At 36.9% G+C, this 230,686-nt stretch carries 197 protein-coding genes, 3 tRNA genes and 9 pseudogenes (2 of these 209 cut by a window edge); 41 read left to right on the top strand and 168 right to left on the bottom strand.

Going from position 1 to position 230,686, the window contains the following annotated elements:
* The 12 genes from qoxC to RCG22_RS06455 form a co-directional block, all read right to left on the bottom strand.
* On the bottom strand, nt 1–316 hold the 5' portion of the coding sequence (qoxC, locus tag RCG22_RS06400; protein ID WP_308106226.1) for a cytochrome aa3 quinol oxidase subunit III. The gene continues 281 nt to the left of window position 1, outside the view; only the first 316 of its 597 coding nucleotides appear in the window; its start codon is at nt 314–316; its stop codon lies off the left edge, out of view.
* Nucleotides 316–2,262 carry a cytochrome aa3 quinol oxidase subunit I gene (gene qoxB / locus RCG22_RS06405; protein WP_308106227.1) on the bottom strand — a complete coding sequence of 649 codons (1,947 nt, stop codon included), beginning with the start codon at nt 2,260–2,262 and terminating at the stop codon, nt 316–318. The genes qoxC and qoxB overlap by 1 nt, the downstream gene beginning before the upstream one ends.
* A gap of 82 nt (nt 2,263–2,344) precedes the next feature.
* Nucleotides 2,345–3,220 (bottom strand): cytochrome aa3 quinol oxidase subunit II, encoded by an 876-nt coding sequence (gene qoxA, locus RCG22_RS06410; RefSeq protein WP_308106228.1) that lies wholly within the window; start codon nt 3,218–3,220, stop codon nt 2,345–2,347.
* 126 nt (nt 3,221–3,346) lie between these two features.
* Complete coding sequence (gene deoC / locus RCG22_RS06415) at nt 3,347–3,991, bottom strand: deoxyribose-phosphate aldolase (RefSeq protein ID WP_308106229.1); 645 nt, start codon at nt 3,989–3,991, stop codon at nt 3,347–3,349.
* Nucleotides 3,992–4,014: 23 nt separating this feature from the next.
* Entirely contained in the window at nt 4,015–5,490 is a 1,476-nt protein-coding gene (locus RCG22_RS06420) for an aminotransferase class I/II-fold pyridoxal phosphate-dependent enzyme (protein WP_308106230.1), read from the bottom strand.
* Nucleotides 5,491–5,528: 38 nt separating this feature from the next.
* The gene (hemQ, locus tag RCG22_RS06425; protein ID WP_308106231.1) at nt 5,529–6,272 is read right to left on the bottom strand and encodes a hydrogen peroxide-dependent heme synthase; all 744 of its coding nucleotides are present in this window, start codon (nt 6,270–6,272) and stop codon (nt 5,529–5,531) included.
* Complete coding sequence (locus tag RCG22_RS06430; protein WP_308106232.1) at nt 6,265–7,578, bottom strand: aminotransferase class I/II-fold pyridoxal phosphate-dependent enzyme; 1,314 nt, start codon at nt 7,576–7,578, stop codon at nt 6,265–6,267. Before RCG22_RS06430 ends, hemQ begins: the two co-directional genes overlap by 8 nt.
* The gene (hisC, locus tag RCG22_RS06435; RefSeq protein ID WP_308106233.1) at nt 7,575–8,705 is read right to left on the bottom strand and encodes a histidinol-phosphate transaminase; all 1,131 of its coding nucleotides are present in this window, start codon (nt 8,703–8,705) and stop codon (nt 7,575–7,577) included. The genes RCG22_RS06430 and hisC overlap by 4 nt, the downstream gene beginning before the upstream one ends.
* Nucleotides 8,706–8,925: 220 nt before the next feature.
* The gene (gene pdxR / locus RCG22_RS06440) at nt 8,926–10,362 is read right to left on the bottom strand and encodes a MocR-like pyridoxine biosynthesis transcription factor PdxR (protein WP_308106234.1); all 1,437 of its coding nucleotides are present in this window, start codon (nt 10,360–10,362) and stop codon (nt 8,926–8,928) included.
* Nucleotides 10,363–11,017: 655 nt separating this feature from the next.
* Nucleotides 11,018–11,230: a hypothetical protein gene (locus tag RCG22_RS06445; RefSeq protein ID WP_308106235.1), complete on the bottom strand. Its 213-nt coding sequence runs from the start codon at nt 11,228–11,230 to the stop codon at nt 11,018–11,020.
* Nucleotides 11,231–12,061: 831 nt separating this feature from the next.
* Complete coding sequence (locus RCG22_RS06450; protein WP_098261303.1) at nt 12,062–12,337, bottom strand: hypothetical protein; 276 nt, start codon at nt 12,335–12,337, stop codon at nt 12,062–12,064.
* A gap of 143 nt (nt 12,338–12,480) precedes the next feature.
* Nucleotides 12,481–12,577: transfer RNA gene (locus RCG22_RS06455), tRNA-Sec, on the bottom strand.
* A gap of 280 nt (nt 12,578–12,857) precedes the next feature.
* On the opposite strand from RCG22_RS06455, the gene RCG22_RS06460 reads away from it, so the two are divergent.
* Complete coding sequence (locus RCG22_RS06460; protein ID WP_308106236.1) at nt 12,858–13,283, top strand: DUF2621 domain-containing protein; 426 nt, start codon at nt 12,858–12,860, stop codon at nt 13,281–13,283.
* A 347-nt stretch (nt 13,284–13,630) separates the two neighbouring features.
* Here the strand turns inward: RCG22_RS06460 and RCG22_RS06465 are convergent, their stop codons facing one another.
* Complete coding sequence (locus RCG22_RS06465; protein WP_308106237.1) at nt 13,631–14,110, bottom strand: CcdC family protein; 480 nt, start codon at nt 14,108–14,110, stop codon at nt 13,631–13,633.
* A 204-nt stretch (nt 14,111–14,314) separates the two neighbouring features.
* Nucleotides 14,315–15,022, bottom strand: coding sequence for a cytochrome c biogenesis CcdA family protein (locus RCG22_RS06470; protein WP_308106238.1), 708 nt, complete (start codon nt 15,020–15,022; stop codon nt 14,315–14,317).
* 266 nt (nt 15,023–15,288) lie between these two features.
* Here RCG22_RS06470 and RCG22_RS06475 point away from each other — a divergent pair, with 266 nt between their 5' ends.
* The gene (locus RCG22_RS06475) at nt 15,289–15,465 is read left to right on the top strand and encodes an aspartyl-phosphate phosphatase Spo0E family protein (protein WP_098261299.1); all 177 of its coding nucleotides are present in this window, start codon (nt 15,289–15,291) and stop codon (nt 15,463–15,465) included.
* A gap of 118 nt (nt 15,466–15,583) precedes the next feature.
* On the opposite strand, the gene RCG22_RS06480 is transcribed toward RCG22_RS06475, so the two are convergent.
* The 8 genes from RCG22_RS06480 to yneA form a co-directional block, all read right to left on the bottom strand.
* Entirely contained in the window at nt 15,584–17,377 is a 1,794-nt protein-coding gene (locus RCG22_RS06480; RefSeq protein WP_308106239.1) for an ABC transporter ATP-binding protein, read from the bottom strand.
* 1 nt (nt 17,378) lies between these two features.
* Entirely contained in the window at nt 17,379–19,130 is a 1,752-nt protein-coding gene (locus RCG22_RS06485; RefSeq protein WP_308106240.1) for an ABC transporter transmembrane domain-containing protein, read from the bottom strand.
* Between the two features lie 184 nt (nt 19,131–19,314).
* Entirely contained in the window at nt 19,315–19,530 is a 216-nt protein-coding gene (locus RCG22_RS06490; protein ID WP_066252919.1) for a YneF family protein, read from the bottom strand.
* Nucleotides 19,531–19,601: 71 nt separating this feature from the next.
* Nucleotides 19,602–20,042: a sporulation inhibitor of replication protein SirA gene (gene sirA, locus RCG22_RS06495; protein WP_308106241.1), complete on the bottom strand. Its 441-nt coding sequence runs from the start codon at nt 20,040–20,042 to the stop codon at nt 19,602–19,604.
* A 247-nt stretch (nt 20,043–20,289) separates the two neighbouring features.
* Nucleotides 20,290–22,296, bottom strand: coding sequence for a transketolase (gene tkt / locus RCG22_RS06500; protein ID WP_098261295.1), 2,007 nt, complete (start codon nt 22,294–22,296; stop codon nt 20,290–20,292).
* Nucleotides 22,297–22,474: 178 nt separating this feature from the next.
* A complete protein-coding gene (locus RCG22_RS06505; RefSeq protein ID WP_066252915.1) occupies nt 22,475–22,705 on the bottom strand; it encodes a DUF896 domain-containing protein in 231 nt (76 codons plus the stop codon).
* Between the two features lie 76 nt (nt 22,706–22,781).
* Nucleotides 22,782–23,429 (bottom strand): YneB family resolvase-like protein, encoded by a 648-nt coding sequence (locus RCG22_RS06510; RefSeq protein WP_308106242.1) that lies wholly within the window; start codon nt 23,427–23,429, stop codon nt 22,782–22,784.
* A gap of 12 nt (nt 23,430–23,441) precedes the next feature.
* A complete protein-coding gene (gene yneA / locus RCG22_RS06515; protein WP_207629906.1) occupies nt 23,442–23,765 on the bottom strand; it encodes a cell division suppressor protein YneA in 324 nt (107 codons plus the stop codon).
* Between the two features lie 157 nt (nt 23,766–23,922).
* Between yneA and lexA the strand changes: the two genes are divergently transcribed.
* Nucleotides 23,923–24,546 carry a transcriptional repressor LexA gene (gene lexA / locus RCG22_RS06520; RefSeq protein ID WP_308106243.1) on the top strand — a complete coding sequence of 208 codons (624 nt, stop codon included), beginning with the start codon at nt 23,923–23,925 and terminating at the stop codon, nt 24,544–24,546.
* A gap of 137 nt (nt 24,547–24,683) precedes the next feature.
* On the opposite strand, the gene RCG22_RS06525 is transcribed toward lexA, so the two are convergent.
* From RCG22_RS06525 to hflX, 5 genes are all read right to left on the bottom strand, one after another.
* Entirely contained in the window at nt 24,684–24,938 is a 255-nt protein-coding gene (locus tag RCG22_RS06525; protein WP_098261292.1) for a hypothetical protein, read from the bottom strand.
* A gap of 209 nt (nt 24,939–25,147) precedes the next feature.
* A complete protein-coding gene (gene glnA, locus RCG22_RS06530; protein WP_308106244.1) occupies nt 25,148–26,482 on the bottom strand; it encodes a type I glutamate--ammonia ligase in 1,335 nt (444 codons plus the stop codon).
* Between the two features lie 37 nt (nt 26,483–26,519).
* On the bottom strand, nt 26,520–26,921 hold the full coding sequence (locus RCG22_RS06535; protein ID WP_308106245.1) for a MerR family transcriptional regulator: 402 nt from the start codon (nt 26,919–26,921) through the stop codon (nt 26,520–26,522).
* A gap of 141 nt (nt 26,922–27,062) precedes the next feature.
* On the bottom strand, nt 27,063–28,334 hold the full coding sequence (locus RCG22_RS06540; RefSeq protein ID WP_308106246.1) for a methionine gamma-lyase family protein: 1,272 nt from the start codon (nt 28,332–28,334) through the stop codon (nt 27,063–27,065).
* Nucleotides 28,335–28,348: 14 nt separating this feature from the next.
* Nucleotides 28,349–29,608: a GTPase HflX gene (hflX, locus tag RCG22_RS06545; RefSeq protein ID WP_308106247.1), complete on the bottom strand. Its 1,260-nt coding sequence runs from the start codon at nt 29,606–29,608 to the stop codon at nt 28,349–28,351.
* A gap of 195 nt (nt 29,609–29,803) precedes the next feature.
* On the opposite strand from hflX, the gene RCG22_RS06550 reads away from it, so the two are divergent.
* Nucleotides 29,804–30,412 carry a trimeric intracellular cation channel family protein gene (locus RCG22_RS06550; protein ID WP_098261287.1) on the top strand — a complete coding sequence of 203 codons (609 nt, stop codon included), beginning with the start codon at nt 29,804–29,806 and terminating at the stop codon, nt 30,410–30,412.
* A 47-nt stretch (nt 30,413–30,459) separates the two neighbouring features.
* On the opposite strand, the gene spoVK is transcribed toward RCG22_RS06550, so the two are convergent.
* The 3 genes from spoVK to miaA all read right to left on the bottom strand — a co-directional run bounded on the left by spoVK (nt 30,460) and on the right by miaA (nt 32,819).
* The gene (gene spoVK, locus RCG22_RS06555; RefSeq protein WP_308106248.1) at nt 30,460–31,407 is read right to left on the bottom strand and encodes a stage V sporulation protein K; all 948 of its coding nucleotides are present in this window, start codon (nt 31,405–31,407) and stop codon (nt 30,460–30,462) included.
* Between the two features lie 198 nt (nt 31,408–31,605).
* Nucleotides 31,606–31,836 carry an RNA chaperone Hfq gene (gene hfq, locus RCG22_RS06560; protein WP_066252897.1) on the bottom strand — a complete coding sequence of 77 codons (231 nt, stop codon included), beginning with the start codon at nt 31,834–31,836 and terminating at the stop codon, nt 31,606–31,608.
* 26 nt (nt 31,837–31,862) lie between these two features.
* Complete coding sequence (miaA, locus tag RCG22_RS06565) at nt 31,863–32,819, bottom strand: tRNA (adenosine(37)-N6)-dimethylallyltransferase MiaA (protein ID WP_308107104.1); 957 nt, start codon at nt 32,817–32,819, stop codon at nt 31,863–31,865.
* Between the two features lie 306 nt (nt 32,820–33,125).
* Between miaA and mreBH the strand changes: the two genes are divergently transcribed.
* Nucleotides 33,126–34,133: a rod-share determining protein MreBH gene (mreBH, locus tag RCG22_RS06570; RefSeq protein WP_308107105.1), complete on the top strand. Its 1,008-nt coding sequence runs from the start codon at nt 33,126–33,128 to the stop codon at nt 34,131–34,133.
* Between the two features lie 237 nt (nt 34,134–34,370).
* Here the strand turns inward: mreBH and mutL are convergent, their stop codons facing one another.
* Together mutL and mutS are read right to left on the bottom strand one after the other, a co-directional pair.
* Nucleotides 34,371–36,299, bottom strand: a complete 1,929-nt coding sequence (mutL, locus tag RCG22_RS06575) for a DNA mismatch repair endonuclease MutL (protein ID WP_308106249.1) — start codon at nt 36,297–36,299, stop codon at nt 34,371–34,373.
* Between the two features lie 13 nt (nt 36,300–36,312).
* Complete coding sequence (gene mutS, locus RCG22_RS06580) at nt 36,313–38,913, bottom strand: DNA mismatch repair protein MutS (RefSeq protein ID WP_308106250.1); 2,601 nt, start codon at nt 38,911–38,913, stop codon at nt 36,313–36,315.
* A gap of 214 nt (nt 38,914–39,127) precedes the next feature.
* Here mutS and RCG22_RS06585 point away from each other — a divergent pair, with 214 nt between their 5' ends.
* Both RCG22_RS06585 and RCG22_RS06590 read left to right on the top strand, forming a co-directional pair.
* Nucleotides 39,128–39,871, top strand: a complete 744-nt coding sequence (locus RCG22_RS06585; protein WP_308106251.1) for a YwaF family protein — start codon at nt 39,128–39,130, stop codon at nt 39,869–39,871.
* 217 nt (nt 39,872–40,088) lie between these two features.
* A tRNA-Arg gene (locus RCG22_RS06590) sits at nt 40,089–40,162 on the top strand.
* 143 nt (nt 40,163–40,305) lie between these two features.
* Here RCG22_RS06590 and RCG22_RS06595 read toward each other — a convergent pair.
* The 16 genes from RCG22_RS06595 to RCG22_RS06670 all read right to left on the bottom strand — a co-directional run bounded on the left by RCG22_RS06595 (nt 40,306) and on the right by RCG22_RS06670 (nt 64,618).
* Nucleotides 40,306–40,854, bottom strand: a complete 549-nt coding sequence (locus RCG22_RS06595; protein ID WP_308106252.1) for a DUF2179 domain-containing protein — start codon at nt 40,852–40,854, stop codon at nt 40,306–40,308.
* A 186-nt stretch (nt 40,855–41,040) separates the two neighbouring features.
* A complete protein-coding gene (locus RCG22_RS06600) occupies nt 41,041–41,250 on the bottom strand; it encodes a hypothetical protein (protein ID WP_098261281.1) in 210 nt (69 codons plus the stop codon).
* Between the two features lie 36 nt (nt 41,251–41,286).
* The gene (locus RCG22_RS06605) at nt 41,287–42,249 is read right to left on the bottom strand and encodes an AraC family transcriptional regulator (protein ID WP_308106253.1); all 963 of its coding nucleotides are present in this window, start codon (nt 42,247–42,249) and stop codon (nt 41,287–41,289) included.
* Between the two features lie 138 nt (nt 42,250–42,387).
* On the bottom strand, nt 42,388–43,533 hold the full coding sequence (locus RCG22_RS06610; RefSeq protein ID WP_308106254.1) for an iron-containing alcohol dehydrogenase: 1,146 nt from the start codon (nt 43,531–43,533) through the stop codon (nt 42,388–42,390).
* A gap of 90 nt (nt 43,534–43,623) precedes the next feature.
* Entirely contained in the window at nt 43,624–44,445 is an 822-nt protein-coding gene (rhaD, locus tag RCG22_RS06615; RefSeq protein ID WP_374049467.1) for a rhamnulose-1-phosphate aldolase, read from the bottom strand.
* Nucleotides 44,446–44,651: 206 nt separating this feature from the next.
* On the bottom strand, nt 44,652–47,492 hold the full coding sequence (locus tag RCG22_RS06620) for a family 78 glycoside hydrolase catalytic domain (protein WP_308106256.1): 2,841 nt from the start codon (nt 47,490–47,492) through the stop codon (nt 44,652–44,654).
* A gap of 69 nt (nt 47,493–47,561) precedes the next feature.
* Entirely contained in the window at nt 47,562–48,455 is an 894-nt protein-coding gene (locus RCG22_RS06625; RefSeq protein ID WP_308106257.1) for a carbohydrate ABC transporter permease, read from the bottom strand.
* Nucleotides 48,455–49,321, bottom strand: coding sequence for a carbohydrate ABC transporter permease (locus tag RCG22_RS06630; protein ID WP_308106258.1), 867 nt, complete (start codon nt 49,319–49,321; stop codon nt 48,455–48,457). The genes RCG22_RS06625 and RCG22_RS06630 overlap by 1 nt, the downstream gene beginning before the upstream one ends.
* A gap of 86 nt (nt 49,322–49,407) precedes the next feature.
* Nucleotides 49,408–50,733, bottom strand: a complete 1,326-nt coding sequence (locus RCG22_RS06635) for an ABC transporter substrate-binding protein (RefSeq protein ID WP_308106259.1) — start codon at nt 50,731–50,733, stop codon at nt 49,408–49,410.
* Nucleotides 50,734–50,975: 242 nt separating this feature from the next.
* Nucleotides 50,976–52,304 (bottom strand): ABC transporter substrate-binding protein, encoded by a 1,329-nt coding sequence (locus RCG22_RS06640; RefSeq protein ID WP_308106260.1) that lies wholly within the window; start codon nt 52,302–52,304, stop codon nt 50,976–50,978.
* A 25-nt stretch (nt 52,305–52,329) separates the two neighbouring features.
* The gene (locus RCG22_RS06645; protein WP_308106261.1) at nt 52,330–53,817 is read right to left on the bottom strand and encodes a response regulator; all 1,488 of its coding nucleotides are present in this window, start codon (nt 53,815–53,817) and stop codon (nt 52,330–52,332) included.
* A 4-nt stretch (nt 53,818–53,821) separates the two neighbouring features.
* Nucleotides 53,822–55,588 carry a sensor histidine kinase gene (locus RCG22_RS06650; protein ID WP_308106262.1) on the bottom strand — a complete coding sequence of 589 codons (1,767 nt, stop codon included), beginning with the start codon at nt 55,586–55,588 and terminating at the stop codon, nt 53,822–53,824.
* Between the two features lie 241 nt (nt 55,589–55,829).
* Complete coding sequence (locus RCG22_RS06655; protein ID WP_308106263.1) at nt 55,830–59,273, bottom strand: glycoside hydrolase family 3 C-terminal domain-containing protein; 3,444 nt, start codon at nt 59,271–59,273, stop codon at nt 55,830–55,832.
* 423 nt (nt 59,274–59,696) lie between these two features.
* Entirely contained in the window at nt 59,697–61,265 is a 1,569-nt protein-coding gene (locus RCG22_RS06660) for an alpha-L-rhamnosidase-related protein (protein WP_308106264.1), read from the bottom strand.
* An 11-nt stretch (nt 61,266–61,276) separates the two neighbouring features.
* Nucleotides 61,277–63,958, bottom strand: coding sequence for a family 78 glycoside hydrolase catalytic domain (locus RCG22_RS06665; RefSeq protein ID WP_308106265.1), 2,682 nt, complete (start codon nt 63,956–63,958; stop codon nt 61,277–61,279).
* Nucleotides 63,959–64,012: 54 nt separating this feature from the next.
* Entirely contained in the window at nt 64,013–64,618 is a 606-nt protein-coding gene (locus RCG22_RS06670) for a YesL family protein (RefSeq protein ID WP_308106266.1), read from the bottom strand.
* Between the two features lie 167 nt (nt 64,619–64,785).
* On the opposite strand from RCG22_RS06670, the gene RCG22_RS06675 reads away from it, so the two are divergent.
* A complete protein-coding gene (locus tag RCG22_RS06675; protein WP_308107106.1) occupies nt 64,786–66,348 on the top strand; it encodes a response regulator transcription factor in 1,563 nt (520 codons plus the stop codon).
* A 102-nt stretch (nt 66,349–66,450) separates the two neighbouring features.
* Complete coding sequence (locus RCG22_RS06680; RefSeq protein ID WP_308106267.1) at nt 66,451–68,250, top strand: sensor histidine kinase; 1,800 nt, start codon at nt 66,451–66,453, stop codon at nt 68,248–68,250.
* An 85-nt stretch (nt 68,251–68,335) separates the two neighbouring features.
* Here RCG22_RS06680 and RCG22_RS06685 read toward each other — a convergent pair whose 3' ends face one another.
* From RCG22_RS06685 to RCG22_RS06705, 5 genes are all read right to left on the bottom strand, one after another.
* Complete coding sequence (locus tag RCG22_RS06685; RefSeq protein ID WP_308106268.1) at nt 68,336–69,235, bottom strand: carbohydrate ABC transporter permease; 900 nt, start codon at nt 69,233–69,235, stop codon at nt 68,336–68,338.
* Nucleotides 69,232–70,098: a carbohydrate ABC transporter permease gene (locus tag RCG22_RS06690; RefSeq protein ID WP_308106269.1), complete on the bottom strand. Its 867-nt coding sequence runs from the start codon at nt 70,096–70,098 to the stop codon at nt 69,232–69,234. The genes RCG22_RS06685 and RCG22_RS06690 overlap by 4 nt, the downstream gene beginning before the upstream one ends.
* Nucleotides 70,099–70,213: 115 nt before the next feature.
* On the bottom strand, nt 70,214–71,539 hold the full coding sequence (locus RCG22_RS06695) for an ABC transporter substrate-binding protein (protein WP_308106270.1): 1,326 nt from the start codon (nt 71,537–71,539) through the stop codon (nt 70,214–70,216).
* 440 nt (nt 71,540–71,979) lie between these two features.
* Nucleotides 71,980–73,230 carry a 2-oxoglutarate dehydrogenase complex dihydrolipoyllysine-residue succinyltransferase gene (gene odhB, locus RCG22_RS06700; RefSeq protein WP_308106271.1) on the bottom strand — a complete coding sequence of 417 codons (1,251 nt, stop codon included), beginning with the start codon at nt 73,228–73,230 and terminating at the stop codon, nt 71,980–71,982.
* Between the two features lie 68 nt (nt 73,231–73,298).
* Nucleotides 73,299–76,181 (bottom strand): 2-oxoglutarate dehydrogenase E1 component, encoded by a 2,883-nt coding sequence (locus tag RCG22_RS06705; RefSeq protein WP_308106272.1) that lies wholly within the window; start codon nt 76,179–76,181, stop codon nt 73,299–73,301.
* Nucleotides 76,182–76,351: 170 nt separating this feature from the next.
* Between RCG22_RS06705 and RCG22_RS06710 the strand changes: the two genes are divergently transcribed.
* Nucleotides 76,352–77,236: a LysR family transcriptional regulator gene (locus RCG22_RS06710; protein WP_308107107.1), complete on the top strand. Its 885-nt coding sequence runs from the start codon at nt 76,352–76,354 to the stop codon at nt 77,234–77,236.
* A gap of 192 nt (nt 77,237–77,428) precedes the next feature.
* Here RCG22_RS06710 and pgmB read toward each other — a convergent pair whose 3' ends face one another.
* From pgmB to RCG22_RS06780, 14 genes are all read right to left on the bottom strand, one after another.
* Nucleotides 77,429–78,091, bottom strand: a complete 663-nt coding sequence (pgmB, locus tag RCG22_RS06715) for a beta-phosphoglucomutase (protein WP_308106273.1) — start codon at nt 78,089–78,091, stop codon at nt 77,429–77,431.
* Nucleotides 78,092–78,344: 253 nt separating this feature from the next.
* On the bottom strand, nt 78,345–78,782 hold the full coding sequence (locus RCG22_RS06720; RefSeq protein ID WP_308106274.1) for a cell wall hydrolase: 438 nt from the start codon (nt 78,780–78,782) through the stop codon (nt 78,345–78,347).
* A gap of 94 nt (nt 78,783–78,876) precedes the next feature.
* Nucleotides 78,877–79,638, bottom strand: coding sequence for a DeoR/GlpR family DNA-binding transcription regulator (locus RCG22_RS06725; RefSeq protein ID WP_308106275.1), 762 nt, complete (start codon nt 79,636–79,638; stop codon nt 78,877–78,879).
* Nucleotides 79,639–79,811: 173 nt separating this feature from the next.
* A complete protein-coding gene (gene rhaA, locus RCG22_RS06730; RefSeq protein WP_308106276.1) occupies nt 79,812–81,065 on the bottom strand; it encodes an L-rhamnose isomerase in 1,254 nt (417 codons plus the stop codon).
* 20 nt (nt 81,066–81,085) lie between these two features.
* Nucleotides 81,086–82,504, bottom strand: a complete 1,419-nt coding sequence (gene rhaB, locus RCG22_RS06735; protein WP_308106277.1) for a rhamnulokinase — start codon at nt 82,502–82,504, stop codon at nt 81,086–81,088.
* Between the two features lie 176 nt (nt 82,505–82,680).
* Nucleotides 82,681–83,727 carry a rhamnose ABC transporter substrate-binding protein gene (gene rhaS / locus RCG22_RS06740; protein WP_308106278.1) on the bottom strand — a complete coding sequence of 349 codons (1,047 nt, stop codon included), beginning with the start codon at nt 83,725–83,727 and terminating at the stop codon, nt 82,681–82,683.
* A gap of 69 nt (nt 83,728–83,796) precedes the next feature.
* Entirely contained in the window at nt 83,797–84,807 is a 1,011-nt protein-coding gene (locus RCG22_RS06745) for an ABC transporter permease (RefSeq protein ID WP_308106279.1), read from the bottom strand.
* Nucleotides 84,808–84,809: 2 nt separating this feature from the next.
* A complete protein-coding gene (locus RCG22_RS06750) occupies nt 84,810–85,817 on the bottom strand; it encodes an ABC transporter permease (RefSeq protein WP_308106280.1) in 1,008 nt (335 codons plus the stop codon).
* Between the two features lie 16 nt (nt 85,818–85,833).
* Nucleotides 85,834–87,369, bottom strand: a complete 1,536-nt coding sequence (locus RCG22_RS06755) for a sugar ABC transporter ATP-binding protein (RefSeq protein WP_308106281.1) — start codon at nt 87,367–87,369, stop codon at nt 85,834–85,836.
* Nucleotides 87,370–87,566: 197 nt separating this feature from the next.
* Nucleotides 87,567–89,186, bottom strand: a complete 1,620-nt coding sequence (locus RCG22_RS06760; RefSeq protein ID WP_308106282.1) for a response regulator transcription factor — start codon at nt 89,184–89,186, stop codon at nt 87,567–87,569.
* On the bottom strand, nt 89,176–91,005 hold the full coding sequence (locus tag RCG22_RS06765) for a sensor histidine kinase (RefSeq protein ID WP_308106283.1): 1,830 nt from the start codon (nt 91,003–91,005) through the stop codon (nt 89,176–89,178). Before RCG22_RS06765 ends, RCG22_RS06760 begins: the two co-directional genes overlap by 11 nt.
* Complete coding sequence (locus RCG22_RS06770) at nt 90,995–92,029, bottom strand: autoinducer 2 ABC transporter substrate-binding protein (RefSeq protein WP_098261260.1); 1,035 nt, start codon at nt 92,027–92,029, stop codon at nt 90,995–90,997. The genes RCG22_RS06765 and RCG22_RS06770 overlap by 11 nt, the downstream gene beginning before the upstream one ends.
* 177 nt (nt 92,030–92,206) lie before the next feature.
* A complete protein-coding gene (locus tag RCG22_RS06775; RefSeq protein ID WP_308106284.1) occupies nt 92,207–92,533 on the bottom strand; it encodes an L-rhamnose mutarotase in 327 nt (108 codons plus the stop codon).
* 21 nt (nt 92,534–92,554) lie between these two features.
* A complete protein-coding gene (locus RCG22_RS06780) occupies nt 92,555–94,051 on the bottom strand; it encodes an L-fucose/L-arabinose isomerase family protein (protein WP_308106285.1) in 1,497 nt (498 codons plus the stop codon).
* A 121-nt stretch (nt 94,052–94,172) separates the two neighbouring features.
* Here RCG22_RS06780 and RCG22_RS06785 point away from each other — a divergent pair, with 121 nt between their 5' ends.
* Nucleotides 94,173–95,045, top strand: a complete 873-nt coding sequence (locus RCG22_RS06785; RefSeq protein ID WP_308106286.1) for an AraC family transcriptional regulator — start codon at nt 94,173–94,175, stop codon at nt 95,043–95,045.
* A gap of 74 nt (nt 95,046–95,119) precedes the next feature.
* Here RCG22_RS06785 and RCG22_RS06790 read toward each other — a convergent pair whose 3' ends face one another.
* The gene (locus tag RCG22_RS06790; protein ID WP_308106287.1) at nt 95,120–96,550 is read right to left on the bottom strand and encodes a DHA2 family efflux MFS transporter permease subunit; all 1,431 of its coding nucleotides are present in this window, start codon (nt 96,548–96,550) and stop codon (nt 95,120–95,122) included.
* Between the two features lie 167 nt (nt 96,551–96,717).
* Here RCG22_RS06790 and RCG22_RS06795 point away from each other — a divergent pair, with 167 nt between their 5' ends.
* A complete protein-coding gene (locus RCG22_RS06795) occupies nt 96,718–97,260 on the top strand; it encodes a TetR/AcrR family transcriptional regulator (RefSeq protein ID WP_308106288.1) in 543 nt (180 codons plus the stop codon).
* A gap of 393 nt (nt 97,261–97,653) precedes the next feature.
* Here the strand turns inward: RCG22_RS06795 and RCG22_RS06800 are convergent, their stop codons facing one another.
* Nucleotides 97,654–97,890, bottom strand: coding sequence for a PNPOx family protein (locus tag RCG22_RS06800; RefSeq protein ID WP_308106289.1), 237 nt, complete (start codon nt 97,888–97,890; stop codon nt 97,654–97,656).
* On the opposite strand from RCG22_RS06800, the gene RCG22_RS06805 reads away from it, so the two are divergent.
* Nucleotides 97,889–98,989 carry an RHS repeat domain-containing protein gene (locus RCG22_RS06805; protein WP_308106290.1) on the top strand — a complete coding sequence of 367 codons (1,101 nt, stop codon included), beginning with the start codon at nt 97,889–97,891 and terminating at the stop codon, nt 98,987–98,989. The two genes, RCG22_RS06800 and RCG22_RS06805, sit on opposite strands and share 2 nt — an antisense overlap.
* 21 nt (nt 98,990–99,010) lie before the next feature.
* On the top strand, nt 99,011–99,325 hold the full coding sequence (locus RCG22_RS06810) for a hypothetical protein (protein ID WP_308106291.1): 315 nt from the start codon (nt 99,011–99,013) through the stop codon (nt 99,323–99,325).
* A 578-nt stretch (nt 99,326–99,903) separates the two neighbouring features.
* Here RCG22_RS06810 and RCG22_RS06815 read toward each other — a convergent pair.
* The 8 genes from RCG22_RS06815 to RCG22_RS06850 all read right to left on the bottom strand — a co-directional run bounded on the left by RCG22_RS06815 (nt 99,904) and on the right by RCG22_RS06850 (nt 106,829).
* Nucleotides 99,904–100,056 (bottom strand): hypothetical protein, encoded by a 153-nt coding sequence (locus RCG22_RS06815; protein ID WP_308106292.1) that lies wholly within the window; start codon nt 100,054–100,056, stop codon nt 99,904–99,906.
* A gap of 135 nt (nt 100,057–100,191) precedes the next feature.
* Nucleotides 100,192–100,551 (bottom strand): HNH endonuclease, encoded by a 360-nt coding sequence (locus RCG22_RS06820; protein WP_308106293.1) that lies wholly within the window; start codon nt 100,549–100,551, stop codon nt 100,192–100,194.
* Nucleotides 100,538–100,705, bottom strand: a complete 168-nt coding sequence (locus RCG22_RS06825) for a hypothetical protein (RefSeq protein WP_308106294.1) — start codon at nt 100,703–100,705, stop codon at nt 100,538–100,540. The genes RCG22_RS06820 and RCG22_RS06825 overlap by 14 nt, the downstream gene beginning before the upstream one ends.
* 111 nt (nt 100,706–100,816) lie before the next feature.
* A complete protein-coding gene (locus tag RCG22_RS06830; RefSeq protein ID WP_308107258.1) occupies nt 100,817–101,014 on the bottom strand; it encodes a hypothetical protein in 198 nt (65 codons plus the stop codon).
* A gap of 277 nt (nt 101,015–101,291) precedes the next feature.
* Entirely contained in the window at nt 101,292–101,543 is a 252-nt protein-coding gene (locus RCG22_RS06835) for a hypothetical protein (RefSeq protein ID WP_308106295.1), read from the bottom strand.
* Nucleotides 101,544–101,653: 110 nt separating this feature from the next.
* A complete protein-coding gene (locus tag RCG22_RS06840; RefSeq protein ID WP_308106296.1) occupies nt 101,654–102,586 on the bottom strand; it encodes an amidase domain-containing protein in 933 nt (310 codons plus the stop codon).
* Between the two features lie 762 nt (nt 102,587–103,348).
* Nucleotides 103,349–105,733: a S8 family peptidase gene (locus RCG22_RS06845; protein ID WP_308106297.1), complete on the bottom strand. Its 2,385-nt coding sequence runs from the start codon at nt 105,731–105,733 to the stop codon at nt 103,349–103,351.
* A 4-nt stretch (nt 105,734–105,737) separates the two neighbouring features.
* Nucleotides 105,738–106,829 (bottom strand): AAA family ATPase, encoded by a 1,092-nt coding sequence (locus RCG22_RS06850; protein WP_308107108.1) that lies wholly within the window; start codon nt 106,827–106,829, stop codon nt 105,738–105,740.
* Between the two features lie 219 nt (nt 106,830–107,048).
* Between RCG22_RS06850 and RCG22_RS06855 the strand changes: the two genes are divergently transcribed.
* The 3 genes from RCG22_RS06855 to RCG22_RS06865 all read left to right on the top strand — a co-directional run bounded on the left by RCG22_RS06855 (nt 107,049) and on the right by RCG22_RS06865 (nt 108,674).
* A complete protein-coding gene (locus RCG22_RS06855) occupies nt 107,049–107,219 on the top strand; it encodes a hypothetical protein (protein WP_308106298.1) in 171 nt (56 codons plus the stop codon).
* 43 nt (nt 107,220–107,262) lie between these two features.
* Nucleotides 107,263–107,937, top strand: coding sequence for a hypothetical protein (locus tag RCG22_RS06860; protein ID WP_308106299.1), 675 nt, complete (start codon nt 107,263–107,265; stop codon nt 107,935–107,937).
* Between the two features lie 71 nt (nt 107,938–108,008).
* Entirely contained in the window at nt 108,009–108,674 is a 666-nt protein-coding gene (locus tag RCG22_RS06865) for a hypothetical protein (RefSeq protein WP_308106300.1), read from the top strand.
* 683 nt (nt 108,675–109,357) lie between these two features.
* On the opposite strand, the gene RCG22_RS25420 is transcribed toward RCG22_RS06865, so the two are convergent.
* The 14 genes and pseudogenes from RCG22_RS25420 to RCG22_RS06930 all read right to left on the bottom strand — a co-directional run bounded on the left by RCG22_RS25420 (nt 109,358) and on the right by RCG22_RS06930 (nt 130,149).
* Entirely contained in the window at nt 109,358–109,642 is a 285-nt protein-coding gene (locus tag RCG22_RS25420; protein WP_374049430.1) for a TIGR04104 family putative zinc finger protein, read from the bottom strand.
* 63 nt (nt 109,643–109,705) lie between these two features.
* Nucleotides 109,706–115,210, bottom strand: a complete 5,505-nt coding sequence (locus RCG22_RS06870; protein WP_308106301.1) for a DNRLRE domain-containing protein — start codon at nt 115,208–115,210, stop codon at nt 109,706–109,708.
* 1,085 nt (nt 115,211–116,295) lie between these two features.
* On the bottom strand, nt 116,296–117,210 hold the full coding sequence (locus tag RCG22_RS06875; RefSeq protein ID WP_308106302.1) for a tyrosine-type recombinase/integrase: 915 nt from the start codon (nt 117,208–117,210) through the stop codon (nt 116,296–116,298).
* 855 nt (nt 117,211–118,065) lie between these two features.
* Nucleotides 118,066–118,593 carry a hypothetical protein gene (locus RCG22_RS06880; protein ID WP_308106303.1) on the bottom strand — a complete coding sequence of 176 codons (528 nt, stop codon included), beginning with the start codon at nt 118,591–118,593 and terminating at the stop codon, nt 118,066–118,068.
* Nucleotides 118,594–118,605: 12 nt separating this feature from the next.
* Nucleotides 118,606–119,001, bottom strand: a complete 396-nt coding sequence (locus tag RCG22_RS06885; RefSeq protein ID WP_308106304.1) for a toxin C-terminal domain-containing protein — start codon at nt 118,999–119,001, stop codon at nt 118,606–118,608.
* Nucleotides 118,993–119,145: pseudogene (locus tag RCG22_RS06890) on the bottom strand (RHS repeat-associated core domain-containing protein); the annotation flags it as partial. The gene RCG22_RS06885 and the pseudogene RCG22_RS06890, both read right to left, overlap by 9 nt.
* Nucleotides 119,146–119,160: 15 nt before the next feature.
* On the bottom strand, nt 119,161–120,786 hold the full coding sequence (locus RCG22_RS06895; protein ID WP_308106305.1) for a hypothetical protein: 1,626 nt from the start codon (nt 120,784–120,786) through the stop codon (nt 119,161–119,163).
* Nucleotides 120,787–120,877: 91 nt separating this feature from the next.
* Nucleotides 120,878–121,276 carry a DUF975 family protein gene (locus RCG22_RS06900; protein WP_308106306.1) on the bottom strand — a complete coding sequence of 133 codons (399 nt, stop codon included), beginning with the start codon at nt 121,274–121,276 and terminating at the stop codon, nt 120,878–120,880.
* A gap of 348 nt (nt 121,277–121,624) precedes the next feature.
* A complete protein-coding gene (locus RCG22_RS06905; RefSeq protein WP_308106307.1) occupies nt 121,625–121,921 on the bottom strand; it encodes a hypothetical protein in 297 nt (98 codons plus the stop codon).
* Between the two features lie 15 nt (nt 121,922–121,936).
* Complete coding sequence (locus RCG22_RS06910) at nt 121,937–126,415, bottom strand: RHS repeat-associated core domain-containing protein (protein WP_308106308.1); 4,479 nt, start codon at nt 126,413–126,415, stop codon at nt 121,937–121,939.
* Nucleotides 126,352–127,515, bottom strand: coding sequence for a DNRLRE domain-containing protein (locus RCG22_RS06915; RefSeq protein ID WP_308106309.1), 1,164 nt, complete (start codon nt 127,513–127,515; stop codon nt 126,352–126,354). The genes RCG22_RS06910 and RCG22_RS06915 overlap by 64 nt, the downstream gene beginning before the upstream one ends.
* A gap of 280 nt (nt 127,516–127,795) precedes the next feature.
* The gene (locus tag RCG22_RS06920; protein WP_308106310.1) at nt 127,796–128,488 is read right to left on the bottom strand and encodes a Tn3 family transposase; all 693 of its coding nucleotides are present in this window, start codon (nt 128,486–128,488) and stop codon (nt 127,796–127,798) included.
* Nucleotides 128,481–128,759 carry a DUF4158 domain-containing protein gene (locus RCG22_RS06925; RefSeq protein WP_308106311.1) on the bottom strand — a complete coding sequence of 93 codons (279 nt, stop codon included), beginning with the start codon at nt 128,757–128,759 and terminating at the stop codon, nt 128,481–128,483. Before RCG22_RS06925 ends, RCG22_RS06920 begins: the two co-directional genes overlap by 8 nt.
* A gap of 382 nt (nt 128,760–129,141) precedes the next feature.
* Complete coding sequence (locus tag RCG22_RS06930; protein ID WP_308106312.1) at nt 129,142–130,149, bottom strand: LysM peptidoglycan-binding domain-containing protein; 1,008 nt, start codon at nt 130,147–130,149, stop codon at nt 129,142–129,144.
* A gap of 168 nt (nt 130,150–130,317) precedes the next feature.
* Between RCG22_RS06930 and RCG22_RS06935 the strand changes: the two genes are divergently transcribed.
* A complete protein-coding gene (locus tag RCG22_RS06935) occupies nt 130,318–131,331 on the top strand; it encodes a LysM peptidoglycan-binding domain-containing protein (RefSeq protein ID WP_308106313.1) in 1,014 nt (337 codons plus the stop codon).
* Between the two features lie 135 nt (nt 131,332–131,466).
* On the opposite strand, the gene RCG22_RS06940 is transcribed toward RCG22_RS06935, so the two are convergent.
* The 3 genes from RCG22_RS06940 to RCG22_RS06950 all read right to left on the bottom strand — a co-directional run bounded on the left by RCG22_RS06940 (nt 131,467) and on the right by RCG22_RS06950 (nt 133,032).
* Complete coding sequence (locus tag RCG22_RS06940) at nt 131,467–131,835, bottom strand: hypothetical protein (protein WP_308106314.1); 369 nt, start codon at nt 131,833–131,835, stop codon at nt 131,467–131,469.
* 143 nt (nt 131,836–131,978) lie between these two features.
* Nucleotides 131,979–132,197, bottom strand: coding sequence for a hypothetical protein (locus tag RCG22_RS06945; RefSeq protein ID WP_308106315.1), 219 nt, complete (start codon nt 132,195–132,197; stop codon nt 131,979–131,981).
* Between the two features lie 433 nt (nt 132,198–132,630).
* A complete protein-coding gene (locus RCG22_RS06950) occupies nt 132,631–133,032 on the bottom strand; it encodes a hypothetical protein (RefSeq protein ID WP_308106316.1) in 402 nt (133 codons plus the stop codon).
* 367 nt (nt 133,033–133,399) lie between these two features.
* On the opposite strand from RCG22_RS06950, the gene RCG22_RS06955 reads away from it, so the two are divergent.
* Complete coding sequence (locus RCG22_RS06955; protein WP_308106317.1) at nt 133,400–134,815, top strand: LysM peptidoglycan-binding domain-containing protein; 1,416 nt, start codon at nt 133,400–133,402, stop codon at nt 134,813–134,815.
* A gap of 969 nt (nt 134,816–135,784) precedes the next feature.
* Here the strand turns inward: RCG22_RS06955 and RCG22_RS06960 are convergent.
* From RCG22_RS06960 to RCG22_RS06970, 3 genes and pseudogenes are all read right to left on the bottom strand, one after another.
* The gene (locus RCG22_RS06960; protein ID WP_308106318.1) at nt 135,785–137,047 is read right to left on the bottom strand and encodes a glycoside hydrolase family 18 protein; all 1,263 of its coding nucleotides are present in this window, start codon (nt 137,045–137,047) and stop codon (nt 135,785–135,787) included.
* Nucleotides 137,048–137,211: 164 nt separating this feature from the next.
* Nucleotides 137,212–137,397: pseudogene (locus RCG22_RS06965) on the bottom strand (HU family DNA-binding protein); the annotation flags it as partial.
* 383 nt (nt 137,398–137,780) lie between these two features.
* Complete coding sequence (locus RCG22_RS06970) at nt 137,781–138,416, bottom strand: recombinase family protein (protein ID WP_374049431.1); 636 nt, start codon at nt 138,414–138,416, stop codon at nt 137,781–137,783.
* 283 nt (nt 138,417–138,699) lie between these two features.
* Between RCG22_RS06970 and RCG22_RS06975 the strand changes: the two are divergent.
* A pseudogene (locus tag RCG22_RS06975) lies at nt 138,700–139,011 on the top strand (IS21 family transposase); the annotation flags it as partial.
* Between the two features lie 352 nt (nt 139,012–139,363).
* Here the strand turns inward: RCG22_RS06975 and RCG22_RS06980 are convergent.
* The 4 genes from RCG22_RS06980 to RCG22_RS06995 form a co-directional block, all read right to left on the bottom strand.
* The gene (locus RCG22_RS06980; protein ID WP_308106319.1) at nt 139,364–140,572 is read right to left on the bottom strand and encodes an ATP-grasp domain-containing protein; all 1,209 of its coding nucleotides are present in this window, start codon (nt 140,570–140,572) and stop codon (nt 139,364–139,366) included.
* Nucleotides 140,553–141,833: an ATP-grasp domain-containing protein gene (locus RCG22_RS06985; protein WP_308106320.1), complete on the bottom strand. Its 1,281-nt coding sequence runs from the start codon at nt 141,831–141,833 to the stop codon at nt 140,553–140,555. Before RCG22_RS06985 ends, RCG22_RS06980 begins: the two co-directional genes overlap by 20 nt.
* 22 nt (nt 141,834–141,855) lie before the next feature.
* Entirely contained in the window at nt 141,856–143,598 is a 1,743-nt protein-coding gene (locus tag RCG22_RS06990) for a hypothetical protein (RefSeq protein ID WP_308106321.1), read from the bottom strand.
* Nucleotides 143,599–143,664: 66 nt separating this feature from the next.
* A complete protein-coding gene (locus tag RCG22_RS06995; RefSeq protein WP_308106322.1) occupies nt 143,665–143,901 on the bottom strand; it encodes a ferredoxin in 237 nt (78 codons plus the stop codon).
* A gap of 262 nt (nt 143,902–144,163) precedes the next feature.
* Here RCG22_RS06995 and RCG22_RS07000 point away from each other — a divergent pair, with 262 nt between their 5' ends.
* A complete protein-coding gene (locus RCG22_RS07000; RefSeq protein ID WP_308106323.1) occupies nt 144,164–145,477 on the top strand; it encodes an aminotransferase class I/II-fold pyridoxal phosphate-dependent enzyme in 1,314 nt (437 codons plus the stop codon).
* A 332-nt stretch (nt 145,478–145,809) separates the two neighbouring features.
* Here RCG22_RS07000 and RCG22_RS07005 read toward each other — a convergent pair whose 3' ends face one another.
* The gene (locus RCG22_RS07005) at nt 145,810–145,962 is read right to left on the bottom strand and encodes a hypothetical protein (RefSeq protein WP_308106324.1); all 153 of its coding nucleotides are present in this window, start codon (nt 145,960–145,962) and stop codon (nt 145,810–145,812) included.
* 837 nt (nt 145,963–146,799) lie between these two features.
* Here RCG22_RS07005 and RCG22_RS07010 point away from each other — a divergent pair.
* Nucleotides 146,800–148,008: an MFS transporter gene (locus tag RCG22_RS07010; RefSeq protein WP_308106325.1), complete on the top strand. Its 1,209-nt coding sequence runs from the start codon at nt 146,800–146,802 to the stop codon at nt 148,006–148,008.
* 580 nt (nt 148,009–148,588) lie between these two features.
* Nucleotides 148,589–148,978 (top strand): annotated as a pseudogene (locus tag RCG22_RS25425) (ATP-binding protein); the annotation flags it as partial.
* A gap of 59 nt (nt 148,979–149,037) precedes the next feature.
* Here RCG22_RS25425 and RCG22_RS07020 read toward each other — a convergent pair.
* A pseudogene (locus tag RCG22_RS07020) lies at nt 149,038–149,118 on the bottom strand (AAA family ATPase); the annotation flags it as partial.
* 17 nt (nt 149,119–149,135) lie between these two features.
* Here RCG22_RS07020 and RCG22_RS07025 point away from each other — a divergent pair.
* The 3 genes from RCG22_RS07025 to RCG22_RS07035 all read left to right on the top strand — a co-directional run bounded on the left by RCG22_RS07025 (nt 149,136) and on the right by RCG22_RS07035 (nt 151,465).
* On the top strand, nt 149,136–149,411 hold the full coding sequence (locus tag RCG22_RS07025; RefSeq protein WP_308106326.1) for a hypothetical protein: 276 nt from the start codon (nt 149,136–149,138) through the stop codon (nt 149,409–149,411).
* Between the two features lie 184 nt (nt 149,412–149,595).
* On the top strand, nt 149,596–150,141 hold the full coding sequence (locus tag RCG22_RS07030) for a MerR family transcriptional regulator (RefSeq protein ID WP_308106327.1): 546 nt from the start codon (nt 149,596–149,598) through the stop codon (nt 150,139–150,141).
* Between the two features lie 124 nt (nt 150,142–150,265).
* Nucleotides 150,266–151,465, top strand: coding sequence for an IS256 family transposase (locus tag RCG22_RS07035; RefSeq protein ID WP_308106328.1), 1,200 nt, complete (start codon nt 150,266–150,268; stop codon nt 151,463–151,465).
* A 289-nt stretch (nt 151,466–151,754) separates the two neighbouring features.
* Here the strand turns inward: RCG22_RS07035 and RCG22_RS07040 are convergent, their stop codons facing one another.
* Nucleotides 151,755–152,015 (bottom strand): hypothetical protein, encoded by a 261-nt coding sequence (locus RCG22_RS07040; RefSeq protein ID WP_308106329.1) that lies wholly within the window; start codon nt 152,013–152,015, stop codon nt 151,755–151,757.
* A gap of 123 nt (nt 152,016–152,138) precedes the next feature.
* Between RCG22_RS07040 and RCG22_RS07045 the strand changes: the two genes are divergently transcribed.
* A complete protein-coding gene (locus RCG22_RS07045) occupies nt 152,139–152,363 on the top strand; it encodes a helix-turn-helix transcriptional regulator (protein ID WP_308106330.1) in 225 nt (74 codons plus the stop codon).
* Between the two features lie 87 nt (nt 152,364–152,450).
* Here RCG22_RS07045 and RCG22_RS07050 read toward each other — a convergent pair whose 3' ends face one another.
* A complete protein-coding gene (locus RCG22_RS07050) occupies nt 152,451–153,101 on the bottom strand; it encodes a SprT-like domain-containing protein (RefSeq protein WP_308106331.1) in 651 nt (216 codons plus the stop codon).
* A 67-nt stretch (nt 153,102–153,168) separates the two neighbouring features.
* Nucleotides 153,169–153,669 carry a hypothetical protein gene (locus tag RCG22_RS07055; protein WP_308106332.1) on the bottom strand — a complete coding sequence of 167 codons (501 nt, stop codon included), beginning with the start codon at nt 153,667–153,669 and terminating at the stop codon, nt 153,169–153,171.
* Nucleotides 153,670–153,726: 57 nt separating this feature from the next.
* On the opposite strand from RCG22_RS07055, the gene RCG22_RS07060 reads away from it, so the two are divergent.
* Nucleotides 153,727–154,083, top strand: a complete 357-nt coding sequence (locus tag RCG22_RS07060) for a hypothetical protein (RefSeq protein ID WP_308106333.1) — start codon at nt 153,727–153,729, stop codon at nt 154,081–154,083.
* An 869-nt stretch (nt 154,084–154,952) separates the two neighbouring features.
* Here the strand turns inward: RCG22_RS07060 and RCG22_RS07065 are convergent.
* The 3 genes and pseudogenes from RCG22_RS07065 to RCG22_RS07075 form a co-directional block, all read right to left on the bottom strand.
* A pseudogene (locus tag RCG22_RS07065) lies at nt 154,953–155,642 on the bottom strand (Tn3 family transposase); the annotation flags it as partial.
* A 286-nt stretch (nt 155,643–155,928) separates the two neighbouring features.
* Nucleotides 155,929–156,090 carry a YvrJ family protein gene (locus tag RCG22_RS07070; RefSeq protein WP_098262499.1) on the bottom strand — a complete coding sequence of 54 codons (162 nt, stop codon included), beginning with the start codon at nt 156,088–156,090 and terminating at the stop codon, nt 155,929–155,931.
* Between the two features lie 72 nt (nt 156,091–156,162).
* The gene (locus tag RCG22_RS07075) at nt 156,163–157,080 is read right to left on the bottom strand and encodes a S8 family peptidase (protein WP_308106334.1); all 918 of its coding nucleotides are present in this window, start codon (nt 157,078–157,080) and stop codon (nt 156,163–156,165) included.
* Between the two features lie 205 nt (nt 157,081–157,285).
* On the opposite strand from RCG22_RS07075, the gene RCG22_RS07080 reads away from it, so the two are divergent.
* A complete protein-coding gene (locus tag RCG22_RS07080) occupies nt 157,286–157,528 on the top strand; it encodes a hypothetical protein (RefSeq protein ID WP_308106335.1) in 243 nt (80 codons plus the stop codon).
* 112 nt (nt 157,529–157,640) lie between these two features.
* Here the strand turns inward: RCG22_RS07080 and RCG22_RS07085 are convergent, their stop codons facing one another.
* From RCG22_RS07085 to RCG22_RS07125, 9 genes are all read right to left on the bottom strand, one after another.
* Nucleotides 157,641–158,396 (bottom strand): phospholipase A2 family protein, encoded by a 756-nt coding sequence (locus RCG22_RS07085; RefSeq protein WP_308106336.1) that lies wholly within the window; start codon nt 158,394–158,396, stop codon nt 157,641–157,643.
* A gap of 714 nt (nt 158,397–159,110) precedes the next feature.
* Nucleotides 159,111–159,836 carry an ABC transporter ATP-binding protein gene (locus tag RCG22_RS07090; RefSeq protein WP_308106337.1) on the bottom strand — a complete coding sequence of 242 codons (726 nt, stop codon included), beginning with the start codon at nt 159,834–159,836 and terminating at the stop codon, nt 159,111–159,113.
* A complete protein-coding gene (locus RCG22_RS07095; RefSeq protein WP_308106338.1) occupies nt 159,836–161,680 on the bottom strand; it encodes a hypothetical protein in 1,845 nt (614 codons plus the stop codon). Before RCG22_RS07095 ends, RCG22_RS07090 begins: the two co-directional genes overlap by 1 nt.
* Before the next feature lie 76 nt (nt 161,681–161,756).
* Complete coding sequence (locus RCG22_RS07100; protein WP_308106339.1) at nt 161,757–162,152, bottom strand: hypothetical protein; 396 nt, start codon at nt 162,150–162,152, stop codon at nt 161,757–161,759.
* 77 nt (nt 162,153–162,229) lie between these two features.
* Nucleotides 162,230–162,300 (bottom strand) — tRNA-Cys (locus RCG22_RS07105).
* A gap of 32 nt (nt 162,301–162,332) precedes the next feature.
* Nucleotides 162,333–162,578 carry a glutaredoxin family protein gene (locus RCG22_RS07110; RefSeq protein WP_308106340.1) on the bottom strand — a complete coding sequence of 82 codons (246 nt, stop codon included), beginning with the start codon at nt 162,576–162,578 and terminating at the stop codon, nt 162,333–162,335.
* A 63-nt stretch (nt 162,579–162,641) separates the two neighbouring features.
* Nucleotides 162,642–162,884, bottom strand: coding sequence for a helix-turn-helix domain-containing protein (locus RCG22_RS07115; protein WP_308106341.1), 243 nt, complete (start codon nt 162,882–162,884; stop codon nt 162,642–162,644).
* A 35-nt stretch (nt 162,885–162,919) separates the two neighbouring features.
* On the bottom strand, nt 162,920–163,510 hold the full coding sequence (locus RCG22_RS07120; protein ID WP_308106342.1) for a sigma factor-like helix-turn-helix DNA-binding protein: 591 nt from the start codon (nt 163,508–163,510) through the stop codon (nt 162,920–162,922).
* Between the two features lie 91 nt (nt 163,511–163,601).
* Nucleotides 163,602–163,787: a hypothetical protein gene (locus RCG22_RS07125; RefSeq protein ID WP_308106343.1), complete on the bottom strand. Its 186-nt coding sequence runs from the start codon at nt 163,785–163,787 to the stop codon at nt 163,602–163,604.
* Between the two features lie 302 nt (nt 163,788–164,089).
* Between RCG22_RS07125 and RCG22_RS07130 the strand changes: the two genes are divergently transcribed.
* Together RCG22_RS07130 and RCG22_RS07135 are read left to right on the top strand one after the other, a co-directional pair.
* Nucleotides 164,090–164,644, top strand: coding sequence for a recombinase family protein (locus tag RCG22_RS07130; RefSeq protein ID WP_308106344.1), 555 nt, complete (start codon nt 164,090–164,092; stop codon nt 164,642–164,644).
* 21 nt (nt 164,645–164,665) lie between these two features.
* On the top strand, nt 164,666–167,623 hold the full coding sequence (locus tag RCG22_RS07135; RefSeq protein ID WP_308106345.1) for a Tn3 family transposase: 2,958 nt from the start codon (nt 164,666–164,668) through the stop codon (nt 167,621–167,623).
* Nucleotides 167,624–167,945: 322 nt separating this feature from the next.
* Here RCG22_RS07135 and RCG22_RS07140 read toward each other — a convergent pair whose 3' ends face one another.
* The gene (locus RCG22_RS07140; RefSeq protein ID WP_308106346.1) at nt 167,946–168,623 is read right to left on the bottom strand and encodes a hypothetical protein; all 678 of its coding nucleotides are present in this window, start codon (nt 168,621–168,623) and stop codon (nt 167,946–167,948) included.
* 148 nt (nt 168,624–168,771) lie between these two features.
* Between RCG22_RS07140 and RCG22_RS07145 the strand changes: the two genes are divergently transcribed.
* Together RCG22_RS07145 and RCG22_RS07150 are read left to right on the top strand one after the other, a co-directional pair.
* Nucleotides 168,772–168,984, top strand: a complete 213-nt coding sequence (locus tag RCG22_RS07145; protein ID WP_308106347.1) for a hypothetical protein — start codon at nt 168,772–168,774, stop codon at nt 168,982–168,984.
* A gap of 34 nt (nt 168,985–169,018) precedes the next feature.
* A pseudogene (locus RCG22_RS07150) lies at nt 169,019–169,651 on the top strand (Tn3 family transposase); the annotation flags it as partial.
* 354 nt (nt 169,652–170,005) lie between these two features.
* On the opposite strand, the gene RCG22_RS07155 reads toward RCG22_RS07150, so the two are convergent.
* From RCG22_RS07155 to RCG22_RS07165, 3 genes are read right to left on the bottom strand one after another with little or no spacing between them, the layout of a single operon-like run.
* Nucleotides 170,006–170,647: an ABC transporter ATP-binding protein gene (locus RCG22_RS07155; RefSeq protein WP_308106348.1), complete on the bottom strand. Its 642-nt coding sequence runs from the start codon at nt 170,645–170,647 to the stop codon at nt 170,006–170,008.
* Nucleotides 170,648–170,661: 14 nt separating this feature from the next.
* On the bottom strand, nt 170,662–172,161 hold the full coding sequence (locus RCG22_RS07160) for a hypothetical protein (protein WP_308106349.1): 1,500 nt from the start codon (nt 172,159–172,161) through the stop codon (nt 170,662–170,664).
* Nucleotides 172,162–172,165: 4 nt separating this feature from the next.
* Complete coding sequence (locus RCG22_RS07165; RefSeq protein ID WP_308106350.1) at nt 172,166–172,942, bottom strand: ABC transporter permease; 777 nt, start codon at nt 172,940–172,942, stop codon at nt 172,166–172,168.
* A gap of 295 nt (nt 172,943–173,237) precedes the next feature.
* Between RCG22_RS07165 and RCG22_RS07170 the strand changes: the two genes are divergently transcribed.
* Nucleotides 173,238–173,480: a hypothetical protein gene (locus tag RCG22_RS07170; RefSeq protein ID WP_308106351.1), complete on the top strand. Its 243-nt coding sequence runs from the start codon at nt 173,238–173,240 to the stop codon at nt 173,478–173,480.
* Between the two features lie 255 nt (nt 173,481–173,735).
* Here the strand turns inward: RCG22_RS07170 and RCG22_RS07175 are convergent, their stop codons facing one another.
* The 15 genes and pseudogenes from RCG22_RS07175 to RCG22_RS07245 all read right to left on the bottom strand — a co-directional run bounded on the left by RCG22_RS07175 (nt 173,736) and on the right by RCG22_RS07245 (nt 188,048).
* Nucleotides 173,736–174,728, bottom strand: coding sequence for an anti sigma factor C-terminal domain-containing protein (locus tag RCG22_RS07175; protein ID WP_308106352.1), 993 nt, complete (start codon nt 174,726–174,728; stop codon nt 173,736–173,738).
* Nucleotides 174,718–175,221: a sigma-70 family RNA polymerase sigma factor gene (locus tag RCG22_RS07180; protein WP_308106353.1), complete on the bottom strand. Its 504-nt coding sequence runs from the start codon at nt 175,219–175,221 to the stop codon at nt 174,718–174,720. Before RCG22_RS07180 ends, RCG22_RS07175 begins: the two co-directional genes overlap by 11 nt.
* A gap of 237 nt (nt 175,222–175,458) precedes the next feature.
* A complete protein-coding gene (locus tag RCG22_RS07185) occupies nt 175,459–176,004 on the bottom strand; it encodes a hypothetical protein (protein WP_308106354.1) in 546 nt (181 codons plus the stop codon).
* A 301-nt stretch (nt 176,005–176,305) separates the two neighbouring features.
* Nucleotides 176,306–176,461 (bottom strand): hypothetical protein, encoded by a 156-nt coding sequence (locus RCG22_RS07190; RefSeq protein ID WP_308106355.1) that lies wholly within the window; start codon nt 176,459–176,461, stop codon nt 176,306–176,308.
* A 514-nt stretch (nt 176,462–176,975) separates the two neighbouring features.
* A pseudogene (gene abrB / locus RCG22_RS07195) lies at nt 176,976–177,071 on the bottom strand (transition state genes transcriptional regulator AbrB); the annotation flags it as partial.
* A gap of 21 nt (nt 177,072–177,092) precedes the next feature.
* Nucleotides 177,093–177,623, bottom strand: a complete 531-nt coding sequence (locus tag RCG22_RS07200; RefSeq protein WP_308106356.1) for a hypothetical protein — start codon at nt 177,621–177,623, stop codon at nt 177,093–177,095.
* Nucleotides 177,624–177,636: 13 nt separating this feature from the next.
* The gene (locus tag RCG22_RS07205) at nt 177,637–178,671 is read right to left on the bottom strand and encodes a bifunctional lytic transglycosylase/C40 family peptidase (protein ID WP_308106357.1); all 1,035 of its coding nucleotides are present in this window, start codon (nt 178,669–178,671) and stop codon (nt 177,637–177,639) included.
* Nucleotides 178,672–178,764: 93 nt separating this feature from the next.
* Nucleotides 178,765–180,711 carry a CD3337/EF1877 family mobilome membrane protein gene (locus tag RCG22_RS07210; RefSeq protein WP_308106358.1) on the bottom strand — a complete coding sequence of 649 codons (1,947 nt, stop codon included), beginning with the start codon at nt 180,709–180,711 and terminating at the stop codon, nt 178,765–178,767.
* Nucleotides 180,712–180,722: 11 nt separating this feature from the next.
* Nucleotides 180,723–181,157 carry a hypothetical protein gene (locus RCG22_RS07215; RefSeq protein ID WP_308106359.1) on the bottom strand — a complete coding sequence of 145 codons (435 nt, stop codon included), beginning with the start codon at nt 181,155–181,157 and terminating at the stop codon, nt 180,723–180,725.
* The gene (locus RCG22_RS07220) at nt 181,154–183,604 is read right to left on the bottom strand and encodes an ATP-binding protein (protein WP_308106360.1); all 2,451 of its coding nucleotides are present in this window, start codon (nt 183,602–183,604) and stop codon (nt 181,154–181,156) included. The genes RCG22_RS07215 and RCG22_RS07220 overlap by 4 nt, the downstream gene beginning before the upstream one ends.
* Before the next feature lie 12 nt (nt 183,605–183,616).
* Complete coding sequence (locus RCG22_RS07225; RefSeq protein ID WP_308106361.1) at nt 183,617–184,006, bottom strand: TcpE family conjugal transfer membrane protein; 390 nt, start codon at nt 184,004–184,006, stop codon at nt 183,617–183,619.
* Nucleotides 184,003–184,233, bottom strand: coding sequence for a hypothetical protein (locus tag RCG22_RS07230; RefSeq protein ID WP_308106362.1), 231 nt, complete (start codon nt 184,231–184,233; stop codon nt 184,003–184,005). The genes RCG22_RS07225 and RCG22_RS07230 overlap by 4 nt, the downstream gene beginning before the upstream one ends.
* A gap of 5 nt (nt 184,234–184,238) precedes the next feature.
* On the bottom strand, nt 184,239–185,318 hold the full coding sequence (locus tag RCG22_RS07235) for a conjugal transfer protein (protein ID WP_308106363.1): 1,080 nt from the start codon (nt 185,316–185,318) through the stop codon (nt 184,239–184,241).
* The gene (locus RCG22_RS07240) at nt 185,315–187,288 is read right to left on the bottom strand and encodes a type IV secretion system DNA-binding domain-containing protein (protein WP_308107110.1); all 1,974 of its coding nucleotides are present in this window, start codon (nt 187,286–187,288) and stop codon (nt 185,315–185,317) included. The genes RCG22_RS07235 and RCG22_RS07240 overlap by 4 nt, the downstream gene beginning before the upstream one ends.
* Complete coding sequence (locus RCG22_RS07245; protein WP_308106364.1) at nt 187,254–188,048, bottom strand: hypothetical protein; 795 nt, start codon at nt 188,046–188,048, stop codon at nt 187,254–187,256. The genes RCG22_RS07240 and RCG22_RS07245 overlap by 35 nt, the downstream gene beginning before the upstream one ends.
* A gap of 395 nt (nt 188,049–188,443) precedes the next feature.
* Between RCG22_RS07245 and RCG22_RS07250 the strand changes: the two are divergent.
* Nucleotides 188,444–188,854, top strand: a pseudogene (locus RCG22_RS07250) (LysR family substrate-binding domain-containing protein); the annotation flags it as partial.
* Between the two features lie 81 nt (nt 188,855–188,935).
* Here RCG22_RS07250 and RCG22_RS07255 read toward each other — a convergent pair.
* Nucleotides 188,936–191,005 carry a bifunctional aldolase/short-chain dehydrogenase gene (locus RCG22_RS07255; RefSeq protein ID WP_308106365.1) on the bottom strand — a complete coding sequence of 690 codons (2,070 nt, stop codon included), beginning with the start codon at nt 191,003–191,005 and terminating at the stop codon, nt 188,936–188,938.
* Between the two features lie 274 nt (nt 191,006–191,279).
* Here RCG22_RS07255 and RCG22_RS07260 point away from each other — a divergent pair, with 274 nt between their 5' ends.
* From RCG22_RS07260 to RCG22_RS07275, 4 genes are all read left to right on the top strand, one after another.
* Complete coding sequence (locus RCG22_RS07260) at nt 191,280–192,875, top strand: spore germination protein (protein WP_308106366.1); 1,596 nt, start codon at nt 191,280–191,282, stop codon at nt 192,873–192,875.
* Between the two features lie 25 nt (nt 192,876–192,900).
* A complete protein-coding gene (locus tag RCG22_RS07265; RefSeq protein WP_308106367.1) occupies nt 192,901–194,088 on the top strand; it encodes a Ger(x)C family spore germination protein in 1,188 nt (395 codons plus the stop codon).
* Nucleotides 194,089–194,344: 256 nt separating this feature from the next.
* Nucleotides 194,345–195,442, top strand: coding sequence for a GerAB/ArcD/ProY family transporter (locus tag RCG22_RS07270; protein ID WP_308106368.1), 1,098 nt, complete (start codon nt 194,345–194,347; stop codon nt 195,440–195,442).
* Nucleotides 195,443–195,468: 26 nt separating this feature from the next.
* Entirely contained in the window at nt 195,469–196,602 is a 1,134-nt protein-coding gene (locus tag RCG22_RS07275) for a GerAB/ArcD/ProY family transporter (RefSeq protein WP_308106369.1), read from the top strand.
* Nucleotides 196,603–196,673: 71 nt separating this feature from the next.
* Here RCG22_RS07275 and RCG22_RS07280 read toward each other — a convergent pair whose 3' ends face one another.
* Nucleotides 196,674–197,558, bottom strand: coding sequence for an SCO family protein (locus tag RCG22_RS07280; protein ID WP_308106370.1), 885 nt, complete (start codon nt 197,556–197,558; stop codon nt 196,674–196,676).
* Nucleotides 197,559–197,853: 295 nt separating this feature from the next.
* On the opposite strand from RCG22_RS07280, the gene adhE reads away from it, so the two are divergent.
* Nucleotides 197,854–200,463 (top strand): bifunctional acetaldehyde-CoA/alcohol dehydrogenase, encoded by a 2,610-nt coding sequence (gene adhE / locus RCG22_RS07285; protein ID WP_308106371.1) that lies wholly within the window; start codon nt 197,854–197,856, stop codon nt 200,461–200,463.
* Between the two features lie 42 nt (nt 200,464–200,505).
* Here adhE and RCG22_RS07290 read toward each other — a convergent pair whose 3' ends face one another.
* The 24 genes from RCG22_RS07290 to RCG22_RS07405 form a co-directional block, all read right to left on the bottom strand.
* Nucleotides 200,506–201,489 (bottom strand): electron transfer flavoprotein subunit alpha/FixB family protein, encoded by a 984-nt coding sequence (locus RCG22_RS07290; RefSeq protein WP_308106372.1) that lies wholly within the window; start codon nt 201,487–201,489, stop codon nt 200,506–200,508.
* A 15-nt stretch (nt 201,490–201,504) separates the two neighbouring features.
* Nucleotides 201,505–202,299 carry an electron transfer flavoprotein subunit beta/FixA family protein gene (locus RCG22_RS07295; protein ID WP_308106373.1) on the bottom strand — a complete coding sequence of 265 codons (795 nt, stop codon included), beginning with the start codon at nt 202,297–202,299 and terminating at the stop codon, nt 201,505–201,507.
* Nucleotides 202,300–202,329: 30 nt separating this feature from the next.
* Nucleotides 202,330–203,184, bottom strand: a complete 855-nt coding sequence (locus RCG22_RS07300; protein ID WP_308106374.1) for an aspartate/glutamate racemase family protein — start codon at nt 203,182–203,184, stop codon at nt 202,330–202,332.
* A gap of 40 nt (nt 203,185–203,224) precedes the next feature.
* Nucleotides 203,225–203,506 (bottom strand): hypothetical protein, encoded by a 282-nt coding sequence (locus RCG22_RS07305; protein WP_308106375.1) that lies wholly within the window; start codon nt 203,504–203,506, stop codon nt 203,225–203,227.
* Between the two features lie 10 nt (nt 203,507–203,516).
* A complete protein-coding gene (locus RCG22_RS07310) occupies nt 203,517–204,893 on the bottom strand; it encodes an FAD-dependent oxidoreductase (RefSeq protein ID WP_308106376.1) in 1,377 nt (458 codons plus the stop codon).
* 14 nt (nt 204,894–204,907) lie between these two features.
* Nucleotides 204,908–205,345, bottom strand: a complete 438-nt coding sequence (locus RCG22_RS07315; protein ID WP_066252865.1) for a GlcG/HbpS family heme-binding protein — start codon at nt 205,343–205,345, stop codon at nt 204,908–204,910.
* Between the two features lie 32 nt (nt 205,346–205,377).
* A complete protein-coding gene (locus RCG22_RS07320; protein ID WP_308106377.1) occupies nt 205,378–206,100 on the bottom strand; it encodes an SDR family NAD(P)-dependent oxidoreductase in 723 nt (240 codons plus the stop codon).
* Between the two features lie 34 nt (nt 206,101–206,134).
* The gene (locus RCG22_RS07325) at nt 206,135–207,556 is read right to left on the bottom strand and encodes an FAD-dependent oxidoreductase (RefSeq protein WP_308106378.1); all 1,422 of its coding nucleotides are present in this window, start codon (nt 207,554–207,556) and stop codon (nt 206,135–206,137) included.
* A 45-nt stretch (nt 207,557–207,601) separates the two neighbouring features.
* Complete coding sequence (locus tag RCG22_RS07330) at nt 207,602–208,489, bottom strand: isocitrate lyase/PEP mutase family protein (RefSeq protein ID WP_308106379.1); 888 nt, start codon at nt 208,487–208,489, stop codon at nt 207,602–207,604.
* A gap of 47 nt (nt 208,490–208,536) precedes the next feature.
* Entirely contained in the window at nt 208,537–209,394 is an 858-nt protein-coding gene (locus RCG22_RS07335) for an FAD synthetase family protein (RefSeq protein WP_308106380.1), read from the bottom strand.
* Nucleotides 209,395–209,415: 21 nt separating this feature from the next.
* Nucleotides 209,416–210,588 (bottom strand): acyl-CoA dehydrogenase family protein, encoded by a 1,173-nt coding sequence (locus tag RCG22_RS07340; RefSeq protein WP_308106381.1) that lies wholly within the window; start codon nt 210,586–210,588, stop codon nt 209,416–209,418.
* Between the two features lie 46 nt (nt 210,589–210,634).
* Complete coding sequence (tcuA, locus tag RCG22_RS07345; protein WP_308106382.1) at nt 210,635–212,140, bottom strand: FAD-dependent tricarballylate dehydrogenase TcuA; 1,506 nt, start codon at nt 212,138–212,140, stop codon at nt 210,635–210,637.
* A 60-nt stretch (nt 212,141–212,200) separates the two neighbouring features.
* The gene (locus RCG22_RS07350; protein WP_308106383.1) at nt 212,201–213,154 is read right to left on the bottom strand and encodes a VOC family protein; all 954 of its coding nucleotides are present in this window, start codon (nt 213,152–213,154) and stop codon (nt 212,201–212,203) included.
* 27 nt (nt 213,155–213,181) lie between these two features.
* A complete protein-coding gene (locus RCG22_RS07355) occupies nt 213,182–214,021 on the bottom strand; it encodes an alpha/beta fold hydrolase (RefSeq protein ID WP_308106384.1) in 840 nt (279 codons plus the stop codon).
* A 229-nt stretch (nt 214,022–214,250) separates the two neighbouring features.
* Nucleotides 214,251–216,107 (bottom strand): XylR N-terminal domain-containing protein, encoded by a 1,857-nt coding sequence (locus RCG22_RS07360; RefSeq protein WP_308106385.1) that lies wholly within the window; start codon nt 216,105–216,107, stop codon nt 214,251–214,253.
* Between the two features lie 26 nt (nt 216,108–216,133).
* On the bottom strand, nt 216,134–217,120 hold the full coding sequence (locus RCG22_RS07365; protein ID WP_308106386.1) for a fumarylacetoacetate hydrolase family protein: 987 nt from the start codon (nt 217,118–217,120) through the stop codon (nt 216,134–216,136).
* Nucleotides 217,121–217,229: 109 nt separating this feature from the next.
* Entirely contained in the window at nt 217,230–218,012 is a 783-nt protein-coding gene (locus RCG22_RS07370) for a 2-keto-4-pentenoate hydratase (protein ID WP_308106387.1), read from the bottom strand.
* A gap of 48 nt (nt 218,013–218,060) precedes the next feature.
* The gene (locus RCG22_RS07375; protein ID WP_308106388.1) at nt 218,061–218,543 is read right to left on the bottom strand and encodes a flavin reductase family protein; all 483 of its coding nucleotides are present in this window, start codon (nt 218,541–218,543) and stop codon (nt 218,061–218,063) included.
* A gap of 60 nt (nt 218,544–218,603) precedes the next feature.
* A complete protein-coding gene (locus RCG22_RS07380; RefSeq protein ID WP_308106389.1) occupies nt 218,604–219,557 on the bottom strand; it encodes a VOC family protein in 954 nt (317 codons plus the stop codon).
* Between the two features lie 102 nt (nt 219,558–219,659).
* A complete protein-coding gene (locus RCG22_RS07385; RefSeq protein WP_308106390.1) occupies nt 219,660–220,853 on the bottom strand; it encodes an acyl-CoA dehydrogenase family protein in 1,194 nt (397 codons plus the stop codon).
* Nucleotides 220,854–220,910: 57 nt separating this feature from the next.
* Complete coding sequence (locus RCG22_RS07390; protein ID WP_308106391.1) at nt 220,911–221,564, bottom strand: GntR family transcriptional regulator; 654 nt, start codon at nt 221,562–221,564, stop codon at nt 220,911–220,913.
* Between the two features lie 96 nt (nt 221,565–221,660).
* The gene (locus RCG22_RS07395; protein WP_308106392.1) at nt 221,661–222,512 is read right to left on the bottom strand and encodes an alpha/beta fold hydrolase; all 852 of its coding nucleotides are present in this window, start codon (nt 222,510–222,512) and stop codon (nt 221,661–221,663) included.
* A 263-nt stretch (nt 222,513–222,775) separates the two neighbouring features.
* Entirely contained in the window at nt 222,776–223,975 is a 1,200-nt protein-coding gene (locus tag RCG22_RS07400; protein WP_308106393.1) for an MFS transporter, read from the bottom strand.
* A gap of 461 nt (nt 223,976–224,436) precedes the next feature.
* Nucleotides 224,437–225,102, bottom strand: a complete 666-nt coding sequence (locus tag RCG22_RS07405) for a protein kinase family protein (RefSeq protein ID WP_308106394.1) — start codon at nt 225,100–225,102, stop codon at nt 224,437–224,439.
* Nucleotides 225,103–225,351: 249 nt separating this feature from the next.
* Here RCG22_RS07405 and RCG22_RS07410 point away from each other — a divergent pair, with 249 nt between their 5' ends.
* Nucleotides 225,352–225,903, top strand: coding sequence for a GNAT family N-acetyltransferase (locus RCG22_RS07410; protein WP_308106395.1), 552 nt, complete (start codon nt 225,352–225,354; stop codon nt 225,901–225,903).
* A 61-nt stretch (nt 225,904–225,964) separates the two neighbouring features.
* On the opposite strand, the gene RCG22_RS07415 is transcribed toward RCG22_RS07410, so the two are convergent.
* The 5 genes from RCG22_RS07415 to RCG22_RS07435 form a co-directional block, all read right to left on the bottom strand.
* Complete coding sequence (locus tag RCG22_RS07415) at nt 225,965–226,510, bottom strand: outer spore coat protein CotE (protein ID WP_066252813.1); 546 nt, start codon at nt 226,508–226,510, stop codon at nt 225,965–225,967.
* Between the two features lie 242 nt (nt 226,511–226,752).
* Entirely contained in the window at nt 226,753–227,208 is a 456-nt protein-coding gene (locus tag RCG22_RS07420; protein WP_098261220.1) for a YlbF/YmcA family competence regulator, read from the bottom strand.
* A gap of 1 nt (nt 227,209) precedes the next feature.
* Nucleotides 227,210–228,760, bottom strand: coding sequence for a tRNA (N6-isopentenyl adenosine(37)-C2)-methylthiotransferase MiaB (gene miaB / locus RCG22_RS07425; protein WP_308106396.1), 1,551 nt, complete (start codon nt 228,758–228,760; stop codon nt 227,210–227,212).
* 133 nt (nt 228,761–228,893) lie between these two features.
* Nucleotides 228,894–229,760: a 2-oxoacid:ferredoxin oxidoreductase subunit beta gene (locus RCG22_RS07430; RefSeq protein WP_098261218.1), complete on the bottom strand. Its 867-nt coding sequence runs from the start codon at nt 229,758–229,760 to the stop codon at nt 228,894–228,896.
* A protein-coding gene (locus RCG22_RS07435; RefSeq protein ID WP_308106397.1) for a 2-oxoacid:acceptor oxidoreductase subunit alpha crosses the window boundary here: on the bottom strand, nt 229,761–230,686 show its 3' portion. It continues 808 nt past the right edge of the window; 926 of the gene's 1,734 nt are visible here — the last part of the coding sequence; the start codon falls outside the window, past its right edge; it ends in the stop codon at nt 229,761–229,763. It abuts the gene before it with no gap.

Here is a 230,686-nt window from a genome sequence, read left to right on the forward strand (position 1 = left end):
AAACCAGACCAAGAAGAAGAGTAATCACAAAGAATGTCAACATTGCCTTTTTGCGTCCAATACGCATGGCATGTATGCCAAGCCCAATTGTAAAACTACTTGTCAATAATACCAATGTTTCAATTAAAACTGGGGTCATCTCAAAAATTCCAGCCCCCCCTGGACCATTTCCAACTCTATGTTCTAATGTAAAATACGAAGTAAAAAGAGTGGCAAATAGCATAATTTCGGCTGCTAAGAAAACCCAAAAGCCGAAAATATTCAGTCCGTTTTGCTTTGTACTATATTCTAAGGGTAGCGAGTGATCAATTTTCATTAGTTAGCACCTCGCAATTTTGTTTCAGTTTCTTTGATTTCTTCAACAGAAATATAACGACCATTATCTCTTTCAAATGAACGATGGAACATACATGCAAATATAGCAATGATTGAAATAATTAATGGAATCCACAATGAGAATATAAATGAGAATCCAAAAACAAAGAATATTGCGCTCATAATAAATGGAACTCCGCTGTTATTTGGCATATGGATTTTTTCAATTTTGCCAGGAAAAAGCTCATGCCCTTTTTTCTTAGCATCCCAGAATGCCTGACTGGAAGCAACATTAGGTATAATGGCAAAGTTATATTCCGGTACAGGAGTAGATGTAGCCCATTCAAGGGAACGTGCATCCCATGGATCTGCACTAATATTTCTTGGTGAAAAACGTACACTGTAATACACGTTATATACGATCAAAACAAAGGCTAACGCCATAAGATCTGCACCGATAAATGAAACCATATTTAACGGTCCAAAGCCAGTTGCCCCAGAATAGGTGTACATACGGCGTGCTTGTCCATCTAAACCAGTAATGTACATTGGGAAGAACGCTAAACAAAATCCGATTGATAGAAACCAGAACGTCCACTTTCCAATTCTTTCATTAAGCATAAAACCAAACATCTTTGGCCAATAATACGTAAGTCCGGCAACCATCGCAAATACCACGCCAGGGATAATCGTATTATGGAAGTGAGCAACTAAGAACATAGTGTTATGGTATTGATAGTCAGCTGCAGACATGGCAAGCATAACCCCTGTCATTCCTCCTATAACAAATAGCGGAATAAAACCGATTGAATATAGCATTGGGACGGTAAAACGAATCTTACCTTTCCACAAGGTGAATAACCAGTTAAAAATCTTTACTCCAGTTGGAACAGAAATAGCCATTGTGGTGATCGAAAAGAAGCTATTGGCAAGTGCCCCTTGACCCATTGTAAAGAAATGGTGAGCCCAGACCATACATGAAAGTCCTGAAATAATTACCATGGAGGCAACCATCGATTTATAACCATAAAGATTTCGCCCAGCAAAGGTTGAAATAATCTCACTATAGATTCCAAATGCAGGTAACACTAAGATATAGACCTCAGGATGGCCCCAAACCCAGAAGAGGTTTGCCCAAAGCATATCGACCCCGCCATTTGTTGTTGAAAAGAAATGTGTACCAAACAATCTGTCCATTGTTCCCATCCCAAGTGCAACGGTTAAGACTGGAAATACTGTTACAATAATAAGATTTGTAACTAATGAAGACCATGTGAACATCGGCATTTTCATTAAATTCATGCCAGGCGCTCTCATCTTAATAATAGTAGTAATCATGTTAATTCCTGTCATCAGTGAACCTAGGCCGGATATTTGAATAGATAACATATAATAGTTCGTTCCGACTGACGGACTAAATTCATTCCCAGCAAGCGGAAAATAAGAAGTCCATCCTGCATCTGGTGACCCACCGACAACAAAGGAGATATTAAATAGCATCGCTCCAAAAAAGAATAACCAAAAGCTTAAGGCGTTTAATCTTGGAAAAGCAACATCACGCGCTCCAATTTGTAATGGAACAAGATAGTTCATAAAAGCAAAGATAAATGGCATGGCCATAAACATAAGCATGATAACCCCGTGTGTTGAGAAAACTTCATTATAATGCTGTGCATCCAGCAATTTATTATCAGGTACAGCAAGCTGTGCTCGCATCATTATCGCGTCCACTCCACCTCGAAATAACATAATTAAGGCAGAGATTAAATACATAACACCAATTCGTTTATGGTCAACCGTGGTTAACCATTCACACCATAAATAATTCCATCTTTTAAAATAAGTTAAGCCCGCAATGATGGCGAGCAATGTGAGACCAATGGCTGCCATAGAAGCATAAATCGCCAATCCTGGATGCGGAACTGCAAAACGGTCAAAGAATTCCATCCTTAATTGACTCCTTTCGGGATATGAATCTAGTTTATTTAACTCTGAATTATTATTGATAATTTTCATTTTTTGAAGGTTTCTATTTTGTACCTTGGTTGTTACCTTCTGCCGATTCAGAAGAACCGCTTTTGTATGGCCCTGGTGCAGGGCTAAAACTTAAATGAGTACCTGTAAATGTCATCTGTCCAAGATGTCCAGGTTTTAATAAACCTTCAAATTTTTTCTCTGTTAGTGGATCCGACGTTTTCTTGACATCTTTTACCCACTGATCAAAATCTTTTTGCGACACTGCTGTGACATTAAACGTGTTTTCAGCAAATCCCTTACCGCTGAAACTAGAGTTACGTCCTGTCATTTCACCAGGTTCATCAGCTGCCAAATGTAATGTCGTAATCATATTCGACATTGCATACTTTTGCCCGCCAAGTTGCGGAATCCAAAAACTTGTAATTGGCCCATATGAATAAAGTTTAAATTCAATAGGACGATCGGTTGGGATATACAAATAGTTAACTGTTTCAATATTTTCTTCTGGATAACTAAAATGCCATTTCCAGTCTGATGATGCTGCATAGATAACTATTGGTTCTTTATCTTGATATGCTATTGGCTTTGCTTCCACAATATAATTACTTTGAACAGATACAATGGATAAGTACGCAACAATAATCACAGGAATACCAACACAGATTGCCTCGACCCAGTTCTTTCCTTCAATGTGAGGCGGGTAGTAATTCGGACCTTGTTTTGAAGCACGATACTTGACTAACATATAGCTCAAAATAGCAAAGACAACAATCACAATAACTGACATAATACTTATAGATAGAATAATATCATTGGCTTGCCTCTGGGCTTGAGGTCCTTTTGGATCAAAGACCAATAGCCGCCGACATCCTGTAAGCACTGTGATTATAGTGAAAACAAGTACTAATATAGCCGGTTTACACTTCATTCTAGTTCCCCTTTCCTTTTTTAGAATATATTAAATTTAATTTTTAATAAAATGTGAATTATTTCACAACTATTTACAAATAGAATCGTTAAATATCAATTTAATAGATAGATATAAAAATATCGTCTATAATCCAAAAATCTTAACCCCTGAACTTATACCAATTCTTGATGCTCCTGCATCAACCATAGCCATAATATCATCCAGATTACGGACTCCTCCTGATGCCTTAACCCCAATATTTGGTCCAACTGCTTTTCTCATAATCGCTACATCTTCAACAGTTGCTCCGTATAAAGAAAATCCTGTAGAAGTCTTGACATAGTCTGCACCAGCTTTTACAGAAATTTCACATGCACGTATTTTTTCTTCATTTGTTAATAGGCATGCCTCAATAATAACTTTTACCAAAGCCTTTCCTTTTGCAGCATCTACGACTGATCGAATATCCTCCTCAACAAGTAAATCGTTTTTGTCTTTCAACGCCCCAATATTAATGACAGTGTCTACTTCTACAGCGCCATTTTCAATTGCATTTTTGGTTTCAAATGCCTTTGTTTCGGGTGTGTTCGCACCTAAGGGAAATCCTATAACCGTACAGACATTTACTTCCGACTCGCGCAAAAGTCCTGCTGATAGTCTTACCCACGCAGGATTTACAACGGTTGATGCAAAACCATATTGTTTTGCTTCTTGGCATAATTTAATAATTTCCTTTTCGTTTGTGTCAGCTGATAGTAATGTATGATCGATTAGTTTTGCGAAGTTCATTTAATTAACCGCCTTTTGTATTTTTATTTAATAGCTAAGTATTCTTTAATTACACGTATTTTCTTTAGTTCAACATCATCAGCACCCTGAACAGGAAGTCCAGCTTCAACATTCTTCTTTGTATATACCAGATTATCCCTGGTGATAATTTCTCCTGGTATGAAAATAGGAATTCCAGGTGGATAAACCATTACAAATTCTGCAATAATTCTTCCGGCAGACTTTTCGAATGGTATCACTTCCGTCTCAGCGTAAAAAGCATCACGTGGCGTTAATGCTAACGGAGGAATCTCAGGTAACAAGACAGAACTGTTTACATTCATGTCCGCTTGAAATTTGTATACCTGTGACAAGTCAGTTAATGCTTTTATAAGCGTGTGTAAATCGTTCTGTGTGTCCCCAGGAGTTACAATACAAAGGATGTTGTACAGATCAGACAATTCGACTTCAATATTAAATCCATTTCGCAGCCACTTTTCTACATCATACCCTGTAATACCTAACTCTTTTACAGATATTAAAAGCTTCGTAGGATCCATCGCGACTGCAGCACTTGAATCCAAGATTTCATGACCCATACAATAAAGATGAGGAATTTCATTGATTTTCGAACGTGTTTCTTCAGCTTTACGAATGGTGTCTTCCAATAGTGCTTGTCCTTCAGTAGCTAATGATTTTCTCGCCACATCTAATGAAGCCAGTAATAAATAAGAAGTCGAGGTTGTTGTTAACATACTTAGAACAGATTGTACCCTTTTTGATGAAACAAGATTTCCTTGTAAATTTAAGATAGAGCTTTGAGTAAGAGAACCGCCTAATTTATGCACACTTGTAGCAGCCATATCAGCCCCTGCCTCCATCGCAGACATTGGCAGCTCCTTATGAAAATGAATATGAGCCCCATGTGCCTCATCAACAAGTACAGGAATATTTCTGGAATGTGCAATTTTCACTATTTTTTTCAAATCCCCAGATACGCCATAATACGTTGGATTGATAACAAGCACAGATTTGGTATCTGGGTGTAACAATAATGCTCTTTCAATCGAATCTGGTGTAACTCCATGAGAAATACCAAATTTGGAATCTACCTCTGGATGAATAAAAATTGGGACAGCACCCGAAAATACGATAGCACTCATGATGGATTTGTGAACATTTCGCGGAACTAATATTTTATCCCCAGGTCCACAAACTGACATGATCATTGCCATAATGGCACCACTAGTTCCCTGTACAGAAAAGAAGGTATAATCTGCACCAAATGCTTCGGCCGCTAACTCTTGTGAATGTTTGATAATTCCTTTAGGGAGATGGAGATCATCAAGAGGGCCAATATTAATTAAATCTATGGAAAGTGCATTATCACCGATAAATTCTCTAAACTCAGGGTCGATACCGTTCCCTTTTTTATGACCGGGAATATAAAATTGGATCGGGTTTTTTTCCGCATGTGTTTTTAAGGCTGTAAATAATGGTGTATCAAATTGGTTAACCAATGTGTAAAACACCCTTTCTCATCTTATATTTTGTAAATTCATAGTTGGAGTAGATGATTAACGAGTTCTTCAGACAGGTATTTTCCTACATAAAAAGAACCAAACTCGCCAAATCGGGCGCTTACTTCATCGAATCGCATTTCGTAAATTAGTTTTTTAAATTGGATTGGGTCCTCCGCAAATAATGCTACGCCCCATTCATAGTCGTCAAATCCCACTGATCCTAAAATAATTTGCTTTACCTTACCGGCATATTTTCGGCCAATTAAACTATGGCTTCGCATCATTTTCTTGCGTTCTCCTGTTGATAACTTATACCAATTATCACTTCCGCTACGCAGCTTATTCATCGGGTAGAAACAAATATATTTCATGCTAGGAATTTTCGGATACAGGCGTTCTCTTATTTCTGGTTTAGCATATGGATCTTCCCCTTTTGGAAGATAATTGCTCAATTCGACTACTGAAACATATGATGTCGTTTGGACCGTATACTCAGCAAATTTAGTTTTATTAAATTCTAGTTCTATTTGAGTTAGTTCATCAAGGGTCGGACGTAGAAACATAAACATAATATCAGCTTTATGTCCCAATATTTGATAAAAAGCCTGACTGCCTTTCCCTTGTTCTTGAATACCATTCCATCGATTCCACAACTCAATTAACTCGTTAAGCACCTCTTGACGTTTGTCATCCTTTAAGGATTTCCAGCCCTTCCAATCAATCTTGCGAAAATCGTTTAGGCAGTACCACCCTTCCAATGTTTCGGTTGCATTAGCCATTGTTTTCAACTTCCTTTGTTAATAAATCTTTTATACCTATATAAATTAATTCAAAGAGTTCTTCTAAATCTTCTTCTTCTACACAAGAAAAGGCGATTCTTAGGTCTGTCGAGTTTATGGCTATTGTGCCTACCCCATATTGATTTAGCAAATAAAGTCTTAACTCCTCTGCATCTACATCTCTAAGCTTTAAACACATAAAATAGCCTGAATTAAATGGATAGAAACTCCAAACAGTCTGATACTTTTTATTTCGAACAATCTCTTTTACCTTTAGGGCTCTTCGTTTCATTACTTCATGCTTTTCATGTTTCTCGATTTCAAAACGAGTGGATTGCAGTGAATGTAAAATAATGGTCTGAGACAGATGGGAACTACTAGAAATGGTTCCTCTGATTAAACCTTTTGTTTTTTGCTCTAACACATCTAATATTTCCGGGCTTTCAGAAGCAAAAGTAAGGAATCCCACTCTTAAACCCCACACATAATTCTCTTTCGTTGCCCCGTCAATTTTAATCGGTAATAAATTCGGATGAAGCCCCGCTAGCCTACCAAACAACGATTCTTTAACCGAATTCTCATAAAATAGCCCAAAATAGGCATCATCGAGGATTACTGCTACATTGATACCTGCCGCCGCTGCTTCTTTTAATACGGAAATAATCCCTTGGACTTCTTCTTCGCCTGGAGTATATCCAGTCGGATTGTTAGGGAAGTTAAGCAAGACAATGGCTTTCCCTGTATCCTGATGTTCCATTAATCTTTCCCTTAATGCCAGGATATTAAATTTATTTAACTTATCAAATAGGGGAAATGACTTAAGCTCGCCCCCTCTTCGGATATGAAAAATGGACTGATAGTTCCCCCAATATTTATCTGGAAGGATAATCACATCATTTTCATCAACAAAAAGATCAGCTGTTATGCTCAATCCGTGGGTTAAAGCATTGGTTGTAATTGGAAGACCCATATGTTTTTCCTTTAAGGAAGGATTATCTCTTAATAATTTCCGTTTCCATTCCAAACGTAAATCAAATTTTCCGGGTGGTGGGGCATAGGGGTATACATCATCAGGTGAATACCCCTGTAAAGTTTCTTGAATATGGTCAAAATGCATAGGCACATCATTTTCAGTTGCAATTCCTATCGTTGCATTAAAACGTGTAGCCTTTTTACTTGCCTCAGCACTTTGGCTTAAGATTCCTTTTGGATAATATAGTTTTTTTCCCAAATTAGATAATAATTGATAGATAGTAGGATTATATTTTAATAAGTCATCGTTAAGCTTCTTAGCGAGTTCGTTCATTTCACATCTCCTTTAAAGTTAACTGACCTTAATTTTAAGAGAATGGAACTAATGGCTTCTATTAATATAGTAAATTCTTCCTGTGTACCAATAGAAATTCGGATATGTTCCGGCAAGCCCCATATATCACCATAACGGACAATCACTCCATGAGTTAGAAGCTGTTGGTAGACATCATTGGCATGAACCCCAAATTTAACTAGAATAAAATTCCCCATACTCTCTGTATACTCTAACCCAAGCACAGATAGTACCTTGTACAGTTGTACACGACCTTCTGTATTTAATTGTCTTGATCTTTTTACATGTTCATGGTCTCTTAATGCAGCCACTGCGGCCGCCTGGGCAAGGCTATTAACATTGAATGGTTCCTTAACATGTAAAATACTTTGGATAATGGATTTAGGTGCTACGCCAAAACCTACCCTTAAACCGGCAAGACCATAGATTTTAGAAAATGTTTGTAATACTATAATGGGATCATCTGAACGTACAAATTCCAATCCATTTGTATAATCTTCATTTGTAGCAAAATGACTATATGCACTATCAAAAACAACTAAAATATTTTTAGGCAGTAAATGAAGCAGCTTTTCTAGCATCGACTTTGGCATGTAAGTACCAGTTGGGTTGTTAGGAGAGCAGATATAAATTAATTTTGTATGTTCTGTCACTGCTGCTAAAATGGTTTCAATATTAAATTGATATTCATGATCAAGCGGTACTGGAACGACCTTTGCACCCATTAAATGTGCACCAAAATCATATTCACTAAATGAAGGAAAAGGGACAATAATCTCATCACTCGGTTCAAGAAAGGTTTCTGAAATTAATGTAATTAATTCATCTGCTCCGTTTGTAATGATTAATTGTTCCGTTTTTAAATCAAGGCGGGAAGCAATTATCTTTTTTAACTCAACGGCATGTGCATCAGGATAACGATTTAATTCATTAAGTATGTTAAAGATGGCTTCAATTGCTTTCGGTGAAGCTCCAAGAGGATTTTCATTAGCTGCTAATTTAATTACTTCTTGCAAGCCTAATTCATCTTGTAACTCCCATAAAGGTTTACCTGGTGTGTAAGGCTTAATACTATCTAACGCCTTACGTTTCAATATCTGATTCATATGAAACACAACCTTTCCTTCAATCATGATAATTGTGAATCAATTCACTCATTTACATAAAAAACTTCATAAAACATTTACAAAAGTAGACATATAAGAATCCACTTCTCCATATTATCGGATTTTAAATTTTTATGACCATCCAATGAACTGCTTTTTTCACCCTCCATTTGTTGTTTATAAAAAAAGGATCACGTTCATAACATGATCCCTTCAAACTTCAACTATTAGTAGACGCAAGTGCTTCCGTAAACCTCTTAATTCCTTCATCAATTAATTCTTCATTTTCCCTAGCAAATGTAAAACGAACAAAACCTTTTTGAGAACCCATGGTATATCCTGGGACATAAATGACTCCCTTTTTGATGGATTCCTCCAATAATTGCGTATCATTCATCTCTTTTTTTATCCTGCACCAAATATGAATGCCTCCCATAGGGGTGAAATAATCAACTTCATCCTTTAAATAAAAATTAAGACTGCTAATAATTTGATTTCTTCTTTTTTCTAATTGTTTGTTTAAATTTGCAATATGAGAATGAAAATTTTCGGATTCTAAAAAATCATTGGCAATCCACTGTGTAAAACTTGCATGACCAAAATCGATTTGCTGTTTCGCATCTGAGAGTCTTTCAATAACAGAGGTTGGGCCTATTATCCAACCAATCCTTAACCCTGAAGCAACGATCTTTGATAAAGAGCTTATATATAAAACATTTCCATTGACATCCATTGATTTTAAAGTAGAGACCTTCTCCCCTGTAAAGGATGTTAAACTATAGGGGTCATCTTCAACGACAGGGATACCGTTTTCTGATGATATTTCAAGTATCGCTTTCCGTTTCTTTTCACTAAGTAAGGCACCCGTTGGATTTTGAAAAGAAGGATTCAAGAATATCATTCGTATTCGATGCTTTTTATGCAAGGAAAGTAAGTCATCCGGGTTTATACCATTCTCGTTTACAGGGATGTAAAAAGGTCTCAGTCCTGCTGATTTAAATATGGGAAGATTATAGTTGTAAGAGGGATCTTCCAATGCCACTGCATCACCTTGTTTCAATAGGCATTGAACCACCAAGTGTAATGCTTGTTGTGCGCCAGATGTAATTAAGATGGATGAAGGATTCGTTTCAATTTTTCGATATTGCTTAACATGCATTGCAATCGTTTCTCGTAATATTGCGTTTCCCTGCGGATGATCATAACCCAAGCTTCCAATAAACGATCGAGAAGAAGTAATCTCTCTTAAGTAATGCAACGGAAAAAGATCCTCTGACAATTCTCCGCTAGCTAGATTGATTATCTTATGTTCTACCGCTTCTCTTCTAATCCTCTGCGTTACAGGTAAATTAGGTAAAAACGATCCTGCTTCAATATATCTGTTCCAGGATGGGATCCGTTTCCTAGTAATTCCCCAAATATCTTTACTAATAGTCGTCCCGCTACCTCTATTTCTTTGAATTAGCCCATTAGACTCCAATTCATCATATGCAGCAATTACTGTACTTCTATTAACGTTAAGGTCCTTAGCTAAAGTTCTTTCAGAAGGCAATGGTTTATCAGGAGGAAAAGTACCAGCCGCAATTCCATTTTCGATATATTCAGCGAGTTGTTTATATATAGCTTTTTTGGCTTGGCGATTAGGTTTCCATTCCATAAATTTCAGTCCTTATGATTTAATTTAGTCTAATTATTATTTTTCTCTTTTTAAACTTTTAGTCAGGTGCACAAGTTTCTAAAAAGACCTATCGCTCAACGATAGGTCTTTTGTTAGATTACTAGGTAAAAAACACAATAAATACTCCCAGAGCAATCAAAACTATAGGAATAAAGATGGCATAAATTAAGATTAAATTGGTAGTATTTCTTTTTGCAGAACTACTATAGTTCTCGTCACCTTTTCAAGCTACAACTAATGTAGCAATTATTGAAATTGCTATTACGATAAATACTAAGATGGTTAATATCCTCATATAACACATCCCCTTATAACATTAAAATCTATCATATTAAGGATATAAACTTAGTACGCATTTTAGGATTATATTAATAATAGTAGTTTCTTAATAAATTTCCACCATCCAATTCTTCGTGATTTTCACCATCCACTTTTTCTAGTTTAAGTATATGTATTCCTTCATCAGATAAATCAGCTTTAGAGGAAAACTACTCGATCTCCATCCTTATATTCCATATGATCCATAATGCGTAAAATACTTATCATTAATCTCAGATACTTTATCTCCTAAGAAATACATCCGATTCTGAAATATATCCTTAAGTTGATTTAAAAGGACTGTGTGTATATTTCATCATCTTCCAAATATACTTTTAAGTGGGGAAAATGAATTATGTTGCCTTTTAACGTCAGAATCTGTCATCTGAATATATTTTCGAACCATTGACATATCACAATGCCCTAAAATCTTTTGCAAGGAGAATGGATCACCACCATTCTCATAATAGCCTTGGATTGTAGAATTTTCCAAACCCTCAGTTTTGTTTGAAGGCCATAAATCGCTCAAACATTTCGAACAGAGTCATCTTTGCTCAGTTTGTTTGAACCGTTTAATATTCTGTGTACTTCTGAACCTTTTCGTTGGGTTTTCCTTATTGTTACATAAAAAAATCCACCTTTCATTCAGAATTTGGTGGATTTGACACACTAGTACACCTTCAATCAGTTGCACTAGTACTATGAAATTTTTAGAAAAAACACTGTTGACTTTTCACTCGTAAATCACAGTTTAAACTGTTGACAAAACACCTACAAAAAACAGCTTAAACCCTTGATATGATTGAGTTATCTTGGCGGGACTGCGTGGGAATCGAACCCACCAGACCTGGCACGCAGGTCTCAAGCAGTTTTGAAAACTGTGGAGGATACCAGTACCCAATTCAGCCAAATAAGTCCTTTTATATCAACGTGTGTACTATATTCCCGCTGACTTCCTTAAAAAAGGTACCCCCTACCTTTTCAATAAAAAGCTACAAATAAAAAACAGATACCTTGTGTGGATATCTGTTTTAGTTCCTGTTTCTTTTTTCGCTCGGATAAGTGTTTTCTTACTGATTACAGTTAATAATTCCACTTATTTATATATCAATGATTATTCAGTAATGTTTAGGCGTGCATTCAGAAACAATTGTAACTTGTGTAATTACGGGAATTATAGATGATGATCTATTACTTTTACATTCCCTACTCTTACAAAGGATCTCTATCATTTATTAAAATAGCTTGAAAAACATGGAGTAACCCATACTGCAATGGAAAGTATAGGTGTATATTGGTATATCCTAAAAGACTTTTTTGATATTACACTTGTAACTTTTAGTATTAAACAAAATAGTAATTAAGCTTTGACTTCTTCCCAGTAATATTGAATCGCCTGTTTTTTTACTACCTCCGGACAATCAACTTCATCGTCCCAATGATCGTAATTATTTTCTCCATTTACATGTTGGATATCAACACTATAATATTTTTCTTTATATTTGAAAATAATTACTACCATCTCGGAAAAACCTGCATCGTCGTTTCCAAGTTCCTGGACAAATTCAAGTCCGTAATTTAGGTCGTTTTTTCGTTCAGCAACAGAATCTAATATAATGCTTTTAGGAAACTTCATCTTTCTTGCTCCTTCATTTAATAAATAATTTTAATTGAATAATTGAGAATTTTAAGCTCTAACAATTTATTTTTTGTACGTAAAAAAAGGCCCACTAGACTCACTAATTAAATAAGTGATTGAGCGTTTACTTAAACGTATTTTGGCGGGACTGCGTGGGAATCGAACCCACCAGACCTGGCACGCAGGTCTCAAGCAGTTTTGAAGACTGTGGAGGACACCAGTACCCCATTCAGCCCCATGGATGTAATTTTATCAAGATGTATGGACTATGGTAACACAGTCTTTTTACTTCTCTATCATTTGTTATCATATTACTATTTAATATGGTGGTAATCAATAGTTTTGGCGTATTTGTCAATTTTTCGACAAGCTTTTCATCATTAATATATGTAATTCGATGATTCGATTTTTGCTAAAGTTCTTGGTATAAATTTGATCAATTGTGTCCAATACTTGTCTTTGTTCATAAAAACAGACTATAATAAGAAGAAAATATAGTTTTTTGTAGGTGAATAGAATGCTTCATGGTTGGTTTTTATGGTTTATCCTGTTTTGGGTATTTTTCCTTGTCGGATCATTTGCGATCGGTGGATTTTTTATGTTCCGGAAGTTTTTGAAAAAGATGCCGAAAGAAGACGGCAAGTCCGTTATGGATTGGGAAGAACATTATGTAAATGAATCACGTCATTTATGGGGGCCAGAGGAGAAAGTACTTCTAGAGGATTTAGTCAGTCCTGTTCCTGAGCTTTTCCGTGATGTTGCCAGACATAAAATTGCCGGTAAAATTGGCGAAATAGCCCTTCATGAAAAGGCATCTCAAATTACTCAAGATCTCGTCATTCGTGGCTATATCCAAGCAACACCAAAAAGAGATCATAAGTTTCTACGTAAAAAGCTGTTTGAAAATCGAATCGATGTTGCTCCTTTTGAGCATCTATTTTAACCGTCTAGCTAATAGATGGTTTTTTATTTGGGCTGTGCATTTACCTTGAACACTTCTTTTTTCACTTTTCGGTAAATGCACCTTCCTCTCATTTACCCACAGCACTCTTTTTTTCACTCCATCGTAAATACACCGCCCTTTCATTTACCCTCAGCACTCTTTTTTTCACTCCACGGTAAATGGACCGCCCTTTCATTTACCCTGAGCACCCGCTATTTCACCCCACGGGCAATGAACCGATTTTCCTTTTAGCATAAGAACTCTCCGATAATCCAATATGGAATCTCAAATTACCATTTTATAAATAAAAAAACTGATCCAAGAATGGACCAGTACCCAACACAAATCTATATCTGTTTACCGCCATGTAACTGTTTAAACAGCTTTTTGTAGTCCAGATACATCGCAACACGCCATGGCACAATCATACAATAGGCCAGGAAGAAGAACATACCGCTTAGTTCCCCAAAATCAATGGTTGCACTTAGAACAGATTTCATAACGAGTCGAACAACTAATAACCCAATTAAGATAAAAATAAATGCTTTGGAACGCTTTAGATAAATATCATTATCGCGGATCTCAAACTTTGAGGTTTTGATTAGTAAGATTGAAAAAAGCATTCCTACTATTGCTGCCTCGATCATTTCTGCTCCACTTAATCTAAATTGCGGTTCAATATACATGAATGCCCCACTTGACATGAAAAGTGGCGGGAGGATTATCTTCAGTGCATTCGTGGGTTTCTTTGCAGCTTTCATACGGACAACCAAGGCGAGGGTGCCCATAAAAACAGCTCCAATTGAAGAAGCAACTACCAAGTTCATTAGATTCATTCCTTATCTAATATATTTTCTAACCCATTATATCTCAAAAGAATACATTTGAAAAAGTTAAACCCTTGATAAACGCTTCCCATTTTTAACGATACTGGCAATTGCTAGTAAAAAGGAAAAAATCCTTTTAGGAATTTTCCAATCATTGAAATTTATATTTTAATATAATTACTTTTTCTATCTTATTAAGATACATTAAAACCCTGTAAATCCTCCAAACATTTCTGAAAAGAATATAATAATTTTTGTCATCCAGTCAAAAAAGAGGACAATCCCCATCACAATCATTATGTAGCCGCCAACTTTAACAATTTTTGCACTGTTCTTCTTGATCCAATTCATGCGGCCAAGGAAGAATGAGAGGATGAAGAATGGTATCGCAAAACCTAGTGAATAAGCAATCATGTACAACATGCCTGAACCTGGGTTTGTAGCTGCCAAAGAGATAACGAAGGATAAGATTGGACCAGTACAAGGCGTCCAGCCCGCTGCAAAAGCCATCCCAATTAATACCGAGCCAAAATAGCCTGAAGGGCGATTTTTAAATTCAATGCGGCGATCTTTCATCATAAATTGCGGATTTAAAATTCCAACGATAACTAATCCAAAGAAAACAATAAAAATTCCGCCTAGTTGACGAATAAGGTCCTTATACTGTAAGAAGAAACTTCCTAGGAACGAAGTCCCAAAACCAATGGCGATAAAAATAATCGAAAAGCCTAATAGGAAAAATAATGTGTGGAGTAGACTCCGCTTTTGAAGCATGGCATTTTCGCTTTTCAGTTCCCCTACTGACATACCAGTAATGTACGAGAGAAATGCAGGATAAAGCGGTAAACAACAAGGTGATATAAAACTTAAAAATCCTGCTCCTAATGCTAAAAATATATTTACATCTGACATATTAACACTCCCACTATAGTCGATACGTTTATATTCTAACAAATGTTTGATATAAAAGATAATGGTTAACTTGAATATTTTGTGTCGCCGCCTGCTTTTTTGATTCCCTAAAAAAATCCCATTATTAATGTATATTGGATATTTATTTACAAATGTCTTTGAAAAAATTTACATCATAGGTTATACTAGTAAAATCAGTCCAAATTTGATATATTAGTATTCTATTCATACCATAATTTAGGAGTTATCCGGAAAGGACATCAGCCGTGACAAAAAATGATTTAGTGACATTAATTGAAAAAAAACGTGCTGAATTAATTCAAGTCGCCATTACTAACGGCTTGACATCCTCCGTTGCTATTCGTTACAGCCAGGAACTCGATCATCTTTTAAATGAATATCACAGAGTCTATATAAAAAATATTCCATCTTCAGCCTGTTAACAGAAAAATTTTAAAGTAGAAATAAAAATTAAGAACTAGTAAAAGCCTGGCAAATACGCCAAGCTTTTTTAGCATCCAAAGGCTAGTGTCTTTCGCTTTCACTTTATGCCTTCTGATATTATTTCACAACATCCTTAAGACGTTCCACTGATCCGTTTTGTAAAAGAAACATTTTATGATACAAACCACCTAGTGCAAGCAGCTCCTGATGGTTTCCTCGTTCAACGATTTCACCTTGATGTAATACTAAAATTAAATCCGCATCCTGAATGGTAGAGAGGCGATGGGCAATTGCGATCGTTGTTCGTCCTTTTCGCATTTTCGATAAGGATGTTTGAATCGCTTCTTCTGTTTCTGTATCAATATTGGCAGTTGCTTCATCAAGAACCAATATTTTGGGATTTGCCGCAATCGTTCGCGCAAACGCAATTAACTGCCTTTGACCACTTGAAAATGTGGTACCCCGCTCGACTACCTTGTGGTTAAATCCGTCGTCTAGTTTTTCGATGAATGTATGGGCCTGGACAAACCTTGCTGCCTCTTCCACTTGTTCATCCGTCATGTTTTCTTTGTGAAGGCGGATATTCTCTTTAATCGTCCCGTAGAATAAAAAGGGATCCTGTAAAACTAGGCCCATTTTCTCCCTAAGTTCTGCTTTTGTAAAATCACGAATCGATTGACCATCTATAAAAATGTCCCCTCGTTTATATTCATAGAACCTCATCAACAAATTAATAATCGAGCTCTTTCCGCTGCCAGTGTGGCCAACGAGTGCAACGGTTTCACCTGGATTGGCGGTGAAGGTAATCGATTTTAGCACATCCTGTTTACCATTATAGGAAAAACTTAAATTCTTAAATTCAATCTTTCCTTCTTGAATTGAAATGGTCCTCTCTTCCTCTTGCAGCGGTGCTAATTCATCCTCATCCAACAGTTTGAAGACACGCGAACCTGCCACAATCGCTTGTTGGTACAAGGAAAGCCTCATCATCATCTGATTGACCGGTTCGAAAAAGCGATCCAAATAATTAATGAAGGCATAAACCAAACCGATTTCCACGACATTTTTAAAAGAAGTAATCCCAAAATAACTTAATACAATGATTAAACCTAAAATATAGATTAGATCAATCGCAGGTCTTAACAATAGACCATCAATTTTGATATTTTTCATTCCTGCCTGGTAGTGTTGGTCATTAATAGCTCCAAATTCAGCCCGGAGCCGTTTTTCCTGACGAAACACTTGAACAATTCCCATACCTGATAATGATTCACTGAGCTTGGCATTCAACTGGCTTAGTCGTTCACGCATATCGAGGTAAAATCGTGAACTTAATTTTCTATAAAGGTTCATGACAAACATTAATAACGGCAGAATGACGATACATAATAATCCTAGTTTGATATTCAGAATAAACATCGCAATAAAAATACCAATTAATAAAAATCCACCTTGGATAAACGTAGCAATTACAGTAACAAACATATCTTTAATGGCTTCGGTATCATTGGTTACCCTCGAAACAATGCTTCCTGCAGGTGTTTTATCAAAGTACTTTAAGCCTAATGATTGGACTTTAGAAAACACATCAATGCGAAGCTGTTGGATAATTTTTAAAGCAAGCTCTTGGAATTTAACAAATTGAAAAAACATCAGGATCGCTTTGATTATTTGAATGGCCATATAGGTGGAGCCTAGAATTAGTAGTGGCTGAAACGCAAGCTTTCCAGGGGTTAAATAATCATCAATGAATATTTTCACGATAATTGGCAATACAATATCTCCGACGGTTGTTAAGAGTAAGAAGATAAAGGCCAGTACAAGGAGTTTTTTATGTGGGCTGGTATAGGACAGAAGCCGGAATAAAATCTTTCTTTGTTCACGTTCGGTGAGCTTTGTGTTTTCTTCCATCCTAATGGCCCCCATGCTCAACCAGCTCTTCTAGCTGCTGGCGTAAATACATTTCCTTATACCATCCATCTGATTCCATCAAATCTTCATGCTTACCTCTTTCAACAATTTTTCCATCCTCAAGAACAAGAATAAGATCTGCATGTTGAATGGCGCTTAATCGATGTGAGGTAATGATGGTGGTCTTGCCTTCTCTGTTCTGTCTCAAGGAGGAAAGAATGGCTGCTTCCGTTTTCGCATCAACAGCAGACAAGGAATCGTCGAGGACCAGGACTTCTGGATTCATCAGCAAAGCCCGCGCAATCGAAATCCTTTGTTTCTGCCCTCCCGATAAAGACACACCCCGTTCTCCAACAATCGTATGGTACCCATTCATGAATTGAAGGATGTCGTCATGAATATTTGCAAGCCTAGCAGCATTCTCGATTTCTTTCGTAGATGCGTTTGGGTTAGTAAAGGCAATGTTTTCACCGACAGAGGCCGAAAACAAGAAATGATCTTGCGGAACATACCCGATAGCTTCGCGTAGTTTTTCGAGTTTATATTCTTGCAGAGTCTTTCCACCGAACATAATTCCCCCATGATAACGATCAAATTCACGTATAAGGAGCTTTAAGAGAGTTGTTTTTCCAGCACCTGTTTTCCCAACAATCCCAAGAGTTTCCCCTGTATGTAGTATAAAATTAATATCTTTTAAAACCGGTGTTGTTTCTCCGGGATAAGTAAAATCCGCAAGCTTGAATTCGATATCACCTTCCGGCACGACATTTAAAGCTTTCTCGTCATTGGTGATGTCTACTTTTTCTTGAAAGAGCAAGGAAACACGGTCATATGAAGCACTCCCCCGCTCAACAATGTTAAATAACCAACCAAAGGCAAGCATTGGCCAGATAAGTAACCCTAAGTAAGTAGTAAACGAGAGTAATTGTCCAATTGTTAATTCCCCATTTAGTACGTACTTCGCTCCAAACACAATCGATAAAAAGAAGGAGATTCCCACAATAATCGAAATCGTTGGATCGAAAAGAGAATCAATTTTTGCAACTGTAATATTTTTTTGGACAACGTCCTCAGATTGCTTACGAAAATCCTCAATATCTTCTTTTTCTTGACCAAAGGTTTTAATTACTTTAATCCCAGTGATACTCTCCTGAGTCTTATCATTTAAAGATGAAAACGCTTCTTGTGCTTGATAAAAAGTTCGATGGAGCATCGTTCCAAACCAGCTCGTAAGGATGACCATAAAGGGCATCGGAATTAAACAGATTAATGTTAATTTCCAACTGATTGTAAAAGCCATCGCAGCGATGACAAACCCGCCAGTTGAAAGAGAATCAACGAACGTTAACACACCAACACCCGCTGTCTGCTGAATTGCCTGCAAATCGTTAGTGGCATGTGCCATCAGGTCTCCAATTCGACGTTTTTGGTAAAAGGCTGGTGACATATTTGTAAAATGTTGATAGAGACGATTTCGAAGCAATTTACTAAGCTTTACCGATGATCCGAAAATCATAATCCTCCAATAATAGCGAAGGAAATACATGGCCAAAGCTACAACGACGAGCACTCCCATCCACTGTCCAAGTAATCCAATGGTCATCGAGCCTTCGTTAATTTGGTCGGCAATGACTCCAATTATTTTTGGCGGCACCAGCTGTAATACCGCTACAATCATTAAGATGAATATCCCTGAAAGATACGCTTTTTTCTCTTGTTTAAAATACCAGCCTAATTCTAAAAATACTTTCATTCAAACGCCCCCAAGATAAAAGAAAATCGTTCTCTTAAATTTTCTTAATTAACAATGGTGTACGGAAAAATTATCCAGACTGACTGAGGTTTTATTTTACCAAATTTTTATAAAATGATAAAGATTTAGAATTTATATTTGAGCACGAAAAAAGCACCCATTATTATATGAGTGCTTGTCCGTTTTATTTTGATTGTTGCTTGTTCATTGCAGCCATCATTTGGTTGATTTTCTTTTGTGATGGTTTTTGACCCATTTGCATCATCATCATTTTCAACATTTGTTCGTTGATTGGCGGATTTTTCTTTAAATAGCTCATCATATATTTACGAGCAATGAAAAATCCTAGTGCTACACCAGCTGCTAATGCTAGTATACCAACTAGAATGTAATATAACATATTCAACTTCCTCCTTCGTGTTGTCTATCTTACAGTGTACTAAATTATACACGATTAGACAATATCTGCGATTAGATAAATTTTCTTTCCTTTATTGGCTTTAACCAGCCGTAACGTTGATGTTCAAGGTCTATCGCCAAAAAAGAGGACTCACACTTTCTTAATACTTCAAAAAAAGCCGTCTCTGCTTCATAACTGCCTTGGGCATCAATTGTAATTAGGTCTTGGAATACTTCTAACTTTGCCGTACTTAGTTTTCCACTTAATTCAATTGAATATGCACCATGCTCTGCTTTAAATCCCTTAATTTTTCCAAGCTGCTTTTGAATAAGCTGATGAATTTTAAGTACCTCTACTTTTTTGGTTATATAAGAAATTTGTTTTTGTGTAATAAATTTAAGCTCGCCGTTTGCTTTTTGATGTTCCTTAAAAAGCTGAAAAAACAATCGCTCTCTTCCGAAGTAATGGGTCGCAAATTCATCTTCTATTAAATATAGCTGATATTTTCTCACCACTGTTCTCTCCTTCGTTGATTACCCTTTTTACTATTATAAAAAAAGTCAAACGTAACTTTTGTCTTTCGGCGGCAAAAACTTTCACTATTTTTGTCGATTAGCAGGATTCTAAGCTAATCTTTATAAATTCGGTAGATTTATTGAATTTTCCTTTTAAAAAATGGCATTGTTCAAAAAAATGTAAAAAATAAAGTCAAAAAAAGAAGAACGGATTTATCCGTTCTCCCTTATGCCAAAATATTAATTATTGTTGCAAAAGTACTTTCACACGAGCTACCACGTTGCTTACCGTGAAGCCAAACTCTTCCATAATCTTTTCTCCAGGCGCTGAAGCTCCGAAATGATCGATTGCTAATACATCGCCTTCGTCACCAGTATATTTGTGCCAGCCAAAGGATGCTCCCACTTCAATTCCAAGACGCTTTTTCACATTTCTTGGTAGCACAGATTCTTTGTATTCGTTGGATTGCTGCTCGAAACGATCCCATGAAGGCATACTTACAACTGAAACATGGACACCCTCGCCCGCTAGAGCCTTTTGAGCTTCAACTGCAAGACTTACTTCTGAACCAGTTGCGAGTATTAATGCATCCGGAGTATCCCTTTCTGATGGGGAAACAACATATGCTCCTTTTGAAACACCCTCATACGCATTTGTATCCGTACCTTTTAATGTTGGCAAATCTTGACGAGTCAAAACTAGTGCTGTTGGTTTGTTAGTTGACTCAACTGCAAGTTTCCAAGCGGCTGCTGTTTCATTGCCATCAGCAGGACGAATAATTGATAATCCTGACATCGCCCGTAATGCTGCCAGCTGTTCAACCGGCTCGTGTGTTGGTCCGTCTTCCCCGACAGCAATACTATCATGAGTAAATACATACGTAACAGGTAAGCCCATTAATGCGGCTAGACGAATCGCAGGACGCAAGTAGTCGGAGAAAACAAAGAAGGTTCCGCCAAATACTTTCACCCCGCCATGAAGAGCTATACCGTTCATAGCTGCTCCCATTCCAAATTCACGAACGCCAAACCAGATATTGCGGCCTTCATAGGAACCAGGCATAAAATCAGTTGTACCTTTAATCATTGTTTTATTCGAGCCGGCAAGGTCCGCTGATCCACCAATAAAAATAGGTAAATTCTTAGCAATTCCATTTAAGACTTCACCAGAAGAAGCACGACTTGCCAGGCTTTTTCCTTCAGCATAAACTGGAATATCTTTATCCCAACCTTCAGGAAGTTCATTATTTAATGCTTGTTCTAACTGTGTAGCAAGTTCAGGGTACTCTTTTTTATATTGAGCGAATAGATCATTCCACTCTTTTTCCTTTTTCTCACCATTTTCAACGATGAGCTTCTGGAAGTTATCATAAACCTCTTGCGGCACATGGAAATCTTCTTCAAAGGTCCATTTATATGCCTCTTTTGTAAGCTTTAATTCATTTGCTCCAAGTGGTGAACCATGTACGCCTGAAGTTCCGGCACGGTTTGGTGAGCCGTATCCAATGACTGTTCTTACTTCAATCATTGTTGGTCTGTCTAAATCATTTCTCGCTTCTTCAAGAGCTTTTGCAATTTCTTCAAGATTGTTGCCATCTTCGACACGAACATATTGCCATCCATAGGATAGGAAGCGATCTTTGACACTTTCTGAAAATGACTTATTTAAGTCTCCATCAAGTGAGATATCATTTGAATCATATAGGACTACCAATCGACCTAGTTTCAAGTGTCCTGCTAAGGATGCTGCCTCAGCAGATACACCTTCCATTAAATCTCCATCTCCACAAATGCTGTATGTAAAATGATTCACAAGTTCATATTTGTCTTTATTATAAACACTTGCTACATGGCGTTCTGCCATTGCCATACCAACTGCCATCGCAATCCCTTGGCCTAGTGGACCAGTGGTTGCTTCAACACCTTCAGTGTGACCGTATTCCGGGTGACCAGGCGTTTTCGAGCCCCATTGACGAAATTGTTTTAGATCATCCATTGTTAAGTTGAAACCAGACAAATGAAGCATGCTGTATAGCAATGCTGAACCATGGCCAGCCGATAAGACAAAGCGGTCACGGTTAAACCAATGTGGATTTTTTGGATTTTGGTTTAAGAACCTCGTCCATAAAGTATAAGCCATTGGCGCCGCACCCATCGGCATCCCTGGATGTCCTGAGTTTGCTTTCTCGATCGCATCAATCGAAAGTGTTCGAATTGAAGTTACAGATAAATCATCAATAGTATTAAACATAAATTACATCCTTTCCTAATCACAAGGTTACTAAATACATTTCAATTTTATATTGCTACCGTTATTTATTCAACAAATAGCATAAAATAAGAACAAAATGTCACTTTGCTTCTTATTTTGATACAGAAATAGTCACAATATGTAATAAAGGAATACAAAAAAATGTATTCCTGAACTTTTAATGAAGTGTATTTTTTTTCCTAGCTTTAATTTTTTCTGGAGTTACATCATTTCCTTCGGGATCAATAAACTTGGTGTTGGTAAGAGTATCTAGCATATTCGAACGGAAAGTAGCTAAATATTCACTTCTAAGTCTCGATTGCTCTTTAGCTTCTATTTCAGTCAATCCTGTTGCCTTTGCTTTACGTGCCAGTTCATTAATTCTAGCCATCTTTTCTTTTGAAAGCATTCAAGGACCTTCCTTTCAACTATTTACATGACACCTGATTTTACTAAAAAATAAACCTAATGACAAGGCATTAGGCTTACTCTTCTTGTGATTCAATATATTCCTGATACCTCCTATGAACCGTGGCTTTAGAAATATTAAACCCAAATCCTCTAAGGGTTGCGGCTATTTCTGAAAAAATTAATCCATTTTTTCTTAACCGGACAATTTCTTCAATTGGTACCTCAATTTTCTCCCGTCCGGAAGCTTCTCCGAGGTTTTTTAAATTTTTTTCTGGTTTATACCCTTTCTGGACCGCTCGCTTCATTCCACGCTTAATTTTGGCATTATGTAGCTTTCGTTGGTACTCTTCCACCATACTTACGATATTCAAAACCATGGAATCCGATTCTGAAAGCTGTAATTCTCCACTATGGGAGATACTATAGAGTTTTATATTTTCTTTTAATATGCAATGCAAAAGGGCAATTTTTGCGTTTCCTCGTCCGAGTCGAGTTTCATCTTGTATTAAGATAGCTTGTACTTGCTTTTCTCTAATACGTTCTAATAATTGAAAAATCCCTTCCCGGTCGAAATCATAGCCACTCGCCTTTTCTTTTATTACCCGGTCAATCTCAAAGTGATAGGTGTTGGCTAATTGGATTAATTCCTCTTCCTGACGCTTTAATGATGTTTCTTGAGTTTCTTTATTGGTACTGACACGGCAGTAAATAATTGCTTTCATAAAAATCCCTTTCTATTCTTCAAGCGCACTAGCTAGTTCTTTTGTTGATGAGGCTTCTTTACTGACTGGAATGATGATTTCTTCACCAGGAAAAATTTTATCTTCATCTATTTCATTATGCTTTTTTATCCAAGCAACAAATTCCTTATTTGATAATGAATGCTGACTTGAAAATTGATCAGAGATTTCCCAAAGCGAATCTCCCTCTGCGATAGTAACTTTTAAATACTCAACCTGGTCGTTTGCATGATGTTGAATCGATAATATGAATGAAAGTGAACAACTTAATATTATAAGAGTAATAGCATAGGAGTATTTGTTCCATAATTTTTTCATAATAAACACCTCGAATAGGAATGTACGTTCGTTTTATATTTTTATTATAAACCGAACATTCGTTTGTTGTCAATTATTTTTTCGAACTTATGTTTGTATAAAAAAAGCGAACATGTTATAATAAAGTTAACATTAACCAGGCGAGGTGGATTTTTTCATGGCTAAAATATCAAAGCGGCAGCAGGATATTCTAGATTTCATTAAAAGTGAAGTTAAGAGTAAAGGATATCCCCCTTCAGTAAGGGAAATTGGGGAAGCAGTTGGACTTGCATCAAGCTCTACTGTTCACGGTCATCTAGCAAGATTGGAAAGCAAAGGACTTATTCGGCGAGATCCAACTAAACCAAGAGCAATTGAAATATTAGAGGCAGATATCGCTGCACATATACCAAGGAATGCAGTAGTCAATGTTCCGGTGGTCGGTAAAGTAACTGCAGGAGTACCAATTACCGCTATAGAAAATGTAGAAGAATTTTTCCCGCTTCCAGAAAGACTTGCACCTGCTGATGAGCAAGTTTTCATGCTGGAAATCATGGGTGAGAGTATGATAGAAGCAGGGATACTAGACGGCGATTACGTGATTGTTAAGCAGCAACCAACCGCAAATAACGGGGATATTGTTGTAGCGATGACCGAGGAAGACGAAGCCACCTGTAAGAGATTTTTCAGAGAAAAAGATTACATACGCCTACAGCCGGAAAATTCTACAATGGACCCGATCATATTAAGGAATGTATCCATTTTAGGGAAAGTCATTGGGGTTTACCGACATATACATTAAATTTAAGAGAGTTGGCATTTTAGTTGCCAGCTCTTTTTTGGTTCGTGTTCCTATCGCCAAAGAAAACAATTATTATGAATTCGGACAATATGAATAATTAAAAAGGAGTAGCTAGAAAGCCACTCCCTCAAACCGCCTTATTTTGCTATTCTCGCTTGTATTTCAGATAATCTCACCTTAAACAATACTTTATAAACGATTGTACCCTCTTCAATAAAGCTGGTATGTGAAACATACACTCCTTTAAAGGTTCTACATTGTTCATCAAATAGAAAACATTCCTGACCTTTTGTGCCTGATTCTATCAAACTTAAAATAAGGTCAGGCTTCTTATACGTCTTTACTCGTAGTATTTCTTGGGTTAGAGCATTACAAATTTGCAATTTATACAATTAGAGCACCTCCCAAATGTTTTCAAGTTAAGCATATATTATTTAGGATTAAAAGAACGGTAAGAATTGTGAATTTTTAAAGAACATCACAAACTCTTTACTAATACTCTATTCCTTTAACTTTTAATTAGAATGATTGGGGAGGATTAGTTTGAAAAAGAGCAAGACATAGAAAAGCCCTGACGCTAAGCGCCAGGGCTTTGAAAATATTAATACATGCTCATATATTGATCGCGTTCCCATTGGTGAACGACTGTCCGGAACATGTCCCACTCAATCTCTTTTGCTTCAACAAAGTGTTCCATAATGTGGTCGCCAAGACCGGAAACAATGACTTCGTTCGCTTTTAGTTGATCTAACGCTTGATCAAGTGTTGCTGGAAGATCGATGATGCCTTCTTCAATTCTTTCTTCTTTGCTCATTACATAGATGTTTCTGTCAACTGGTGCCGGAGGAGTTAATTTATTTTTAATACCGTCTAATCCTGCTTTTAAAAGCACAGCCATTGCTAAGTATGGGTTTGCTGCAGGGTCAACGCTACGAACCTCAACACGAGTACTTAATCCACGTGAAGCTGGGATACGAATTAGTGGTGAACGGTTTCTAGCTGACCAAGCCACATAACAAGGTGCTTCGTAACCGGGAACAAGACGCTTATAAGAGTTTACAGTTGGGTTTGTTACAGCTGTAAAGGCTGGAGCATGCTTTAGAATTCCAGCGATGAATTGACGTGAAGTATTACTCATGTCTAAATCGCTACCTGGCTCATAGAATGCATTTTCTCCATTTTTAAATAACGAAAGGTTCATGTGCATTCCAGATCCGTTTACTCCGTATAATGGTTTTGGCATAAAGGTTGCGTGCAAGCCATGTTTACGTGCAATTGTTTTAACAACTAATTTAAACGTTTGGATTTGGTCACATGCTGTTAATGCATCTGCATATTTAAAATCAATTTCGTGCTGGCCTGGAGCTACTTCATGGTGAGAAGCTTCAATTTCAAAGCCCATTTCTTCTAACTCAAGAACGATATCACGACGGCAGTTTTCACCTAAATCAGTTGGTGCTAAGTCAAAATAACCACCTTGGTCATTCAATTCTAGACTTGGTTCACCTTTTTCATCTAATTTAAATAAGAAGAATTCAGGCTCAGGTCCTAAGTTAAAGTTAGTGAAACCTAACTCTTCCATTTCTCTTAATACTCGTCTTAAGTTGTTACGAGGATCGCCTTCAAATGGTGTTCCTTCTGGAGTGTAAATATCACAAATCAAACGGGCAACTTTCCCTTTTTCTGCTGTCCACGGGAATACCACCCATGTGTTAAGGTCTGGATATAGTAACATATCAGATTCTTCAATTCGTACGAAACCTTCAATGGAAGAACCGTCAAACATCATTTTGTTATCAAGTGCTTTTTCTAATTGACTAATAGGAATTTCAACGTTTTTAATAGTTCCCAGAATATCGGTGAATTGTAAACGAATAAATTTCACGTTTTCCTCAACTGCTAATCTTTTAATGTCATCTCTTGAATACTTTGCCATTTTCTTACCCCCTATTTTTTAAAAAGAAGCTCCACTATTAATGGAAGAATCTTGAAATATCTCCTTGACGTAATGAGGATCGATTATTTCGACCTGAATGCAACATTTCGTTTCGAAGTAGCTTTCTAAGCTGTTCATCTGTTAATTCACGTTTCGTCCTATCTGTTTGTTGCTCAAGAATGATTGATTGCTGTTCTTTCACTAGGAACAATTGTTTAATGCCAGCCATATTCACACCTTGATCGATTAAATCCTTAATTTCTAGAAGCGTATCAATATCATTCAGACAATATAGACGTCTATTCCCTTCGGTTCTTGCAGGAGAAATCAATTGGTGTTCTTCGTAGTAACGAATTTGCCTGGCTGTAAGCTCGGTTAGCTGCATGACTGTTCCGATCGGAAACAGTGGCATCGAGCGGCGAATTTCCTTTCCACTCACTTAATTCCTCCTCCCTTTGGGTTATTTATATTGTTATTATATTTCGTGTTAGAAAAGTTGTCAATGGTATGTTAGGTTTTCTTACATGAAATTTTTAAAAAAGTTGGACAACTCAAAATTGCTGTCCATTTGCTATTATTTCTAAAACAGTTCGATTAATCCTTTATCCGTTAAGTGATCGATGGCTAGGCAAACAGCCATCTTAACGTGTGCGTATGTTAAACCACCCTGTACATAAGCAACATAGGGCGGTCTAATCGGTCCATCTGCTGTCAGTTCAATGCTCGCCCCCTGGATAAAGGTTCCTGCTGCCATAATGACATCGTCCTCATACCCAGGCATATAGCTGGCGTGAGGGGTGACATATGAATTAATCGGGGAGGCAAATTGAATAGCCTGACAGAAAGCAATCATTTTTTCTCGGTCATCAAACTGGACTGACTGGATTAAGTCAGTCCGTTTCGCATTCCATTTTGGAGAAGAATTCATGCCTAATTTCTCCAACATTGCCGCTGTGAATACTGCCCCTTTTAGAGCCTGACCGACCACATGAGGTGCCAAGAAGAAGCCCTGATACATTTCTTGAAGACTATACAGGGACGCTCCCGCTTCCGCTCCGATCCCTGGTGATGTCATTCGATAGGAACATGCTTCTACCCATTGTTTTTTACCAACGATATAGCCACCAGTTTTCGCCAGCCCGCCGCCCGGGTTTTTGATCAGTGACCCTGCCATTAAATCCGCACCCACATGGCACGGTTCAGTCTCTTCCACAAATTCCCCGTAACAATTATCCACAAATACGACGACATCCTGTTTTATTTCTTTTACAAATGCAATCATTTCAGAAATTTCAGCAATCGTAAAGGATGGCCTTGTCGCATAACCTTTGGATCGCTGAATCCCAATCATTTTCGTGTTCGATTTTATTTTCTCAGCAACGGAATCCCAGTTTATTCTTCCCTCATGAGTCAGTGCAACACTATCATATGAAATCCCAAATTCTTTTAATGAGCCTACACCGTTCCCGCGAATGCCGACAATTTCTTCAAGGGTATCATAGGGTTTTCCCGTTATATAAAGAAGTTCATCCCCAGGACGAAGTACGCCAAATAAGGCGATCGAAATGGCATGTGTACCGGAAATGATTTGCGGACGAACAAGTCCTGCTTCTCCCCCAAAAACGTCTGCATAGACTAATTCCAGTGTATCTCTGCCAATATCGTCATAGCCATAGCCAGTCGACGGAATAAAATGCGAATCACTGACACGATGTTTTTGAAAACTCTTTAAGACCCGAAATTGATTAGTTTCGATTCTACTGTCTATTTCTTTATGTACTATTGCGATTTGTTGTTCGACTGCTTCTACAAGCGGCTGAAGCTTTTCCCCATTTTTTAACTGTTGAAACATGTTGTAACTCCTATCTATAGTGTAAATTTCTGTAATTGACCTGTAATTTGATGATCCTTTAAAGTATATCCTTTGCAACGATAGAATTGCTCCTCTTCATCAAATACCAGTTCTCTTAAGATTGTCTCATTTTTTAATAAAGAAAGCAGCTTCCCCTCTGTGGATGGTACCTGTACATCATATGTATCCATCATTTCCATAACCACATTCTCCATTTGCAACTTTAAGGATAGACGATCGCCTTCATCAAAGGCACTAATAAAAGCAGTCGGCGTATCCGCAGTAGGGACAAAATCTGCATGCTGAATATCTTTTTTATTATAAACAGTTATTTGTGGAATATCTTTCACTTCCAAGTCTTCGAGCAGCTTTTTCACTGTTTTTTCATGATGAAAATAATCCGCGTTGGACATATCGACTACATGGAGAAGTAGGTCCGCCTCCTTGACTTCCTCAAGCGTGGAGCGAAAGGCAGCGATAAGTGCGGTAGGTAAATCTTGGATAAATCCAACCGTATCTGTAATCAAGGCGAGGAAACCACTAGGTAAAATCAATTTACGTGTCATCGGGTCTAGAGTTGCGAACAATTGATTTTCCTCATAGGACTCAGCTTCGGATAATCGATTAAAAAGTGTCGATTTACCGGCATTCGTATAGCCGACAATCGCGACCTGAAAGGTTTTATTTTTCTTTCTTCTTTCTCTGTACCTCTCCCTGTGCTGAACGATGACCGAAAGTTGAGTTTTTATTTCATCGATTCTGCGACGGATGTGCCTGCGGTCCGATTCTAACTTCGTTTCACCTGGTCCCCGTGTTCCTATCCCCCCACCGAGACGAGATAATGCAATTCCCTGACCCGCAAGACGTGGAAGCATGTATTGCATTTGGGCAAGTTCAACCTGTAATTTACCTTCTTTGGAGCGAGCCCTTTGTGCAAAAATATCTAAAATAAGTTGGGTTCTATCGATTACCCGGGCATTTAGTTCCGTCGAAAGGTTTCTTTTTTGGCTGGGTGATAGTTCATCATTAAAGATGACGATATCTGCCTCAAGCTCATCAACTAGGATATTGAGCTCCTCCACCTTCCCTTTTCCTATATAGGTAGCCGGATGGCGGCGGTCCCGTTTTTGCACGACTGACATCAATACGACACCCTGAGCAGTTTCTGTCAATGCACCTAACTCTTCCATTGAATATTGAAAACGCAAATCTTCCTCCCCATTGGTTTGACAGCCAACGAGGATGGCTTTCTCTTTTGTGTCTTTTTGTTCCAAAAAGCATCTTTCCTTTCCTAACTTCATTCATTCATCATAACAAAAAACAGTTGCATACTCTAATTTTCCCATTATCACATAAAAAGTCATTGTAATTTTTCTAAATCATGATAAAATTTTACTGTTTTGATATAATTATTTTTCACTATTTTTATAGTATTAATCAAATTAACTTTAAGGAGAAATCAGTTTAAAATGACTTGGGATGTTTTGAGTATGATTGGAACCATCGCCTTTGCCGTTAGTGGCGCAATTGTTGCGATGGAAGAGGAATATGATATTTTCGGCGTATATATATTAGGAATTGTCACCGCATTTGGCGGTGGGGCGATTCGAAACTTATTAATAGGCGTGCCTGTTTCAGCCCTTTGGGACCAAGGGTTATTTTTCCAAATTGCTATATTATCTATTACAGCAGTGTTTTTATTTCCAAACAATTTATTAAAGCACTGGCAAAAATGGGGGAACTTATTTGATGCAATTGGCCTTTCCGCCTTTGCCATCCAAGGTGCCATCTACGCAGTTAAAATGAACCTTCCGCTTAGTGCCGTAATTGTTGCAGCAGTCTTAACAGGAATCGGCGGCGGCATTATCCGAGATTTATTAGCCAGACGAAAACCAATGGTCCTAAGAGCAGAAATTTATGCACTATGGGCGATTCTTATCGCTCTTTCCATTGGACTAAAGATAACAGCAACTTCATGGCAGTTATATACGTTATTTATTCTCGTGACAGTGTTACGCGTCTTTTCGTATACCTATGATTGGAAGCTGCCAATTCGTAAGATTGAATCCCATTTATAAAATCATCCAAAGAAAAACGGCAGATTGCTTAGAATCTGCCGTTTTTCTTAATCTTCCTCAAACACGAGGTCATTGCTTCTAAGTGTCATTAATTCATGCCTGTCATAGCTATTTAACATCAGGAGTCTCATCGCTTGGGCACGAATCGATTTTTCAATAATATTTCTGACATACCTCCCATTTGAAAAACTATTGGGACTTAATACCGCTTTAACCCAGATTAAATGTTCCTTTAACTTTTTCTCCGCCTCATGACTAAAGGTGTATTCCCGTTCAACTAACATTCTTACTGAAATTTCCATTAACTGGTTGATGTTATAGTCTGGGAAATCAATTACTAATGGAAAGCGTGAATGGAGCCCTGGATTAAGGGTTAAGAAATAATCCATTTCTCGGGAATATCCCGCAAGAATAAGAATAAACTCATGCTGCTTATCTTCCATATGTTTCACAAGTGTATCGATTGCCTCTTTCCCAAAATCCTTTTCACCGCCGCGCCCCAGTGAGTAGGCCTCATCGATGAACAGTATTCCCCCTTGAGCCTTCTTGACTAAATCCCTTGTCTTCTGTGCAGTATGACCAATATACTCTCCAACAAGGTCAGCACGTTCCGCCTCAATTAAATGCCCTTTTGATAAAACGTTCATTTTTTGAAATAATTTACCTATTAATCTAGCGACTGTTGTTTTACCTGTGCCTGGATTTCCTTTAAACATCATATGGAGGGCTTGTTTTCTTGCTTTTAAACCCATTTCCTCACGTTTTTTATTGACGTAAATCCAAGCATAGATTTCTTTTATCATCCTTTTCATTTCTTCCATGCCAACCAAAGCCCCTAACTCCTCTTCAATTTCCTTTAGAGCCGAATGCTCAACTGGAATGTCCTTTGGAACCACTTGAAAGTCAGGTAACTCTTTTGAAATTGTTTTTCCTTTTTGTGAATTGAGGACAACACTTATTTGGCCGTTACTTTTCATTCGGATGGGTTGGTCCAAAGCTTTCACCTCTCATTTTTGCCAACGGATTACATAGGATGGTTTTTATGGCCACTCAGAATTAATATTCTGAACTCATTTATTTGCGCAAAGGAAAGCATAATCCTTCATTTTATATGTATTCAAACACCTTGAAATTCATTAAAAAAGTTTTTTATAAATAAAAAAAGCCCATAGGTATGGGCTCCACAGACATGTTTATTGGTTTTCCAATTCAAGATGAACGTTTCTTTGCGGTGCAAAGGTTGAAATCGCATGCTTGAATACTAATTGTTGTTTTCCTTCGGATTCAAACAGTACTGTAAAATTATCAAAGCCCTTTATCTGACCTCTTAATTGAAATCCATTAAGTAAAAAGACGGTAACATGTATATTATCTTTGCGGCACAGGTTTAAAAATTGATCTTGAATATTGATTGTTGTTTTCATTGGTATTTCCTCCTCTTTTATCTCTACTAATATGTATTCGATTTTACTTGAAGCTTTCCTTCAATACAACGTGAAATTTCCGTTATTTTTTTTGAGGTGTCCTCCACATGGGTCATATCAAACCATGATACCTCCATTTTGTTCCGAAACCAAGTAAATTGCCTTTTGGCATATCTTCTTGAATTTTGTTTTAAATTGGCGATAGCTTCTTCTAAGGTAACCTTCCCCTCTAAATAGGCATAGATTTCTTTGTAGCCAATTGCCTGGATTGATTGACAATCACGTAAACCCTGTTGATATAACCCGTTTACTTCCTCAATAAGCCCTTCCTCCATCATTAAATCCACCCGATAATTAATGCGCTCATAAAGTTTCTCTCGCTCCATCGATAAACCAACAATGGCTGTATTGTACAATAGGTCCGGTTCTTGAATGCTTTGGAATTCTCGCATCGTCTTTCCGTTAAGATGGAAAATCTCAAGTGCACGAATGACTCTTCTTATATTATTTGGATGGATTTGTGAAGCACTTCCCGGATCCACCTCCAACAATTCTTTATACAGTGCTTCATTTCCTATTTTCTGCACTCTATCCTCTAGCATAAGACGGTAGGACTCATCCCCTGGAACATCAGAAAATTGATAATCATAAATGACGGACTGAATATACAATCCTGTTCCACCGACAATAATGGGCAGTTTTCCTTTTTTAGCAATCTCTTCTATTTTAGCCCGAACTAGGTGTTGAAATTCAGCAACGGAAAAATTTTCAAAAGGCTCTTTAATATCAATTAAATAGTGAGGAATCCCTTCCATTTCATCCTTTTTGATTTTTGCCGTCCCAATATCCATGCCACGATAGATTTGCATAGAATCTCCACTGATAATTTCACCATTATAGCGTTTAGCCATTTCAATACTTAACTTTGTTTTTCCCACTGCGGTTGGTCCGATGATGACTAATAATTTTTGTTTTGAATCCAATATTTTCACACTGCCTTATCCCGTTTTCAGTGAAAGCAGGGTTATTATTCCACTTCCACCCCTTTATCGTAACATAATTTTTAAAAGCAGTTGAACATCAAACTAGTATACACATAAAAGTTGTTTTCTATGCCGTATATCTAACAGGATTTTTTTATCTAATCTCCTTCCATAATAGGAATATTTTACATGTAAGTTTACAAAAGAATAACGGTTCATTTACAAAGCGCTTACCACCCCCACATTTATGTTAGACTAACGCGTAGCTTATTTTGAATGAAAAATAGGGAAATTAGGTGAATGAATATGTTATCTACTTTTGATATTGGTATTGATTTAGGTACTGCAAATATACTAGTTTATAGTAAAAATAAAGGAATCGCTATTAATGAACCATCTGTTGTGGCGATTGATACTGTTACGAAAAATGTTGTCGCTGTTGGTACTGAAGCGAAGGAAATGATTGGAAAGACACCCGAAAAAATCGTTGCGATTCGTCCAATGAAGGATGGAGTCATCGCTGATTATGATGTAACAACTGAATTGCTAAAACACATTATGCGTATGGCATCTAAAAAGATTGGCTTTGCGGTTCGTAAACCGAATGTCGTGGTCAGTATTCCATCTGGATCAACAAGTGTGGAAAGAAGAGCGATCCAAGATGCAGTCAGACAGGCAGGGGCAAAGAAAATCAGCTTAATTGAGGAACCAGTTGCAGCCGCAATCGGTGCTGGATTGCCAGTCGATGAACCGGTAGCCAATGTAGTAGTGGATATTGGCGGCGGCAATACTGAGGTAGCGATTATTTCCTTCGGCGGGGTAGTTGCATGCCATTCTATTAAAATTGGCGGTGACCGCCTCGATGAAGACATTATTCAACATATCCGGAAGGAATATAATATCCTGATAGGTGAAAGAACCGCAGAAAACATCAAAATGGAAATTGGTTTTGCTCTCATTGACCATGAAGAGCGTTTCATGGATGTCCGCGGGCGCGACCTTTTAACTGGACTGCCAAAAACGATTAAACTATCATCCTATGAAATTCGCGTGGCCATCAAAGAAGCCTTATTGCATATTCTAGAAGCCATCCGTGCGACCTTAGAAGATTGTCCGGCCGAGCTTAGTGGAGACATCGTCGACAGGGGCGTCATTCTGACCGGTGGCGGAGCTTTATTAAACGGGATGGAGGCATGGCTAAGCGAAGAGATTGTCGTTCCTGTCCAGCTTGCTCCTAACCCGCTTGAATCGGTAGTAATCGGGACTGGAAAGGCTCTTCAATATATGAGCAAGCTTCCCGTTGCCGTGAAATAAGGAACAATTTGTGGGGAGATCATCTCCAGTGCTTGCACGCATAATAATAGAAGTATCAAAGCTGCAGAATCATTTTCTGCAGCTTTTTCTTATAGGTTCGTCTTGAGGAACCTCTCTACGAGACCATAGGCAATGGTTTTGCTCTGGTTCGGGCACGTAGACCCCTTTTCAACAGAAAAATTTGATGAATGCTAAAAATAAAAGAACGTTCCCAATTAATAGGAACGTTCTCCCCTGTTACATCACCCGTTTAAACATCTTTTCCATCTCATAGACAGAATAATGAACAATAATCGGTCTGCCGTGCGGACATGTAAATGGGTCTGACGCTTTCCGCAGATCATCCAGCAGCGCTTGAATTTCATCATTTCGTAAATGACGATTTGCTTTTATCGACGCTTTGCAGCTCATCATAATCGCCGCTTCTTCACGCAGTTTCTTTATATCCACCTTTTTCATCAATAAAAGCTGTTCAATCATGTCTTCGATGATTTGTTTTTCCTCCCCTTTTGGGAACCACTGTGGATGGGATCGGACAATAAAACTATTCAATCCAAACTCCTCAAGAAAAACTCCGACCTTTTCGAGCTCAGCTTGGTGTTCATTTATTTTCAAAAATTCATCAGTCGAATATTCAAAAGTTATCGGCACAAGCATTTCCTGCAGTTCTGATTGGACCTGTCCTACTTTCTCCCGGAAATACTCATACTTCAACCGTTCCTGCGCCGCATGCTGATCAATGATATATAAGCCATTTTCATTTTGAGCAAAAATATACGTGCCGTGCATCTGACCAATTGGATACAACCGAGGAACCCTGCTCTCTGAAGAAGCATCACAACCAGCCTCACTCGAATCAAAGTTCGGTTCAAAACTTGTGGTGGGACTTTCATCCAACCTAGCCTGCGACTCACTAAATGGATTGGACTCGTACCAGGTGTCAGGCACCAACGGCTCTTCGATTTCAGATTGATCTGGTAATTTTGAAATTGGTGGTTCCACTAGCATTTCCAGCCACGGACGCCTCTCTTGAACGATTGCTGCTGATGCAGGTGCAGATTGGTTCCATTCCAACTCTTTTCGCTCAGTAGAAGGCTTTGTGCCTTCATCTAGAACTAAAGAGGTCTGTTCTTCCTTCGGTACCTCTTTTTTCACCGTAGTATAGGCTGTCGGGATCAGGATTTTTGATTTAAACACTGCTTTTATCGTCGTTGTGACGAGCTCATTCAATTCTGCTTCTTTACTAATACGGACCTCCATTTTTGAGGGATGAACATTCACATCCACTAATAACGGGTCCATCTCAATATTCAGAAGAACAATTGGAAACCTGCCAATCGGAAGCAATGTATGGTAACCTTCCTGGATGGCCTTGGCTAACGGATAATTTTTTATAAATCGACCATTAATCATCGTCGAAATATAGTTTCTAGAAGCTCTCGTTACCTCAGGCATCGAAGCAAATCCGTTAATTTTATAATCAAGCGATTGGCCGGTAATCGGAACTAGCTGCTTAGTAATTGCCATCCCATAGATGGATGCCAGCACCTGGCGAACATCCCCGTTTCCATTCGTTTGCAACAATTTCCGTTCATTGTGTATGAGACGGAAGGCAACCTCTGGATGAGAAAGGGCCAGTCGATTCACGACGTCGGTAATATTCCCAAGTTCCGTATGAATCGTCTTCATATATTTTAAACGCGCCGGTGTGTTAAAAAATAAATCAGTAATCGTGATATCGGTCCCGCGTCTGCTCGATGCTTTTTCGAACGTTTCAACCTTACCGCCTTCAATCACTAATCTGTTCCCGGCTCCTTCACCTGTAGAGGTCTTCATCTCAAGTCTTGAAACGGAGGCGACACTTGGCAGGGCTTCCCCACGGAAGCCGAGGGTGCGGATCCGGAATAGATCATTTTCATTTTTGATTTTGGATGTCGCATGGCGTTGAAAGGCGAGTAAAACATCCTCTTCCTCGATCCCGTTTCCATTATCAGTAATGCGGATTTTCGCGAGTCCCGCTTCCTCTACCTCAATTTCAATCACCGTACTTCCGGCATCTATCGAATTTTCAACCAGTTCTTTGACAACAGAGGCTGGCCGTTCAACTACTTCCCCTGCCGCAATTTTATTGGATAAGGCATCATCTAATTGAATAATTTTACCCATTCGGATTCACCCCTTACTTTAACTTTTTCTGGAGCTCATACAACATGTTTATCGCTTGAAGTGGTGTTAAATCCAAGATATCTAATTCCTTCATCTTTTCTACTACTCGCTTCTCCTTCGAGGAGAGTTCTTGTTTTTTCACATCTTTTGGTTCATCAAAGAAAGATAGCTGGGCAGGCTGTTCTTGAACGGATTCCACCTTAACTGCTTCAGTTTTTGGCACCGCTTGCTGGGTATCAGACTGCTCAAGTGCAGTTAATATTTCATTGGCACGGCTGATTAAGTCGGAAGGAAGTCCTGCCAACTGGGCCACATGAATCCCGTAACTCTTGTCCGCTGGTCCTTCTTTTATTTTATGAAGAAAAACGACTTTTCCTTGATGTTCAATGGCACTGACATGAATGTTCTTTAACTTGGTCAAGTCTTCATCTAATACCGTTAATTCATGATAGTGGGTAGAAAAAAGAGTCTTTGCTCCTATTTGTGTATGAATATATTCAATAATCGCCTGTGCAAGTGCCATTCCATCATAGGTAGAAGTTCCGCGTCCTATTTCATCAAATAAAATTAAGCTGTTTTGTGTTGCATTGGAAATAGCATTTTTGGCTTCAAGCATTTCGACCATAAAGGTACTCTGCCCTGAAATTAAATCGTCCGCTGCACCGATACGAGTAAATACTTGGTCAAAAATCGGCAGAACCGCTTCCGTCGCCGGGACATAGCAGCCAACTTGCGCTAAGATTGCAATCAATGCGATTTGGCGCATATAGGTACTTTTCCCCGACATATTCGGGCCCGTGATCAATAAGACTTCGCGGTCAAAATCCATGATGCAATCGTTTGGAACATATTCCTGGGCATTTAATACCTTTTCAACGACAGGATGGCGTCCATCCGTCACAACCACACGGCCTTCCATTGAAAATTGCGGTTTTACATAATGCCGGTCTTCACTAACTTGGGCAAAGCACTGCAGGACATCTAGCTCACTAATTGTTTTTGCCAAAGCCTGCAAGCGTGGGATTTGTTCTTTGACAATCTCGCGAATCTCGGTAAACAATTCATATTCAAGCTCACCGCATTTTTCTTCTGCCTGTAAAATTAATGCCTCTTTTTCTTTTAAATCTGGTGTTATAAACCGTTCCGCATTCGATAGGGTTTGTTTCCGTTCATATTGACCTTCTGCTAAAAGATGCAGATTGGCACGAGTAATTTCAATATAGTAACCAAATACGCGGTTATAGCCAACCTTCAGTGACTTGATGCCAGTTTTCTCCCGTTCTTCTCGTTCCAGCTGGGCAATCCACGTTTTCCCATTACGGCTGGCATCACGGTATTGATCAAGCTGGGCATTATACCCGTCGCGAATCATATTGCCTTCTTTTAAGGAAAGTGGTGGATTTTCTACTATCGCTTGTTCCAATAAATCAGTGATTTCTTCACATGGATCAAGAAGTTCAGCCATTTGGTTCACTTTGTCATTCTTCATTCCTTGCAGGATTTGTTGTAAAAATGGAACCTGCATTAACGAACGCTTTAATTGCACCAAATCACGGGCATTTATATTCCCAAACGCTACCCTGCCCGCTAATCGTTCTAAATCATAAACTTCCTTCAGCTTTTCACGAAGCTCTTGGCGTTCAAAATAATAAGACATCAGGACGTCAACGATTGATTGACGTGATTCAATTTCTTTTTTATTGATTAACGGCCGGTCAATCCAGTGCTTTAACATCCTTCCGCCCATGGCGGTCATCGTCTCATCAAGTAGCCATAATAATGAACCTTTTTTCCCTTTGGAACGAATCGTTTCCGTTAATTCTAAATTGCGCTTTGAATAGTAATCAATTTTCATATATTGATGGATTTGATAGGTGGTCACTGGTTGAAGGTGATCCAAACTTCTTTTTTGAGACCGATATAAATAGTTAAAAAGCCTCGCAATTGCTGTCTTTAACTTTTCTTGATTTAAATCTTTGAGCAGATGCGCATAATTCATATCTATTGAACTATTATCTTCAAATGAAATGGCAAGGACATCCCGTTCACGAAGCTTCTTCTGAAGTTCTCCGTCAAAGCTGCTAGCGACAACGACTTCCTTCGCACTTAATACAGCTAGCTCATTTAAAACTTCATCAAAATTATTCGATAACAATGTTACGCGGCTTTCACCAGTTGAGATATCATTGTAGGCAAATCCATAGGTTTGATCATCAAAGCTTGTAATCGAGGCAATATAGTTATTCTCTTTGTCATTTAACCCCTTGCCCTCCATCACCGTGCCCGGTGTGATCAATTGGACAACTTCCCTTTTAACCATACCTTTGGTCAGCTTCGGGTCTTCAACTTGCTCACAAATGGCCACTTTATAGCCTTTGGAAATAAGCTGTTCCACATAGTTCGCTGCTGCATGGTATGGAACGCCGCACATTGGAATCCGTTCATCGGTTCCACCCTGGCGGCTTGTTAACGTTATTTCTAATTCTTGAGATGCTTTAATCGCATCATCAAAAAACATTTCATAAAAATCGCCTAAGCGAAAAAATAAAAAGGCATCTTGATAATCTGCCTTAACGGTTAAGTATTGCTGTATCATCGGCGTATATGCAGCCATAATGACCTCCACTATAAAAAAGACTTTCGAGTATGTTCGACAAATAATTATAACATACTTCGTGAAGAGTTTTTTAGGAAGAATAACCCTAATTATGCAATAGGAAAAATGGAAATAATTATCATTTCAGAAGAGGAGTAAACGTAATTCTAACGAATATAATTACATATAGAACAACATGTTAAAGGAAAACAATGATAAAGGTGGTGGCAAAATGAGTGGAATATTTGGCCGTAGTTACCAAAACTATGATTTTGAAATGTTTTCAATCAGTCATTTGGTTATGATTGCAATCTTACTCCTCGTATCTACCTGCCTTTTCCTTTTTAGAACTAAAATGAAGGACATGCACTGGAGACGAACGGAAATCGGGGTTGCTATATCCCTCATTATAATAGAAGTTTCTTATCATTTATGGATGATCCTGACTGGAAGCTGGAATGTTAGTCACGCCATCCCTTTAGAATTGTGCAGCATTAGTCTAATATTAACAGTCATTTTATTGTTAACTAAGAAAAAAATAATCTATGAAATTTTATTATTCACAGCATTATTAGGTGCGACTCAGGCATTTATTACTCCATCACTAAATTACGATTTCCCGCATTTTCGGTTTTTCCATTTCTTTTATACACATTTAATGGAAATCTCGGTGCCACTTTATTTTACATGGGTAAAGGGCTATCGACCGACGATCTGGTCTGTATTTAAATTATTTATCTTCTTGAACGTGTTAATGCCGATCATTATGTTGATCAATAGTCTGGTAGACGGAAATTATATGTTCTTAAGTCATAAACCGGACACTGCTAGTTTAATGGATGTTTTAGGACCTTATCCGTGGTATATTTTTTCGTTAGAAGGTTTATTAATAGGGCTCAGTTTAATCGTCTGGTTGATATTTCGTGAAAAGACGGCGAGAAAAACCAAAGTAGCCAGACACCTACCAATTCAATAACATCAATATTTTTATTGACCTTTTGCCATTAACAAATTATAATAAATAACGTTCCTTAATTAGTTGTCTCAGTAGCTCAGTAGGATAGAGCACGATCGAATATGCTTCATTGATTTACTTCAGCGTACTAATCGAGCTGCATCTTGAATAATCTTTCAGAGATTAGGACGACATTTCTAATTGTGAGTTAGGAACAAAGTAATTTTTCTTTATATTTGTCTCAGTAGCTCAGTAGGATAGAGCAACAGTTTCCTAAACTGTAGGTCGGAGGTTCGAATCCTCTCTGGGACATACCAAAACCCTTGCCATGGCAAGGGTTTTTTGTTTTACAAAGTTCATTATTTGAGCTAACCTTTTTCTTCAGTGAAATAAACAAAGGATTGTCAGGTAGTTTTACAACTACAAACAATCCCTTTTGTGATTTTCAAAATAAATTATATTTGTTTAATAGCGTTACCTTTTTTTAAATGCTTTTTCATCGCTTTAATCAAGTAACCGCCTTTAAATTTACGTGGTTCGTAAGAGATGATGAATGCTTTTGGCTCGTGTTCTTCAATTAAATCCATTACTTCATTTTCGCGGTTCCGCTTTGTTAGTATTTCTAATTGAAATCTTTTACTATCACGACCCATCCCTTCAAAGACGGTAACTCCGAATCCTTTATTTCTTAATATAGAAATTAGTTCTTCATTCATTTCCATTAAATTTACAACTAAACAAGTGTAACCAATAGCTAGCTTATTTTCTATCCTTGTTCCAATAAATAATCCTACTCCAAAACCTACAGCATAAACGATCATTTCAGCCATGCTTTGATGCCCCGAAAAAACTAGGGAAAGACCGAATACATAAATTAGGGCCTCCAATGTTCCAAATGTTGAAGCAGCAACACTCATATTCTTGACTAGAAAGATGGTCCGAAGTGTCAAAATAGGGACATAGAGTAATTGAAGAGCAAAAATTAAAATAATATTTGTTAGCATATGTAACTCCCCTCTGTTAATTGAACTTTTATGTATTTGTGTTTCATCAATATAAGTCCATTCATTTTACCATGAGAGGGAAGAGACATCATCTAAAATATTTCGAACTTTATGCCCCTTTTTACAAACATAGAATTTCAATTATTAAGTTTCTTCACTTTATGGAGCCATGTTTAATCCTACTCTTTATCGTGCAACTTTTGGTGGTTGGCACACGTCACATTTGCGCTGGTTATTATTTTTAAATTTCGTAAATGTTTTTTCAAAGTTGCTGCCACATGCACATTTAAATAATAACTTTTGAGAAAAACCGTGATATTCCGTCGATAATAACTTACTTTCTGAATTGTTCTCCACAAATTCTTTAATTTTACCAATCGTCCATCGTTTATTCATTCTCTAATTCCTCCAAGATTTTATGTTTTATATACCTTAAGTGGTTTGCTCTCTATATTCCTTTGGCGTCCGACCATACTTCCCTTTAAAAATCCGATAAAAATAACTGATATTATCATAACCCACTTGCTCCACTATTGCCCCAATCGATAAATCCGTTCCATCTAGCAGTTCTTTCGCCTTAACCAATCGTCGCTCCTGTAGCAGCTCTTTAAATGTACGAGTAGTCCCCTTTTTGATTGTTTTACTTAGACCATAGTGAGACTGTTTTAATCGATCTGCTAATTCATATAACGAGGCATCCTTGAAATGGTCTTCTATATACTTGAGTGATTCTACGATCAAATAATGATGGATGGAAGCCTCCTCTTTTCGCTCTACCTTATCGGAATTTTTGATGAGCTCAATCATGAAAAGACCCATATAAAGCTTAATGCTAGACTCTGAGAACGTAGATGAATGCATTATTTCTTCGATTATTTTCCCAATCAAATCTTGAATTGCGAGTACATCAGCAACCTTATAATAAAGAAATTGACCGTTCTGTGTATTGTTGTATAAGCTATTGATCAGAAAATCACTAACAATGTTCTCGGAACTTAAAAACGAAAAAATAAAGTCGAAAAAAGCAGGACGAATGATGAAATTAATGACAATGTCTTCCTCGGTACAGGCTTTAATCTCATGTTCAATGTGCTGATTTAATAAGAGAAGTTCTCCTTTTTTTAAGGTAATCTCTCTTCCGCCAACGGTTTGATTCAATTCCCCGTTATAGACATAATTTACTTCGATATAATCGTGTTTATGTAAAGGAAAATCAACAAATCTAGTATGTTTCCGTACCATGATCATCTTATCTTTGCTTAGGAACTTTTCACTTTCAATAATAAAATTAGTGTTACTAGTATAAAGATCTTTACTTACCTTCGTTTGCTGTTCAAGGATAATTTTCTCCTCATCTGTTATCTGCATAAGCTCGTTTAGAAGATCTTGATTCATTTATTTCACCTGTTTCCCTAGTTCAAAGTTCGATGTTTCTTAACTATAAGTTAAATGATATTACTCTTCAACCGCCTATACAAAAAAATGTGCTCCTTTTTCAGGAACACACCTTGAATATATTGTTATTTTATTTATTTATAAAATCTCCATAAACATTGCAATAACTTCTTCTTTCGTTGGCTGGAATGGATTGCCTGGTGCACAAGCATCGTTTAATGAGTTTACTGCCAGTTTTTCTAGATCCACTTCATTTACACCTAACTCCGCTAGTTTACTAGGGATTCCTACTTCTTTTGAAAGTGCCTTAATGGCTTCAATTACCTCTTCAGCACATTGTTCATCTGTTTTTCCTGCTACGTCAATGCCAGCCGACTTAGCGATTGCACGGAATTTTCTAGGTTCACGTTTGGCATTTTCTCTTTCCACAATCGGCAGAAGCATTGCATTACATACACCATGTGGTAAATCATACACGCCTCCAAGCTGGTGAGCCATGGCATGAACAAATCCAAGGCCTGCATTGTTAAAGGCAATTCCTCCTAAGAACATAACATAGGTCATTTGTTCACGAGCTTCAATATCATGTCCGTTTTTAACCGCACGCGGTAAATAATTAAAGATGATTTCAACTGCTGCAAGTGCAGTTGCATCGGTTACAGCGTATGCACCTGGGGTGACAATTGCTTCAATCGCATGTGTTAAAGCATCCATTCCAGTTGCGGCTGTTAATGCTGCTGGCTTATCCACCATCAATTCAGGATCATTGACAGCGATTGTTACTAAACTATTTTTATCAACCATAACCATCTTTACTTCACGTTCTTTATCGGTGATAACATAGTTAATCGTAAATTCACTGGATGTCCCTGCTGTTGTATTTACTGCAATAATTGGAATCGATTTATTTTTTGTTTTTCCAACACCTTCATAATCACGGATATCTCCGCCATTAGTTACATAAAGACCTACTGCTTTTGCTGTATCCTGTGGTGAACCACCGCCAACTGATACAAGACAATCACATTCATTTGTTTTAAAAACATCGACACCGGTATATACGTTTTCAATGGTTGGATTTGGCTTTACTTCATCATAAACAATGTATTCAAGACTAATAGAATCTAATTCAGCTAAAACTTTTCCAGCAACTCCGTTTTGACTTAAAAATTTATCAGTAACTACCATAGCCTTTTTAAAGCCAAGGTCTTTTACTAGTGGAGCTAACTCCTTTAAACAGCCTCTACCAAACAGATTTGTACTTGGAACATAATAAACACTCACAATTCTTCCTCCTTTAGTTTGTTCATTATTTCACAATTTTATTTTTAAACGAAGGGACAAAAATGTCCCTTCATTTTGAAAAACCATAACTTATAATTTTAGGATGCCAGCTCTTGGAACTACCTTGAATGCATCAGCCAAATCTTGAAGCTGTTGATCTGATATTGTTTGTTTCTTTCCACCTTGGGCACAAACAATCGTATAAACCTGGGCCGCTTTTTCAGCTGTTTCAATCAAACCAAATGTTTCATCCATTGTTGCGCCAGCTCCGAAAATACCATGATGCGGCCAAACTACTAGGCGGATATGTTCCATTTTCTCTGCAGTTGCTTCGCCAATTTCATTGGTTCCAGGTATAATCCAAGGGATAACACCGACACCATCAGGAAAAACAACAATACATTCGGTACACATTTCCCAAAGTGTTTTCGTAAATTCTTCTTCCTTCAAACTATGTGTAAATGTCATCGCTAAGAGATGTGTGGCGTGACAGTGCATGATCACACGATGATTTTTGTCTACTGCTAATCGCTTCATATGATTCATTAAATGTGTTGGCAACTCACTAGTTGCTACACCGCCATCTTCTAGACCCCACAGAATTTCGTAGCTTTTGCCATCTGCAGCAATGCGAATGACTCCCAGGTTAGAAGCAGGATCCTCTTTTACATTTTTAAAGAACTTCCCTGAACCTGTTACTGCAAAATATCTTCCTGCCAGCTCAGAAGCATCAAAATTCATGGTTACTGTTCTTACAACATTATCAACGTCCAAGTAAGGTAAAACTTCATATTCATTTAACAAGTAACTAATATTTCCGCCATTCCGTTCATCCCAGCCTAATCGATATAGGTTCGAAGTTGCTTCAATCATTTCATGTAAAAATGGTGCCGTATATATTAAATTCCTCATTGCTAAACTCATGTATATTTCTCTCCCTTATTAATAAATTGTTTTTATATTATTTTCTTTACTTATCTTCTTCACATTTACATCATAACTCCACAACCAACATAAATCAACATAAACAAAGATATATTCTTTGTATATTTTTGTTTAATTACCATTTTTGTCACAAAAGTTATTTTGTTTACTTTTGATTATCCGAAAAAACAGACCTAAAAGGTCTGTTTAGTTTCACCATTTATCCTAACTCTAGTATTTTTAGTTACTGTAACAAGTGCTTCTACATCCTCAGGCAGGGTAATTTGCAAATCAATATACTCCCCTGCATTTTTACAATAAATATCAATCTTACCTTGTGGAATGGGTACGGATCCTTTTATCCACTTCAATCCGTTTAAGTTTGGAGAAATAGCTACTTTGGTAAATCCAGGCTCTAATGGTTTTACACCTAAAAACAGATTTCCAAATACATAAGTTGGGGCTGCGGACCACGCATGACAATGACTGCGGCTATAGTCCCCTTCAATTAATTCCCAGCCTTCCCAGCATGTAGTTGCGTCATTTTCCAGCATATAACCATAAATATCCCTGATATTACAGAGCACCATTTCATTTTCATCTAATCCCATTAAAGCTTGATAGTAGAAAAAGAGAACAAAAGGACTCTTCATTTGGACGATACTCTCAGGGGGAGTTATTAAGTATTTTTCTATAACAGCTTTACGCTCTCCATCAGCGCAATCTGTTAAATAGACCATTAGATTTGTTTGAATACTACTAATTTTAGAGCCCTTTCCATCCTCATGAATGCTATCAATAAAAACTTTTTCTTCTTCATCCCATAGATGTTCGTTAATCGCTTGTTTCAATTTATCTGCCAAAGATAAAAACTTCATTTCATCTTCATTTTCCCCTAGGATGGATGCTATGTAAGCAGTTTGTCTCAATGCATCAACCAAGAGAGCATTTTGATGGGTTACGATTTTATGCTCTGTATCCATCGGTGCCCAATCTAACATATTCCAAGCAGAGATTTCTACTAAACCATCTTTATTAATAAATTCTTGGAAACGTTGAACCGTTAGCTTTAATTCGGGATAAATCTCTTTGATAAATTCCAAGTCGCCCGTGTATCGGTAGTATTCACGGCATGCCTTCATCCACAAAATCGACCATGCGGTCAGTACATTCTGCCAGCCACTTGGAACATGTGATTCTGGAAGCGGGGACCGGTAAACAGATTTAGAAATTAACTTTAAACAGCGTTTGACTAAATCATAGTTTCCAAATGTATAGTAATTCATTAGGGAAATGTTATAGGAATCGCCAGTCCAAAGTGCCTGTTCATAGGCTGGACAGTCGATGATTGTATCTTGCGCACACATTCGAATGGTATGTTTTGAGATATCCCAAATTTGGTTTAATAGGTAATCTGAACTGCAAAATGATCCTATGTTTCCAGTCGGGAATGTCGTTACATCTACTTTAACCATAAATATTTTACATGGTGTTTTTAAGTTTCTTATCGTCAGTAGCATATATCGGAATCCTCGTGGAATAAATGACCGATACACTTGGCGACCGTCTCTTGAGACATATCTTAATGAATTGTTCAAGGAAAAAGTATGCTCGATCCTACCATCTTGGTGGATACTTTCAAATAAAAAGAAATCAAAAATGGTTCCTTTTGCAGCTTCCACCTCGAATTCGATATGACCCAAGTATTCCTTGCCAAAGTCAATAAGATATTCTGTATCCCCTTCTTCCTTAGGTGAGACATACGTAAAACTCTGATTAGCTAATACCATATTCTGATGCTGAAAATCGATTGGATATGTTTTCAGGTCATCTTTAAAAATAGAAAGAAGGCTTACATTGTCAGTACAAACATGATCGTTTTGAATAGGTAACGCCCACTTTTTAAACGCTTCCAATTCGCTTAGGTTTGATACTTGCTTCATTTCTAAATATTCCTTAACGAAGGGAATTGAATTTTGGAAATAGTTTCCTATTTGAAGTTGAGTGTCAGAAAAAAAAGGACCGATCGCTAAAAATCCAGATTGACTTTGGCCAAATGGTGCTTTCAAATCGATTTTATCAGGGAAATCAAAAGTAAGATGCATCGTTGGTTCGTGAAAAAATCCGCCCACATCAACGATTAATAAATTAGCACCTTTTCTAAGTCTTACTTTTTCATATTTTCCATTCTTCGTTTTATACCCTTCTCCATTAAGGGTGAATTCCCATTTAGCCTCTGCATGGGCATCAAAAGTCAGCGTGATTACCCCTTCAGTATCTTCTTTTGAATGGAGTTCCGTAACTAAATAACCCTGCATAAGTTTTCCAGAATTACAATCCATTTCACCGGGGAAATAGGTCGGTTTTAAATCAATCGAATAATGTTGTGCTACAGGTCTCACCGCTTTTAACGATTTTACACTATGCGGAAAGATGGGTTCATTGGTTAAATGGGGAATATCCCTAGGATTAAGGTCCATCCATGGGCTTATCCCATACGGACCAATGATTTCTGCATTATCCCATTCTGAATCGTCAAAAGAAAGCTGTTCCCAATCACAAGCAAATCGATTGGCATTATAAATTTCTGCCCAAGATAAACAATTGGACATTTTGACTGATTCTTTAACAAAGCCATTATGGGTGGCAGTCTTCCACTTCTCATTGGATAGTAGCCGACTCATCACCTGGCCATTATTATAGAAATCAATTTGCGCTAATAACCCGCCGCGCCCTTCAATATAATGCATCGTTCCCATTCCATAATGATTAACCAAAACAGCAATGACATTTACCCCTTTTTTTAGGCCATATAATTCATATTGATCATAATACCATTCCGAGGTCCAGCCCCGGACAGGACCTGATCCAATTTGTTCCCCATTCAGGTAAACAAAATATTTCGTATCGGCTGAGATTGATAATCTAGCTGATTCATATTCCGAATTAACAGAAAAGGTTCTTCTAAAACAAGTCCATTGATTCCTCGGATGCTCCCCGCTCCTATCCCAAATCCAGTTTGCTTTCCATTCCATCGTTCTACCTCCCATGCGTAAGACCCAGTTCACTCAGACTGAATTCCCCGGGCCCTTTTTATTTTCCCCCTACTTAACCGACCCCGCTGTCATTCCGGCAACAATTTTCTTGTTAAAGATAATAAATAGGATAAGAGGTGGAATAGAGATGACTAAAATATTTGTAAAAAGTAAATTCCATTTCGTAATGTACATACTCATAAAGTTATAGAGTGTTAACTGTAATGTCGCGTTTTCCGAACCTGGAAAGAAGTATAAGGGATTAACAAAATCATTGTAGACACTCACTGCTGTTAGAACAACAACTGTAGCTGAAACTGGTTTTAGCAATGGCAAAATAATATGAAAGAATAATCGAAACCTCCCACACCCATCAATTAATGCAGCCTCATCGAGAGATTTAGGAATCGTAACCATAAACCCACGAAACAATATAATCGTAAACGGTAAGTTCAGTGCCACCTCAACAAGGACAATCCCTGGCATTGTTTTAAATAGACCAATTTCTTGGAGCACCCAAATGGTTGGGACAACTGCTGGAGGGATGATCAGCCCCGCTAGGATTAAAAAGTTTATAAAGGGAGTTATTTTTGATACTTTACGTTGTAATACATAACCGGCAGCTGCACCAAGTAAGATTAGGAGAATAATTGATAATCCCGTGATCATCACACTGTTATAAAAGGCACGAAGAATCATTCCATCTCTGGCACTTAGGACCTCTTGTAAATTCTCGATGATATGGGAAGCACTTGGCCAATCCATATTCAACAATGATGATTCCTGGATATCTTTAAAGGCATTTATAATAACAAAATAAAAGGGTATTCCAAAAATCCCCAATGTCGCGATAACTGCAATGCATTCAACGAGAAGCTTCCCTAGCTTTTTACGTGTCTTCTCCTTGCTTTTCTTTAGAACTATAGATTTTGTTTCTAAATTACTGACAACAACTTTACTCATTACAAGTCCACCTCTTTACTATTGAGATAAGCATATAGAGGGAAGGCTAAAGCAGAAACTAATACAAATAAAATGACATTTCCAGCTGTTGAAAGGCCAAAAAAACCTGACTGGTATTGCTTATATATAATCGAGGCGATCAGGTCGGTACTAAAACCTGGTCCTCCTTTTGTCATTGTCCAGATTAAATCAAACGAACGTAATCCGCCAATAAAAGATAGAATGATAACAGTATTCATCGCTGGCCGGCTAAGGGGTAAAATGATACTCTTAAATTTATGCCATGCATTTCCTCCATCAATCATCACTGCCTCATAGTAGTCTTCTGGAATCGACATAATCCCAGCAATAAAAATGACAGTTGCCATTCCGACGCCTTTCCAAACATCCACCACTGCAACAGATAATAGAGCAATCTTCGTATCTCCTAGCCAGTCCGGACCAACAATTCCCATACCGTTAAGGACAATATTGATAAGTCCTTGGGATGGATGCATCAACATGGTAAATGCAATACCAACGGCAATTGTACTTAACAAAGTGGGGAAGAAGATCATTGAACGAATAAAACCGACTGTTTTTAGTTTTGAACTTAGGAAAACACCGAGTAAAAGGCCAAGAACTACTTTTAAACCACATGTTATTAACGCGTAAATAAGAGTATTTTTAAAACCGATATTTAAAGAAGGTTCTGATAAGAATGTTTTAAAATTTTCAAAACCAATAAATTTCCAATCGGTTAACGTCCACCATGTCATACTGAAAAATAGAGACATGATGGTTGGCAACAAGAAAAAAACAAAATAAACAATGCCCGCTGGCAATAGGAAGTAATACGTATATGTTTTATTTGATAACTTATTCATCTATTGCTCATCCCTTCAATCCTATATAAAATACTGGCCCTGCTAGAAATTAGTCAGGGCCAATAAATGCATAGATTAAATAAATATTACCAACCTTTAAGGCCTAGTTGTTTTGCTTGTTTTTCCACATCTTTGTCATATAGCTTTGCACCATCTAAAGCTGAGCTGATTCCACTACCCACTTGTGTGGTAATTTGCTCAAGATTAGGCCCTTTAACCGGGCTAAGGAATTCAAGAGCTGGAGCAGTTTTTCCAGATTCAAAATATGGAAGCATGTCCTTAACTGCCGGGTAAACATCGTCAGAAAGCTTGATACCCTTTATCGCAACTGGTCCAGTCGGTTTGATTTTGGATGTATATAAATCTATACCTTCCTGAGAAACATAGAACTCTAAGAATTTCTTTGCCGCATCGATATGCTCACTATTTTTATTGATAAAAATTCCAGCAGGCATCCACACCGTTAAACCGTTCTTATCAGCACTATCGCTTGGTTGTGGGAAGAATCCAATATCCTGCATTTTGTCTGGGTAGGTTGTCGCAAGATTAGCCAACGCGAAAGTAATCATCGGGTAGTGCGCACCAGTACCGTCAGCTAACATTTTTAAACCTGCATCATAGCCAGTGGCAAGGAAATCCTTATTTAAGTAACCTTTTTTATGCACTTCTGCTAATTTCTCGAAACTACGAAGTGCAGCAGGTGTTGTTGCATTTTTTGCTTTATTTGCCGTAAAGTCTTCTGCAAAATTCGGATTTTCTGCCAAGACATTGTAGTTATCTGCTAGATAAATTACTTGCGATGTCCAAGTATCTTTATACGTCCCAATCACTGCCGTTTTGCCAGCCTTTTTAATTTTTTCGTTATTAGCCATCAATTCATCCCATGTTTTAGGAACAGAAAGACCAAGTTCTGCGTACACCTTTTTATTATATAACCAGCCTCCTGCATTGGTTGGGGTGCCCGGGATTCCAAACACTTTTCCATTTGAGGAAACTGCTTTTTGGTAATCGTCCATGATATTTGCCATGAAAGGTTCTTTACTAAGGTCAACAAAGTTTTCTTCTGGGTTAAGTGCCTGTAACTGTGATCCTGAGTTATTCCAAACTAAATCTGTCATATCACCAGTAGCTAATCGAGTTTTAATGATATTATCACCCTCTGAGCCACCAGGACGAGTCTCAATTTCTACTTTTATATTATTCTTCTTTTCAAATTCACCGATAATCGCATTAATTCCATCTAATTGTGTTTGATTGTCAATTAAAAAGGTTACTTTTTCTGTTTCTTTACTATTATTCTTTGCACCACCCGAAGTAGCTTCTTCTTTATTGCTGCATCCCGCTAAAATACCAGCCATTAGCGCACTGCTAAGCAATAACGAAACCATCCTTTTTCTTTTATTTTGGATCATCTTTTCTCCCCCTCTTAAAATCTCTAATCATAACCACTAAGATTTTCTGTCGAACCTTAGTAATTAACTTAATTTTAAGCGCTTTCATATAAATATTTAAGTGATGCATTTTTTGGAAATACGTCCGTTTTTTTTGGAAAATTATAATAATTAGAATATATTTTTGAATACTGTATAGTTTTTGAGATAAAAAAATAGCCTTTCTCTCATTGAATGAAAGAAGGACTATTTTTCTCTGGAGTTTACCAGCCTTTAAGACCCAGTTGCTTTGCTTGCTTTTCTACATCTTTATCGTATAGCTCTGCACCAGCCTTTGCTGAAATTTGTCCACTGCCTACCTTTATGGTAATTTGCGGTAAATTTGGACCTTTTAAAGGACTGAGATATTCAAGGGCGGGCGTTGTTTTTTCCTCATTAAAATAAGGAAGCATATCCTTAACTGCGGGTATAGTATTATTTGGGATATTTATACCTTTGATGGCAAGCGGACCGACAAGACTCTTCTCATCAAGGAACGTTTTCACACCTTCGGAAGAAACAAAATAGGCTAACCACTTTTTGGCCGCTTCTATATGCTGAGTATTCTTATTTATATAAATTGCAGCAGGCATAAAAACAGTCAGTCCATTTTTATCAGGATCGTCTCCAGGCTGAGCAAAGAATCCAATATCTTTATATTGATCTGGATAATTTTTTTTCATCGTCGAAAGCATTGCTGATAACATAGGGTATTGGACACCAGTGCCATCTATGAGCATTTTCAAACCGTCTTTATTGTCAGCTGACTTAAAGTCCTTATTTAAAAACCCCTTTTTGTAAACCTCCGCTAATTTTTCAAAGCTTCGTAATGCCGCAGGTGTAGTAGTAAATTTAGCTTTATTAGCTGAAAAATCTGCCGGAAATGTTGGAGCCTCAGAAACAACATTATGATTATCAGCCAGAACTATTAGCTGTGAAGTCCAGTCATCCCTATACGTACCAATGACTGCTGTTTTACCAGCGGCCTTAATTTTCTCACTATTTGCGATTAATTCATCCCAAGTCCTCGGAACAGAAAGACCCAGCTGTTTATAAACCCTTTTATTATACAGCCAGCCACCAGCAATAGCGCTACCGATTGGGAGCCCAATGACTTTTCCGTTAACAGTAACTGATTTTTTAAAAGGACCTAATATTTTTTCCATAAACGGTTCATTTGATAAATTGACAAAGTATTCCCCCGGATTAAGAGATTGTAAAAGAGAACCAGAATTATAAATAACCAAATCGGCCATATCTCCCGTTGCCAATCTAGTTTTCATTACCTGATGACCTTCCACTCCGCTCGGACGTGTTTCAATTTCCGTTTTTATATGATATTTTTTTTCAATATTCGCAGCAACGGCCCTAATCCCGGTCTGATCCGCCTGATTATCTATTAGAAGAGCTAAGGTAACCTCTTTTGAATGCGTTGATATACTTCTATTGTTTCTGCTGCAGCCTGCTAAAATAGCAGATAATAATAGTACACTTGATATGAATAACAATATTTTTTTATTGGTTAACATACTCATTTCCGCTCTTTCTCTCATCTGTTTTGGTTATATTTTATGAGTATTAAAAAGAATCTCGATATTGACCAGGATTTACCCCTGCATGTTTCTTAAATAACTCAGAGAAGTGTCGATAGGTATGATAACCCACTTTTTCACTTACATCCGCTACTTTGTTCCCCTCACGTAGAAGTTCCTTAGCCCGCTCCATACGCAACTTAGTCAAGTATTTAATATATGTTAACTTCATTTCTTCTTTAAAAAGAAGGCTAAAATAGGTAGGATTCATCCCAACATACGCCGCAACATCTTGTAAAGTCAAATCCTTTGCAAAGTTTATGTCTAAATACGTACAAGCTTTTTCTACTGCATCATGCTTTTTATCTTTTCTTATCCGAAGGAACCAGTCCATAATCATTTCCATTTGGACTTTAAGCCAACTGAACATTTTTTCTTTCGTATTCAGCAATCTTATGTCTACGTGCGGCAGGTAATTTCCTTGACTTATTTTTGAAACATCTTCCCCTGATTCTTTGGCTACTTCCAATCCTAGATAAATTAGTTTTAATATTTCACGTTCGATCACATCTGGGTTTAAGCGTTGTAATTGAATTTTGCTAATAAACTCATCAAGTTGTTGGAAAAGCCCTGCTTTATCACCCGTTCGTAAATAGAAAATAATTGCTTCTTCTAGTTCTGATAGATCACCGGGTATATTAGGGTTTTCTCCAATTTCCTCAAAACGTGTCCATTCTCCTTGTTCCATAAACTGTCCATATCGTAAGGCCTGTAATGCTTCTTTGTAGCTTTTGGAAGCATCGGTAAGTTGATGATAAGTCCGTCCAGATCCTAATGTTATGCCGTATTCGCTCGGCCAATATAATAACTGATTCATCCATTCTATCGAATCATCTTCAAAATGATAAATGACCAGCAAGTGGTCTGCACCATTTCGAATATATACAGGAAAGTAAGAAGAGTAACTTAATAAGTCAGGACTTTTTTCTGAGAGAGCCAATACGGTAACCGCCACGATATTCTTCGCTTCTTCCTCAAAACTTTTCCGCCACTTAGGTAACGCCTCATCCCCCTGAAGAAGTAAATCCAAGGTTGATTTTTCAATCAGATCGCTCCGACTATCCTCCCATTTTTCCTCTAGGGAAAGAACTGTTTTCTGATGATGTAACTTATCTAGAATTTTCCGAATGGTATCCTCCATGATTGGGATGGTGATCGGCTTTTCTAGATAGTCTGATACCCCTAGTTTTAAAGCCTTCTTTACATATTCAAATTCATTGAATCCGCTGAATACCACACATATAATCTCAGGAGCAGCCTCGAGAATCTTTTCAACAACCTCTAAGCCGTCCATTCCAGGCATGCGGATATCCGTAAAAATAATATCAGGAGAATGGGTTTCAACTAAGTCGATGGCAGCATACCCGTTATTAGCAGTACCTACCAGTTCAATTCCGTACATTGACCAATCAATCATCTTTTGCAACCCTTGAAGAACAATGTATTCATCATCAAATATGACTGCTTTTAGCAAACCATTACTCCTCCTTTGCAACATCACGAAAACTAATCTCGATACAGGTTCCTTCATTTATTTTACTTGTGATGCAGAGTGTACTGTCTTGCCCGTAGAACAATTTGATTCTCTCATGTACATTCTTTAGACCATAGCCGCTTTTTGTTTTCTCTAGATCCTCGATTCCCACTCCATTATCCCTGATGATAAATGTGATCCAACCCCCAGAGATGCTGCCAGTTAACTTAATTGTACCTTCCCCAACCTTTGGCTCTAGTCCGTGATAAATAGCATTTTCGATAAACGGCTGTAGCAACAGCTTGAGAATGCGTTTATCTAGTAGAGCAGAGTCCACATCCTCAATGTATTGAAAACGATTCGGATAACGGAAATTTTGAATCGTCATATAATGGTGAATATGCTCCAACTCCTTTGATATCGGAATCAGATCTTCTCCATTATTTAAACTTAATTTAAAACTTTGTGATAGGGCTATAGTAATTTCTGCGATATCTTTATTGTTTTGCAGAATAGCCATCCAATAAATAGAGTCTAGTGTGTTGTATAAAAAATGGGGTTTAATTTGAGCCTGCAATGCACGAAGCTCTGCTTCCCGCTCTTTTAACTGTGAATGAACAAGCCGCTCATTTAATACCTTATTTTCAACTGTTATTCTTTGGAATGTTTCCCCAATGACACCAATCGTGTCACTTTCATTATTTTCGCCTGATCCCCAAAGCCCTTTAGCCCAATCAACCGTCATTTTCTTTAATTGCACCCATGGCCGTGCCACTGTGCCTGATAGAATATAAGAAATTAATAAAGCGATTAAAGCGATAATCGTAGAAATAGTAATGGTTATGATTCCAATTTTATTAGATTGCTTTAGCAGTTCCTTTTCTTTTGTTATATTCGCAAATGTCCATCCGGTTGTATTATTCGTGTAACTACTAATTAGATAACCATTTTGTTCTAGGATTCGAAACATGGATAAGCTACTCTTCCCTAGAGAAAATTCCTTATTCAATGTAGTAGTATTATTAAAAACAGTAGTTACTCCATTCTTAGAGGAATCGATAACAGCCATCACACTGTTACCCTCATCATTTAAAACTCTAGAAAACATTGATTTTTTAATATTGACCACTAATAAGCCAATTTGCTTGGGGTTAAACACATTTTGTGGGTCACGTAATAGTTTAACGGAAGAAAAAGTAGTATTATCCTCTTTCTTTACCAATACATTATAACTAAAGAAAATAGGCCTCCCTTGCGCCTCAACACTCTTTTCAAACCAATCCGAATGAAGAATCTCCCCGTACCTATTGTTCGTGTCATAGCTGCCAATGCTATTATGATTTCCAAAACAAACAGGGCGAAAATGAACATCAAATAAACAAACAGAATCGATATCTTCAGTATCTATAAAATAACTAGAAATTAAATCTTGCATTCGTTTAGTCGTATTCTCATCTATTACATTCTTTCCTACTTCTGAAAAAGCAGCACTGTCCACTAATTCTTCGCGGACACTATTGCTCCATGAAATCACTCGTTCCATATTAATGATATTTCGAAATAAAAGGTCAGCCACTTCACTAGAGGTTCGAAGATTATTTCCGGTGGTTTCTACCTGATTTTGAACAAGTGTATTTTTAGCGATATTGAAGGAAATAAACCCTAGTAATAAAAGGGGGAATATGGATAAGCAGAGCATTATTAAAAAGTATTTGTATCTAATTTTGTCACTTCGAAAGTGATTTTCGACTCTTCTGAATACTCTTTTCATAATTGTCCACCCTTAACTTGAATTACTTATCCACTTTCAAAAAGCTTTGCCTTTTTTATAGTTTAATATTTTCATCATAAACCCAAATGAAAAGCATTTCTATATGTAAACAGAAAAATTCCTTTGTTTTTATTTGTTTACTCGCTAAATAATGTTAATTTACTTCCGTTTTCCAATAAACTAATCAAAATACCACAGCCCATGCCTTCAGGCATGGACTGTGACTCCTATATATTCTGTGTTATTTTACCTCGAATGCTAAGCTGTCAATTCGAAGGTCTGGTGATTCAAATACAACATAGAGCGTATGCTGCCCTTTCGGTGCATTTTTACCCAAATCGACAGTTACATTTGTATAGCCCAACTCGTTAACTTGCACTCCGGCATTGTCAATTGAGTACGTATTTTTCTCAGTCTTTGGAACATTGATTACGGCATAAGGTGCGCTATCCACGGAATCAGCATGTAAGGTTATTTTACCGCCGCTACCATCCGAAGCAACGGATGCTGTTACTGATCTAGATCCAGTTAACACTACTTTTGGAAGTGCCACCCACGAACCATTTTGTTTAGAACTAACAGCATAATATCCGCCAACAACCTTCTTCTCTTTTAAGTTTTGAGCCGTTCTGGCTTTAGATACTTCGTGATAGAATACCTCATTCGAGGCAAACGAATGGTCGAAAACATTAAACGGTTTATTTGTTGGGAGCGCTGCAAGGGAGTCTGCAGAAATTTCAACTTGTTTTTCAGCTCGGATGTCCTGTGAAGAAGATCCTGCCATAAGCGCATAATCCCCATCCTCTACAATGAAACCACCTGCATTTACGTCCCAAATAGCAAAATCCTTTGGATTGACGGAAAGAGTCACTGTTTTTGTTTCTCCAGCAGCTAAGGATACTTTATCGAATGCTGCTAATTGCTTTTGCGGTGCATGAGTACCATAAACAGATTTTTTATTTTTGACATATAGCTGAACTACTTCGGAAGTGCTTACCTTTCCATCATTTTTGACTTTTACTGTTACATTGAAAGGAGCCTTTCCGTTAGCAGTTTTCGGTGCAGTGAAATCACTGTAAGTAAATTTACTGTATGATTTACCGTATCCGAACGGATACGTTACCTTTGCCTTCGTATACATATATGTCAGCTTTGATTCCTCTGGATCGGCATTCGTCATATCCACTGTATAACGAGGATCAACCCCATCCAAAGTCACTGTCGTATTCCCTTCAGGAATCGAATACTTATTGATTGCAGGGAATGCGGACATATCTGCATACCATGTTGAAGATAAACGACCAGTCGGTGCATAGTCACCATACAGAACCTGAGCCAAGGCGGAAGAATCGTATTGACCACCATATGGCTGGTAAAGAATCGCAGATACGTTTGGATTGTTTTGAATCCTTTCCATACCGACAGGGAAGCTAGACTTTACTACAACCACTGTCTTTTTGCCCTGCTCGGCAAAAGCGGAAGATACCTTATCAACTAATTGGTAATCAGCATCGCCCATATTCAAATCAGAGCGATCAGTGCCTTCGCCTGCACTGTGACGCGGAATTGCGCCGACAAATACGACGGCGTAATCGTCTGTTTCTGCGCGTTTAACAGCATCTGAGCCTACTTCCTTCACAACTGTTTGTTCAAATTTGACATCATTATTTCGGTTGGCTGCGTTTGCTTTGTTTGTGAGTGTTGTACCCGCGGTTTTCAGTTTACCATCTGATCCAGTGGTAATAAAGCGGCTGTTAGCGTAATACCAATTTGAAAAGTCTCCGGAAAATCCTGTTCTATAACCGTTGGCAATCAAGGATACAGTTTTGTCTGAATTCTCTTCGACCCGGATTGTTGGTGGAATTGTACTTGTACTTCCTAGCATCTCAGCTAGATTCCAATCATTATTTGTTAGGTTTAATGCTGTATTATTTGTATTTGCAATAGCAGCATTCGCACCAGTCGGTGATGATACCCAACGGCCATTTTTTTGTGAACGTAAACTGTAGCCCTTTTGTCCCCAATCAAACACTTCAAACAATTGAGCAGGATTATTTCCATCCACAGGATCTGCCGTTGTTACCAGCTGAGAACCTGTTGTAACATCCGCAGCATTTCCATCAGCCGTGACGGTTTGGCCGTTTAGCTTGGATTTCAATGCTACGACTTTAGCTCCAGAAGCGTATGATACGTTATTAGCCCCATTTGCTTTTATAATTGCCAGTAACGGGGAGATTCCAGAGTTTTCGATAGCTGGTGTCGTTCCTACAGAGTAAGTCGTTTTGAATCTTGAATCCGCATATACTCCAGAAACAGCCGCTTTCTTGTTCTTTTCCAGTGGCAGAGTACCATCGTTTTTGAGCAATACGATGCTCTCCTGTGCGGCACGTAACGCCACTTGTTGATGCTCAGGCGTAGTAAAAGTGGCTGGTTGCGCCCTCACGTCCTTAGCTTCTTGAACGAATGGGTAATTCTTTGGAATTCCGTTTTGGTCCACTTCGTTAAAGATACCGACACGAACCATTTGATTTACATGTGGACGGGCAGCCTCAATAAGGTCTGCTTTGGTAAGGCCATATTTCCCTTGTTCGACGGCATTCACGATAGCAGCAACATCATCTTTTGCATTCTGTTCGTTGGGACCCGGGCGTCCTGCGTTCGCTTTAGCCAAAATCATTAAGATTGATGCGTTGGTACGGTCTGTTGCATATTTCGTATCGTACCCATTCCCTTGCATACCTTCTTGGAAGACGAGTTGGTCACCATTAAAATCCGGAGAGCTATAGACTCCGTACTTCGAAAAATTATTGGCATGACGTTGGTACGGAGAGAGAATGTTTGGAATCCCGTTAGTTCGACCAAACGAGGTCATCACTCCCCCGACTGATCCAGAGCTAAGCGCTTTTAAAGGACTCTTTGTCTGATATTCGAAAATTGACCGTGCGCTAGCACTGTTACTAGATGTTTGACGGAACCACTGCGCGTTATAAACGGAAAAATGCTTCGTTCCTACCACTGCTCGTGTCCAAAACCCATTATCACTCTTTTCTTGATCGGTGCCGCTTAGACCAGCTGCCATGCTATCGACCATCGTTGCAGCCATATTTGGATCTTCTGAAAATCCCTCGTCAAATCTTCCGCTTAGCGGATTAATGCGCATATCGCTGACAACCGTGAAGGCAACGGTGGCAGAAGCATTTGCACCGCCGTGAATATTAGATTCACCTTGTTTTACTTTTAATGTACTTATTTTCTCACTCCCCATTACTTTTCCGATATCAGAAAGAAGAGCTTTGTTCCAGGTTTGTCCCATACCGACTAGGGCCGGGAAATCAGTGGATACACCTTGAACGTTGTCAGCTGCAGAAAGAGCACCAGGTATAGCTTTCCCGGCATTCGGTCCCCGCTGTAATATATAATGATTCCTTGAACCTGTAGCATAAACTGCTGGTCCTTCTATGCCCGTATAATCAAAATAAGCATCGACATATGCATCAAGATGCTTAGGAACACCATCAAACAATGGCATCCCGTCAAATACCCCGCCGACTTGTTTATTAAATACGGGTAATACTTCTGCTTTTTTCGAAGGTGCATTGAAACCAACTAAACCTGCAGCTAGCGTCGTAACAAGCATTAAAGATAAGGTTCTTTTTCCCATCTTAAAGAGGTGGGATTTTTTCATAGATTCATTACCTCCCCTGAGTATAAAGCGCTTCCAATTTCTAAAAAATAAGGACCGGTCTCCTATACGAATATCATAGCCTGCACGATAATAGTTCGATAGTGTCTAATTTTTCTGATTTGTGTACGCATTTTTCAGAATGGAATAGATAAACATAAACAAGTAACATGAGATTTGTCCTAAATGAAGGACAAAAAGCTCCGCTGGAACGGGAGATTTGTCCTTCATAAGCGGGATGAAGGACAAAAAGCTCCGCTGGAACGGGAGATTTGTCTTTCATAAGCGGGATGAAGGACAAAAGTCTCCTCTGGAACACAAGATTTGTCCTTCATACTTTTTCAAATAAACAAAGATTACTAAAACAGCAAAACAAAAAGAACAACCAATAATAATACTTGGCTGTCCTTTCAAAATAGAGTCCTCTTATAAGTTATACTTCCTTATTAAATATGTTGGCGTACAGCTCCACGCATGGCAATAGCTGTTGATTAGATGGCTTCCATAAGGGGAAAAGTCTTTATTCTTGGGATCATATAATTCCCAAAAGGTATCAGCTCCATCTCGAATCATTCCACCCCAGTAGGTTTTCATTTCTGCAATTGCCTGCACTTTATCTCCTGAAATCAACAATGCTTCAATAAGATGATGATACATATATGGAGTAGCAATACCAACAGAAAGATTTTCTGTTAAAAGGCGCTTCATAAGTTTATTATTTTCTTCCTTTGGCAAAACACCGGCAAGCACCATCCATATTTGGCTTGCCCAAGATACTTGACGATCCGAACCACTTACAAAAAATTGCTGCTTATCATCCCATAAATGGATTTTGGTAGCTTCCACAATCTCCGTTAAACGGTCTATCAGACTATCCCTTTCAGGTACATTTAATTCTTCTGCAAGACGTATAGCTTGCTTCATCGTATAAATCAACACGGCTTGAGACGGAGTTTGTTTGTTTAATCCTTCCTGCCAATCAATGAAAGACCACCAATCGGACGAATCTCTCAAAATATTATTTTTATCCAATCTTTCAAGGGCAAGTTCAACCTGGCGATAGGCAGTTGGCCACAGCTCTTTTAATGTTACTAGATCGTTTGTTGCTAAATAATAATCATGTAGTGTTCCCACAAAAAATAAGGAATAATCAAAAAGATAGGTATCATCGGCAACGAGCTCAGGAGCAACAAAAACATTAGCGGGAACCTTACCTTTATCATCTGGAACACCTGCAAAAAGGTAGAGACACCGTTTAACTAGGTCATTATTTCGGAATGTTTCATAGTTTGCTAGGGCTTGTAATCTCAGGTCACCGAGCCAAAGTCTGCGATCGCGTTTTGGCCCATCTTCAAATACATCCTGCATGCAATCTGCAAGTGTTTTAATACTAATATCATCTATTTTTTGAAGTTCCTCATCCTGATGTAAACTCTTTTTAACCGTACTTATATTGGCCGAAGTAACAGCTCTACACTCCACATTTTCAAAGACAACTCGATATTTAGGTGATGTATCAATCACGTCAAACTTTACATATCTAAAGCTGTAACGACGAGGCAGTGAGATAACAGCTGGCAATACATCAACAAAAATAGTCTCTTCCTGCAACCATGAACTACTAAGCCATCCATTATAGTTTTCAAAAGGTTCGGCCATCTCAACTGGCATCTCCCCAATGGTGAGTTTTAGTTTGAGCGGCGCATCAGGCGGACTACCAGCTGAACGAATCTTTACGGTTAGATACCCAACCTGATGACCACCAAAATCTAGAACAAACGAATCATTTTTCCCATATTCAGAGTCTGTAAGAGATGTAGCCGGTGCAACAGTCTTCGATTTCCAGCCATGAATTACTTGTGAATCCGCTTTTATTTCTACGATTGATGAAGGCTTTACAATTGTTTCGTGAAGTTGTGGCTTTAATTGTTCCGCTGTTTCAATAAATTTTTCATTCCTTACAATCACTTGATTTTCTAGTTTTTGAATACTCATGCCGTTATTCCCTACCTTTCGAGTTGGATCGAGTAACTTCCCGATCCTACCATACAAACTAAACCATCTGATGTATCTGAAACTGAAATATTATTTTCTTCATCTGGAGTGAGTGACTGAACTGTTAACTTTTCTTTTTTACTACCATTTAACAAAATCTTGGCTGTTGTATTTACTGGAATCTCCACATAAATGTCCGTTTTTTCTTCTGTTCGTTCCCAAGAGCAAACAATCGTACCATAAGGAGATTCCAATGAGGCCTTTGCTGAAGACAAGCCATACTTCGAAATATGTGGCTGAATTTTTATTGTCCTATAGGCTGCTTCCTCAAGGTCAATACCCGCTACATATCTGTAAAGCCATTCCCCTATTGCCCCATAGGCATAATGATTAAAGGAATTCATATCGTCACTCCAGAAGGACCCATCTTCTTTGATACCATCCCAGTGTTCCCAAATCGTAGTAGCACCTTGTAAAACAGAAAATAACCACGAAGGATAGCTTTCCTGTAAAAGCAAACGTAGCGCCGTTTCATGATAACCATTTTCAGATAATGCAATACATAAATAAGGAGTACCAACAAATCCTGTAGATAAATGATAGTTTTTATCTATTATCAATTGGTTTAAGTCGGCTGCTATTTGTTCACGAATCTTTCCATCTACTAGATTAAACACCAGTGGAAGGATATGAGCCGTTTGAGTATTCGCCTTCATTTTCCCATCAACTGATATAAATGTTTTTTGAAATTCCCGAATAATTCCTACCAAATGCTGATCATATTTCATTACATCTTCCTCTTTATTTAAGACATGTGCAGCATCTCTTAAGATTTGAGTAGAATAAGCATAGTAGGCAGTTGCCACTAAGTGTTCGGGTGTCGCTCCGAAATAGGGATCTTCTTCCGCATCAAGCGCCAACCAGTCACCAAAGTGAAATCCCGTATTCCAAAGATTTGGATTTGCTCCTTGTGCTCGGATATAGTCAACCCATGCTTTCATACTTTCATATTGTTCCCCTAGGAGTCTTTCATCTCCAAAGGTTCGATAAATAGTCCACGGACAAATGGTTACAGCGTCACCCCACGCTGAAGAGGTATAATTATAATCCCCCCACATTTCGGAAATGTAGTCTTCAATAACGTCTGGAATCACAAAAGGGACCGTTCCATTTGCAGTTTGATCGCTTTTTAGGTCCCTAACCCATTTGGTGAAAAACGGAGCCACATGATAGTTGTAAGCTGCCGTTCGAATAAATATTTGTGCATCACCAGTCCATCCGAGGCGCTCGTCTCGTTGCGGACAATCTGTTGGAACGTCAACAAAATTTCCTCTCTGCCCCCAAAGAATGTTGTTATATAATTTATTGACTAGTTCATTCGAGCTCTCAAAATATCCCGTTCTTGGCATATCAGAATGTATGACCTCTCCTACAAAGTAGTTTAGCAACTCTTGTTCAGATAAGCCTACTAAACCTTCTACTTTGACATAACGAAAGCCTTGAAAAGTAAAATATGCTGCATATGAAACTGGACCATTACCATTGGATATATACTCAACCTTTTGAATGGCTTGACGTAAATTGCCTGTATAAAAATTACCTTCTTTATCTAAAACTTCCGCATGGTATAAAACAACCTTCTCACCCACCGGTAAGTTAACATTCATTCGAACTCTGCCAACCATGTTTTGTCCCATATCAAGGATGGTTTCGTTCTTTGGAGTTTTAATAACTGCAATAGGCTTGATAACTTCTGTTACTTTTGTAGGCCAGTTTTCTTGAGAAACAAGTTGGTTAAATGGGAGTTCACAAGCCCTTGTATTTTTCCAGACAGAGTCATCCTCAATGAGCCAATCCTTTATCTCTAACCGGGCATCGTAAGTTTCACCTGCATAAAACTCTGATAATAAAATAGGGCCTATCGATGATTTCCACGTTGGATCTGTCATAATTACCTCTTCTGTTCCATCCTCAAATAAAAGGTGCAATTGCAAAAGAAGTGCTCGTTCCTTCCCATAGATATTTCTTTTTGAGAGCCAGGTTAATTCCCCTTTATACCAACCATCTGCTACCATGGCGCCGATAACGTATTGACCAGGAGATAACATGTCTGTAATGTCATACGTCTGATACTGATGACGATGTTTGTAACTGCTCCAACCAGGAGCAAATAAATCATCACCGATTTTTTCATTATTCAGGTAAAGATCATAAAGCCCGGCAGCTGTTCCATAAATCCGGGCGGACTGAACCTTTTTTTCAATCAAAAATGATTTTCGAAATACTGTAATAGGCTTTGATTCCTGATTAAAGAAAGCAGGGTCAGGAGTGATCCATTTTGCTTGCCAATTCTCTGAAGACATTAACCCAGTCTCAAACCAGATAATGTCGCTCCAATCTGATTCACAACCATAATTATCCCAAACACGAACACGATAATAATAACGGGTTCTTGATTTCAAATCTGGTCCAGCGTATGGAATATGAATAGATTGCTGCGATTGATGCTTACCTGTATCCCATAATAATGGCTTCTCAAATCTCTTTTCTGATAAAGAAACTTGAATTTGATAGAATTCTTGCATTGTATGATTTTTATCAGAAGTTAGTTTCCATGAAAACCTTGGATGAGAAAGATCTGTCCCCAATAAAAAATCTCTGTATTCACATGTCAGCGTGTTTAGTTTTAGCACACCACTCTACCTCCCCTTGTTTTCACTAATATATTTGAAGCTATTTTATAGACATCAATTTTTCTCCAAAGCTTCCAAAATAATAAATTTTTTATTTATATGCCAATAAGTAAGGAATAAACAAATGCTAGAGAAAAAGAATACGAATATAACAGGAAACTTATAAGCAATAAAAAATATCATATATATACAAATCATATTTAATAGGGTTATGTGGAATTTATAAAAACTAAATTTCACAGCATTCATCAGTAACTGTTTATTTGTATAGTAGCCGTTAACCATTAACGGAAACACATGTAAAATCGCAGCTATATAAAATACCATCATAATGCAAAAAAATAAATATAAAGCAATTCTTAGATTCGAGTGGATTTGTGTAGTAATTTGGAAATCAACATAAAGTAACAAACCAAATATAATGATGAAAATACCGACTATCATACTTTGTCTAAAATTTTCTCTAAATATTTTAAAATATGTTGAAATGATTGGTGGATCATTCTTTTTTATCCATTGTCTTGAAACCCCAAAAGCAGCAGCTAAAGAAGGGAATAATGTAATAATTGGAATACAGGTAATTAGGAAAAGAATGTTTAATAGTGTGAAGTGATAAATCCAAACACAGGTGCGATATAAAAAGCCTTCTGTCGAAAACATCGTTTAACCCCCTTCATCTTTTTTATTCTAGACATAGCTTTCCCAAATAAATCGTCTTCCTATTTAAATTATAACGTTTCAAGCAGTGTACTTTATTTTGTCTTTTGGGTATATTATTTTTAGGTTATAATGAACGGATAGTATTCGATAAAGAAGGGGATGAGACCATGTATACCTATATCATTGTTGATGATGAACCTCTAATTAGAAGAGGGATGTTAAAAAAATTAAAAGCGTTTTCAGAGGAAGCCCAATTTGTTGGGGAGGCGGACAATGGCATCGATGCCCTGGAATTAATCCGTGAAGTAAATCCTGATATTATATTTACTGATATGAGAATGCCAGAAATGGACGGAAAAGTTTTCTTAAAGACACTACAAAATGATTTCCCCGAAAAAAAGTTAATCGTCATAAGCGGTTACAGCGATTTTGAATATATGCAAGAAGCCATCTCTGCAAAAGTTGTCGATTACTTATTAAAACCTTTTAATCGTGAAGAAATTCATTCCGCCTTACAAAAGGCCATAAACTTAATTAATCAGGAACGCGCCTATCAACTAAAGCTGGAAACAACTGAGACGGAAAATGAAAAGATAAAATATCAGTCTGACTTACAAGTTTTAAATAACGTAATCTTAGGTATCTCGAAAAATTTCGAACCGAAATCTACTATATTTCAAACCTTTGATGAAAGTCATCAATTTATATTGTTTACACTTTATTCAACTATCGGTCTTGTTGAATATTTAAATAATCCGGTTTTAATTGAAAATATAAGGACGAACGGCATTATTAACATACCAAATACCGAAAACGATAATATTTATTTCTTTCTTTCATACTATGAAAAGAATGCCAGAGACCTCCAACAATTAATAACATTGAAAAGTGATCTGCTTTATGAAAGTGTTAGCAGCAGTGGAACTCCCAAAGATTGTATCTATCTAGGAATCAGTAAAACCAAAAAAACATTATTACAGTTAAATGAGGCGTATACCGAAACGATTTCGGCATTAAATAATAGAGTGGCAACGGATATAAACAACATCTTGTTTTATCTTGAAGGACAAATAAACACATTTGAAAATCCATACTGGGAAAAAACCGATGAATTGCTTTTTCACATTGAGTCAGGACACACAGGCAAGGTTCTTGATCTTACCACCGAGTACTTTAACTTTATATGCGAAATACCAGCCTTAACTATTTTTTCTCTAAAGAATTTATGTAATGATTTAATCCATGAAGTTAGAAATATGCTTTCAAATTACTTTGATTCAATAACAAAAGATTCTCCTTCCTCTAGCTTCGAATCCATGCTGGAAACAGTATTTGACATTGAGTCCATTAAGACATACTTCTTTCAAGTCTTACCCAGCTTAACTGAAGTGTTTAGAGAAAAGAATATTTACGGTTCGGAAAACCTCATCGACAATATAAAAACGTATGTAATAAAAAACTATAACAAGGAAATAACGCTAAATAAAATATCTACCTTGTTCTTTATCAATCCAAGTTACTGCAGTTACTTATTTAAAGAAAAAACAGGTGAGAATTTCAATGATTTTGTTAATAGAATAAGGATTGAAAAAGCTAAGGAACTGTTAAAAAGTTCTCCAGAAAAAGTCTATAAAATCGCAAAAACATTAGGGTATGATAATACGAAATATTTTTTCAGAGTATTTAAAAAGGTGACCGGTTACACCCCGGAAGAATATAGAATGATGTAAAAGAGATAGCTGAATTACTGCTATCCCTTTTTGATTCTTTTATTATTTTAAAAAAATGTTTAAGGTATACTTTAATTAGGTTTATACATCTGGAGGCTACCGATGAAATCTCTTACTACCCGAACAAAATTGTTCCTTGTATTTATTGCCATTTCTATTATTCCTATTATTATCGTCACAATTAACTCTTACAGTAGCTATACTAAGATTGTGAATCAACAAGTATCTGTCGTTACCTCAAATACAATAGAGAATTCATTAGAAAAAATCGATGGAATTTATCAAAATATAAAACGTATTACGTTAACATTTCAACAGTTCTCAACTATACCTGGATCCCCTACTGTTGCTGATCAATTATACAAATTGAATAACAATAAAAACGCGGGACCATACGATCTTTATCTTGCAAGAAGGGACATGCAGTTCTTTTTTAATAATTTAATTCTAAGTAATGACTATATAAATGGTATCTATCTATTCCTTCCTGACGGCAAATCAATCACTTACACGATCAACAATACAGATCTTCACTTTGGCTATGTACCACTCAAGGATGATTGGTATAAACAAACACTACATCAAAAAGGTGGACTTTATGTTAGCAATGTTTCTACAAAGCCTTTTATAATTAATGCCCAGCCTTCCGTCACATTTGCACGTGCAATTTATGATTTTAATACACACAAATTACTTGGTGTTTTAATGTTGGATTGTGATATTAAAATATTTCAAGCCCTTGATAACGATATTATCCCAAATATGACAAATCTCTCCTTGGTTAATAACAAAGGACTAATCCTTTATGACAATACATTGAGCAAAATCGGGAAAACCCTTCCCAAATACTACCAAGGTAAACTTTCAAGTAACCACGGAGGTACTAATCAAGAGGTGAAAGATGGTCATTTAACTGTCATCGCACCATTTCCTGACAACAATTGGAATATTGTAGCATCCATTCCCATGAATGAGTTATATAAACCATACAACCTTTCAGAAAAATTAATTATTTACATATCAATAACATGTGCTGTTATCTTTATATTACTTTCCTTGCTCCTATCAAACCAACTTACAAGACCCACAATTGAGTTAAGTAAAATTATGCGTACCAACAAACAGTTGAAGAAAGTTTCTAATGATAAATACCTAAACCGCAAAGATGAAGTCGGTATCCTTTATACCGAATATAACAATATGATTGAGGCTATTCAGAAGTATATAAAAGAAAGTTATCAAAATAAATTGATTACATTAGACTCCCAAATGAAATCATTAGAGGCTCAAATCAATTCCCATTTTCTATATAACACGTTAGAATCGATTAATAGTATTGCTGAAATTGAAGAAATTGAAAGTATATCAATTATGACTAAGGCTTTGGGGGATATGTTTAGATATAGCATCAAAACAGAAAGTGAATTAGTTCTTTTAAACGATGAGATTGATCATGTAAAAAATTATATTACAATTCAAAATATAAGGTATGATAATAGCATTGATTTTAATCTTGAAATCCCTAGCAAATTATCTTCATGCCGTATTCTAAAATTAATACTTCAACCAATTATTGAAAATTCCATTCTTCACGGACTTGAAAAGAAAAAAATGAAAGGCACCGTCAAGATAAAGGCATACGAGATTAGCCAAAGTAGAATCGTTTTTGAAATTTCAGATAACGGTATTGGTATTGAAAGGGACAAGTTATCTGATATAAGAAATTTCTTACAAGAACAACCTGAATTTAAGGAGCTAGGAAAACGGAGCAAAGAAAGTATAGGTCTTAAAAATGTCCATTCTAGAATTGCGCTTTATTATGGTTTGGAATATGGGTTAAATGTAGAAAGTGAACCTAATAAAGGAACAACAATTAAAATCTGTGTTCCTAAAATTGAATAAGACCAAACAGAAAAACGGACCACTTGCAATATGGCCCGTTTTTCCTATTTAATTACCGATTAGGAATCTATCTCATTTTGCCTAATCAACCCTTTACAGATCCTACAGCTAAACCTTTGATAAAGAACTTCTGCAGAAAAGCAAAAATAACTAAAAGTGGTAATGCACAAAGGAAACATGCTGCAAAAAGAACGTTCCAAGCAGTTGGATTCGTTTGGTCACCCATAAATCCTAGCATGGCAAGTGGTAATGGAGTCAAATCTGCTTTTGTAATAAAAATCATATTAAAGAAATAATCATTCCAAATCCATACACCCTGAGTAATGACAACTGAAACCGTCACAGGTAATAATAGCGGAAATACAATCTGCCAGAACCTTCGAAATAAACCGGCTCCATCTAGAAGTGCTGACTCCTCTACCTCAATTGGTACACTGCTCTTAATAAAGCCTGAGTATAGAAATGATGAGAAAGGTATACTACATGTGATAAACATGATAATCGATGTTAGCTGTCCACTTGGAATATTTAATGCATTGAATGTTTTAACTATTGGAATGATGACCATCTGACTTGGAACAACAAGCCCTGCAAGAAAAAAGATATATAAGAACTTACTTAACCGAGTATTCATTCTTGCAATTGGATAGGCGGCCATAGATGTAAAAATTACAACTACAATAACGGAAACTCCCGTTAGCAGAACGCTATTCATCAATGCCTGGAGAAAATGCATTCGCTCAAAAGCTATCTTGTAACTTTCCAAGCTAAATTGGGAAAATAAATTTAAGGGATTCGTCATATTATCCGGTGTTCGTAATGAACTTGAAAGGGCAATCAAAAGTGGTAAAAGATTTATTAACATAAGTGCGGTTATTCCTATATGGTAACAAGTTTTTTTAACAAAGGATTTTCTTTTCTTAGCTTCATTCAGTTTTATACCTGCATCATAAGAATTAATTTGAATAGCTGTCTTACTCATCATACATTTACCTCCCTCTTATTTAATTTCGTCACGAGGAATACTGTAACGGCTATTATTATGGCAAAGGAAACTACTGCCAATGATGCAGCCTTTCCATACTGCCCTTCTGTAAATGCCATCCTAAAAATATCATAAACCAATGTGCTAGTCGATCTGCCGGGACCACCGTTCGTCATAATAAAAGAATAATCGAAAGCTTTCAGTCCATTGATGATACTTAGCGTAACGTTAATTGTAATAGATGTTGCTAATAATGGCAGGCGAACAAACCTTGTTAATTGCCAACCGTTAGCACCGTCAATTTTACCCGCCTCCAGCAATTCTTGTGGAACAGTCTGCAATCCAGCAAGGAAAATGATCGTACTGGTTCCAATTGTTTTCCAAATATCTACAGCGGTTATACCATATAGGGCAGTCTTGTAATTACCTAGAATGTTTAAATTTTCACTGTGAATGCCAAACCAACTCAGTACTGTTGGGAGCAGTCCAGATTCAGGCATGTAAACATATGACCAGATATAACCCACAACGATAGCACTAAACAAAGTAGGTATATAAGCTACTGTACGATAAAACCCTAACCCTTTAATTTTTGAATCCAAAACAAAAGCTAAACCAAGTGCAATAAGATTGCCCAGGACCGTTGAAATCATCGTAAATATCAAAGTATTTGATATTGATGAACCTGCAACTCCTTCCTGGAATATTTTCACATAGTTGTCTAGGCCAACAAAGTTTAGATTTTGCTGTACCCCGTTGTAATCTGAAAAACTATATTGAAAAAGTCTCAAAATGGGAAAGATCCAAAATGTCAAATATACAATCAACGCAGGCAAAACAAATAAATACATTGATTTTTTCATGACTGTAGAATTCATGGTATCTTATTCCTTTCCAAATTTACTTGAGGTGGGGAAACTCCCCACCTCAATTTCATTTATTTTTCAATCTTGAATATTTAGGTTGTCTTGATCTTTTTTACTTTTTCCAAAGTTCGTCGAATTTGTCTTGCATAGCTTTTGTTACGTCTTTTGGTGTTGTTCCTTGTCCACCAATAATCTCAGCAAACTTTGATTCTAAGGTTGCGTCTACCCCGCTTGGCCACATTTGGTTAGCAAAATAGATTGCGTTTCCAGTACTTGTATACTGATCATAAGCATCTTTATATAATTCGTTAGTTAATGGAACTCCGTTATATGCTACGATAGAAGACGAAGTTTTTACCCATTCTTGAAATAAGTCAGACTTCCCATCAAACCAATAGTTCAGGATTTGTTTTACAGCATCGACATTTTCTGATTTTGCATTAACTGCCCAACCCGCTGCAGTAGCAGCCGCTTGATATACAGGTTTACCTTTTTCATTAGCAGGTAGTGGGAAGAAACCACGTTCAAAATCAGTGGCACCTTTCGCCGTTAATGGGGTGTAATCCCAAGTACCGTCTAACGTCATAGCAGCTTTACCATCGATAAACATTTGAATTGCCTGTGGTCCGCCTAGTCCAAGAGTATTCTTTGCAATGTACCCTTTTTTGTATAGATCTTGGTACATTGAAACAGCTTTCTGCCATTTCGGCCCGTTGAGTGAGTCTTTTCCATCTTGAAGTTTAGTATCGAATTCTTTGTCATCCGCATAAACAGTATTTGCTGCAATTTGATATAATCCAAACTGAATTACCCAAGGATCTTTATCCCCCATCACAATTGGAGTGATCCCTGCATCTTTTAACTTTTGGCAAGCTGCAAGGAAGGCATCCCAATCCTTCGGCACTTCAGTAATTCCAACTTTCTGGAATAAGGCTTTATTGTAATAAGTACCTAACATATCAAACCCTTTAGTAATCGCATAAATCTTTCCATTATATGACATATCATCTCCCACAGTTTGAGAAAGATTTCCCATAAATGGCAGATCTGAAAGATCAGCTAAATATCCGCCTTTTCCAAGGTCAATGACAGAAGCGGCGTTTGCCATTCTTGGCCATACGCGAAAGATATCAGGTGCTTGGTTTACTGCAAGTTTAGTCTTAATTGAAGTTGTATATTGATCATCAGGTAGCTTTTGTACCTCTAATGTAATGTTCGGGAACTTTTTATGAACTAATTTCGGTAAAATATCTACTTCAAAATCTTGACCGGAGGCCGCTTTATTTCCAGAAACCAGCATTGTTATCGTTACATTTTTTGAATTAGATGAACCGCTGCTTTTTGATTCACTAGAACTTGAGCTTGTACAACCAGCTAATAGTGCGATGGTAAGTATCATAACTAATGTTCCAGATAGAAACGCTTTCATTTTTCTCATTAAATTCACCCCACGAGTTAATATCATTAAAAGTTCTTGGCCATTTATTACTTGTGCACATCTTGATTGTAGCGTAATATTGGGTACATTTAATTTAGTAATTTGAGTGCACAATTTTTAGATTAAGTACCCATTTAATCAATATCGTGAAATGATTGGTGCTTCGATAAGATGATAATACATATATGGTGCAACCATACCAAAAGCGGGAAACAATTTACAGACGGTATATACAGACTTTCCCTACAAAAAACAGCCAAACCTATTTAGAGCAATATTGGAGATTCTTTTTGAAATGAGTGCGGATTTTTTTGGAGGGTGAAAGGGTTTTGAGCGAACCAAAATTTCATTAAAAATAGAGATGGAAACACCCCCCATCCCTGTTTTTAATGACTATTAAATTAATTTTAGGTCTTGATTTATTCGCTTATCTTTATTACTTATCCCTCCAATAATAAAGAGTGAGGATCTTCCAACAATTCTTTCACGGCAACTAGGAAGCTAACGGCCTCTTTGCCGTCAACAATTCGATGATCGTAAGACAGGGCAATATACATCATCGGGCGGTTTTCCATTCGTTCCTTATCAATCGCTATTGGTCTTGTCTGGATTTTATGCATTCCGAGAATCCCTACTTGCGGGCTATTCAAGATCGGTGTTGACATTAATGAACCAAAAACCCCACCATTGGTAATGGTAAATGTTCCACCTTGCAAATCATTTAACGTAAGGGCATTATCACGAGCTTTTTTACCAAGATTACTGATATCCTGCTCGATTTCGGCAAAGTTTTTCTGATTTGCACTGCGAACAACTGGTACCACTAGACCCTCTGGTGCTGCAACGGCAATTCCAATATCATAGAACTTCTTGATAATCAATTCATCGCCTTGAATTTCGGCATTTAAAAGCGGGAATTGTTTTAATGCTGAGACAACTGCCTTGGTAAAGAATGACATGAACCCAAGACGAACACCATGTTTTTCAAAAAAGGCATCTTTCCGCTGATTGCGTAAATCCATAACAGCCGACATATCGACTTCGTTAAATGTAGTTAACATCGCCGCTGTATGTTGGACTTCTACTAGGCGTTTAGCGATGGTTTGACGCCGGCGAGACATTTTCACCCGTTCTACTGGTTTGTCAAACTCTTCATCCATTTGTTTTACAGCTTGTTTTGGGCTTGGCTTTTCCATCTTTGGTTCTTCTTTAACCGCAGGTGTCGGTGTGTATGCTTTTACATCCTCTGATCTAATTCTTCCGAGTGGATCCCGGCTGCTTACTTGGGTTAAATCGATTCCCAATTCTCTTGCCAATTTTCTTGCCGCAGGTGAGGCAATCGGGCTATTTGCTTTCGGAAGTTCCGGCTCGGTTTGAGTGCTTTGTTGATTAAAGGTTTCAACTTCGGCAGATTTTTCCGGAGTTGTTGGAACAGCCGAAGTGGCTTCTGCAGCAGTATTCTCTTCGATAATCGCAATAACATCTCCTACTTCGACGATATCTCCAGGCTCTTTTAAAACCTTGGTGACTACACCTGAGTATTCGGCATTTAATTCGATATTCACTTTGTCTGTTTCTAATTCAACAACACTATCTCCTTTGATTACTTTATCACCAATATTAATGAGCCATTGTGCAATGGTTCCTTCTGTAATCGATTCTGCCAGTTCAGGTACTTTGATCTCAATCATGTGCCATATCCTCCTAGGTATTAGATTAAATCTTCTTTTAAATTAATATCTCAGTTCTTTGCCTGTAATTATCTGCTATCTTGTTTCTGATTAATTACTATACTATTAGAATTCAAGGCCTGTTCGATAATACGTTCTTGTTCCTTCTTATGAACGATTGGGTCCCCGCCTGCCGTGCTTGAACGGAACTGACGCCCGATGTAATCAACAGCCAGACTGCCTGCAGCAAGCTCAAAAAGAGTTGGGGCAATATAATGCCATGCTCCCATATTCTTCGGTTCTTCCTGTACCCATACGATTTCCTTCAAGTTAGGATAACGCTTCAATATCGCTTCCACTTTTTCTTTTGGAAATGGATACAATTGTTCAATTCGAGCAATGTGAACCGCTTCTAGGTTTTGATATTCTTTCTGTGAGTCGATTTCTACCTCCAGGTCGATAGCCATCTTACCCGTTGTTAATACCAAACGCCTTACCTTTTCTGGCACTTTTCCGAGCTCAGGCTGCTCCAAAACCGTTTGGAAATGACCTTCACTTAGTTCCGTACCAGTAGAAGCAACTAACGGGTGACGGAGCAGGCTCTTTGGCGTCATTATCACCAATGGTCGAACAAACTCTGATCCTAAGATGGAGGCTTGGCGGCGTAAAATATGAAAATATTGGGCTGCACTTGTCAGGTTGGCAACCGTCCAGTTGTTTTCAGCTGCTAACTGTAAAAACCGCTCAGGTCGAGCACTGGAATGCTCCGGACCTTGGCCTTCATACCCATGAGGCATCAGGAGAATAAGACCTGATTTTTGTCCCCATTTTGCCCGTGCAGATGAAACAAATTGATCATAGAGGGGCTGTGCCGTGTTGGCAAAGTCGCCATATTGAGCTTCCCACATGACAAGTGTTTCAGGAGCAAAAACATTATATCCATATTCAAAACCTACAACAGCTGCTTCCGATAGCGGACTATTATGAACCGAAAACGAAGCCCGTGCTTGCGGAAGATGGTGCAGTGGTGAATACGTTTCGTTTGTTTCCTCGTCGTGGAGCACAATATGCCGCTGTGCAAACGTTCCACGCTCAGAATCTTGGCCGGTTAGACGAATTGGCGTTCCATCTTTTAATATCGACGCAAGTGCCAACACTTCTGCTACCGCCCATTCTACTTTCCCATTCTCTTCTAATGCCTTATCACGGCGCTCCAGAATCCGTTTTAACTTTGGATACACTTGAAAACCTTCTGGCCATTTCAGCAAATTTTGGTTTATTTCACGAAGAGTTTCAAGAGGTACGCTTGTTTCCAACGGTGGTATTCCTTTGGCGATAACCATCGGAACCTCAGCATCTGCTGGAGGTTCACTTTGCTTCTTATCTGACACTTTTTCAAATTCAGCTTGTAACATATCATGCACATTGCGTTTAATTTTCTCAACTTCTTCTTGATTGAGAATGCCTCTCTTTTGCAACTGTTTGGCATACACTGTTCTTACAGTTGGATGGTTCACAATTTTTTTGTATACCTTAGGCTGGGTAACCGCTGGGTCGTCCATTTCATTATGGCCAAATCGACGGTATCCAACTAAATCAATCAAAAAGTCTTTTTGAAACCGAGAACGATACTGATAGGCCAATCGAACAGCGGCCAGACATGCTTCTGGGTCGTCCGCATTGACATGGATAATCGGAATCTCAAATCCCTTTGCTAAATCACTCGAATATCTCGTCGAACGAGAATCGTGGCTATCTGTTGTAAAGCCTACCATGTTGTTGGCAATGATATGGATGGTTCCACCTGTTCGATATCCTTTTAAACCGCTTAAATTCAATGTCTCCGCTACAATTCCCTGACCCGGAAAGGCTGCATCCCCATGAACCAAAATCGCAAACGCCCTCTTAACATCCTGCTCAGGGTAACCGGCATTCTTCCGTTCTTCTTGGGCCGCTCTTGCAAAACCTTCAACTACAGGATCGACAAATTCAAGATGACTCGGATTATTGGCTAAGGTAATCCGTGCACGAACGTTACCGGGGCCTTCTATGAATCGATTTCTGCCTAAATGGTATTTCACATCTCCAGTCCAGCCCTCACTAATATCAAATAAATCTTCTGAAGGACCTTGTTGTTTAGCGGACGAATGTTGAAATTCAGAAAACATCTTGCTGTATGGTTTGTTTAACACATGCGCAAGGACACTTAGGCGGCCGCGATGCGCCATTCCAATCACGACATTACGTGCACCATCCCCGACACCTTCACCCACCGCTGCATTTAGCATCGGTACTAGCATGTCAACGCCTTCAATAGAGAATCTCTTTTGACCGACAAAGGCTTTGTGCAAAAATTGTTCAAATCCTTCAACCTCTGTCAAACTCTGCAGCAAGGTAGTTTGTTCTTCTTTAGATAAGGATCGATGCAAGGAACCTGTCTCCACCATTTGAGTTAACCATGCCCGTTCATCCATATGGTGAACGTGGTTAAATTCAAAGGCTAGTGTGGAGGTATATATACTCTTTAAATGGTTGATTGCATCCCATGCGGTTTGAATGCCTGCCGGGGCCTCTTCCCAAACAAGTTTGGCTGGAATCATTTTCAACTCTTCCACACTTACCCCATGTTTTTCTGGATGAAACAGCTCTTGATTTTGCACATTCCCCTCTAATGGATTCATGTTTGCCGCTAAATGCCCATTTGAACGAATGTCTTCAAGCAGTTTTACTACTTTTAGCACTTTCTGTATATCTGCGGAATTATTAAGATTGACAGATTCTTTATTGAATGTTTTATCGGCCTGACTTTCCTCCAAAGGTAAAGGTGAGCCCCATTTAATAAAAAGTTCTTTTAATTTTGGATCAATGGAATCTTCTCCGTCCATATACCGTTCATATTGTTCGATTACATAGCCAAGGTTTGGACCAGTAAATTTTCTCCAAGGATTTTGTTGGCTCTCCTGTACTCTCATTTACAATTCCCCCATTGTTGTCTTACTCTATATGATTTACTTCAGATTATTTATTAAGATATTTGTCGATTGCTATAGGTTAAGGATAATGTAATAATTGAAATAAATAAAATGATAAAAAATTATATTAATCTATAAAAAATATTAATATCAGATAGATGGGTGGAATTATGGATTACCGTGATTGGGAAATATTAAAGGTGCTTTATCTGCAAAAAAATCTAACTAAAACCGCTCGCCTCTTATTTCTTACTCAACCCGCATTAACGACGCGATTAAAGCATATGCAGGAAGCACTCGGCGTTAAAATCGTAACTCGTGAAAGCAGAGGAGTGCATTTTACCCCACAAGGAGAATATCTTGTCCAATGTGCTGAGGAAGCCCTTGCTCATTATGAAAAGATAAAAGAAAATGTTCAAAATATGAGTAATAATGAAAGTGATCAAGTGGTGGGTACGTTGAAATTGGGGGTATCTAATTTTTTCGCAAATTATGAACTTCCCCATGTTTTGAAACTGTTTAAAATGCAATATCCACATGTGGAATTCAAAGTAACTACTGGATGGAGCAGAGACGTAACTCAGCTAATTCATAATAAAGATGTTCATATCAGCTTTGTGCGAGGAGATTATGGCTGGCGGGGATTATCGAAACATCAATTATTTGAGGAAACCATTTGCATTGCTTCAAAAAATGAGTTTGATTTGAAGGATCTCCCTCGTCTCCCTAGAATCGAAAATCGAGGCGATTACTTATTAAAATCAGTCATAGATCATTGGTGGGCTGAAAATTATGCGCAAGCCCCCTTTATAAGTATAGAGGTGGACCAAGTTGATCCTTGTAAGGAAATGGTCAAAAATGGTTTAGGCTATGGCATTTTGTCCAGCAGGGTACTTTCTGGGATCGAAGACTTATACAAAATCCACTTAAAAGATCAAGAAGGAAATCCGATTTTGCGAAGAACCTGGATGTATTATCATAAGGAATCTCTGGAATGGAATGTGGTTAAGGCGTTCGTACGCTTTATTGAAAACATTGATTGGAAAGATAATTAAATGAAATGGATTGGGTCACGCAGGGGAAACACGAAAATACCAATGAAAAATATTACCCCTTTTTAGTCATTACCTGACTTTTTTACTTATTAACAAAACGTGCGTTGTTGAAGGAAAACCGCTCTACAACGCATGTTGATAATAATGATGATTTATATTAATAATAAAACATCATGAAGTTTTATCATGGTTTCAACTCCTAGTCTCATTAACTTCTAATAACTGATCAATATCCAAATTAGTTAGGTCTTTTAATTTCAAATCCGCATTTAAACATGTACTTGCTGAACCTATTCCCACTGCCTTCATTCCTGCCGCTTTAGCCGCATCAATACCTGCCTGTGCATCTTCAATAACTGCACATACCGTTGGGGTAACTCCCATCATGTCTGCTGCTAGTAAAAAGACCTCCGGATCAGGCTTACTATTTTTGATGCTATTTCCATCGGCGATCGCATCAAAATTTGAAGTTAATCCTATTTGTTGTAAAATAAATGGAGTGTTTTTACTAGAAGAACCAATGGCTACCTTTATATCCCTAGCTTTTAAACTCAATAATAGATTAATAACCCCAGGTAAAATGTTGTTTGGAGACAAATTGTTAAGCAATTTACAATAGATTTCATTTTTTTGGAGAGCAAGAAGTTGCTTTTCATTGTCATTGTATCTTCTATCAGAACGACTCAAAATAATATCGAGACTTTCCATTCTGCTAACACCACGAAGTGTTTCATTAATTTCTCTATCAAAATATATTTTTTCTTGGTCGCTTATTTGTTTCCAAGCTTGGTAATGGTATTCATCTGTCGACACAATCACACCGTCTAAATCAAAAATAACTGCTGATATTTTCATAGTTACCATCCTTTGATTAATAATATGCTACGTTGCCCCCAATTACAGCAACATATGAAAGCGCCCCCAATACAATAATTATATATGAAATGACATCTAAGCGCTTTCCCCTTTGACTGAAAATAGGCCAACTTTTATTCTTATTTCTATTATTACGCTCAAATAACAAGTACAAAGAAAGCAAATCAGCAGCATAGAGTCCTTTTGAATATTCTGGAATATGAAAAAGCTTACTCAAAGAGTAAGCTTTTTCTCATCTATAGACACTATCACATGTTCCAGCCTTTGGTTCATAAAAACAATGTTCTTTAAATTGTCCAGATTGAGGTTGACCGTACCAGGTTGGAGGGCAAGCAGCATGTGGATTAAAGTACCACAGAGCATATTTCGCTGGATGGTCTCTCCAATAATCCAAATTTTGTTTTGCTAATCTTCTTTCAGCGGTTCTTGATCTTTGATAAAATACATTCCCTTTTTGAACTGCTTCAAAGGAATAATTCCCACCTTGTACTTGATAAATAACTTGAGGAACTGTCCTTAGTCCTTTAAAATCTAAACAATCTGCCATCAAACGATTAACAATTACATTTCCAACATATAACATGCCTTGTATTCCTTCACCTTCGGCTTCCGCTCTCATCATCCTTGCCATTAAGTCCACATCTGAATTCCGGTAATTTACTCTTGGCATTTTTTTTCACCCCAGAATATAGTATGAAAAAAAGCCTACATTGATGTTATTATAATAAAATAAGAACCAACTTAGTAATTAACGCCCAGGTTTGCTAGTTTACAATGATTACCTTAATCATTTTTCCATCCAGATCATTTTTAATTTCTTCATCTATATTAGAATCGGTAATAATGCAGTCAATACTGGACAAGGGAGCAATTTGCGAAAAAGCACGGGTCCCAAATTTACTAGAGTCCACCATTAGGAAGGTTTCATCGGCTATTTCCATCATCTGCTTTTTTAATAATGCTTGTGACTCATTGAAGTCACTTAGCCCTCTTTGAAGGTGTACCCCTTTGCAGGAAAGATACACTTTATTCACGTGGTACATACTGAGAGATCGTTCTGCGAGTGGTCCAACGTATGAAAGGGATTGTGACAGTAATGTTCCACCAGTAGAGATCACTTTGATTTGTTCTTTTTTACTAAGCTCAATCGCAACTTTAATCGAGTTTGTTAATACTGTTAGAGGCATATCAGGCAGTTCTTTTGCCACATACCATGCGGTTGTACTAGCATCTAACACAATTTGATCACCCGTCTCAATCGAACGAACGGCAGCTTTCGCAATTGCTCTCTTTTGTTCCGCGTTAGTGATTTCTCTTTCCAAATAAGAAATCTCCCCTTGGTCCTTTTCAATACTAACCGCACCTCCATGGCTGCGCATTAATAAATTCTCTTTTTCAAGCTTTTCTAAATCACGGCGAATCGTTTCTTCTGTTACAGAAAAAATCTTACTAAGTTCTGTCACCCGAATACTCAAGCGTTCATTAATTAATTCCACAATCTTTTTTTGTCTTTCTGCTACAAGCACTAGTTCTACCCCTTCCTGTTCCGGCAATTTTTATTTATGTTGTTTTATATTTGTTTTATACTTATTATCACTATAACTATAACATATATTTTTGGAAAACAAACATAAATTATTTGAAAAAACAAGATACAAAAAGGAAATTAAGTGACCTGAGTCTTCCGAACATTTTACAATTATCTTTTCAATAATACCTCTTGCTCATACGCTTTTACTTGTTCCAACCAAGATTCTCTTACTGGAACGCCCATTTTTTCGCAGTAGTAATCCCAAACTGCCCCAAATGGATAGGTCTTGAATTCTTCCATTAACGCTAATCTTTCAGTGAAGTTGCCTTCTTCTTGAAGCTGTTTTAAATACTCATTTGGGACTAACATCGCATAGAGTAAAGCCTTAATCATGTTGCGTGTGCCGATGGTCCATGCGGCGACACGGTTGATGCTTGCATCAAAGAAATCAAGTCCAATGATGACACGGGCTAGGGCATCATTTCGGACAATTTCTAAGGCAATTTCTTTTAGCTCATCATCAAGAATCACAACATGGTCACTATCCCAACGAACTGGTCTTGAAACATGCAGTGCTAACTTTTCACTAAATAACAGCATCGAAGAGATTTTGTTTGATACGGTTTCAGTTGGATGGTAGTGACCAGTATCCAGTAAACATAATTTATTATTTTTCATCGCATAGTTTAAATAAAATTCATGGGATCCGACTACATATGATTCTGAACCAATCCCGAATACTTTGCTTTCAACGGCATCTAAGTTATAGTTCTCATCTGTTTCCACGGCAAAAATCTTATCTAATGAATCTTTTAATCTCTTTCTTGGTGTCAGGCGGTCACTCGGAATATCCTTGTACCCATCTGGAATCCAAATATTTGTTAGAGCAGGTGTACCAAGCTCTCTTCCGAAATATTCACCAATTTTCCGGCTGCCAATACAGTGATTTATCCAGAATTCACGGATTTCTTCATTTGGATGAGATAGTGTTAAGCCATCATCTGCTTTCGGATGTGAAAACAATGTTGGGTTGTAGTCTAAGCCTAAGCCATTTTCCTTTGCCCAGTTTACCCAGTTTTCAAAATGCTTCGGTTCTAATTGATCTCTTTCCACTACTTCTCCATTTGTTTCCGCATAAATCGCATGTAAATTAACTCGATGCTTACCTGGAATTAGTGATAAGGCCTTCTCTAAATCACTTCTTAACTGTTCAGGAGTTGTTGCTTTACCAGGGTAGTTACCTGTTACATCAATGCCACCTGATAATTCTTGTTGGTTCACTTCGAATCCAGCTACATCATCCCCCTGCCAGCAATGAATAGATACAGGTACATTTTTCAACTTTTCAACTACTTCATCAACATTAATTCCCCATTTTTCATAAGCCTTTTTAGCAAGTTCGTAATTTTCTTGAATAGACATATATTTCTTCCTCTCCAAAGTTAGTTTGTAATTGGTGCAGTTGGTAGGTATTTCTTTACTTCAAATGAATTTTTGACAATTGTGCGTGCTTCTTTAATATCTTGAATTTCGTCGAGGGCCATCAACTGTGCGACGATATTGCCGATGGCAGTCGCTTCAACAGGTCCAGCAAATACTTCTTTCTTCGTTACATCGGCCACAAGTTGATTCAACATTTCATTCTGACATCCACCGCCGATGACATTGATTTTCTCAAATCGCTTTTCAAAAATTTCTTCAATTTCATTTACAGCATCCTGATAGCTAACTGCTAAACTATCATAGACGCAATTTGCGACTTCACCTGGTGTGCTCGGAATCGGCTGTCCAGTTTCCACACAATAGTTCATAATTTCTAGAACCATGTTTTCAGGTTTTAAGAATCGGTCATCATTAACATTTACCACTGCCTTAAAGTCCTTAGCTTCTCTAGCCAAATCGACCAACTTAGCAAAAGAATATTCATTATTGTAGTTACGTCTTACCTCTTGGATCATCCAAAGACCCATAATATTTTTCAAGAAACGGTATTGATAATCGATGCCGCCTTCATTCGTGAAATTGTAGTCCAGTGCTTTGGTAACACAGATAGGGAAATAGTTTTCGACTCCAATCAGTGACCATGTGCCGGAACTGATATAAATGGTTTCATTTTCTTCAGGTACGGCAATCACCGCAGAACCTGTATCATGTGTAGCCGGTAGAATCACTTGAAGGTCAAAGCCTAACTCTGAAACTAGTTCTTCCTTTAATGATCCAAGAATGGTCTTAGGCGTTTTAATATCATGGAACATTTCTTTATTGATACCCAACGCATCCAATAAGTCATGATCCCATTTTTTCGTAAAGGCATTGACTAGTTGTGTGGATGTGGCATTGGTGTATTCATTTGCTTTTTTTCCTGTCAGTAAATAATTGAAGTAATCCGGAATCATTAAGAATGATTTTGCCTTATCTAAGATTTCCGGAGAGTTTTGTTTAATAGAATACAGTTGATAAATGGTATTAAATTTTTGGAACTGAATGCCTGTTTCTAGATACAAACGCTCTTTCATAATTTTCTCAAAAACCAGTTCCATCATCCCGTCTGTTCTAGGATCACGATAGGAAACCGCCTCTGTTAATGGTTGGTCGTTTTCATCCAATAACTTAAAGTCGACGGCCCAAGTATCGATCCCAATACTATCTGGTTTAATGCCTAATTCCTTGCACTTTTTCAAGCCGTTTTTAATCTCTTGAAAAAGCTTATCGGCTTCCCAGCAATAGAAGTCACCTTTTCTAACAATTTTATTTTCAAAACGATGAATTTCATCTAGTTTTAGCAGCCCATTTTCTAGATAACCTAAAATAAGCCGGCCGCTTGAAGCACCAATATCAACAGCAATACTGTATTTAGTCATTAACATCACCTCTCGGTTGGAAACGCTTACTGATATCTCTATCTTACTAGAAATTTACGATTTTCCTATAACGTGATTCGGCTATTTATTGTCCTTATTTGCCAACAAAAGAATGGCTTAACTAAAAAAGCCTGCAGACTTGGATACAAAATCTGCAAGCTTCTCTCATTTAATTATTAGTAAACTTCCTTCCACTCTGCAATATTGCTTGAATCGAATTTGAAAGGATCGCCTAGCATGATTTGTGTTCCGTCGCCATCTTGAACCACTTCTTTGTCCCCAAGATCTCCTGCTGAGAATTTATCCCCAATCTTACCTGAGATTTTACCGTTCACAAGGGCATCCGCTGTGTAACCGGCAAGATATCCTACATCAATTGGATTCCATAGGTACATCCAATCACAGACACCGCTTTCAATATACTCCGCCATTTCACTTGGTAGGCCAAGACCCGTAAGTTTTACTTTACCTTTTAATCCTTTATCTGTTAACACTTTACCTGCCGCTGCAATACCCACTGTAGTAGGAGCAATGATTCCTTTAAGGTTAGGATAAGATTTTAATAGAGCCTCTGTTTCAGAAACACTCTTGTCTCTTAAATCATCACCATAGGCAACTTTAACAAGTTCAATATCTTTGTATTTCGGGTCTTCTAATTCTTTTTTCATCCATTCAATCCATGTATTTTGATTTGTGGCTTGAGAAGTGGCACTTAAAACAGCAATTTGTCCTTTTCCGCCAATCATTTCAGAAATTGCCTGAATTTGGACACGGCCGATTCTTTCAGGATCCGCCTGGTTTACGTGCACCATCCGGCTCTTTGCGTTAACAGCAGAATCAAGTGATAGAACTTTAATGCCTTGGTCCATCGCCTTTTTCAATGCAGGTTGGAGCGCATCCGGATCATTACCAACTATGGCAATACTGTCTACTTTTTGAGAAATAAGTTCTTCAATCATTTGAATTTGTGCTTCAGCCGTAGGCTGGTCTGGAGCCTTTAAGATCGCTTCATGGCCAAGCTCTTCAATTGCATTTTTAAACCCTTCCATTTGCTTTTCCCCATAAGGATTCCCTGTGTTTTTGAATACGATGGCAAATCTTTTCTTACCATCTTTTGCGCCTCCGCTTTTTTCGCCGCTGCTGCTTGGTGCAGATTGACTGCAGGCTGCTAATACTGAAAATACCATGAAAATTGAAAGAAATAACATACCTAGCTTTTTCATAGATTGATCCCCTTTTTCGTTTATTTTTTTTACATAAACAGTCAATGACTGATTTGTAACAAATGAAAATTATCCAGCGATTTGTTTTGACTGAGACTTAGATGATCTACTCTTTGTTTTGGCTTTTGGCTTTAGGTTCGGAACCATAACTGCGAAAATAAGAAGTAAACCAATAATAATCATCAGGACCTGCGCAGGCATATTGATTAAGCCAAGACCATTACGGAGGAACCCAATTAAGAAAACAGCAATAATTGCACCTAACATCCGTCCTTTGCCACCTGCCGTACTGATGCCGCCTAATACTACCATTGCTATCACGTCAAGTTCATAGCCTGTTGCCACGTTAGGTCGGGTGCTTCCCATTCTCGATGTTAAAAACAGAGCAGTTATCGCAGCCATAATGCCTGCTAGAGTAAATACAATAATTTTAATTTTATCCACCTGAACCCCTGAAAAATGAGCAGCTGTCGGGTTGTTCCCGATGGCGTACACCCTGCGGCCAAAGGTTGTTTTATGCAAAAGCAGGCCAAAAATCACCGCCATCGCAATAAATGTAATGAGGATAAATGGAATTCCAAAAACATAGCCCCATCCAAGGAAACCAAACCATTCAGGAAATGCCCCAGCCGATTGATCTTCCAGGATGATATAAGCAATTCCGCGATATATGATCATCGTAGATAAAGTAACAATAACAGCAGATAACTCTTTGAATTTCACAATTAGCATACCGTTGATTAAGCCGCAGATCGCTCCTACAGCAAGACAAATAACTACAGCAATTTCCATCGGTACACCCAATGAATAAAGATGCGCCATGATCACGGAAGCAAGAGCCACAATGGAAGCAACCGAAATATCAATATCGCGGAGAATGATAATAAAAACCATTGGAAAGACCATGAATGCTTTATCAAGGAATGTCATCGTTGCATCTCGTAAACTATTAAAATCAAGATAGTATGGTGATAAACTGGTATTAATTATGTTTACTAATATGAATAGCAAAACGAGCAGCCATTCCCATTGAAGGAAGAATGTTTTCAACGAGAAGCTCTTTTTATTTAGATTCTCCATAGTTAGATTTTCCTCCTCATGAGGGCATTTAAATCTACTCCTCTTTTAACAAGGGCATTTAACATCACCGCAATCAAGATAATGGAACCTTGTATCCCCATTTGCCAGAACGGTGAAACGTTTATGAGCGGCAGGGCATTGTTCAAGATTCCAATCAGTACGGATCCCAAAATAAGTCCTGAGATCTTGCCGGAGCCACCGGCAATGTTCACACCACCTAGCACACATGCCGCAATGACGGTTAATTCATAGCCTGATGCGGTATCACCTTGAGCTGAGGCGAATTTCGATACCCATAAGACACCGGCAAGTCCTGATATGCCACCCATCAATGTGTACACTAGCCAAATAATACGGTCATGATTAATACCGCTAATCTTTGCAGAATCAGGATTACTTCCGACTGCGTAAATTTGCCTTCCTGTTCTGGTATGATTAATAAAATAAAAGAAGGCGAGATACGTAATGACTGCGATTAAGATTAAATTATTAACCCCTAGGAAAGATCCTGTTGCAATTCCTTTAAAGCTCGCCGGCATCTGATGGGCACTTACCCATTTACCACCGCTCACCATAAAGGTTAAGCCTCTAAAAATGTACATCATCCCTAAGGTTGCAATAATAGGTAATACACCCCCTTTGGAAATAATCACTCCGAGAATCCCCCCGCTTACAACACCTACGAGAATTCCTAATAGAATGGCCAAAATGGGATTTAGGTTTGGATATGCTCCTACTGTCAGCGCAGCAATCATTCCTGACAATGCTAATGTGGCCCCAATGGAAAGGTCAATTCCACCTGTAATGATTACTAGCATCATACCAATCGCTAGAATACTTAAGATTGCCGTATTGGTAATCATATCGTTAAGATTTTCAAGTGTTAAAAAACTTGAATTCCTTAATTGAACCACAATTGATAAAAGAATAATAAATCCTAGTAATCCAACTTCCCGAAAACGAGCAATACTTGCACTAAGTGACACCTTTTCTGTTACTTTTTCCGCCATTTCTCATCTCCCCCCTTTATAAACCTGCTACTTCTCGCGAGTCACTGATAACGTTGTCCTCTTTATTCATCATCGCGGCTTCTAAAATTGCTTCTTGTGTTGCAATCTTGCTTTCGATTTCTGCTGTAATTCTCCCTTCACGCATCACGAGTATTCTGTCACTCATACTAAGAACTTCAGGCATTTCTGAGGAAACCATAATCACTCCGTATCCCTGACATGCTAGGTCGCTGATAATTTCATAGATAGCTGATTTTGCTCCAACATCAACTCCCTTGGTAGGTTCATCCAGAATGATAATATCTAAATCAGTAGTTAATAGTTTTGCTACAGCTACCTTTTGTTGATTTCCACCTGAAAGCGAACTGGCTAGGTTATAAATACTTGGTGTTTTTACATTTACTTTTTTAGAAAGGACGCTGGCAATCGCTTCTTCTTTCTTCTTATTTAACCACCCTTTACTTGATAAACGGTCTAATGTAGGCAGTGTAATATTCTTATCGATGCCCCAAGAAAGAATGAGTCCCTGCTGTTGCCGGTCTTCCGGCAAATAGCCAATTCCTTGTTTCATTGCCTGTAGTGGACTTGTAACCTTAGTTTCTTTTCCTTTTATTAGGATCCTTCCTTTATCTGCAGGTTCTATTCCAAATAAAGCCTGACATACCTCACTTCTACCGGCACCTACTAGACCGGTAAGACCTAAGATTTCTCCTTTTCGGAGTGTAAACGAAACTCCAGCAAAAAATCCTGTCCTCCCCAGGTTCTCTACACTTAATACTTCTTCTCCAATTACTGCTTCCGTTTTAGGGAACAGCTGCTTGATTTCCCGCCCAACCATAGCTACGATAAGGTCTTCATTAGAGATATCATGTACTCCCCAAGACCCAATGTATTTCGAATCCCGGAAAACCGTCACTTTGCTTGCAAGCCGGTACATATCTTCAAATCGATGTGAAATAAAAATCACGGAAGTCCCACTATCTCTGAGCTTCTCTGTAATCCGATACAGTTCTTCACTTTCATTTCTGGTTAAGGCGGCAGTAGGTTCATCCATGATGATGATTTTTGCGTTTGTTGAAAGTGCCTTGGCAATCTCTACAATTTGCTGTTCGGCAACACTAAGGGCCCCCATTAGCGCTTTTGCATCAAAGTTTGCTCCCAGTTCCTTCAATAGCTTATTTGCTTCGGCATGCATTTCTTTCCAGAGAATTCTTCGCGTCCTTTTTTGGATTTTTTCATGACCCATAAAAATATTTTCGGTTACATTTAAATCTGGATAACAGGTTACATGTTGATAAATTGCGGCAATCCCCCAATTTTGTGCATCCTTTGGATTTCGAAACTCGACCTTTTCACCATTAAGGTAGATTTCCCCTTCATCCGGTTGATGAACACCGGTGATTACCTTTATAAATGTAGATTTGCCTGCCCCGTTTTCTCCCATTAGAGCATGGATTTCACCTGGTCTTAATTGAAAATGAACATTATCGAGAGCTTTAACACCCGGGAAGGTTTTCGTGATTCCCTTTAGTTCGAGCACAAATTCAGACATTATTTCCCCCCCTAACAACTGCTTAAATTCATTCATCCCAATACTTTTAATCTATGACATCACTGAGATTACTTTTTCGAATCCGCTTACATTTAGATTACTCATTCTCCCTTCCAGCGAAAAGGAGATAACTTTCGGGTTTGGGGGTCAATTCTCGGCAAAATACAGAAAATTAAAAAAAACCCCCAAATTGGGAGTTAGGAGTTATATTTTGCTTTTTCCTTAAATTTTGAAGGTACCTCCCCAAAATATTTTTTAAATAGCTTGCTAAAATATTTGGTATCAGAATATCCTACATGCTGAGATATATCATAGATCTTAAGATCTGTGGCAATTAATAGTTCCTTTGCTTTTTCTAATCGAACCATTGTTACATAATCAAGAATAGTCTCACCTGTTTGATTTTTAAAATATTCACAAAAATAGGTGGGATTCATATGGATTGCTTTAGCAATTTTATCGATGGTAATGCTCTCACCTAAATTGTCCGTTATCCATTTCTTTGCTGTTTCAACAGGGTCAGGAATTTCACGCTGGTTCATTTTTTCCAGTATTTTAAATACCTTTTGCATCCAATCTTTAATATTATTCTTTAATTCTTGAAAACTCGGTGACTTTTTTGTCAGTTGGAATCCATCTTGGATCAAGGAAAGTTCATCCTTTGCCTGTGCATTCTTCAGTAGAAAATTTACAGTCTGGATCGACATCGATTGGATATTCCTTTCAATTTCTTGCGGCGAAGCTAGCTTTTCTAACTCCTTTAGAAACTGATGTAAAAGCCCCAATGCTTCCTCCTTTTGAAAACGTTCAAGAGCTTTTAATAGCTTGTTGACCGTTATATCTAACTCTTTGAAATCCTTTATTACAGCCTTATTAGGTATGTTCTCCTCCATGAATGAAAAGGTATAGATTTGATTTCCTCCAAAAACTAAACGGAATTGAAGCAAGGATAAAAGTTCATCCCTCATATTGGGAAGTAATGCCACATCATGAAACACTCTGCTAATGGCAATGGTTGCGGATTGCTGATAGTCGTATTTTATTTTTGACCTCAGCTTCTCAGCAATTAAGTTTTCCTGCAATTCATCAGCTCGGTCATTTTGAATTAACACCCATGAAGATAATTCTTCACCCTTCCAGTACCAAAACCGAGTTGCAGTCCCTTTATTAAATTTTGTTAAAATCGAGTTTATCTCTGTCTCAACAATTGTAGTCCAATTTTCAAGTAAAGCATCTTGTTTTACAGTTACTACATAATCTTTTGAGATACATAAGAGATAATAGGAACCCAACGGAAATTCCTTCGTCCACTCCATTTCTGATAGATCAATATCTTGTCCTCTAGTTAATTCACTCAGTCTTTGGACTTGCTTTACAAAGTTGAGTTGGATATCCATCTCTTCCAATTTCTCTTCGTCTTCCCACTTTAGTTTAATTTTCTCTTTAATCTTGTCTAGCTGCACCCGGAATTCATCTCTCATTAGTGGTTTTACCATATAATCAATTGCACCTTCACGAATTGCCGTTTGCACGTACTTGAAATCGTTAAATCCACTAATCACAACTGCTTCGAATGAAGCCCAATTTCTTAATTCCCTTATTAATTCCAGCCCATCCATGCCAGGCATTTTTATATCGGTAAACAGTAAATCAAAACTTATGCTTTTATTTTGAGTACATTTGATTAATTCGATCGCGCTTTTAAAACTCCCGACAACTTCATATTCCTCACCACATGATAATATTAATCTCTCAATTCCTCGCCTAATCCTGTTTTCATCATCGACCACGATCGTCTTTATTTTCCTAGTTTTCAATCTCCCCATCTCCATCCATATCTACTGCAAGCATTTCGGTTTTCATTAAAGGAATTGAAATAGTAACCTCTGTTCCCTTATGTATCTCACTTTTTACTTGTAGGCCATATTGATTCCCAAACATCATAATTAATCTTCCATGAACATTGATTAAGCCAAATTTAGAATCCCTTTTCCCCATTGGATCTGACTGAAGATATTGATTGAGTTCGGATAAGATGTCTTCAGGAATCCCAGGACCATTATCCCTAATTTTAAAGTGTACTTTTTGTTTTTCTATTAGCGAGTCACCACTAGCAGTAATAAAAATTTCAATCTTAAAATCTTCTTGATGATCTAACCCATGCTTAATCGCATTTTCTACAATAGGCTGTAGAATAAATTTGGGGGTTATATATTCCTTGATATCGATCACTTCGTGAATGGAAAATTCGATACGATCTTCAAATCTAATTTTTTGAATCGTTAAGTAATCCCGTGTTTGCTGAATCTCTTGTTCAATTGTTACCATCTTTTCTTTATTACTAATGGAGTATCTTAACATTCGCCCCAGCAGTGAGACCATTTCCACAACTGTGTCGTCTTCATCTTCTTCTACTGCCATACCGATTGTTTCCAGTGTGTTGTACATAAAATGCGGATTGATCTGCGACTGAAGTGCATATAATTCTGCTTCTTTTTGCTGTAATTTAATTTGATAATTCTGCTTGATTAAATCTTTGATTTCCAGAACCATTGAATTAAAGCTTTTTGCAAGAATGCCAACTTCATCCCTACTCTCTATAGGAAGATCTACATTAAAGTTTCCTTTTTCCACCTTTTTCATTAAATTGGATAACCTGTGGATGGGTCTGGATACACTCCATGCTAGAAATAGTGAAAATAATAGACTTATCAACACAACCACGATAAACACAGCTATTGTTGCATTACGTACTAAATCGGTTCTTTTCGTAAGATTTTTCAATAGTACACTATGGGCAAGAATCCATTGATCAGGACCGGACCTGCTTATACTGATCAACTTACTCTCTTTCTCCGAAGTAGTGCGAAAACTGCCGTTGATTTGCGGATACTCTACCAAATCTTTATTCATTCTGCCAATATATTGTGGCTTTGTATGATAAATAATCTTTCCACCTTTATCCATCAACCAAATATCTGCTTTGTTAACGGTTTCAAGATTTTCAACAATATTTTTAATAAACTTTAAATCAACAGCAATGAACATAGTGCCTAAATTCATTCGGTTTTCTGTATCAATAATTTGACTCATCAACAAAATATAAGGTCGATTGTTCTTAAACTTTAAAGTGGTTTGACTTGGAAAAATAATTTCCTGTTTGCCTTTCAAGTCCAAATCCTGTCCCAATGGCAATGTCTTTTTTTCAAAGCCTGTATAGGAATCTTTTGAACTCTCAAAAAATCGGTTTTTTGATAAAATAAACACACCAAGGATATCTGAATTCCCGCCATTAATATAGGTGTTCATTAAATAACTGTTAACCGAGAATTTATCATGTAATAGAGAGGAATTGTTTTGGTAAGTGTCTTTACGCAGCACCTCAATTACTTGGTTAGAATTATAAAGTAGGTCTGGGAGCTGTCTGATTTCACTTAATTGATCGGCAATCCGCTCATTTGCTTGGTCTAATACCTTAGGGATATATTCACCGACCTGCTCTTCGATGGATCTTGTATATTGTGTATAGGCAACGTAGCCCAGGAGTGATATGGGAATCACAGTAATTAATGTATAGGTAATAATGAGCTTTGTCATTAATCCGGAATTCTTGAACCGTTTCCATTTAAAAATCATACTGGTCCACATTTTCCTTTGTAAAGTCAATAGGTTCTCCCATGATTACCAAATCATCAATTACTCTTATTTTCCCTACTTGTGGAATGTGCTGCTGGTCATATGGGAGGGTTCCTTTTAAAAGGTTGTCAGCTAGTACAACCGTAAGATATCCTAACTTCTTTGGACTCCACAATGTTACAACTTGTGCATAATCCTCTTTCAAATATTTATTCATTGGATTAGGCGATGATAAACCTACAACTGCTACCTTTCCAGCTTTGCCTAAATCTTTGACAGCCTGCGACGCTGCGGGTGGGCCAACTGAGGAGTTTCCAATAATGCCTTTTAAATTTGGGTAGGTGGATAATAATTGTTTTGCTAAGAGATAGGCTTTATGCGGATCATCATCTGATGCGACGACTTTAACAAGTTTCATTTTGGGATAGTATTCACTTTGTTGGATTTTGATCCAATTTAACCATATATTTAAATTGGCAGCAGATTTTGCACCTGTGATAATTGCAAATTCTCCTTCTTCGTTAACATTCCATGCTAGTGTATCCATTAGATGTCTACCAAGGGTTTCAGGGTTCACCATATTAATGAAAAATCCCCTTGAACTTGAGTGAGTATCTGCATCCCATGTAATAACTTTTATATCGTGACTTCTCGCCTTTTTTAAAACGGGGGCTAGTTTGACTGGATCATTTGCAGACACAGCAATGACATCTACTTTTTGGTTAATTAAATCATTAATAATATTGATTTGCTGCGTAGCGTCGGCCATAGTGGGACCTTTATAAATTAGATTTACTCCAAGCTCTTCACCAGCTTCAATAGCCCCTTCTTCCACTGCGTTAAAATAAGGAATATTAATTAACTTAGGGACAAGGGCAATCGTTACCTGGCGTTTTTCACTCTGTTCTTGAGGAGTCTTTACCTCTCCCTTTGAATAAACAACTTCATATTCCGTTCGTTTACTGCAACCGCTTGCAATAATGAAGAAAATTAGCGGGAAAATAATATAGCCCCGTTTAATCATTCTTTCCCCCCTAGTGCTAAATAAATAGTATTTTTGTATTAATTTTATCAAAAAACCAGGTTTAGATGTTAATATATTCTGATATTTTAAATCATTAATCATCAGTATCCACTTATTTTATAACCAATAAAAAAGATGACTCACAAGATATTATATGTTAAGTCATCTTTTTTCTTATTATTTTAAATAGAAAACTTCTCGTAGTGGTTTGATTGGATCAGGTTCATTAAAATCAAACGAGCCTTTGACCATTTTTGATGTTATTGCATTCCAGCGATTACAGGCATCACTTTTGGCTATGTAGTCAAATGCTATTTCTACATCATCACATTCAAAGCAATAGAAAAACTGATTTCCATTTTGAAAGATTGAGTAATTTTTAATTCCTGCCTTGCTATGTTCTTCAAGAATCTCTTGCCAAGGATTCAAATGCAGATTGATATATTCTTCTAAATGTTCCTCTTTTATTTCCCATATCCATGCGTATTTATTACTAGTTTCCATTTTCATCAACCACCCAATATTTTATAGTGTAACAGTCTTACAACTTAATAGCTCTCCTACTTTAGTAAACAGAGAGGCATTATGGCCATGTGACATGGCACAATGGTGTGTCGGTGCTTCATTGAACCATCTTTCCATATAAACATCTGGATGCTCTCTAAACTTTACAGGAGTTTGTGTGTTGCCAATTTGCATGATTGGTCCGTTCGTGGAAATTCCTTCACTTATGATAAACTTTAGCTTCCCATCACCCGTTTGGGTAACATTTAAGGTTGTTACTGGTCCAGTTTTGACTTTCGCTTCAACTGAAACACCCGTCCCCTGCTTGCCATGATATAGCCCCATCCCCCTTAGGATTGGTTTTCCATCTGAAATAGCTAAATGAAACGGTCCATCATGTCCGAGGAGTATGGTTTCATCAATATAATCAACAACCACTATTTCTGAAAAACTACCGCCTGTTCCAAGAATGTCGCAGATTTTCATCGCAATGGCGGTCTTTAGATCACCTTCACCTGAGCATGGAATCCCTTTAGCAGTTAATAAGGAATGACCAACAATGAAGCCTGATTGGAGCTTTTCATATTCACTATTTGGGGTCCCATGATAATAGTAAGAAAGAGCATCCAGATCAAATTCTCTTACCAACTTTTCTTGGGCAACTGCCACTTTACAAGACCACTCCATTTGTTCAGACGTTGGTTTCTTAGCAATCGGGTCAGATGGGGAATCACCACTACTATCAAAAAATTGATAAACTTCCTCCAGTTTACTTTGTACTTCAGTTGCAGTTACTTCCTTTACTAAACGGTCTAGATCACACATCTCCAGGATCTCAATATGAACACCGGATTGTGCTTGGATCATTGTGAAATCACTATACATATCCAACATGCCGCTATAGGTGTTCCCCAGAAATCCAAATCGGCTATGTCTTAATGTTCGTGGGACTGAAGCTGCCTGGATCCATTCATGAATCTGATTCCATGCAGTAATCGCTTCTTTTCTATCATCTGTCTTTTCATTCGTAAGGGAAATTGCCGGAGTATATTCTAAGCCCAGCAGTCCATTGACCACTCTGAATTTAATGCCGCTTCGGTTAAAAGCGTTCGCAATCTCTGGTGTTGGACAGGCACCACAATGGGCCAGCCATTCACCAGTGGTTGTTTGCTCATAATTCATTCGTTCAGTTGGCTGCAGGTTCAAGATAACTGCCGGTGCTTTACAGATTTGATGAACCGGAAGAATGGCCGAGCTCGTTGAATAGGTTCCGGAGTGGCAAAATACAATATCAACATTTCTTTCATTGAACCACTCCCCAGCACGTCTTGCTTCGGTTTCAGAGTCGACTAAACCATAATTATATACTTCACTGTATTGGGACATTTTTGTTTCGATAAACTTACCATATTCTATTAACCTTTCTTTTAATCCGGAAAATTGATTCCAATAAGCTTTCAAGCCAATGGTATATAATCCGACTCTTGCCCTTTTTATCGGCTTAATAGGTGCGAGCATTTGAATTCCTCCTTAATAATTTGAAAAATAATACTTTTTTTATTAAGTGTATTTGCTTACAATCTAAATAACATCCGATTATGTTGTTCGTTTATAACAGTATCTTGCTTAGGAGGTTGCCATGACAAAATTCAGAGAGCGAGCGTCCTATGATTGGACCGAGGATTCTTTACGAATCTTGGCTACTCCGAGTTCAATTGCCCGAAGTACATTCTTTTATGTTCAGGAGATTGGCAGTTTTCGGACTAGACCCACTTATTTTACAGAAAGAGAGCATCTCCCTTCCTATTTAATCGTGTTCACCCGGAGTGGAAAGGGGTATTTAAAATATGAAAATAAAAGTTATCTACTACTTCCCAATCAGCTATTTTTTATTGATTGTATGAAATACCATTACTACGAAACCGATAAGGATGACCTATGGGAGTTAATATGGGTTCATTTTGATGGTCCGGCAACCCAGGGTTATTATCAATTTTTTCAAAAACACGGTTCTCCTGTTGTAACCGTGAATGGCAACTCTTCCATCGATAAAATCATGAATGATCTTCTTGAGGTACAGCGAAAAGCCCATGACATAATGACAGAACCAACTTCATCAAAATTGCTGACAGATTTACTAACTGACTTACTGTTTGCTGTCAATCCAACGGTCTCCACAAATGCATTCGTTCCAGATTTTATTAGTAATATTGTGCGAGACCTAGAAAAAAGGTTTAATGAACCAATTTCTCTCGATCAATTATCCGCTGACTTTGCCATTAGTAAATATCATCTTGTACGAGAATTTAAAAAATATACCGGCTATACACCAAATGAGTATTTAATCAATTGCCGTGTATCCCATGCAAAGAAGTTATTAAAATACTCAGATCACTCCGTTTCAGAAATTTCTTATTCCGTTGGTATTGATAATGTCAGCCATTTCATTAATCTCTTTAAAAAACGAGAACAAATGACTCCACTCTCTTTTCGAAAGCAGTGGAAAAACTGAATTATTATTTCAAGATAAACATAAAAAAGGCAACCAAATGAGTTGATTAGGTTGCCATTTTCGTATTTTCAAAATTATGATGGCTGTTTTACCCTATCTTTAGATGGAACGAATAGTGTTAAAACAAATGCAATAATAGCTAAGATTGTCATGAAATAATAGGCATCGCTTGATCCTAGAATTGAAGCAAGTGTACGGATTGCTTTAACTGTAGCATTTGGTGTTTCTACTAGTAATGTTTTTGCATGCTTTGTTGTTTGTGCTGTAAAAATGGTAATAACTATAGCCGTTCCAATTGCACCTGAAATTTGGCGTACGGTATTATTCACTGCCGTACCATGTGTCACAAGTGATCTTGGTAAGACATTCAAGCTAGCTGTGTTCAATGGCATAGTAATAAAACTCAATCCTATACGTAGAAAAATGGTCCGTATCATTAAGAAAATAAAGGTCGTTGTTTCCGTTAAATCTGTTACAACCCACATTGAAGGGATGATAAAAAGCAAACCGATAATAAATAACGGCTTCGCACCAAGACGGTCATACATTTTCCCTGTTACTGGCGACATAAAGGCATTGACAACAGCACCCGGTAATAATAGTAAACCAGCTTCAAACGCAGTAAATCCTCTTCCATTCTGTAAATATATTGGTAATAAAATCATATCCGCATACATCATCATTGTGACAATAATGTTAAGGATAGATGTTAGCGTAAATACTTTATTTTTAAAAACGGATAAATTAAGAAGCGGATCAGAGGACTTAATTTGTCGTAGACAGAATATGGCTGTAGTTACTATTCCTACAAGTATGGTACCTATGACAAGTTTATCATCCCAACCTCGGCTGCCTGCATTACTGAAACCATACAAAATAAGACCGAAGCCAATTGTTGAAAAAATAACACTCATTACATCTAACTTAGTTTTTGCTGTTTCTGAAACATTGATTAAATATTTCATGGCTAATAAAATAACTATCACAACTAATGGAATTAGTCCAATAAACAACCAGCGCCATGAGGAATAATCTATGATAAAACCTGCTAATGTCGGTGCAATGGCTGGGGCGAAAATAATTGCCAGCCCAATTAACCCCATCATACTGCCCCTTTTTTCTAGCGGAAAAATAAACATAACTACGGTCATTAACAAAGGCATAATAATTCCTGCTCCAATGGCTTGAATCATACGACCACTTAATAAGGTGGCGAAGTTTGGTGCTATTGCACACAGAATAGAGCCAATTAATAAAAACAGCATCGAACTTATAAATAATTGGCGTGTAGAAAACCGTTTCATTAAATAAGCAGTAATAGGGACCAACACCCCGTTAACTAACATAAAACCTGTAGATAGCCACTGAACAGTTGTAGGAGATACAGTAAATACGTCCATCAAATTACTTAATGCGACGTTTAACAGGGTTTGATTTAGTGTAGATAAAAAACACCCTAGGATAAGCACTGTTAACAATACTTTTTTATTAATTGATTCCGACATAAACTCTTCCTCTCTCTTGTTGCCTTTTTAACACCGTGTCAATAAAATAAAGAATAACATTATATTTTATTGCTGCCTATTTACAATTTTTAAAGATGTGTTAATTAAACAACATATTTTAAAAATGTGTAATTAAAGTCAAGTTTAATAGATAAAGGAGAATAAATTTGATCACACAAAAAAAGCAGGACCCACGCGCCGTTCGCTCTAAGCAAATGATGAAGGAAGCTGTCGTAAAAATATTGATTGAGAACCCGGATATTTCGAAACTTACAGTACAAAAAATTACCCAACGTGCCGAGCTGAATCGAGCAACTTTTTATTTACATTTTTTAGATATTAATGATTTGTTAAAGCAGTTGGTTTACGATATTTTCGACGACCTGTTGTTGGAATTGTCACCAATTTTACAAATTGATACTTTAAATAATCAAGAACAATTAATTACGTTTTTAGATTACTTTTATAAGCATCGAAAAATTTTAGCAGTTCTTTTTGAGCACCCCGGCTTCAAAAAAAAATTACATATGATATTAAAGGACTCGATTTCAATACAACGTGAAAGAGAAGTTACTGATACTACGGAAATATCTCTATCAAGGGATATACTTGCATCCTCCATACTTGGGATCATCATGTGGTGGCTCAAAGATGGGGTTCATTTTAGCTCTGAATATATAGCAAATCAAATTATTGTTTTGTATCGATAATGAACATAAATGATTTTGTGCGGATGTTGTGAGAGGATGTATTTTGATTGGAGAAAAGCTTTTCACCAAAAAACAACGAAGACCTACTCCTAATTGGAGAAAAGCTTCGTTGTTTTTTATACACTCCTTTTTAAAAGATTAATGCTTCATAAATTCGCCCATTGAAACACGAGATTCGCTCATTAAAGCCCTAAATTCGCTCATTGAGATCCAATATTCGCTCATTAAACACTAAAATCCGCTCATAGAAGGGATAAATCGTTAAATAAATCATGAATGTTCAATGTTTAAGTGTAATATTACACAAAATTTCAACTTTAATGATCTGCCCATTAATTTATAATAATCTTATTTATGAAAACAACCTTTATATTAATCTTGTTTTAACAGCTGTTAAACTTCTAAGTCTAATTTCTTAGCAAGTTCAGGATTATAGGTCTTTTCATATTCTGCTTCAACGGTTACCCTTCCACCATAGAACATTACATTTTCTACTGCTTCAATCTCGATGGTTACTACACAAAATTTCATTGTCCGTTCTATGACAATTGAAACGGTACCAGTCCCACGTATCTCAAAACAACCTCCAGCTCCAATGACCCCTAAAACCACGGTCGGATTACTCCGCATGTTATCAATACCTGACGGTGAAGGCAAACGCATAGACTATGCGACAAATTCTAATGGAAATGTGGTCAAAGTCACGGAAAACCCACTGGATGCAGCGAATAAAGCCATTACACAGTATTGTTATAACGATAATAATGATTTAACGACTGTCATTGATGCCAATTTAAGTAAAAACTCTAATAATACCTGTGGAAATTTTAAGGCCCATCCAGAGCTAGCCAAGGGTTATATCTATACCTATGATGGAAATGGGAATGTAACAGCGGAACAACTCCCAGAAAACCAGAAGGCAACATATGAATATGACAGCCAAAATAATTTAACAAAAGAAACAGATTTTAAGCAAAATGTAAGCACTAATGATTTTGATGAAAAAAACAATCAAACGGAAGCGACAGATCCAAACGTTCAAACAACTGCCACCCGGTATGATTCGAAAGGAAATCTTCAGTACGATACCCATCCAATGTCGGCGGCTGATAATCTGTTGGCCAACTCGAGCTTTGAGCTGGATAAGACTAACGATAACTGGCCAGATGGATGGACTAAGTATATGCAGGACCAAACAACTGCCACTTTTGGTTGGTCTACTACGAAGAAGTTTGGCAATAAGTCGGTTAGCATTTCCAATCCAACCGGTTGGGCGATTGTTAGTTCCAAGCAGATTAAATATACGGCTGGCGAGCAATTCATTGAGAGTGCCTATATAAAAACTGAAAACACGACCGGCTCTGCTTTAATGAAAATTGAATACCTGGATACTCAAGGAAGTCCAATTAAACCTACATCCTATTCATTTGGTTTGAAGGGTACTCATGACTGGACAAGAGTTCAAGCTGTAGTTACGGATGTACCAAGTTCTACAGATACGATCCGTATTTCAGTCGGTTTGAATGCTGGTTCCGGAACCGCTTATTTTGACAGGGTTCAGTTAGAAAAAGGGACGACTCTATCTGCCTATAACTTGGTTGATAACTCAAGTTATGAAAGAACGGATTCTACTACACCAAGTATGCCTGAAAACTGGGATACTAGCGGCAATCTATCTGCCAATGACAAAATCGTTCAAAACGTTAATCAAGGTGATGACAACGTTTAAACTGGCAAATCGTCCTTCCAAATGACCGGAGAAACTGGTAAGGATAAATACATCAAACAGCGTATCAACGTGTCAGGCGATGCCAATACGAAATTGACGCTTTCGGGAAAATTGACGTTAATTCCATTTTTCAAAACTCCTTTGTTTTTTGTTTTTTTATTTTCCATTTTTTCTTTTGCCTTGCGAAGCGAGTGTGTTCCCCAAAGGGGGATTATTTTTCCCCTTTTGCAAGTAGAACGAAAAACACGCATAGGCAATGGGTCAAGGGCGTTCTTAGCACAAAAAGTTTTTTACTGTTGCGAAGCGCCCTTAAGTAAAAAAGTTTTTGCCCCTTGACCGATTGACTTGCCTTCTTAGCTTCTAGCCGGGAAGGTTCGGGTGTCCTACCGGCTGGAAGGTTAGAAGGCCTGCACTGTTTTACGATTCGGAAGGCAAAAGGGAAAAATAAACAATAAAAAGCAGCCGTTTCGGCTGCTCTCCTTTTGTCTTTCAATCTTTTGACTTTACGGTTTTCGGCTCGTTCGGTATGGCGGCGTTAGCCGTAAATGGAACAGGAACCTACGGAATGTAGGCGTGAGCCGTACAGTCCGTGGTTATCGGTCCATTTAATGCTGAAGCGACACGTACGGAATGACAGAAAGGGTGCATTTTCCTTTCTGATCAGACCGTAGTGCTGCCACCCAAAGTCGTCTGTTTACCGTTAACTTACGATGATAAAGTTCTTATTTCTGAAGAAAAACCGCAGCCTTAAGGCTGCATGACAGAAAAAACTGTACAGGGATAAAGGAATATCAAAGGTTTTGTAACATACTCCTTGAATAACAGGAACAAACGTTTCTAAGGTATGTAGAAGAAGGAGAATTTTTAATGAATAAAGATCATAAAAATTATGGTATGAGGGAATGGAATGGGTTTCATGCCGAAATCCATAAAAATGTTGAAGGATCTTTAGGAGGGTGCTTATCGGCTGCACCTTTAAGCTTCTCTTCGGTTTCTTTTCGAACCTGAATTTCTTCTTTTGTTAAATTTTCACTAATAACTCTTACGTTTTTGCTTGGTCTTGCCACTTTCCTCACCACCTCTAATTTCCATTTCGGGAATTTTTTTTGCGTGATTTTTGATGCGTAGTATCCAAGATATTAAAAAAATTAATTTTTCAAACTGGGGGTACTTGAATGAATTGTGTATATTTCAGACACAATTTAGATTAGCTCAGTCTTGTCTATCTCTCCACACTCGGCCATCTTGTGATGTGAGCTACAGAGGCAGATGAGGTTGTCATCATCCAGCCTCTTGTCCCAGTCCACAACAATGGGAATAATATGGTAGACCTCGATGTTCGTAAAGCTATATTTTAATTGAGTGTTATGCAGCTCTCTTAAACAGACCTGACACAGATAATTATCACGCTCATTGATCTGCTTACACTTAGTAGCCCACCGTCTGGACCATCTAAACTTATCTATATAAGTAGGTTCCTTGATTCGCTTTTGCTTCCTTAGGCATTGATACTTACTATCATGAATACCACACAATACTTGCAGCTCTTTAACATTCATCATCAGACTCAATGATAGTATTAACCTTATCCATTATCTCTTCTCTTACTGCAGCAGGTACCCGTTCATCTAAGGTAATATCTTTAATCACTTGAAAGATTTGTTTAATCATTTCTAATTGAGTCGCTACTACTTTGATTGTTGCTAGTGCCATCATTACAACCTCCTTCTTTCATATAATACCAATCCCCATTACAGTGAAGAAGATCAGCTACATTACATAATCTGTAGAACAAACATGACTGGCATTTACCATCTAAGTTATGGTTCATTTCCTTCTCACAGCTCCATTCCTTCTCTCATAAGTGTCTCGCCTAGTACCCATGATATCTTCCCAGTCCCTACGACTCATCGGCTTTCCTGTTTTACCACCAGCTTTTAATCCTGGAAGTGATTGTTTCATCTTAGGTGACTTCATTTGCTCTAGCTGTTTATGTTTATCCGATAATTGATCAGCAAACTTCACAACATCGCCTTCTCGTATGCCATATTAAAAAGCGCCCTTCATTTATGAAAGACGCTGTACCGAACTATAAATTTCTCAACTATTAACTATCAGGCTTTTGGTGCCCCGAATATATGATTGGGTTAATGATTTAAGTGACTTCTTCAAGTTAAGAAGTAAATCTTTTTCGTAAACTTGTTTCATTTAACAAATAATTTAAATGACAATCCACTATTAAACTAAAATAATAACCCCTGAATCTAAACTCGGGGGTTTATGTAATTTATAGAAATCTTGGTTATTTTTTAGGAGTTTGACTTAAACCAATAGATAAATAATCTGTCTGTGAGATCACATCTACTTCTTGATTGTTTTTTTCATAAACCGTTAAACTACCCTCTTGCTCCTTTTTTTTCCAACCATTTAAGTTTATTACTATACGATATCTTAAAGGAATTCCATTTTCTTCTGATGCTGGAGACCATTTATATGCTTCGAACTCATCCTTTTCCTTAAGTAACTCAGCGGATTTAGGAACCGGAAAGCCCATAAATTTTTTTGATTTTTCAAAAGAGAATATCGTTATTGAAGAAAACAGAATAATAATCAGGACAATTAATCCGGCTAATATTTTCTTATTAATTTTAATTCTCCTTCCTACTACATCTTTATTATTCTATATGTTGAATAGGATGTTATAGCATTGAAACTTCTTTTCAGGTAATCATTTGTATGTCCAGAAAGTAGAAGGTTACTACTTTGTTTTTCGTAAATCCACATTGTGTGAGAATACCGATCAGCCCCAGCTTTCTTAAACTGAATTACATCTCCTGATTTTGCATTATTGATTATATTTGTTTTACTTGTACTTGAGTAAGAGCTCTGTGTTCTAACTAAATGGGAGTACAAATCGGTAACCACAGTCCAAGAGGCACTTCGGCTCCATGCATAATTTGGCAAGCTACGAATATACCAATAATAATTATCAGAAATCAAAGGTGCAGTAGAAGTAGACATAACCATATTTTTCCCGCTATTAAGTAATATTTGAGATACAAAATTTGTACAATCATTTGAATAGGCAGGATAATACCGATTGTAACTAGAATAATACCTCTCTGCGTAGGCTCTTGCATTTGCCAAGTTAATGGTTCCCGTGGCCATTGTCCCTATGCTTCCACTTTCTAGAACTGGAGACTCTTGTGCTTGTATTTCGTTTTTTATTTCCCCTAATGTTGAACTATTTACTGATTCCATATTAAAAGGTACACCAAAATTATTCTCATCTGATTCATATACAGACAATCTATACGCGTATTCAGCTAAGTACGCACAAATAAGATTATAATCGCTTCGGTTAGCTAACACTTGATCTGCATCACTATCCAATTGATTCATAACATAATTATTAAATTCTGGTGAACCAATCTCATTATTAAGACCTTGTGACCCTAAATAGGCAAGTAATTTCAACTCAATTATCCCAAAAGTATAATCATCCCTAGCAGTTTCAGAAGCTGAAGCTTGATCCTCAAATGTAAATAAACCTAACATTAAACTGACAGAAAATAATAAAGCAAAAATCTTTTTCATATAAACCCTCCTCCTCTATATTACTAATTCTCTATTTCTCTCTTTTTTCCTTTGAACTTAATAAAAACGGTTACTTATACCCATATTTACCTAAATTGGAAATTTTACCCTAATGCTTTATAAATAAATTTACGAAATATAAAATACATAATCTGTTTGCAGCCATTCGATCTCTTTTTGTTTCAGTTTAAAAATTTCTCTGCAATCAAATGCATTTCATTTACTGTCTTGAATCTATATACTTCCGAAGCAACCTTGCAAATCACTTTTCTATTACCACTTTCTTTCCATTCTCTTATGGCATATAAAAAAGCACCCGTACGGATGCTAATAAACTTTATGAAGGAATAGCAATATTCCACCTAAAACTATAACAACAATAAATCCTCTTCTTAACCATTTAAGATCAAGAGTTACTTCCTTAAGTCATTTTTTCTTAAAAAATACAATTTAATTTTCTTTTTTAATTAGCTATAAAACATATTCAGTACAATTCGCTATACACAGTCGAACTTAGTTAAATCAGGCCTTTTCTGTCAGTCTGAACTGAAGGGGGATGTTCAATTGATATCTCGCTGCAATTCCCACAAAAAAGAAAAGAAAACACTGTTCTACAATGAGAAACAGTGTTGTTTTAAGCTAATTATTAATGGGATCTTTTTTAATAATACATACGCCTTTTTGGCAGACGTGTAGGTTTATTAATTGCAAATACACTTTCTAGGAAAGTAAATCCCTTCTTACTGAGAAGAATTAAAATTTTCATTCATTTCCATCAATGCGAATATCAATTTCGGTATTTAATCTTATGTTCCTATTAATAAAATTATTTGATTCTAATAGATTAGTAACTTCATCATAAACATTATGATTCCGATAAGGATCCCGAATCGTAAGAATCATACAAAAATCCTGTGATAGTCCAAATCTTTGGAATTCGGATTGTGATTCAATAAATTCACGATAAAGTCCCTCTATTTTCAGGTACCATTTTTTGGGAGATTTTACAAACTTTTCTTTATTCCCTTGTGTTAAATCTGAAATGTCCACCGCGTATTTCTTGTGAGGGTAAAACTTATCACCATACTGAATTAATATTTTTTCTGAACGAGAGAATTCCTTTTTATCTAAATCTTTTTTCTTACTATAGTTGTTTGAAGTTAAGAGGTTTTGACTACCCGTCCGACCTACAGGATTTCTTACTGTTCTTATCCTGGTATCTCTTTCCTTCTTTTCGTCATATGTTCCAAAATATACTTCAAGGTTTGATTGGCAGTATTCAGGTCCTTGACCTTCAGCAAGTATCGGAGTATTTACAAGTGTAAGAAAGATCTGGCCATAAAAATAACCCTCTTCATTTACAAGAGATGTTGGGAATGGAAAATCCAAAATCTCCATAAATTCCCCTTTATTAAGTGTATCTCTTAGTACAAGTGTAATTTCATGTTGATTGTTAAAAAGAATTTCATCTGCTTTGCTAGGAATCCCAAATCCTAGCTGATTAATTTTTTCGTTAATCGGTAAATCTACTTCAACGGGATATTTTGCAGAATGTATAAGAAGGGCTTTTAATAGTACAGGGTCAAATTCTTCCTTCAACTTATGATTTAAATCAGCTGCGATTGCTGTCACCCTGGGTGTGGAGAAACTTGTCCCTATGGCCTTTTTTAAGCTTCCATTGATATTTAAGGAGGTAACACCATTTGGAATAGCTTGTCCATGTTCCACTCCTGCATTTCCACCATAATGAACAAGGTCCGGTTTTATAATATTGGCTGGTCCCGGACCAATCCTACTGAAAGGTGACCGATGATTAATATCTGCAATATCTAACGTCTCTTTGGAATGTGCAATGGAGCCGATCGTTAATGACCTTACTGAATCAGCTCCATTTGCTATCCTTCCAACTGGTTTTCCATCTATAAAGTTTGAGCAATTACTAGCTGACTTTATAATTAATACATCATACTCATCTTGAATATTATCTAACGCTATACCAAATTCAGAGAAATCAGCATTTTTAATTTCAACATTTGTACCTAATGAAAGATTCCAAATCTTTATTTCAGTTGCGTTCGATTCAACAGCATCCCTAATATTATCAACTAATTCTGCCTCTGGTATAGATTCGTATCTTCTATCTGGAAAAACAGCTGCATCAAAAAACTTAAACCCTTTGACACCGGTATAATCCTTTTCTTCCAACATATCACCAAAATTGATAATTCCAGCAACAAAAGACCCGTGCCCCGGATGAATTATATGGGAAGGATAATTAGAATGCCGCCTTTCTAGCGTCCATGCATCTAGTGGGTATTCTGATGCAATACCAGAATCTAAAACACCAATTATGGGATATTCTTTATCATCTTTTGGCTGCGGAAAACGAAGGGTATTATCACTAAAAAAATCATCTTCAACTATTTCTATCATTGGCATCGGTTCTATAGACATAACAGGACTAAAATCATTAAATATGTCTATTTTCTCTAAAGAGTCAGTGACTACTTGGTGGATAATTAAGTTTTCACTGTATTTGATTGATTTCTGTAACTGAATATTTTTCTCGTTATTCATAATGTCAGTGAACAAATTAATTACATGATTATTTATTTGAAAATTATTAAAATCAAACAATCTAATTTTGAGTGTATATTTTCCATTTTTCTGCGGCTTTATATCGTTAAGGTTTATTATCGGTTCAAAAGATTCTATTGAATCAATTCCAGAGATAGCCTTATCATTTCGTTCAAATTGACTCAAATTTTGTTTTATTCCGGCTAACTGTTTGGGATTATCTATTTTTATTAAAAACTCTTGATTTCCTGAAATGCCAATGAGTTTCTCTTCCTGTGAATTTGGTGAAAAAAATTTCGATAGATCTTTCCTGTGACTTTTTGCAATGATGTTATCACTAATTTTGGCTTTTAGAATGGCTGGTGTTCCTTTATATTTACTTAATTTCTTTTCAATTTTAGATTGTGTCAAATCTAAATCATCGGAAAGGATGGTTGCTTTATTTTTAAGATCTTCACCTTGTAACACCCATTTAGGTTTATTATCATTTCCACCACCTTCTGTCAGTCTTTCATCCATCTCCTGACGCTTCTCAAATATTTTTATCGGCAATTTTTTACTTTCGTCCATTTTTCTATAGCTCCTTTCTTTGTAGAATATTTCTCACTTGTCTTTGAGAAATATCAAGTGTTTTTGAAATATTAATTTGTGAAACACCTTTTGCATTTAAAAACAGAATCAATTCATCTAAATCATTGTGATATCCATTACTTATATAACATTGATATAAGAAAGTAGGATATGATAATGAATCTTCATTTTTTAAAATACTTCGTTTAATGCCATTGAAACATATAGCTTTAATATCAGATGGGGACAATCCAGTTAATATTTCTGATATCGTCTTTATTTTTTTTATATCTTCAATAAATTCAACGTTTACGGATTTTAGATAAAGCTTTAATAACTCTGGAATCTCATCCTCAGTTGGCTTTGGAACCTCAATTTGATTCGTAAATCTTCTCCATACAGCTGGATCAAGTAATTTTTCGTGATTTGTTGCAGCAATTAGAATATTGTTTTCATTAAACGTATCAATATTTTGAAGTAAACTATTTACCACTCTTTTTAATTCTCCAACCTCTTGTGAATCGTTTCGTGCTTTTGCAATGGCATCGAATTCATCCAAAAACAAAATACATGGCCGTTCCTGTGCATATTCAAATACCTTTCTTATATTTTTTGCCGTACTACCAAGTAATGATGAGATCAATCCATCAAGTTTCGCTGTTACAAGGGGTAATCCCGTTCTTTCAGAGATATAATGCGCAATAGTCGTCTTACCACATCCTGGTGGACCAAACAGCAATAATGATTCAGGAAGATTTAAACCTAATTGTGAAAACTTATCCCTTTGACTTAGTGATTGAATATAATCCTCAATTTTATTTTTAACTATGGGTGGTAATACTACATCCTCGGTTTTAGTGTCAATATCAATATCAACCATTGGAAGTCTACTATCGTTGTCCATTGGTTTTGATAGAAACTCATCTAAATAAACCGGGTGTATGGTTTTTTTATTTAATAGGTTGTTAATTCTATCAGCGAATTTTTCTTCTCCCGTTTCACGAAGTTTTTCAGAAATCAACTTGGCATAACTTTTCACCTTTTCTGGATTCCTTTCAAGGCCGCCTTCAATTATCTTGATTAATTCTGTCCGCATTTTCACAGACACACTCACTCCTCATTATCCAATAAATTTCTTTATATAAATATTACCACTATACAATAATTTATGCACGTTTATATTAATTTTATGTACGATTATCAATAAAACGTGTACGTCTTTTAACTTTTTTCATCATTTTCGATTGACTTCAAAATAAAGAACGTGTTAACCTAACGATAGAAAAAGACTCCGCTAACGAAAGAAGGTGAAATCATGGCTAAAAATGGACAAGCAGGAAATGGACGAGTCGGGGCTGTTAAAAACAGAACTCAATTTGAGACACCCTCTGGTCACTATGCAAAAAGAGATTCCGACACTGGCAGAATCATGGATGTCAAAACGAGTAGTAAAACTCCATTTAAAGGCGTAACAAAAGAAAAGTAATTCGAAATCAAAGAAAAATCATTTAAAGAAGGGTGGAATAATCATGAGTACTTTTGAACGTGCAATTCTAAAACAAGATACGGTTGTATCAATCAGTGGGACATCACAAATAGCTGGAGGAAAAACTGGAGATCTTGTAAATATCGACACTGTTGTTCATTTAACCAATCCTGAGCCTCAAGAAATCACTCTTGTCCTTCCTAGCATCTCAGGAGATCCACAGAAAGCGTATATAAGAACGATGGATGAAGTTGAAAATAGACAGGATTTTAGTTCACCTATTGATCCTGAACTGCTTTCTAGTATGAGAGAAGAAGATCGAAAGGCTTTTGAGGAGTCCATTGCCGCTAACAAAGCACAGTGGGAAGCAATCAAAGAAAAGGCTAATGGGGTTGCATTAACTAAAATGCAATTAGAAGCAGGAAGCCAGGAATTAAAATTTTTCTTACAAAAGGAAATTTCACCAAATCCCGAAAGCGGTCTTTATGAATTGACATTTGTTGCCCCCTTCAGTAACTTCCAAGTCAATCAAGGTCAATTCACCATGTCATTAATCATTATTTTGCCAAGGGATGCACAACTAGTCGAGCAAAGTGTAATAAATCCTCAAGGTGGCCCATTACCAGAACTGCGCAGTAACGACAATCATGTAAATCGGCAGATCTTACAATATTGGATGCAGTATGATCCAATATTCACCATTAAGTATCGGTACTAATCGAGAAGGCGGGAGTTATCCCTCGCCTTCTCTCACCTCTGTACGACATTCCTTGTTGAGGGGGAGGAGTTTTGAAAATCATTATTTTAAATATTGTTAAATTCATATTTTACTTAATTGGCATTCCAGGTTTGATTTTATTCTTTTTTGAACTTTTTCACAGCCCCAAAATTTTTATGACATGGGTTATCACATTGTTAGCTATTTATATGTATTGGGTAGTATTAATTTGGATTTCAAAAGTTGAAATTCCGTTAAATTGGATACATAGAAAGATAAGCATTTATCAATGGCTTGACAATTTAACAAATCATGATGAGTCACTTATTTATCTTCTTAGTTCCCAAAAAGTTAAATATAAAACTTTAGAGAATTTACAAATAGTAAAAAATACATTTATAAATTTAACCCGTGGAAATAAAGAAACTTTAAAATTATATAAAGCATACTATAAACAACTTTCCAATGAAAATTCCGATCAAATTTACTGGACAGCATTAATGACAATGTTTTCATCATTGGTAATATTGGTCTTAAGAGAATATGTTCTGAAAAAAAGTTTTGAAATATCCCTTGTGAGGAGTTCTGATTATTTCTTATTAATAATGCTTATCGTAACTACAATTGCCTATATGGTATCGCAAATTCAAAGAAATAAGAAACGATTTGGAATTATCACGGATATACTTGAAATTTGTATTGAGGAAATTCAGGAAAAAGAAGATAAAAATAAATGAATACTTTTAGTCCAGAAGAGATTAAATGAACACTATTAATTACTGAGATATAAATAGTACTTTTAATAATACCATCTGAATTAATCTAGTTGGTTCTCTTTACTAAAATTCCATATTTTAATACCGACAACAAAATTGGATTTACAATGTTAAGGATATTCCAGTGTTAAAATCCCAATCTCTTTATGTTATAAATGAAAAATTGGGATTTAAGTCTTCAATAATTGAGCCTGATTGTTGAAGAAAGAATGTTTAGTAAACAAATAAAGACGAGATTTACCAAATAAATTGCACCACAAATAAATTTAATGTAGTCTAGGTTGCTCAGAATAAATATTGGAAGCTACATCCTCGTTAGTCAACTTAAATAGAACTAATAATTCCTGAATTCCTTTTTTCGATAAATTTTCCAGATCAAGACCGTTGAACTAAAAATAAAGTCAAAACCGACCTGCATTCGAACGGCATTGACCTTATCAACTTTGACGTAATAATTCTACATAACAAGGTGGTAACAGGAACGGAAATTAAAATGCGGCACCATATGTCGGCCGCATTTTTGCTATTTGTATCTTTGGCTATTTCTCATGCTAACCCAATAATTATTTTCACGACTTTAACGCTTAAAGCTTTTCCCCACTTTGGGTCAGGCGCCGCAACTCAATTGATCATGTTTTCTAATTTTATTCATTTCGGTTAGCACTATATTTAGCGAAATAAGGGAAGAAAGCAATGACAATTAAAAAGAACGTAATTATTAAAACTAATTCTAAATAGAAAGGAAGATTAAGGAGTAAAAGAGGGAATAGTATTATCCCTACAATAAAAGATATTGTTACTTTTGTTTTCATAGTAGGATTATGCTTAGTTCCACATTCCTTGCATACAAGAGGTTTATATGTCCAACGAATAGACCTCTGTATTTCTTTCCATGTAAATTGATGGCCACAAGTTACACATTTTTGCATTTTCAGAAAACACCACCATTATATTTTTCACAAACTTAAACTATTTCAACATTGAAATTACTCCTACACAAAGTAGTAATTAAACGTTTTTCTAGCTATAAGTTTTTTGACCTCTTTCTTTGACTTTGACTTTTTCTTAATATAGGATGAATATATTTCAAATCCTATTGCTATACCCTTTGCAATTGAAGCGGCAATTGTTGTTATTGCTAACGCTGTCCAAGGTCCATAAAATGATGCTGCTATTGCTGCTTGGGAAACAATCACAGCTTTTGCGGCAAACAACCCCCATTGCAACATACTAGGTTTATACCAGAAGATATTCAATGCAAAATCAACAATTATGTTAATAATAGCTCCAACCGTTCCGGCACCATATTTCAGAAACCACTGCTTAATTGTTAAATGACCACTAGGGTCTACAGACATTACTGGATTATTACCAGAATATGAATACAAATTATTATTTTTTGGTTCATATTCTAATCCACGGTAGGTATCCCTTGAAATAAATCTTCCATTTTTCGAATCGTAGAAACGAAAAGTCAAATAGTATAACCCTGCGACTTCATCATACCGGTACCCGGCATACCTGTATGGATTTAATGAAGCCAGTGTACCTGATTGAGACAGGATATTCCCCCATGCATCATAAGTATATGATGCCACAATATTTCCATCCTTATCCGTTAGTGCAAGCACATCACCATGTCCATTAAGATGATAGTAATAGGTCAGACTATTTTTAATCATCGTTACTGGTCGATTTTCATGATCCCAAGTGTATTCCACAAGAACGGCACCTGATTGATCGGTTTCAAAAATAACATTATTTCCTTGATCATAATGAAAAGTGACTGTTCCGCTCGTTGTGGTCATTGTTTTGCGTCTACCCTGATAATCGTAACTGAAAGTAACGGTGTTCCCTGTAGCTTTTTCTTTCACTTCAATCAAACGATTATCCGCATTAAAAGTGTATATACTTTTCCCATTATCCACCAAGTTACCACTTAAATCGTATAGATATGACTGATTATTTTCAGATATTAGTTGATTTGCTTGATTAAAGCTATAGGTCGTGATGGTGGAACTAGTTCCTTTCGTAACGGTTTTTTTCGTCCGATTTCCTACAGAATCGTATTCATGGGAAATTGTCGTTCCATCTAATAAAGTCTCTTGTGTCAATTGATTTAGCTGATCATATTGATAATTCACCGTTCCTTTCGTTGTTTGGACACTCATGATATTTCCATTTGTTGCAAACGTGTATAAAAAGCGTTCCATCACGATGCCATTGACGTTGTAATTAGTGAGACTTACTAATTGGTTTGCTCCATTATACTCAAATGATGCGTACGTACCGTTAGTGAAATATATCGATAACACTTGCCCATTCTCGCTGTAAATATAGTTAGCTATGGTTGAGTTGTTTTTTAGAATCGACCTTAGTAAATTTAATTTATTATAAATAAAGCTGGTTTGACTTCCTCCTGGAGTCGATAATTCCTTGATATTGGAATTACCATCATAGCTATAACTAGTCGAGTTAACTCCTTCTGTTTCTGATTTTAAACGGTTATTCAAATCATAAGTAAAGGTGGTGATGGGACCGTTTGTTTTCGTAACTTTTGTGATATTGTCATTCAGATCATATTCTAAATCAAACTGTTTGACCTCATTATAAGAAAGCGAGGTTAAACGATTAGAAATATCATAGGAGCTTGAAACAGCTGTATTATCAGGATTGCGCACTTTTGTTCGATTTCCAAACTTATCGGTTTCAAAAGTGGTCGAACGATTAAGCGCATCTGTCCACTTAGATAATTGATTAATCTCGTTAAATAGATACGTTTGCTTAAACCCCTTCGCATTGGTTACCTCGGTTAGATTTCCCTCCCCATCATATAGATAGGAAGTAATAAACCCTTTCGCATCCGTGACGGAGGTGAGCTCATTCTCTGCATTATACGTATAAGTTGTTCTATTCCCGTTTCCATCAATCAACACAGTCCGATTCCCAAAAAAATCGTAGGAATAATTAACCGTGTTTCCTAATGGATCCTCGTTTGATGTAAGGTAGTTTTTTCCGGCATCATAAAAAAAGGAGGTATGAGATGGACCTATTTCAAGTCTTATCGCATCAAACCATGCGGCTCCAGTTTGGTTATAATATAACAAGTAAACATCAATTGATTGGAAAGTTTTATCTTTGGCAGGTTCTACCTCTACGGAAAGATGCTGCCACCCCTGCATGGTTTTACTAAAATCATTAGCAAATCTCCAATCGGTTGTGCCGTCAGTATAATTAATTCCAACTTGTAAAGCGTAGTCCCCACCAGCAGGATCGGCTCCTTCCTGATAGGACCATCCTGATAAAGTCATTTTTGTATTGGCATCTCCCGAAATAGGGATCCTCTGAACCAAATACTTATTCTTCCCTTTTTCACCCGTGAGTTTGAAGGAATTATTGCCAACATACACTCTTGGATCCGTACTATCCGTTTTTTGATAACGGCCATCAGCTGATGTAACATTTCCACTTGTAGACCAGTATTGGGGTATCAAATCGGTCGGATTGCTAAATTTTTCATAACTGGAATTTTCAATAAGGTTATAAGCACTTACCACATTTCCTATTTCAAATTGAATCGCATCAAAGTAAGCCGTCCCCTGCCCCGCATCTAATGCGGCTGATAAACGGATGGTTTCCGTAGCTGTTGGAATATTGGAAACAATCGTCTGCAAACGGGTCCAATCATGCGTTCCTGTCAGCCCATAGGAGTTTATTTGACCCAGCAAATTGTTGGAAGCACCGAAGTATTCCACCTTTAAATAGGCTTTTCCAGTCGTAGCCAAGGTTTTTACATAGCCACTGAAGACATACGTATCCTGAACACTGAATTTGATCGTCTGATAGACAATTGCCCATCCGGTTGGATTGGAAATGCTAATGGAACGAGTTCCAAATTTGGCAGTCGTTGCCCCAGCAAATTGTGCGGATTTTCCATATTCAACCCCTTGCTTCCAATAATCTGGCCACGAAGCTCCGTATTCAAACCCTGAGTTGGGCAAGAGATTATCTGAAACCGACATAGGATTCGTTTGATATAATAGATTACCAACCAAATCGTATCTTTTTGAAACTGATTGAACATAGGGATCAATCGATTCCGTTTCATTATTACTCACATCATAATCATGCACCTCTTTATTCTGATTGAAGTCTTGCTCTGTTATGAGATTGTTTTGATTATCAAATGTATAATACGCCATTTGATTTTCAGGTAATTTTTCGGATGTTAGATTCCCTTGATCATCGTACTCATATACGTACGATTGATTTTTTGGGTCTAGTACTTGGACGACCACATTATTGTCGCTAAAGCTAAATATTGACGTTTTTTTATTAACAGGGTCTGTAATGTTTTCAATGATTTGCTTGACCCTGCCCAATGAATCATAGCTATAGTCTGTTCGTTGATTAATGTTAGAATATCGTGTGCTCCAGGTATTTACAGGATCATAACTAAATGTAATAACACTCTCACTAGCTGTGCCTTCAATCGTAATCGGGCGGCTAACTTTACTGACCCTGCTTGAAGCATCGTAGGTGAAAGATGTTGTAATACTTCGACCATCTTTCCTGCCAGTTAATCTGCCTATCACGTCATATACATAATTTTTAGTGATATTTTTCGCATTTGTATAAGACGTCAAATAGCCATTAGCATCCTGTAAATATTGGTAACTACGAGTTTCAACCGTGATCGTAGAAATATATCCACTGCTCCCGTAGGAAATACTTATCGTCCGATTTGAAGCGTCCTTTATGCTTTGTAACTGACCTGAAAGACTATAAGTAAACGTGGTGACATTGCCATTAAGATCTGTAATGGATTGTATACGCCCATTATTATTAAAGGTTATGTTTGTTGTTTTATCTTCAAGTGTTAGAATAAAAATTCCATCTGATTGCCTCGTTAAATTTAAATAGCTCCCACTTTGAGCTATATAACCACCTTCGACTGCTTCTCCAAAGAAGTGCCTGGTTCCATCACTGTCCGTGTAGACGACAGGACCCGATGCAGCGTAGTTGAGCCGGACATCCAAATTACTGGACCATCCATACCCAAATAACCCTTTTTCAATGGTATTTCGACTATTGTAAGTTCTTTCAATCGTGAGTGGAGTTCCACGACCAGGAATGACGAAATCGGTTTCTGAAAGGGTTAAATTCCCGTTGCTTGGATTTACACCCTCCTCTGTTTGATGCCAAAAATCTTCAAGACCAACCGGATCGACTTCATACGTAATCGAAAGTTTTGGTACATAAGCCGCTGTATTTTCCTTTGTTGTAAAGGACGCCCAAGGTGCTGTGCTTTCATCCCTATTTCTTAGCATCAGTCCATTATTGGATTGGACCCCATTGTACCAATCTTGTGTCAATTTTGTGATGTACCATACCCAGAACGCATTGTAAGTATTGGGCGCTAAACTTGATTCTGCTGTAGCTGCAGCCAAAGGCTGGGTGTCCCAAGTTACAGCATCTCCCCAGGATGAATTAAGTCGATACAAATCCACAGTTGTATTCGATACGCCAGTGTTAGTTTGATATGCTTGGAAGGTAGCTGTTGTAATTCGGCTATTACTAGGCAGTGGGGGCAGAGCAAATCGAATTAAAGAACGAGTAACCCCGTAGGATGGAGTCATGCCTGTATGCATATACGTACTACTTGAATAAGAGGATTGGGGATAGCGATTGGAAATAAACGTGTCTCGAATTAATAAAGTAGATTGAAAGGAAGGGTCAATCGTGACAGGGTAGCTTCTACTAGGATTATTTAAATAGCTGGTATCAAGGATAATATCAATAAACGTTCGATTGCCCTCTTTACGAATATTAAAATAGGCATTATCCGAATATATCCCATTCGAATCAATCATTCTAGGCTTTTCGAGAATCCACAGTAGGTCTCCAAATTGGGAGGAAATAGTGATATTGCCATTCGTCAACAAACTTTCTGTTAAATTTGCTGGTATTTTTAGCTCAAAGGAATATTGACTTTGCCCCGTTGGTGTTTTTAAAATAAGAGATTCTTTTATCTTATCATTTGTCACTACATAAGATAAATCAACTTGTGGAAGGATATCAGGATAATTGATTTCATCATTATTAATGACCGATTTAACTTTTCTCGCCCCAACTAGTAGCATATCTAAATTGTATCCTTGCTTTTGTACAGAAACTAATTTGCTTATATCTGATTCTTCTGCGAATATCGACTTAAATTCATTCGCAGTGTTGATAAATTTATCTGGAGCTAGAAGACTCTTCTTTAGGGTATTATCAATCCTTTTCAATTTTTTATCACTAATATCTTGGTAGAAAATTGGCTGATTGTAAATTTCCTCTGTAAAACTACCATCAGGATTGATAAACCGGGTGGAGTTCCGTGTTCTCTTATTTGTTAATTCCATTTTTGTTTTTGGTTTCTTTTCAGGAAGTTCCCCAATGTCAGGCACGATATCGTATGTTTCAATTTTCCTCTGGACTTCACCAAGTAACATTCTATCCCCCCTAAACATGTAAATCTATCCATAATTATTCAGATTGGCAGAAAAATATTCTAAATTATTGAAATGTAATTTGATATCACATGAATTCAAGCTTATCAACTTATTATACTCATTTTTACTTATCGTTTATAGAAAATTTCCCCAATTATATATTTAAAAGGCCCTTATTTGAAAAGAAAAATACCCAAGGGAATGGCACTTGGCTCCATAGCTCTTTCACCGGCAATATGCCATAAATCCAATCAATCATTTTTTAATATTGACATTATCGCTTCTTAACATTTCTCCTTCATAAATCAAAAAACAACAACTATCATTGTTGCTCTAGGAAAGAACCTTATTAAATAAATAATAAAAACGAACATTATGGTTCACTTTGTTTTAACACAGTTCACTTATTTAGGAATGAATTCTTCTTAAAATTATTTCTTAAGAAAAAATTCAGCCTTAAGGCTGTCTTGCTTATAATATAGAATAATAAATTTGGGGCATTTGAGGCAAAGGTAAAGTTATTAAAATTATTGATGACTGTTGGTGCATCTAAATAGGCCTCTTTTTTTATATTAACTGAATTAATTAATCGAAAAAAACCATTTGCCAGGGCAAATGGTTTCCTTTCCTTCCTAAATCATCTTTCAAAAGGTTGCATTGGCGACGTCAAACAAGCTCGATGTCTGCGTCAAATAATAAAGAAAAATATACTCGCGTTCAAGCTTCCCCATGTACTCTATCTAGCCCCAACACTTGATTTTTTATATTGAGAAACACAAGAAGCACTTCCCCCTCTTCACTAAAGCTATGTTAAACCGCTGGAAGATAAAAAATGCAACATTTGTTTGTTGGGGTAGTTTCCTTACTTTAAAACAAGTTGCGAGATACACACCACATATCTAAACCAAGGAAACAGGTTGTATTATACACGGTAAACTTTCGCCCCTTTGACGTTTTTCTTCCATTATATATAGATTTATATAAAACTGCTTACGTGCACCTAAAATAACTAAAGTAAAATTGATTATTCGGTGTTGCAACAAATAAAAATTCCAAATTCATAACCAAATGGTTCTCTAGTAAAATTAAAATTTCGGCATCGCTTCCACAGCATCCGCCAAATCACTATAGGAATCTTTTAAATATCTTGCAGTGGTCGAAATATTACTATGACCCGCGAGTCTTCTCACCTTTTCAATGTCATTGTTTGTGGCTTTCAACATCCATTTACAAAATGTATGCCTGAACATATGGGGGGTTAATTTTTTCTTTGGAGAGCTGTAACTTTCAATCATAGTCTGGATCCCACGAACCGTAAATTTGGGTGATCGCTGACTATAAAAAACATAGTTTGACTCTTCCACATGGGGTTTCTTGTTTGACATTTCCGCCCTAAACATCAACCAATCGTAAAGTTCCTGCCATAAAGTATTAGACATGGGCACTGTCCGAAGCTTCCGTCCTTTTCCAACTATCCGAATACGTCTTAATTCCAAGTCAAGATCAGTTAACTTTAAGTTTGATAGTTCATCTACCCTCAAACCAGCGTATGTCAATAAATAAATAATTGCCCGATCCCTTCGGTACTTTTCTTCGGGATCCACTCCTCTGCTTTTGACAGGTGACTTTCTCACACGATTCAATAGATCTTCAAACTCTTCTTCTGTCAGCCACATGATTTTCTCAGAGTCTTCATCAGCCGATCTGATATCCTGAATTTCTTCCATCGGGTTATGCTGCAGCTTTTTCTGTTTAACTGCCCAGGAATAAAAACTACGCAAAGCATTTAACCGACGATTAATGGTGGTAATCGCCAATGGTTTTCCTTCTTGTGGATTTAACATGCCCTGGATCCATTTTCTTACATCGGTTGCTGTCACAAATTGATCCGGCTGAATATGTAAATCTTCCAAAAATTTATGGATATCATTCCGATAAGAAATAACGGTTTTCGGAGATTTGTCTTCTTTTTCTATTTTAGAAATATATTCCTCAATCACATTTCTCACCTCTTAACTTATATGCCGAGTTTAATCATTAGAATATGATATGAAATAGAATCAAAATTGAACATTATATGACGAGTATACCATACCTTTTCGGGAGGTTAAACGTATATAATGTATATTATATGACTAGTTAAAACTAAATTATCTAGCAGCTGTAAAACATCTCCTATATAAACAATTTAGGAAGATTTTTAACTCTTGAACCTAAATCAGGAGATAAAGAAAATTAAATAACAGGGGGCTGTCCCATAAGTAAGAATAATTCACTCATAAGACAGCCCCTTATATGGATTTCCTTACGTATACAGTTAGAATCACTCTATATGTTCAATAATTAGCCTAGTCCCAAGGCGACTGGCTATTTTTCTCTGGAAGTTGACGATTTTAATTTATTTAAAAAATATTTGCTAATAATGTGCGGTAAAAGTCGTCATCCCAGGGAGATATCAATATTTGCATCAGCAATTATTTTAAGATCAGGACTGGCGAAAGTAAAGATTCTAATTTTATCCCTTTTTTTTAGGGATAGGCACTGTAGTAATAATTTTTTCACATTCATAATTAGATTCCTCGTTCAAGATTGATGTTAAATCGTGGAATTTTCCATAATAATTTGAAAAATAGTCGGGCAAAAAGATAACTATTTTACCCAGAGCTTCAGCTGTATAGTCCCGACAATCCTTACGGTAGTTACCTAAGGAGGGCAATTTCAAATCCTCTTTTTAGGTTCAACTCTCCTGCAGCTGACCTTCTGAAATCGTACTTCTAAATGATAAATCTGTTCGAAGAGATTCGTTTTTTTAAATGCAAGTAATTATCATTGATAATAACTATTTATTATACTTTTCATCCATCTTTTATTGGAGAAATCCAATCCTCAATAAACAATCCACTGCTTTGAATATTATTCCTCAATTTTACACATTCCATTTCACAACCTATAAACATATAGAAATCATGACCGAAATGAAGATACATTCTTGGGTGGTTTAACCTACACCATAAATTATTACGTAGTATCAATCTAGATAAATCTCCAACATCTTTTTGATGAACTAAACTCTCCTCAGAAATATTTTCATATAAATTGTACATATTCGCATTATATAAATCAGGGAATTCTTCTATTTCTAGCTGTTCCTCCCACTTTTCTAGACCGGACACGGTCAAATGTGGAATTTTATTACAGTTTACTATGTTTTCTATTGCAAAAATATATTTATCCTCAATATCTAAATATTCTTTTACAGTTAGTTTTTTATTATCATGAATACTTCCTATATCATATATCGATGTCCACTCATCTTTATTATATATTCCATTTTGATCTCTGTATTTAGGGTTATATTTTGTTATTCTCCACTTAAACTTCATTTTATCCTCTTTCTATTTTTTTAAATAATTTAGAAGTGCATCATACGTACCCATCCGCTTATCTTTTTTTAGATCTTTAATTGATTTGGCTTGTTTCCATATTCCACCTATATGAGATGTATTATCAGCAGTTATAAATGTTTTCCCATTTGTAAAAACTAATTCACCATGAACTTTTACTCCCCTTTCTAATCTAAAACCTAAATACTTTGCCAAATCTGTTGCCTGTTTATTAGTAAGTGGTAAAGTTGTACCGATGACTTGAGTTTTAAGAGAACCAACACCCCACGGCATTATTTGTTTATATACCTTGAGTTTAATGTTATATTTTTTCGATATCGCTCTACATGTATAACATGTACCCCCTTCTACAGGAATTGCATAATTACCATCAGGATCATATAACATTACCGGGTTGTTACTTACATAGTTAAACCCATTTTGAGTTAATGGTTTAATTTCGTTCCCCGGGTCTGGGTCAGGAGATAAAAACACACCAGTATTAGAATTGTAATATCTAGCTAATAAATAATATAACCCTGTTTCCTGATCATAATGATAACCAACCTACCGATAAGGGTTAGTATCCTTCATTGATCCTGTTGAAGAAGTAATTTTCCCCCAAGCATCGTACTCGTATTGGGCAACTACATTTCCATTTTCATCTGTTAAAGCAGTAACATCCCCATGCCCATTCAAATGATAATAGTACGTTTTACCATCCTTTACCATAGTTATCGGGTGACCTTGATCATCCCAAGAAAATTCTGCAGTAATATTATTGCTGAGATCAGTCTCAGCAATAACCTTATCACCATTATAATAGTAGTTTGTTGTTCCAGCAGATGTGGTCATACTTGTTCTTTTACCTTCATGATCATAAGTAAACTTCGATAAGGAACTCCCGCTTTGATCTTTCACCTCAATCAACTGGTTCTCCTCATTATAAATGTACGTTTTATCACCGTCATTGGTAAGGTTCCCATTTAAATCATACGTATAGGCCTGACTATCGACATTAGTTAACTGGTTTCCAGCATTATACTTATAAGCTGTTATTGTAGTAGTTGTACCTTTGGTGACAGTTTTCTTAGTACGGTTTCCAATTGCATCATATTCATAGACAATGGTTGTCCCATCCGTTAAAGTCTCTTTCGTTAACTGGTTGAGAGAATCATACTCATAGGAAACGGTGCCTTTATCTGTTACAATACTTGTCTGGTTCCCGTTAGGGTCATAGTTGTATTTGTAAGAATCCAATACGTCCCCGGTGTTTTTATAATTTTTTAATTCATTTAGGCGATTACTATCATCGAACTGTAGTGAAGTATAGGAATTATTTGCACGTTTGACAGAAGTAACATTCCCACTTTCGTCGTAAACAAACTTCGCCCGGTTCGAACCATTTCTTGATATCGCAATTAATTGGTTTAACTTATTATAAGCCAATTCAGTTGAAACACTCGGTGCTCCTGCTGTAACTTTTACAGAAGTGAGATTACTATTTGAGTCATAGCCATAATCCGTTGAAAAAGAACCTTGGGTTTCTTTAGTCAATCGATTGTTATTATCGTAGGTATATGCGCTTTGTTTTCCTGATGCATCCGTTACGGAAGTCAGATACCCATTCGCATCATAACCGTAATCCCATTTCTTTACTCCGTTGACATAGGTGCCGTTTAAACGGTTCAGGGCATTAAATGTGCTAGTGAGGACGTCCCCTTTTGGATAAACTAGCTTATTTTGTTTGCCATTTTTGTTGTACTCAAATTGTGTGAATTGATTTAATGGGTTTGTGATTTTCGATACGAGATTAAACTCGTTATAATCATACTTCGTCAAATTCCCTTTTGCATCTGTGACAGTCGTACGATTTCCATTTCCGTCATAACCGTAAGAAGTAACACCCAATTTTGCATCGGTTACTTTTGTTAATAAATTACGGGAGTCATAATCAAATGATGTTATTTGTTTTTTCCCATCAGTTATACTTTTCTGATTGCCAACCTGATCAAAACTATAAGAAACCGAATTTCCAAGAGGATCTTTGATACCAGTTACATAGTTTCCACCCGTATCATACGTATTGGAAGTGATCGATGCTCCAATTTCGAGACGCATTGCGTCAAACCAGGCTGTTCCTGTCTGATTTTTATAAACCTGTAAGGCACAAGAACTATTAATTTCGACCAACTACTTTATCATTGGTAAAAACCTATCAGTCCATAAATAATTATCTTACTCTTAAATTAAAATACTCATTTGAGTGACCATCTCATCCACTCTAAAGAATTATTGTTTTATCACTTGTGTCATTTTCATCCTGACTAAATACAATTTGATTATAAAACGTAGCCATAGCTGTGGAGACATAAGGAACCAACCACAAAAACCCAATTCCTAATGTAAACAAACAAAGAATACCCCAACCAATAAAACTTAGTCCTAACAAAAAATATTTCCACTTATACCCATTCATCATTTTTCTGCTTTCAGTTATTGCTTCAAACATTGTATATTCAGAATGATCGCGCAATAAGAAAAATGTTTGGGAGTAAGATAAACTTTTTATAATACCAGGTATTATCAGTAATAATGACCATAAAAACAGGAAAAGACCTTGTAATAAGGATGCTCCAATAATTTTAAATAAAGTTTTTCCATATTTATAGATAGAAAACACATGTTACAACGTTTGCTGCTATCGGTGTCTCCTCTTGTTCCATCCATGTCGTAACCCCACCACTCATAATAACCCTTGGTCATCGTAACTGGATTCCCTTGATTGTGTCCCAAGTATAATCAGCAACAATATTATTATTGGAATCCGTTTTATTACTTTATCTCCATTGTAATGGAAATTAGTTGTTCCACTTGATGTTGTCATACTAGTTCTCTTACCATCCGATTTCTTTACTTGAATCAAATGATTTTCAACATCTTAGAAAGTATTTCTACAATATTAACATTCATGATTTAATAAAAGAGCAAAACTGCCTCAAAATCACTTGAGACAGTTTCAATGTATTTATTAATCTTTTTTTCCAAGAGTTTCACGAATTCTAAAGGATGACGTCATTGCTGTATACCCTATAAATCCGAATGAGATAATAATTAATAAAGAAACTAATATTGTTGCTTGTGAAATGATGGATAAAACTAAACCGGCTAATGCTCCTTGAATTGCAGTTATTCGAATAAGTTTTTTCTTAACGTTTTTCCCTTTCTTCTTTACTCTAAAATACAGTATCATCCATACTATCCAACCAATCATTAAATATCCCAAATAAATCATAAAAATCCTATCCAGTTTAATTCCCTCCATCATTCACTTGAATTTGGCTTATTGAACATGAAATTTTTTTAACCAATATTTCACTGAATCTATAATCAAAGAAGCATGTCCAATTCCAAACGTAACAAGGTGTTCAAGGCCTTTTACTTTACCCCCGGCATTCCAAATATCTAAACCAATATAACTTACTGATTTTCTAAATGAATATTTATGTCGAATTACATAATATAAATCGTAACCCAATATAGCAAATCTCAAAATAGTAGAAGTTGCACCTACCCAGACCGGAGCCCCTAATAGTGCTGCAACCGCTAAGCCGAAGGCGATCCATCCTGCTGTTAATTTGTATGGGAAATGCCCTCCTGGATCAACCATAATTACTGGATTATTCTCAGTGTACGTATATTGATTTAAACTCAATGGTTTATTCGGAGATCCATTGAACGAATCCCTTGTGATAAACCGGCCCACATTAGGGTCATAATAACGAGCCATGAGATAGTACAATCCAGTTTCATTGTCATAACGATAACCAGCATAACGATAAGGGTTAGCATCTTTCATTGATCCTGTCGAACTAGTAATGTTACCCCAAGCGTCATACTGATACTGTGCAACGATATTACCACTCGCATCAGTTAATGATGTTACATCTCCATGACCATTCACATGATAATAGTATGTTGCCGTATCCTTAGTCATCGTTACTGGATTTCCTTGATCATCCCAAGTATAATCAGCGACAATATTATTATTTGAATCTGTTTCATATATCACTTTATCTCCACTGTAATGGAAATTAGTTGTTCCACTTGAAGTGGTCATACTAGTTCGCTTACCATCTTGATCGTACGTAAAGGTAGCTAAGCTCGTACCATCCGATTTCTTCACTTGAATCAAATGATTTTCAACATCATAGATGAAGGTATTCGTACCATTGCTAGTCAAATTACCATTCGCATCGTACGTATATGCTTGGCCATTGACAGCTGTCAGCTCATTGGCAACATCATACGTATAATTTGTTGTTGTGTTTGTTTGACCTTGGGTCACTGTTTTCTTTGTACGATTTCCTACTGCATCATATTCATATGCAATAGTTGTACCGTCTAATAGGGTTTCTTGTGTTAATTGGTTTAATGCATCATATTGGTACGAAATGGTACCTGAACTTGTTACTACACTAGTTCGGTTGCCGTTCGCATCATACGTATAGCTGTATGAATCTAACAAAGAACCGGCATTGTTATAGTTCTTTACAGATTTCAAGCGATTAGCATCGTCATATTCATATGACGTATAAGTGCCATTTGAACGATTCACAGAGATGACATTTCCCTGTTCATCATAAACGAACTTCGCTTGGTTCGCTCCTTTTCGAGAAAGAGCAGTTACTTGATCCTGTGAATCTAACGTATATCCTGTGGAAATGGATGTTGCTCCTGCTGTTACCGTTAACGAAGTAGGATTCCCATTATCATCGTTCACATAATCAATTTTGTTTGACGCGCCTTCAGCCATCTTAGTTACACGATTATTTTTATCGTATGTGTAAGTCGTGGACTTTCCACCTGAATCGGTTGCAGAAGTTAGGTTTCCATTCGCGTCATAGGCTAAATCCCATTTCTTTACTCCATTGTTGGAAATGGTATCCATCCGATTCAAGCCATTATAGGTATAGGAAACGGAATCTCCTTTAGGGAAGGTTACCTTTGTACTGTTTCCGTTCTTGTCATACCCAAATTGAGTGACTTGATTTAACGGGTTTGTGATACTAGAAATCAAATTCCACTCGTTATAACTATAATTGGTTACATGATTGTTTGCATCTGTTACCGAAGTTTGATTCCCCACTCCGTCATAACCATAGGAAGTATCTCCTAAGTTAGCGTCAGTTACTTTCGTTAACCTATTTAACTGATCGTAAGCAAAAGAAGTGTTCTTTCCTTTTCCATCCGTCATACTTGTTTGATTTCCGACACCATCATAGGAGTAGGAAATACTGCTTGCTGAATTATCAACATTGGTGAGATAGTTTCCACCAGCGTCATACGTGTTAAAAGTAAACGAATTTCCTACTTCTAAACGCATGGCATCAAACCAGGCTGTTCCTAATTGATCATAATATAGATATAACACGTCTATAGAATTAAAGGCATTAGCCGGTTTTATCTTTGCTGCGACATGCTGCCAGTCTTCTGATGTTTTGCTGAAATCATTCGCAAAAGTCCCTACAGAGTTATCGGCATAATTGAGTTGGACTTGAAGAACATAATTTCCACCGTTGGCGTCAGCCCCTATTTGTTTAGACCAACCGGATAGTGTCAATGGGGTGTTCTCATCACCGGAAAGATTAATATGTTGTTTGATATATTTGTTTTTCGTCTTTTCACCAGTAAGTTTAAATGCATACGTCCCAGTGTAAACCTTGTCATCACCTGAATTTACGTTTTTATCGATTCCATCATTTGTGGAAGACAAGTTCCCACTAGTTGTCCAGTTATCCGGAATACTGTTTAAACCTGAATTGCGTTCAAAGCTTGAATTATCTACAAAGTTATAAGCAGAAAGCGTTGTTCCTTTTTCCAATTGAACACCATCGAAATATGCAGTACCAGATCCTGCGCTAAGCCCAACAGACACTCGAATAGATGCAGTATTCGCTGGTACGCTGTCAATCACCGCTTGAATACGAGTCCAGTCTTGCGTTCCTTTTAATGTATAAGCTTGTTTTTCACTAATCCATCCCCCTGTTGAATCCAAAAATTCTACTTTGACAACGGAGGTACCTGTTGTTCCGGACGTTTTTACATACCCGCTAACAATATATTTATCACCTGTTACGTAAGGAGCCTTATCCGATTGAACAATTGCCCACCCGGTAGGATTAGAGATACTAACACTCTTACCACCATATTTGGATGTGGTTGACCAAGCAAACGTAGCTGTTTTCCCAGTTTCGGTTGCTTTCGTCCAGTTATCCGGCCAGTTATCCGTATTGTTATCAAGTTCAAAACTAGAATTTGCCAATTTATTATCTGCAACAGACATTGGTTTTGTATCATATTGCATATTTCCATTTGCAGCATATCTGCTTGCTGATGTTTGAACATTGGCATCAGTCGATTCGGTTTGATTATTATTTGAATCATAGTCGGATGAAGTGATATTACTATTAAAATCTTGTTCTTTCGTTAGATTGTTTTGACTATCGTACGTGTTATAGCCAGTTTGACCACCTGGGACCTGTACCGCTGTAATGTTTCCATTCCCATCGTACGTATAAATATACTTACTCGTGCCACCCGTTTTATTGGTGTTTGGATCTTGAACTTGGGTAAGGTTGTTATTATTGTCATACGTATACGTAGTAATGGCTTTGTTTGCAGAATCCAATGGATTTTCTGTCACCTGAGCCACATTGCCATTTGCCGTATAAGTGTAGTCAATTCGCTTTCCTTCCCCATCCGTCACAGACGTCACGAGATTCGTCGTGTCGTAGGAGTAAGTTGTTGTGCTCGTTTGCAAGGTCCCATTGATAGTAATGGGTTTACTAATAGTCTTAACCCTATTGGCTGTATCGTAACTAATCGTTGTTGTGATGTTACGTGCATCCTTAATGCCTGTCAGTGCATGATTAGAATCATAGGATAATGTGGTGATTTTTCCAGCTGCATCCGTAACAGTTGTTAAATTACCAGATCCATCAAATCCATAATTGATGGTATGATTTGCTGGATCGGTCATGCTAGAAACATACCCATTGGTCCCATACGTCAAGGTTGTACTTCTTAAGGACGCATCCTTTATCGTTGTTAATTTTCCGCTTCCATTATAAGTGAACGTCGTCGTATTTCCATTGGTATCGACAATGGAGGACAACTTTCCACTCGTATTATAGTTCTCTTTTGTTCCGTCCGTTTGCGTGATGGTATAGGTTCCATCTCCGTTTTTCACGAGCGTTAAATAATCTCCTCCAGCAGCTACATAGCCTCCACCAATCTTTTGTCCAAAGATATGTTGTGTATTGTCTTCATCGATCAGCGTAATGGGGCCAGTTCCACCATCCACAAGTCTCTTTTCGACATTACTAGTCCATCCATATCCAAACATTCCGGCAACATCGGATTTTCGATTGTTATACGTACGAGTCATACTGACTGGTACGCCACGTCCTGGAATTGATAAATCATTTTTTTGATAAACTAAGTTTCCATTAGCAGGATTTACGCCATCCTTTGTAAGGCCCCAATAATCTTCTATACCAATTGGATCAACCGTATAGTTAATGGTTAATCTAGGCGTATTGTTTCCACTGTTGACGGTATTAAACGACCGGTAGGGCGAAGTCGCTTCGTTTTGTTGTTTTAACATGAAACCATAATTCGCCTGATTACCGAAGTACCAGTCTTTGACAAGAGCTGTGATATCCCATTGCCAATACGCATTTGTCGCATTATTGGTTATTGTCGAATCCCGCTGGTTGCTAATGGACGGCTGTGTGTTCCATGTGACATACCATTCCAATTACTTGTGATGCGATATAAATCAATCGTACTATTCGTTGCATCTGTTTTCGTTTGATACGCATTAAAATTGGCACTTTGAATGATACTATCACTCGGAATACTTGGTAAATAAAATTGGACGAGTGAGCGTGTTGTTCCATTGACACTGTGGTATCCAGTCATCATATACGTTGGACTAAAAGCGTACGAATCGGGATAGCCCGTCGAGATGAAATTATCATGTTGCACATCCCAGGTATCTATGGATGGATCTATTGTAACTGGATATTTAGTTTTAGGATCTTTCAAGAAATTTTCGTCCGCTACAACATCAACATAGGTTTTTCCTTTTTCTTCATGAAGCTTGAGGTTAACCTTGTCTGAATACTTGCCATTGGCATCTGTCATAAATAGGTTTTTAAAATACCAAACTTTGTTACCTTTTGAATCTGTAAAGCTAATAGTCCCATCTTTCCCAACCACAGGTTTAACCCCATCGGCCTTCAATTCAAAAGTAAAGGTGTTTTGGTGATATTGTTGCAGGATAAGATCTTCTTTTAACATATCCCCTTCTATACGATAACGCACATCGGTATCTGTATAGATTTCTGGATAAGTGATTTCGTTTCCTTTGATACTACCCTTTACACTTTTCGCTTGAACAGGAACAAAGGAAACACTTTTCCCGTCTTTTTCAATAGACGCTAAATCGCCTGTTCCAGCTTGATCAGCTAACCAAGTCTTTACCTCATTGGCCGTGTTTTCTAATTTCCCAGCTTTTGTCTTACTTACTTTTAGGGTATTATCAATCTTTTTCCATTTCTTATCGGAAGGATCTTGATAAAACTGAGGATCTAAGAAGATATCTTCTGAAAAGCTCCCATCAGGATGAAGATAACGAGTCGAATACTTGGTTCGCTTACTTGTTAATTCCAGTTTGTTTTTAGGGAGCTTATTCGGGATATCACCTATATCTGCTTTTACAGTTTGTTTCTTAGGGGTCCTGCCGGTCACACCTGGCGCTGCCTTCGTAAAATTTGGCCCTACTAAACTGAAAATCAAGCAAAATGAGATGATGATTGCAAAATAACGACAGAAAGACCGAAATGATGAGGACATGAAATATGTTTCTTCCTCTCTCAAACTTTTGTACTATCCGGAATAGTCGACATAATTCTACTCCCTTTTTTAAATACTGGATATAGAGGAAATAATGGTAGAAAAGTAAATGATTTACCACTATTTGTGTAATCTTAATTGAAAGAAGAAGTTTTACCTTGAAATCACCACTAGCTCTCTCAAAAGATAAATCTCCCATGAGTCTTCTTCCCTCCATCCTGAATCTCTTCGGTTCATCATCCAGCGAATCTTGTCAATATCTAACATTTAGAACACTCCTTCATTTTGTTAAGGACACACTTATTTCTCTTGCAACAGGAACCTCAAATGGAAGTTTTGGTGGTTTACGGTTTAGATCAATACGATATTTGCCAAACCGATTGACATGTGCCGTAACATAAGGGCTTAAATAGGAAATCAACTCTTCATCATATTCATTTCCATCTTGCATGTAGTCATGAAGAATACGAGATAAAGAGAACACATTATAAAAAATGAGACAATTGGCCACAAGATGGTTATATTTAATAACTTTACGTTGTTTTTCCCGGTCATTTTCAGCGATAATTCCTTCGCCACAAAAGAAGATCCACTTGGTAAACCCATTAAAGGCTTCACTTTTGTTAGTGGCTGCTTGAATGGTACCTCTCAGTTCTTCGTCAGCCATATATTTTAACAGAAACATGGTTCTTATCACTCTTCCCAGCTCACGATGATAAATGGCACGATATGATTTATTTCGAACTTCATTAGCTGCATCCTTTAAGGTAATATAAACAGGTAATTCGTATCGTTTCCGTATTAATTCTTCAATAACAGCATTGACTAAGTCCGCCGGATCATCTTTACTAAATGCGAGTTTACTCATTGTATCAATCAAAATTTGATTGGCTTCATGATTAAACGGTCGTAACTGAAGATAATCTCGAATAAGGCGAAAATGCCGTTTGGCTGTTCTCGTTTCACTATACATTTTCCACTCTTCTTTGGTAGGCATAGGTAAGCGCGTTTTTTTTCTCAATATGTATCACAATCACTTCCGGAATATCAACAACACGGATAATAAATCCAAGATTTTGCACGGTTTTAATTAATACTAGTAATGCTAATTGCTGTAAGATTCCTTTAGATTTAGCCTCTGCCCATTCTATTTCATTCATTTTTGGGGTATATACTTCTTCCAAGTTCTTTTCCGTTAGATTACTCTTAAATCTAGGGTAAATGGTATCCTGAATACTTGGCAATTTATATCCCTTCTTTATTTCTTAATTTTTTGACAATCATATTTTTAGGATAAAATAAAAACCTATCTTTTGATAGGTCTAGTTGATAATTCCATTATTTTCTAAAGTGACCCCTCAATCTGCGAATCGTTTCCGTACCCCTAAAGAGGAAAAAAGTATAATTATCCCCCATAATATGAGCATTAACCCTATTAAAGATGCCAATATTTCCACCAAATCCTTATATTTTAATGTAAATAGTTCGTTCTTGAATAATTATGATTTAATGTATCTGACACTTTGGTTCATGACCCTAAAACGAAAATCTTCCAAATCATACTTTTATTACCCCAATATTAATGAAAAAGCGACTGCTCATTGAACAATCGCCTTTTTTTATCATCTACATAGTAGATAAGATTTCTTGCATTTTATTTCTCACAAGAGGATAAAAATCATTTTTAGCATCTGTTGTACTATTACCTCCAAAAAATCCGGTTCCTGGGCAAGTTTTGACAGCATGTCCCTCACTTTTATCTAATACTCTTTCACCTGTGTTCATATCCCACCAATGATGGTATTGGATGGTATCAACGGAAGGGGTTAATCCAAATTTGATACTTAGTAAAGCAGCAACCGTGATGATGGTTTCTCTTTGTTCTGGAGTCATTTGATCATGTCCCTCATCAAAATTCCCGACATTTTCAATAGCCAATGCTTCAGCTTCAATCGATGGCATTACAGCTTTATTTAATAGCCCAAACGAACCTTGAGGAGGGGTGTTAAATGGTCTGCCCAGAACTACTTTTCCATCAGGGAATACGGTTAATTGCTGGCTTATATCTGACCATCCCATCTCTTTAACATGAAGATCCTTCATTTTATACATCCATGCAAAATGATTTGAACCGTTAAAGTCACTGTATGACGGCCACCATGTGTGATGTTCTTGGAAATACGTTATTTTTCTTGTGAATTTTTGGTTAAACAGCCAATCCCTAAATTGATCCCTTGTCATGAGCACAAATTGCCCATCCATCGTCAGTTTTGTGGGAATGATCTTTAATTTTTGCCCTACATATATGACATTAGAGGTAAGTCCGTTTGCCGTCCTAATTAATGGAACCGATGAATTAAATGATTGTGCAAGTTTCCATAAGGTATCCCCTGCCACAACCTGATACATAATTGGAACTCGTAATTTCTGGCCAACTACTAATAAATCAGATTGTAATCCATTTATCGAATTAAGGTCATTTATAGTGATCCCATAGGTTTGGGCAATTTTCCAAAGAGTATCCCCTGACCGAATTTCATACGTATTCCTAGGGTTATTAACAGCAAGAGCTGGAGAAATATTTACGAACAATATTAAGAACAAACTTAAGATAACAATAATGGTTTTGTTCATTTTTAATTTCCTTTCTATAGAAAATGCTCTTTAACATCTTATATTTTTTGGAAAAAGCCATCAGAATATCCTAGTGTTTACTTCCATATTCAAGTTTAAATTTCAATATGAGACATAATCCTTTTACCGAGAATATGATGGTAAAAATGAAGATCGGGGGGATATTTTATGCAAATTCATGTCGTACAGCTAGGTGAAAACTTATGGCAAATTGCCCAAAGATACAGTACGACGGTTCAAGAAATCATCCTCAGGAACAATATTCAAAATCCAAGCATGATTAATCCTGGCAAGATATTATCCATACCCTTTGCTGATGACCGGAATGTTCCCATTCGTAATTATTACCTTCCACTACAAAATTCAAAGCCTAGGACACAGCCTATAACGCATGTAGTCATACACTTTATTTCAAACGCTGTAAGTAAACCATATGATCCCTACAATGTGCAGGATGTGTATCGTATTTTTATTAACAACGGTGTCTCCTCACATTATTTGATTGGGAGAAGTGGGGAGGTTTACAGATTGGTAGATGAAAATCGCGTGGCATATCATGCGGGGAAAGGGGATTTGCCCGGGTTTCCTGCGTATAAAAACCGATTAAATGAGTATTCCATTGGGATTGAATTATTAGCCATTGGAACTCAGGATGAGATGTTACCAGTAATGTCAGCTCAGACATATCAGTCTATAGCCCCTTATAATATTGGATACACGGAAGCACAGTACCGTTCTTTAAATCTCTTATTAGATGATATCATTGGACGTCATCCCTTTATTAAAAGAGACAGACAACATATTGTAGGCCATGACGAGTACGCACCCGGAAGGAAGACAGATCCCGGGAAGTTGTTTGATTGGACACGAATTCGGTTTAGTGGGCAGTTAGTCCATACGGTAAAGAATGGAGAATCATTGTGGTCGATTGCCCAAAAATACGGCACAACCATCAATTCCATTGCAAGTGCGAACAATATTAATCCGACCGGTGCATTATGGGTGGGACAAGAGTTAATCATACCTGCCAAAAGTCAGGGAAGAAACTATACGGTGCAATCAGGTGATTCTTTGTGGAAAATCGCACAAAAATTTGGAGTTAGTGTTGCTGCTCTTGCCAAATTGAACAATATGAGTACCAATTCTTATCTTTATGTGGGGCAAAAATTAACCATTCCCTAATAACACATTTACTAGTTATGGCAAAATGGATTCAAAAAAACGGTTACCACAAGGTAAATTTCCTTTTGATAACCGTTTATTTTGTATTTGTAAAGGATTTCAATTTTATTTTCCGTCCTTGCTCAACATTATTATTTATTCCTCAATTTTTAATTCTTCCTCTGATACATAATAAATTTTCCAACCCTCTTCTGACCGTACCAGAATCATTTTACCAAAAAAGGTTGTCTGCTCTTTATTTTTATTAGTATGTTTCAACTTGTAATTGGCATAGGAAGTATACGTATTTATGGATAAAACTTTAAACTCCAACAAATCTACATAACCAAATTCGTCAATATTTTTCCTTATGAACTCCTTATCATCATAAGTCGATTTGATGAAATAATCGTCTAAGGTCTGAATATAACCTTCCGCATCTTTTTTATTTATTGCAGTAATCATGGAATAAACAACAGAATATATTTGATTTTCTTCAGATTTATCAAACCCTGTTAAAAGCACACAACAAACCATAGCAAGAAAAAGTAGGAGTTTCTTCTTGGAATAATTCAATCAAATACACAAACCTCTCTGGAATTAATATAATTTCAGCAACAAAAAAAGGGTTGATATAAACAAAAAACTTCAACTTAATGCTAAACTCTTTATTTAAATTTTTTCTGAATATAAACCAATGCTGCTCCAATTACAGATCCTAAAACACTGTATCTTAATATCCTAACAACGTATTCAGTAGTATTGATAACCTCGGTTATAAGTGTATCACCGTCATATTCAATGGATTTATATGGAACAAACCAAATAGATAACGCAAAGCTTATCAATAAGCCGTAAATTGCTCCTTTAATACAATAACGTTCCACATTCGAACCCCCAAAATTGCTGTTATATTTTATTTGGTGACTTTTTCATACTACCAAAACCATTCTACTTTTTAAAAGGGTTACCCCATTAAAGAGGATTTAAAATTTTTCTTTAGTGAAAAAGCTCCAAATAAAAGCAAATATAAAAAAACTGCGAAACAGACAATTAATTCGATTAACTGGTTAATTATCCATATATTCGATACTTGTATATCTTTCATTATGTCTAAAGTAATATATGTTAAAAGTATGGTTATAAAAAATTTTTTATCCATATCGTTATTTACACTCCTGACTTTTATTCAATTTTAATATTATATCCGTAAATCCTTGTTCAACTATTCGACCGTAAGTCAAATAAAAAAGCAATGCCTTTGTTAGGCATTGCATCCGTTCATAAAGCTAAAAAACAGTAAAGTAAAATTATTTATTATTACTCTTTATAACCAAATCCAATTATTTGATGGGATCTTATATCTGCAAAAGCAGTAATTCCACCCAAAGTGGGGTTATCGTTCGAAGGATAATCTACAATAAAAACTTCTTTTCCAATAAATGTTTTGTCTTTTATGATTCCCATTGTGTCTCGAAGGATTATTTTCTGAACACTTGCATCTTCCCACATTCCTCGAATATGTTCTTTTTCCTTTTCTGTTAGTTGATTCCAGACAGATTCCCTGACATCTAACTCCTTATATTTGTTACTTTGCTTTTCCTTTATATTTATATTTTGCTTGTTTTCACTTAAATGGTCGTCTGAGATTTCCTGTTGGCAGCCGTTCAGTCCAATAGAAAGGAGAAGGGAAGAAAATACAACCAGAGTAATCCTTTTCATAATTTTGACCTCCAAGGAATCCAAAATATAGTTTCGTATAAATATTATCTGTTGATTCTCAAATACATTGTTTATTTACCGAAGGAGATACTTTAAACATTAAATTTAATATAAAAATAATATTGATATTAATAAATGAGTTTATCTTTTTTATTTAAAGTTATTCCTTTTTAACGTCTCGTTATTTACTTTAGTTTCAATTCGGAAAAATGAATAGGCTTCTGCGATTTCAAGAATTTCGCAGTAACCCGTAAAAAAAACAAATAAAAATGAACTTCCTATAGCCAAATAATTAACCTAGACTAATATCACTACGGCACTTCCCAACATATAGTACATTATTGAAGTTTTGTTGGAGGAGATGCTTTTGCTTATACATGTTGTTCGTAGCGGAGAGACTCTTTGGCAAATTGCCCAGCGTTACAATGTGAATCTGAATGGAATTATTCAAGTAAATGGACTGGAAAATCCGAACCGGCTGTTGATTGGTCAATCATTAGTGATTCCTGTACCTGGCAAAACACATATCGTTAGAAGCGGAGAAACGTTATGGTCGATTTCCCAGCAATATGGTGTGTCGATCAATTCAATTGTTCAGGCGAACCAATTAACGGATCCGAATGTTTTAAATCCGGGGATGAAACTAGTAATTCCGCCAAGAATCCACGTGGTCCAACCTGGAGAGGCACTATGGTTTATTGCGAATCGGTATGGAGTAACGATACAGGCCATTATTCATGAAAATAATATTCAAGATCCAAATCTGATTTATCCTGGTTTACAGTTAAGAATTCCTCGTAGGAAACCAAACATAGAAGTAAATGCTTATTCGTATCAAGCTGATGCGTCAGGAGCACAAACCATACAGGAACTTGGTGATTTTCTTACGTATCTTAGTCCTTTTGCTTACCTCATTAACGAAAATGGGGATTTGCAACCGGTGAGTGACAATTTAATGATTGCTGCTGCACGAGCTAAAAATGTGGTACCAATGATGTCTATTACCAACTTTACAACAGGATCCGCTGGTTCCAATGTTGCCCATACCTTACTATCTAGTCCAGAGTTACGTGGAAAAATCCTAACCAATATTCTTCAGATAATGGAGGCAAAGGGATATAAAGGTGTTAACATCGATTTTGAAAATGTTTTACCGGCAGATCGTGAGAATTATAATCAATTTCTTCAGCTAACAGTGGACCGTCTGCATCCTAGGGGTTACTTTGTCTCGACTGCACTAGCACCGAAGCTTAGTGCTACTCAGGCTGGTCTTCTATATGAATCACATGATTATGAAGCACACGGAAGAATTGCCGATTTCGTGGTGCTGATGACCTATGAATGGGGATACCGGCTTGGACCGCCTCAAGCTATCTCACCGATTAATCAAATGAGACGTGTCGTAGAGTATGCACGGTCTGTTATGCCAGCAGAAAAGATCTTTTTAGGTTTTCAAATTTATGCAAGGGATTGGCTTCTGCCTCATGTTAAAGGTCAAGAGGCTGAAACTTTTAGTACCCAGGAAGCGGTTGCCCGTGCTGTAAAATATGGCGCCACCATTCAATATGATACCGTGGCACAATCACCATTTTTCCGTTACGTAGATGCACAAGGCCGTGGTCACGAAGTTTGGTTCGAAGACGCACGAAGCGCTCAAGCAAAATTCGACCTGGCTAAAGAATTTAACCTCCGCGGAATCAGCTACTGGGCACTAGGGTACCCATACCTGTCGAACTGGACATTACTAAACGATAATTTCAATATAAGAAAAATAAATCAATGATAGGTTAGGCATAAAAATCAGAAAAAAAGATTAAACAGTGATGGATAAATGGTGGCAGGCACCAAGCTTCCAGCTCTGTTTTTTTGTCCCTGGCACCTATAAAGGCATAAACCAGATATTTTCAGTTGTCCTTTTTTACTAAATACTCCTATTAAAATTGGAGTGTCCTTCTATATAAAATCAGAATGGCACTGCTTGTCGCCCAGACACTTTTTCTATTACATAAATTTATATAAAGAAAAGGAGTTAATAATCAATACTGATATTACTACCAAAAAGGGATCTTATTCTATATGTGTAGAATAGTCCGCCGTGACTTTTACTTCCAAGCAGAACGAGCTCGTTACCTCCCCATGCATTGCACTAGTCATCCGAATCGGTCAATTGATGACAGGAGACTATCACTCCATAAGATTCCCAGCCTTGACGGCTACTGCACCTAACTGTCTAGGCTTAAAGACTAAAGTTACCTTTAGCCCTCCAAGACTCGCTACGAGTGAATGGCTAGTTCCTACTAGAATGGAATCCCACACGCTATATGATACGACCTATGCTCAGCCGCACAAGCACCCGTCAGTTTAAAAATTATGCTGGAGGTCCCATTAAATATATAGCAAACATAACCCAAAAACTTATAAATAAACTTATAGCATTAATATAATCGATATTATTGAAAGCACTCGATTTTTATTTATCGATTTAATCGAATAAATCAAACCGAAAGCAAAAAGGATAACGAAGAAAATATAAATGAAATTAGCTGGAAAATTATATGCATTCAGAAGAAAAGTAGCATTTACCATAATAAGCAAAACCATTATGAAGTAATATTGCTTCATTTTCTTGCCCCCCTTTGCAGCTTGACTATGGACTAATAATACACTAATAGTACCCCTTTCTTATTAACTATCCCCCCGTTTGTCCACTAAGAAAGGAGTTGCTTGAGTATAGCAACTCCTAATTTCTATTTTACACCCGTTTATTTACGTTAAAATTATCTTCAATGAGCAGCCAGTTTTGTGGAAAGTCCCTGCCCAATACCCAATAAAAAAATCCTCTTAAGCCTAATTCCTTTACAAGATTAAATTTCGCTTGGATGCTTCTTGCGTCCTCAAACCAAACTTCATGTCTCGCCCCATTCTCGTCTGTATAGTGAAAAAATGGAGCCTGAGATATGGGATCATACTGAATATTTTGTTTATAGCGTACAGCTAATTGAATAGCATCTTGCGGACTAATTGATTTTGCCCATCTTCCTCCAGGAACATATGGAAGAGTCCAATCATATCCGTAAAGAGGAATACCCATCATGATTTTGTTACTAGGTACCTCTGAGAGTGCATACTCCATCACTTTGCGTACCTGATTAATTGGTGAAACAGCCATCGGAGGACCGCCGGACCAGCCCCATTCATACGTCATGAAGAAAATGAAGTCCACAATCGTCCCGTGTGCGGCGTAATCATGTCCTTCATATAATACCCCTTTCTGCTCATCACTCAACTTTGGAGCGAGGGCAGACGAGATAAAATATCCTTTTTCTTTTAATCTAGTTCTAGCCTTCCTTAGAAATGCATTGTACCGCTCTCTATTTTCTCTCCCTAAATATTCAAAATCAAAATCTAGTCCACGATAACCTTTTTCATCCATTATTCTGTCCTGTAAATTAGAATCTGTTAACACAGTTGTTGCTAGTTCTTGACTAAACGTACCTGCTTCAAAGTTAGTCAAAACCATTAAGGGAACAACACGATCTCCGTAAGCTGAATTAATAGACGGTTGATCTGTAACAGGAGTCAACGTACCGTTACGGTTAACCGCATAGCTAAAAATCGCCAGGAATGTTAAATGTTCTCCGACTTCGTTTACAATTTGTGGCGATGCCGTTCCAGTCATTCTAGGGTCAATATAAGCATTGACGTCTACAGAAGTCCGAGGTAGTTGAGGAATATATAATCGCAAACCAATTGGAATTTGGTTAGGATTAGATATCCTGTTGATTCGTATTAATTCATTTAAGGATATATTATATAGTCTGCTAATACTATATAATGTTTCCCCACGTGCAACCCAGTGATATCTTCCTGTAATCGGAATAACAATTGTTTGGCCAACAACTAATTGACTTGGATTAAGAATTTTATTTGTACGAATCAGTTCGTCAATTGATACACCATAACCTTGAGAGATTCTCCAGAGTGTATCACCAGTTTGGACAACATGTATTTGCAAATTTTCCCCTCCCCCTTTGGGTGAAAAAATAAACTATATTATTCTGTATTCGGGAAGTATCTTATCTATGAACTTTCTTTAACTTATCTGACCGTTAGTACGATAAACACAAAAAAGCGTCGATCCATCGTGGATTAACGCACCCTACAGTTGAACAAGATAATCTAAATAAAATGTTTTTCAATAATTAACTTCGCTCTTTCATCAAGTCGGGAAGGTAGCGCTTTGGTGGAGAAATATTTCTTAGAAGCAGCAATCTCGATTTCCTCACCTGTTTGTGGGTTACGACCTTTTCGAGCTGAACGTTCACGTACTTCAAACGTCCCAAATCCGATTAATTGGATTTTCTCTTCTTTAGCATATATTTGCATCTTATTCCATTTTATTATTATTCACGTCCAGTCAATTGACTAACAAACTCAACATCATCAACCTTCCAACCCTATTTTTCATTTATTCCACTCCTAAACAAATTTACATTCAGTGAATTTATTATCTTCATCAAACCTTACAAAGCTGCACCCTTCAAAAAAATTCGATATTTTTGGTGGGGATGCCTTATCAGCAGAATCTTAACTAACATGGCATAATTTAGAGCTTGTATTTTACTTTCTATTATTTCCTTTTTTTATTCAACAATCTGGCCCGTTTGTTGAAAAATAAAATAAACTCCTTAATTGAAAAAAGCATTTGCTTTCGTTGAGCAAAGGCTTTTTTTGACGAGATTCTTCTATTATATATTGGTACTTTTCAATTCTTTTTCGTACTCCTTAACTAACTTATAAAATGTTGTCTTTTTAACCGATATTTCTTTCATCGCTTTCACAGCTGTCATCTCTCCCGTTTTCCACCGATGATAAGCTTGTTTAAACTCTTCTGTAATAATAGATTTCGGTCTGCCAAAAGTTATGCCATTTTTCTTCGCCACATCAATTCCTTCACGCTGCCGTTTTCGAATTCGATTGCGTTCGTCTTCTGCCATCCAAGAAAGAATTTGTAAAACTAGATCAGCAATGAAGGTACCTAGACTGTCTTTAAATTGAGTGGTATCCAATAATGGCATATCCAGCACCACAATGTCGGCCTGGATATTTTTCGTAATTTCATTCCATTCTTGTAGAATTTCCTCTTTGTTCCGACCAAAGCGATCAAGCGAATGAATATAGAGTACGTCCCCTTTCCGTAAGATACGCTTGATTAATTGGTATTGAACTCTCTTGAAATCTTTTCCACTTTGTTTATCCATGAAGATGTCACGTTCATCTATCCCTTTTTCCTTCATTGCTTCAAGTTGTCGTAATTCATTTTGATCTTTGCTGCTAACTCGTATGTATCCAAACTTTCGAACGTCCACTTTTATCTCCCTCATTTTGATTCTTTTTCTCTTATTCTACTATAATACGTTCGTCAAAGTATAATAAAACTTATGAACGTTCGTAAATTATTTTTAAGCTTTTACGGACGTTAAAAACGGACGTTTTTGAACAAAAAATACCCGTTCGCAAAAGTGTACTTTTTCGAACGATCGCAACAATGGTATATATTCTTTCACATGAAGGTACAACAATTTTAGGTTAATAAGGGGTACTACCAATAAGCAAGTCTCTTAAACCTTCAGGACTTTCCACTACGACAATTTGATCCTTTGGGTTATGGAGGTTGTAAAAGATGGGGAGTTTATGGATTCACATATGTTAGTCATGTCGTATCCACATAGTAATGCGGCTTTTGCGGTACCATTACCATCTGAAAACCAAGAATGTTTTCTTCAGGGTCTAAAACTCTTATTTACACAATCGGGGGGGTTCCCTAGAAGAATTAGAATTGATAATTTGACTCCAGCTGTAAAGAAAGTAAGATCGAAAACCCAAGAGGCAAAGTTAACAGATGCTTTTATCCAATTCCAAAACCATTATGATTTTGAAGTTCAGGTATGTAATCCAAGCAGTGGGCATGAAAAAGGTTGTTGACACTGGAGATAAATCGTGAAGTAAACGAGTCATATAACAGGTCATCGATACTATTGCCCTCTTTCCTTTTCGCAGCCTAAATTCTATCCGTATAAAACCCCATTACTAATTAGTAATGGGGTTTTATAGTTTAATTCTTGTATTTTATATTTAGCATAATATTAATTTGCGAAATGGCTTCATTCTAACTTACAAAATATACCATTAAGCACTTGGAATACCTTGTACTATCATTATTATTAAACAATTAAAAACTACAATAAAATATTACGAGGAATTGCTTTCTCACATATCTCAAATACGATGTGAAAATATAAATTTAAGACTAAACAATTCGATTTGTTTATTATTTAATTAACCATTTAGTATGTTTATCAAACCATTCTGCCGATTTTTGCAGATTAGACTTTAAGTCTTGTTCTGTTTCTCCTTTTACTAAAAAAGAGGCAATATGATCAACACTTATTGTTGCTTCACTAAAAGAACTACCGATTTTTCCATTTAATTTATAATCAATAATATATTCTGGTGGAATCCCCATAGGTATATTACACAATTCACCTTTTTTTGGGGGAATTAATAACCACCCTGTATATTGATTTATAGTGTAAGACTGTTGTATTAGCTTAGAGTCAAGTAACCCACATTGAGACTGTATCCACAATTTAGTTATATCTAGATTAAAAGAGTAATTCAATACTTCATTTACTCTGGCTCCACCTGTACGGGAAGCAACTTCACAAAAGTAAATTTTATCATCTTTAGTATGAAAAACCTCCAAATGGAAAGTTGTATAACTAGGTAAAGGGAATTGCGACAAAACATTTTGACAAACTAATTTGAGTCTCTTATTCATAGGATTTTTTTCATCTAAAATATAGCTTCCTAGATAATTACCTGTTTGAAATGCTAAACATCCATTAACGTACTTCGATGGCCAACTAAAAATAACATCATTGTCAACAATCAAACCGTCGATATGATACATGTCTCCATCTATATATTCTTCAATCATAAGATCAATGAAGGTATTATTAGATATAAATAACTCCAATTCTTCACTATCTTTTAACACAGTTGTATTTATAGATCCAGATCCACATATAGGTTTAATAACTACTGGATACCCGTTTTGTTCAATAAATTTAAGAATATCTAATGTGCTATTAATCTCTTGAAACTTAGGAATATCAACATCATCAGATTTTTTTATGGTTTTTTTCATTAACATTTTATTTCGAAATGCTAAAGCACTATTATACGATTGCCCATCCAGCTTCAGATATTCTCGTATTTGAGCAGCTCTTAACAAATCAAGCTCTGAAATAGCTATAATGGTCTGAAACTGATATTCTTTATGCAATTCTAACGCTATTCTTTCAACATTACCATTTTTCTGATAATCCTTAAAGGGAATAACTTTATTGAATTTATCCTTATAATCTGGATAAGTTTCCTCAGATGTAAATAAAATAATATCATCATTTAATAAATTTAACCATTTATCGTAAGGACATTTTGAATAGGGGACACGATTAAGAATTAGAATACTCACGAGTTTTCTCCTTAGTTTCAATCTCAAACTTAATCTTCCTTTGAGCTTTCTGCATTGAATTAATTAACTCCTGATAACTATTACTCCTTCCAATAATATATGCCAAATGAGGACTAAAGTCTTTTGGTGGCAACTTAACATAGCTACCTACATTCTTGATCGGAAATACATATTTGATTTGTTCATCTTCTAATACTAAGTCTAATCCATCTATTTTGGTTAAGATTCCTTCTTTATCAGCTAATGGTTGTATCATTCCCGCATAGTATTTGTAATTTTTTTCAAAGTCCGGCCATTTAAAATCTAGATCCGTAGCAGCCCGGATAATTTGTTCATGTAAAGAACATTCTGTCGCATATTCGATAATATGAGAAGTAATAAATCCTCCACCAGCCCTTGCTGCTACCTCTAATATACGAACACCTTTTGATGAAACCCTACACTCAATGTGAAATGGACAGTTCTCTAAATCTAAAGCTTTAATGGCTTTACTTGCTTTATCTTTAAGTTCTGTAATTATTTCTTTAGAATGTTTAGATGGAAAAAAGGCAGTATATTCCAAGGAATAGTCTTCAGTAACATCCTTATCTGTGACTCCAGCTATATAAATTTTGTTGTCTTTAACCAAGCCATCTACCGATACTTCTGGTCCATCTATAAATTCTTCATAAATGTATTGATTAGGATAATAGGAGTAGATATCCTTTCCTGTAGGCTTAGTGGATTCATTCATTTCTTTATATAATAAATTTAAATCTGTATCGTGATCCACCCTAAAAATAGCTTTACTACCTGACGCTCCAACTGGTTTGAAGATAGCAGGAAATCCGATCTTACCCGCAGCTTCTTGTAAATCGTTGAATGTTTGTACAAATTGGAATTTCGGACATAGACCTTCTATTTTATTCATAGCCTCCCTCATCAAGTACTTATTCCTAGCTAGTTGCGCAGAACTTTCAGAAAGGGCAGGCAGTTCTAATTCTTTTCCAATTTTGGCTACTAATTCAACATCTTTATCAGACCAAGTTAAAACTCCACTAAGTGGATAAACTTGATTGTATTCTTTAACTTTAGATAAGGCTTCTTCATAATTATATGTATCAGCTATGATTAAATCATCTAATAAAGAAGAATCAATATCTGGTGCAGAATCAGCTAATAAAGCCACTCTAAGACCAAGCTTTTTTGCTTCATAAATAGGTTTTACTCTTTCAATCTTATGGGTTCTTAAATTAATAAACAGAACTGTTTTCTTTTTCACTTTTATCTCCTCCAAAAAATTATTATTTATATACTTCATCATACCATTTTTTGTCAAATGAATTTATCTTTACGTCTTTGTTTTCTATTGAAACAACATCTATTAATGCTTGATAATACTGTTTTAAATATGAAGAAAACTTTAATGATAATAAAAATTCTTCATGAGTAAAAGGAGTTCCCTTTTGTCTCATTAGCCTTAAGTCTGTAAAAGATATATACTCTTTACCTTTATATGTAATTTTTTCAGGTGATCTAATTGCATATTTAACTCCTGCATGTATATGTCCTTTATGATGTTGGTTGCTCCACTCTGTTGTATCAGGCATAACGGGAGGAAAGAAAAAATGTCGGTCAACTGGGATTTTATCATACGGTATGTTACCAGGAAGATAGTGCCACCCATTATATTGCATTCTTGCTGCAATTGATTTTAATATTCCAGAAAGAATCTTTTCCTTTCCCTTGAACATCTGTTTGATTTCAGAGCAAGGTACAACACAAGTGAAATAATCACTTTGTTCCCAACTACATGCTTGGTCGAAAAGTTCATTATCATTTGCATTAATAAAGGCATTTATATCTCTAATTCCTCTGGTCATACCTACATCTGAATTAGTTGCTTTTACGGCGCAATCCACTATATCTTGAAAAACTCTTTCAAGAGGGTGTATTATTCCTTCTTCAATACTCTTTGAATTTAAAATAGAAACTATTAAATCTCTAAATCCATTACAGACATTAGGGTATGCATTAAGATCTAACGAGTAATTTTCTAGCAATAAAACTTGTAATGTCGTATCAACATCGCTATCTTCATTATTCCCCAACAAAGACTTTGGCACAAACCTTTCTTCTTTATGTAGATTCAATCCGTTTATATGACGATAAAATACATATCGCTCTTGCATCTGTTTTCTTAACTCACTAACATATTTTGATTTCTGCTCTATGCCATGAACCACTTTTCCATTGCTAATATTTAGAGCATCCTGATAGATACTTATCTTTTCATCTAAAAAGCTATTTAGCGTTTGTGGAAGTAGTTGAACACCATTAAACTCCTCACCTCTAGCGGGGCCACCTGATTTAATTAACCAGTACATTAAGTATATGAAAACTACTTCTTTATCCTTCCACTCTATAACATCTTTTGTTTTTAACTCATCCAACATAAAATAAGTTGATTTCCCACCCATAACTTGTATTAAATTATTGCTCTGATAGAAGTTATTATATGTATATTCGTCAATATAAGTTAAAACCGGAGCCATATGATAGATTGTAAAATATACAAAATCTAGCATATCTTTTAATTTTTGTTGATTGTTATTTATAAACTGACCTCTAATTTTTTGGCATTCTTCAATAAAATATTTCCTTTTGATGGAAGTTCTTTTCTGTAGTTCCAAAGATTGCTTTGCATTTAAACTAATATAACCGATAGTAATAAACATATCAGTTTCAATATCTTTACTAATTGTCAACTTTCCATATGAAGTTAATCCCAACTTATAAACAAATGATTTTTCCTTTTCTAATAATCTGTATTCTGAAGATAAAGCTAATTTGTATTCATTAAAAATTTCAAAAAATTCATTCTGAAAAAAACTTAGACTCTTAATCCCAACATTATAGGGGATTCTATTATTAAGTGTTATAGCAATTTCAAAAAGTTGATTAGGTTTTTTCATTATTTCCTCTTGGACTTCCTCCAAAATACCATTAAATCCATTTTTGCGCTTAACTAAGGTAGCCTCAGTCAATTTTACCCCTCCATAAAATAATTATTTTGTTGTAACTGTCCTTAATATCAATATTTTCAAATAACTCTAATCCATATTAAAAGGAATATTAGACAGTTGTATTGCATCTGTTGGACAACCTTCATAAGCTTTTTCTACAGATTTTATAAAATCCTGTGGAACTTTTTTTAGGCCCATGTTGTTATCAAGGGTAACATAAGCTATTCCTTCGTCGTCATATTTGTAAACCTTAGGCGCATTTGTACCGCAAGCTTTACATGCAATACATAATTCTTGCTCAACGAAAGTATATCTTTTTTCCATTCAACCACTACTCCTTTATATTATTATAGTGTTACAGTATCACAGCGTTAAATTGATAAACTGTTAAATTGTTACAGTGTAATAATATATTGACAGATTTAATATTTCAATATTTTTACATAACATTAACATTAATTAGAAAAAAATATATATTTTTACTTTTAAAAAAATGATTTAAATATTATATTTAAGATATAAATCTTGCACATGAAATTTTTTATTTTGCTATTACCAATATATTTGGAAGGGATGTTCTATTTAAATGAACCCATTGGCAGAGAGTTTAAATGAAACGTTAAAAACCGAGAATCCGTACGTCTTAGAAATGCTATCAGATTTAGGGAAGAATTTTTATTATCCAAAGGGTATTCTTAGTCAATCTGCAGAAGCAAAACAAACCGCTCATAAGTTTAATGCTACAATTGGAATGGCTACAGAAGACGGTGAGCCTATGCATCTTAAGTGTATACAAGACACTTTATCGGAATATTCTCCAAAAGATCTTTACCCGTATGCTCCTCCTGAAGGTAAAAGGGAACTTAGGAGTGCTTGGAAAAAGAAGATGTTAAAGGAAAATCCCTCATTAAAAAATATGAATTTTAGTAATCCAATTGTAACTAATGCTTTAACACACGGCTTAAGTATAGCTGCTGATTTATTTGTTGATTATAATGATCCAATAATAGTTCCAGATAAATATTGGGGAAACTATAATTTAATTTTCGGATTAAGAAGAGGAGCGAAAATGACAGAGTTTCCATTATTTAATAATAATGGTGGTTTTAATACCGAGGAATTTAGAAAGTCCATATGGAGCCAAAAAGATTACGGTAAGGTCATTGTGCTATTAAATTTCCCTAATAACCCTACAGGATATACTCCTTCTGTAGAAGAGATTAATGAAATTTCTTCAATCCTTTTAGAAGCTGCAGAAAGTGGTATAAACATCGTTTGTATCATAGATGATGCATATTTTCAGCTATTTTTTGAAGACTCCATAAAAGAATCAATCTTTAGCTTGTTAGTAAATCTTCATCCTAGGATCCTACCAATTAAGATTGATGGTGCTACAAAGGAGGAGTATGTATGGGGATTTAGAGTTGGATTTATTACTTATGGGAATAAAAATAATAAGGTTTTAGAGGTTTTAGAACAGAAGTCAAAAGGTTTAATACGTAGCACTATTTCAAGCGCTTCACATCCAGCACAGACTTTTGTGCTGAAAGCAATTAATTCACCAAAGTTTTGGGAAGAGAAAAACTTAAAATTTGATATTTTGAAACGACGAGCTAATAAAGTAAAAAAAGTACTTTTAGGAGAACCAAGATATAATAATTATTGGTCATTTTATCCTTTCAACTCTGGATATTTCATGTGCTTAAAACTTTTTAAAATAGATGCCGAAGTTCTACGAAAACATCTCTTGAAAAAATACCAAATTGGAACTATTGCAATTAATTCTACTGATTTGCGTATAGCTTTTTCATGTGTAGAAGAGAATGATATAGAGGAATTATTTGAATGTATTTACCAAGGCATACAGGATCTTTGCAGTAATAGTGTGCTAATAGAGTAAATCATATTGTATTTTATTGAAAATCAATTAAGGTTATTTTATTCCAAAAAGAAAAAAGAGGTTATCTATAAGGTCCATAAAAATAGTTAAGAAGTTGGGGAAAAACGTTTCGTTTTTCCCCAGCTTCTTTTTCGTCCTTTTTGGTTCGAGGAAAGTAACCAGATGGATCCCCCCCCACTTTCAATTGGTTGTGCGAGTACCACAATCTGAGCTTCGCTACACAAAATAAGAAATTGAACGCGCATGTAAAATGGTGCTTTCTATGACTAAAAGACCGATCATTTTCATTTACCGAAGAGCACATAAAAAAACGAGACCCATTGGCGTTGTGTTTAACTAACTAAAGCTAATGATTTATTACTATTTTTCATCTTTGTTTTTCTGCTCCAACCAATCCCATATGTACCATAAACCTCGTCATGAAGAAATTCCTCTTCCTCATCTTTGTCTTTGGGCCTTCTTAGTGTTAATCCAAGAAGGGGCATATAACAGGAGTATTTATCAAGCATTTCCCAAACAAAAACCGGAATAAAGACGATTATAGGTATTAATTATATAGAGCAGATTTTTCTTCATTATATCAATTCCTGTTTTAAACATGGTTGCTGAAGAATGTTAACCTTTGTTCAAAGTTTTAGTTTTTAGCAAATGGGAAAGATAGTGTAATGAAATTGGAATAGAAGGAATGAAGAAATGGATGGTTTATTATCATCAAAGGAAATCATTACTCAGACCCAGAACCTACAGAACGAAGGCAATTCTCAACGGAAAATGAGCATAGAAGAAAGTAAAGTAGGTTAGAGTATCATCTTATATCAAGAATTAAACAACATGAATTTTGTAAACAAAGGGGGCATCCAAACTGGATGTTTTTTTCTATATGGAAGTTGATACCTATGTTTTTATAAAATAATCAAGGGGGGTGGAAAGGGTTCCTAAATCCATAAGCCTTTTGTATTTTTCAGTTCATAGACCCAGCGTCTTTGAATATAATTCCTATTTGTGGTTCAATGTTCTCCAATTCCTATATCAGAATATATAACTGTCACATAAAATGTGCTTTCTCGTTTAAGGGTATTTATTGGATCTATATAGAGTTTCTTGATTTTCGTTTGAAAACAGTTCAGCCCAAGGAGATTATAGGGTTTGGAATAAATTTTTGTCAATCTTCGGACTACCAATTCCATTATTTTCAGGCTTATATATTGTTTCATTTCCACGTCAAATTACTTTCGCACAAAAACTTAAAATATGTTATTATAGCATTGTTGCAATATTTTGGAATTATTTAACTAATGTGAAAAATCAAGAAAGGAGAAACAATGTTTAAATCCATTCGTTGCTTAAGATTAGAGACTAAAATTATCCTAATAGGGATAATGATTACTTACTTTAGTACCTTTATGCTTACACCATATTTAACAATTTTTATGAATTCTAACGGTTTTTCTGTATTTGAAATTGGGATAGTACTTACATCAGGTGTTATATTCCAACAAGGCTTTACCTTTTTTGGAGGATTAGTAGGAGATAAGTGGGGATACAGAGGAACAATAATAATTGGTATCTTAGTACGAATAATAGGGTATTTACTTTATTTAGTTGCAGGTAATTTCTATATGCTAATCATTGCTTCTTCTTTTTCAGGTATCGGTGGGGCGCTAATTGTACCATCTACTAAGGCGATTATTGCTTCATTAGAAGTAGATCATAGAACAGAAGCTTTTGCTCTAAGAAATACTGCTTTAAATATGGGGGCATCAATCGGCCCGTTAATCGGTGCTATATTGTATAAGTTTTCTTTTAACTTTATTTTTATTATAGTAGTTCTGACTCATTTATTTCTTCTTATATTAATATTAAAATATGTGAATAAAATTAAATCCGATAATGAAAATAAAAATATATTTAATGATTTTCAAACTGTTATCAAAGATAAAAGAATTATTTATTTAATGTTAGTTAGTATAGGTTTCTGGTTTTTGTATACACAACTTACTTTAAGTATTCCTTTATTTATAACAAATAATTTACAAAGTGAATATCTAATTGGCATAGTATTTTCAATAAATGCAATTTTAACAATCTGTTTGCAATTTTTTTTAATACAACTTACTGCTCAGAAATTTAGCAGCCTGCAAATTATATCTTATGGAATGTTATTTATGAGTGGAGCCTTTATTATTATTCCTCTGTTCTCCTCAAGTCTAGGGATATATTTCTTTATATTCCTTTTTACAATTGCTGAAATCTTAGTAGCACCAACTATAGATAATGTAGCAAGCACATTGACGCCAAGTAATAAGTTACTAGGTAGTTATTTGGGATTTGTATCTTTAGGATGGGCAATTGGAGGAAGTTTAGGAAACACTTTAGGTGGGTATCTATATAATTTATTCGATAAATTAAATCATATTTCATATTTATGGTTAATATATTCCTTAGTTGGATTAAGTACTGCTTTATTGTTTAGAAATAATTTTCTTAACGAAAAAGGCAAAGTAATGGTAAGAGCTAATAAGAGTATATAAAGAAAAAAAGGGGCTGTCCAGAAAGTGGGTTTTGGCTGATTTTCTGGAGTGCCTTTTCTATTTCTAAAAAAGCACAAAAAAAATTGTCTCTTCTAATAAGAGGAAGTTATCACACCAACATTTTATTAAGGACGTTTTTTATGTGCAATATTGCGTTTACTATTCAAAATTATACCACGTAAACTATTCTCCTCTTGAGGTAAAAAGAAGAAAATATTGTTTCAAAGAGACAATTATCCGTTACATTCAAACATCAAACACAACAAAAATCGTCATGTCCAGGTCATCTTCGATATCAAAAAACTTATCCCCGTGCATTATTTCTGCCGTGTGGTGGAAGGCCTCCGTTCATCCTTTTTGGTTACTCCCAAAAAGTGTACTCTTGCCTCGGCATCATGAATAACTTTTTCACCACGGCTTTGCCGTTTTGTTTCTGAAGCTCCTCTTGTTGTTTCCGACTTTTTGATTGCAAGGTTAAAATTTATTTATCCTGGATTTCAAATGCTATATCTACTGAATCTTGGCATAACAGTGTGAAACTTATGTTTAACTGCCAAACAACTCACTTTATTCCAGATACTTGGATCCCCAAAATTATCAGTTAGTAGAAGCAGATACAAACGAAGAATATTTACTAAAACTTTTTGAGAATGAGATCATCCACCTAGAGGAAAGGAAAGTAAATCTTCTACTAGGCCAAGCGACGTTGCCTAAAGTATCAGGGAAGCCATTTGGTTGGAAAGAAGTTCAGATGGCACCTGGACTTTCTAAGGAATATGTAATAAGCGTATCAACGCTTATCGCTTTGAATTTAATAAAAAATAAAGGTAAAAAAGTGAAGTTTTATACAGTTGCTGGTCTAGTAAATGCCCTCTTAGAGGCAAATGAGAAGGGATTATTAGGGCGATTCTTTAAACAAATTGAAAAGCTTGATCTATTAATACTGGATGAATTATGTATAGCTTTGCATAATTCATCTATGATAATCAAATTATATTTGAGCCACCGTTTTTCCAATGCACCTAGCTTGTGTTCTTCATTGGCCAAAAGGAGTTCTTCTACTAATTCGGCAGCTGAGATAAACTTAACCTTATAGCCATTTTTAATCATTTCAATGCCGAACCCCGTTGCTAGATAGTCTCGATATTCCAATACCTGAAAACCTGACTCCCGAAAAGATCAGGTACTTACAGAATCACCGGACAAAAGCGCTTATTGGACAATTAATTGTACAGCTCCTAAAAGATCCAACCTCAGAAATTAAAATAAATTCCTCTGAAGAGGAAAAAACCGTCATTAAAAGTACACAGGATGAAGAATCCGAAAAGGAATTTGTCGATAACGAAACACTACGAGAATTTACCCAAAACACCTTTTTGAATTTTGATGATGACGATGACTAAGTTAAGGTTTTCTTATTTGGCTTTCTAAGGTTTTTAAGAAATTTTTACCGTCCCCATTTTGAGGCGGTTCTTTTTTGTTGTGGCCATGAAGGATAAAAAGGTTGGCATTAAGGTAACCCATTGAGCGATAAGGAAGGATTTTACCGAGAATATCTAGAACTTTCATAAAGAGGTGATAAACGCTATGGAAAACGCTAATCAATTTGGCTATTTCGCTAAGGATGTAGCTTCCGAATTAGAAATAACCACTTCAACCTTGAGAAGATGGGCAATAGAATTAGAAAAAGAAGGCTATTCTTTTGAACGGAATGAAAAAGAACAGCGTATATATTATGAACGCGATTTTAAGGCGTTTAGAGAATTGAAAAAATTACTGTCTAATTCAGTCCCCTTTGTAGACGCCATAAAAGCAGTTGTATCAATGGATTTGGAGAATAAAAACGCCTTAAAAACGCCTAGCGTTTACACGGATGAAATGCGTTTATCAACGCGTGAACTAACTGAAATTGTAAATAAAGCAGTTAAGGAAGCCATCAAGGAAGAACGAGAAATGATGTTCCAAGCTTTCGAGAATAAAATGAATGATGTTGTAGAAAAAAGAGATCGAATTCTAACTCAACAATTGAAGCGATCATTTGAAGAAAGGCGATTAGAGATCGCAGCAGCACAAGAAGAGGAAGAAAAAAAGCAAAAGAACAAGGGCTTTTTTGCTCGTTTATTTGGCAAATAAAAAGGGGAGACTCAAAATTGTGCTCCCTTGAGACAGTGCGGAAAAAGTTGTGTAAATAAGTTTGAAATCAATCCTCCTTGGCGAGAATTAGGATAATAATTTTTGCTAAGGAGGATTTTTTGACATGAAACTACCAAAGGAATTAATCAAAGAAATTGTAAAGGAACAAAAATTCACAAGTACCAATCAAATCATGGAAACAATTAAAGAAATGTTTTCGGATATTTTGGAAGAAGTTCTTCAATGTGAAATGGATGAGCAGCTTGGTTATGAAAAACATCAACGCCGGAGTGATGAACCAAACAATTACCGTAATGGATCTACTAAACGGAAACTAAAAACACAATTCGGTGAAGTGGAAGTTGATGTTCCTCGGGATAGAAAGGGCTCGTACGAGCCCCAAATATTGGACAAATACCAACGAAATGTGGACGGTCTGGAAGAAAAAATCCTGTCTCTTTACGCTCACGGTATGTCCACTCGAGATATCCAGGAACAAGTAAAGGATCTCTATAATGTTGAGATTTCTTCTGAACTAGTTAGTAAGATTATTGAAAAAATTATGCCACAAGTAAATGAGTGGCAAAGTCGTCCGCTTGAAGCCTATTATCCTTTTATTTTTATGGATGCCATTCATTATAAAATTCGAGATAACCACCAAATTGTCTCGAAAGCAGCCTATGTTGTTTTGGGAATCAACAATGAAGGATACAAACAAATACTTGGTATCTGGGTTGGAGGAAATGAGAGTAGTAAGTTTTGGTTAGGTGTGTTGAATGATTTGAAAACGCGAGGAGTTAAAATCGTTAATCTTTTCTGTGTTGATGGGCTTTCAGGCTTTAGAGAAGCCATTCAGGCGGTGTATCCTTTTGCAGGTATTCAACGTTGTATCATTCACCAAATCCGTTCAAGTACCAAATATGTTTCTTATAAACATATAAAAGAGTTCGTTGCAGATTTAAAAAAGATATATACATCAATTAACGAAGAGTTCGCCTTAGAAAGACTCCTAGAATTTAAAGAAAAATGGGGCAAAGATTATCCTTCTGCGGTTAAGTCTTGGGAGGAGAATTGGGATATTTTGTCTACCTTTTTCGCATATCCGCAAGAAATTAGGAAAATAATATATACTACGAATATTATAGAAGGGCTTCACCGTCAATTTAGAAAAGTGACAAAGACGAAGTCCATTTTTCCTAATGATGATAGCTTAAGGAAAATGCTTTACTTGGCATCTCAAAATATTACGAAAAAGTGGACAATGCGATACCGTAATTGGGACATGATCTTGAGCCAGCTTGAGATTTTGAACCAAACATCATAATTGGGGACTCTGTCCCCAAACCCCTGAAGTTTATCGCTTTTGTTTTCCCTAAAACGGACAAAAGAAAACGGACAGCATAAGTCCGTCCGTTTTAGTGTAAAAGCCATAAAACCGCTCGGGTTGCACTTCTGCATTGCCCTATCCTGTTTTATGGTAAAAGCTTTTATTATTTTTAACAGTTAGTCATTTTCTATACCTATTACTTCTTGCCTTGCGAAGATTGTCAGATATTACTTACACAAGATTTTCCGCAGACCATCCCTTGAGCCATACATATTTTGGTTACTAGTTAGGAAGCTCTTATGTCTACATGGCGCTTACATTTTGTACACTGAAATAGGTTTGGCTGTATCTCTTTATGCCTTTTCAACTTCCTACAAGTCTGACAAGACAATGTCACTAATCGCCCCGAAGGCCCATTTACTACCATGTTTAATTCTGTTTCATTCTCTGCTTCAGCTAATTCCATTTCTTCCTCTTCGTTACCAGTAAATAAAGCATACGCGAAAAGCACAGTCACACCACCTGTAACAAAGCTAATCCAGCTCACAAGTCTTCCCTCCCACTCAGAACATAATTAAGCTCCCCTTTATTATTAATGACCAAAGCTTTATAAGCTGATTGGATGCAATATTCTTTTTGCAGCGCTGCAACCATTTGGGAGGAAAAGAAAATGAAATGGTTTGGGAAGGATAAACCAAGACTAGCAAAATACTTGGCAAGGCACGGATTAAGTCAAAAAGATTTAGAACAAGGATCCGGAGTATCCAGGGCTACGATTAACCGTTTATGTACCGATTCGGAACATCAACCTACAATTGGCACGGCTAAGAAGATACTTAATTTCCTTAAAAAATTCGATAGCAGCGTAACATTTGACGATTTTTTTGATATGTAAAAGGTGCCTTAAGAGCACCTTTTATAATGGATTTCAACTCGGATTGAATTGAAAAAGTGAGGTTTTTTAATGGTAGTCCAAAGATTTTTATTTTTCTTCTTCTAGTTGCTTATCACATTCTATACACTTTAGAGCAATACCAGGTTTCGTAGATCGAACAATTAACTCACATCCTGGACAAACCCATTTATAGGACGTTTTCTTTTTCTCTTCCGCTTCTGCTCCTTCCTCACTCCCTTCCGTTACACCTCCACTCCTACTCCTCCGAGCAATGACAAACACTATCTCATCAATGCCTAATCCCTTAATTATTTTCTTAGTTTCTTCTGTTAGCTTTGGAAACGCCCAACCGTATCGATCATCCTTCTCACTCGTAAAATAGAATCCCCGTCTTTCACATTCTTCCTTAAACCGTTTATTGTGGTAGGTGCCATTCCGTGAACAGTCTTGCACTCCGTTTATGGCGTTATAAAGATGAACCATTTCATGAAGCATCGTGTCCATTGTTTCCATGAACTCAATATCTAAATATTCAGCTCCAATATTCAACTCATATCGCTTGTTTTTTCCTTCTTTGTCTCTCCATACTTCATTAGTGGAACACCAGCCCATAGATTTTCTTTTTCCTCCACTTTGAATCGTGATGGCTGGTTCTGGAAGCTCCCCTTTAAAAAATTCCTCATTTAGTTTTTGAAAAGCAATATGCAATTCGTCAATCGCCTTTTGAATGTTAGCCATTTTTTACCCTCCAAAATTTGAATATTAATATTCAAAAAAGTTTGTTCGCTTAATTCGGACATAGAGATTAATTTTTAATTGATTTAGGCTGCTGGATAACCATATCTTTTTTAGCGGACTCTGCCATTTTTCCTGCAAGAGTTTGAATATAGGATTCTGTCAGTATAGCAGGATAGTATCCAATCCTTTCACGGATTAGATTTTCAAGGACAAAGCATTTCCGAGTGGCTTTTTCATATTCGCTAAAGGTGTGTTCCTCCGCTTCTATAAATTCGTCTGCCCCTTCTTTCATGGCTCGAATAAAAGTGTATCGTAGCTTATAAATGTCCGCTCGTTCCTTTCTAGCAAATTTCAAAAGGAATAACAGTTCAACTGTTGAATAACACATCAGTTCTGGCGTGCTTTTATTTAAATCAGACAAAGAAGGCTGTGAAGTTGGCAATAAGTTCTTTCTTTTCCCATTTTCCTGAATATCCTGACAGTTGATCTTCATTGAGCAAAAGGAACAATAATAATCATATGTATCTACCGGAACTACTTTACTTCCGCAATAAGGACACGTTTTCATTTTTAATTCATCCTCTCCTCTGTTTATTAATTACACTCCCAAAAGGTGTTGCTTTTAATGTTTTCCATCTTTTTTGGTTTCCTCCTTTTAACTTTTTTCCCTTTTGATTTGCGAAGCGATTCAGTTCCCCAAAGGGGGATTTTTTCCCCTTTTGCAAGTAGAACGAAAAACACGCATAGGCAATCGGTCAAGGGCGCTTTTAGCACAAAAGTTTTTTATGTTGCGATAGCGCCCTTAATAAAAAAGTTTTTGCCCCTTGACCGATTGACTAGCCGTCTTAGCTTTCAGCTGGAAAGGTTCGGGTGTCCTACCGGCTGGAAACTTAGTCGGCTTGCGCTGTTTTACGATTCGGAAGGCAAAAGGGAAAAATATCAATTAAAGCAGGCGTTAGCCTGGTATCCTTTAATCGTTTAATCGTTTAATCGTTTAAACTTTTAATCTTTTAATGCTTTATTCTTTTTATATTTTTTTAGGTTTTCGGCTCGTTCGGTATGGCCGATAGGTAAAGGAAATCGGAACCTAGGGGGAGTTTGACCGGAGGGAATTACTCCCCCTGGTTAGCCTTTCCTTTAATGCCGGAGCGACACGTAAGCGTAGCGTCAGAATGACAGAAAGCGTTCTTTGCTTTCTGATCAGTCTGTAGTGCTGCCGCCCTCATGCTCTCATTTATTATTTTTTTATTACTGATATATCTACTATGAACGCGTTTTTAAGGCGTTTAGAGAATGAAAGAAACTGATTAAAAAGTAGTTTTCTTTATAGACGCCATAAAAGCTGTCGTATTAATGGATTGAGGGTGTAAAAACGCCTAGCGTTTACACAGATGAAATGCGTTTATTAACATGTGAACAAAATCAAATATCCACTAACTGTAAACATAACCAATAATTGTAGTAATAGAGAATGTAGGATGTCTAAAAAGCGAAGATTTAAAAGAGGAATTGTTCAGAAACTTACCTTGATGATCTCGTTGTTTAGTAGTCTGAGTGTGAAGTTGAAGATGAATCCATAGACAATGATTGCTCCTATTTTGATTGCTTCATCAAAATTAAACACTTGTTTGTTCAAATTGGGTATACTCAAAATGAACAAATAGCGTAAAAATAAAAAGGGCCTTTAATATTAGACCCGTCTGTGCGTATAGATTGAAGAAGTTTCTGTATAAGCAACTAAACCTCTATTAGGGGTAGCTCCAACATTTTGACATAAAACCCACGGTAAGACAATAAATGGAAATTGAAAGCTGATTTATCCAACTCTAAGGAAAAATCAGCCCCTAATCTTTATATCCTTAATGGACGCAATTCATTTGAAGGTACCTTTTTTACATCAAATGTATATTCTCCTAACAAATTAATGTGTTCCCAACCTAATGGAGAAATGTGAGGTAATAACTCCTCTTTTGATAGTCCCTTAGCTTTTAATATCTTTGTGGCTTCTGTGAGATAAACTGTATTCCAAACTGTGATAGCATTTATAAGAATATTTAAGGCACTAGCCCGTTGAAGTTGATCTTGCAATCCTCTTTCCCGTAACTCTCCACGTTTCCCAAAAAATAAGACTCTTGCCAACCCATTCATAGCTTCGCCCTTATTTAATCCTCTTTGGACACGCCGACGTAAGGTTTCTTTGAAATATAGTCTAATATAAAGATTGTTTTTTCAATTCTGCCCATCTCACGCAATGCTGTTGCCATTTTATTTTGACGAGAATAAGACCCTAACTTTCCTAAAATAAGTGAAGCCGACACTTTACCTTCACGTATGGAATATGCTAATCGTAAGACATCATCATAGTTATCTTGAATAACCTTAATGTTGATTTTTCCTCGTAGAATGCTATCAATCTTTGAATAATCATTGGATTTATCCATGACATAAAGTTTAGAGTCTGATAGATCTCGCATTCTAGGAGCAAAGCGAAAACCTAATTAATCCAAAAAACTGATCAGTGTAACCGGCTGTATCCGTATAAGGGGTATAACCGAGATACGAGTAAAATTAGGTCATTAGATGGTTTTTTTCATTTAACTTTCAATATCAAAGTGTTTTCAGATCCTTTAAACAAAAATATGTGGAATACTGTAAACAAAAGATTGATGAAGAAATGCCGATTTTCCTCAAAGGAATCATCGGCTTTTCATTATTGGATAGGAGAACGCAGCGAATATAGTTTAAAGGTTATAGATTTATAGAAACCATAGGGATTCATTTCCTTACAAACTACTAACTCTAAGCGTGTACAAATATTCGACTACTATTATTTTTTTGTAGTATTAATAACTTCAGCCAATTGAATAATGACTTCTCCTAATTTTTCAAGTTTCTTTTCAAATCGGAGAAATAGATAAATTGTAATTGCTATTGGAAATCCGAAGTTTCCTAACAAAGCCACCCAAAGGGGAATTTCTGCAGGAGTCATTGTCTCACCTCTTCTTTAATAATTTTATTTAAAAAGAAAATTAGAAATTTATTTTTATAACACAAACCAAATTCATGATAAGTATAATGCTCCACATCCTTCGATTTCTTTATGTCCCAAATTCATAGGTTTTGTACTTTTGCATAACAGGGAAAATATCTCGCTTTCATTTAAAGTTTTCCCTTTTCTTCTTTCTTGATCTATTAACAAGGCGATTGCACCAGACACATGTGGTGTAGCCATTGAAGTGCCGGATAAAGCAATTAGACTCCCATTTAAATAAGATGACATTATCTCAACACCGGGAGCGTAAATATCAATTTGTTCATTTGTATTTGTAAAGGCAGTAATTTTATTATTTTTATCAATAGCTCCTACTTCAATCACTTCTTGATATGCACCGGGGTACAAATATTCTCTGCTAAAAATATTGCCATCTCCATAATTTCCTGCTGCGGTTACTATAGGTATTTGAGCCTTAACAGCTCTTTTTACAGCTTCATGCAGATCGGAATTGTCAATTCTAACTCCTAATGATATATTAATCACACCCACTTTTTCCTGATTTGGACCACGCCAATCAATAGAATAATGTATGGCTTCAATCAAGGATTTAACATCCCCTGCACCGTCTTCATTCAATACTTTTAAAGCAAGTATTCTAGCATCAGGTGCTATTCCTATTACTTCATTATCGGTACTATACTTTCCGGCGATAATGCCAGCAACATGAGTTCCATGGCCATTGTTATCTTTATAGATAGATATGTCTCCTTTATAGTCATTGGTAAAATTAAATCCATCAATAACCTGTCCTTTCAGATTCGGGTGTAAATCGTCTACTCCTGTATCAATCACTGAAACAATTACATTCTTACCGGTTATATTTTGTTTCCATTTATTATTAGCTCCCACCTGATTAATATTGGATAAATATAAATCTTTAAAATCCATCGTTTTTAATGGATATAGATGTATTCTATTGCTCACTTTAACCACCTCCTTTTTTAAAAATAAAGGGTGGTTAATAAAAAAAATTACAACCTTTTAAAAGTATATATACTGCTTGTAAACATTTTTTATAAGACTTTCAAATCATATATAGATATTTAGTCTTATTTTATTATATTAAATATAAAACCCTGCCATTATATGTTAATATTAGGTAAATAGTTGACAAAATGAGGTGAGCAGTATGTTACTTTTACTTATTCCATTAGTTTATTTTATTATTCTTGGTATATCCATAAAGAATGGAACATCTAAAACGCAATTACCTTCCTTAATTATTTTTGCACTAGGATTAATTATTACCTTATTTTCTAGGGGAAAAGGCTTTGAGTTGGCACCGATTACAACAACAGGTATAGCAATAATGCTAATTGCTATAATAGTTAGTTTTGTTACACTATTCGTAAAAAGACAAAGAGCACAATAGTACGAAAAAGGAGCAACTCAACAATAAAATCCCGTTGAATTGCTCCTTTTTTCAGTTTTTAAGGCAAGACCTATATATCACTTTATAGAGCTTAGAACAACCCCTTTGTATTCTAACAGAAGTAAAGTTGAATCATAGTGGAAGCAACACCAAATGGGTCTACCCGGATCGAACATGAGCATAGCGAATCATCACATGATGCATGTGTCCTTCCTTCGTAGTAGCAACAGTCATGAATTCGGCAGCAATTGTCTAAATCCGGATTATTAGGATTGTAAACATAAGGTCCATTACATCCATTTCCATCAATGTAACAACCCTTTCCGCACCATAAATATCCTCCCGTGACACACCCATCCCAGAATCCTTGAGCCGATGCCTCGTTAAACAAATCCCCCGGTTGATATGACTCATCTGGAACGAGGTCATCAAATTTGTCTAGACTTTTCTTCCAAAATTCCCGCATCTCTTGTTTTGTTAATGGTACCGTTTCATTCTTTTGTACCATCACATCAAGCTCAGGATGAATGATAATACGATTTAACTCAGTTCCTTGTTCTTGAATAGTGACACCGAATACTTTAGTACGTGCATCTGTACTATCATTAGTGGTAGCCTCCGTGTATTTGATGAATGCATCATCCATTACTTTAAATACCGCAGTTTGCACCGAATAAAAAATATTATCATTAACTGAGTCAAATTTTAATGGTTTTAACACATCAATAAGGGAAATTTTTGAGCCGTGAATGTTCTCCAATTCAGAAAGAATAGTTTTAAAGTCAGAATTGTTTAAGGCTCTTTCTTTTAACGATTGTATTTCCTTTTTTGTAAGGAAATCCCCTTTGACATTTTTTTGTTTTTCCATTTTTTTATCTCCTTTATTAATTATTTGTTGATGGCCATCTATTATTTAAAGAGATAAAAAAGGGAAGAAATACAACCCTTTTATAAAAATTATGAGTTATTTCCTATTTCCATATCGTCATTACCAGCTTTGAAAAGAGGAAGGTTGCAATTAAATTTATCAGATTTGGAGAAACAGTCTCGATAAAAGACACTTTTTCTGTAAAATTAAATAGAATAACATGATGCCAATTTGGAAATGTACCAATTGTAATAAAATCTATTAAACAGTATAAACTTACAGCTAAAACAGATATGTCTGTATTTTTTAAAAGCATCGTAATGAACAATCCTAAAGATGAAAAGAAACAACATTGAAAAAGCAAGAACGAAAAAAATGGGAGAAATGGTAGACTATACTGAAACCAAAGGGTGATACAAATAATAAGTAACAGAGCTGCATAAATTATCATGAAAAAAGAATAAAATTTTTTATGCGCATATCTGTAATTCACTAATAGAAAATCGTTTTGTTCCCGAAAAAAAATATCCCTATAAATATTACTAAACCACCATGCTGCTATTGACCCCATTGATACCTGTATTAACACGAGTAATTTTTGTAAATCCTCTTCCCGGTAAAACCCACTAAATATAATAAAAATTATTATCAAAACTACTAAAAGCGGCACATAAAATGAGAATCCTATTGATTTTATTTTTAAGTAGTAAATATTCATTTTGAAGCCTTCTCTCTGTTTAGAAGAAACTGATAGCTTTCATGAAATCCTTGCTTGCATTGTGATTGAGATAATTTTAGAAAATTATCTAATGTATCGTTGAATAAAACATTTCCTTTGACCAACATAGTCACTTCTTTACATAATTGAGTTATGTCCTCCACTTCATGGGAAGCTATAATTATATTCACATCTTTACTTACCATTCTTAAAAAGTTCCGTATACTGATCCTTTCCTCTTGGTCCAGACCAGTTGTTGGTTCATCAATAATCAGATAGTGTGGATTATTTAAAAGAGCTTGAACTATGCCAATTCTTTTTATTACACCTTCCGATAAATCGCTCAATCGATTGTCTTTATATTCAATCAAACCTGACATTGTTAATAACCTGTTGATATTATTATGATGATCATTTCTGGAATTCCTTAATTTAGAAATGAAATACAAAGATTCTAGAACAGTCAATTTGGGATATAAATTAAACTGGTTAGGAACAAAACTAATTATATTACGCATTTTCTGTTTATCTGTAATTTCTTTTTCAAAGACTATTTTGCCAGTATCTGAGTTTAATAAAGTGGAAATAATTTTTAATAAAGTAGATTTACCTGCGCCATGAGGACCAATAAATCCATGTATACCGTCATTTATTCTAATATTTATATCATTTAATACTTGTTTTCTATTTATTTTTTTATTAAGTTTAATAATTTGTATCACTATTTATTCTTCCTTTCATCTCCAAAATGTAATAAAAAATCACCATATGTCCTTTTTCCCTCGTTTAGCCCTAATTTTTTATTTAACTGAATACCAGCTTCTGCAGTTGTATTCATTATTCTTAAAATTCCATTTTGCGTTACATTCATTAATATCCTTTTTTCAATTGCAAAGGGGAGTTGATAAGCTATTAATGGAATAGGTTCTTTTAGCATTGAAACCTTGCTTGGCTCCAATTGCACAATGAGAAGATTATTTGTTAAAGACATATAATCGATTAAATTACTATTAGAACGGTCTAATAAAGGCATCATGTAAATTTTTTTGGGTAATTCATAATTTGTGTTATTGCTTTGATTATAATCTTTTAATACTTGTTGCAATGTTAATAGATACTTATCTAAAAATGCTTCCTCCAATAGCCATGTATAGGGATATATAAAAGAGTATCCTTTATAAAATTTTGTTTTTAAGTTGCCAGCAAAAACACTTAGACCATCGGAATAACCTTCATAAGCTCCTTCACTTGTTTTGTTAATATTGGTAAAAATAGGTTTTTTACTTTTGTGAATTTTTAATGTGTACTTTCTTTGTAGTTGATCTAAATTTGGTTTTTGCATAGGTTGATCCATTATTCTCAGACGAGTTGGAAGGATAGAATTAGAAGGCAACCATCCATAATTAATAGGAAGGAATAATCCTGTAGATTTTTGATTTTCTATATAACTAACTTCTATTGAAAAACTATCAAGCCTTTCTGGAAGCTGAACTATTATAAAGTCCCCAACAGTGTTAAAATGCAGTTTTTTGTTATTTAAAGTAATATTAAGAACAGAAAATCCTTGATACAAACTAAATATTATTTTTTTACTTCTTAGTTGTGTTATTTTCATATTTACTTTATAAGAAGGTCTTTTCTCCATATAAATGTCAATGTTATATGAATTAATTTGATACTTGAAGCTTTCCTTCTCAATGTCTACTAATGGTTGATAATAACTGTCTGCCGATTTCTCATTTTTAAAAACATAAGGATTTAGGGAGTTTAGTAATAAAACACTGATAATTGATAAAAATAATAAATTCCTACTTCCATTGCCCACTTGATTCCTTAATGCCACTATCACAAAAATGATTATCAAAAATATAGTGAAAATGAGCTTTTTTAACCAGAATATTTCTTCTCCAAAATATGTGTTATATGGCATATCCGGTTCTATTATGGAAACATTTATATTGTTAAAGTAGGAAAGTAACTCATCTGAATAACGTATATTCATAGCACTGAACAATGGGATAAGTACATTATTAATTGGAGTTAGCAGCAGACAGATTATTATAAGCATTAAAAAACCAAATTTTTTAAAATTTAATAAGCCTATAGTTAAACCTAAGATGCTAGATATAAGAAATGGAAAACACCAATTATTTAACAAATATAGAAGTGTATCGATATATAAATTTATATTTGCATGAGATATAACATAATAGATCAGAATGTATAATAAATTTATAGATACGAACAAGAGGTTAATTAAATTTACAATAATTAGATTGACTACATTCCTTAGCAAGTATGGAACATTAATTGAAGAGAAATAAACATTGTATCCTTTATCTTGCAAAGAATTTCTATACCCGAGAATGGTAAAGTTGAGCATACCTAAAGTAACTATATAACTTGAATATTTAATTGTACTACCCGGATCACCTTCCAGATATAGATAGTAAGTAATACAATAAATAGAATAGGCTAAAATAAGAATTTGAATCACCCAAAAATACCATACTCTTTTCAGTAGATTCAGCTTTAAACACATTAACGCCAACACTGATCTGATCATTTACATTCCTCCTGAAAGTGAATATATATTCAAAAAAAGGAACCATCAAAGACGATTCCTTTTTTTGATATTCTAATTAATAATGATAATCTGAAATTTTCACATAACCATTCGTAATTAGGTAGTCTCCGGTAGCAACTGCACGATACTGACCGGATTCTAATGGTACAGCTCCTCCAACTGAGTATCCCGGTTTAACTGTTTGAGAATAAACAATATCATCAATTAATAATGCTCTGGAATGTTTTACTTTTGCATACATGGTGTCTTTGTCATCACCATTATATGCATTCATTGTTGCTTCCCCATCATAGACGGATATCCAGCCACCCTCATTGTAATTGTTAATAGTTAGTGTAGCTTGTGAAGTAACCGTTCCTGCTTTTGCTCCAATAGCTACCATCAACAAAGACATTGCAATTCCAAATAAAACCATATACTTTTTATTTAATACTTTAAGGTTGATTGCCATTTGTATTCACCTCCTTTCATTTAAAGATAATAAAATACTCCTAATTTAATTTGACAACTGCTTCAATAATTTTTTGAAGGCAGTACCCAGATTTGAACTGGGGTTCAAGGTTTTGCAGACCTTTGCCTTACCACTTGGCTATACTGCCACTGGAAAGTTAGGAATGGCTAGTCCTAACTTTTAATTAATTAACAACTCTTCCAGCTTTCTTTGATTAAAACCCCTAACAATCGTGTCTTTGCCGTTACTTTTAATAACAATTAGAGGAACACCTACTCCATTCAAATCATTGAATTCTTGCTCATGTTCTAAACTATTAATGATGTTACGTTCTTCGTATTGAATTTGATTTGTTTCCATCCACTTTTTTAGATTTATACAAAAAATACAATTAGACATGGTATAAACTATGATTTTTTTCTCCAAGTTTTCATCTCCTTTCTTATACTTTTTAAAGAATAATAACTTTCAAATTTAACAACCCTAACGTTAAGAAATTTTATTTTGCACCATTTCTTGAAACTCCCAAAAGCCAACCACTTTGTCCAAATCGTACATTTTAATCAAATTCACCAACTTAATCTGAAGTTCTTGTTCCAGGTCATCTCTATTTTGTAAACCAGTTTGGAGCAGAGTCTTTTTTATTTTAGGTTTGAATATCTTTAACACCTTTTCAATTGCCTCATTATCTTCTTTTGATTTAATTGCTAATTGATATAAAGTTTTTTCCATGTAAATCGCCCCTAATCTATTTTGAATTACATAGTTTATTTCCCTGAATTTCCTTCAATATACTTCCGGACTTTCTTCAACGCTTTACTACGTGACTTAGAAACCGCTTGTTGTGATTTGTTTAAAAGAATACTAACTTCTGAATCTGTAAATCCTTTTACATACACAAGGTACAAAATTTTCCTTTGATTGGATGTTATGTCCTGTAACGCCTTATAAAGGTTGGAATCGATTATATAATCTAAAAGATTATATGATTCTATTTCGAAATCTTCGCGATGCTCGGCTAAGTCCTTATAGGATATCTCCGAATTATCTCCTATAGGTTGATCTAACGTTATTGGAAAACGATAATTTGTTTCTCGAATCTTTTTATCTAAATTAATCCCATGAAAGTAAAGTGTTGAAGATACATATGCAGTAAAACGAATATAAAAATAAAAAGCCCGAAATGTCTGGTCTAACAGTTCTTGGTTTTGCAAAGTCGGATAACAAATGGACTTTTTTAATAATTGATAATTCTCTTCCTTAGATAAAAAAGCTTTAATTACTGGATTATTTAAAAATTCTTCATTTTCCTTGATAAATCCGAAAAATTTATCGCAACAATCTTCTTTATTTTCCATTTTTAAAACCAGCTTTCTGGAACGTATGTTCGAATTTAGTATAAAAAAATTTTACACTATTATCATGATTAATTCATAGAATAAAAGTAGATTATTTTTCCTTTTTTTGAATTAATTCACAAAATGCTCTAATTTCATTAGATGTTTTGGTTGCAGACTTTACTAATTCTGCTAAGAATTCTTTTTCCTCATTAGTAACAGCATCATTTAAACAATTTGTATAGAAGGCTTGTGTCCGCCTAGCTTCACAAAAACACTGTAATAACTTCATAGACATCAATTAGATCACCTCGTATATAACTTTTACACCTATTAAATAAAGAAAGGTTTAGCGAATAAATAACAACCCTTTCCAAAAGGTTTACAGTTTTTCTCCAAAAATTTAATATAAACATATTCCGATCTTTACATTTATTTAAAATATTCCCTGAAACGAACGTTTTAGGGAATTTTTTTGCACGCTTATATTTACATAGTTTTGAACTGTTTACCGTTCCCTAAACTATTCCCTTTAACTTTTTCCCTAAAATTGACGGTACATCTGTATTAGGGAATAATTAATTTCAGGAGGGGCATAGAATGGGGGAAATTTTTGGATATGCCCGAGTTTCTACTAAAGATCAAAATTTAGAATTACAAATGGATGCCTTACAAAAAGCTGGTGCAGCTGTTATCTACAAGGAAAAAATGACGGGCACAAAAAAAGAGCGTTTAGAATTAGAGCAACTCTTAAAAGCAATAAGTGAAGGAGATACAGTGGTTGTCTATAAACTAGATCGTATCTCAAGATCTACCAAGCACTTAATTGAATTAGCAGAAACCTTTGAGGAAAGAAAAGTGAATTTTGTTTCTATAAGTGACAACATTGATACGTCAACTGCAATGGGTCGTTTTTTCTTCCGTACCATGGCAAGTATTGCTGAGTTAGAACGGGATATCATCAGTGAACGCACTAAAGCAGGATTACAATCTGCAAGAATTAGAGGTAGAAATGGCGGAAGACCAATTAAGGATCCAAAATTAGTAGAACGAGCATTAAAACTACATGCTTCTAAGGAGTACAGTATAAAAGAGATTTCAGATATGACTGGTGTTAGTAAATCTGTATTGTATCGAGCTATAGAACGTATATAGAAATGAACAGGAGGCACTATCTTGTATTTGAGAGCAAGAGAACTACTTACACCTGAACAACGCATAGATTTCATGACAATTCCAGCTGATATTAGTGAGTGGGAAATAGCTACCTCCTACACTTTATCACCACATGATTTAGAAGTGATTAAACGTCGAAGACGAGACTATAATCGACTTGGATTTGCCGTTCAGTTATGTCTGTTTCGCTTTCCGGGATGGACATTATCGGATGTTAAAGAAATACCTAAGTCAGTTTTACGGTTTATTGCCAATCAAATTAAGGTTGATCCCTTGGAATTTCAATCATATGCCGAACGGGAACAAACTAAGCATGAACATATGGTTGAAATTCGGAAAGAGTATGGTTATAAGAACTTCTCAACAAGAGAATATCGTAACATCTCTTCTTCTTTACTAAGTCATGCAATGGAAAATGAGAACTCAATGTATTTGATTAGGACGGCTATCGAAGAAATGAAGAAGCGAAAAATTATTCTTCCAGCTATGTCGACTATTGAACGTCTGGTTTGGCAAACACGTCATCGAGCTGAACAAAAAATATATAAGATATTATCGCGGTCTCTATCCTCTTTGCAAAAGGAAAGTTTGATCCTAATGACGGAGCCTACTCTGGATAGTGGAAAAACACCTCTTGCTTGGTTAAAAGAAATCCCAGGACAATCTTCACCTGATGCCTTCTTAAAAGTCATTGAACGATTAGAGTATGTGAAAAAACTTGAGTTATCTATTGATTGTAATGACATACACCCGAACAGGCTTCTTCAATTGTCGCGTTTAGGTGCGCGATATGAACCTCATTCCTTCCGAAGATTTAATGAGTCTAAAAAATATGCCATTCTTGTGGCTTATCTCTTAAATCTTAGTCAAGACTTAATTGATCAAGCCATTGAAATCCACGATCGCCAAATTATGATCTTGCAGTCAAAGGGCCGTAAGGCCCAAGAAGAAATGCAGAGACAAAACGGTAAAACAATTAATGAAAAAATCATACAGTTTGCTGACATCGGTACTGCACTAATAAAGGCAAGAAATGAAGGATTGGATCCGTTTACTACATTGGAAACCGTCATGTCCTGGGAGAAAATGATTGCATCGGTGGAAGAGGCCAAACAATTATCACGTCCTATCGACTATGATTATTTAGATCTTTTAGAAAGACGATTTTTTTATCTTCGAAAATATACGCCTACCTTACTTAAATCACTAGAATTTCAATCGACCCAATCAGCAAAACCATTGATAGAAGCACTAGATATTATTAAAAATATGAATGATTCAGGTAAACGAAAAGTTCCAGAAGGAGCTCCTCTTGGGTTTGTCTCTAACCGGTGGCAGAAACACGTATATGACGAGGATGGAAGCATCAATCGACATTATTATGAAATGGCAGCATTAACTGAATTACGAAATCATATTCGATCTGGAGATGTATCTGTTCGAGGCAGTAAACAACATAAAGATTTTGAAGAGTATCTAATTCCAAAAGAAGAATGGTTAGAAACTGGATTACATCATAATCGCCTTGCTGTAGGCAGTTCTGCTGAAGAATATTTGACCGAAAGAATGGATTCTCTACGAAAACGGCTGCAAGCCATGTCCGATAACGTTGATGAACTAGAGGGTGTCAGTATAGATAAGGGAAAATTTCGCATTGACCGTCTCGAAAAGGATACTCCAGAAGAAGCGAAGACGTTTAGTTCATCCCTATACAGCATGTTGCCACGGATAAAACTAACGGATCTGCTAATGGAAGTTGCAAGTTGGACAGGTTTTGATGAACAATTTATTCATGCTTCTTCAAGCCGTCCTCCCAAAGGAGAGGAAAAGTCGATCTTATTGGCCACGCTAATGGCGATGGGGACAAATATTGGCTTAACAAAGATGGCAGATGCTACACCCGGAATTACCTATCACCAAATGGCTCATGCTTCTCAGTGGCGTCTTTATGATGATGCGATGAATAAAGCTCAGGCAACACTTGTGAATTTCCATCATCAGCTTGCTTTATCTTCATATTGGGGAGATGGAAGTACTTCCTCTTCAGATGGTATGAGAGTACAAGTTGGCGTGTCTTCTCTACATGCAGAATCAAATCCTCATTATGGTTCTGGTAAAGGAGCTACGATTTATCGCTTTACAAGTGATCAGTTTTCTTCTTACTACACAAAAGTCATTAATACCAACGCTCGTGACGCAGTTCATGTGATAGATGGGTTGCTGCATCATGAATCTGAATTGAATATTGAAGAACATTATACAGACACGGCTGGTTATACCGATCAAGTTTTTGGACTGAGCCATCTACTTGGTTTTCGTTTTGCACCTCGCCTTCGAGATCTGTCTGATACTCGACTATATGTAATAGATAAACCTGGTGAGTTTCCAACAATAGAAAAATTACTACGAGGGCGTATTAATACAAAGGTTATTCTAGAAAACTATGATGATGTTTTACGTCTAGCCCACTCCATTCGGGAAGGGAAAGTTTCTGGTTCACTTATTATGGGAAAGTTGGGGTCCTATTCAAGGCAAAATCGTTTGGCTACAGCACTCCGTGAAATGGGTAGGATTAAAAAAACAATCTTCATATTAGACTATATTTCAAATGAAGCAATACGTCGTCGAATTCAACGAGGGTTAAACAAAGGGGAGGCTATGAATGCCTTAGCACGAGCCTTATTTTTTGGAAAACGAGGTGAACTCAGGGAAAGAGCGTTACAAGACCAGCTTCAACGTGCAAGTGCATTAAATATCATCATTAATGCTATCACTGTATGGAATACAGTTTATCTCACAGAAGCAACAAAAGTTCTAAGTGAAAAAGGGATACTACGAGAGCAAATGATAAAACATATTTCACCATTAGGATGGGAACACATTAATTTCTTAGGAGAGTATACTTTTGACATAAAAAAAATGACAGGACTCAACTCTTTAAGACCATTAGATCGATAAACTCCTGAGCCGGTACCCTTAGAGTAAAGGATATCGGTTTTTTATATGGTAAAAAATGTCTTAACGTGGGTTTTATGTCAAAATGTTGGCGGTACCCCTATTATTTTGTGTGTCAGTCAGTGCAATTTAAGGTGGAGAACTAGTTCTTAAGTTCGTTTCGCCCTGGTAGTGCGTTTTTAATTATTTAATGATGTCAGATATAATCTATAATATTACAATTCTTTTCTAAAAAACGTAAAAAGCCATACCTACAAAAACGAGGATGACTTTTTATTTTTTATTCTATAAAACATTCTACTAAAGTTATTTCTATTTTTAAATTTTAATACACGGAATATGTAAAATTAAATGACACATTTTTACGCATATATATTTCAGAACCATATGAAGCAGATATACTAAAACCAGCTGCTTCCCAACCAGCTTGACCTGAAACGGTTGTTTTAACTTCAAAAGTTGTAGCACCTACAGTTTGAATTTGGGTAGTAGGAAAACTTCCAGTTGATGAGATGGTGTCTGCATTTGAATTCACTAATTGGTGTACCCCAGAAACAGTCGACCAGTTATTACTTAAAACACTTTGTATTTGAACAAAAGAACCAGAAGTATATACTGACATTCTTGTAGTTAATTTGGCACTTGCCGAACCTGCCTTTTTGGTTTGGCTAGCTTCCCTTATAACAGTACCAGTGGTAGCCATTGCTGCCATTGTTTTAGTGCTTGGCACTATATCTTCAACTTTATATGTATCTAAAAGTTCATTTGTATTTTTATCATAGACATTAATTTCCCCAACTCTATTATCACTTGAAACAGATTTCTCCATCCTCACAGTTTCTTTATCATAAGGAATAACAAAATAAGTCCCTTTTATATTCTCCTTAAAACCAATTTGTTTAGTTGGTTCAGCAGCAGATGCTTGGAATGAAAAACCTGTACCGAAGAGTGAAACAATTACAGCAAATATAGATGATAGAACCAAAATTTTTACCCTTTTCATACTATTCCCCCTAATTTTGTATTCTATTACATTATTAGACATTATTTCTAAAAAGTAAATACATTTTTGTAAAAAAATGATATATTAAGTATAATTATGGGAGGACATTAAATGTTTTCCCATAAAAATTTTTGTGGAGGAGATATTAATGCAAGTTGATACCCAAAATATTAATAATTTTATACAACAAATAGGAAGAATAGCAGATAATCAAGCTGAATTTATGAAAATACAAAATTATTTAGCAGAACTTCTTAAAACTACAAATATATTTTTAGGCATTATTTCTATATCATTAAGTGCTCTTGCAATAGTAAAAATTTATGAAGTAATACAGAATAATAAAAATAAAAAAAACTAAACGATATAGAAACAACAATTCTATTCTGACTCTTCAGCTTCGTGATTTAGCTGATGCCAAATTATACACGATTCAAACAAAAGCCGAGTGAATTCCCCAGTCTAGAAAATTTACTCCGTGGAAGAATCAATATAAAAATTATTATAGAATATTTTGATGACATACTCCGTTTAGTCCATTCTATTAGAGTAGGAAAAGTGTCCGGGTCGCTTATCATGGGTAAATTAGGATCCTATGCAAGACAAAATAAACTAGCTACTGCTTTACGTAAAATGGGAAGGATAGAAAAGACCAATTTTATTTTAGATTACTTATCTAATGAAGCCTTACGACGTCGAATTCAGCGAGGATTAAATAAAGGCGAAGCCATGAACGGACTTGCGAGAGCCTTGTCTTTTGGGAAACGAGGCGAATTACGAGAAAGAGGATTGCAAGATCAGCTACAACGAGCCAGTGCTTTAAACATTATAATTAATGCCATTAGCATATGGAATACCGTATATCTTACCGAAGCCACAAAATCACTTAAAGAAAAAGGAAATTTACAAGAAGACTTACTAAAGCATATTCCCCCCTTGGGATGGGAACATATTAATTTTCTTGGAGATACACATTTGATATGAAGAAAGTAGCTAGCTTAGAGTCACTCAGACCTCTTAATCAATGAATTAAAGCCGATGATTCCTTAGTGTAGGAAAAATCGGCTTTTCTTATGTCGAAATTTGCTTAGTATATAATATCTGCGTTGTGTCAGTAGGACCCCCTTTTGCAGCCTATTTTCAACTTCCTGCAAAGCATCAGCAGTTGATTTCATTGATATCACCGTCCAAAATTGAGACATCTTATATTCGACGGGTGATACCAAAATCCTTCAAGACGAGTATAAAAAAAGAAAAGTTTAAGTTCAATTTATACAGAATCGCCTCGGTATTTATTTTGCAAGAATCAAGTTAATAGAAAGTTACTTCAATTCTTTTTTAGAAAATCCCGATGATTTACTGATTTTGACTTTTTAAAAAAGCTAAATTATTTTCTCAAGTTTAAAATTATTAATTCTATAGACACTGTCGCAAAGTATGTCAATATCCTCTTGATTATGACTTGTAATCAGAATAGTTCTTCCCTCTTTTTTATATGATATCAACAAATTTCTAATATCTCTTACACTATCAGCATCCAAGGCATTAAACGGTTCGTCCAAGATTAGAACTTGTTGATCCTCCATTATTGCTTGAGCAATGGCCAGTTTCTGCTTCATTCCCAAAGAATAGTTCTTAACTTTTTGGCTGGATTCTGGTTGTAATCCAACTAACTCCATTATCTCCCAAATTTTCACTTCATCAATTACCCCTCGAATTGAAGCTAACTCTTTAAGGTTTTGAAAACCTGTTTTATTAGCTATATAACCAGGACGATCGATAATAATTCCGAAATTATTCGGAAATCTATTTTTATTTTGGCCTATTGGTTCACCTTTTAAAATAACATTACCTTCATCGGGAAAAATAAACCCGCAAATCATTTTAAAGAGGACAGACTTGCCTGACCCATTTGGTCCTACTATGCCATAAATCCTACCTTTTTCAACATTAAAGTTGACATGATTGAATAAGGTATTACCTTTAAAACTTTTACTTACGTTTTCTAATACGATTATAGACATATAAACACCGCCCATTATTTAAATTTTAAGCTTTTCTTGAAAAAGTATCTAATTATTAATAAGGATGCGATAATCATAAAAGTTAAAAGTGTCGCCACGTATATGATTGAATGGTCAATTAATGCTGAAAAACTATTAATACCAACGGGATTAAATTCAAAAGAATTCAATCCCGGTAACATTAAAACCATAAATAAACTGATTAATATTAATACGTATGAGGAGTCTTTACATGACCAGATTAAGATAAAAACAGCTAATATATAAAATGTTAATTGTAAGAAACTATTTATTAAAAAGTGCGTTAACAAGTCACTTACGGGTATTGAAAGCATAGTGGTGTTGAGGTTCATTTTCAATCCCATACTCAATCCAATTGTAAGAGTAATAAAGGTTAATCCGACAATGAATAGGATAACTGTAATTAATAACCTCTTAAACCACGACCAAAACCATCTGTATAGACTTTTATATCGAATAAGTTTGTAATATCCCATTAATTCAATTTCATTAACTAAGAATAGACTAACTAAATATATAAACCCAAAAAACACAATGCAATAAAAGAAATAAGACGAATAGGAAAAACCTGCAGCACCCGTCCCTCTATAAGATAATAAAAAAAGATCCCATATAGTAGCATCAGAAGAACGTATTGAGTTTGCATTTGACAGGATTCCAGATAAACACAGAATTAAATAGACAATCATGGGACCAAATTGTTTAATTAGTGAATAAAATTTCAATTTACTTATATCAACAAAATTCATTAAAAATACCGTTATTCCTATAGAAATTAGTATAATTAAGAACACGACAGGTACAGTTAATGAAGATGTTACTTGTATGAGGGAAAAATAAGAAATAGGATTTAAGAAAGAAAGCTTCACAGGTAGCAGTTTAAAAGCGCTCACTCCTCCAAAAAAAATGAGTGCACAAGCAAAAAGAATAAAACTCCTATTTTTTACAAAAAGATAAATAAGTGCTATTAAGGTATGTAAAAGAGATGCTGTTACAACCAATAAGAATAATTGCAATATCAAAGCCAAAACAGGCTGCTGAACAGTACCTGCTACATCCGATAGGGTATTTAAAAAGATCTCTGACTTGCTAAACTGGCTCCATATTGAGGAGTATGGCAAGCCTATCATCATAAAAAAAGAAATAAATACCCAAATGAATAACAAAGGGCTGACATTTCTCCAAAAATGCTTAATAGAGTGAAAGATCCATTTTTTATAAGAACCGATACGAATTAGTGCTTGTTCACTAAATTGATAATGAGTTGATTGAAGAGAAAAAAACATTAGTAATGGAAAGATAAGATACACAATGAGATACATATCATTCATTAACTGTAATGTAATATCCCAGCCATTAATTAAGAGGCTGTGTTCTTGAGAATACCCTAAAATGGGTTTCCTGAGTAACGAACCGTAACAATAAATAATCACTCCAAATAGTAACCATTTAATACTTATGAGTTCTTCAAAAAAATCTTTAACCTTTTTCATATCTTTACGTCACCTCATTGCTACGCCGCAGAGAAACCAATAAAATAATTAAGATTAATAATAAAACTAAAAAAGGAATAAGAACTGTCCATAACGGCTGCTGTTCAATATTAAATGGAAAAACTGTACTTATTGGTGAGAATCTGGCTACTCCCAAAACACCTGCTATAAAGTTAAAAATATGGTAGAAAAGAAAGGGTGCAGATAATGCAATAAACCGGGATTTAATTAATAACAATAGAGAAAAAGAAATAGTTGAATATACTACCGCGTTGATGGTGACCCACAATGAATAGATTACCCCATAAGACATTTTCCCTAAAAACAGAAATTGAGAAAAGGTGACGTCGGACGAACCTTGAAAAAACGATGATGGAGCGTATTTTACAATGCCGAGTTTGGGTTCGATATATACTGCAAAAATAAATGGTATAAAAATCATCATGAATGTTACCAATGCAGTTAATAATGCATTAGTTATTCCCTTGCTTAATAGATATACGTTCTTTGGAATTCTAGGTTGAACATAAGTTATGTAATTATTTTTAAGTTCTTGTATAAATGTTTGCAAGAAAATAAAAATAACTATTACAGGGAAAAGTAAAGGAATTATACCTGAAACTATTGATTGGAATAATTCAATTTGATTGTAAAACATATAACCGTCTTTATACTGAAAAAATGAAATAGCAGGTATTAAGATAATAATAATTGCCCAAATTAATAGATTTATACTTGTAATACATCTTTTCAATTCTACCATTAAATGATTTTTTAACATTGTAAAGCCCTCTCTTAACTAAGTTTACACTTCCGACTAATGGATTATAACATTAATTGGTGAAAATATAAATATTTACAAATATTCTATTATAATAGTAATATAATAGCTGTAATTAACAATTTTAGGAGGAAATTACATAAAAAAGAAGAAACTAGCAATTTTAGGGTTATCAGTTTGTTTACTATCAACAGCGGGAATCGCACAAGCTGGCTCCTATGGATTCAATGAAAATGTAGGAGCATTCAATGGATCAGCTACTACTGATTGGAAAACTGATCCAACACCTGGTGATTTGAATGTTTTTGTTAATATGTCGAATGTGGGTGGAGACTATACAGTTGATGTACGAGATAATATGAAGAAAACCGCCACAGGTGCTACTTCCAATACCGGATGGGTACAATCAGTGGGAGACGAAGAAGCATTTAGATGGACAGGAGCCCGCACTGGTGCTTATCAGGATCGCATTCAGTTTAGTAACGACCTTACAACTCCTGTTATGGTAAATGTATATGGAATTTGGGAGAACAATTAAAAACTTAATCTAAGAGACAATTTACATATAAATAAACTCCTCTGGACATAAAGCCTAGTGGAGTTTTCCTTTTGATACCTCTTTAAAATAGGGTGCTATTTTCATGCCCACCTGATTCATAAAATTTGCAGCTTTTAACTGGCCGGACTTCCCACTAAATTCAAGCTGTTAACTTTTTTAGACCTATTTGAAAAAATTACATCGCCAGTGTTCATTTACTTATCGCCTCTTAGATAAAGTTTCAAAATTAATACGTTAATATTTATCAATCGTAGCACCAAGGACCGATGCTCGGATGAAATCAAGGTTTTGGAAACGTTTAAGCTCCATTGCAGTCCCGGTTACAACGGCTCCGTTAATTCGGATTTTTCCTTTTGTCGTTTGGGTATTGTCTTTAATTCCCTTTAGAGCATCTTTAATTGAACTTTTATGGCTGCCTTTTTTGATTAATTGTTCAAGAATGTTGATAAACCGTTGCCCATTTTCTTCAGAATAAGGAGGTTCAGGTGTGACCTGAAACCCAAAGGCGCCTCCACCTCCCTTGGTCTTTAAACTATCCCTATCTAGATTCCTTTCCATTCTTTCCATTTGAGTGGCTGTCGTTGTATCGACCCATAGCCAATTGACGTTTTCGTGACCAAGAATATCAGCTACCTCCGAAATTGTCATAGGTTCCTTAAAGGAAAGAGCAACCTCGATTAACGCATTATTCTCCAAGTTAACTGTGCTATCGAATTCTTGTGGCAAATAGTCATAAGACAAACTAGGATAATAGAAATCAATTTTTCTTTCATTATTAAAGTCATTATAGCGAACGTACCTTTTAGCTTCTTCATTTAATGTATTGACTTCAACCATTCCGCTTCCTTTTTCGATGGTGTCTATCTTTCCGAAAAGAGGGATTTTTTCAGTCTTTTTATCCCAAAGAATAGAACGATCGCCAATAGTTTTACGATATGTAGTCTCTTCTGTTATGCTAAAAAGGTTGTAGTTATAGGTAGTACCCCCATCTGAAATATTGGCTCCGTGAACACTATTGTAAAGAGAATCCTGATTCTCTATTCGTTTCGTTAGAATATATTGACTACCCATAAAAAGAATGGTTAATAAGATGGTAGTTGTAAGAACCGCAATGAATACATATTTAATTGTTTGCTTTCTTCTTGATTTTTTGACGACCTTCTGAAAAGAAGGACTACTCATAAAATTGATTTCCTCCCCTTTTTTTGGTTTGTTATTATCGGTCATGATTTACCTCCTTATAAGTTTTCTCTAACATTTTCCTAGCCCTAAATAAATTCGTTTTAATTGAACTAACACTTATTTCCAATAGCTTCGAAATTTCTTCGTATGTTAAACCTAATTGATACTTTAAAAGCAACAACTCTTGGAAATGTAGTTTTAACAGTGAAAGCGCTTTTCCAAGCTCCTCGTTCCTTTCCTTTTCGAGAAAAATTGTCTCTGGAAGCTCTTTTATATCTACTTTTAAAAGCCCCACATTTAAATTCATGTCATACTTCCCATACTTCCGGCATTGATCATAATAAAAATTTAATGCCACTCGTATTAACCAACTACGTATTCTTGAAATCTGGATTGAATCGCAGTAAAGCAGGTATCTATAAGCAGCTTCCTGAACAGCATCTTCTGCATCCGCATGTGGAATATTCAATTTTCGTAGATACCTATACACGATATTAAGTTCTGAATTGAGTTCTTTATGCTTATTTATTCCATCCATCATCGTCCTCCTGCTATCTAGACGTACAGCATAACAAAAAGTTTACAATTGTTTTTTATACTGTTATAAAAACAAGAGTACCACCAACACACATAATGTTGGTGGTACCTATTTTCAATGTATAGTTTAATAAGACGGTAGAAAGTAAGTATTGGAAATTCGGCAGTCGTCGTATTGTAGCCCTAATTTCTCGTTTCGATTATCCACATTAGTTTTAGTTTTAGTTTTACTCTCTTTTTAATCATACCATTCTGTAGTAACACTATCTAATGGATTTGTTAATTTATTCAGGAATAGTTCTGCTTTTCCGGAAACTCCATCACTATCAGGTAAACCACTCACATCAAATGTTACTCCATAGGTCCCGGACGAATAAAGTTTAAAATCAGATACAAGATCATCATCTATCGGGTCGTCTTCATATAATTTATACCACCAAGTACCTGAAAAGGGTTGAGAAATATGAATTAAAAGATTTCCTCCACCAGAATAAAATGTTTTTGACTGACTTTTAAAGGTGGATGTACCCAGGTAATCCCATTCACCTGCACCTAGTATAGAGATGCCTGAATTCGGCGTAGACATTTGTGTTGGAATTGAAACATCCGATAGTTTACTAAGTTGAATAATTCTAGCATTAATTTTATCATAGGTTGCATCTTGATTTACGTTTGGGTTAGTATTGTTTTTACTTTCGTTTAATTCAGCAGCACTAGCATGGTAACTAAAATTTGTTACACCAATCACAAATAGAGTTACAAAAAGAAATACTAATTTTTTCAAATTTTATCCCCTCCAATAAAACATTTTTTACTAATTAAACTATTAGGGCTCATTTACTCCCTATTAGACAATTAATTTCCTCCTATCATTTACTATATTTTAATAATTTACCTCTTTAGTATATTATTACCAATATTAATTTTCAATAACATTTAATGTAATTACCATATTGCGAAAATTTAATATTTATATAATCGCAATATACTAAAGTATTTTGAACGATAAAAGGTATTTGTTGTATTGAACATATAGGGAGCCATAACAATTTTCCCTAGATTTAATTTAAACTTACGAAATCCTATTAATACCACTTAAAACAAGAATCTAGGAAAATAGATATAAAAATAATAATAATTACCAAAATAGCTCCTTTCATTTGTTGTTTTTCTTCCTTTTTTTGCTGTAATTGCTCCCTATATTGGAGTTGTATCTTCTTTTTCTTATAATCTAATTTCATATGAACTCTCCTTAATAAATAAAATTTCTATTATATTATTCCATCACCGTATATATACAAATAGAGTTTAAAAAGATTATGTGGAATAATTGGTAAATTCTCATTAAAGTTCTTACCCTTTTTGTGTTAGTAATCAAAAAACCGATAATTCCTTATCTAGGAAGAATCGGCTTTTTATTTCTATATTTTATATTCGTATACTATGGGATACTAATTTTAAAATCTTATTTTCTTTATTCATTAAAATCCACCGGGTAGAATTAATATCTACTGCTTCAGGATGGACCTACCGAAAACTTTTTTAAAACCAGTTTATTAGTCGAATTTATTTTTCAATGTGGTGTCTTTTTTTCATTATTATTAAAAGATACATAGCTACAGTGAACTGAAGGATAGATAAAATTAATAAAAATTGACCTATAGACTGGGGAAAAATGCAAGTGACTCCGAGGTTTATTATACTACCTATTATGATAATTAATCAATGCGTGTTTTGACGGTATAAATACTATTGATTTTTCAAATCAATACCTAAGGTTCTACGAAGCTCAATCGGAATAACAATTCTCGCTAATTCACCAACTTTACTGATAATTCCAGTACTTTTCATTGCCTTCATTCACTCTCCCTTTTATCCTCCTACTAATTCCCCCATATACTCAACATCATCAATCTTCCACCCTTTGTCTTTTACGTAAATTAGAGAAGTTTTAACAATAATGGTTTCAGTGTTTGCCACATTGTTAAATTCTGTTGTGAGCTTAAATTCATTAAAAAATTCAGCTTCAGTCTTCGAGGACTGATATTCAAATGGCTTCAGTCCTACCATTGAAGACTTGACAGATTGCTCTGAATCTGGAAGTTCCGTTCCAGATGGATGGGTAGCCTTATATCCCTGATCAGTCATAAACGGCTTAATTTTCTCATATCGTTCTGCAGTTGTTTGATACGTGAAAAAGCGTTCAAGAAACTCACGGTTTATCTTTAATGCGTCCGTATTCTGAATGGAGGATAGAGATTTAATCTGATCTTCATAGTTTTCCTGGTTGGCCCGCACTTCCTGCAGCTGTAAGCGCAAGCTGAAAACGTACATAATGACCATAGCTGCAACGACAAATCCGATCATTAATAAAAGGAATTTTTTCTTGTTGGTTGGTTCCATGGTCTCACCTCCATTACTGAATACGTCTAAAACCTAAAAAGGGATATAAGTGTTTCCATTCCTCTACAGAAGAATAGAAGGTACCACTACTATTTGAATTAATAAATTGATCGTTACCTACATACATACCTACGTGTGAAGCCCCAGACTTATAGGTGGAGAAAAAAACTAAGTCACCTGGTTTTTTCTGATCTTCAGGAATCGGCTTGGTTTTATTGTATTGGGTTTGCGCTGTGCCGGACATATCAATGCCAATTTGCGCAAAGGCATATTCTAATAGTCCGGAACAGTCAAACCCTCCTGCTGCTGGTGTCCTTCCACCCCACACATATGGCCTTCCAAGAAATTCTTTCATGATATGATGAACTTCTTCCACATTAAATGATTGTGTTCCGTCACCTACGACAGCCACGTTTCCGTTTCCAGCGTTATAATAACGCATGACATTCTCTACATAGTTCACATCACCGTAATGGCCCCATCCTGTTTTTACAGCCATCATATGACTAAACTGAATAGCTACTTCCTTGGAATAGCCTCCACGTTCTAAGGCGTACCCAATAAATCCATTTCCAAAATTATAAGCTTGTAAAGCTAAGTTAATATCACCTTTAGCATGCTTCATCACTTCAGAAAAATATTTCACGCCGATTTGAATGGAATATTCAGGGTCAGTAATGGATCCTGGCGAAAGTCCAATCGATTCGGAAGACTGCATCACATCCAACTGCCTGCCGCCTGATTCCTGTTGAATAAGAGCCATAATAAGTCCAACATATTCTCCAACACCGTTTTGTTCTGCATATTTCCTTATAAGAGGTTCATACCGCAATACTTCAGCCGATACTTGCGCTGTTCCTCCGGCTCCTTCTCCTGACATGCCAGAATCAAATTGATTCTCTCCACCCAGGCTAATAGAAATAAATAAAGCAATTCCGAAAATAGATGTGAGAAGAAGAAGGATACCTGCAAGTATCCAAGTAAGAGGGTTTTTAAGAACAGCTATGGCTCCAGCAACTTTTGCACCTTTCTTTAAAACACCTTGCATATGCTCTCCCTTCTAAGAGCTGTTCTGACGCAACGAAACAGGTCATTGTTCATGAAATGAAATGTAAGAACGTCAAAACACTTTTCTCCCACATCATTTTCGTTGTTTAGAATCCTTTACTTTGGGTTCTCTACTTTCTGACCTCTTTATATTTTCAGTAGATGTATTCGCATTTCTCAATTTAATCTGTTGTTGAGCTTCCCATTGAGTGAGATGTTTATCCGATTCTCTTGAAGCAGCTACTTCATTTCTACTGTCCATTCTTCCTGACGGCTTACGGTGAGGAGGAGAAGGTTTAACCTCTTCGTTTTTTCTACCTTCTCGACTAGAATTTCGGGCCGACTGACTAGGATTATTACTCTTACTAGAACCTTCACCTTTTCCACTTTTGTAATCATCTAAATGCACAATAGCAGCACCAGCATTTCGTGAAGCTGAACGTGGGGCTGTTCCTACTGTCAATGCTGACGTTGCATTTTTACCACTTTTGCCCGTAGCTTGTTGCCCTGAATTGTTGCCGGGTCCTTGTTTTTGCGGCGTATTCTCTCCTGCTGCATTTCGGTGTTTTGATCGGGTTCCACTAGTTACCGCACCAGTTGTAGCCGTTTTCCGTCCTGCTCCTTCTTCGCCTGACTGAAACCCTTCTTGACGCTTTTTATGTTTATAATTTTTATATGCTTGTCCCACCATTCTTTTTGCCCCTTTGAACCCTTTTTCGCCAGCGTCACCCATTTTGTTAAAGGAGTTTGTGGTCGCTCTCTCGACGATTTTCTGACCTTGTAGCATCCCTACTGAAGCAACTTCGAATAGTTCAGAACGGTATTTAAATAAGCCCCACATAGTAATACAGATCAAGAAGACGACAAATGCATAGCCTTCTACTCCATTCGTAACTTTGACCGATTCATAAAGCAAGCTAACAATTCCCGTAATGACAGCGATTAAAAGCACCAATCCTGCTTTCATCAGTAACACGCCTACTATCTTTTTTCCGTGATTTAACGCACTTTCACTGTAAGATGGGATTAACGAAAGAACAAGTGGAATTCCTGTGAAGACCACTAATGCTAAGAACCATACTTGAAGCAAAAACTTAAAGATTCCTAACAATAAAACAGGAATCGAAAGAGCAATAGTGGAAATAATCGTGACGATTAAATACCCAAATCGTTCACCGCTAAAATCCGATGTCATTTGCTTGTTGTCAAGTTCCGAAACTTCATTACTAACAATCCTTTTTCGTTCTTCTTTTCCTTCTTCTGTATAAGGCTTAATTTCCAAAAGGTTATCTACTCGATTTGGATCCTCACTTACTATGTCAGCTTCCTTTGTTGAGCCATAATTTAAAAGTAAATACGGGCTTTTGACCATTAGATTAAACAATTGATTTTCTAATATGGCCATTCCTTCTTTTGAATTATAGGCTGCGTTGCTGTCAAATTCATCAGAACTAACAAGAACATTTGCTGAGCTGGCAATCCCTTCAAGTTCTGCCCCTCTGTCATTCAGCCATCTGATATTTCCTGTTGCATCAGAATAAAACCAAAAGGTGAGAACCATGATGGCCAAAGCACCAACGATTGCTTTTACCGCATGCCCGGCTTGTTGATTGACAAAATAACGCCATGCTGCAGCTCCTCCTACAAAAATGACAAACAAAGATAGGAAAGTCCCCGACATAATTTCATAGATTCGTTGACTCATAATACCTGCTTCGACTGTAATGATGCTAATTAAATCGAAAGACATGAGCTGATCAATAGAATAAAGGGTAAAGCTAGCAAGTGTTTTATTAAACCCCCACATCCCTTGATTAATGGCATGTAGGGCATTATCACCAGTATCTTTAAGGCCGTCCCCAATATCTGCTTCCATCCTGTAATGATCGAGAGGATATTCCTTACCTTCCAATGTCACACGGCCAACGGTTACTTCCTTTTTCTGAACAGTCGGTGAGATATCATCCGCAAGTGAAGCTGTTGGCATTAGGAGGAAAAAAAACGCTAAACACATGCCTAATCCCCGTTTCAGGAATTTCATCCAATCCCTCCCTATTTACAATGGATACAAGCTTTCCGTTCAAATTTCTCTTTAATTTCATCACGGTTAATATCCAAACTTTTACTTGTATCGACTTTCCACACATCAGCTTTTTTACGAAAAACAATACTGTCCTCTACTGCATTATCACCCTTTGGATTATCGAAATCTGCAAAAACATAGTAGTTCTCTAATTCTTTGTCATAGTAAATTTCAAAACGTATATCTTTATATTCCAACCCTGAATCTACCTTCTTTGCGGTTTTATCAACCTCATAAGAACCTTTTTTATAAATAAATTCTTGCTGTTTGTCATACTCATTATCGAAATTTGCCTTTTCCCACTCATATGCAATTTTTGCAATCTCCTCAGGAGAAGTGCCCTTGTTACACCCCGCTAATAGTGCAATCAAAGCAATAAATAAGATTAATAGTTTTTTCATCAAATAAATGCCTCCTCAGTTTCAGCTCTGCCTCGGTCGTTTTCTTTTGTATTGAAGGCACTAATCCATTCGTTAAACAACACATCGGTTTGAATTTTGGCCGTACGGCCGTACATATCTTCTACAATACACTGACCTTCTGTCAGGTTTTTCAGCATATCCCGATTAGCTTTGTTATCCTCCATGCCAAGAAACTCAATGATATTAGCTGCTTCTTCTGTCGTCTTCGCTTTAAAGGCAAATTTTGTTCCGATATTTTCTTTAATTTGTGGCTTGTTGTATTCATAAGTGGACTGTGTAATGATATAAACGGCTGACCGTAAGGAACGGCCGGTACGCAATAATTCATTAATGAGTCGGTCACCAGCACCCGTATTCATCAGCATCCATGCTTCCTCAAATATCGTTAATTTCACGACCGAATCATCACGGGCGAATTTCGTGGCGAATTTTGCTAATGGCTGCATGAGTGCAACGGCAATGTGTTCATCTCGAGTGGCAGCCTTTTCACCTTCATCTGGAAGATTCAAGTTTTGAATCTGCAAGATATTTACTTGTTCATTAAGGCTAATCCCTTCCACATTACCATCTGAAAACATTAATTTTGCAATCCCATTTGTGCCGATTTCATAAAGCAAGTCGCCTACATTTTTAACATCTTGATCATCAGAATCTTGTAAATAGCGAACAACCTTTAAAAGCCCTGGCCTTTTGTCCTGCTGCATAATATGACGGACACCTTTATAAATGGAAGTTTTAACATTCCTTTCATTGGACTGAAGCTCGGATAAATATTCAAGAACGCCTACAGCTGCATCCTGAGCTTCCTCTCCTTCAAGGAAGGTAAGAGGGTCAAGCTTCCCGGCATCCTTCCTTTCACTCGATAGAGTGATATAGTTAAAGCTTTCAATTAATTCTTTGAAAAATGGAGCTGTACGCTCCATTTCAGGCGTAAGCGCCTGTTTGAATTTTTTTTCGACTTCGTTTTTTGGATCCGTCATAAGGATTTTGGCTCCAAAAAAGACGGAATTTAGTAAGATATCCTTTAGAAGATAAGATTTCCCCATCCCCGTTGGTCCCGAAATCGTGACATGGGGAGATGAGTACTTGGAACCTTTCAAGCCCAAATGAGCGAGAAAGGGATGATAAAAAACAAGAGATTGAGAGCTTTCAATGCTTTCTCCTTCATGCGATATGTTTTTCCCTAAATAAAAACCTACCGTATTACCAATTTTACGTGTAAGAGAAAAAAGGGATTCCGCAAACGATTCAGGAGTAAGAACTTGTTCCCAATCCTCGGCTACTATTTTGGCTGCTGGTAACGATTGATGGAATAAAAGGAGTTGATCGGCTAATGGCTGCACAAGTTCAATTTGTTGGTCTTTAAAATCGATGATGAGCCTTCTGGCTCTTTTTCGGGCTTCTTCTTTCGTCTGACCGTATACAACAAAATGGATGTGAGTTCTAAGAAGTGGTTTTCCTTGATTTTTAATTTGATTTTCTAATCCATGTAAAAGTTCTCGCCCTGTATTAATCAAGCTATCGTCATCTTCATTCGCTTCGATCAATTGAGCGTCTTGGTCGCGAAAACGCTTTTTAATCGTGTTGGTTTGGTTTTCATCCTCCTTCTTCTTTTTGTAAATCGTCCGCATATTCACTTCTACTGGAAAGTTATAGGACTGGAAGAAATACGCCCATTCTTTATAGCTTAAATCAATCGGAAATTCTGAAACCGGAAGAAACGCACACCAAGATTCATCATCTAACTGGTTAATATGTAAATATCCTGCTTTTCCTGGGTCAAGAATACCTTCCGTCAGGCCATAAATACTTCCCTCTCCGTCAGGTTGTTTCTGACCTCTGACGAACTGATGACGGATAATATAGCGTAATTCTTTCTCTTTTACTCGGTAAGCCCCTAAATAGTTAGTAAGGGTTGTATAAGCATCTTCTTCCGACTCTTCAAACAGGCTGACGGTTAAATCATCAACCTCATGTCCTCCAAAACCCGCAAGCTTTTGTATGTATCGATTCATACTTTTAAAAGAAGAAGAAAAGGCACCAATGATACTTTCATCAAGTTCTCGGCGTTTCAGCTTCACACCGACAAAGAATTTGTATTCTACAACATTTTTGACCTCTTCACGCAAAATCTCCTTTGTTCGTTCCGCATAATATTTTCCTATTTCCGCATAGTTGCCTTCATACTGTTGTTGAAGACTATTCATCCGTTTATCAATATCAACAGGGATGGGAATGATTTTATAATCAATTTCCTCGAAGGCCGCTAACTGCCATGTAAGCCTTTGAAGACGGTTCACAAGATGATTTTCGGCTTCTTGCTCATTTACGCCTACGGTGTTTTCGTATAAACGATAGTAAGACCAGGCTTCCATTTCATGAGTATAGATAACATTTTCTTTATAAGATTGAATCGGAAATTGTAACATGGATCCACCACCTTATTGGAATCGCTCATAAGACTGTGCTTTTTTCATTTGGGGCTGGTAAATAGGTTTATGGCTGCTATAACTGAATCGTTTAGTAAATAAATATCGAAAGTAACCAATAAAAAAACGGTCTAAGCGTTTCCCATCTAATCTACTTCTACAAATAGCTCCTGCAATCATCCACGGCAACACGGCGTAAAAAGCCAGTTGCAAGGTCGTGGGTAAAACGTGATTAATACTTCCTCTAAAAAGAAAGAAAAACCCGAAAATTAGAAGGGCGACAACTATTTGCCTAATTTCAATCCCTTTGGAAAAGACCAGGGACTTATCACCTTTTCCAATTTTCCATATTTTCAAGGGATATTTGAAGAATTTTCGGTAACTATAGGCTTCTGATCTCAATTAAGACCACCGCTTTTTACTTTGTTCCAAATAGCATTTGCTATACTTTCAAACTCCCCTGGACTCGCAACAATCACATAGCAGACAACCGCAAAGATAAAGCTAGAGAAAAACATACCCCACCGTTGCGAAATAAACGCGCGAACAATCATGATAATCATGATGATAAACAAAACCGCAGCGACTTGTGATGAAGCATAATCCGTAAGACCTGTAATATCTGGCATTTAAATCATCCTCCTAAAGTATGTTTTAATTCTTGAATATAAAATTTGTTGTTCTCTTTGTTCACAACAAGGGTAAACGGATGTTTTGTTTGTAACCCTGTATTAGCTTCCTGAAGCAGTACAAGGGTCTTCACAATGTATTGACCCTCTTTCTTTCCATCATAGACGACAAAGTCTTCCAATCCCTTGTACTCGTAAAGATCTTTAAGAGACTCAGGATTTTCCATTAAGTAAGACATCTCCTCAATAGAATTGGTTGTATAAGAAGTGAAGAACTGTGTAGCAAACTGTTTCATTTGATCTTCCATTTTCACATTCTTTTTTGATTGATCGGTTTGATCTTGGACGGCCGCGATTCGCGTTTCGCTCGGTAGAGCTTGAAAATAGGGCTGTTCGATCACATTGAAGGAGTTCCCGTCAGTTCCAAGTCGAACGACAATCATTTGACCTTTAACTCCAAGCGATTCGTCACTCTTTGTAACATTGTCCTCTTTTACTACCTCTTCTTTGCCTTCATTGTTTATCTTTTTTACGTCTACTTGTTCTTTTTTTTCAACGACCTTGAAAAGCTCATATTCGATTGCGTACACATAACTGGCTGCCTCTTCGTTTACGTCCTCCACATCATATAAGCTAGCACTCTTCAAAACTCGTTTTCCTTGAAACGCTGTAAGATTCTCTAGCTCTCCTACTTTTAGGCCTTCAGCTAGGAAATGTTGAAGTGTTTTTGCTCGTTCTTTTTGCTCTTCTTTATCATTGGATACATTGATATACGTATCAATGAACTGATTGGCATACGTTTCACCAGCAGGCGAATTGGAAAAACCCACCTTATTTAAACCGGCGATTTGCGCTGCCGCTTTGGCCTGGTATCCATTTACTTTTTCATTTAAAAACCCTGTCCTAGCCCATGATTGAAAAGCGAAAAAAATGACTCCCACTAGCACCAACCAAAATAGGATGGAGAAGACCCTTCTTCCATTAAAACGAGAGGATCTCAGACGTCTTTCATCTTTTAGGACTTTCTTTCTGCCTTGTTCTGCATTTTTTTTAAGCCCACCCATCAATTTGCCGAAAAAACTCATTTAATCCCTCCTATTTCTAAGGCATTCCGGACATATACACGGCGGAAATAGGTATCACTTCCCTCTTCCTCAACCATTTTTCGATTAATAAAAATTTCACCGATTTGAAGATTTTTTATTTCGCTTGGATTGGCTTTAAATCGTTCTACATCTCTTACAGTCCCCATATTGGCTTCATAACGTAGATGAGGATATTTTTTCTCAACCTGCTGCGTAATTTCCCGATCGGAGAAAGTACCGAAAACCTGCGCTATTCGCTCAGCATCCTTAGATGAATTGACACGGCCAGTGGCAATAATGTTACAGTTTGAGATAATCTGTTCCGTCATAATCGGGTCAACCGCATCAATATCGGACAATGTTTGTGTAGAAATAATACATTCGAAGCCGGCTGAACGTGATTTATTAACAATGTCTACAATTCGCCGATCACCATAAGCAGAAAACTCCTCGTATACCCCAAAAATGGATTTTCGCCCCTTGGCTTGTCTGTAAGCTACCAAGCTATTCACATCTAAGATGATCATTTTCCCAATTTTCCGAATATAATCCGCATAACGACTCCCTGAAATACTGAAAATCACGACGTCGTTCTGATCAGTAATCCTTTGAAGGTCAATACCTTTATCACTTTCTACAAACAGATGACCTAAATCGGATTCTAGCAACTCACCCAATTGCATTTTCAGACGGGTAAGACACCCTTCCACAATCGATTCGGGAAATTCATCATCCAATATTTTCTTGATACGTTTCATTCCCTCTTGAAGTTTCGTTACGGACCGCTTACGCTTCTCCAAAACCATTTTTTTAACCGTCTTAACCTTTGGCTCAGAAGGAGCGACAAAATCGCTTAAATCATCATCCAGAGACATTTGTTCAGGATTTCCGATCACAACCTTCTCTTCTACCTCAACTTCGATCTCTTCCTCAATTTCTTCCTCTATACTGTGTGCTTTAAAAAATTCATTCATATACTTAAAGTTCGTTAATCGCGCAATGGTCTTAAAATCTCTTGGAACACCCGCTTCATCGATAAGTTTAACGACCAGTTGCAGATAACGGGAAGCAATATCCGTATAATAGGCCCCGTCTCCCTCACTCGAAAAACTAAACAAGGACATAAGCTTATCTCGGGTTTCAGTAGGGGTTCCGTTTTTAATAGGGTTATACGTTAAATTGTCCATTTCTGAAAACAGATAGACCTTTTTGCTATATGCTTCACATAAGGCTTTAAATTCAAGCATGGATTTTCGTTCGCCCTTGCCGTCAACAAAAATAACAGGCTTATTTTGTTGCAATGCGGCTTCCATTAAAGAAGCAATTAATGTCGTTTTACCTGTACCTGTTCCGCCTGTAGCAAGCATGTGATAGTTTAACTCTTTGGATCCAAGAGAAACACGCTCTTTAAAATCGGTGTACCCTACAAATACTTCTTCAGAAGGCTTTTCTCGATATGTTTGCTGCTTCTTGTCCAAAAATTTCACTCTGTTTTTACGAAATGCTTTATATTTCTGTTCTGTCTTTTTCCTCTTTACCTCGCCAGATTTGGTTGTCACTCTCTTTTTCCAAAAAAACTTCGCAAAGATAAAGTACCCAAATGAAAATAACAACGCTAATCCTACTAACATCACATATGAGGATGTTTTGACTCCAATGACATTCCCTTCATTAAAAAGACGTTCAGCACTCGTTGATAGATAAGGGATATTCATTTCTGAAACAAATCCAAAATAAGTAAGTATGTTACCTGATTGAAATTGCCACAAAAGAAGAAAAATCCCTACTCCAAGAGCAACATAAGAAATCCAATCTCGGTTAATAATATGAATGATCACAAAGATCAACATTCCCAATAAGACAGGGAGAAAAAAGATGATCCCAATAATCCCAATCAAACCATAAAGAACAAGCTCACCAATTATATGATCCGTTTCAGTCTGCTGTGTTTGCTCCTGGCCCTTCGCCATCGGATCCACTTGGCATCACCTCTTCCCAACGTTCTTCCACAATAACCGAAGGAATTTTACGTACTGAAATTTTACTAGCGTTAATTAACCGTTGCTTCGCTTCATTGATAACATTGTGTATTTTGACATCATGAGCAAAATAAATAACTTGATCATAAGAATAAGGCTGGTCTTTTAATCGTTCACTTGAAAGCAATTCCTCAAAAAACGAAAACTTTTCATCATATCGTTTTCGTTCTTTCTTATTCAGTTCCAGCTCTACCCAAGTTGTCGTAACCTTTCCATCAGCCGATTTGAAAAAGAACACAGCATCAGGTATTCGGTCCCTCATTGCATTGTAAGCCTTTAATTTACTTTGATTATCTCCCTCCCCAATCATAGAGTGACGAATTTCTCTTTCCGTCCGATATTTAAATTCAACACCCTGTTTATTTGCTTGAAACTCATAAAACAAAATAAGGTCAGTGATAAGAAGATCATGCTGCATGGTGTAAATAGTTGCTTTATTTGGAACAGTTACATTCACATTCGTAATCTTCCTGGCATCAATTGTGCCGAGATACACTCCAACCTTATGCGCGATGCGTTCATGTTTCACATACTTGTATTGTTCCAATTTCCGAAGCCTTCGATATACTCGGTGAATATTCGGCTCACAAAATTTCAACATAATCTGTTTGGCCGTCACCATCCCATTCCTCAAAATAAACGAAAGATATTCTAAATCTTTTTCTTTTAACGAAGTGTACTTTAGCATCATAAAAATATCATCCTTTACCACCAAATATAGGAATCACTCTCCCTTTTAGAAGTTTACCAAAACAATAACTAATTGCATAAACAATAATTACAATTAATACCGCAAACAAGAGTACAACTAATTTAAGCATTTTCACGCTCACCCACATAAGCTTTAATCCATTAATTTTCAGAGTAAGAATCACTGGATATGAATAATTATGCATCCAGAATTTTTAAAAGATATACAATTCTCCCCTGACAAACCTTAATAATACTTACCTTGAATCATAATATTCAATTTTTCCTATTTTACCATTAAACCTTATCGTTCCTCTTTTTGACCTAGCACTTGACCTTGTTCTTGAACTTACTTTTTGACTTTATTTTTAAGCGCTTACATATTTTAGTGAGCCATATTGTATAGTTTTGCACAAAAATCATCCTCTTTCTCGTCACAAGAAGATCAAGCTTTCAGAACTTGCAGCAGAGCCTTTTATCATCCATAACCGCCATGATTCTCCTGTTGGCTCCTATGATTTTATTGTGCATTTGTGTGAACAAAACGGATTCACTTCAAAAATTGTAAGTCAACCTCGATTTGTCGATACCGTTCCAATTCTGGTGGAATCAGAACTCGGCATCTCGATATTACCTAAAAGTTTTGAAGCTATCTCCAGTCCAACACTTCATTTTATCGAAATTGATGGGGAAAATGGTCATCATTGTGAGCTTGTATTAGCTTGGAAAAAAAATAATTTGAATCCATCTTTTCAGCTCTTTTTCGATGCTCTGACCAACTTAAATGATTCTTTTGTTGTAATTTAATAGGAAAAACAAAGCTTACCGAAGTTGAATCCATTCTTTAGCAAGCTTTGTTTTACGTTATATTTCATTTATTCCAAAAATCTATCTTGTAAATGCAGCAGGCACCCCACCATCCACAGTCAGCATACAACCAGTTGTTCTATCAGATTTTGATGATGCAAAGAAGGCAATCGATTCTGCAATATCAGCTGGATAAATATTTACCAGAAGTGTCGTACGTTTACGGTAATGCTCTTCTAATTGGTCAGGTTCGATTCCGTAAGCAGCGGCACGTTCCTCACGCCATCTTGAGCCCCAAATAGCTGACCCTTGAAGGACAGCATCCGGCAGTACAGAGTTCACACGAATGCCGAACTCGCCGCCCTCTGCTGCAATACATCTTGCCAGATGTGTTTCAAGAGCTTTTACCGAGCTATAAGCTGCCGCATTTTTCCCAGCATAAACCGAATTTTTAGATCCGATAAAGACCATATTCCCTCCGATGGCTTGTTGCTTCATTTGCTTGAATGCTTCGCGGGCTACTAGGAAATAACCAGTTCCTAGCACATTCATATTTAAGTTCCACTCTTGCAGAGTCGTCTCGTCAATTGGACTTGATGTAGCAAGGCCAGCATTGTTTACAATGATATCCACCCCGCCAAACGTAAGGGCTGTTTGGTCAAATGCTGCAACCACTTGCTCTTCTTTTGTAACATCCATTTTTACAGCAAGGGCACGATTCGCCCCGTACTTTTCATTAATTTCAGCGGCAACCTTTTCTGCTCCTTCAAGATTTAAGTCAGCTACAACCACATGTGCGCCTTCAGAAACAAAACGTCGGCATGTTTCACTTCCGATTCCGCCAGCACCACCGGTAACAAAAGCTACTTTTCTAGAAAATTCTGCTTCTGCTGGTGCAAGCGATAATTTATATAATTCTAATGGCCAATATTCTACGTTGTAGGATTCATTTTCACTTAAAGAAACAAAGTTTCCAAGTGTAGTAGCACCTTTCATAACAGCAATCGCACGGTGGTATAATGCACCACTGACTCTAGAATTACTCACATCCTTACCAGAGTTTATCATACCAACCCCAGGAATCAGGATTACACGTGGAGCTGGTTCAAACATTTTATCGCCTTCATGTTTGTTTCTCTCAAAATATTCCTTGTACTTCGCTTTGAAGCTGGCAATTCCTTCTCTTACACTAGTAATTAGCGCTTCGACATCTTTCGTTTTTGGATCCCAATCGATATAAAGTGGGACCATTTTTGTGTGGACAAGATGGTCCGGACAAGCAGCACCTATCTGTGAAAGCTCTGGTGCTTGATTACTGTTTACAAATTGAAGAACATCTTCCCCTCGGTCAAACGTTAACAGCATTTTCTTTTCGTCACTTACGGCTCCGCGGATGACAGGCATTACTTTTGCTAGAATACTTGTTGCATCTTCTTCCAAGAGAGATTCATATTTTTGACCGCCAAATACAGAAGCTTCATCTATTCTTTCATTTATATACTGTTCTGCTTCGTTAATGATTTCAATTGTTTTTGCATAGGATTGTTCAGAAGTTTCTCCCCAGGTAACAAGTCCGTGTTTTTCCATTAAGACAAGCTCCGCATTCGGGTTATTTCTAACTCCTTCTGCGATCATTTTTGAAAGTGTAAAGCCCGGGCGCACATATGGAACCCAAACAAAACGGTTTCCAAAAATCTCTTCTGCAAGCTGCTTCCCATTATCAGCACAGCATAGGCTAATAATCGCATCTGGATGTGTGTGATCTACATGGTTATATGGTAAGAACGCATGTAGTAATGTTTCGATCGATGCTCTTGGATGTTTACTGTCAATCATGCAATGTGAAAGATAGGACACCATATCCTCATCTGTCATTTCATCACGTTCAAATAGTGGACGGATATCTTCTAGGCTTAGCGCTGTAAAGTTATGAGCCTTCATTGTTGCCAAATCGGAACCGCTTCCCTTTACCCACATTACTTCTATATCACGACCGCGAAAATCCTTTTCAGTTGTCTTCATTGATGTATTGCCGCCACCCCAGTTACATACGGCACGATCAGTTCCTATTATATTGGAACGGTATACTAATTCTTCTACCCCTTTTGAAACCTGTGAAGCCTTATGATTATCCCAAAGATTCTTTACCATCTAAATTCCCCCGTTTGTTTGTATATGTGTTTATAATGTTCTGAATTTATTATAAATCATTTTTGTTTATTTTTGAATATATAAAGTAATATTTTATTATTTTTATTTGTTTCTGTTTTATTTACTTCGGTTTTTGCAAGGATATCATTTATTGTCGTTTTATCAAATGAATAACCTAACCTTATTTTGGAAATATAATCATACACCTATTTTCTACCAAGCAGATAAAATTATTACCCTTTATTGATCATTCGAACTGGGAGGGGTTAATGAAATGAGCTTATTTCATATCATTAAAAAAAATGCAAAAAGAAAAACAATGCAAAGTTCAGAAAATGAAGATGCCATTTCTAATGAACTTCTCACTGGTGTTTTTTCAGAAGACTTGCAGAGAATTACTAAAACATTTGAGAAAAGTTCTGATGTAGGGTTTAGAGAATTTACAATCGGCAACGAAGAAAAAACTAAGGCTGCGATTGTGTATACAGATGGATTAGCTAATAAAACTTCTATCCAAACCTTTATTCTTGACACACTAATGAACGAACCAAAACAATTAGAAAATCGCAAAGAAACCCTTTACAGCAGTACGTTTTTTGATTGGGTTAAAAATAGTATTTTAACTGTCAGTACAATTTTGGAAATTAAAGACTTTGAATCCCTATATATCAATGTTCTCTCAGGAAACACGGTTATTTTGATTGAGGGTTATAAAGTGGCATTAGTTGCTTCAACTGCAGATTGGGAGGAGCGTGCCATTTCTGAGCCAACGGCTGAAACAGTTGTTCGTGGACCTCGTGAAAGCTTTACTGAAAATATCCGAACGAATACAGCGCTAATTCGGAGGAAAATTAAAGATTCAAATCTCCTTTGCGAACAAAAGCAAATTGGGCGCGTCACAAAGACAGATATTGCAGTTATGTATATCAGTGGAATTGTTAATGATAAGGTGGTTGAGGAAGTACATACACGCTTGGACCGAATTGATATTGATGGCATTTTGGAAAGTGGATATATTGAAGAATTAATCCAAGATGTAACGTTCACACCTTTTCCTACAATTTATAATACTGAACGTCCTGATGTGATTGCAGCAGGTCTCCTTGAAGGACGGGTTGCTATCCTAATTGATGGCACCCCATTTGTTCTACTAGCTCCATCACTATTTATTCAAAACTTCCAGGTTCCAGAAGATTATTACCAGCGTGCGGATATTAGCAGCTTTCTAAGAATACTCCGCATCGTTTGTTTCTTAATATCACTGTTGGGCCCATCCTTTTATATTGCGGCTACTACCTATCATCAGGAAATGTTACCCACGTCGCTATTAGTTAGTTTGGCTGCCCAGCGGGAAGGAGTACCTTTCCCAGCATTTGTCGAAGCAATTATTATGGAAATCACCTTTGAAATCCTTAGGGAAGCTGGAATCCGGATGCCGCGCGCAGTTGGTCAAACGGTATCGATTGTAGGGGCCTTGGTCCTTGGTCAAGCGGCAGTTGAGGCGGGGATTGTCTCAGCTTCGATGGTCATTGTGGTATCAATTACAGCTATTTCAAATTTTGTCTTCCCTGCATATAACATGGCAATCTCCATCAGGATGCTTCGATTTGGAATGATGATGTTGGCCGCGTCATTTGGTTTGTATGGAATAACAGTTGGAATATTAGCCCTTCTGCTCCACCTTAATTCTTTACGATCTTTTGGCGTTCCTTATATGGCACCTTTCAGTCCCTTGATCAAAGAAGATATCAAAGATACAATTTTCCGATTGCCGATAAAATACTTAGTTACTCGCCCTAGGCTTATTAGTCAAAATAATAACAAACGTAATACAACTCCTCCTTCATCAAAGCCAGAACCAAGAAAATAGTTTCCATTGCAAAGGATGAACTAAAATGAAAAAGTTATCTTGGTTATTGATCATTGTGGTTTTCATTCCGCTTCTATCAGGATGCTGGAATAGAAGAGAATTAAATGAGCTTGCTATCGTTGCCGCTGTGGCCATTGATAAAGCAGGTGACAAATATCTTGTCACGGCACAAGTAATTGATCCGAGTCAAGTTTCCACTAATGCTAATGGAGGTGGTCGAGCACCTGTTACAACCTATTCTGATAAAGGAGACCATATATTCGAGGCCGTTCGCAGAATGACAACCACTACTCCGAGAAAACTGTATTTTTCACATCTTCAAATGCTTGTCATCAGTGAGGAAGTGGCTAAAGAAGGCATGAATAATACGTTAGATTTTTTAACAAGGGATCCGGAATTTCGAAATGATTTTTACATTGTTGTTTCCAGAGACATCAAAGCGTCTCAAATACTTAAAAATTTAACATCTATTGAAAAAATCCCGGCACACAAAATGCGCTCCTCTCTTGAGACATCTGAAAAAGCATGGGCGCCAACGGTTGCTATACAGATGGATGAATTAATTTCAGCATTAACTAGTGATGGAAATAATCCCGTCCTAACAGGGATCAGCATAAAAGGAGATGAACCGGATGGACAAACAATAGATAATGTCGAGAGAATTGAACCATATGCCCGTTTAAAATATAAAAACATTGCGGTATTCAAAAAGGATAAATTAATCGGATGGCTTAACGAAAAGGAGAGTAAAGGGTACAACTATATTAAAAATAACGTAAGTAATACCGTTGGCCCAATCCCTTGTGAAAAAAAGGGTGAACTTATTGTAGAAGTTATCCGTTCCAAAACAAAAGTCAAAGGAAAGTTGATTAATGGTCAGCCAAGAATTGATATTTATATTAGTTCTGAGGCTAATATCGCAGAAGTCGCTTGTCAAATCGATTTAACGGATCCGAAATCAATTAGGAAGATAGAGAATAACACGGATAAAGTTAATGTTGATGTCCTTCAAACTTCCATTAAAAAGGCTAAAAAATTAGGGGTAGATATTTATGGGTTTGGTGAGGTCATTCATCGCGCAGATCCAAAGGCATGGAAAAGCTTAAGAAATAATTGGGATCAAGAATTTGTTCAAATGCCTGTAACGATTCATTCCAATTTCAAAATCAGGCGAACGGGAACTGTAAACCAATCATTTCTAAAAAAGGAGTAATCCATTTTTGTTCTATAGTATTTTAATCCTTATTATCTCTATCTTGATTACTTTATTTGAGTTACCGCACTTGATGAAGAGCAAATTAGTAAAGGAAAGCCTGTTCTTTCTACTGATTCTCTCATTTGGAACATTCTTTGGTATTCTTTTAGCCTTAGATATTCACTTTCCGAATCCAATAAATTGGTTGACAATATTCATTAAACCTTTAAGTAATTGGTTTTATCGTTACTTATAGTAAACGGAGGGACTATCGATGCTAGAAAAAGGAGTTATTTCTCAAGGTCAGTTTATCATCTTGGCCGTCTTATATATCATTGGGACCTCCATACTAATCGGTCCGCCTTTGTTTGTTGCAGCCGCTAAACAAAATGCTTGGATTGGGATAATCATTGGGATTAGTTTTGGTTTCCTTCACGCCTATATGTACGGAATACTTGCGAAACGATTTCCAGACAAAACATTGATCGAATTTAATGAAAGTATCCTAGGAAAATGGGTTGGTAAAGCCGTCTCATTTCTGTTTTTTATATTTTTTTTAGTCCTTACATCAGGGTTACTTCGGATTATTGGTGATTTTATCACCACCAACATTCTTACGGATACTCCTATTGAAGCCATTGAAATTACGTTTATGTTACTCCTTATTTTGGCAGTGCGCCTTGGCCTGGAACCTTTTTCTAGAACGGCAGAAATGGTTGCCCCCTGGGTACTTATATTTTTTTTTCTACTAACTTTTTGTCTTCTACCTCAAGTCGAAATATCAAATTTATTCCCTGTGCTAGAAGATGGAATGAAACCAATAGTAAAAGCTAGCATCTTTTCACTCGGTGTTCCCTTTTCGGATTTAGTCATTTTCCTTATGATTGCACCACATGTTTCCACATCAAAAAAAATTGGGAAAGCGTTATTTATAGCAACTTTTACAGGGGGGTTTATTCTACTTACGATCGTTCTCCTTTCAATACTTGTTTTAGGATCTAATTCAATTATCCAAATGAATTATCCCTTTTTTATATTAGCTCAGAAAATAAATATCGGGAATTTCATTCAAAGAATTGAAGTACTAGCCGGGGGGATCGTTTTTATTTCGACATTTATTAAATCTACAATTAGTTTTTATTCAACAGTCATAAGTTTTGCCCATATTTTTCAATTAAAAAGATTTGATATTTTAACCCTTCCTTTTGGCATGATTATCATTGTCTTAGCAACGGTTATGTTTCCGAATACAATATATTTCAATCTCTTTCTTTCAACAACGTGGGTCCCCTTAGCCGTTTCATTTGGCCTTTTTATTCCTTTGATTTTATTAATGATCGATACTATTAAAGTAAAACTAAGAAAGAATTAAAGTAATCAAAGGGGTGTTATTATCAATTGAGTGGAGAAAAGATTAGCCCTTTTCAATTATTTTGTCTTATGTATTTGTTTGAGCTTGGAAGTGCGATTGTGGTTGGATTAGGTTTACAAGCAAAACAGGACGCTTGGTTAGCTATTTTATTAGGTATGGGTGGCGGGTTATGCATTTATCAAATTTATACTTACCTCTATTTGCAATTTCCTGAGCAGCCACTAACCAGTTACATTACTAAAATTCTGGGAAAATTTATTGGGACCCCTATTGCTTTTATCTATTGCTTGTATTTCCTATATATTGCCGCCAGGGTGTTGAGAGATTTCGGGGCTTTGTTAATCACTTCAGCCTTAGATGAAACTCCGTTACTTATTATAAATTGTTTGATGATTCTGTTAATCACATATGGTTTGTCGAGAGGGATTGAGGTAATTGGAAGAACAAGTGAGTCTGCGTTTCTTATGATGCTTTTATTTGGTTTTATTGGAATAACACTCACTTTTTTTTCCGGAATTATCCAAGTTAAAAATTTAGCTCCATTTTTTGAGAGTGGTTGGAAAACATTATCTTCCACAGTGTTTAAACTAACATACACTTTTCCATTTGGGGAAATGATTGCTTTTACCATGATACTCCCTCATTTAAATAATCATAAGGATGGTAAAAAGATTGGCATTTATGCACTGCTGGCTAGTGGACTCACCTTAAGCATCACCATAGCACTAGAAATAGCCGTACTCGGTCCAAAAGGTGTTGGTTTTTCACAATTCCCTTTACTTGATACTATTGGAAGGGTAAATATAGGGGATTTTATTCAGCGATTAGATATCATCGTAGTTGCCACGTTAATTATCGGTGTTTTTGTAAAGATTACGATTTTTTTTTATGCCGGCTATATTGGTTTAGTAAATATTTTTCACATCACGAAAAAAAACCATAAGACAGTTAGTTTACTACTTTTAGGGATACTGATTTTAGTTTCTTCATTAAAAATGTCTAGTAACTTTGCAGAACATCTTGAAGTAGGATTAAAATTTGTTCCAATTTATCTTCACTTACCATTACAAACTGGTGTTCCAATCCTATTGTTCATTATTTTCTGGTTACGAAAAACCTTTAAGAAAAATAAACGAGAGATCCATGAAGTAGAGTCTTAACATCATCTTGGTAAAACTTAAAACATGTTCCAGCAAAAAGACCGCTACCATGAAAGATAGCGGCCTTTTTGTTATTTTTCCATTGTTACAACCTGATACAATTCATTACGATCGATGTTGCTGCCTGAAAATTCATGAGTCAACTTTCCATCCTGATTAAAAATAAAGGTTTTATTCTCATGTAATACTTCTGCACCCTTTTTTTCGAAATGTTCACCAAGGGTGCCTGCCAAGTTTTGAATCTCCTTCAGGTCACCCGTCAACATTTTAAGGTAGGACATATCAAAATTCATTTTCTTTGCATGTTCCTTCATCGCTTCTGGAGTATCATTTTCTGGGTCGAGTGAAACAGAAACGAGTAATAGATTATCTGAATTGTTTCCCTGCGATTTCAAATCCTGCTGCAAGTTGCTAAAATTCCCTAATAAAACTGGACAGGCATTTGGATCGACGCAATTCACATATGTAAAAGTTATTACGACGGTTTTTCCGATCAGATCCTTTTTTGTCACTGGCTTTCCGTTCTCGTCGATTAACTTAAAATCTGGTATGGTAACTTCTTTTGTCACTTTATGAGCATTTTCCAATGTTTTTACTTCGACGGAAAATTCCTTTTCATCCTCTACCATTTCCCCATCATGTTCCACCTTAATGGAAGCTACCCAGTCACCGTTCATTGCTAAACTGGCCGTTCCAATATATTTACCCTCACCTATTTCTTCCACAGCGACAGGAGTGGTTCCGTGATCCATGTTTTTCATCGTTAAATCAGCACTTACTTTAGCATCTTCAACAGGTTTTCCCTGTTTGTCCAAAACGGTAAATTGCATCGCATATATTTTTTCCGGTGTAAACGTTTTTGGCGTTGAAAGCTTCACCGTGAGACCCTTCGATGCTCCACAGCCCGAGATAATTAGTATGATAAGACACATTATGAAGAAAGATAATTTTTTCATTTTGGCCAACCTTTCAGTCAGAAATATTTTCATTGGATAACTTAGCCCCTTTCCACTATATACTACAATCTTTCTTAACTCTGTGAAGTTTTATACATTAACCGAAAAACAGCAATTTTACTTTTAAATGCGTAACCGCAGTGCAATTTCTCTTTTCGAATTTTTTTTGAACATTATCAAAATAAGAGTGATTCGCCAAATTTCTCCTCACCTTTCAACAAATTTCTACGAAATTCATTGCTATATTTTATGACAGGTTAGATTGAATAGTTTATTTTATGGGGAGGAATTTTTTATGGCAGTAGACGAAAAGGTGCTCGAACAAAAGCAAACCGGTGCGATGGTAGATCATCTAGCCACTAAAGGAGCGCAGGCGTTAGTGGAATTCCGCACTTTTACCCAAGAAATGGTCGATGAAATTGTCAAAGAAATGGCCCTTATTGCACTAGAAAACCACGTACATCTAGCAAAAATGGCTGTTGAGGAAACAAAAAGAGGACTGTTTGAGGACAAAATATCTAAGAATATGTTTGCAACTGAAATGATTTATCATAGTATCCGTGACCTACGAACGGCAGGAATTATTAGTGAAAACGAGCATGATGGAACCTATGAAATGGCCGAACCTGTCGGTGTGATTGCTGCACTAGTTCCTGTTACAAATCCCGCTTCAACGGTCATTTATAAATCCCTTATTTCCTTAAAAACGAGAAACCCGATTATTTTTTCTTTTCACCATTTGGGTCAAAATACTGGTATCGTAACAGCAAAACTGTTAAGAGATGCAGCAATTAAGGCTGGTGCTCCTGAAAATTGTATTCAGTGGTTGGACGATACCTCCCGTGACTCCGTACATGCACTTATGCGGCATCCCAAAGTCTCACTTATTCTTGCGACTGGCGGGTCGAGTATGGTAAAAGCTGCTTATAGTTCAGGGAAACCCGCAATTGGTGTCGGACCTGGAAATGTCCCTTGTTATTTTGAAAAGACAGCCAATATCAAGAACTCTGTTCAAGACTTAATTTTATCAAAAACCTATGATAACGGAATGATTTGTGCATCTGAGCAAGCACTCATTATCGATAAAGAAATCTATTCCGAAGTTGTCACAGATATGATGGCCAATAATTGTTATTTTCTTAATGATGACGAAAAACAATTGTTAGAAAAAATCGCCATTAAAGAGGTTACTAGCTCACTTAATCCGATGGTTGTCGGATTGCCTGCCTCGCAAATCGCCGAAATGGCAGGGATTGATGTGCCTGCTGACACAAAGATTTTAGTCGCTGAATTAGCTGGAGTAGGTCCACAATATCCCCTTTCTTGTGAAAAATTAAGCCCAATTCTAGCTTGCTATAAAGCAAATAGTTTAGAAGAAGGACTAAGAATTGCCGAGGAAACATTGGAATATGGAGGGCTCGGTCATACCGCCTCCATTCATACCTTTGACGATGATGTCATCGAACTGTTCGCATTAAGGATGAGAGCAGGCAGGATTCTTGTGAATACACCCTCCGCCCAAGGGGCAACCGGAAATGTTTACAATGATTTTCTACCAACCCTGACTCTTGGCTGCGGCACCTATGGAGGAAATTCTGTATCTACGAATGTAGGTGCACTAAACCTAATTAATATTAAAAAGGTGGCAAAAAGAAATATTAATGCCCAAGTTTTACGGACACCGCCGCAGATTTATTATAAGAAGAACTCTGTCCAAGCTCTCGAGGTAATCCCTAACATTACCAAAGCATTTATTGTAACAAGCCCTAGCGCTGTTAAAAATGGTTACGTTGAGAAGATTCTCCATTATCTCAAAAAACGTCCAGATTTTATCGAGTTCGACATCTTTTCTGAGGTAGAACCAGATCCGAGCTTTGAGACAGTCCTAAAAGGTGCAAACCTAATGAGGCACTCTGGACCAGATGTCATCATTGCTCTAGGCGGCGGCTCTGTATTGGATGCTGCAAAAGGAATGTGGCTATTCTACGAACATCCTGATACTGACTTCTCAGCCTTAAAGCAAAAGTTCCTAAATCCAAGAAAACGGGTAGTTACCTATCCAAAGCTAGGAACGAGGGCGAAGCTTATTGCTATTCCAACTACTTCTGGGACTGGCTCTGAGGTTACATCGTTCGCCGTCATTACAGATAAAAAGACAAATATTAAATATCCACTTTCTGACCCAGAACTTTTACCGAACATCGCAATTATCGATTCACAATTCGCAAGGACCGTTCCTAAGCATATTACAGCTGATACAGGAATGGATGTACTTACACATGCACTTGAAGCCTATGTGTCCGTGGTATCAAACGACTTTACAGACGGTCAAATTATCAAAGCAATTCAGCTAGTTTTTGAGTATCTGCCAAGGGCCTACCGGAATGGTCTTGATGAAGTAGCCCGCGAAAAAATGCATTATGCTTCCACCATTGCCGGAATGGCGTTCAATAATGCATTTTTAGGTATTAATCATAGCTTAGCCCATGCGCTAGGAGCAGAGTTTACTATTGCACATGGCCGTGCAAATTCCATCTTACTCCCGCATGTTATTCGTTTTAATGCAACTAAACCAACTAAATTCACGCCGTTTGCCGGCTATCAAAACTTTGTTGCAGATAAACGCTATGCAGAGCTTGCCAAAATGCTTGGCTTACCAGCCCAGACCACCGAAGAAGGGATTGACAGTCTAATCGGTGCCATTCTCGAGCTTGCCGAAGAACTAGATATGCCGATGAGTGTGGAAGAATGCGGCGTTGCCCCTTCTGTATATGAAAACAAAATAGACACTCTGGCCTTACATGCCTTTAATGATCCAGATACAAACGTCAATCCGAAGCGTCCGCTTGTAAAAGAACTAGCGGAAATTTTGAGACAGGCTTATAAAGGTATTCAAATTTCATGATAATAAAAGTGGGCGCATGAATCATTCATGCGCCTTTTCAATTTAAACCAGTACCTTTTTCAGTTTTTCTGTAAGTGCTGGTATTACCGTCTTATAGTCAGCTATCACACCGAGATTGGCCCTTTTAAAAATCGGCGCTTCTGAATCTGTGTTGATGGCAACAACAGTCTTCGCACTGGTAATGCCTGCTAGATGCTGACTGGCACCTGATATTCCGATCGCAATATAAAGGTCCGGTGCAACAACGGCACCCGTTTGTCCTACCTGCAGGTTAGAAGGAACCCATCCAGCGTCACATGCTGCCCTTGAAGCACCGATAGTCCCGCCCAGCAGTTCTGCAAGAGACTGCAGTTCTTGAAAGCCTTCAGGTCCGCCAAGTCCACGACCTCCGGCAACGATAATTGTAGCATCCTCAAGACGAATATCTGATAAGGCAGACCGTATTTTCACAACCAGCTTAGTTAGGACAACATCTTCTGGAACGGAGTAATCTACTGAAATGATTTCACCTGTGCGTGTTGAATCTGGTAATGCTAATTCCTGACTTTTTTTGCGAATGCCTACAACCACCTGCGAACGAGTGGTTGAATATTCACCATATCCTTTATCACCATAAATAGGGCGCACCCATGTAAGCTTGGAGCCTTCAGTTCTAAAATCAGTCACTTCGGTTATGGCTGACGCACCAATGCGTGTGGCTAATCTGCCTGCTAGATCCTTACCCATTCGATCAAAGGAGAGAAGCAGCACATCGGCACCAGATTGTTGGAATACCGTGAACAGGCCTTCTACGAGAAGTTCAACCTGATATTCTGCAAATATAGGATTCGTAACGGTATATACCTTGCTTGCACCAAAGGCAATAGCTTCCTTGGCACCTGTTGTATTTTCGGATCCAACCAGGACAGCTTCTATACTTCCGACGGTGGCACTCGCCAATCGACTGCCAAATGACAGTGCTTCTTTAGCACCCGAGCTTAAGGAATCATCCTGTTGTATTGTTGCAAAGATAAGAATTTTGGACATAGTATCTGCGACCTCCTATACAATCTTGAGAGCTAAGAGCTTGTCAGTCAATTCAGCCGCGAGCTCCGAACCATCGCTGCCTGAAAGGATCTCGCAATTGACATCTCTGTTTAGGACGTAGGCCCGCTCCAATTTAACCCCAGGCTGACAACGCACAGGGTCTAAATCAATATCATCTGATTCAAATTGAGTGATAGGCTTGCTCCTTGCTAGTCGAATATCTTTAACCTTAGGGAGGCGTGGGACATTTGTCTCAGAACTGATAATTGTAAAAACAGCTGGAAACGGAACGCTCATCACAGTATAACCACCTTCCGCTTCGCAGGTAGACTTTACACTTTCTTCATCCAGTTCAAGTTCGGAGACAAGCGTCACACAAGGAATCCCAAGTTCTTCAGCCATGATTGGTCCAACAAGGCCCTCTTCAATGTCACTTGCTTGATATCCAGTCAGCACAAGCTCGGCACCACCAAGGGTTTTGATTGTTTGCGCAAGGATGTGTCCAACGGCCTGACCGTCGAGATTTCCCCACTCTTCATCCCAAACTCGAACGGCTGCATTAGCCGTGAATGCAAAGGCTCGGCGCAGTACCTCCTCCGAGGATTCGTCTCCTAGGCAGATGGCAGTCACCGTAGCTCCCGGTGTTTTATCCCGAAGTTGAATTGCCAGTTCAAGCGCATTCTCGGCAAAGGAATCCAGAACCATATCAGAATCTCCATTTTCCGGACGATTGGTCTCTGGATCAATTTGAAAATATCTCGGAGTAATTTCCGGATCCAGAACATGCTTTAGGCATACGACGATATGCATCTCGTGTTCACCCCTTTTTTGTTTATTTTTTTAACCTTTTACTTCTACCCCGGCCCTTACTGCTAATCCTCGTTGGTTATTAGGATTAGGGTATGGGTCTAATCCATACATTTCTCGTAATCTTGCAACTGCTTCGGCAGGTGGTTTGGAATTATAGTAGCCGCACCGTGTCATATAAACTCCTGATACCCTCTTTAGGTCCGCTAACGATTCGCACATCTTAATTCCAGCGCCAAAAGAGTCAACGACGGGTACATCACCAATCCTAGATATTCCGAAGGTTGCGAGGAAAACATTCATCGGTCCCTCACCTGGGACAATCACATCGGCTCCTTGAGAAATGGCCGATTCAGCTGCTCTTTTAAAAGCTTCAATTACAGGCTCTGGATTATTGAAGCCCGCAAGCACATCATCAAAGCCTGACTCGAGCTGAACAATTGGTCCAAGTTTTTCACCGAGACCATACCGTGCAGCGTTTTGTCTAAGTTCATCGGCCAATGGGGTTAAAAAGTTGACGACTCCGATACGGTCCCCGAGCATAGATGCCATATGGAAGGAGGCCTGCCCATAACCAACCACAGGGATATCCACGAGGGTGCGGGCCTCAAGAAGCCCCACATCTGGAATGGTACCGATAAACATTGCATCGTACCCTGCAGCTTCAGCCATGAGTGCAGCACGAACGAACTGCTCACGATGCAGGTTCTGCAGGTACGAGTGGGTGATAAAATGCCCAGGGTAATGTGTAGGATAGGTTTCTTCAGACATCCCATGTAAAACGATTTCTACGTCCGGGCGTGCGATTTTTCGCAAGTGGTTCACGATAGCATCCCGGTATTTTGGAACCCGGTCAATTGTAGTTAGGCTCTGATGCCAGATTTTCATAGAAATGACCTCCTTTTTGGTGCTATTTTTGAAAAAATCATTAATTTTTATATATTAATAGGCTATGCATGCCTATTTTTTGGGGAATTCTTCGTTCGGTTGTGAAACTAAATTGGCTTATGAGCGGATTTGCTCGTCCAATGAGCGGATTCCTCAGTTCTATGAGCGAATTCTTCGGTTTAATGAGCGAATTTACCAATTCTATGAGCGAATCCAATTTTGCAAGTGAATCACTTGGTTCTATCAGTGAATTTCCCGGTTCTATCAGCGAATCATCTGGTTCTATCAGCGAATCCAAATCAAGGCCTTTCTCGCGATTCATTTTGAACCCATTATTTTACCGTTAACTCGCTAAGTGCCTCTTGAACCGCAATCCTTCCAAACACTGCACATTTTCCTAATGAACTTCCCGTCATATACCCTGCCCCGTGGAATCCACCAGTTACCTCTCCGGCTGCAAACAACCCTAGGATAGGCTCACCATATGGATTCACCACCTGTGCTTTGGTGTTCACCGACACCCCTGCATAGGTTGCCAGCATTGCACCTGTCGACTCAAATGCATAGAATGGTGCCTTCTCAATTGGTGTTGGTTTTCCATAGTTATGTGTTAATGACTTCCTGCCGAAGTCAGGATCTTCTCCGTCCGCAACCCCTTGATTGTACCTAGAAATCGTTTCCTCCAAAACCTCAAGCGGTACATCAATACATTCAGCCAAGTCCTCCAACGTGTCTGCTTGATATAGAAGTCTGCGTCGCTTTAATAATTCCAAATCATAGAGAGGATCATCGTGAACGCTTTTGTCCATCACAGTTTGGTCCCAAACCTGAAAACTCACTTGGTCAGGCTGCTCGAAAGCGGCTTTTCCTAATAATTTGTAAGAGATTGACTCGTTAACAAACCGTTTCCCAAGTTCGTTGACCATGATCGCTCCCTTGTAAAAGGCTAACCCCTGAGACTTTACTGTTCCGGCAGCGGTGGGATGAAATCCGTATGTCCCATTTAGGTAAGGTAAATCCTTTAACCAGGCCCCGTGCTCACAGGCCATTCGTATGCCGTCCCCCTGATTGCCACGACCGCCAATTCTTAGCGCTCCCTTTAATTGTGGAGCAAACTGCCCTAATAGCTCCTCGCTTTTTGCAAACCCGCCTGAGGCGATAATTACACCTTTTGAAGCATGTACAGTGCGTTCTTCGCCCTCAACCTCATACAGAACACGGTCAATTCGTCCGTCATCATTTTTCAAAAGCCGTTGAGCCGGAGCATTCAAACGAATGGTCACGTTTGATAGCTGCTTGATCCTTCGGTAAAGTGACTGAATCGCCTGATGTGGGTCAATAATATGTCCGCGGGGAACACTGTGCCCGCTCACCGCTTCGAGCGAGCGGAACTCAACACCGTGCTCAATAAGCCAGAAATAGGTCGCTAATTGCTGCTGCCCATAAGCTTCAACAAGATCATGGTCATTCACCCCGCCGCCAACCTCAATCATGTCCTCCAATAAGGACTCAATTGAATCGATTATGCCTGCCTGCTCTTGCATATCTGTTCCGGCAAAGGCCATATACCCTGAACTAAGAACCGTACTGCCGCCAAGTTCATCCTGTTTCTCAAGGAGCAAGACGTGTGCACCCGCTTCACTTGCCTCAACTGCAGCACACATCCCTGCTAGACCGCCGCCTAAAATAATCAAGTCATAGGTTTCCATCCGTCAACACCCTCTTACTCTAGGTTATTTAGCACTTCTAATGCTGCCTGGCATACCTGCATATCGTGAGTATAATGGCCGCCACTAACCCCAACGCCGCCAATCAGTTCGTTATTGATTTTAATTGGATAGCCACCGCCGAAAATAATGAGCCTTGGGGTGTGAACAATTCCATGCAACAATGGTGGGTCATCCTTCAATCTGTCGTACCATTCGTGTGTTGCTCTATTATAAGTTGCAGCAGAAAAGGCTTTATTTTGTGCTATCTCCAAGCTTAATACTGGTGCACCGTCCATGGCAGCAAAGGCTTTTAGGTTCCCAACGCGATCAACGATTGAGATGCTAAACGGCATACCTAGTTCTTTTCCCTTTACAAGTGCTGCCTCAAGCATTTTATTAGCAAGTGCTAGACTGATATTTTTTGATTCAATTGCTGGAATTAATTTTTCCATGATAATTTCCCCTCTCAGTTTTTTAATAGTATCTATAAATTTACCGGACGCCCATAACCAAATGCTTCGATAGCAGTGGCAGTTATGGCTGAACTCTTTGGTAAACAAAGATCGACGATGACATGAGCAAGGTCAAGTGGATGCAACCAATTGTCTTTATTCACATCAAAGTCGTCCATCATCTTTGTATTAACAGGGCCTGGACAAACCGCATTCACTCTAATCTTGTATGGCTTCAACTCTTCACCAAGCGCTTTGGAAAACCCGAGACATGCATATTTAGACGCAATGTAAGCACTTCTGTCGGGACCGCCTTTTGTTCCCCAAATCGATGATAGATTGATGATCACACCGTGTCTTTTCTCGATCATTTGCGGTACAACGGCCCGAGAACATAAATATACTCCACGAATATTTATATCTTGTACATAGTCCCATTCTTCAACCGTCATTTCATGAAACGGCTTAAGAAGCATGACACCGGCATTATTGATTAATATATCAATCGAACCCAAACTTTGTTCTGTTGTCAGGACTGCTTGGTTTATATCTTCTTCTAAACGAACATCCCCGTTCAGGGCAATTGCTTCGCCCCCTACCACTTCAGAAATATAGGAAGCAGTTTCTTTGCTTTCAGATTCGTTGTTGGAAAAAACAGCCACTTTAGCACCGTGTTTCGCGAGTAGAATACAGGTTTCTCTTCCGATTCCTCTTCCTCCTCCTGTTACTAAGGCTACCTTGTCCTTTAATTCCAAAATACTTCACCCTTTCCCAATTAAACCAAACTACTTAAACCTCTAGTTTCTTTGAATCAGTTACGTATGCAACCGCATGATCACCGGTACGACGGCCAAACACAAGACCCCTTAGCACAGATGTCCCTCCTGGATATTTGCCGTAATAAAGACCAGCTGTTTCACCGACTGCATATAAACCTGGAATTGGATCATGATCTTGAGATAAGACGCGCCCATCCGTGTCGGTAGCTAAACCGCCATTGGTAAAAACATTAGAGCAGATAATTGGATAGGCGATAAATGGTGCCTTATCAATTGGGATTGCCCAATTAGACTTTGGCGGCAAAATTCCAAGCGTCTGTTTACCGTCTTTTTTATCCCAAAGAAATTCACCTGGTTGAACAGCTGCGTTAAAGGATTCAACTGTAGCCGTTAATTGACTGACTGGCACGCCAATCTTATCCGCCAACTCTTCAATCGTATCAGCAACAATGGCTGGTTTATCGGTTTCCACTGCCCGTTCATAGTTTGGAATATCATACATTTTTTGATCGCCAATCATATAGGCAATGTGACCAGGAAGGTCATGGAATATCGTTCGTGCCACTTCTTCATATTGCTCATCGACTGTTGTTTTTCCCTCATCAACGAAACGGTTTCCATTCTGATCGACTAGGATAAAGTAAGGATATGTCATAACAGCAGCTTCTTCGCGCTTGCTTCTCGGGTCCACCGGTTCGGCATGAAAAGAGTCGAACTGACCAGCCGTTTTTGCCCCTAGCTCCATGGCCATCCGAATTCCTTCACCTTTGTTAAACAAACCACCTTCAGCTACTGTTCGGACCTTATGAGCATCTCTGCCAACATATTGGGCCATCATCTCCTGATTTCCCTGGAATCCACCTGACGCTAACACGACTGCTCCTACTTTTAATTGAAGAGATGTACCGCCCTTCACGCGAACCATCAGTCCATTGACGGCACCCTCGTCATCAAGAAGTAATTTCCAAGCAGTTGCCTCGTATATAATCTCTACGCCAAGTCCTCCGGCACGGCGGGATAGGGTGTCAACGATGGCACGACCGCCGCCTACTGGAAGCAAACGAGGTCTTGATGCAGTTAAAAACATCGTTGGCAAGTAGTCAAAATCAACCCCTTTTTCCTGCACCCAGCGAAGTGTGCTGCCTGCATCCTTGGCGAGAGTTTCTATGTACTCCCGATCGGAATAATTATCTGAAAAAGCCATCATATCTTCCACAAAATTATCGGCTACTTCATCGAGATTTTTCATTCGCATATAGGAGGCTGTCCAACGGGAATTTCCACCTCTATGGTCATAATCAGCTCTTTCTAGAATCGCTATTTTAAGATTCTTATTTTCCTTTTTAGCCGTTTCAGCAGCCGACAATGCGGCTGAGGTCCCAGCCACTCCACATCCTATGACGACGATGTCATAATCTACTTCTCTCCCCACAACTAAGTCCTCCTTTTAATTTCCTAATTTATTAAAAAAGTAAATTTACTTTTTTATTAATGGCTGATTCTCTGCATACTTGTTTTCCCACTCTTTAATCTGATGGAGTTTAAAGAGTGATTGCCGCTCTTCCCACGTACAAATTAACTCGTGAATATTTTCGTGTGACCCTTCGGCTTTTAATATTCTTAACGACTCTGTGATTCCTTTGATTGCCGAGCGAAGGACAGTATTTGCACAAAGCATGATTTTAAAACCAATCTCTTCGGCCTCTCTTAACGAAATAAGCGGGGTTTTACCGCCTTCTACTAGGTTTATAACTTGTGGTATCCCTTTTAACGAGCTGGTAAGTTGTTTCAATTGTTCTATTGTGGTTGGCGCTTCAACAAAGATAATGTCGGCCCCAGCTTCTGCGTAAGCATTTGCCCTGTCCAATGCATCTTCCATGCCATTTACGGCTAATGCATCCGTACGGGCGATGATGGCGAGATTTTCATCTCTCCTTGTGTCAACGGAAGCCTTGATTTTACCAATCATTTCTTCTTTGGAAATAACATCCTTCCCATTGAAGTGACCGCATTTCTTAGGTGAAACCTGGTCTTCCATTTGAATAGCAGCTACACCTGCTCTTTCAAATTCTCGAACGGTACGGATTACATTAATCGCATTACCAAAGCCTGTATCGGCATCCACAACTATCGGAATTGTCGTCACATCCGCCATCCTTGCGACAATATCAACCACTTCTTTTAAGGAAGTTAGCCCAACATCAGCCCACCCTAATTGAGCATTGGATATTCCGGCACCAGTGGCGTATATCGCTTGAAAACCGATTTCTTCTATTAATCTTGCAGACATGGCATCGTAAGCACCGGGCAAGAGAAATGTACTGGGTTGGTGTATTAGTTTTTGGAACACTTGAGTTTTATTCACTTTTTATAGCCCCCCTTTTTTAAAATTATCTTTATTCAAACTTCTTGTTATCCAATTTGGACAACCCCTTGAATCCATCCATTCTCTTGATAAGAGTTTTTCACGTTTTCGATGATTTGTTCATGCCAAATGATCGAAAGAACATCATTATTTTTGGAGGCTAACTTTGAAAAAGATCTTACCGGAATTAATTCTTTTTCTTCTGTCACAATCATTTCTAGCACTTGCGATTGATTCACTCCTCTTACCGTTACTACATACTTTCCCGGAGCAGGCAAGGTATAATGGGGCCTGACAGTTAACGAAGTACCGTTCCATTCACATCTCACTTCATAAAGACGTCCTAAAAATACTGGCAGATCCTCAATATTTCCACTTGCCAATTTTTCACGTATGCAGGTTGAACTAATTTTCTCCCCCTGGTATTCCACTTTTTCTACCTTCGTCACTTTGAGAATCCCGCCTGAATCACTTTTTAAGCGGTCCATATTTCCATCTCCACGAAAACCATAGGTATAATCAAAGCCGGCAACTGCATGGACGACACCAAGATCAACTAAATACTTAGCTGCAAACTTTTCTGGAGAAAGTGACGCAAATTCTCTATCGAATTCAACGATATAAAATATGTCGACCCCGAGTTCATGGAATATTTTTTCCTTATCAGAAACTGGCATCAGATAGTCAACCTGTGTCTTTCCATTGGATAAAACGGTTTTCGGATGTGGAAAGAAACTCATCACAGATAGTGAAAGATTCCTATCTTTTGCTTTCTGAAAAGCAGTTTTAATCACTTCACGGTGTCCATTATGAATACCATCAAAAAATCCTAGGGCCATGACGCTGAGACTTGCTTTTTGCTGATAGTCCGCTAGATTTTCTGGGTTCAAATAAATCGTCTCCACGCAGTTCCCTCCCTTACCAAATTACCCATTAATCGAAACATCAAAGCCAAATTGTGACTTTCCAAACGATTCAACCGAGTCTTCATAAAGATTGGATCGATGGGTGCATACTGCCAAAAGATCGCGTACGAATATTTCAATTGGATCTCCTTTAAACATGGAAAATCCGCCAAGTGTCAATAAAACTTTTACCGCAATATCTGTTACGTTCTTTGTAATTTTTGCCCGTATCGCAGCGAATTCACCACGCTTATCTTCTTTTCCCATTTCATAGTTTTCCAATAAAGAAATATATTTGTCTAGTAGACCTTCTGATTCATAATATTTTATTGTTAATTCAGCCAATACTCCCTGATGACGGGAATCTTTAGCGGAGTTTCCTCCCATACGGACCCGCTTTTCCGTTCGGTTCTTAAATTCCTCCAATAGGCGCTCAGCCCCACCCAATGCAACCATTGGGAAACCGACACAAAAGGAGGAGAAGAACGGAACATCATACAGAGGATAGTCCTTATCATAACCCTGTGGCGGTCGGCCTGTACGATCGGCAATCGTAAGCCGAATTAGATGGTGCTTTGGAACATAGACATTATCTACAATTACCTGGTTGCTTCCCGTCCCTCTTAGTCCTAACGTATCCCAATTTTCAACTATTTCTACATCAGCTATCGGTATATTTAGCATGCATAGTTCAGTCTCTTCACTATCATCCAGTTTCATTTTTACTGCAAGAGCCACCCAGTCACTATAAAGAATACCGCTTACAAAACTATATTTACCTGTAATTCGAAAACCGTCCCCATCTTTTTCCACTTTCCCAATAGGAGCAAAGATATCGGCAATTAATCCTCCTTGATTCACCACTTCTTCTGCTGCCTCTTTGGTCATAAATGCTACCAAACTATTATGAATGGAATATAGAAAGGTTAACCAAGCTGCAGAAGTATTATATTTTCCAACTGTTCGAATAATTTGGGAATACTCTCTTAAATCTACTTGTGGCTCACCATATTTTTTTGGCAGTAACAACTTAGATAATCGAGCCTCTTTTATTGCATCAATGACATTTTTTGAAACTGTTTTGTTTTGATCTGCTTCTAGTGCTTCCAATTCCGCAATTTCCCCAACCTTTTCTGCCCCTTTTAATAATTGGTTTAAATCGGCCTTGTTTTCATCCACTACTTTACTTACCATATTTTGCACCCCTTTTTCATTTTATTGATCACCCTTCCTTAAACCTTCAAAACATTTCCTCTTTTTCTTTTATTTGAGAAATAAAACGCGAGGCACTTTCTCCAGCAATTTTCCCAAAAACTGATCCTGCCATTAAACCAGCACCACCAGGGTAGTTAAAATAGAATAGGCCGCCTACCAGCTCTCCAGCAGCATACAGGCCTGGAATCGATTGGGACATTACATCTTGAACTTCGGTACTCGTATTTATTTTTAAGCCGCCAAACGTAAAGGTAATTCCGCATGTGACGGCATATGCCTCAAATGGACCTTCATCCAAGGTATTGGCCCAATTGGATTTCCGCACCGCTAACCCATCTGTACAACGGCCATCCTTAATATTTGGGTTGAATGGTTTATCTTTACAGACAGCCTCATTGTATTCCGCAATCGTTTTTAAAAAGCCTTCCTTATCCACTCCGTCAAGCTTTTCAGCCAATTCTTCCAATGTATTAGCCTTGACTTTTGTAACCTTTCTTCCCCGATATTCTTCACGTAAAAGCCCTGCTACTTTCGCATCGTATACCTGCCAAGCAAACTGCCCCGGCTGCTCAAGAATCATTTTTCCATATTTCGCATAGGTATAGTTTCGAAAGTCAGCTCCCTCATCAACAAAACGGTTTCCTTCTGCGTTAACAATGATGCCAAACGGATAGCTGAGTTTTTGGAACCCTTCTGTAAATTCAGGTAAATAACGATCTCCTCCAACCGAATGACAACCTGACCAGTTTCCAGCGGCAAGAGCTCCAATATTTAACGCCATTTGAATGCCCTCGCCGGTATTAAAACGGCTTCCTCTTGCTTTAGCTAAATCCCAATTGGGACCTAAGTATCGAGTTCTCATTTCCGGGTTGGCATGAAACCCTCCCGATGCTAAGATAACCGCTTTCGCATGGACTTCTGTTGTTTTTCCATTATGCTTAAAAACGACTCCATGAACTCCATCATCATCGTGGATGAGTTCGGTCGCCATCGCATTAAATAAAACTTGAACACCTAAACTCTCTGCTTCAGCATGGAGAGCTCCAACTAAACCCGGACCACCACCGACGGATTCAACAATCATACCGCCCCAAAATTTAAAAATACCATCCACTTTAAATGCTTGGCGGCCGTATATAGGCACCCACCTGACTTTATGGGAATTCATCCATTTCATTGTTTCAAAGCTTTTACTTGTTAAGAGGGAGGCAAGCTCTGGGTCGGTACGGTATTCCGTGATCCGGCACATATCTTCAAAAAATTCCTCCTCCGGATAAGAGCCAAAATCTGTCATGGCTAGATCTTCCTCGGTCAGGTCCGGCATAATTTGTTTTAACTCTTCAACATCCTTGTAGGCAAAACGAATCGAGCCATGGGTGTAGGTGCTATTCCCCCCTTTTTCAGCCTCCGGAGCTTTTTCAAGCACGATGACATTGGCACCATTTTCCCGTGCAGCGATAGCAGCACACATTGCTGCATTTCCTGCCCCAATTACAACAATATCAGTTTCATAGATTTTCTTTTCCGTCACAAGATTGACCCTCGCTTTCAAAAAAACTGACTCAAGCAATTTCCTGAGTCAGCCTATACATCACGCTTCGATCGTTGGTTTATTTAATGCCTTATCGCTTACGGTTTCTCCCCAATAGGTGTTTGCAATCGAGTGATCTTCCTCTGTCCACTCGACCGGTTCCCAGTCTGGTTCAAAAATTAAATAGGATCCGCTAAATAACTCTACTCGGCAGCCGCTGCCTGGGTCACATACATAGAGATAAAACGCTTGAGATACTCCGTGTTTGCCAGGGCCAATGAATTTAATGCCTTCTTCAGCTAGAATATCAGCAGCCCTTAGGATATCTTGGGCATTATCGTGCCAATAGGAAATGTGATGTAGTTGGTTTGGTGTTTCTGCCTGCGGTCTTGAAATAACTGCAATATCGTGAACTAAAGGAGTAACACTCATCCAGCCTGCAACAGTTGTTTTTTCATCATATCTCACATATTCACGAAGCTTAAATCCTAATTGGCTGCCTAAGTAATCGAGAATTTCAGCGACATCCATGGAAGTAGCAATATTTACATGGTCAAATCGCCTTGGCGAGCAGCCGCGCGCCCACGCTTTGTACGTTTGATTTTTTAAGACAGAACGTCTTTTTTCATCTGCTTTAGGCTTTTCTACATCATAGTAAATTTCAAAAGAGTGCTGGCTTGGCAGTTTAAAGCGTATCGCTCGTCCTTGACCAGCTTCTTCACCCGCTTCAATCCAGTTGACCTCTGTTCCGGCTTTTTCCAGCAACTGGGCAAATCCTTCCACATCTTCCGGCCGTTTCGTCCTCCATCCAATATGATCAACGTACCCTTTCTCTCCTGCTGTTAAAGAAAGGGAATGATGTTCAAAGTCACCCCATGCACGTAAGTAATAGGTTCCGTCTTTTTCTTCAGTTACTTCCAATCCAATGACATCCCTGAAAAACCATAATGATTTTTCCAAATCCGGTGTGACGAGTGCCACATGTCCTAACTTTGCAATCTCTGGTAAAGTCATCTTTATACCTCCGCATCCTAGTATTTTTTAGATAGTACTTGAGAAATAGTTTTGGATTAAGTTATTAAAGCTTTCTTGGTTCTCAATTTGCGTCCAGTGACCACACTTTCCGTATACATGCAATTGAACATTCTGGAGATGCGAAAGTAGGTAATAGCTAGATTCAACCGAGCAAACCATGTCATCACGTCCATGAACAAGTAAGATTGGGTTTTGGATTCGTTTAAGTGCTGTTACTGGCACAGGAACAGCTGCTGTCGCAAAGATAGATTCGTTGGAAAGATGGATTTCTGGACGCATCGCTGTTTCATATCGTGTAGCAGCGAGCGAATTTATTTCTGGAGCAAGTTTTTCCACATCATACACGAACCAGCCCATTATTTGACGCATTTTCTTTTCGGATGGATTATCGTAGAATCCCTTAGCACGTGCTAGTTCAGGACTTAACTTTGTATTCGGTGTCCCTCCAGGTCCCATTAAGACAACTCGGCCAAAACGTTCTGGATATTCTAGTAATAGTTCCAATGCAATGGAACAGCCCAATGAATTCCCAACCACGTGAGCCTTTTGTATCCCGTAACGATCCAGTAATTCAATCAGCTGATTTACCCAAAGGTCCATCCATCCCTGTCTGTTCTTTGGAAGTGCCTCAGGATGTCCACTTTGTCCAAAGCCAAGCAGATCTGGAGCAATACAGTCATATGTTTCACCGCAAGCATTTAATGCGTACCGCCAGTTCGCCCATGCGAAAACACCTGGTCCAGAGCCATGTAAGAATAATATAGTTTCAGAATTGCCCTCACCCGAACGATTTACAAACGTTTCAAACTTATCAGTTTTAACTAGTTGTTGAGTAATGTTTGCCAATTTGAAATTCTCCTCCTTCTGTAAATAAAAAATTCATAGGAACATCCAAAGTAATGTAACCCTTTTCATTTCTACATATTTTAACCTTACCTAAATTTTAGAAAATTCAGCATTTAAATTCTAGAGAAAAAATCATCTGACTTCCTACCACTTTTAGATAGTTTTTATTGGTTTTTAAATGATGAATACAATAAATAAGAGCAATCCATTTAGGACTGCTCTTAATTGTCTATATTTTTAGCTCTCCCAACGCCATGAGTGAGTCAAGAATGAGCAATAGTTGATAGCTTTGGGAAGAATCTCGCAAATCTTTTTGGATAAGCGTTTCAATCTTATTAATTCGATACATTAGACCACTCATAGATAAGGAAAGGTCATCCATCGTCTGCTGAAGTTTCCCACCATTCGATAAAAAGACATAGAGTGTTTTTAGTAACTCTTTTTGTTTCGCATCATTTAATTTATATAGTGGTCCTAATTCTTGTTTTGCGATTTTCTTAATCCCGCTTACGTTTTTTGAATTTATTAGCACACCAACGATCCCTAAATCTTTAAAACCATTAATTTTTTTATCCGTGGACATCCTTAAGGCGATTAATGATTCTTCGAAATAATCTAAAATACTCTCAATATCCTCGGATTTATCACTAATCCCGACTTTATATTGATAAGTTGAATACGTGGTTTCAATATGTTTCAGGATCTTTTCCATAATAGCGATAATATTTGCTGTTTCGGGGATCAGCATAATAATCTGCCCCTCATACTGACCAATTAACGCTTTATATCCTTGGATATCGAGATACTTGGCAATGGTCTCTAATATTTGCTCAAAGTGATCAAAGCTATTCTGGGTGATCTTTCCCTTCTCTTTATAATCCATGGCGGCGATATAGAAAGGGTTCTCAAGATCAAAGCCCATATGCCGGCCACGCTTAACAATTTCCTCCTTGGAGGAATATTGTCCCTTAAGTATTTGTTCTAAAAAGTACCCCTTCATTTTTTCAAGTGCTTCAAAACTTGTTTTTTCGTTTAAAAGGTACAATGAGGCGGCATTGGCAACCCTCTCGATAAACATAATATCAGTTTCAGCACTTTTCCCTAATTCATTTATATAGAGAAAGGTACAATACCCAATAACTTTTTTTTGGACAATAATGGGAGTAATTAAACGTTCCTGATTTCCTGTCACTATTCTGGTCGTTTCATTAAATAATGGCAGCAAGTTGTGATTATTTCTATTTTTTCGAATTAAATTCTCTTTTAGGTTGTTATTAAGACTACTATATTGCTCTTCTTTCAGCCCTGAGTATACAATCTTTTGGAAGCTTAGATCTTCAATAGAAATGGGGATTCTCAATAATTTAAACGTGCTATCAGCAATATCCTGTAGATTGCTTCCATTCGAAACACTTTCCGTTAATTTCTTATGAAATTTAGAAACAGTTTCGATAAAATTCCGCTGCTCTAACAATTGCTCATAAGTATACTCCAATTCATCAATGATATTACTTTCATGATAGAATTTAAGTTCCTCTTGAATTTCATATCCCCAATCCTCTTGTGGTCTTGCTTCGAAACAGCATTCAGCATCTCCCATAGCAATACAGCTAATTTCCTTTACAATCACACTCTTCCTGCAGACCGTCGACATGTAACCGCTTGCATATCCTGTCAAGGTATGGCATACCGGTGCTTCTGATTGACCATGGTGCTTGATATGCTCCATGGCTTCAAATGAGTCAATCCATTTTCCTTTGCCAAGGATCGATTTAATGGTTTCTGAATCACTCATTTCAATTATTCTTTCGGACTGTATATCTCTAAAATGCCCGGTACTTAAGTGGAGAATCGAAGCTTGATTAAGAAGTTCATTTATTGAAGAACTAGTTTTCATGGCTTCTTCTGCATCACTTATCCCTAAATTCCAACCATAGCGAAGAAGAAATCCTTTTGCTCTTTTGGTACCGAGATTCTCAATTAATCCTTTTCTCAGCAGGCCAAATGCAGCAGCCGTGGAAAGGATTTTTTTATTACCATCCATGGATTTGCCCGGTATATAAGATTTAGCTAAGCCAGCCAACATTTATTCCCCCTCTCTAATAAGAGTTATTAGGAGTTTACAAGGGTTTTACCTTTGCTAGGAACCACTTTACTCATTTGCTCTCCAAGATCAATTACACCATTCGCACTTTTGATCTGGCAGCGAATGACATCGCCATCCTTAAGGTATTTGCCGCTGATTAATTGCCCCTTTTCAAGTAAATCCAACTTTTGTTGATAAGGAATAGCCATGTTTGATAAAAGTTCCAATACTTGTGGAGTTAGACTTAGAGCAACCCCACCTGCAGTTCCAGTAACAATCAAATCCCCTGGGGAGAAATCCATAATCCCAGATAACTCTGTAAGGGTTTCTGCTGGTTTGTAGAGCAGTTGATTTGAATTGGCGGATTGCCTTAATTCATCATTCACCCAAAGATTTAACTCAAGATCATGAATCAATGGCAGTTCTTCCTTTTCAAGCAAATAGAAATAAGGACCTGTTGGACAAAAAGTTCGGTAGCTCTTCCCCTTCAGCCATTGCCCTTCAGAAAGCTGAACATCTCGTGCAGAAACATCATTAACAATGACCAGACCGGCGATATACTGATGAAGGTTTTCGTCCGTTATATCTGAAGCTTCTGATATCTCTGTTCCGATAACGAGACCAAGCTCCAATTCATAATCTAATAGTTTTACACCGCTCGGCCTTACAATTTCACTCGTGGCACCGCAAAGGGAACTGTCAGCTTTACTAAAAATCAAATTAAAAGGAGCTCTTGCAGCATCCATTCCCGTCTCAGAACGATGCTCTGAGTAATTTACTCCCTGACATACAATTCGTGCTGGCTTTGTCACTGGACTCAAAATGGTCACTTCATTTAATGGGACAAATTCTGTGTTTTTTTGTTTATTGATGGCACGAGCTTCATCTTTCCCATGCTCCAAAAAATCAGCTAAACTCTGGTATGTACCTGATAAAAGGTGGATTTGCTCGCCAGATACAACTCCCCATTGCTCTTTTTGTTTATGTTCGAATCTAACCACTTTAATACCCATTATAGCTACCCCTCATTTTATGAAATTTATTTACTTACAATAAAGACTCCTTACATAACGACATACAAGGAGTCTTCAAATATACTTCGTACGAATACTTTATTTATTTTTAAAGGTTGCTTTTAAAGCTCGCTGTTACTGCACCTATATGGTCAAATTCTGCGGTGAATGTATCCCCATCCTCAATGACAATCGCCTTTGAAAGAGCCCCAGCAAGAATAACTTCACCCGCATATAGAGAGATACCATAATTACCTAAGGCATTAGCAAGCCAGGCAACGGCTTCGGCAGGATTGCCCATTACGGCCGCACTTACAGCGGAGTCCAAAAATTCATTATTCCTATATACATTCATGCCGATTTTGGTGAGGTCAAGCCCATCTAACTTTGCAGTTGTTTTACCGATCACTGCCCCTGCTGAAGAACCATTGTCTGCTACCGTATCCTCGAATTTGATTTGCCAGTCTCTAATCCGACTGTCAATGATTTCGAGTGCTGGTACGATGTAATCGGTTGCTTCAATGACATCATTCATTGTTACTCCAGGACCCTTTAGGTCTTTTTTTAAGACAAAGGCAATTTCGAATTCAATCTTTGGCTGGATATACTGATTTAATCCGATCGTCTCTCCATCCTCGTAAATCATGTCATTCAGAAGATGCCCATAATCAGGCTGGTTCACATTTAACATATCCTGCATCGCTTTACTTGTGAGACCGATTTTTTTCCCAACAATTTCTGCACCCTTTTCCACTTTTTGATGAATTTGGCGCAGCTGAATTTGATAGGCTTCGTCTACAGAAATTTCCACTGTGGATGAAGTAAAGGGAGCAATCGGCTGTTTCTCACTTTCTGCTGCCATTAATGCTGTCGCAGCTTTTTGTATATCCATTACCATTGCTCCTTTGGGCTCATTTGATTAAAGCATAGTTGTGACTTTTTAATTTGATGGAATAGTTGATTCATCTAAAAGCGTACGGTAGCGTCCGCTATAAAAAAGAAGTGGCTCAGTATCTTGTAGTTTAATATCAGTTACCTTGCCAATAAATAGGGTATGATCCCCTTCGACGTGCTCCGCAGATACTTCACAGGCAATTTGGGCAACGGCACCGGCTAATACTGGTTTACCATCAAGTCGATCAAAAATGACTTCGCGCGGCTCTTTTATTTGTCCAGCAAAAATCATTGAAAGTTCCTGTTGTTCAGCAGCTAAAATATTAACTGAAAATGTTTGACTTTGTTTTATTTTCTCAAGGATTTTAGCGTTTTCTCCAATCGAGATTACCACTAGCTTTGGGCTGAGTGACACAGACATGAAAGCATTCGCAGTCATTCCATGCACATCACCCTCTACATCTGTTGCAATAACAGTTACACCTGTTGCGAATTTCCCCATTGCGGTTCTAAATAATCGATCATCCATTCAAACGACCCCTTTCAATGTTTCTTAAATTGTAATAAAAATTGACTATCTATTAAACTATTATGCTTCGATCGTCGGATTGTTTTCTGGCAGTGTGTCCGTCTGGTCACCCCAGAAGGTAAAACCAAGATCCATTTCATCCAAAGTCCACACGATAGGCTCCCAGTCTGGTTCAAAGATTAAATACCCATTGGTAAACAACTCTAAGCGTACTCCGCTGCCCGGGTCGACAACGTAAATGTACATAGCTTGGGAAATACCGTGTTTACCAGGACCTTTAAACTTGATCCCATTCTCAGCTAGAATATCAGCTGCACGAAGAAGATCTTGGGCATTATCAAGCCAGTATGACAAATGGTGTATTTGATGTGTTGATGGTGAAAATGGATCATGGCTTACTGCGATATCATGCACCAATGGTGTGACACTTAACCACGCACCAATTAATGATTCATCTGGAGCTTGAACACATTCCCTCATTTTAAAACCTAGCTTTTCTATTAAATAATCAGAAATGACATTTGCCTTCAATGACGTAAGGATATTGACATGGTCAATTCTTCGCGGAGAAACACCACGTGCCCATGATTTATACGTCTGATTCTTTAATACGGACCGTTTGGATGGCTCTGCTAATGTTTTTTCCATGTCATAATAAATTTCAAAGCGATGTTCACTTGGTAATTGAAAGCGTATCGCTCTTCCTTGGCCCGCTTCGACACCAGCTTCAACCCAATTTACTTCTGTCCCTGCTTCCTTTAGAAGTTGGGCAAATCCTTCAACATCTTCTGGTCGTTTTGTCCGCCAAGCAATGTGGTCTACATATGACTTTTCTCCTGAAGTAATTGAAAGCGTATGATGTTCAAAATCACCCCAGGCACGTAAGTAATGGGTACCGTCCACTACTTCTGTTTCTTCAAGACCAATTAACTCCTTGAAGAACCAAAGTGATTTATCAAGATCTGTTGATACTAATGCCACATGCCCTAATTTTGCGATTTCCGGTAAACTCATACTATGTTCCTCCTAATTTTTCGAAATATTAATAATAAAAATAATTAAGGTACTAGTCAGATAATTCAAGTTGCAGTTTTGAATAGATTTGTAGAAAAGTTTTTAAACAAAATAAGTATTTGGTTCTTGTCCGCACAAGACTCTACCATAAGTTTCAATTAAACTTGATGGAGTGATAAAGCCATGTAAATGCATCGTTAGAAAATCACGATAGACTCTTTGAATCGGGTTTGTCTCATACGTGAACATCGAGCCCACCCCAGCTACTAATAGATCAATCGCTTCTTTGCATAATTGATTTACGTAACCAAAGTCTGCTTTTACTTTGACGATTTCACTTTTATCCATTACCTGTCCACGCTCAGCATAAGAATCAATTTTGTCTACTGCTCGATAAAGATGCATCTCAGCTGAATCAATTTTCAACTGCGCTTGAGCAACCTGGTGATGTGTGATCGGTGCTTCCGCTTGTTTGTTATAGAAGGTATTTCCTATTCCTGCTTTTGGAAGCCTTTCCATAAATAAATCCATTGCTGCTTTTGCGAGTCCCAACGCAGGAGCTACAATCGATAAGGTTAGTGAAGGCACAAATGAAGACCTGTATACTGCCACTTCTTTTAGTGGCTCAATGAGGTACTCGCCTTTACTTGCGAGACGATCTAATGAAACACGGTGATCTGGCACAAATACATTTTTAATATGACAGCTATTACTGCCCGATCCCTTTAGGCCCATTACATACCAGTCGTCAAGGACCTCCAATTCGTTCCGGGGAATAACCATAATAGCCATTTCTACGCCACCGTTTTCATCGAAAATAGGAAAACCAAAGTAACACCAATCCGCATGTGGACTTCCTGAAACAAATGGCCATTGTGCTTCCTCGATATAATAGCCGCCATCTACCTTTTTGATGTCACATTTGATTGGTTTAAAGTTCCCAGCTAGGACAACATCTTCCCCTTGTTTGTAAATTTCGCTTAAAGCTTTCTCTCCAAACGTATAAGAAATCATATAATCCCTAATATTGCTAAGTGCGACGAACCAGCCTGCCGACCCGTTTCCACGAGAAATTTCAGTAACAACCTCTGTATATGTCCGCATATCTGTTTGATAACCACCAAACAGATGTGGACGTAATACTTTTAACGTACCTTCATTTTGCAAGTCATCAATAATCTCTTTAGGTAATGAATTAGTCTTTTCTATTTCTTCCCCATATTGACGTAATTTTGGAATAAGAGAACTGGCCTTTTCCACCAATTCTTTTTTTGTGTCCAACACGCTTTGTTCCATTCGATTACCCCCTGCTAAATAGTGGTTATTCCTTTTTTCAAAAAGCCCTTGATATTATTAGTTAAACACCCGTTGGTTTAATTCAATGTCCTGATATTTTTCCCCTACTAACTTGGCAACTCGACGCATATGTTTCTCCATCAATCTTTTGGCCATTTTACTATCCTTTTCTCGCAGGCAATAAAAAATGATCCAATGTTCCGTTTGCGACTGTTTCCGTCGTTCATCGGTGAATAATTCTTCCGGGTTGCCTACAAAATTCAGGTAGTCCCAAAGCGTCTTCGCAAGATTAAAGGTATAAGCTAGTTTTGAGGCTTCATATATGGAGCGATGAAAATCAATATTTAAGCTAGCGTATTCATCAGCTGACAGCCTAGGATTATCCATTTTTATTAAGATTTCTTCCAAATAACAAAATTCTGCTTCGTTTAGGTTTAATGCAGCCTGCTCAGTCATTAATGCATCTAAATTGGCACAAACCAATAATCGTTCTATAACCTCTTCTGGGTCTGGCCTTTTTACAAAGACACCAACCTGAGGAATAATTGTAAGAAATCCTTCTTGCTCAAGTTTAGATAATGCTTTGTGGACGGGTGTCCGGCTCATATTTAGTTTTTCGGTAATCTCATTAACATTGATCGAGGTTTCAGGTTCCCAGATTCCTTCAATGATTAATCTTTTAATATAGCGATAAGCCTTATCAATTTTCATAGTATACACCTGCTATTTTCTAGGATTAGATACCCCTATAATATGGTATTTTGCTAGCGAGTGTCTATTATCCACTTAAGAAATACTAGATTTTGTTTATAAGTCACCATTGAAAAAATCCGATGTTAATTTGATAAATTTTTCTTTTTGTTCAACTTGCGCCCAATGTCCACAGCGTTTAAAGATATGCAGCTGTGCATTGGGCAAATAGTCCATTACGTATAGGCTGCTTTGGAGTGGTACAAAACGGTCACCGTGTCCGTGAATTAATAACACAGAATGGTCCATCTGTGTTAGTGCTGAAGGTGGGATCAGCATATCCGTCAAATGTGATTTCGAGAAATTCTCCTCATATGACCGGCGAACTTCAGGCTTTAAAAATAGCTCTAATCGCTCAGACACAATGTTCTCCAATTCATCTTCAAGGATGCTTTTGTCAAATAAGAACCAGCTTAATAAATTTTTGAAAGCGACTGGATTTGGGTCCTTATGGAAGTTTGCTAGTTTTGCAAGTTCTGGCGTTGGTTCTGTTAATCCGCCGCCCGCACCCATCAATACTACTTTATCAAACCGATCCGGTGCATACATGAGTAGGTGGAGGGCAATGACTCCACCGAGAGAATTTCCCACTAAATGGGCTTTTCCAACCCCCAAATTATCCATCAATGTTAAAACTTGCTTGATTCTCTCGTTCATCCATTCCACACCATTGTTCGGATAGGTATCTGGATGATCGGTATTGCCAAAACCGAAAATATCAAGTGCCACTACGTGAAATTTCTCGTTAAAATGTGGTAATATGTGCTGCCAGTTTGATTTAGCACTTACCCCTGGTCCGCTCCCATGAAGAAAGATAATCGTTTCAGAGGAGTTGTCACCACCTTCATGGATAAAAGTTTGATAATTCCCTGTTTGTACCTTCTTTGTTTCAACTGCTGTCATATTCATTTACCCTCGCTTTGTAAAAAGATTTTTCATTAATTCTCTTGCATCTAAAATTTCAGTCCTTGTTATTACTATGAATACAGTGAATAAAATGCCAATAAAAGCGCTTTCTTTAACTAACTATAATTTTACTTTGGTTCATTTAACCTTGTCAATAAATTCTGAATATTTTTATTTTGAAACCACTCCCCTTTCAAAAAGTAATTCTTTTCATAGAAAAAGCTAAAATGATGAATGCTGCATTCAACATTTTAGCTTTTTGATTGTTATTGACTTACAGTAGCCTCTATATCCCTTTTCGGTCTCATTACCGATATTGCCCAAATGAGTGCTAACAGAACTAATCCAATCGCACTAACGGCTAATGGGAATCTGCCAATATCTTGGTTAAATATATTTTGAATCACCTGAAATCCAAATGGGCCTAATATCCCTCCAATACCTTGCCCCGCAACAACTAAACCTACACTTGAAGGAGCACCGACTGGAGTCAACTCAGAAACTCTCGTAAACACTCCTGGAAGGCCAATTCCCATTGCAAATCCACCGAAAACACTTCCAATTAAGATCATGGTTAAGGTTGGAGCGTAATAACAGATGGCCATTCCAACACCAGTCAATAAAACAGCAAGCGGTAAATACATGGTTGGAAATTTGTGTTTTATCTTCCCAAAAAGGAAACCAGCTATTAATGTACCAAAGGTAAAAACGGATATAGCCAAGCCAGCTTCTGTGGCATTGCCTAATTTATCCGCTTGGATGACAACTGAAATATTTACTACATAGCCAAAAATTAGGCCTGAATAAAGCACCTGAGCAAGACTTACCCAATAGATTGCTTTTGGCTTCTTTATCTTTACGGCTGCCTGATTACTATCGACTTTAGCTACCTGTTTCTTCTCAGGCTCGGGTAGGTAAAGAATTGTAATCGCAAGAATCCAAATTGGGAACAGGTAAGTTAGGAAACCATAATGCCAACCATAAGCATCCGCTAAGATCCCTCCAACTAATTGGAAGAAAATCGCTCCAATACATGCAATTGTTGAGGTACCAAATCCAATTAAGAAATCTCTTTCTCTGCCTTCAAAGAAATCTGTAATTACATCTACTGACAACGGCATGGTGATTCCGACACCTAAACCTAAAATCCCCCTCATTGCAATAATCACCCAAAGGTTATCTACAAAGGTTGGAAGGACTCCACCGATGATGAAAAGGCTTAAGCCGACAAACAAGAGTGTTCTCTTCTTGAACATTTTGGAAAGTTTACCATAAAAGAGTGCTGGAACAATTTGGATTAATCCTGGAAAAGTAGCAACTAACATAACAATCGTGGGGTCATATTGTGGAAATGCCTTAATGATGTCAGCCATTATTGATCCTGCTACCCCTGCAGCTACATCTTGAAAAGCGAGAATAACAACCAAAAACTTAAGAAAGTTTCTGCTGATGGTCTTTACTGCCATTGATAAACCTCCCTTATCATTTCATAAATGTTTTGAAAAAGATAATGAATCCGCTTTCGAAGTAAAACAAAAATTTCGTACAGATTGTATTGTTGGCCATCAAAAACAACTGTACTAAAATTTCAATATTACAATTATAGCTTTAATAATTGTATAAAACGGTAAAGATGGCGCTTTCTTTTACTAACTGTAATTCTACATACCCACTAAATACTTGTCAATATATTCTAAATATTTTTTATTTTTAAAATAAAAATCGGTATTCTGCGAAAACATTAAAAAATGCCCTGAATTCTCCAGGACATTTTTTAAAAATTGTAATCAAGTAAAATTTTACTGTAATTCTTTGTTTATCCATTCAAATATTTAAAATTCTTTCAAATAATAGTTAAAAACTAACTAAACTGCTTATCTCATTATTTCCACCTAAGCCTAATATCGATATTTTCCACTAAAATAGATTAACTGTTATTTTTCTTTGTTGCTTTCTTTTTCAAACGACGATACATCCGATATCCTTTTCGTACCGCATCGACGATAAAAAATGGGATAGGTGGATGATATTTATATAAATAAGGTAAATAAATCTTGTAATAAGCCTTTTTTAAATCCTTCCATTTTCTGCAGTAACCTTGCTTATAAAAGTCGGAAATATCAACAATATAACCTCGCCCCTCATACATGACGACATTTTTGCCGTGAACATCAAAGGGATTTAATCCAACCGACTTCGCGTAATCCAAACCTGAATCAATATCCTTAATGACAGCTTCAGGGATCTTAATTCCTTTCACCACTGCATCGAATAGAGTAACTCCGTTAAGCTTTTTCAAGATTAAATAGTTGTCACCATAATCATATAGGGATGAATAACTTTCATGACTTCCTAATTTTTTATAAACATCAATTTCCTTCTTAAGTTCCTCAGGATTTCGTCCATAAACTTTCACAACCCACTCGGGGTGAGAATCAAGGGAAAATACCCCTGCATAATTGCCGCTGCCAATGGTTTTCCATTTAGTTGACTGATTGTTTACGATAATTGGATCAAACGGACTGGGTGTGGTTAATTTTATTTTCGGTAATAATTCTGTTTCTATTAAATTTCGATACTCAGCTTTTTGCATTCGTTTCACCTTCTAATCTATTAACAGCCCATTTTTACAGGAATACGTATTAAAAAAATGATTTATCAACATATCTTACCATTAACTATGAGAAAATGTTAAACCAAAATTAATTCAAAATTTAATGGAATTTTCTTATAAGCCATTATACACTATTACTTACATAAAACATTTAGCATTCATTTGGAAATCCCCTAACTGATTCTTAGAAAGTAAAAAGTTTTTAGGGTTTTAAAGAGAGGATATACCATGACTTTTCCCATTTTAGAAACGAAAAGACTCAAATTAATTGAAATTACCCACCAGCATGTTGATTACCTTTATGAAATTTTATCCTTAGAGGAAGTGACCCGTTTTTATGGAACAAATCGCTTCACTTTACCAGTCGAAGCCTCAAGATTAATTGATATGTTTCATAAGAACCTTCTCGATAAACGGGGGATCCGCTGGGGCATCAAGCTTAAAGAAAATCAAAGAATCATCGGTACTGTTGGTCTTAATGGTTTACAGTTACAAAATAAACGTGCTGAAATTGGCTATGAACTTCATCCATCTTATTGGAGGAAAGGCTTTGGTGAAGAGGCCATTAAAGAAGTGCTGCGCTTTAGTTTTAATCAATTGGGTTTATTTCGGATTGGGGCTGTCGTTTACCCTGAAAATGAGGCATCGATAAATTTACTACTTAAGCTGGGCTTCACAAAAGAAGGATTACTTCGAGGCTATATTCATCAAAATGAGCAATTTCATGATACCTATGTATTATCATTATTAAAACCGGATTGGATTAACAGCCAGGCATAGTTCCTGGCTTTCTTAAATTGAAATAGAAAAAAACTAGGAAGTAAAAACCTCCTAGTTCACTTTATTCTTCTTCTGAACCGACTAAGAAATCCGGATTTAACTCCTCGAATTCTTCGTCGTCTACGTCCATTTCCCAATCATCGTCACAGTCCTTGCATCCTTCAGAACTGACTCGAACACAAACCTTTGTTTCGCCAATCACTTCTACAAGGAATTCTCTTTCGACATGGACGATGATACGATTGCCATTCGGGGAAATAACCGCTTCAACACAATTTGGCTGTTGCAGTACTCGAGCACAGATTTCATTGTCATCGAGGCAGTCATGGTCACGATACTTTAACTTAATGACGTCTGTATATTGGACACGTTCCGTTACAACCTCTGTTTTGGTATTATCATTAAATGAGTACCAAACATTAATGTCATAAGAGCCGTGTATCTCTACAGTTTTGCCCACCTTTTTCGCATTGTATTTATGGTTGATGATCCAACAGCCAAGAATACTTGTTGGACTGTGCGCCGGGCTAATCGTATGATTGGACTGGGTGAATTTACGTCCTTTCGCTACTACGGCCTTCGTAATTATCTCTCTATATTCTCCCATTTCGCGCGAACCCTCCTCATTCATTTTCATTTCATCGTATGCAAGATATTAGACTAGTGTGATATTTATTTTGATGAGTACTGGATAAAAGTTTAGTCATAGTTCATTTTATGCGGGATCTATAGGTGTGTGCCTTCCATGCCCGTACTTTAAAAAAGGAGTGGAATAAGATTTAAAATGCAGGGGAAAATAACTGAAGAGTAAATAAAAAAGGCCAGGCTCCGAAAAGCCTGGCATGTATCTTAATGTTCGTGATCGCAATCGTCGTGGCCTTCACAAGCCCCGCCGCCATTTTGCATACTTGAACCTGTTTCTCCTAATAATACATCGCCGCCCGTTGAAATGATAATTTCATCGGTTACAGTATTTGAAATGGTTGAAGCAATAATTTGAAGCAATTCATTTACTTCTATTTGTGACTGCTTGAAATCCTGGACAACAGGTATTTCATCCAACTCTTGCTCAATGGAAGCAATTTTATCTTCAACCTTTTTTAGTGCTTCTGGTTTTCCATAATGCTGAAGATTTACAGCTTGCTTTTGCAATCCTTTAATGTCAGCAATTAATGTATGAACTTTCTTATTTTCATTTAATTGAGCTTCAGCTCGTTTAAAGAAGTCAACTTCCTCTGTTTCTGCAATCATTCGTGCTATATCCATTGCACGAGCAACAATATCGTCTTTAGTATATTTTGCCACTTTACTTCACCTCTACTGGTTCTTTTTCTTCCATCATTTCTCCGTTTAATGACCATGTTCTTGCTTCTGTAATTTTCACTTTTACAATTTTGCCAATTGCTGATTTTGGTGCAACAAAGTTCACAAGCTTACTCCTGGAAGTGTATCCTGCAAGGACATCAGGATTATTCTTACTTTCCCCTTCAACAAGAACATCAAGAATTTGGCCTTCATGTTTTTTCATAGCTTCTAATGACATCTCATTCACAAGAGCATTTAAGCGTTGTAAACGTGCTTTTTTCACTTCCAAAGGAACGTTGTCCTCCATTTTAGCAGCTGGTGTACCTTCACGCGGAGAATAAATAAAAGTATAAGCTAATTCATAACCTACTTCACGATAGAGGGACATTGTTTCTTCAAATTGCTCGTCCGTTTCGTTTGGATAACCAACAATAATATCTGTTGTTAAAGCCACATTAGGAATAGCCGCTTTTATTTTTCTCACAAGCTCTAAATATTGTTCTCTTGTATATTTACGAGCCATAATTTTTAATACATCAGTCGATCCTGATTGAACTGGCAAATGGATATGATCCATTAAGTTTCCGCCTTTTGCAAGGATGTTAATTAAACGATCATCAAAATCACGGGGATGGCTTGTGGTAAAACGAATCCTCGGGATATCGATTTTCCGCAATTCATCCATCAGTTCACCAAGTCCATAAGTACCGTCAATGTCCTCTAAATCTTTCCCATAGGCATTTACGTTTTGACCTAGCAATGTAACTTCTTGATAACCTTGTGCAGCTAGGTGGCGTACTTCTTGGATAATTTCTTCAGGACGACGACTTCTTTCTTTTCCACGGGTAAAAGGGACGATACAGTACGTACAGAATTTATCACAGCCGTACATAATGTTAACCCATGCTTTAATCTTCCCACGACGTACTTTAGGAAGGTTTTCAATCACGTCGCCTTCTTTTGACCAAACTTCGACAACCATTTCTTTTGACATATAGGCTTCATTCAAAATATTTGGCAGGCGGTGAATATTATGGGTGCCAAAAATCATATCCACTTGGTGGTAGGTTTTTAGAATCTTGTTAACGACAGATTCCTCTTGAGACATACATCCACAAACCCCGATAAGTAAATCAGGCTTTTCCAATTTCAAAGACTTTAAATGACCAAGTTCACCGAACACTTTATTTTCTGCATTTTCCCTAATCGCACATGTATTTAACAGAATGACATTAGCATCCTCCGTATTGTCGGTTGGCTCATAGCCCAATGCTAGGAAGATTCCTGCCATAACTTCTGTATCATGCTCATTCATTTGGCAGCCATAAGTTCGGATATAAAATTTACGTCCCATACCCATGTCACGAAATTCTTCAGGAATAGAAAAGTCATTTTGGTACTTTACTTCTTCTTTTCCACGTTTTTTCGCTTCTGTTAATGAAGGTGCAGTAATTACTTGTTCAAAGTACTTGCTATAATCCTTGGCGGATTTTTTGTCCGAAGAATTAACAGACTCGACTTTTTGACCTTCTAAACGTTGTTTTTCATTCATTGTTCAAATGCCCCTTTCTATTCATTTACGTATTGCAGCTTTTATCCGCACATTATTATAGTATAAAGGTTAACTGACCTGAAAACAATAGAAAATCCCGTGACGGCAAGTCACGGGATTTTGCTTAGTATGATTAGATAAATTCAGAAACTAATTTATCAAAGTAATTTTGATCAAGATCAAGGTCTGCTTTTGATAAAGGACCCTCAGAATAGCCAGTGACTAATTCTTGATATGACTTCCGCTCTGTATTTTGATAAATAAGTCCTGTAACTAGACCATTATGCTTCATTAGTGTTTGCATTGCATCTTCACGATTTGATGGGTCATAGCCCTCAATATCGCTAAGTTTCGTTAGATTTTCCTTAAACCAGTCATATGTGTTGACCTTATTATAAGTAACACACGGGCTGAATACATTGATTAAAGAAAATCCTTTATGGTTAATACCTGCTTCAATTAAAGCAGTTAAATCTTTAAGGTCTGTAGAGAAACTTTGTGCGACAAATGTTGCTCCAACAGTTAAAGCCATTTTCATAGGAGAAATGGATTCCTCAATTGATCCCATTGGTGTTGATTTTGTTTTAAAGCCTGTTGCTGAACGTGGTGAAGTTTGACCTTTGGTCAAACCGTAAATTTGGTTATCCATTACGATATAAGTAATATCGATATTACGGCGAATGGCATGAATCGTATGCCCCATTCCAATCGCATAACCATCACCATCACCACCGGATGCGATAACAGTTAAATCACGATTAGCCATTTTAACACCTTGTGCAATCGGAAGTGAACGACCATGAATACCATGGAAGCCATATGAATTAATATATCCGGAAATCCGTCCTGAACAGCCGATTCCAGAAATAACAGCTAAGTTTTCTGGCTCTAAGCCTACATTTGCTGCCGCACGTTGCATTGCCGCTTGTACGGAGAAGTCGCCACAGCCAGGGCACCAGTTCGGTTTTACATTGTTACGAAAGTCTTTAAAAGTGGCCATTTAGAACAACTCCTTACATTTTGTATATACTTCGTGTGGTAGGAACGGATTACCGTCATATTTAAGATGCTTTGTTATTTTTTCAGCGTGTCCAACATTCATTTTCATGATATTGGCTAATTGGCCTGTTGCATTGTTCTCAACGACTACAACCTTCTTCGCAGAACGAACGAGCTGAAGAACTTCGTCAGTCGGGAACGGATGAACCAGACGAATATGTGCGTGATTTACTTTTAAGCCATCGTTTTCTAATCGAATCATCGCTTCTTCAATTACACCGCGTGTAGAGTTAAAACCTACAAATAATACATCTGCATCCTCGTGCTTAGCATTTTTATACACTGGTGTATTAAAGCGAATATTTTCGACCTTACGGAAACGCTTATCCATTTGTGCAATCCGGTTAGCAGCAGATTCGGAAGGTTTACCTTGCTCATCATGCTCAACACCCGTTACGTGATGAATACCATTTTTCATTCCAGGGATCACACGTGGAGAAACCCCGTCTTCTGTCACTTCATAGCGTTTAAAATAGGCATTGTCGTTAGCAGGTATTTCTTTTGCAACTAATTTTCCACGTCTAATTTCAACCTTGTCATAATTTAATGGTTCAACCGTTTGTTTCCCCAAAGATAATTGAAGGTCAGTTAAAATAATAACTGGACATTGATATTCTTCAGCCAAATTGAATGCTTCAGCTGTATCGTAGAATGCTTCTTCGACCGTACTTGGAGCCATGACAATTTTAGGAATTTCTCCATGAGTTCCATAAATCATCGCCATAAGGTCTGATTGTTCTTGTTTTGTTGGCAATCCAGTAGAAGGACCTCCACGTTGTGTGTCAACAATGACAAGCGGTGTTTCGGTAATTCCAGATAGGCCAATTGCTTCCATTTTTAATGATAATCCAGGACCAGCTGAGGCAG

It is taken from the genome of Neobacillus nitrireducens (assembly GCF_030915405.1).
Taxonomy (GTDB): Bacteria; Bacillota; Bacilli; order Bacillales; family Cytobacillaceae; genus Neobacillus.

Bases quoted from the DNA above. Each gene is read 5' to 3' on its own strand.
- qoxB (WP_308106227.1), bottom strand. From the start codon at position 2,262: ATGGAATTCTTTGACCGTTTTGCAGTTCCGCATCCAGGATTGGCGATT.
- qoxA (WP_308106228.1), bottom strand. From the start codon at position 3,220: ATGAAGTGTAAACCGGCTATATTAGTACTTGTTTTCACTATAATCACA.
- deoC (WP_308106229.1), bottom strand. From the start codon at position 3,991: ATGAACTTCGCAAAACTAATCGATCATACATTACTATCAGCTGACACA.
- hemQ (WP_308106231.1), bottom strand. From the start codon at position 6,272: ATGGCTAATGCAACCGAAACATTGGAAGGGTGGTACTGCCTAAACGAT.
- RCG22_RS06430 (WP_308106232.1), bottom strand. From the start codon at position 7,578: ATGAACGAACTCGCTAAGAAGCTTAACGATGACTTATTAAAATATAAT.
- hisC (WP_308106233.1), bottom strand. From the start codon at position 8,705: ATGAATCAGATATTGAAACGTAAGGCGTTAGATAGTATTAAGCCTTAC.
- pdxR (WP_308106234.1), bottom strand. From the start codon at position 10,362: ATGGAATGGAAACCTAATCGCCAAGCCAAAAAAGCTATATATAAACAA.
- RCG22_RS06450 (WP_098261303.1), bottom strand. From the start codon at position 12,337: ATGAAGTTTCCTAAAAGCATTATATTAGATTCTGTTGCTGAACGAAAA.
- RCG22_RS06460 (WP_308106236.1), top strand. From the start codon at position 12,858: ATGCTTCATGGTTGGTTTTTATGGTTTATCCTGTTTTGGGTATTTTTC.
- RCG22_RS06465 (WP_308106237.1), bottom strand. From the start codon at position 14,110: ATGAACTTGGTAGTTGCTTCTTCAATTGGAGCTGTTTTTATGGGCACC.
- RCG22_RS06470 (WP_308106238.1), bottom strand. From the start codon at position 15,022: ATGTCAGATGTAAATATATTTTTAGCATTAGGAGCAGGATTTTTAAGT.
- RCG22_RS06480 (WP_308106239.1), bottom strand. From the start codon at position 17,377: ATGGAAGAAAACACAAAGCTCACCGAACGTGAACAAAGAAAGATTTTA.
- RCG22_RS06485 (WP_308106240.1), bottom strand. From the start codon at position 19,130: ATGAAAGTATTTTTAGAATTAGGCTGGTATTTTAAACAAGAGAAAAAA.
- RCG22_RS06490 (WP_066252919.1), bottom strand. From the start codon at position 19,530: ATGTTATATTACATTCTAGTTGGTATACTAGCATTAGCAGCTGGTGTA.
- tkt (WP_098261295.1), bottom strand. From the start codon at position 22,296: ATGTTTAATACTATTGATGATTTATCTGTAACTTCAATTCGAACACTT.
- RCG22_RS06505 (WP_066252915.1), bottom strand. From the start codon at position 22,705: ATGCTTTCAAAAGAAAAGATGGCTAGAATTAATGAACTGGCACGTAAA.
- RCG22_RS06510 (WP_308106242.1), bottom strand. From the start codon at position 23,429: ATGAAAGCAATTATTTACTGCCGTGTCAGTACCAATAAAGAAACTCAA.
- yneA (WP_207629906.1), bottom strand. From the start codon at position 23,765: ATGAAAAAATTATGGAACAAATACTCCTATGCTATTACTCTTATAATA.
- lexA (WP_308106243.1), top strand. From the start codon at position 23,923: ATGGCTAAAATATCAAAGCGGCAGCAGGATATTCTAGATTTCATTAAA.
- glnA (WP_308106244.1), bottom strand. From the start codon at position 26,482: ATGGCAAAGTATTCAAGAGATGACATTAAAAGATTAGCAGTTGAGGAA.
- RCG22_RS06540 (WP_308106246.1), bottom strand. From the start codon at position 28,334: ATGTTTCAACAGTTAAAAAATGGGGAAAAGCTTCAGCCGCTTGTAGAA.
- RCG22_RS06550 (WP_098261287.1), top strand. From the start codon at position 29,804: ATGACTTGGGATGTTTTGAGTATGATTGGAACCATCGCCTTTGCCGTT.
- hfq (WP_066252897.1), bottom strand. From the start codon at position 31,836: ATGAAAACAACAATCAATATTCAAGATCAATTTTTAAACCTGTGCCGC.
- mreBH (WP_308107105.1), top strand. From the start codon at position 33,126: ATGTTATCTACTTTTGATATTGGTATTGATTTAGGTACTGCAAATATA.
- mutL (WP_308106249.1), bottom strand. From the start codon at position 36,299: ATGGGTAAAATTATTCAATTAGATGATGCCTTATCCAATAAAATTGCG.
- mutS (WP_308106250.1), bottom strand. From the start codon at position 38,913: ATGGCTGCATATACGCCGATGATACAGCAATACTTAACCGTTAAGGCA.
- RCG22_RS06585 (WP_308106251.1), top strand. From the start codon at position 39,128: ATGAGTGGAATATTTGGCCGTAGTTACCAAAACTATGATTTTGAAATG.
- RCG22_RS06595 (WP_308106252.1), bottom strand. From the start codon at position 40,854: ATGCTAACAAATATTATTTTAATTTTTGCTCTTCAATTACTCTATGTC.
- RCG22_RS06600 (WP_098261281.1), bottom strand. From the start codon at position 41,250: ATGAATAAACGATGGACGATTGGTAAAATTAAAGAATTTGTGGAGAAC.
- RCG22_RS06605 (WP_308106253.1), bottom strand. From the start codon at position 42,249: ATGAATCAAGATCTTCTAAACGAGCTTATGCAGATAACAGATGAGGAG.
- rhaD (WP_374049467.1), bottom strand. From the start codon at position 44,445: ATGAGGAATTTAATATATACGGCACCATTTTTACATGAAATGATTGAA.
- RCG22_RS06620 (WP_308106256.1), bottom strand. From the start codon at position 47,492: ATGGAATGGAAAGCAAACTGGATTTGGGATAGGAGCGGGGAGCATCCG.
- RCG22_RS06625 (WP_308106257.1), bottom strand. From the start codon at position 48,455: ATGAGTAAAGTTGTTGTCAGTAATTTAGAAACAAAATCTATAGTTCTA.
- RCG22_RS06630 (WP_308106258.1), bottom strand. From the start codon at position 49,321: ATGAATAAGTTATCAAATAAAACATATACGTATTACTTCCTATTGCCA.
- RCG22_RS06635 (WP_308106259.1), bottom strand. From the start codon at position 50,733: ATGATCCAAAATAAAAGAAAAAGGATGGTTTCGTTATTGCTTAGCAGT.
- RCG22_RS06640 (WP_308106260.1), bottom strand. From the start codon at position 52,304: ATGAGAGAAAGAGCGGAAATGAGTATGTTAACCAATAAAAAAATATTG.
- RCG22_RS06650 (WP_308106262.1), bottom strand. From the start codon at position 55,588: ATGAAAAGAGTATTCAGAAGAGTCGAAAATCACTTTCGAAGTGACAAA.
- RCG22_RS06655 (WP_308106263.1), bottom strand. From the start codon at position 59,273: ATGAAAAAATCCCACCTCTTTAAGATGGGAAAAAGAACCTTATCTTTA.
- RCG22_RS06660 (WP_308106264.1), bottom strand. From the start codon at position 61,265: ATGAGTATTCAAAAACTAGAAAATCAAGTGATTGTAAGGAATGAAAAA.
- RCG22_RS06670 (WP_308106266.1), bottom strand. From the start codon at position 64,618: ATGTTTTCGACAGAAGGCTTTTTATATCGCACCTGTGTTTGGATTTAT.
- RCG22_RS06675 (WP_308107106.1), top strand. From the start codon at position 64,786: ATGTATACCTATATCATTGTTGATGATGAACCTCTAATTAGAAGAGGG.
- RCG22_RS06680 (WP_308106267.1), top strand. From the start codon at position 66,451: ATGAAATCTCTTACTACCCGAACAAAATTGTTCCTTGTATTTATTGCC.
- RCG22_RS06685 (WP_308106268.1), bottom strand. From the start codon at position 69,235: ATGATGAGTAAGACAGCTATTCAAATTAATTCTTATGATGCAGGTATA.
- RCG22_RS06690 (WP_308106269.1), bottom strand. From the start codon at position 70,098: ATGAAAAAATCAATGTATTTATTTGTTTTGCCTGCGTTGATTGTATAT.
- RCG22_RS06695 (WP_308106270.1), bottom strand. From the start codon at position 71,539: ATGAGAAAAATGAAAGCGTTTCTATCTGGAACATTAGTTATGATACTT.
- odhB (WP_308106271.1), bottom strand. From the start codon at position 73,230: ATGATTGAGATCAAAGTACCTGAACTGGCAGAATCGATTACAGAAGGA.
- RCG22_RS06705 (WP_308106272.1), bottom strand. From the start codon at position 76,181: ATGAGAGTACAGGAGAGCCAACAAAATCCTTGGAGAAAATTTACTGGT.
- RCG22_RS06710 (WP_308107107.1), top strand. From the start codon at position 76,352: ATGGATTACCGTGATTGGGAAATATTAAAGGTGCTTTATCTGCAAAAA.
- pgmB (WP_308106273.1), bottom strand. From the start codon at position 78,091: ATGAAAATATCAGCAGTTATTTTTGATTTAGACGGTGTGATTGTGTCG.
- RCG22_RS06720 (WP_308106274.1), bottom strand. From the start codon at position 78,782: ATGCCAAGAGTAAATTACCGGAATTCAGATGTGGACTTAATGGCAAGG.
- rhaA (WP_308106276.1), bottom strand. From the start codon at position 81,065: ATGTCTATTCAAGAAAATTACGAACTTGCTAAAAAGGCTTATGAAAAA.
- rhaB (WP_308106277.1), bottom strand. From the start codon at position 82,504: ATGACTAAATACAGTATTGCTGTTGATATTGGTGCTTCAAGCGGCCGG.
- rhaS (WP_308106278.1), bottom strand. From the start codon at position 83,727: ATGAAAAAGCTAGGTATGTTATTTCTTTCAATTTTCATGGTATTTTCA.
- RCG22_RS06745 (WP_308106279.1), bottom strand. From the start codon at position 84,807: ATGGAGAATCTAAATAAAAAGAGCTTCTCGTTGAAAACATTCTTCCTT.
- RCG22_RS06750 (WP_308106280.1), bottom strand. From the start codon at position 85,817: ATGGCGGAAAAAGTAACAGAAAAGGTGTCACTTAGTGCAAGTATTGCT.
- RCG22_RS06755 (WP_308106281.1), bottom strand. From the start codon at position 87,369: ATGTCTGAATTTGTGCTCGAACTAAAGGGAATCACGAAAACCTTCCCG.
- RCG22_RS06765 (WP_308106283.1), bottom strand. From the start codon at position 91,005: ATGATTTTTAAATGGAAACGGTTCAAGAATTCCGGATTAATGACAAAG.
- RCG22_RS06770 (WP_098261260.1), bottom strand. From the start codon at position 92,029: ATGATTAAACGGGGCTATATTATTTTCCCGCTAATTTTCTTCATTATT.
- RCG22_RS06775 (WP_308106284.1), bottom strand. From the start codon at position 92,533: ATGGAAACTAGTAATAAATACGCATGGATATGGGAAATAAAAGAGGAA.
- RCG22_RS06780 (WP_308106285.1), bottom strand. From the start codon at position 94,051: ATGCTCGCACCTATTAAGCCGATAAAAAGGGCAAGAGTCGGATTATAT.
- RCG22_RS06785 (WP_308106286.1), top strand. From the start codon at position 94,173: ATGACAAAATTCAGAGAGCGAGCGTCCTATGATTGGACCGAGGATTCT.
- RCG22_RS06790 (WP_308106287.1), bottom strand. From the start codon at position 96,550: ATGTCGGAATCAATTAATAAAAAAGTATTGTTAACAGTGCTTATCCTA.
- RCG22_RS06805 (WP_308106290.1), top strand. From the start codon at position 97,889: ATGTTATCAATACCTGACGGTGAAGGCAAACGCATAGACTATGCGACA.
- RCG22_RS06800 (WP_308106289.1), bottom strand. From the start codon at position 97,890: ATGCGGAGTAATCCGACCGTGGTTTTAGGGGTCATTGGAGCTGGAGGT.
- RCG22_RS06810 (WP_308106291.1), top strand. From the start codon at position 99,011: ATGACCGGAGAAACTGGTAAGGATAAATACATCAAACAGCGTATCAAC.
- RCG22_RS06820 (WP_308106293.1), bottom strand. From the start codon at position 100,551: ATGATGAATGTTAAAGAGCTGCAAGTATTGTGTGGTATTCATGATAGT.
- RCG22_RS06825 (WP_308106294.1), bottom strand. From the start codon at position 100,705: ATGATGGCACTAGCAACAATCAAAGTAGTAGCGACTCAATTAGAAATG.
- RCG22_RS06835 (WP_308106295.1), bottom strand. From the start codon at position 101,543: ATGGGCTTTCCGGTTCCTAAATCCGCTGAGTTACTTAAGGAAAAGGAT.
- RCG22_RS06840 (WP_308106296.1), bottom strand. From the start codon at position 102,586: ATGAAAAAGATTTTTGCTTTATTATTTTCTGTCAGTTTAATGTTAGGT.
- RCG22_RS06845 (WP_308106297.1), bottom strand. From the start codon at position 105,733: ATGGACGAAAGTAAAAAATTGCCGATAAAAATATTTGAGAAGCGTCAG.
- RCG22_RS06850 (WP_308107108.1), bottom strand. From the start codon at position 106,829: ATGCGGACAGAATTAATCAAGATAATTGAAGGCGGCCTTGAAAGGAAT.
- RCG22_RS06855 (WP_308106298.1), top strand. From the start codon at position 107,049: ATGGCTAAAAATGGACAAGCAGGAAATGGACGAGTCGGGGCTGTTAAA.
- RCG22_RS06860 (WP_308106299.1), top strand. From the start codon at position 107,263: ATGAGTACTTTTGAACGTGCAATTCTAAAACAAGATACGGTTGTATCA.
- RCG22_RS25420 (WP_374049430.1), bottom strand. From the start codon at position 109,642: ATGCAAAAATGTGTAACTTGTGGCCATCAATTTACATGGAAAGAAATA.
- RCG22_RS06870 (WP_308106301.1), bottom strand. From the start codon at position 115,210: ATGTTACTTGGTGAAGTCCAGAGGAAAATTGAAACATACGATATCGTG.
- RCG22_RS06880 (WP_308106303.1), bottom strand. From the start codon at position 118,593: ATGAAGTTTAAGTGGAGAATAACAAAATATAACCCTAAATACAGAGAT.
- RCG22_RS06885 (WP_308106304.1), bottom strand. From the start codon at position 119,001: ATGTTATATGATCCTGATGGTAATTATGCAATTCCTGTAGAAGGGGGT.
- RCG22_RS06905 (WP_308106307.1), bottom strand. From the start codon at position 121,921: ATGATGGAGGGAATTAAACTGGATAGGATTTTTATGATTTATTTGGGA.
- RCG22_RS06915 (WP_308106309.1), bottom strand. From the start codon at position 127,515: ATGTCCTCATCATTTCGGTCTTTCTGTCGTTATTTTGCAATCATCATC.
- RCG22_RS06920 (WP_308106310.1), bottom strand. From the start codon at position 128,488: ATGTATAGTGAAACGAGAACAGCCAAACGGCATTTTCGCCTTATTCGA.
- RCG22_RS06930 (WP_308106312.1), bottom strand. From the start codon at position 130,149: ATGAACAAAACCATTATTGTTATCTTAAGTTTGTTCTTAATATTGTTC.
- RCG22_RS06935 (WP_308106313.1), top strand. From the start codon at position 130,318: ATGCAAATTCATGTCGTACAGCTAGGTGAAAACTTATGGCAAATTGCC.
- RCG22_RS06950 (WP_308106316.1), bottom strand. From the start codon at position 133,032: ATGAAAAGGATTACTCTGGTTGTATTTTCTTCCCTTCTCCTTTCTATT.
- RCG22_RS06970 (WP_374049431.1), bottom strand. From the start codon at position 138,416: ATGAGGGAGATAAAAGTGGACGTTCGAAAGTTTGGATACATACGAGTT.
- RCG22_RS06995 (WP_308106322.1), bottom strand. From the start codon at position 143,901: ATGGAAAAAAGATATACTTTCGTTGAGCAAGAATTATGTATTGCATGT.
- RCG22_RS07000 (WP_308106323.1), top strand. From the start codon at position 144,164: ATGAACCCATTGGCAGAGAGTTTAAATGAAACGTTAAAAACCGAGAAT.
- RCG22_RS07005 (WP_308106324.1), bottom strand. From the start codon at position 145,962: ATGCCCCTTCTTGGATTAACACTAAGAAGGCCCAAAGACAAAGATGAG.
- RCG22_RS07010 (WP_308106325.1), top strand. From the start codon at position 146,800: ATGTTTAAATCCATTCGTTGCTTAAGATTAGAGACTAAAATTATCCTA.
- RCG22_RS07030 (WP_308106327.1), top strand. From the start codon at position 149,596: ATGGAAAACGCTAATCAATTTGGCTATTTCGCTAAGGATGTAGCTTCC.
- RCG22_RS07035 (WP_308106328.1), top strand. From the start codon at position 150,266: ATGAAACTACCAAAGGAATTAATCAAAGAAATTGTAAAGGAACAAAAA.
- RCG22_RS07045 (WP_308106330.1), top strand. From the start codon at position 152,139: ATGAAATGGTTTGGGAAGGATAAACCAAGACTAGCAAAATACTTGGCA.
- RCG22_RS07050 (WP_308106331.1), bottom strand. From the start codon at position 153,101: ATGGCTAACATTCAAAAGGCGATTGACGAATTGCATATTGCTTTTCAA.
- RCG22_RS07055 (WP_308106332.1), bottom strand. From the start codon at position 153,669: ATGAAAACGTGTCCTTATTGCGGAAGTAAAGTAGTTCCGGTAGATACA.
- RCG22_RS07060 (WP_308106333.1), top strand. From the start codon at position 153,727: ATGTTTTCCATCTTTTTTGGTTTCCTCCTTTTAACTTTTTTCCCTTTT.
- RCG22_RS07070 (WP_098262499.1), bottom strand. From the start codon at position 156,090: ATGACTCCTGCAGAAATTCCCCTTTGGGTGGCTTTGTTAGGAAACTTC.
- RCG22_RS07080 (WP_308106335.1), top strand. From the start codon at position 157,286: ATGTTACTTTTACTTATTCCATTAGTTTATTTTATTATTCTTGGTATA.
- RCG22_RS07085 (WP_308106336.1), bottom strand. From the start codon at position 158,396: ATGGAAAAACAAAAAAATGTCAAAGGGGATTTCCTTACAAAAAAGGAA.
- RCG22_RS07095 (WP_308106338.1), bottom strand. From the start codon at position 161,680: ATGATCAGATCAGTGTTGGCGTTAATGTGTTTAAAGCTGAATCTACTG.
- RCG22_RS07100 (WP_308106339.1), bottom strand. From the start codon at position 162,152: ATGGCAATCAACCTTAAAGTATTAAATAAAAAGTATATGGTTTTATTT.
- RCG22_RS07115 (WP_308106341.1), bottom strand. From the start codon at position 162,884: ATGGAAAAAACTTTATATCAATTAGCAATTAAATCAAAAGAAGATAAT.
- RCG22_RS07120 (WP_308106342.1), bottom strand. From the start codon at position 163,510: ATGGAAAATAAAGAAGATTGTTGCGATAAATTTTTCGGATTTATCAAG.
- RCG22_RS07125 (WP_308106343.1), bottom strand. From the start codon at position 163,787: ATGTCTATGAAGTTATTACAGTGTTTTTGTGAAGCTAGGCGGACACAA.
- RCG22_RS07130 (WP_308106344.1), top strand. From the start codon at position 164,090: ATGGGGGAAATTTTTGGATATGCCCGAGTTTCTACTAAAGATCAAAAT.
- RCG22_RS07140 (WP_308106346.1), bottom strand. From the start codon at position 168,623: ATGAAAAGGGTAAAAATTTTGGTTCTATCATCTATATTTGCTGTAATT.
- RCG22_RS07145 (WP_308106347.1), top strand. From the start codon at position 168,772: ATGCAAGTTGATACCCAAAATATTAATAATTTTATACAACAAATAGGA.
- RCG22_RS07155 (WP_308106348.1), bottom strand. From the start codon at position 170,647: ATGTCTATAATCGTATTAGAAAACGTAAGTAAAAGTTTTAAAGGTAAT.
- RCG22_RS07160 (WP_308106349.1), bottom strand. From the start codon at position 172,161: ATGAAAAAGGTTAAAGATTTTTTTGAAGAACTCATAAGTATTAAATGG.
- RCG22_RS07165 (WP_308106350.1), bottom strand. From the start codon at position 172,942: ATGTTAAAAAATCATTTAATGGTAGAATTGAAAAGATGTATTACAAGT.
- RCG22_RS07175 (WP_308106352.1), bottom strand. From the start codon at position 174,728: ATGACCGATAATAACAAACCAAAAAAAGGGGAGGAAATCAATTTTATG.
- RCG22_RS07180 (WP_308106353.1), bottom strand. From the start codon at position 175,221: ATGGATGGAATAAATAAGCATAAAGAACTCAATTCAGAACTTAATATC.
- RCG22_RS07190 (WP_308106355.1), bottom strand. From the start codon at position 176,461: ATGAAATTAGATTATAAGAAAAAGAAGATACAACTCCAATATAGGGAG.
- RCG22_RS07200 (WP_308106356.1), bottom strand. From the start codon at position 177,623: ATGGAACCAACCAACAAGAAAAAATTCCTTTTATTAATGATCGGATTT.
- RCG22_RS07205 (WP_308106357.1), bottom strand. From the start codon at position 178,671: ATGCAAGGTGTTTTAAAGAAAGGTGCAAAAGTTGCTGGAGCCATAGCT.
- RCG22_RS07210 (WP_308106358.1), bottom strand. From the start codon at position 180,711: ATGAAATTCCTGAAACGGGGATTAGGCATGTGTTTAGCGTTTTTTTTC.
- RCG22_RS07220 (WP_308106360.1), bottom strand. From the start codon at position 183,604: ATGTTACAATTTCCGATTCAATCTTATAAAGAAAATGTTATCTATACT.
- RCG22_RS07230 (WP_308106362.1), bottom strand. From the start codon at position 184,233: ATGCCAGATATTACAGGTCTTACGGATTATGCTTCATCACAAGTCGCT.
- RCG22_RS07235 (WP_308106363.1), bottom strand. From the start codon at position 185,318: ATGAGTTTTTTCGGCAAATTGATGGGTGGGCTTAAAAAAAATGCAGAA.
- RCG22_RS07240 (WP_308107110.1), bottom strand. From the start codon at position 187,288: ATGGCGAAGGGCCAGGAGCAAACACAGCAGACTGAAACGGATCATATA.
- RCG22_RS07245 (WP_308106364.1), bottom strand. From the start codon at position 188,048: ATGATGCTAAAGTACACTTCGTTAAAAGAAAAAGATTTAGAATATCTT.
- RCG22_RS07255 (WP_308106365.1), bottom strand. From the start codon at position 191,005: ATGGTAAAGAATCTTTGGGATAATCATAAGGCTTCACAGGTTTCAAAA.
- RCG22_RS07260 (WP_308106366.1), top strand. From the start codon at position 191,280: ATGAGCTTATTTCATATCATTAAAAAAAATGCAAAAAGAAAAACAATG.
- RCG22_RS07265 (WP_308106367.1), top strand. From the start codon at position 192,901: ATGAAAAAGTTATCTTGGTTATTGATCATTGTGGTTTTCATTCCGCTT.
- RCG22_RS07270 (WP_308106368.1), top strand. From the start codon at position 194,345: ATGCTAGAAAAAGGAGTTATTTCTCAAGGTCAGTTTATCATCTTGGCC.
- RCG22_RS07280 (WP_308106370.1), bottom strand. From the start codon at position 197,558: ATGAAAAAATTATCTTTCTTCATAATGTGTCTTATCATACTAATTATC.
- adhE (WP_308106371.1), top strand. From the start codon at position 197,854: ATGGCAGTAGACGAAAAGGTGCTCGAACAAAAGCAAACCGGTGCGATG.
- RCG22_RS07290 (WP_308106372.1), bottom strand. From the start codon at position 201,489: ATGTCCAAAATTCTTATCTTTGCAACAATACAACAGGATGATTCCTTA.
- RCG22_RS07295 (WP_308106373.1), bottom strand. From the start codon at position 202,299: ATGCATATCGTCGTATGCCTAAAGCATGTTCTGGATCCGGAAATTACT.
- RCG22_RS07300 (WP_308106374.1), bottom strand. From the start codon at position 203,184: ATGAAAATCTGGCATCAGAGCCTAACTACAATTGACCGGGTTCCAAAA.
- RCG22_RS07305 (WP_308106375.1), bottom strand. From the start codon at position 203,506: ATGAATCGCGAGAAAGGCCTTGATTTGGATTCGCTGATAGAACCAGAT.
- RCG22_RS07310 (WP_308106376.1), bottom strand. From the start codon at position 204,893: ATGGAAACCTATGACTTGATTATTTTAGGCGGCGGTCTAGCAGGGATG.
- RCG22_RS07315 (WP_066252865.1), bottom strand. From the start codon at position 205,345: ATGGAAAAATTAATTCCAGCAATTGAATCAAAAAATATCAGTCTAGCA.
- RCG22_RS07340 (WP_308106381.1), bottom strand. From the start codon at position 210,588: ATGGTAAGTAAAGTAGTGGATGAAAACAAGGCCGATTTAAACCAATTA.
- RCG22_RS07350 (WP_308106383.1), bottom strand. From the start codon at position 213,154: ATGACTTTACCAGAGATTGCAAAGTTAGGACATGTGGCACTCGTCACA.
- RCG22_RS07360 (WP_308106385.1), bottom strand. From the start codon at position 216,107: ATGTTGGCTGGCTTAGCTAAATCTTATATACCGGGCAAATCCATGGAT.
- RCG22_RS07365 (WP_308106386.1), bottom strand. From the start codon at position 217,120: ATGGGTATTAAAGTGGTTAGATTCGAACATAAACAAAAAGAGCAATGG.
- RCG22_RS07370 (WP_308106387.1), bottom strand. From the start codon at position 218,012: ATGGATATACAAAAAGCTGCGACAGCATTAATGGCAGCAGAAAGTGAG.
- RCG22_RS07375 (WP_308106388.1), bottom strand. From the start codon at position 218,543: ATGGATGATCGATTATTTAGAACCGCAATGGGGAAATTCGCAACAGGT.
- RCG22_RS07380 (WP_308106389.1), bottom strand. From the start codon at position 219,557: ATGAGTTTACCGGAAATCGCAAAATTAGGGCATGTGGCATTAGTATCA.
- RCG22_RS07385 (WP_308106390.1), bottom strand. From the start codon at position 220,853: ATGGAACAAAGCGTGTTGGACACAAAAAAAGAATTGGTGGAAAAGGCC.
- RCG22_RS07390 (WP_308106391.1), bottom strand. From the start codon at position 221,564: ATGAAAATTGATAAGGCTTATCGCTATATTAAAAGATTAATCATTGAA.
- RCG22_RS07395 (WP_308106392.1), bottom strand. From the start codon at position 222,512: ATGAATATGACAGCAGTTGAAACAAAGAAGGTACAAACAGGGAATTAT.
- RCG22_RS07400 (WP_308106393.1), bottom strand. From the start codon at position 223,975: ATGGCAGTAAAGACCATCAGCAGAAACTTTCTTAAGTTTTTGGTTGTT.
- RCG22_RS07405 (WP_308106394.1), bottom strand. From the start codon at position 225,102: ATGCAAAAAGCTGAGTATCGAAATTTAATAGAAACAGAATTATTACCG.
- RCG22_RS07410 (WP_308106395.1), top strand. From the start codon at position 225,352: ATGACTTTTCCCATTTTAGAAACGAAAAGACTCAAATTAATTGAAATT.
- RCG22_RS07415 (WP_066252813.1), bottom strand. From the start codon at position 226,510: ATGGGAGAATATAGAGAGATAATTACGAAGGCCGTAGTAGCGAAAGGA.
- miaB (WP_308106396.1), bottom strand. From the start codon at position 228,760: ATGAATGAAAAACAACGTTTAGAAGGTCAAAAAGTCGAGTCTGTTAAT.
- RCG22_RS07430 (WP_098261218.1), bottom strand. From the start codon at position 229,760: ATGGCCACTTTTAAAGACTTTCGTAACAATGTAAAACCGAACTGGTGC.